Source organism: Microbulbifer maximicatervae (SeqCode), assembly GCF_052467225.1.
Window position 1 is genome coordinate 1,749,150 of the sequence record NZ_CP174303.1, and the last position, 230,686, is coordinate 1,979,835.

Here is a 230,686-nt window from a genome sequence, read left to right on the forward strand (position 1 = left end):
AAGCTCTTTTTCCTCAGCGGCTGCGTGGTTTAAATCCTCTCCTATAGCGGCTGGTGGCTCTTGTTGTGCATTGCTCTCGGTATTGGCTGTTGCTTGTTGAGCCAGATCTTCACCCTCAGCTTCCAGCATTGGGTTGCTGTCGAGGGCTGCCTGGACTTCTTGCTGTAAGTCTAGTGTGGAGAGCTGCAGGAGGCGTATTGCCTGCTGCAACTGGGGGGTCATGGTTAGCTGTGCGCCGAGCTTGAGCTGGAGAGACTGCTTCATAATTTAAAGTTGCAGGCCAGTGCGACAAAGGGTTCGTCAAAATTAACCCGAGATGGCGCAGACTACCTTGGCCCTCAAACTATTACAAGCAATAAGCGTGCCGACTATTGCCTGCCAGGAGGTCGATTTCTATGTGAAATATGATATGTTTTTCGAAATTTTACCTGTTGAGTTACGCTTGTCATCATTTACCATTAAATGGTGAACTCGTGTCCCAAATAGACTTCGCGCACTTGCTGATTAGCGAGGACATCATCGGGCGTGCCTGAGGCAATAATATGTCCCTCGCTAACGATATAAGCAGTTTCACAGATATCCAGGGTTTCCCTTACGTTGTGATCTGTGATCAAAACGCCGATATCCCTGTCCCGCAAGTGGCGAATAATGTGTTTGATATCGTTAACTGAAATAGGGTCTACACCAGCAAAGGGTTCATCGAGCAAGACAAAGCTTGGGTCTGTAGCCAGGGCTCGTGCAATCTCCACTCTGCGCCGCTCTCCGCCGGATAGGGCCATTCCTAGGCTGTTTTCAATGTGTGTGATATTGAACTCTTCGAGCAACTCCTGGGCCTGCTCTTCGCGCTCTGCACGATTGAGTCCTTTTCGGGTTTCGAGGATTGCGAGAATATTGTCACGCACTGACAGGCGTCGAAAAACAGAGGCTTCCTGGGGCAGGTAACCGATTCCCTTGCGGGCGCGCCCGTGCATTGATAGGCGGGTAATATCTTCGTTGTCGATTAGGACTTGCCCTGCATCGGCCTGCACCAGCCCAGCGATCATATAGAAACAGGTGGTTTTCCCAGCTCCATTGGGGCCAAGTAAGCCAACGACCTGTCCACTTGAGACGCTGACAGAGACGTCTTGGACAACTTTTCTTTTCTTATATTGTTTGGCGAGGTGTAACGCTTGTAGCGTTGGCATAATGAGTCCTGAAATCTAACCGCGGCCGAGAGGGGCAGCGGATTACATCATTGTAAGTAGCGCTGTTTTACAGGCACTGAAATTTGGATGAACTACTGGTCTGTGTCGGTATTTGCTTCAGCAGGCTCGCTGGATTCGGTGCTCTCAGGTTTCCAGATCATTTCAACTCTGCCTTGGCCAGGCTGGCTGCGAGCGCTCATTTGCTCAGTGGCGAGATCGTAGTCGATTTTCTCGGCAGTTAGGGTGTTGCCATCGCGATCGATATAAGCTTGCCCTGTGAGCTGCAGTTCTTCAGAGCTGATGACATACTCGATGCGCTCAGCACGGGCTTTAACAGGCTCTTCGCTCTCCAATATCTTTTGTTGGAAGTGCGCGGGGCGGCCCACAGCAATGACTCGGCTGATTTCATCGCTAGCCGTAAAGTACACTTCCACGCGATCTGCTCTGATTTGGAGGGAGCCCTGCGTGATGACCACATTGTCACTATAAACCACTAAATTATTGGCGCGGTCGGCTGACATAGATTCCGAGCCCACAGAGATTCTCTGGGTTCTATCGTCAGGTAAAGCCTGTGCTACGGTGGCAATAGCTGCCAGCGTAATTGCAGTGAAGGTCTTAAGTATTGAGGGATAGGGGTTATTGGGTGTCATAGCTGCTCTTCACGTCGGATAGAATTTCCATCCGGTTTTCTTTCAGGTAAGCGCGCATCCCCGTTCCTTCAGTGCGGTTGGGGCCGGAGCTAATAGTAACAACTTTGTCGGTCTCGGCGAATTCCCTGTCAGGGAAGATTGTGATTCGCGGTGTTTCCAATTGGATGCCATTCGGGCCGGGGAGTTCATCAATTTGAACGTCGCCACTAAGTACGATACGTTTTCCTCGATTGAAGGCCACACCCCTTTTGGACCGAGTTGCCCACTTGGGCTGGTCGTCCGTATAGAACAGCATACGCGGCTCTTTAAGGTTGGCTCGATCCCGGCGTTTAAATTGAAAGTAGGTGATTTGCTCTGCATCCACTCGATAAGCTAGGTTGCCTGCCTGGTCAAAACGGCGAGTTTCAGCCCCTTTGATAATAAGGTCCGCAGCCCGATTTTGTTGCTGAGGAGTGGGCCTTTTGCCTAAGAACTGTTCTGGCGGACTCTCGGAAAACCAGAGCCCGGCACTTATAAGCAGAATGACCAGTATGAGAGGCAACCACGAGCGCATCATTTTTCTCCGATATAGGGGGCGAGCGCCGCGTCAAAGGTCCCTTGTGCAATCATAATGCGGTCGCAGATTTCGCGTACAGCACCCTCGCCGCCACGAGCCTCTGTGATCCAAAGGGCTCGCTCCCGTACGGGGGGGGCTGCATTAGGTGGTGCGATGGGGCACCCGATCTTGGTCATTACCAGTAGATCGGGATAATCATCCCCGACATAGGCGATATCTTCCAGGCGGCATGACTCTTCAGAAAGTAGCTCCTGTAGTGCGGCAAACTTGTCCTCCCGGCCCTGAATCAATTTATTGATACCCAAGTCGTGCGCTCGGCGCTCTACAACATTACTGCGCCGGCCGGTAATGATTGCTACACGTACTCCAGAGTTTTGCAGCATTTTAATGCCGTGCCCATCCAGGGTGTGGAAGGTTTTGAGCTCGTTGCCGCTATTGTCAAAATAAAGCTTGCCATCTGTCAGAACACCGTCCACATCCAGAACAAGCCAGCGGATATTTTTCAGGGAGTCATTTAATTTTTGTTCGGGCATCACCGGAGTAATCTCTCTTCGCCTTTGATTGTGAGGGCAAAACCTGCGTATTAATTGTCCGGTATTATCTCAGATAACTCCGGCGCGCAGAATATCGTGCATATGGAGTACGCCGACAGGGTGGTGAGCTTCATCTTCTACCACTAATGCAGTGATTTTGTAGTCCTCCATAATTCTTAGGGACTCTGCAGCGAGAGTGTCAGCAGAAACCGTTTTAGGGCGGCGACTCATCACCTCCTCCATGAGTGCTTTGTCGAGTTCGATTTTTTGATCAATTACTCGGCGCAAATCACCGTCGGTGAAAACGCCTAGTAATTCATCGTCGCTATTTACAATAGTTGTCATGCCGAACCCTTTGCTGGTCATCTCTAGCAGGGCTTTTGATAGCAGCGTCTCTGGAGTTACCTGAGGGAGTTCATCGCCCGCGTGCATCACGTCCTCAACCTTCAGTAGAAGCCTGCGCCCGAGGGCACCGCCGGGGTGAGAGAAGGCAAAATCTTCGGCAGTAAAACCCCTGGCCTCGAGCAGGGCGACTGCAAGTGCATCTCCCATCACCAGAGTAACTGTTGTTGATGAGGTGGGGGCCAAGTTGAGGGGGCAGGCCTCTGTGGCTACCGATATATCCAAATTGACTTCCGCAGCTTGAGCCAGAGGGGAGTCGGTTTTTCCTGCCATGCTAATTAGTGGAATGCCCAGGCGTTTTAGCAGAGGTAGTAGAGTGAGGACTTCAGCGGATGAGCCAGAATTGGATATGGCTATGACAACATCATCTCGAGTGATCATGCCGAGATCACCGTGGCTCGCTTCGCCGGGGTGAACAAAAAAGCTCGGTGTGCCAGTGCTGGCAAGGGTGGCGGCGATCTTTCGGCCAATATGCCCAGATTTCCCCATGCCGGTAACAATGGTGCGACCGCGACATTGCATGATCATTTCACAGGCTCGCTGGAATTCGCCATTAACTCTGTGTTCCAGTGCTGCCACCGCTTCAGTTTCCATGCGGACGGTGCGGCGCCCAGCTTCCAAAATTAAATCCTGTGTCATCAACTGCCTCAATCGCTTACTAGTGCTCTGACAAGTTCTCGTAAAACTGCCTTATTATGCGACAGTTTCGATATTTACTTATGCGACAGCGTGGATAATTTTTGTCATATGAGTCCAATATTTAAAGGCGACTCGATCTTTTGCTGTCGTGCTAATCTATATTAGCGGGCTGCTGGCGGCGGAAAAAGCCAGTGCGCACTTTAGATGTGTCAAATGACACGCTCGTACACCGCCACATTGCCGGGTGTGGCCATGGTATAGTTTGCCGTCTCCGCTGTCAGCTATGTCACTCAATGGATGATCGACACACTCTCAGTTGGGCTGCGGGAAGGTTGATATGTGGTATTGCTATGGCACTAAATTCTGTCATATGCGTCCAAGGAATGATTTGCTAACTGGAGATAATTTGTGAACGCATCATTTTGGCTTGGCCGAAACGGTTTGTCGCGGTGGATTAGATTTGCGCTTTGTGTTGTTTTTGCTTCTGCAGTGATGCCTGCAGCCAATGCGGCCCAAAATCCATATGTAATGATTAAAGGGGTTTCCGATGAGCTTTTGGGGGTAATTCGTACCAACGCTCAGTATGCAAATTCAGACCCACAAAGATACTACAATGCTGTTGAAGGGGTGCTGACCCCGGTTGTTGATTTTGACTTTATCGCTCGCGGTGTAATGGGGCGCTATGCCAAGCAGGCGACTGCCGACCAACGCTCTCGCTTTACGGATGCTTTTCGTCGCGATCTTGTAGCGACATTTGCTCGCGGCGTGGCAAATTTTGGCGACCTGGATGTAAAAGTGGTCAATCCCGGCACCACACCTCAAGGTAATCGTGTAAATGTGCTGCAGGAAGTTCGCAGCAAAGAGGGTATAACAAAAGTTTCGTATACCTTGGTGCGCAATCGGGCAGGCCAGTGGAAGTTGATCAATGTGATTCTGAATGGGGTCAACCTGGGTAAGACTTTCCGCAGTCAGTTCTCGCAGTCAATGCAGACTTATGGGGACATCGACAAGGTGATTTCTAATTGGTCAGCGGCAGACGATGCCGCAAATAAAGTGAGTTGATCCGCGAACTTTGGAGTGCGTAGCTGCGCACTCCGCTTGATTCAAGTACACTTGCGTGCTGTTTTTAACCAATCGCAAGTCCCTCCTATGCAACCAGACGAAATCAAGGCCCTAATCGAAGGGCAAATTCCCGATAGTACTGTTGAAGTGGCTTTTGAAGGTAGTCACCTGATGGTCACTGTAGTGAGCAGTTCCTTTGAGGGTCTGAGTCGTTTAAAAAAGCAACAGCTTGTCTATGCCGCTCTTGGTGAAAAAATCGCCGATGGCACCTTGCATGCCGTGCAAATGCAGACTCTGACTCCAGAAGAAGCCAGTCGTTAACTTGCCATTGCCACTGAGGTGTTGGCTATCTAGAAAGAGATTGAATGGATAAGTTGATAATAGAGGGCGGCAGCCCAATTTCCGGGACTCTGCGGATTTCTGGAGCTAAGAATTCAGCCTTGCCGATATTGGCTGCTGCTTTATTGGCTGACGGGCCTGTGCAAATCGATAATTTGCCGCATCTCAATGATATTACCACCATGATCACCTTGCTCCGGTGTATGGGGTGTGATGTCACTATTGATGAAAAGTTGGGTGTTGAGATTGACCCTCGCTCAGTCAATGACCTGACCGCTCCCTATGAGCTGGTTAAAACGATGCGGGCCTCAATCTTGGTTCTTGGGCCCCTGTTGGCTAGGCATGGGGTTGCGAATGTCTCCTTTCCAGGTGGTTGTGCAATTGGTAGCCGCCCAGTCGATATTCACCTGAAGGGCCTTGAGGCAATGGGTGCTGAGATAACCATCGATGGTGGTTTCATTCGGGCGCGCTCCAATGGTCGTCTTAAGGGAGCCAATATTGTCATGGAGAAAGTGACAGTTGGCGGCACTGAAAATCTGTTGATGGCAGCGGCACTGGCAGAGGGAACTACGACTCTGCACAACGCCGCTCGCGAGCCTGAAATCGTCGATTTGGCAGAGTTCCTTATTGCTATGGGGGCTCAGATTGAAGGGGTTGGCACTGACACCCTGCGTGTTCACGGTGTACCTAAGCTTACCCCCTGCAAGTTCACTGTTATGCCGGACCGTATTGAAACCGGAACCTTCCTTGCGGCAGCTGCAGCGGCGAGGGGCAAAGTGCGCCTGCTCAATACTCGTGCCGATATCCTCGATGCGGTTATGGTTAAGTTTGAAGAGGCTGGAGCTCATATCAGTTGTGGCGACGATTGGATTGAGCTGGATATGAAAGGCAATCGCCCTAAAGCGGTGAGCTTCCGTACAGCGCCTTACCCAGCCTTCCCTACAGATATGCAGTCCCAGTTCACAGCAATGAATGCTGTAGCCGAAGGAAAGGGGACTGTAGTTGAGACAATCTTTGAAAACCGCTTAATCCAGGTTCATGAGCTGAATCGAATGGGAGCAGATATCACCCTGGAAGGCAATACGGCAATTGTTACCGGGGTGGAGAAGCTTAAGGGCGCTCCAGTAATGGCTTCAGATCTGCGCGCGTCAGCTAGCTTGGTTATTGCTGGTATGGTGGCAGAGGGCACTACTATGGTGGATCGTATTTACCATATTGACCGCGGCTACGAGTGTATTGAAGAGAAGCTCCGACAGCTGGGCGCGAATATTCGGCGTGTTCCCGGCTGATTGCTACGAAGTTAATCCCAAGAGCCAATGACGGACTGGCGTAAATCGAAATGACTGCACAAATTACAATCGCACTGACAAAAGGGCGGATTCTTCAGGAGACCCTACCGCTTCTTAAGGCGGCAGGGTTGGAGCCTGCTGAAGACCTAACTAAAAGTCGAAAGTTGATATTTCCGACGAATCGCGAAGGGGTGCATCTCCTCCTCCTGAGGGGAGTGGATGTGCCCACTTATGTGCAGCATGGAGCCGCAGATATTGGTGTGGCGGGGAAAGACACCCTACTCGAGCATAGTTCTGATGGTATATACGAGCCTCTCGATTTGGGCATTGCCCGCTGCCGCCTGATGACCGCTGGTGTTAAGGGGGGGCAATTGCCCAGTGGCCGAATTAAGGTCGCTACCAAGTTTGTACAGAGTGCCAAAAAGCACTATGCCTCGATTGGCCGTCAGGTTGACATTATTAAGCTGTATGGGGCTATGGAGCTTGCTCCGCTAATGAATTTGGCCGACGAGATTGTCGATATTGTAGATAGTGGCAATACGCTAAAGGCCAATGGCCTTGAAGCCCGAGAGACTATTGCGCAAATCAGCAGTCGATTGATCGTCAACAAGGCAGCCATGAAGATGAAATATGCGCCAATCAATAGTTTGATTGAGAAGTTGGCATCGGCTGTAGCACAAACCAAATAGATACCCGAAGCATTATGACGAGCAAAGTAATTCGTCGGCTAAATACGGTCGATAGAGATTTTGATGGCCAATTGAAGCAGTTATTGGCTTGGGAGGCAGTGGCAAATCAAGAGGTTGAAAGTATCGTTGCAGAAATATTGCAGCGTGTTCGCGCTCATGGTGATAAGGCTGTTATCGAGTTCACCAACCGCTTTGATCATCGGCACCTGGAAAGGGCGAAAGACTTTGCTCTGCCGGCTGCTGAGCTTACCGCGGCTCTAGGTCGTATAAGTACCGAGGAGCGCGAGGCCCTGGAGGAAGCTGCTAATAGAGTGAGGCGTTACCACGAGCATCAAAGACAGGAGTCCTGGCGCTATACGGAGGCCGATGGGACTGTGCTTGGGCAGCAGATTACCCCAATGCAAAGTGTCGGCATTTATGTTCCTGGAGGTAAGGCGAGTTACCCTTCTTCCGTGCTTATGAATGCAATTCCTGCAAAAGTTGCTGGGGTTGACGCCGTAAATATGGTGGTGCCGGCTCCGAAAGGGGCGCTGAACGACCTGGTGTTGGCGGCAGCGGCAATAGCAGGGGTGGACCGGGTGTTTACGATTGGTGGTGCCCAGGCAGTAGCGGCACTAGCCTATGGTACTGAGTCTATTCCTGCGGTGGATAAAATTGTTGGTCCGGGGAATATCTTTGTGGCCAGTGCCAAGCGTGCTGTTTTTGGTCATGTTGCTATCGACATGATTGCGGGCCCTTCTGAAATTCTGGTTATTTGCGATGGGCAAACAGATCCCGACTGGATTGCCATGGATCTGCTGTCACAGGCTGAACACGATGAGCAGGCGCAGTCAATTCTGTTGTGCCCTGATGCTGAGTATCTAGATCGGGTTGAGAGTTCGCTGCAAAGGCTTTTGGTCGAGTTGCCCCGAGCTGAAATTGCCTCCCGCTCCCTTGCTGATCGTGGAGCGTTGATCCAAGTGGAGTCCATACAGCAGGCGATAGAAATCTCTAATCAGATTGCACCGGAGCACCTGGAAGTTTCAGTAGATAATCCTGAGGCTTACCTTCCTGGGATCCGGAATGCCGGAGCCATTTTCCTCGGGCGCTATACGGCAGAGGCATTGGGGGACTACTGTGCTGGCCCCAATCATGTCCTTCCTACCAGTGGCACTGCCCGTTTTTCCTCACCGCTGGGAGTTTACGACTTCCAGAAGCGCAGTTCGGTGATCTACTGTTCTGAAAAAGGCGCTGATACCTTGGGGCGCGTAGCGCATACTCTTGCGCTCGGGGAGGGGTTAGAAGCTCATGCCCGCTCTGCGGGTTTTCGGGTCAAGGATTTCTGAGTAATACACCCCGACAGATTCCTCTATGCGGGGTGTGTACATAGTGCACTTATTCTGTAGGGGGTATGCGGGTAGCCTGCCAGGCTAGGGCGCGCCACTCACCGTCTCGTTTAACAAACATGCCGGTGTTGAGGTAATAGCTTTGTTCCCCTTTACTGCTGTCATTAGCCGATAGTTTAAATGCAGCAATAGCGGCATCTCCTAACAATCGAATGTCAATTTCCTCGGCGGCATAGCTTGTTGTCACTGGTTCAGTGGGAGGTGTTTGCATTCCTTGCATAATTTCGCTTTTGCCAAAGCGCTTTCCGTTTGAGCTGGTGTATACCAGGTCCTCGGCCCAAAAGCGTTGGTGGGCCTGGGGATCAGAGGCAGCTTTGCTGATAAAATCAATCAGCAGTTTTTGTAAGTCTTCTTTATCTTCCGCTACTGCGGGAGTTACAGTTATTGTAAAAAGTAGAGCAAAAACCATTGAGCGCATGGAGGCTCCTCCTTGAGAGTTTATTCTATTGCTGTTTTTGTCTGTGGCTCTTCTGAAACTGTGGCATTAACCGTATGGGAGGCGCCTTCTCTAATAAAGGTTATTGAGATGGTATCTCCGGGGCGCAGAGTGGCCATAGTGGCCTCTCCCTGTTTGCCATCGCCGATAGGGAGGCCATCAATATGCGTGATGACATCTCCTGGCTGAAGACCTGCAACATGCGCGGGGCCCTCGTTGTAAATAGCTGTTACTAACACGCCACCAGTAGAGTTTAAATTGAACTCCTTGGCCATTTGAGGGCTAATGCCAGTAGCTTCAATACCCAGCCAGCCGGGTACGACGCGGCCATAAGCAATAATATCCTGCATGACTTTGAAGGCAATATTGGCGGGAATGGCGAAGCTGATCCCGCCTGAATAGCCGGATTGATTGAGAATTGAGGTGTTGATGCCTAGCAGGCGCCCTTGAGAGTCAACCAGTGCGCCACCAGAGTTTCCAGGGTTGACCGCAGCATCTGTCTGCAAAAAGTTCTGTAAGTAGCTGCCGGTGCCTGAGTTTTCAAGGTGACGGCCTTTCGCACTGATAATGCCTTGAGTCACAGTTTGCCCAACTCCAAAAGGGTTGCCGATTGCTAGGACGACGTCGCCCACCTGTGCCCTGTCGGGTTCACCGACAGAAATGGAGGTCAGGCCGTCGAGGTCAATTTTGAGGACGGCTAGGTCAAAATCTGTATCGCTTCCGACGAGCCTTGCTTGCGCTTCCCGTCCATCAGCTAAAAGAATAACAATGGCATCGGCCTGGTCGACCACATGATGGTTGGTCAGGATATAACCGTTATCACTGGCAATGACACCTGAGCCAAGATTGGATTGCATCCTCTGTCTTTGCGGGACATCCATGTTGTCGAACAAGCGCCTAAAAAGGGGGTCATTGAACAGAGGGTGCTGGCGCTGCGGCATGGCCATTCGAGTGTAGATATTGACTACAGCTGGGCCTGCCACATTGACAGCGTGGGCATAGGAAACCGGACCTTGGGTATTATTTCCATTGGCCTCGGGGGCGACACCGCGCAGTTGTGGGAATATAACCAAGAGCAGGGCAGCCATGGCAAGGCCTACCAGGGTTGGTAGGATCCAATCTTGTAAAAATCGGTTTTGGGACACTCGTGACTCCTCTTTGCGCTGATTATACACACGTCTCCAAGCGGAATCGCTGCACATGGCGTTTGTTAGAGGAAATTGTTTCTTTTGGCGGGGTGGTTGTTCACGTCACAACAATTAGCATGTAAGGGCTCTACAAAATAGCTTGAATAGAGGGGCAGTTTGTGAGCCTAAATGGAGGGCGCTTGTATTTCTCACTCTACTATATAGCGATTGTCCAGTACCCGGGTTGCTTACTTGGTTATTGAGACCCTGGAGTTGCTCAGGGAGTGGAATTTGGGAGGTATAATCTAACTCCTGTATGGCAATGACATTGGTCGCTTACGATAGATGCGTATAATGGCCAATCGAAATTTTAAGACTAACCGGTAACTACTGTTTTTGGAGACCTAAATGTCCCTAGTTCGCCCCCATGGCAGCGTTGAACTTCAGCCACGCTTTGTATATGACAGTGAGAGGCATCACCAGTTGATGCACGAAGCGGAGTCCCTGCCGTCAATCGTGGTCAGTTCGGCAGCTGCCGCCAACGCGGTGATGCTCGGGGCAGGATACTTCAATCCGTTACACGGCTATATGAACCTGGCAGATGCCATGAGTGTTGCTGAAACCTTGCGCACAGTAGATGGCCTGTTCTGGCCGGTGCCGGTTGTTAATGTTGTTAAAGACGCGAGTGAAATTGAGGGTGCCTCCCGTATTGCCCTGCGTGACCCAAATGTCGAGGGTAATCCGGTTCTCGCCGTGATGGATGTTGAGGCGATCGAAACCATTTCAGAAGAGCAAATGGACACCATGGCTGAGCAGGTGTTTGGCACTCTGGATGAGAAACACCCCGGTGTCGCAACCTTTAAGTCTGCGGGTCGAACTCTAGTATCGGGCCCGATCGAAGTGCTGAACTTTAGCTACTTCCAGAATGACTTCCCGGATACTTTCCGCACTGCGGTAGAGATTCGCAATGAATTCAAGGAGCGTGGCTGGAATAAGGTTGTAGCCTTCCAGACTCGCAACCCGATGCACCGCGCGCACGAAGAGCTGTGCAAGATGGCCCTCGACGGGGTAGAGGCCGATGGTGTACTGATTCATATGCTGCTTGGCCAGCTGAAGCCTGGTGATATCCCCGCTCCGGTGCGCGATGCTTCCATTCGCAAGATGGTAGAGCTGTACTTCCCGGCGAATACTGTGATGGTGACCGGCTACGGCTTCGATATGCTGTATGCTGGCCCGCGCGAAGCGGTATTGCATGCGGTATTCCGCCAGAACTGTGGCTGTAGCCACCTGATTGTCGGTCGTGATCACGCCGGCGTTGGCGATTACTACGGCGCTTTCGATGCTCAGACAATCTTCGATGAAAAGGTGCCCGAAGGCGCTCTTGAGATTGAGATTTTCCGTGCCGACCACACCGCTTATTCCAAAAAGTTGAATAAGGTGGTAATGATGCGTGATGTTCCTGATCACACGAAAGAAGACTTTATTCTGCTTTCAGGTACTAAAGTGCGTGAAATGTTGGGTGATGGTATTGCGCCGCCCCCAGAGTTTTCTCGCCCTGAAGTGGCGCAGATTTTGATGGATTACTATCAGAGCCTGTAAGTACCGAATAAAAAAGGCGGGTGATTACCCGCCTTTTTTATTGCTTGGAAATCTGCGTTTCATCATCTCCTACAGCTTGTTAATTATTAGCTGCTCTCATGGGCTTCTTTTTCGAGTCCGTAGTCCTCAGCAAGCGTGCCTTTGGCGCCAGGTTCCTTGGGGGCCCAGTCGCGAGGTGGCTCTATATCCTGCAATTTCTCATCGTTGTCTTTTAATTTTCCACTGCCGGCTTTTAGCATCTGGCGGCCAATATCCTGGCTGGATAAGCGCAGCGCGCTATTAGACAGGTATTCGTGAACCTCTTTGTAGCTCTCGGTGAGGTTGTGAACAAGTTGTGACGTTTGGTCGAAGTGATCGTTGACCTGCAACTGAAAGTCTTCGAGTTTGTTGTTGGCCTCACGTAGCCTTTGCTCCAGTTCCTCTGAGCGCTCCACACTGGTACGCCCGCGCACTGCTAGGAATGCGAGGAATGCACCCAGGGTCATACCGAGGACGCCGACTAGAATTAATACCGATGTAGAGTGCACTTACTACCTCCTCAACTTGCTTTTTTATTGTACAGATCACCTCGCGGAGAGATGAGGCTGCCAATCTTGGCCCAGCCGGTTTCTGCACTTTGGGTAGCCCGCGTTCGTGGCTATTGCCCCTCATAATAGAGAGGCCAGTATACGCGATTATTACGCTGACAATTAATGTTGTCGGTCAATTGCGACAGAATGGTTAGTGCCTGGTTCCAGTTTGCGGGGAGGGCTGGCTATTTCGGGTGGTTGCACTGTTGTAAAGGATGCCAACCCCGTCGCTCTGCGGTCTATGCGTAGATTGGTTGAATTTGATAGAGTGCGCGCCAGTTATTCAGTAGTCGAAGAAATTTTCCTCTATGTTGCCCGCCAAACCACTATTTTCTTCCCCTCTTGAGCGTTATGAGAGTGACCTTCAGCGCCCTGACTTTGTTGAGGATCAATCTCAGCGTCAGGCAGTTGAGGAGTTGCAGGATCTTCACCGACGCTTGGTGGCTCGGTCTGAGCGCGGTGCGATCGTCAGTTTTTGGTCCCGTATTCGCAGTGGCGCTAATGAGCCGGAGAAGGGGCTCTACTTTTGGGGTGGGGTAGGCCGCGGAAAAACCTACCTAATGGATGCGTTTTTTGAGTCCCTGCCGTTCGCGGAAAAACAGCGTACCCATTTTCATCGCTTTATGCGTCGAGTTCACCAGGATCTAAAGGAGTACGCAGGGGAGAAGAATCCGCTGGAGAAGGTGGCAGATAAGATTGCCCGCCGCGCTCGGGTGCTCTGCTTTGATGAGTTTTTCGTCTCAGATATTGCCGATGCCATGATATTGGCCGGCCTGTTGGATGCGTTGTTCCGCCGGGGGGTGGCCCTGGTGGCGACCTCGAATATTGTGCCCAAAGGCTTATATAAGGATGGGTTGCAGAGGGTACGGTTTCTTCCGGCCATTGATCTGCTGGAGAAGTACACCAAGGTGGTTAATGTCGATAGCGGTACCGATTACCGGCTGCGCACCCTGGAGATATTGGAATTATATCATTCTCCGCTGGGACCTGAGGCGGATAACAGTCTGGAGCAGAGTTTTTCACAGCTGAGTGTCAGCGGCTGCGAAGCTCGTAGCGAGGTTCAGCTGCAAGTGGAGGGGCGCCCAATTCGAGCCTTGAAAGTAGCGGATGATGTTGCTTGGTTTGATTTTGTGGATCTATGCGATGGGCCGCGATCGCAAAATGACTATATCGAGCTGGCCAGGGAGTTCCATACGGTGCTTCTGGGGTCGGTGGTCAAGTTTGATGAGCGTATGGATGCCCAGGCGCGTCGCTTCATTAATCTGGTAGATGAATTTTACGACCGGTGCGTGAAGTTGGTGATTTCTGCGGAGGTTCCAGCTGAGGAGTTGTACGTCGGCCGGAATCTTAAGTTTGAGTTTGAGCGCACGGTGAGTCGGCTTTTGGAGATGCAGTCCCGCGAATATCTGGAGCGGCCCCATCGCCCCGAATAAGTCTGTCGAGTCGGGGTAAATTCCGCTTGAAAAGCATACACTCCTTTTGTACTATCCGCGCTCTTTTGTGGGACGGCCCCTAATTCTGGGGGTCATATTACAGGTGTTTATAACATGAAGACTTACAGTGCCAAGCCAGAGGCGGTAAAACGCGACTGGTACATTGTTGACGCTGCGGACAAGACCCTCGGCCGTATTTCTGCCGAGATCGCAACCCGCCTGCGCGGCAAGCACAAGCCTGAATACACGCCCCACGTGGACACTGGCGATTACATCATTGTAATCAACGCAGAAAAGGTTCGCGTGACCGGTAACAAGGCCAAAGACAAGATCTACCACAGCCACTCCGGCTACCCTGGTGGTCTCAAATCCATCAGCTTCGAAAAGCTGATCGAAAAAGCGCCCGAGCGCACCGTTCAAAGCGCCGTTAAAGGCATGCTGCCGAAAGGTCCTTTGGGTCGTGCCATGTTCAAGAAGCTGAAAGTATACAGCGGCAGTGAACATCCTCATGTGGCTCAACAGCCGATTGAACTGGCGATCTAAACGGGAATAAATCTGATGGCAACTACTCAATACTACGGTACCGGCCGCCGCAAGACCTCTACTGCTCGTGTATTCCTCGCAGCAGGCGAAGGTAAGATCACCGTAAACGGTCGCACTCTGGACGAATACTTCGGCCGTGAAGTGGCTCGCATGATCGTGCGTCAGCCGCTGGAAAAGGTTGAAATGGTCGAGAAATTCGACATCACTGTTACTGTTAAAGGTGGCGGTTCCTTTGGTCAGGCGGGTGCTATCCGTCACGGCCTGACCCGTGCCCTGATGCAGTACGACGAAGCGCTGCGTCAACCGCTGCGCGCCGCTGGTTATGTTACCCGCGACGCCCGTGAGGTTGAGCGTAAGAAAGTGGGTCTGCGCAAAGCGCGTAAGAAGCCGCAGTTCTCCAAGCGTTAAGCTTTCTTTTTGGCCCGGCTTTTGCCGGGCTTTTTTATATTCCCGTATCTGTGGTTATCCAGCGCTCTTATGACTTTTGCTGGATTTATCGCGGTTTCGCCGCGTGATTCCCGACGTTCCCCATAGCATTGCCTTGTATCAAATTGGCATTTTCTTTAACATTGCGCCGATTTGTATCCGCTTGATTTGTGGGGTTTATTCGCGCGGGCAATCTGCCGGGGCGGGACTTCTTTCAAGACTTTTTGGGTTTGGGCCAGCGAATCTCCGGGTTATCGGGGTCGCTGTGATGGGAGAACTACGTCATGAGTGATGACGGTGTAAATGTAGGACGGCGCCGTTTTCTAACCGCTGCCACCTCAGTTGTTGGTGGCGCGGGTGCGGTGGGGGTTGCCGTTCCCTTCGTCGCTTCCTGGAAGCCGAGTGCCAAGGCGAAAGCTGCGGGCGCTCCGGTTAAATACAACATTAGCAAAGTTGAACCGGGCCAAATGGTCACTGTAGAGTGGCGAGGTAAGCCGGTCTATGTTGTGCGCCGTACCGATGAAATACTGCAAGACCTGGAGAAAGTGGAGCCTCTACTGCGCGACCCTAACTCCGAGGAGTCTATCCAGCCAGCTTATGTAGATCCGGAAAACCGCTCTATCAAGCCAAAGCTGTTGGTGTTGGTTGGCCTGTGTACGCACCTTGGCTGCGCGCCTATGTACCGCCCGGAAGTGGGTGCTGCCGATCTGGGTGGCGATGAGTGGATGGGTGGCTTCTTCTGTCCCTGTCACGGTTCCAAATACGATATGGCTGGCCGTGTTTATACCGGTGTTCCCGCGCCTACCAACCTGGAGGTGCCGCCTTATTCCTATGAAAACGACGATGTAATCGTGATTGGCGTAGACCAGGAGGGCACCGCATGAAATGGCTCGCAGATTTCGGTGATTGGGTAGATCAGAGACTACCCATTTACCAGGCCTGGGATAAGCACATGGGCAAGTACTACGCGCCCAAAAACTTTAACCTGTGGTATTTCTTCGGCGTTTTCTCCCTATTGGTCCTGGTCAACCAGCTGTTGACCGGTATTTGGCTCGTTATGAGCTACAACCCCTCTGCCGAGGAGGCATTTGCCTCGGTTGAATACATCATGCGCGATGTGGAGTGGGGTTGGTTGATACGATATCTTCACTCCACAGGTGCGTCTGCCTTCTTCGTGGTGGTGTACCTGCATATGTTCCGCGGTTTGATGTACGGCTCTTATAAGCCGCCCCGCGAGCTGGTGTGGATCTTCGGTATGTGTATCTACCTGGTGCTGATGGCAGAAGCCTTTATGGGCTACGTACTGCCCTGGGGCCAGATGTCCTACTGGGGTGCCCAGGTAATTGTTTCCCTGTTTGGAGCAATTCCCGGCATTGGCGATAGCCTGGTTGAGTGGATTCGCGGAGACTACCTGATCTCTGGTATTACCCTGACTCGCTTCTTCTCCCTGCACGTTATTGCGCTGCCGCTGGTATTGGTATTGCTGGTAGTTCTGCATATCCTGGCGTTGCACGAAGTGGGTTCCAACAACCCAGACGGCATCGAGATCAAGAAGAACAAGGATGAGAATGGCATCCCCAAAGACGGTATTGCTTTCCACCCTTACTACTCTGTTCACGACCTGGTAGGTATCGCGGTATTCCTGTTTATCTTCGCAACTGTTGTGTTTTTCTTCCCGGAAATGGGCGGCTTCTTCCTGGAGTACGCTAACTTCGAAGAAGCGAACCCGCTGAAGACACCACCGCATATTGCTCCGGTTTGGTACTTCACGCCGTTCTACGCAATCCTGCGTGCGGTTACCATGGATATCGGTCCGCTTACTGCGAAATTCCTTGGCTTGGTAGCCATGGGTGCCGCTATTGCTGTGCTGTTTGTATTGCCTTGGCTGGACAAGAGCCCGGTTCGCTCGATCCGCTACAAGGGTTGGTTGCCGAAGGGCTTGCTGCTTCTGTTTGCTGCAGTATTTATTATCCTTGGCTACCTGGGTGTTAAATCTCCGACCCCGGATCGTAACTTCCTGTCTCAGGTAGCGACGCTGTTCTACTTCGCCTTCTTCCTGACCATGCCGGTTTGGACGAATCCGAAGAGTAAGAAAGGCATTGGCTCCTGGGCTGTTTGTGTCATCTTCGGCGTGCTGTTCTTGTGGATGGCGGTAGCTAATTACTCCGTGAATACTTTCATGGTGGTTGTAACTCTGCTGCTCTCTGCCTTCTTTACTTTGCTGCCCTGGATTACCAATCGCGATGAGGTCTACCCTGAGCCTGAGCGTGTAACCAGCCCGTCTGGTGGTAAAACTTTCGGCATCCTGTTTATCGGTATTATCGTTGTCGGCCTGCTGACCTTTATCCCGATTAAAGCGGTAGGTGCAGAATCTGAAGTGGAGCTGGATCACATCAATATCGACCTGCGGGACAAGCCGTCTCTGCAGCGCGGTGCCAAGTACTTCGTCAACTATTGCATGGGTTGTCACAGTGCCAATTACTCCCGTTGGGAGCGTGTGGCCACTGACCTGGATATCCCGGTTGAGTTGATGATGGAGAACCTGGTTTTGGGTGACGACAAAATCGGCAACCTGATGACGATCTCCATGCGTCCAGATGATTCCAAAGTATGGTTCGGCGCCGCGCCGCCGGACCTGACGCTGGTTGCTCGTTCTCGCTCACCGGAATGGCTCTACACTTACCTCCGCAGCTTCTATAAGGACGACAGTCGTGCTACCGGGGTAAATAACAAGGTCTTCCCGAGTGTGGCCATGCCTCACGTTCTGATGGAGCTGCAAGGCTTGCAGGAGTGTGCCCCTGGTCCTAAGCGCGACCACGGTAAAGTTGTCCGCGATGAGCTGGGCAACCCGATTATGGATGCCGCCTGTGGTAGCCTGGAGGTCGGTAAGGTGAAAGGCTCTATGACACCTGAAGAGTTTGATGGGGCAATGTATGACCTCGTCAACTTTATGGAGTACATTGCTGAGCCGATGGCTGAAGATCGCAAACGTGTTGGCTTCTATGTGCTGGCGTTTATTTTTGTGTTCTTTATCTTCGCCTGGTTGCTGAACCGCGAATACTGGAAAGACGTGCACCACTAAAGCCGTCGCTAGTTTGTCTCTAATGGGTGGTGGGTTTACTCACTGCCCTTTTATATTTTGAATAAATGGTCGGCTCTAGCCGGCTTAAAGTTTGAGGTAGTTTGAACATGGGTGTGCCTACCAACAAGCGCTCCTCGATGACCTTCTTCTCCGATGGTCGCAGCCACTATAGCCACCGAGTACGTATCGTACTTGCAGAGAAAGGGGTTTCCGTCGATATCACCGATGTGGACGCCGATGATAAACCAGCTGAACTCGCTGACCTCAATCCTTACAACTCCCTGCCAACCCTGGTAGATCGCGACTTGGTTCTGTTCGAGACCAAAGTGATGATGGAGTATCTGGACGAGCGTTTCCCGCATCCGCCGCTGCTGCCGGTTTACCCGGTTGCCCGCGCGCAGAGCCGCCAGATCATGCATCGTATCGAGCGCGATTGGTGTCCTCTGGTGGACAAGATCCTTGCCGGTGGTAAGGACGCGGCCTCCGCTCGCAAAGAACTGCGCGACAACCTGGTTGGTATCGCTCCGATGTTTACCGACCTGCCGTACTTCTTTAATGAAGAGTTTTCTCTGGTAGATTGCTGCATGGCCCCGCTGTTGTGGCGCCTCGAGCAGTTTGAGATCAGCCTTCCGAAAACCAAGCAGGTTAAGCCGTTGCTGGATTATATGGACCGCCTGTTTGCCCGCGAGGCATTCCAGCAAAGTCTGACCGAATACGAACGGGAAATGCGTTGAGGGAATACTGGTGAGCAAGCCGGCCATGACATCCAATCGTCCCTATATTCTGCGGGCGTTTTACGAGTGGATAACCGATAACCGGTGCACTCCTTATATTCTGGTTGATACGCACCTCCCCGGTGTTTTGGTGCCGCAACAACATGTGAACGACGATGGTCAGATAGTGCTGAACATCTCGGAATCAGCGGTTGCCAGTCTGACTATGGATAATTACGCCATCAGGTTTAACGCCCGTTTTGGCGGGGTTCCGACAGATATCCAAGTTCCTGTGGGGTCTGTGGTCGGAATCTACGCGCGGGAAAACGGGCAGGGGATGGTATTTGAGGCCGAGGAAACTCCAGAGCCGCCCGAACCGACGCCACCCACCAGTTTGGGTAAAAAATCGGTGAAAAAACCGGCTCTGCGTGTCGTTAAATAGTGCTCCTTTTCGCTGGTAGGGCAGATTTCTGAAGCCCTGCCAGTTCCCCCCGCCCCTGCTTCAATTTTGTGATCTAGTTCCGGGTATACGCTTGTCCCAAGTCCGTATAATGTCGCGTTATCTTTTATTGCCGCGAATGTCATGCCGCCGTACCTTCAATGGCTGCGCTTTATTTGGCTGCCAGGGATGCTTCTGGTGCTTCTCGTTGCGCAGTATCTTCCCTGGATCGATCTGACCCACTTATACAGTCCGCAGCTGCCTGTGTTGCTATTGGCTATGGCAGCATTGCTCAGTTTTGGTTTTCGCTCAAGCCGGGTTGCGCTTTCAGCGCTGCTTATCATGGCCCTATACATCGCGGCTCACTCCCAGTTGCTCCCCAGCTTGGACAGGGATCTCCCGCTATATCTCTCACTGGTAGCGGTAAATCTTGTTCTCTTTACTTGCAGTCGTGATCGCAGTGTCTTCAGTATTTTTGGGCTGCTGTGGGGCCTGTTTTTGCTGGCTGAGGGGGTGGGTTTTGTCTTGCTCTACGATTGCTGCGCGCCGCTGAGGCTGGCATTTCCGGTCGAGAATTTGCCCAGGGGGTTGTCCGGGTTTTTACCCGACGCATTTTCGTTGCCACAATTGATCGGCAGTGTCTCCGCTCTCGGTGCTTTTGCCTTACTTTTTCTCTACCCTGGCCCCACCGCTATGGGTCTGTTTAGTTGTTCTATTTTGCTGCTGTGCAGTGTTTGGTTGGGCTTTCCTCTCGAGTTTACCGGGTCTGTAGCGGGAATATTGTTGGTCGCTTCGCTGCTTGGGGCCAGTTATGAATTGGCGTTTCGCGATGAGCTGACTGGGCTTCATTCCAGGCGGGCCTTCCGCTATCAGATGCTGACGCCAACATGGAATTACAGCCTTGCCATGGTTGATATCGATCATTTTAAGAGGCTGAATGATCGCTATGGGCACCAAGTGGGTGATCAGGCTTTGCAAATGGTTGCGGCTCAACTCGCGCGCCACTCTCACGGTGCCGTGTTTCGCTATGGTGGCGAGGAGTTTGTTATTTACCTTCCGGGCCGCAGTCGCGAGGCGAAAGAAGCTTTATTGGAAAAAATCAGGGAGAAAATCTCAAGCTACCCGCTGCGCCTAAGGTCATCGGGGCGTCTTGCCGCAGGGGCCTCACTAAGGGGGAAGGGCGGAGGGAGGCCAGTAAAAGTTACTGTGAGTATTGGCGTTGCCCACCGCAATAAAAAACTAAAGAAACCCGAGAATATCCTTAAAGCGGCTGATCAAGCGCTTTATAAAGCAAAGCGCAGCGGGCGAAATTGCCTGTCGGTCCACAGCTGATATAAATCAAGTAAATTTGAAAGTGACGCTTAATTCCCTTTTGGCATTGGTCAATCTGTTGTGCGCCACCGATACTGCAAAGCAGGGTATTGGAAGGGAGATTTGGTGTGCGGATACTCAGTCATACAATAGGTATTCTTACCAACCCGGAAAAAGAGTGGAAAGCGATACGCGCTGATCGCCATTCTTTTTTTGAGGTGTTTGTAACTCATGTGCCGCTTCTGGCGTTGATTCCTACTGTGGCCGGTTACTTTGGGGTTACCCGGGTAGGCTTTCAGGTTGGGGGACATCTAGCAAAGCTGACACCTGAAAGTGCAGCTGTTCTGTCGGTTGTTACTTACTTTGCATTGCTGGTTGGCGTCTATTGCCTCGGAGAGTTTATTAACTGGATGGCGCGATCCTACGGGGTTGAGGGCGATGAGCCCACGCGCCATTATGAAGGGACGGCACTTGCGGTGTTTATTACTACGCCAATCTTCCTGGCGAGTATCGTCGTCCTTTATCCGCACCCCTGGCTCACGATGGCGTCGGTAGGCATTGCCGGGATGTATTCTATTTACCTGGTCTTTGCCGGCATTCCGATCCTGATGAATATGAATAAGGATCGAGCATTTCTGTATGCCTGTGCAGTATTAACCGTTGCCCTGGTAATGATGGTTACGGTGCTTATTGGCTCCGTCATTTTATGGAGTGTGGGCATCGGGCCGGTTTATCAGCACCACGCCTATTAAGGCTTCACAACGCCAGCATTTGTGCTGGCGTTGTGCGGCTACCTAGACTTATCGATAATCGGTGGCATAGGGCAGTCCAGGCTGTCAGCGACGGCCCTTAACAGTTCGATCTCCTCCGCTTTAATTACCCCATTGTGATTCAAGGTGATCACAATCGCTTTCAGTAAGTCGGGTTTCTCCAGGGGCGGTATAAGGCTGGCGATTGCAATGGCCTTGTCCAGTCGTGGCAGGGTGATATCAGCGATGCCGGGTAGCGGGGTTATTTCAAGCCTGAGAGCACTGAGTCCCTTCTCATAAGCACGTTTTGCTGGAAGGTATTGGCTGTTTCCCGCATGGGCGATGGCTGCAATGATAAATCGTGAAGCATCTTTGTTGGCATGTTTGCTGTGGGAGAGGCGCTGTCGATCTGGAGCGCCGTCGAGCGCGTGCATTAATACCCGGTATAAGGCCCACTCCCAAACTTCAACTTTCCCATCGCTGTGTAGAAGCTTGATAAGGTTTCGTTTAAAGATCTGGTACTGCTGAGGGACTAGGGCACGCAAGGCCGGGATACATAGGTCTATCAATGCGAGGCGGGCGTTGCTCGGCAGTGATTCCATATGTGGTGTGAGTTTTTTCATCTCGCGGATAACAGCGGGGTGGGCAATTTTCTCCAAGAGGTTTAGCTGTTTGTCTCGCTCGGTTTTATCCTTGTGCAGAAGAAGGTAGTAAACCAGTGCCCGGGCGGTAAAAGGTTCGTGTGCAGCCTGTTGGATCAGAGGTGGAATAGAACCCAGCAGTTGATGCCCAAGCTCAACTTGGTGTGTATCTGGTTTGGCAATGCTGTTGTCCACCGCATCCAGAGCAGCCTGGAAAGGCGTTGTAGGAGCGGCCATGGCGAACTGAGGATTTTGCAATTCACTGGGTTTTACAGTCTGGGCTTCACTTTTTACCTGTTCTTCCGTATTGGCGAATAGGCCGTTCCAGGCGGGTTCTAACCTCTTTATACGCACCGGTAGTGGAGGGTGAGTGGCAAAAAGGCTGAGCAGCGAGTGTTTTACCCCAACCGCGAACAACATATGGTTAAACTCTGCTGCGTTGGGGCTGCTGAGTTCTGAGCCTAAATCGCGGCCACCGATCTTTTTCAGTGCGTTGGCAATACCGAGGTTGTTGCGAGTAAATTGTACTGCGGAGGCATCGGCAAGAAACTCCCGTTGCCGACTGACAGCGGCCTTGATCAGGTTGCCGATCAGCGTACCGGTGTAGCCGAGGATAATCAGAGTTATTCCCAGGCCTAGTAGCGGATATCTTATGGGGGTTACGCGCCTGTGGGGTGCTGGGCTTCTGACAAGGAGCTGCCCCAAAAGTCCAATAATTAAGATTCCATGTAACAGCCCGGTGATCTGGGTGTTTAGACGAATGTCTCCATTGAGAATATGACTGAACTCGTGGGCAACAATTCCTTGTAGCTCCTCCCGGGTAAGCTTTTCCAAGGAGCCCCGCGTCAGGCCAATAATGGCGTCGGTAGGGTTTTGGCCAGCGGCAAAGGCATTGATGGTGCTGTCCTCAATGATGTAGACATCGGGTACCGGAATACCTGTTGCAATAGCGATCTCTTCCACAACATTGAGTGCTCTATTTTCCCGCTCAGTTCGCGCGGAAGTATTAAGCTTGCGCCCTCCTAGGGATTCCGCCACAGCCTTTCCCCCAGGGGATAATTGATGGAACTTGTACAGACTGCCCAGGATAACGACGGTACCGATAACAAAGGCTATTGAGCCAAGGGTCTCCCAGCCCAGAAGTTGCGCAACGTCAAAGGGAGTAAATGGTTGGCCGCGGGACAGTGACACCATGGCTGCCGTAGCCAGGGTGCTCAAACTGATTAGGGCAATGAGGGCCAGGCTGAACAGGAAAACCAGCAAACGACTGCTGTGCTTGGCTTTGTCCTGGTGAACGTAAAAGTTCATATTTAAAACTCGATACGTGGCGCGACTTGAAAGGTTTCTGAGTCTGCAAACTCAAGCAGTTGGGCGTTGGCTCTGTGGCCAAAAAAGCCGGCCAGAAATACTGGGGGGAAGCTCTGCTTGTAGATGTTGTAGCTGGTGACGCAGTCGTTAAAAGCTTGGCGTGCAAATGCCACGCGGTTTTCGGTGCTGTTTAACTCCTCGTTGAGTTCGCGAAGGTTCTGGTCGGCTTTCAATTCCGGGTAGGCCTCAATCACCATATTCAGGCGGCCCAGAGCGCTGTTGAGAAGGCCTTCTGCGCGGCCGAGCTTATCGATTGCGGCGGCATTAGTGGGGTTTTTAGCGGCGGTTTTGAGATCTGACATTGCACCATTGCGCGCGCTGATAACCGCTTCCAGGGTGTCTCTCTCATGGTTCAGGTAGGCCCTGGCGCTCTCCACCAGATTTGGCACCAGATCGTGGCGCCGTTTTAACTGTATGTCGATCTGCGCAAAAGCATTTTCACTGTGGTTTTTCAGTGAAACCAGTTTGTTAAAGATACTGATAATGAAAAAGAACAGTGCGATGACCACCGCCAGCACAACAAGTCCCGTAGATCCCATAACGCTCCCCTATTTATCCCTGTTGGTGGCGTAAATAGTAACACGATGGGCTGATACTGCTGCGCACTGGTCGCACCCCTGGCGGAGCGGGGTGGGGCTTCGGCTATAATGCGGCGACATTAAAACAATTGCCGCCACCACGGTGATGGCGGCACAGAACTTGGAGCAGCCAGAATGAGTGATGTAACTTCGGACCCAGTAGTGATTGTCGGAATGTCGCGTACGCCAATGGGCGCTATGCAGGGCAGCCTTTCAGCCCTCACTGCCCCGCAGTTGGGTGCTGCGGCGATTCGCGCAGCCCTTGAGGACGCGGGTGTGGCACCTGCCGATGTGGATGAAGTGCTGATGGGTTGTGTGCTTCCGGCAGGTGTTGGTCAGGCTCCGGCACGTCAGGCATCACTGGGTGCTGGCATCCCGGTCGGCACTCCTTGCACCACTGTTAACAAGGTGTGTGGCTCTGGAATGAAGACTGTGATGATGGCCCGCGATGCCCTGCTGATGGGTGAGGGTAAGGTTATCGTTGCTGGTGGTATGGAAAGTATGAGCAATGCCCCCTACCTGCTGGCCAAGGCCCGCTCTGGTATGCGCCTCGGTCATGGAGAGGTCAAAGATTCCATGTTCCTGGATGGCCTGGAAAATGCTGCAGATGGCAAGCTGATGGGTACTTTCGCCGAATCTACTGCCGATAAGTACGATTTCACCCGCGAAGAGCAGGACGCTTTTGCCCTGGAATCTCTGGCGCGTGCCCAGGCTGCGATTGAAGGTGGTGATTTTACTCGTGAAATCTCCCCGGTCACGATTGCCTCTCGCAAAGGTGAGATTGAGGTGAGTGTCGACGAGGCCCCAGGTAATGCCCGTCCAGACAAAATCCCTCAACTAAAGCCAGCGTTTCGTAAAGACGGCACTGTAACCGCTGCGAACTCCAGCTCTATTTCTGACGGTGCTGCGGCGCTGGTGTTGATGCGCAGAAGTGAAGCTGAGAAGCGCGGCTTGAAAGCTCTGGCTGTTCTCAAGGGGCAATCCCAGTTTGCCCGTGAGCCCGAGTGGTTCACTACGGCTCCGGTCGGCGCTATGCACAAGCTGCTGGAAAATGCCGGTTGGTCTGCGGCGGATGTGGACCTATTCGAGATTAATGAGGCATTTGCGGTAGTGACTATGGCTGCAATGCGTGAGCTCGATTTGCCCTGGGAGAAGGTCAATGTTAACGGTGGTGCCTGTGCCCTCGGCCACCCGTTAGGTGCTAGCGGTGCCCGTATCCTGGTTACCCTGTTGGCAGCGATGGAAAAGCGCGATGCCAAGAAGGGCGTGGCAAGCCTGTGCATTGGTGGCGGTGAGGCTACAGCGGTTGCTATCGAGCGCGTATAAGTCACAGACTTGAGCGCTAACAAAAACGGAGGCAGTTGCCCCCGTTTTTGTTTGTGTAGTGCGGGAAATATTAGTTGATGTATTCCACTGCTTTCACAACCTTCTGTACCCCGCCTACCGAGCGGGTCACTTCGGCTGCCCGTTCCGCTTCGGCAGGAGTTAGCAGTCCCATCAAATAAACAACTCCATTCTCGGTCACGATTTTGATGCGACCACTGTCTACTTCCTTATTGGCAAACAGGTTGCTTTTCACCTTGGTGGTTAGCCAGGTATCGCTGGTGCTAGCCAGTAAAGTGACTTTACCGCGCACCTGAATTTCGTTGTAGACCTGGCGAACATTCTGTACTTGTTCCGCCGTGCGTCCGGCGAGCAGGCGCAGTTCCTGGCTGGGCACCTGGCCGGTGAGCAGTACAACACCATTAAAAGAATTGATATTGATATTCGAGGTTTTCAGGTCCGGGTGAGCTTTGTTGATATTGACTGTGGTCACCGTCTCGATGCGCTGGTCGTCAATATAGGTGCCAAAAGATCGCTCGCCGGGGTCCTGTTGTATGGGGCCGTCATGGGTGGCCTCCAATACAGTGCTGCATCCCGCTAACAAGGTGGTTGCCGCGAAGGCAGCCAGGAGATATTTCCCCAGGGTCAACTTTTTGTTGTTCATCGTTTATTCCTCGTAGCCACCAAACAAACTACTGTCGATTAGGTCGCACAGGCAAAAAATTGTCAGAAGATGTACTTGGTGTACCTCTGCTGCGACATCGGATGGCACCCGTAGTTCAATATCATGGGTATCGAGCAGGGCGGCGCAGTTGCCGCCATCACCGCCGGTCAGTGCGAGTATGCCCATATCCCGGTCCCGAGCCGCACGCATGGCCTGAACCAGGTTTGAGTCGCGCCCATCGCTACTGATGATTACGAGAAGATCACCGGGCTGCCCCAGGGCGCGAACCGGGTGTGCGAAGGTGTCTGCACCGCCGTGGTTCGAGGCAACAGTGCCCATGGAGACGCCGTCGCTGTTGAGGGCCATAGCCGGTAAGCCGGGGCGTTCGCGCTGGAAGCCGCCGGTCAGTTGCGAGCTAAAACTTTGCGCCAATGCGCCACTGACACCATTGCCACAGAGCAGGACTTTGCTCTCTGCCAAGAGTGTATGCACCACCATTTCGCTGGCTTCTGCAATCAGCGGGGCCAGTATCTCGCCAGCGTTCATTGTGGCTTCAAGGCTGTGGTGAAAAAGGGTTACGACTCGCTGTTCCATTGTGTCCTTAATTCAGGTGAGCTCGAACTCACCATAACTTGACGGGGTAAATCTCGGTTTTGCCTCAGGCTTCGAAGGCGCTTTTAATCCACTGGATGTTTTGTGCATCGCCATCTATGGCAAGGACATCGAAGCGGCACGGACAGTCCAGTTTATGTTGCTGCAAATAGCGGCTGGCAGTGGCCAGTAGCTTAGCTTGCTTGCGTGAATCCACGCTGGCTGCGGCCCCGCCGAATTGGCTCTTACGGCGGAAGCGGACCTCCACGAACACGACAGTATCGCTTTCACGGGCGATAAGGTCTATCTCTCCGTGTGAACTGCGATAATTGCGCTCCAATAAGGTGAGCCCCGCGCGCTGCAAATAGCGGGCTGCGGCAGCCTCCATTTGGCTGCCGACAGTACCGCTTGAGCCCTTAAAAAGCCTCACGATTCCCACTTAATTCAATCGGCTCCCGCTGCGGCAACTGGGGCTCGACGGTAGTGATGGGCACCGGCACCCCTTTGTCGATTCGCGCCCACATTTGTTCGCGCACTATGCGGCCATCAGCGCTCAGGCTCAATGCGCCGGTGAGACCGTGTACTTTCTGTTCCGGGAATTGGCGCAACATCGGCAAGCGCGGGTAGAGGCGGAAGGCATCGGCACCTAGGGCATAGAGTCTGGCAAAAGCCGGTGCGGGCGACGCCTGCTCCTCGATATCCTGCTTGGTTTGATTGCTTTCAAACAGCCAGGGCAGGGCGGTAAAGCGAATACCGTTCATATCCCTGTCGCGATTGCGGTTGATGCTGCCACCAAAGACATGAGAGGTAGCGTATACGGGCAGGTCACTGGCGTAGTAGTAGGTCAGCATGGGATTGAGCTGACGCGCCTGTTGGGGTTGTGCTGCCAGGAATACCATATCGACATCGTCACGGCGTCTGGGGGTAAATTCCAGCTTTGCCGCCAGGCGACTCTGCAATTCCTTCTTGCGCGCGTTGCTGGTGGGAATTAACAGGGCATCGCTGACCAGGGCTGAGAACTTGCTGTTGTCCTTAAATGTCCGGCGAATGCTGACTGAGCCACCGAGGCGCAGCCACTCTTCTTCAAATGCTTCAGCGCCGCGCTGCCCCCAGCTATTGTCAGCGGTGAGGACCATTGCCTGTCGCTTGCCCTGCCGGTAAGCGTGCTGGGCAATTTGCCGCGCTTCATCTTCAATTGCCAGTCCAAACTGGACCAGGTCTGTGGTCAGGCGCCCCTCATCGCCGTAGTTGAGGGCGAGAGTAGGCACTGGCAGTTTTTCTGTGGCAAGCAGGTTGGCTACCTTGCTCTTATCCAGTGGGCCAACAATCATCTGCGCACCGGCATCTACGGCGCTCTGGTAAATTTCCTCAAATGGCTGACCGGAACCGGTGTCGTAAACCATCACTTTCGGAGTTGCGCCGCCAGCATTTAGGGCGGTGTAGTGGGCGGCCATAAAGCCATCCCGGATTGCCCTGCCAGCGTTGCCCAGGGGGCCGGACAGTGGCAGGAGCAGCGCCACGCGGTCTGCCCGCTGGGCGGCCAAGCGCTCTAACAGCTGCAATGCCTGTGGCGGATGGGAATTGGCACTATGGGCGGGCCAGCGCTCGCGCCAGCGGCTGAGGGCGGTCAGCTGTGAGCTGATATCCGTCTGGGTGTCGCGGCCCAGCAGGGCGAGTTGATACCAGGCGCGCATCTGGGTGTCATTGCTTTGGGTGGCGCGAGCCTGCAATTCACTGGAGGGCAGCTGGGTCAAGAGGTGCCAAAAGCCGTTGTTATTCTCTGTGATCGCTTCGTCGGACTGGGCGATATAGGAGATTTCGCGCCGCTCACTAATTGCGCTGTCGAGATTTCCCAGAAGTCCCCATAGGTCAGCGCGCAGGCTGCGTAGAGGTAAGGCAGTCTTCTGTGGTAACTCCGGCCACACATTTTCCAGGCGTGGAGAGGCTGCCAGGTCGAGGGCCTCAAAGAAGTCGTCGTCTGCGGCAAGTAGGCTGCCATAGACCTGTGCATAGCTGGCGAAGAGGTTGTCGTCCAGCTGTTCGGGCGTAATTTTGATTACCGCCTCTTTTGCCGTCTCTTTATCTCCCAGCTCGTATAGAATAGCGGCCGCTTGCAGGCGCTGTTGATCCCGCGCCGGTGCCGGCAGGGTGTCGGCACTGCGCAGCATACGTACAGCTTCACTGCGGCTTGCGGTGTGGCCGGCCGAATAATCCGGCTGGTAAACGTTTGGCCGGGAAGCCGGTGTCTGGCAAGCAGCCAGTGCGACTGCCAGTGAGGCAGCTGCCATTCTGGTGATTACAGTAGAGGTGCGCCGGGAAGAGGCGGACATAATCTTCTCCCGCAATATTTATATTTGGAGTGAACAGCTATGGGGCCGGATCAGGCGCTGCTTTATATTGTCGCTACGCCCATTGGTAATTTGGCCGATATGGTACCGCGAGCGATCGAAGTTCTACAATGTGCCGATCTGGTTGCGGCGGAGGACACACGTCACAGTCAGCGATTATTTTCCCATTTTAATATCGATACGCCATTGATGGCATATCACGATCACTCGGATGACAAGCGCACAGAGCAGATTTTGCAGCGTTTGGAGCAGGGCCAGACCATTGCCCTGATTTCCGATGCGGGCACCCCATTGATCTCAGACCCCGGTTATCGCCTGGTGCGTGAAGCCCGAGAGCGAGGAATCAAAGTCTCTCCGATACCGGGGGCTTGTGCTTTTGTCTCTGCACTGAGTGCCGCCGGACTCCCCAGTGACAAGTTTAGTTTCGAGGGATTTCTGCCGGCTAAGTCCGGTGCCCGTGAGCGAGCCCTGCAGGAATTGGCCGGTGATACCCGTACCCTGGTGTTCTACGAGGCCCCGCACCGGGTTGCTGACACTCTGGAAGCAATGGCGGTCGTGTTCGGCGGTAATCGAGAGGCGGTGATAGCCCGCGAGATCAGCAAGGCCTTTGAAACTTTTCAGTTGATGCCTCTGGCTGAGTTGGTTGAGTGGGTCCGAGCTGACAGCAATCAGCAGCGCGGTGAGATTGTTTTGATGGTACGTGGTGCAGAGCGCTCTCGTGAAAGCGAGCTGGATGGGGAGGCACAGCGTGTAATGTCGCTGTTGCTGGCGGAGTTGCCGCCGAAAAAGGCGGCGGCGATCGCTGCCGAAATTACTGGAGTGAAAAAGAAAGTCCTGTACAACTGGAGCCTGGAGCAAAAATAAGGCACTGATTGCTGCAATTGCCTGTTGCAATCCGTCTGTCGCCTCTTTACTCTTCGCCGCGAGCTGGCCGGGCAATCGCTGTCGCCTTGTGCGATGGAGGAAAGTCCGGGCTCCATAGGGTGGAACGCCAGGTAACGCCTGGGGGGTGCGAGCCTACGGAAAGTGCAGCAGAGAGTAGACCGCCGATGGCTCCTTTTTTGGGAGTACAGGTAAGGGTGAAAGGGTGCGGTAAGAGCGCACCGCGCGGCTGGTAACAGTCCGCGGCATGGTAAACCCCGTTCGGAGCAAGACCAAATAGGCCCTCTATAGGTGTGACCCGCACTGAGGGCGGGTAGGTCGCTTGAGGTGTCTGGTGACAGGCATCCCAGATGAATGATTGTCCTCGACAGAACCCGGCTTACAGGCCAGCTCAACAATTTCAAAAGCCCGGCATTTGCCGGGCTTTTTTATTTGCCTGATGTGGTGGTCCCGGCTCCGGTAGCCCTCTTTGTATTCGCCTATTTCTTCTCGTTTAATTTCGGCTAAAGCCTCTTCTTGGTGCAAAAAAATTGATTAACTATTAAGGGGGCGATCGTGCCAGATAGTGCTGTTCCGACTAGTTTCAATGTGCCAATATGCGCCACTTCTCTGGAGGCCGCGATTTTACAAGGGGTTATGGGGACTTTGGGGTCGAATTCCTTGACTTTGTGTCGGCCAGTTTTATAGTGTCGAGAGTGGGAAAAAGTGGAAAATCGTGGAAATTTGTGGTTTATTCGCGATAAGTAAGTGGGTGTTCACACCGCCAGGTTAAAGTCGAACATCTTTCTCCATTGACCCGCCATACGGGAGTGAGTCGCGAGAGGCGCGATCTCCAAAGCGAGAACCACTAAACGTGTATTTGGGCAGCCATGCAATCAATATGGACGCCAAGGGGCGTCTGGCAATACCGGCACGCGTCCGCGATAGGCTGTTGGATGAGTGTGCGGGGTACTTGGTGGTGACTGCCCATACAGAGGAACGCTGTTTGTTGGTGTATCCGTCGCCCCAGTGGCAGCAAATTCTCCCGAAGATTGAAGCATTGCCCAGCTTTAACAAAGTGGCTCGGCGCGCTCAGCGCCTGCTGATCGGGTATGCCTGTGAGCTGCAGGTGGATGGCAATGGCAGGGTATTGATTCCGCCAACTCTGCGTGAGTACGCGGGGCTGGAAAAGAAATTGATGTTAGTGGGGCAGGGGAAAAAGCTGGAGCTCTGGAGTGAGGAGCGCTGGATGTCCTGGCTCGATGATAGTGAAGACGAAGAGGGTATGCCTGAGGAAATGGCATCCCTCTCTTTATAAGGGGAGTACCGGGTGTCTCAAGAATTGCATCGCAGTGTGTTGTTACGCGAGGCCGTAGACGCTCTGGTGACTGAGCCGGATGGGTTTTATATCGACGGCACCTTTGGCCGGGGTGGGCATAGCGCCTCAATCCTTGAGCATTTGGGGCCCAATGGCCAGTTGGTAGGGGTGGATAAAGATCCCCAGGCTGTTGAATTTGCAGAGCAGCGGTTTTCCGGTGAATCCCGTTTTTCCATTTGGCATGGGTCTTTTGCCGATATGGATAAGGCTGCCGGGCAAGCTGCCGGTAAGGTCAGTGGAATATTGCTCGATCTAGGAGTGTCTTCGCCGCAACTGGATCAGGCCGAGCGCGGTTTCAGTTTTATGCAGGATGGCCCCCTGGATATGCGTATGGATACCAGTCGGGGTATCAGTGCAGCGGAGTGGGTCAACACTGAGGCTGAGGCCGAAATGGCCCGGGTGTTTAAAGAGTACGGCGAGGAGCGTTTTGCCCGTCGAATGGCTGCTGCCATTGTAAAGCGCCGGCTGGAAAAACCATTTGAGCGCACCCTCGATTTTGCCGAGGTTGTGAAAGAGGCGAATCCGGCTTGGGAAAAAGGTAAACATCCTGCTACCCGAGTCTTTCAGGCTATTCGTATCCATATTAATGGCGAGTTGGATGATCTGCAGAGCGTATTGGATAAATCCCTGCAGTTGCTGGCACCGGGTGGGCGCCTGGTGATTATCAGTTTCCACTCTCTTGAAGACCGAATGGTGAAGCGTTTTATTCGGGAAAAAGAGCGCGGTCCCCAGTTGCCTCGTGGCCTTCCGGTTATGGATAGTCAGATAGCCAAGTCACTGCGCTCGGTGGGCAAGGCAGTGAAAGCCAACACGGTTGAAGTGGATGAAAATCAGCGGTCCCGCAGTGCAGTAATGCGGGTGGCAGAAAAGCTGGCGGGAAGCTGAGTTTATGTCTGGCAAGGCTCTACTTGGAGTGGGGGTAATGTGGATAGCGGTAATACTGTCGTCGCTATCTGTTATTCATACCACCCAACAAAGCCGAGAGTTAACTGCTGAGCTCGGTAAGGCACAAAAAGCCCACGATGAATTGCGCTATGAGCAGGAGCGTCTCCTTTTGGAGAAAAGTGCCTGGTCTGCCTATAGCCGGGTCGAACAGGTCGCTCGAGAAAAATTAAAAATGCATATGCCAGCACCTTCGGAACAGGTATTGGTAGTGGCGGATTAAGTTTTAACCGCCTTGGATGAAGACGTAAGTACCCCACTGCTTGCCCGGTGGGGTTTCTGCGTTTGGGGGCTTTGGCCTTTAAATAATTATAAAGAATTTTGCGTTAATTGAGTTTTGGAGTTCAGGTCCTGGAGAGTGGCATGCTCAGCCGGGATGCAAAATAAATAGATAACGCCAACTGGGAAAACATGGGCGCAGTCAAAAAAAAGGATATTCAGCCGGGTATAGCCCGCTGGCGCTTTGCGCTGGTGGCGGTCCTGCTGTGCCTGCTCGCTCTTACCCTTGTGTTCCACTTGGCCAAACTGCAGGTAGTGCCTGCTGCTGAGCGCGGATATCGTTTCCTGCAAGACCAGGGCCGGGCCCGCACCTTACGCACCGAAGAAATTGCTGCCTATCGGGGCTCAATAGTCGATCGAAACGGTGAGCTCCTCGCTGTCAGTACACCGGTACACAGCCTGTGGGCCAATCCCAAGCTGTTGAGTGAAATAAGCGATGAGAATTTAGTGCGCCTGGCTCGCGCGCTGGATTTACCGTCTTCCAAACTGGGCACGCGCCTGAAGAAATACCGCAATAAAGAATTTATGTACCTGCGCCGACACCTGTCTCCAGAAGAGGCTGAGAAAGTGCTGGACCTGGCTATTACAGGTGTTTTCAGTAAAAAAGAGTATCGGCGCTTCTATCCTGCTGGGGAGGTTGTAGCCCAACTTCTCGGTTTTACCAATATCGATGATCGCGGCCAGGAAGGAATGGAATTGGCCTACGACGATTGGTTGTCCGGACAGCCGGGATCACGTCAGGTAATTAAAGATCTGAAAGGGCGCACGGTAAGGGATTTGGCAATTCGTCAAGAAGCGCAACCGGGCAGGGATCTGCGTTTGTCTATCGATATGCGCCTGCAATATTTGGCCTACCGGGAATTAAAGCGGGCGGTGTCGGAAAACGGCGCCGCTTCCGGCTTTATGGTGATTCTCGATACTCACAGTGGCGATGTGTTGGCCATGGCCAACCAGCCTTCATTTAATCCCAATGACCGCAAAGGGGTTAAATCGGCGGCTATGCGCAACCGTGCGCTGATCGACCAGTTTGAGCCGGGTTCTACAGTGAAACCCTTAACGGTATTGGCGGCTTTGGAAACCGGGCGCTACACCCCAAGAACAGAAATAAACACCAGCCCTGGATATATTCGCGTTCCGGGAAAAACCCTGGTGGACCCGGTTAATTACGGAAAAATAGACCTCACCAAGATTATTACCAAGTCGAGCCAGGTGGGAATTACAAAAATTGCTCTCGATTTGGAACCAAATTCTCTGCGGGGACTCTTTTATCGCTTGGGTCTGGGCGAGGCAGTGGGCAGCGGCTTCCCCGGTGAAGCACAGGGGATCTTGCCCAGTCGCAGCCGCTGGCACCCAATCGAGCGGGCTAATTTCGCCTTCGGCTACGGTTTAACAGTTAACGCTGTGCAACTGGCACAAGCCTACAGCGTACTGGCGAATGAAGGGGTTAAGCGTCCTGTTTCCCTGGTTTTATCCGGTGACAAAGTTCTGGGCGAGCCTGAGCAGGTTATTGAGCAGTCCTTGGCTGGGCAGGTTACTGCGATGTTGGAGACGGTGATTGGTGCTAAGGGTACCGGACGCCTTGCCGCTGTAGAAGGTTATCGTGTCGCCGGCAAGACCGGTACTGTGCACAAAGTTGGCAGTAGTGGCTATGCGGATAATCGCTATCGCTCAGTATTTGCGGGCTTTATCCCCGCTGATAATCCGCGCCTTGCCGCGGTAGTTGTTATTGATGATCCCAGTCATGCCAAATATTACGGTGGTGAAGTTGCTGCGCCGGTATTCGGTGCGGTGATGACTGGTGCTATGCGCCTGTTGCAGGTTCCGCCGGAAAAAATTGAATCGGCGGAAGGGCAATTGGCCGCGCAGTTAAGCGAGAGGGGTTCAAAATCGTGAGTCAGCGCGAACAACATTCTGTTTCTATCAAAGAATTAGTGCCGGGATACGCCGGTATTCCCGATATTTCTGTCACTGGTATTGCCCTGGATAGCCGCAAGATAAAAGCGGGCGATGCATTTATGGCCTTGCGCGGTTCTGTGGTCGATGGTCGGGAATATATCGATGCGGCAATTACTGCAGGTGCTGCGGTAGTGCTTGCCGACGGCGACAAGTTGGAATGTAAAAGCCGTGGTGATATCCAGGTGGTCAGTGTTCCCGGTCTGGCAAAGCGGGTAGGGGAAATTGCCGCGCGCTTCCACGGTAATCCCAGTGGTGAAATGCACTTGGTTGGAGTGACTGGCACTAACGGTAAAACCACTTGCGCCTATTTGACTTCCCAATTACTGGCTCGCCACTTTGGCAGTGCAGCATTGATAGGCACCATCGGCAATGGTGTCTGGAAAGATAACCAAATCGAATTGCAGGAAACGGGTTTAACAACGCCTGACCCGGTGAGTTTACAAGCGGACTTTGCAAATTATCGCGATAGTGGCGTTGCCGCTGCCGCAATGGAAGTTTCTTCGCATTCCCTTTCTCAGGGACGTGTGCATGGGCTGATTTTTGATACGGCAATTTTTACCAATTTGAGCCGCGATCATTTGGATTATCACGGCAATATGGCCGCTTACGGCGCAGCCAAAGAGAAACTTTTCGGACTGCCTAAATTGAAGCGAGGAATCATTAACCTGGATGATCCGTTTGGCGCCCAGTTGGCAGAGCGCTGCAAATTGCGTGGCCTGCGCGTTATTACTTATGGGCTGCAGGCGGGTGATTTATATGTTGCTGATCTGCGTCGCCATGAGCGCGGTTTTTCTGTAAAGCTTAATTCCCCCTGGGGCAGCGGTGAGCTGCACGCACCCTTAATCGGCGATTTCAATATTCACAATGCCTTGGCTGTGGTAGCTGCTGCAGCGGCAGAGGGCATGCCTTTTGAAGATATTCTTGCCGCTTTCCCCACTATCAAAGCGGTGCCGGGGCGTATGGAACGTGTCCTGGTTGAGGGTTCCGATGATGTGGGTGTATTGGTGGATTATGCCCATACACCAGATGCTCTTCGCGCTGCTTTAGCAGCAGCGCGCCCATACTGTCGCGGTAATTTGTGGTGTGTTTTTGGTTGTGGCGGCGACCGGGATACGGGTAAGCGCGCGGCGATGGGGCGTATTGCCTCCGAGATGGCGGACCGTGCCATTGTGACTAGCGATAATCCGCGTAGCGAGGAACCGCAAAAAATTATCGACGATATTCTCGAAGGGGCTGCCAGTAATATCGAAGTTGAAATTGATCGCGCGACAGCGATATCTCAGGCGGTATCTGCAGCCCAACCGGGGGATATTGTATTGATCGCCGGTAAAGGGCATGAGGATTACCAAATTATCGGCAGTGAAAAAATTCACTTCTGCGATCGTGAGCAAGCTGCTGCAGCTCTCAAAGCCCGCGTGGAAGAATCGGGCCAGTCAAGTGAAGGCAAGGAGAGCCAAGGTGATTAATCCCCTTACGTTGCAGCAACTGCAGAGCCGTTTTGGTGGTGAGTTAATCAATGGCTCTGTGGAGTTTGAACTGGTTTGTACGGATACCCGCAAGCTGGACCCCAAATCTTTATTTGTTGCTCTGGTTGGCGAAAATTTTGATGCTCACGACTTTGTCGGTGAGCTGGATGGCCAGGTATTGGGGTTGGTCGTCGATCGTGAAGTGCCCAGTTGCAGTTTACCGCAGTGGCGTGTTGAAGATACGACGGTCGCATTAGGACAAATTGGCTTACTGTGCCGTGAGCAGTTTGACGGTCCGGTTGTGGCGATCACAGGGTCCTGCGGAAAAACCACCGTTAAGGAGATGCTGTCTGCAATTTTTTCCCAGAGCCATACACCCTGTGTAACTGAGGGAAACCTGAACAACCAGTTCGGTTTGCCTATGACTTTGTTTGGGCTGACAGTGCAACACGATGTGTTGATTCTCGAAATGGGAGCTAACGGCCCTGACGATATTGGCTACCTGTGTAGTATCGGCAAGCCGCAGGTGACGGCGGTAAATAACGTAATGCCAGCGCATGTCGAGGGCTTTGGCTCTGTTGATGCTATCGCAAAAGCCAAGGGCCAAATTTATACCAGTTTGGATGTATCGGCGACGGCGGTGATCAATACCGATGATGGCTATGCGAATTACTGGTTGGAGAATATGCCCGAAGGGGTAAAGACTCTGGGTATTGGCTTATCGAATGAGTGTGCTATCCATGCGGATAATATTGTATTGAACCCTAACGGTTGCCCCTCATTTGACTTGGTAATTGAAGGCGTTGCCCACCCTGTTAGCCTGAAATTGCTTGGTGAGCACAACGTTCACAACGCTCTCGTTGCTGCTGGATGTGCTTTTGCTGCGGGAATACCTGCGGTGGAAATAATCAGCGGACTTAACACGGTGACGGGGGTTGCTGGGCGCTTGCAGGAGCAGGCAGGTATAGCCGGTGCAACCGTTATCGATGACAGTTACAACGCGAACCCGGGCTCAGTAGGTGCGGCCATTGAATTGCTGTCACAGCGTTCAGGTAAAAAAATTCTGGTGCTGGGGGATATGGCCGAGTTGGGGCCGGACGCGGAGGAAATGCATAGAAGCGTTGGAGCTTTGGCACGAGAGCGGGGCTTAGATGCGCTGTTTACCTTGGGGCCGCTGGGTACTGCCGCCAGCATGGCCTTTTCTGCGGGGAGGCAAGAGTCGCTGCGCAATTATCGCGAGAGAGAACCCCTGGTTACTGCTCTCACTCAACAATTGGATGAACAAACCACAGTTTTGGTTAAAGGATCACGCAGCGCCCGTATGGAATTGGTAGCGCAGGCACTGCTTGGCAATAGCAGAGGGGAGAAGTAATGCTGCTTTGGCTAGCGGAGCTATTACAACAACATGTCAGCGGATTTTCGGTATTTAACTACCTGACAGTGCGCGCAATTCTTGCTGCTTTGACGGCTCTGGGTATTTCATTACTTGTGGGTCCGCGCATGATTCACTGGTTGAACCATTTACAGGTGGGGCAGGCTGTTCGCGATGATGGTCCACAAAGCCATTTGAGTAAATCTGGTACCCCAACTATGGGCGGCACCTTGATTCTCGCCTCAATTTTTGCCTCAGCCCTACTCTGGTCTGACCTCAGCAATCGTTACGTGTGGGTTACTTTATTAGTTACCTTTGTTTTCGGTGCTGTGGGCTTCGTGGATGACTATAAAAAAGTCGTTTATAAAAATCCCCGTGGCCTTATTGCTCGCTGGAAATATTTCTGGCAATCCGTTGCCGGGTTGGGTGCAGCTATTTATCTGTATATGAGTGCTTCAAGCCCGGCAGAGACCCAGTTTTTTGTCCCGTTTTTTAAAGATGTTGCGATAAATCTGGGACCGGTATCTTTTATATTGTTGACCTATTTTGTCGTTGTTGGCTCCAGTAATGCGGTTAACCTGACTGATGGCCTCGATGGCTTGGCGATTATGCCTACTGTGATGGTGGGTGGAGCACTTGGGGTGATTGCTTATTTATCCGGCCATATGGAATTTGCTGATTACCTGCATATTCCCGCAATTCCAGGAGCTGGGGAATTGGCGGTGTTCTGCGCTGCCCTCGGTGGTGCCGGACTTGGGTTCTTATGGTTTAACACTTATCCGGCCCAGGTGTTTATGGGGGATGTGGGCGCTCTGGCACTGGGGGCGGCGCTGGGAATTATTGCGGTAATTACCCGTCATGAAATTATTCTGTTCATCATGGGCGGTGTGTTTGTGATGGAAACGGTTTCCGTAATTTTGCAGGTGGCATCCTTTAAATTAACGGGGAAGAGAATTTTTCGCATGGCGCCTCTCCACCACCACTTTGAGTTAAAAGGGTGGCCGGAGCCTCGAGTCATTGTGCGCTTTTGGATTATTACCGTCATTCTGGTCTTGGCTGGTTTGGCAACGCTGAAAATTCGATAAATAGATAAATGAGCCTGATCGCGACTTCTTCACAGCAGAAAGTGGTAATAGGTCTTGGCGCTACCGGAAAGTCGGTGGTGCGCTACCTGCTGCGTCACGGCCATACGCCGGTCGTGGCAGACAGTCGCGATAACCCGCCGGGGCTCGAAGCTTTTCGTCAGGAGTTCCCTGAGGTTGCGGTGGAAACAGGTCCATTGCGCCCGGGGACAATACTCGCCGCGAGCTTGATTATTGCCAGCCCCGGAGTAGCGCTTGCTGAACCCGTATTGCAGCAGGCGATTGCTGATGGGATTCCTGTGGTTGGGGATATTGAGTTATTTGCCCAGGCCCTGACTCGGATGCAATCGACAGCGAAGCTCGCCGCGATTACCGGTTCCAACGGAAAGAGTACAGTGACCACACTCCTGGGGGATATGGTTGAAGAGGCAGGGCTGACAGTTGGTGTGGGCGGCAATATTGGTGTGCCGGTGCTGGATTTACTTGAGAAACCTCTGCCGGACATCTTTGTTTTGGAGCTTTCCAGTTTTCAATTGGAAACCACCTATTCGCTGGCGCCTACCGTAGCCACCATTTTAAATATGAGCGCGGACCATATGGACCGCTACCCCAGTATGGTGGAGTACCACCGGGCCAAGCAGCGCATTTATCGCGGAGCGGATCAGTTCGTGATAAATCGCGCGGACCCCTTATCCCAGGGGCCTCTTTCCCGAGAGAGACGGGAGTGGAGTTTTGGGCTTGATCAGCCGGATCTCAATCAGTTTGGCCTGCGCTTGCATGAGGGGCAGACCTGGTTGGCTCGAGGCACAGAAGTTTTAATGCCTGTGGCCGATTTGGCTATGGTGGGTAAGCATAATATTGCCAATGGTTTGGCAGCCCTGGCAATGGGTTATGCACTGGGCCTACCCACTGAGGCGATGCTAAAAGTTTTACGCAGCTTTCGCGGGCTGAAACATCGCTGTGAGCGCGTGGCTGATTTTGAAGGCGTTGTTTATGTTAACGATTCAAAAGGCACCAATGTAGGAGCAACCCAGGCGGCATTGGATGGCTTGGCTACGGCAACCAGTAAAATAGTGCTTATTGCTGGAGGGGATGGCAAGGGTGCTGATTTTGCTCCCTTACGAAAAAGTGCAGGAGCACTCCGGGCCCTGGTTTGTATCGGTGTGGATGGAGAGAAAATAGCCGGTGTCTTTGATGGCCTGTGCGAGATTCGCAGGGCTAGCACAATGGCAGAGGCCGTCGCTGAGGCCAGACAATTAGCCAATGGCGGTGACTATGTATTGTTATCACCGGCATGTGCCAGCTTTGATATGTATAAGAATTTTGAAGCCCGCGGTGATGATTTTCGCCAGGCCGTTTTGGAATTAGGCGATACCGCTGGAGGCTCCCAGTGAGTGCCCAGGTAATCAAGGCTCAAGGTAGTGAATGGCAGGATGGGCTGCTGCTACTCAGTGTTCTGGTTCTGGCTAGCATTGGTGTGGTGATGGTTGCTTCAGCATCTATCGCCTTTGCTACGGATATTTATGGTGACCCCTGGTATTTCCTCAGGCGTCATTTGGCTTTTTTGATGGTTGGCGGATTAGCTGGATTTGTCGTTAGTCAGATTCCCCTGTCAATTTGGTCGCGACTGTCCTGGCCATTATTACTGTTTGCTTGCCTGCTATTGATCGCAGTGCTTGTGCCGGGGATTGGGCGGGAGGTGAACGGTAGCCGGCGTTGGCTGGTATTTGCAGGCATAACTGTGCAACCCGCGGAAGTGGCTAAGTTCTGTCTGCTAGTTTTTTTTGCCAGTTTTTTAACACGTCGAAATAAGCAACTACGCCATTGGACCAGCTTTATGGTGCCAGTGGTGATTCTCGCAACGGTTGCTCTGTTACTGCTTTTACAGCCGGACTTCGGTTCGGTGGTTGTAATTTCAGGCACCGTGCTGGCAATGGTTTTTTTGGCGGGAGCGCGTCTTCCCCATACTTTTTTATTGGTAGCTGCGGCTGCGAGTGGACTGGCGCTAATGGCACTGATGAGCCCCTATCGCTTACAGCGATTGCTGACGTTTCTGGATCCTTGGGGGGATCAGTTTGCCAGTGGCTACCAACTTACCCAGTCCCTGATTGCATTTGGTCGCGGAGAGTGGTTTGGAGTTGGTTTGGGCAATAGTGTGCAGAAACTGTTTTACCTGCCTGAGGCCCATACGGATTTTATTTTCGCCATTCTGGCAGAGGAATGGGGAATGTTGGGTGGCGTAGTGCTGGTAGGGCTTTTTGTTGTTCTCACCTACTCACTGCTCCGCCTGGTAAAAGAGGCCTTGGTGCAGGAGAAATTTTTCGCTGCACTTCTGGCTTTTGGTATGGCAGTGCTATTGGCAGGACAAGCTTTCGTGAATATGGGCGTTGCTTCAGGCCTGTTGCCGACTAAAGGGCTAACGCTGCCATTTGTCAGCTCTGGTGGCAGCAGCCTGATTGTATGTTGTGCATTACTTGGCTTGGCGATGCGGATTCGGGCTGAACTAAAAGAGCCTGCTGAAAACGGAAGCGGGGGGCTTGAGCTTTTGCGTCAGCTGCCAATATTCCATTCAACCAAGTCCAGTGTGAAGGGCAGCAACGGAGAAACGGTTTGATGCCTGAAGTAAATAAGCGTTTTTCTGGAAAGAAGTTTTTGCTGATGGCCGGTGGTACCGGCGGTCATGTGTTCCCAGCGTTGGCTGTGGCTAAAGCGTTGCAAGAGCAGGGAGCTGTTGTCGAGTGGTTAGGTACTGCCCGTGGGATTGAATCCCGATTAATACCTGCGGCAAATATTCCTTTGCACTGCATTAAAGTGGAGGGTATTCGGGGGAAGGGAAAGTTGGCCTTACTTAAAGCCCCGTTGCAAATTTTGCGGGCAATTGCTCAGGCCAGGACAGTTGTTAAGCAGGTACAACCTGATGCAGTACTCGGCTTTGGTGGCTTTGCGACCGGCCCAGGGGGCGTTGCAGCCCGTCTCAGGGGGATACCGTTGATTATTCACGAGCAAAATGCTGTTGCCGGAACGACAAACCGCTTGTTAGCGCGGATTTCCAGCCAGGTGCTTGAAGCATTTCCCAGTGGGTTACCCGGTGCCAGGCAGGTGGGTAATCCAGTGCGCAAAGAAATTGCAGAATTGCCTGAGCCAGAAACACGAATTGGCAGCCAGTCGTCTCTGCGCCTTTTGGTATTGGGCGGTAGTCTCGGTGCTGTAGCAATTAATGAACTGGTTCCTAAGGCAATCGCATTGCTGAAACCCTCCCTGCGCCCGGTAGTGGTCCACCAGGCTGGAGAGCGCCACCTTCAGGCTGCCAAAGACGCCTATAAAGAGGCGGCAGTAGAAGCTGAGGTGGTCCCTTTTATTGCGGATATGGCTGAGGCCTACCGCTCTGCGGACCTGATTATTTGCCGTTCCGGGGCTTTGACTGTTTCTGAAATTTCAGCGGCGGGAGTCGGTGCAATCATGGTGCCTTTCCCCTTTGCAATTGATGATCATCAAACGCGTAATGGCGAGTGGTTGCAAAATGCTGGCGGAGCGATTGTTATGCAGCAGCGGGAAATGGACGAGCAGAAGTTATCCGGCTTGTTACAAAGCCTGTTAGAGGATCGTCAGAAACTATTGCAAATGGCGACCTCCGCGCGGCGCGCGGCAAAAACTGATGCGACTGAGCAAGTAGTTAACGCTTGCAGAGAAGAGCTGGCCTCGGTCAGGTAACACAGAATAAGTGGACGAAGGTTAAAGTAATGTCTTCAGTGCGGACAAACGAAGATAAAAGTTATGCGGTACCGGCCATGCGCCGTATCCGCCGTATCCACTTTATTGGGATCGGTGGTGCCGGTATGAGTGGCATTGCAGAAGTATTGCAGAACCAGGGCTACGAAGTCTCAGGTTCTGACCTGCGTGAATCTGCGGTTACTGATAGATTGCGCAAATTGGGTGTTAAGGTCCAAATCGGGCACAGCGAGGAAAATGTTCGCGGCGTTGATGTTGTGGTTAATTCCTCTGCCGTACATGGTGATAACCCGGAGCTGGTTGAAGCGAGAGAAAAGAGAATCCCTATTGTACGCCGTGCCGAAATGCTCGGTGAATTAATGCGCTATCGCTATGGCATTGCTGTGGCAGGAACCCACGGAAAGACCACCACGACCAGCTTAATCGCCTCAATCTTTGCGGCAGACAAAAAAGATCCGACCTTTGTTATCGGTGGCCTGGTCAACGCTGCAGGTGCCAATGCTGCCTTGGGCGAAAGTCGTTATTTAGTGGCTGAAGCTGATGAGAGCGATGCGTCTTTTATTCATTTACAGCCGATGGTGACGGTGATTACCAATATCGATGCAGACCATATGGAAACTTATGGTGGAGACTTCGAAAAGGTAAAGCAGATCTTTATTGATTTTGTTCACAACCTGCCGTTTTACGGTTTGGCGGTAGTTTGCGGGGATGACGCCAATGTTCAGGAAGTTATTCCCAAGTTTTCCCGCCCGGTTCTGACCTATGGATTTGATGAGGGTAATGACTACCGTATCGTTGAAGTAAAGCAGGAACCACTGCGCAGTCATTTCACGGTACAGAGACCCAAGGGTGATCTATTGCAGGTTTCTGTGAATACGCCGGGTATTCACAATGTTCTCAATGCGACTGCAGCAATTGCTGTAGCTAGTGATGAAGGCGTTAGTGATGAAGCAATTCGCCAAGGCCTGATAGGCTTCCAGGGCGTTGGTCGTCGATTCCAGATCTACGGTGATTATGCCGTTAGCGATGATACCGAAGCTGATAAGGTGATGTTGGTAGATGACTACGGCCACCACCCACGTGAGGTAGCTGCTACTGTAAAGACAGTTCGAGATGGCTGGCCGGATCGTCGCTTGGTAATGATTTATCAGCCCCACCGTTATACCCGTACGCGGGACTTGTTTGAAGACTTTGTCCAGGTCCTCTCTGAGGTGGATAAGTTAATTTTGCTGGATGTATACAGTGCGGGTGAAGCGCCAATTGCTGGTGCCGATGGCAGAACGCTTGCGCGAAGTTTACGCAACAGGGGACAGGTAGATCCGATTTTTATGGAAACCATCGATCAGGTTCCCCCGGTATTAGCTGATCTGTTGGAGCCAGGTGATATTGTCCTGACCCAGGGAGCTGGCAACGTCGGAGCACTTTCGCAAAGGTTGGCTGATTGGCGCTTGGGCGAGCGCAGCGGCGAGGGCTAAGTAGCTAGTGAAAGGAGCTGGAACGAAATCAGCCGGGAGAAAAAAAAAGACAGCTCGCGGAGCGAGCCCTCTTGGAACCGATGATCACGAGAAGCTTCGTCTGAACTGGAAGCGGTGTTTTTTTTTATTGGTGATGTTCGCAGGCTTTAGTGCTTTGCTCTATGGTGCAGTTTGGTTATGGCGATGGGTGCCATCGGTTGAGTTGAGTAATGTTGATGCCCTGGAGCAAGTTGAAGTACGCGGGGCTTTTAATGCGGTAACTGAAGAAGAGTTAAGAAAGGTGCTTCTTCCTCACTTGAAAGCGGGCTTTTTTTCAGCGGACATTCAGGCGATGCAGCAGACATTACTGTCTAACCCCTGGATTACTTCCGCCTCGGTGAGTAGGCGTTGGCCGAAGGGCGTTGAGGTTGATATCACTGAAGCGCAACCTCTCGCCACCTGGGGTAAAGATAAATTGTTGGTAGCGAGTGGGGATCTGCTGCCGCGTCCGTCACATATGGGGGTTCAGTCCCTGCCCGAACTTGCTGGGGATGAAGAATTGGTAGAGCGGATTATGCTGCAATACCGCGCGCTTGCGGGGTTACTTACCACGCGGGATATGGAGGTTAAACGGTTGTCATTTGATGACCTAAGTGGTTGGCATCTGGAGTTAGTGTCGGGAATTGAATTAAAACTTGGCCATGATGCTTTATTGGAGCGGGTACACCGTTTTCTGTATTTGAGTCGGGGTGTACTGGCGCCGCACTTGCAAAAAGTTGTCAGCGTCGATACTCGCTACAGCAATGCGGTAGCGGTTCAGTGGAAAGACGAAGAAAAGTAAACATCGAGGCAGCCCGGGTGGCTGTTTTATAGATAAAAGTTTAAAAGCGAATGCTGTGTTCTGGTCCGATAGCAGAACCTGAAACAGAATGCAGCTCAGCGAGGTTGGCACGAAAATGACACAGGTATCCGATCAGCGCATGATTGTTGGACTGGATATAGGCACCTCTAAAGTAGTCGCTATTGTCGGTGAAGCTTCCGGTGATGGGGAACTTAATATTGTCGGTATCGGCTCTCATCGTTCCACTGGAATGAAAAAGGGCGTAGTGGTTAATATTGAATCAACCGTGCAATCTATACAGCGCGCTGTGGAAGAAGCTGAGTTGATGGCGGGTTGTGAAATTCACTCTGTGTACGCAGGGATTGCGGGAAGTCACATTCGCAGCTTGAACTCTCACGGTATAGTTGCGATTAAGGATCGAGAGGTTACCCAGCAGGATCTCGATCGTGTTATTGATGCTGCCAGGGCTGTCGCTATTCCTGCGGACCAGAAGATTTTGCACACGCTTCCGCAGGAATACCTGATTGATAATCAGGAAGGGGTAAAAGAACCTCTCGGAATGTCTGGTGTTCGCCTCGAAGCGAAGGTCCATTTGGTTAGCGGTGCAGTGAATGCTGCACAGAATATTGAAAAGTGTATTCGTCGATGTGGCCTGGAAGTAGAAGATGTCATTCTTGAACAATTGGCTTCAAGTTACGCAGTACTGACCGAAGATGAAAAAGAGTTGGGAGTGTGCATGGTAGATATTGGTGGGGGAACTACCGATATTGCTGTGTTTACTGGTGGATCTATTCGGCATACCGGTGTGATACCGATTGCTGGAGACCAGGTTACCAATGATATTGCCATGGCTTTGCGCACACCGACACCGCACGCAGAAGATTTGAAAATCAAATATGCGTGCGCGTTGGCAAAACTCGCTCGTGAAGGTGAGACCATTAAGGTACCGAGCGTTGGTGATCGCGCGCCTAGGGATTTATCCCGACAGGCATTGGCCGAGGTCGTCGAGCCGCGCTACGACGAATTGTTTACATTAGTACAGGCGGAGTTACGTCGCAGCGGCTTCGAAGATTTGTGTGCGGCGGGTGTAGTACTTACCGGCGGCTCTTCAAAAATGGAGGGCGCGGTTGAACTGGCTGAGGAAATTTTTCATATGCCGGTTCGCCTAGCAGTGCCTCAGGGTATTGCAGGTTTGACGGACATCGTCAGCAACCCAATTTATTCCACTGGAGTTGGATTATTGATGTATGCGATGCAGCAGGAAGAGGCTCGAGAGGGCAAAATACAGCCTGTGCGCAACGATAATCAGTGGTGGGACAAGGTAAAGCACTGGTTTCGCGGTAATTTGTAATAGAGTGCAACCAGATTTAGCCATCCGGTGAAGGATTTTTTTTAGGCATGGCTGTAAAATTCGACATGAGCAAGAAAGGGGAACAGCAATGTTCGAACTAGTTGATAGCGTACAGGATAAGCCTGTCATCAAGGTGATTGGTGTCGGCGGCGGTGGTGGTAATGCTGTTAAGCATATGATCGCCAATGATGTTGAGGGTGTAGATTTTATCTGTGCAAATACAGATGCACAGGCCCTCAAAGATGTTGAGGCCCGCACTATCCTGCAACTGGGTAACACAATTACACGCGGTTTGGGCGCAGGGGCAAACCCGGATATTGGCCGTCAGTCCGCACTTGAAGATCGCGATCGCATTGCTGAGGTATTAACCGGTGCGGATATGGTATTCATCACTGCCGGTATGGGCGGTGGTACCGGTACCGGTGGTGCGCCGATTGTCGCTGAGATTGCAAAAGAACTGGGCATCCTTACCGTTGCGGTAGTTACTCGCCCATTTAAGATCGAAGGGCGCAAACGCACAGTTGTAGCTGAAGAGGGTATCCTCGAGCTGCGTGATAAAGTTGATTCTCTGATTACTATCCCCAACGATCGTTTGCTGGAAGTACTCGGTAGCAAGATCACAATGAAATCTGCTTACAAAGAGGCAGATAACGTTTTATTGGGTGCTGTACAAGGCATTGCCGACCTGATGATTCGTCCGGGCATCATGAACGTGGACTTCGCCGATGTGCGCACCGTAATGTCTGAAATGGGCATGGCGATGATGGGGTCCGGTTCTGCCGTCGGTGAAAACCGTGCGCGCGAAGCGGCTGAGAAAGCCGTGCGAAGCCCGCTACTGGATAACGTCAACCTGGCAGGTGCTCGCGGTATCCTGGTGAATATCATCACCGGTAGCGAAGAGGCGGGCTGTCAGGAACTGACCCTGGGTGAGTACTCTGAAGTAGGTGAGATTGTCCAGGAAATCGCCTCCGATGAAGCTACTGTGGTTATCGGTACAGCGGTAGATGATAAGCTCGGTGATGAGATGCGGGTTACCGTTGTGGCCGCAGGTCTTGGCGAGGGTACTCCTGCAGCGCGTCCGGCGAAGGTGGTGGATAATACCCGCCGCCCAGAGCCTCGCGAGCCTGTTCGTGAAACCCGTGAGGTTCGCGATAGTCACAGCGCTCACGCTGGCCACAGCTCTGCGGGACTGGCAAGCCGCGAGGCTATTGATCCGCGCCCTCGTGCTGAAGCGGAGCGCCCCAAGCGCCCGGCTCCTGCCCTGAATCCCGCTGATGCGGATATGGAGTACCTGGATATTCCAGCCTTCCTGCGCCGTCAGGCAGACTAGGAAACGGTACCGCAGAGGCAGAACACCGCTCATGTCTGCCCGGCTCCGGCTGGGTATTGCCGCTGCGGTGCGGCTTTTGCTCGGGTCTACCTTGTCGAATGGGTGGGCCCTTGCCCCGTTTGTGTATATTTTAACCAGAACTGATGAGTCGCAATAACTATCTAAAATAATTAACAATTATTAACAGCGCTTGCGGAGCTTAGGATCTTAGAATGCTGTCATAGCGACATGCGTTGGCGCTGCAATCTTTGCTTGATCTATCCTCATATAGGTAGGTGGTGCACAGTTGTGGTGACCACTCGCCCAGAATTGGTATTGGCGTCGCAATTGTGCTAGTATCGATGGCTTGCTGCGCCTTAGGGGCGTAGTCCACCGACGGGGAAAAGATAGTTTCATGATCAAACAGCGCACGCTTAAGAATGCTATTCGCGCCACTGGCGTAGGTCTGCACACTGGCAAGAAAGTTGTACTTACCCTTAAACCAGCGCCCGTAGACACCGGTATCGTGTTCCGTAGAACCGATTTGGACCCGGTAGTTGAAATCGAGGCTCGTGCGGAAAATGTCGGCGACACTCTCCTTTCAACCACCCTGGAAAAGGGTGATGTTCGCATTGCTACGGTAGAGCACCTGCTCTCGGCAATGGCGGGCCTTGGCATTGATAACGCGGTCGTCGAGTTATCCGCGCAAGAAGTGCCCATTATGGATGGCAGTGCCGGCCCATTTGTATTTCTAATTCAATCTGCAGGTATCCAAGAGCAAGCAGCTCCGAAGAAATTCCTGCGAATCAAGAAGCCAGTAACTGTAGAGGATGGCGATAAGGTTGCCAGCTTCCTGCCTTTTAATGGCTTTAAAGTATCCTTCACAATCGACTTTGACCACCCGGTTTTCCAGGGGCGTAACCTGAGTTCATCCGTGGATTTCTCCAGCACCTCCTTTGTGAAGGAAGTGAGTCGCGCCCGTACCTTTGGCTTTATGCATGAGATCGAGTACTTGCGCTCCAAGGGCCTGGTTCAGGGCGGTTCCGTTGATAACGCAATTGTGATTGACCAATACCGTATTCTGAATGAAGGCGGGTTGCGTTATGAAGACGAATTTGTGAAACATAAAATTCTGGATGCGATTGGCGATCTCTATCTTCTGGGGACCAGCCTGATTGGTGAGTTCAAGGCCTTTAAGTCTGGCCATGCGCTGAACAATAAATCCCTTCGCAACCTGATGGCTCAGGAGGATGCTTGGGAAATGGTCACCTTTGAAGGTGAGCAGGAAGAAGCACCGATCTCCTATATTAAGCCTATTTTGGCAGTTTGATACTTTCGCAAGAAGCCGGCATTATAGTGCCGGCTTTTTTGTATGATTGTTTCACAGAGAAAGCCTATAGATTTTTGGTATCCTTATCGGTTTGGCACCTCGGCTTGTGAGCTGGGGACTAACGAAAATTAAAAATGTCGAACTTCTCACAGCTCCTATGAAAGTAATCTTGGTTAATGAGCGCGGTGCGACTCGCAGCTTTAATTTTGGCAGTTTGAGCAAAGCCCTGTTGGGGTTGTGCTTGCTGAGCCTCCCTGTGGGTGCATTTCTGCTGGGGGCGAATTTACCGGTTACTAAAACTGACCTATTTGATTCCCGAACGGCCAAGGCCTGGAGTCGCGCACTGCGCAAACAGCAGGAAGAAATTGCTGAAGCCGATAGAGAGGCGCGGGAGCAGCTGGCAGCTCTTACCGTTAAGCTTGCAGAGTTGCAGGCGCGTTTAACTCGCCTTGATGCACTGGGTGAGCGTTTAACCTCTGTTGCCAATCTCGATGAAGGAGAGTTTGAGTTTGGCAGTGCACCTGCTATCGGTGGGCCGGAAGACCCCGGAATCGCAGGTGCATCGGAGTTGCCGTATCAGCCACCGGAATTCCTGGATGTTATTGGAGATCTCTCTCATCAGATTGAAGATCGCCAAATGCAGCTGAACACTCTCGAATCCCTGATGGCGAACCTCAAACTTGAGGATGAGCAGTTTTTGGCAGGTCGCCCGATCAGCAAGGGGTGGATGTCTTCCCGTTATGGTTATCGCACCGATCCATTCACTGGCCGTAGGACCTGGCACAAGGGGGTGGATTTTGCTGGCAAGATGGGCTCCGATGTTGTTTCAGTAGCCGCAGGTGTTGTCACTTGGGCTGATGAGCGCCATGGTTATGGTCAGTTGGTAGAAATTAATCACGGCAATGGTTATTCAACCCGCTATGGGCACAATAGTGAGTTGAAAGTGGGATTGGGTGACGTGGTCAAGAGGGGGCAGACTATTGCCCTGATGGGTTCCAGTGGCCGTTCTACCGGGCCCCATGTTCACTTTGAGATATATAAGAACAACCGCACGGTTGATCCAGCTAGCTATATCCGCCGCACAGGCAGATAAGAACTATCCTTCCTTTACGCGTAATTGTTGGTAGCTTGGCATAAGAGTTGCCAGCGCTTGCGCCTTCCTGTTTACTTGCACCCCTCGCATAAAGGAGCGTCGGTGCATCGATCTGCCCGATATTAGCGCCGACAGCGCAAATAAGATAAGTGGTTTCTAGATAATGATTGGCAAACTGATTAAATCGGTCTTTGGTTCAAAAAATGACCGCGAGCTGAAGCGCATGCGACGCGTCGTGGGAAAGATCAACGCTTTGGAAGAGGATTTCCAGAAGCTTGACGATGCAGGCCTGCGGGCTAAAACGGATGAGTTTAGGCAGCGACTCGCTGACGGGGAAAAGCTCGATCAAATTCTGCCTGAGGCGTTTGCTGCAGTGCGTGAAGCGGGTCGTCGGGCCATGGGCATGCGCCACTTCGATGTTCAGCTGATCGGTGGGATGACCCTGCATGAAGGGCGTATTGCAGAAATGCGTACCGGTGAAGGTAAAACCCTGGTTGCAACCCTGCCGGCCTATCTGAATGCACTTGAAGGTAAGGGCGTTCATATTGTTACGGTGAACGATTACCTCGCTTCGCGGGATGCCAATTGGATGCGCCCGGTGTATGAATTCCTGGGTATGACAGTGGGAGTTATTGTTTCCCAGCAGCCACCGGAAGAAAAGAAAGCGGCCTATGAGGCTGACATTACTTACGGCACTAATAACGAATTCGGTTTTGATTACCTGCGTGACAACATGGTGTTGCGCAAAGAGGACCGTACCCAACGCCCTCAGAACTTCGCTATTGTCGATGAGGTGGATTCCATCCTGATCGATGAGGCGCGTACTCCGCTAATCATTTCTGGAGCCGCCGAAGACTCGTCCCACCTTTATATGGCAATGAATAAGTTGGTTCCCCAGCTGGAGCGTGCCGAAGAAGGTGGGGAGGGGCACTACACCGTTGATGAAAAGACTCGCCAGGTTGAGCTGACGGAACAGGGCCACTTGTTGATCGAAGACCTGTTGTCACGCAGCGGGTTGATGAAGGAAGACCAGTCCCTTTACGCCCCTGGGAACCTGGGCCTGTTGCACCACGTGCACGCCGCCCTGCGCGCGCATGTACTGTTTAATCGCGATGTGGATTACATCGTGCAGAACGGCCAGGTGGTGTTAATTGATGAGCACACCGGCCGGACCATGCCGGGTCGCCGTCTCTCCGAAGGCCTGCACCAGGCGCTGGAAGCAAAAGAGAGTGTGCAGATTCAGAGTGAGAGCCAGACCCTCGCTTCTACAACATTCCAGAACCTGTTCCGCTTCTACCCCAAACTTGCGGGAATGACCGGTACAGCGGATACAGAAGCGTTTGAATTCCAGCAAATTTATGGCCTGGACGTGGTGGTGATCCCCACCAATAAGCAAATTCAACGTGAAGATCTCAATGACCTGGTTTACCTGAGCCAGGAAGAGAAGATGGAAGCGATTATTGAGGATGTGAAGCACTGTCGCGAAAAGCAGGCTCCAATCCTTGTAGGTACCGCTTCTATCGAAACCTCTGAAGAAATGTCCCGTAAGTTGCAAAAGGCGGGCATTAAGCACCAGGTTCTCAACGCGAAATACCACGAGCGCGAAGCACAGATTATCGCCCAGGCGGGTCGCCCGGGTGCAGTGACTATCGCTACCAATATGGCTGGTCGCGGTACCGACATTGTTCTCGGTGGTAACTGGGAAGCTGAAGCGACGGCCTTGGGTCAGGAAAAAGATCGCGAACTGACTGAAGCGGAACTCGCACAAGTCAAGGAAGATTGGAAGAAGCGTCACGAGCAGGTAATCGCTGCGGGCGGTCTGCATATTATCGGTACTGAGCGCCATGAATCCCGCCGTATTGATAACCAGCTGCGAGGTCGTGCAGGTCGTCAGGGTGACCCGGGTGTTACTCGTTTCTACTTATCTCTGGAAGATAACCTTATGCGCATCTTCGCCTCTGACCGGGTGAAGAATTTTATGCAGATGCTGGGTATGGAGCGCGGTGAGGCGATTGAGCACCGCATGGTTTCCAACGCTATCGAAAAAGCCCAGCGCCGTGTTGAAGGTCGTAACTTTGATATTCGCAAACAGTTGTTGGAATACGATGACGTGGCCAATGACCAGCGTCAGGTGATTTACGGCCAGCGCAATGAGCTGCTGGAAGCTGAGAGTATCAGCGATACGATCTCCGCCATTCGTGAAGATGTGGTTGACGGCATTGTCTCCGGCTCTATTCCCCCCCAGAGTGTAGAAGAACAGTGGGATATTCCAGCCCTGGAGCAGCAGCTCTCTGGCGAATTGGGTATCCAGTTGCCGGTTCAGCAGTGGCTCGATGAAGATCGCACTCTGCACGAAGAGAGCCTGCGGAAAAAGATTACTGTCGCCGCGCAGGAAGCCTATGCTGCAAAAGTTTCCCGCATTGGTGAATCTTCCGGTGATGCCAATCTGATGCCGACTATCGAGCGTCAGATTATGCTGCAAGTATTGGATCAGTTGTGGAAGGAGCACCTTTCCAGCATGGACCACTTGCGTGCGGGTATTGGTTTGCGGGCTTACGCCAACAAAAACCCTAAGCAGGAATTCAAGCGCGAGTCTTTCCATCTGTTCCAGAGCATGCTGGAGAACCTCAAGCATGAAGTGGTGCGTATTCTTGCTCACGTAGAGCCGATGACTCGTGAGCAAGCGGAAGAGATGGAGCAGCGTCGCCTGGAAGAGCAGCGCAGGCAGCAGCTTGAGCTGCAACACGCTCAAGCTTCGGCGCTTCCAGAAAGTGAGCCCAAGGAGCAGCAGCCGGCTACCCCGGCACCGGAGCGTCGCGGTCCTAAAGTCGGGCGCAATGATCCCTGCCCCTGTGGTTCCGGGAAAAAGTACAAGCAGTGTCACGGTAAGCTGGCTTCCTCTACCCAGAGCTAATTATTTACTGCTTGAATTCAGAAAGTGCCCCGCTTAGCGGGGTATTTTTTTAATCGGTAAAAGAATTATCTGCGGAAAAAGGTTTCCATTCCGCAGATAAGTCTATTTTTGGCTTGCCTTACTGAGGTTCGGCTTTGATAATGTCGACCGCTCATTTATTTCCGCTAATCCGTTTGGGTGGACCGGGGTCTAGGTTTGCCTGCGCTGTGATAGCCCAAAGTCGTTATTCTTATGCCTGAATTATCCATACCCGTTGTCGAAGGAGTTCGCCTCGCCAGTGTACCTGCCAGGGTCAAAGACTGGGAACGCAATGACCTGTTGTTGGTTGAGCTTGCTGAAGGAACTTCAGTTGCAGCCACTTTTACCCAGAATACTTTTTGTGCGGCTCCAGTAACGGTTGCTAAAGAGCATATCGCCAAAGGAGAAGTGCGAGCCCTGGTCGTTAATGCCGGCAATGCCAATGCCGCTACTGGGGTGAGGGGGCTGGCGGATGCCCGGGCTACATGTGAGGCGGTGGCAGATGCACTGAAGATTTCTGCTGAACAAGTATTGCCTTTTAGTACTGGCGTCATTGGTGAGCACTTACCGATGGAGAGGTTACTCGCTGCTATTCCGGGGTCTGCTGGACAGCTTGATCCCGCCGGATGGGAGTTGGCGGCCGAGTCCATTATGACTACGGACACCCGGCCAAAGATTGCGAGCCGCAAGTTAATGATTAATGGTGAAGAGATTGCCGTTGTCGGTATTGCCAAAGGTTCCGGCATGATCCAGCCGAATATGGCTACCATGCTCGCCTATGTCGCCACTGATGCCGGTGTAACGCAGCCCCTGCTAAATCAAATGGTGCGCGAAGTTGTCGCGGCTTCATTTAATCGAATTAGCGTAGACGGAGATACCTCGACGAATGATGCTTGTGTTTTGATGGCCACAGGTGCGCGGGGGGAGATGATCAGCAGCTCTGAGAACACTGGCTACATGGAGCTGTACAGAGCAATTTCGGAAATACATATAGAGCTGGCCCAGGCCATCGTCAGGGACGGTGAGGGGGCGACCAAGTTTGTTACCGTACAAGTGGATGGCGCGCTCAGCAGTGAAGAGGCCTTGGCAGTAGCTTTTGAAGTCGGTGATTCTCCGCTGGTGAAAACTGCACTTTATGCTTCAGACCCTAACTGGGGTCGGCTAGTTATGGCGATCGGCAATGCTATCCAAGGCGAGTTAGACACCGATAAGGTGGAGATTTTCCTCGATGATGTACAGGTGGTAAGTGCCGGTGGGCGCGCATCTGGATATCAAGAGCAGGCTGGAGAGCGGGTATTTTCAAAACCCGAATTTAAAATCCGTATAGAGCTGGGTCGCGGTGTCTGCAGTGAGCATATCTGGACCTGTGACTTCTCTCACGAGTATGTCACCATCAACGCAGAATATCGGACTTGAGGTAGTAGAGTGAGTAAGGTTGTCCATGTTGCTGTCGGTGTAGTAACCCGAGGGGATGGCAAGATCCTGATTGCCCGCCGTCCCGACCATTTGCATATGGGAGGGCGCTGGGAATTTCCCGGTGGCAAGGTGGAAGCTGGTGAGTCTGTGCAGGAGGCGCTCTATAGGGAGCTACTTGAAGAAGTGGCCATTGAAGTACAGGAGTTGCAGCCGCTGGTGGAAATTCGTCACGATTACCCTGAAAAAACCGTGCTGCTGGATACCTGGCAGGTAACGCGGTTTAGGGGTGAGGCCCTCGGGCGAGAGCAGCAGGAAATCAAGTGGGTATCTGCTGGGGAGCTGGACAACTTCCACTTCCCCGACGCCAATCAAGCGATTATTGAAGCGGTAAAAGGGAGTTTCTCCTAAGCTTCATCTTGAACAGCTGCTTGCAGGCAGCTGTTCAAGTGAGTTGGATGGCCTTAATGGCGGGGCTTGTTCGGGTCCAGGTCATCACTCAGCACATCGTCATACACTGACTCCCCGGGAATCTTGTGTCCCTCACTAGCCCATTCGCCGAGATCAATCAGCTTGCAACGTTCGCTACAAAAAGGTTTGAAGGGAAACTTATCGCTCCACTCAATGGGCTTTTTGCAGGTAGGGCAGTTGAGTGTCGGCGTTACGCTGGATTTAGGCATAAGTTAGCTTGGGCTCTAAAGTGATCTGAATCGGAATTGTACTCTAATTAACTTAGCCCGATTGTTTCAACCGGACAATCCGTAAGTACTCCCGATGGAGCTGCTCTACTTGATCTTTGAGTGAAGCTAAGTCATTAGCGTTATCCAGCACATCATCCGCCTTCTCTAGTCTTTGCTCCCTTGTCAGTTGGGCCGTCATGATTTTGCGAATCTGTTCCTGCTGGCTGTTATCGCGCGCGCTGGCGCGCTCAAGCTGCAAAGCCTCGGGTAGATCGACTACACAAATCCTGTTAACGAGCTCATATTGGCCTGACTCAATCAGGAGGGGGGACTCCAATATTGCGTAGGGCCCCTGGCTTCCGTTCAGTGAGGAGGTTATCTCCTCTCTTATCAGTGGGTGTAATAGACTTTCCAGCCATTGCCGTTCGCCTGGGTCGTCAAATATTAGTGTGCGCAGTTTGCTCCGGTTTAATTCGCCACTTTCCAGTAAGACATCGGTCCCGAAGTGTCGGGCTATCTGTTCCAGAGCGGGCTTTCCCGGTTGTACCACAACCCTTGCCGCCCAGTCTGCATCTACTACATTAATGCCCAGGTCACGGAAATACCCAGCGGCTGCTGACTTTCCGCTACCGATCCCGCCGGTTAAACCTACGGTAAACAATGGCTGCCCTCCCCAAGAATAAATAAGGTTGCGGTATAAATAAAAACCCCGGCCAGATAGCTGGCGGGGGTCATAGTAAAGCAAATAGTAGGAGAGTAGTGAGTTGGTCGTTTAGCTACTAAGACCAGAGATATTAAAATACCAGCTCATGATTTGATCACCCCAAAGCATAGCGATCCAGCCCGCTCCGGCAAGGTAGGGGCCAAAAGCGATGGGCAAGTTGCGATCCCGCCCTACGGCAATGCTCCAGGAAATTCCTGCAATAGCTCCCACGACAGCGGAAAGCAGGATGACCATCGGCAGTATTTGCCAGCCAAACCAAGCGCCGATAGCTGCCAGGATTTTAAAGTCACCGGCCCCCATACCTTCTTTGCCGGTAACAATCTTAAAGATGTGGAACACTAGCCAAAGTGACAGATAGCCGGCGATAGCACCGATTACTGCATCCTGCAGAGAAGCAAACGCTCCCCAAATATTGATTAGCAAGCCGGTCCAGAGTAATGGCAGAGTAATGCTGTCTGGGAGTAGTTGCTTGTCAAAATCGATACCGGTTAAGGCGACCAGGGTCCAGGTAAAAAAGCATCCAGCCAGTGCTTGCCAAGTGAAGCCCAGCTTCCAGACAACAACAGCGGTCAGAATGCCGGTAATCAGTTCTACCATTGGGTAGCGCTTGGAAATAGCGGTGCCGCAGGAGCCGCATTTACCCTTAAGAAGTAGGTAGCTAATAACGGGGATGTTTTGCCAGGCCTTGATCTCCACTTGGCACTTGGGGCAGTGGGAGTGAGGCAGCACTAGGTTAAAAGGCTGATCTAACTCTTGCTGTTCGGTAGTAGAGGGGTTTGTATTAAAGTAACTATAGAAATCCCGCTTATATTCTCGCTCCATCATCACTGGGAGGCGCAAGATAACAACATTAAGAAAGCTGCCTACGATAAGGCCTAAAATAAAAGCGCCGCATAGCAGCAGCGCAGGATAAGGAAGTAATAAATCTGGCATTGGTTAGACAACTTGTCCGAGCTGGAAGATTGGAAGGTACATGGCAACCATAAGCCCGCCAACCAAAATGCCGAGCACGGCCATAATCATGGGTTCTAGTAGAGCGGTAAGATTGTCTACCATATTGTCGACAGCCTCTTCGTAGTAGTCAGCGGCTTTGCCTAGCATTTCATCTAAAGCGCCAGACTCCTCACCAATAGCCGTCATTTGTACGAGCATGGTTGGAAAGAGGCCAGATGATCGAAGGGCGGCGTTGAGTGGAATCCCGGTTGCGACAGAGTCTCTTATTTTAAGTGTTGCTTCAGTGTAAATCGTATTTCCGGTGGCGCCAGCAACGGATTTTAGGGCGTCGATTAGGGGCACGCCCGCAGCAAAGGTTGTGGCAAGTGTTCTGGCGAAACGGGCAGAAATCGAGTTATAGGTAATCTGCCCTATGATTGGCACTTTGAGTATAAGGCGATCAAAGAAGTCTGCCACTTTTTTGTTGCGCTTCTTCAGCTCAAGCGTTCCGCCAATGGAGGCAACAGTAATGATTAGGGCGATAATCCAGTTTGCCTGCATCCACTCGGACATGCCTACGACCAGTTGAGTAAAGGCGGGAAGGTCTGCTCCAAAACTGGAAAAAGTTTCGGCAAACTGCGGAACAACCTTAATTAAGAGGATAGAAGTTACTACAACCGCTACTACCACAACGGCAATGGGGTAGGTCATTGCCTTTTTGATTTTTGCTTTTAGGGACTCTGTTTTCTCTTTGTAAGTGGCAATTCTATCCAGCATGGTTTCCAGTGCGCCAGACTGCTCACCGGAAGCTACGAGATTACAAAATAGCTCGTCAAAATACAGGGGATGTTTGCGTAGAGCATCAGCAAATGCTGTACCGGATGCAACATCGTCCCGGACCTTAAATATCAGCTCTTTAACTCCGAGATTGTCCAAGCCATCAGCGACAATATCAAAACTCTGAACCAGCGGGACACCAGCTTTCATCATGGTGGCCATTTGGCGTGTAAATAGGGCAATATCTGCTGGTGTTACTTTTCTACTCCCTCCACCAAAGAGGGGTTTAGGTTTTTTTTGGACCCTATTGGCAATGATCCCCTGTTTGCGTAACTGGGCCTTAACTAGAGCCGGGCTAGTGCCGCTGATCTCCCCCTGAACTTTATTTCCTTTGTTATCTATACCTTTATAGATATATGCAACTGCTGCGGCATTAGACATAGGTGCTCTTCCTGCTTTCTATCTCTTGCATGAAGTTACTAAACTTGCGAGAGCTAACTCTTTATTTTTAAAACTGATCACCGGTACAGCCAGAAGTTAAAGGTTTTTGGGGCAAGGGTAATGTTAAACATATCATGTGTTGTTTCTAGAACCTCAATTTTTCTCAGGCGAATACTGGAATCTGTGCTCTACGATTACCCTTAATCCTTAGTCACTCTGTTGGCCTCTTCCAAGCTTGTGACTCCCATTACAACTTTTCGCAGGGCTGATACCCTCAAGTTGTTGAAGCCCTCTTCACGAGCCTGGTCGGCAATCTGAATAGAATTACCTCCCTCCATTATAATTCTGGAGATGCCATCAGTGATGCGAACCACTTCATACACACCCACGCGCCCTTTGTACCCCTTAGTGCAATGCTCACAACCAACAGGTTGAAAGAGTTTCCACTCTTGCTTTGGAATGCTTACGGCTTCAAAGCCTTCGGCGGTCAGAACTTCATCGGGGAGAGTGACAGGCTTCTTGCATTCGTTACATAGTCTGCGTGCTAGGCGCTGGGCAATAATCACACTTACAGAAGTGGCGATATTAAAAGTGGGGACCCCCATATTCATCAGGCGAGTTAGGGTTTCGGGGGCTGAGTTGGTATGTAGGGTTGATAGAACTAAGTGGCCTGTCTGGGCAGCTTTAATCGCAATTTCGGCTGTTTCCAGGTCGCGAATCTCCCCCACCATTACAATGTCTGGATCTTGTCGCAGAAAGGAGCGGAGGGCTTCCGCAAAATTGAGTCCAACTTTTGCAGATACGTTAACCTGGTTTATCCCCTCCAGGTTAATTTCCACTGGATCTTCAGCAGTAGAGATATTGCGCTCCGCTGTATTGAGGATATTGAGCCCGGTATACAGTGAAACCGTTTTTCCGGAGCCTGTAGGTCCGGTAACTAATATCATCCCCTGTGGTTGGGCCAAAGCATCCATGTAGATTTTCTTTTGCTCGTCCTCATAACCCAGGGCATCAATGCCGAGCTTGGCTGAAGAGGGGTCGAGAATTCGCAAGACAATTTTCTCCCCCCAGAGGGTGGGTAAGCTATTCACGCGAAAATCAATGGCTTTGGTCTTGGACAGCTTCATTTTAATACGGCCGTCCTGAGGTACCCGCTTTTCCGAGATATCCATCTTAGACATCACTTTCAGGCGGGCAGATAGCCGAGTGGCCAACTGAATGGGAGGTTTGGCCACCTCGTGTAACACACCATCGGTCCGGAAGCGTACCCGATAGGATTTTTCGTAGGGCTCAAAGTGAATATCAGAAGCGCCGCTACGTATAGCATCCAGTAATACTTTGTTTACAAAACGTACAACTGGAGCTTCGTCACCGCCGGGCTCATCCTCATTTCTGGCATCGCTCTCGCCATTATCGATATCGAGTGCTTCCAGGTCCTCATCATCAATCCCCTCGAGACCTGCTCCCATATCGTCGCTTTGCGAGAGGTAGCTCTCAATAGCTTTGGCTAGCTTTTCAGCTTCGACCAGCACGGGGTCAGTATTGAGGCCGGTATTAAAATTGAATTCGTCCAGGGCAGATAAATTAGTGGGATCGGCGACAGCAACAAAAAGCCGGTTGCCGCGCTGATAAAGAGGTAGGGCAAAATGTTTACTGATTAGTTTTTCATCAACAATTCCCTTGGGGAGCAGCTCAAAATTGTAGCTGCTCAGCTCAAACAGGGGGGTGCCAAATGCCTGGGAGGCTATACGAGCCAGCTCGCGCCCCTTGACAAGTTTGGCCTCTACGAGGTGTTGGGCGAAGGTTTGCCCTTCTCTCTTTGCTGCTTTTAGCGCAGAGGCCGCAGTGGGCTCATCGAGTATTTGATCTGCAACCAGTCGCTTGGCTAGGCCACTGAGGGGAGGGGTTGTCATTACTTACACTGCCACTAACATTTTGTGCGTCACGTCACACATTGATTGCGCCACCCATAAAAGCTTGAGTGGAATAAGATGAAACGTGAAATATAGCGAAATAATGGACTTGAGCCAAACTTAGGCGGCTTCAGTAAGGTAAAAAGAGGTGAAGTAAAATTTGTCAGGAAAGACTGACAAAATTCGTCACAACTATACCGACTGTGTCAAGCGATATTGCCCACTCTTGTTTTCTTTGGTGAGAAAATGATGAGGTGCTCACCACTAAAACCTTTACTTCTATTTGGCTTGCCAACTTTGGCATAATCCTTGTATCGTGTTTGGCGATTTCCTCACAGGGCATACACCCTGACGGAATCATACTTTATTAAAGTCTGTATGGAGACGGTTACAATGAAAAAGCAAATGCAAAAGGGTTTTACGCTAATTGAATTGATGATCGTGGTAGCGATTATCGGTATTTTGGCTGCTGTGGCTTTGCCCGCTTACCAAGATTACACGGTACGCGCTAAGGTATCTGAAGGGATGATTATGGCTAGCTCCCTTAAGATTGGCGTTACTGATATGTTTGCTGATCGTGGTATGGGCGGTATTACCTCATACAAAGGCGTGGTCGCAGGCGATATCGATAACATTACGACTGATTTGGTAACGGCAGTAGCAATCGACGACGCTACCGGTGCGATTTCTCTGACAATGGGCGGAATTCCTCAGCTCAACGGCGGTAATGTGCTTACATTTGTACCGGAAATTGGTGGTGATCCAATTACAGATGATAACTCCACCGGTACTGTTACCTGGGATTGTAGCACTGACCTCACTACTATTGACGATAAGTTCCTGCCTGCTAACTGTCGTGAGTAATATCTAGCTTTAGATAAGTTATCTAAAAGGCGGGTTATCCCGCCTTTTTTGATGGTGTTTTTCTTTCAGGGTGGATCCCTCTTTTTGTGGTTCTTAGCGGTGTCACGAAAATATTCTTTTCCATATATTGCGGATGCAGTAGCCGTTTCAGTTAGTTAACTTTCAGTTTCACCATTATTTCGCATTCACTGGAAGTTTCTTGATTTCTGAAGAGGGTTGTAGTCAAGGCTTATTATTTTTTCGGCTACTAGCTGATGACTGATATATCTTTCCTCATCTGAAGATCGGGTGACTTGTAAACTTCCGCTTACGATTAATATATTGCCTTGTATAATCTGCGCTTTATAGATTGCTTGATAAACGCTATAAATCACTATATTGATACTGCCCGTTTCGTCTTCTAGTGTTATGAACATGACTCCCGAGGCGCTTCCAGGGCGCTGTCGGCAAGTGACGAGGCCAATCACTTCAATTTTTTCTTTCCCATAGCAATTGGCAATATCTTTTGCCTGAGTACACCGTTGAAATCTTTTTTGTTTTTTAAGTAGGGCAACGGGGTGCTGATTTAAGGTTAGGCCAGTACTTTTATAATCCCTGTAGGCCTCTTCTTTTTCTGTGCTAGTTGATATGTATTTCTGCTGCTGGTTGTTGTGATTCTGATCTAAAGAAATCCAGCTGTCCTGATGTCGATTGTGAGAGAGGCTAACAAATGCATTGGCGCCGGCCAGGCGAGAGAGTTGCTCGCTGTTAATTTTTGAGAGTTCTTGAAGTTGCGCCAATGATTCGATCTTCATTTTTTGCCTGAGTCTTAAAATATCTTGTTCGGTGATTTCCTTTAATCCTTTAATCAAGCGCATGCCCAGGCGAAGAGCCGGACTTCGAATTTGAGAATTTGGGTTTTCCTGTGGGGATGAGTTATTAAGTTCCGGGTGATGATGATCGCTGGGTGTTGTCTCGCGAGAATATGAGGAGGTATGTAGCTCCAAGTGATGCTCCCAAACGCTATAGAGCACGTCAATGGGTAGTACCTTAACCCCATGCCGCTGGGCGTCATAAACCAGTTGTGCCGGTGCATAGAAGCCCATAGGTTGGCTATTGAGTAGTCCGCAGTAGAAGGCCGCTGGGTGATGATGTTTTATCCAGGCGGAGAAGTAAGCCAAAAGCGCAAAGCTTGCAGAGTGAGATTCGGGGAAGCCATAGGAGCCGAACCCCTTCATTTGGTTGAAGAGCTGCTCAGCAAAACTATCCCTATAGCCATTGCTTTGCATTCCCCGCACAAGCTTATCCTTGAATTTATACAAGTCTCCATTTTTTCCCCAGCTGGCCATGGCTCGGCGAAGCTCATCCGCTTCACCGCCGCTAAACCCCGCTGCGACCATCGACAATTGAATAACTTGCTCTTGAAATATAGGCACACCGAGAGTGCGCTCAAGCACTGGACGTAAACTGTTATGAGGGTAGCAGACGGTCTCCAACCCCTGCTTGCGTTTCAAATAGGGGTGTACCATACCGCCTTGAATTGGTCCGGGGCGGACAATGGCGATCTCTATAGTAAGCTCATAAAAATTTCGAGGTTGTAATCTTGGTAGCATGCTCATTTGAGCGCGAGATTCAATTTGAAAGACTCCAACGGTATCGGCCTTGCACATCATTTCGTAGACCTGTGGATCTTCGGCGGGAATATCCTGCAATCGCAATTTGGGGCCGTATAGAGCAATATAATTCAGGGATTTACGCAGTGCAGTCAGCATACCCAGGGCGAGCACATCGACCTTCATTAGTTTTAAATCTTCGATATCCTCTTTGTCCCATTGGATTAGGGTGCGATCCTCCATAGCGGCATTTTCAATTGGAACCAGCTGGTGCAATGGTTGTTCTGTAATAACAAAACCGCCTACATGTTGCGATAGATGTCTTGGAAAACCATATATTTGCTGCAGTAACTGCGGGAACATTTTTCCTATTGCGCTGCTCGGATCTATTTCCACTTTTTGCATCTGCTGGGGGAAACCATCTAGAGTGTCCCACCAGGCGCGTTCAGCAATAAGTTGTTCTATTGTGGCAGCGTTGATACCAAGGGCTTTACCGATATCCCTTACGGCGCTTTTAAAGCGGTAGGTGATCTTACTAGCGGTAAGTCCAGCTCTTTCGCGGCTATATTTTGTGTAAATATACTGAATAACTTCTTCACGTCGTTCGTGCTCAAAGTCTACATCAATATCTGGGGGTTCATTGCGTTCCCGTGAGATAAACCGTTCAAATAGTAATCCAATTTTATGAGGATCTATCTCTGTGATGAATAGGCAGTAGCAAACTACTGAATTGGCTGCAGAGCCGCGGCCCTGGTATAAGATATGATTTTCCCGGGCAAACTGGACTATATCGTAAATGGTTAGAAAATAATGCTCATATTGCAGTTCTGCTATTATTGTGAGCTCTTTATTGATAATCTCATCAATTCGCTTTTCTGGGCCCTGTGGCCAGCGGGCAGCCTTTCCTATTTGAACTAGCTTCTTTAAATAGCTGCTCGCATTACTTTCTTGTGGGATAACTTCTGATGGGTATTCATAGCTGAGTTCACTCAAGCAAAAAGTACACTGTTTGGCAATGAAGTTGGTATTGTCTATTGACTCTTTGGAGTGTAACGACTGGATATCACCTAAGCTGCGAAGGTAACGTTCAGCATTTTGCTCAATACGATACCCCAGGTTATCCAGGGTACAGTTATGGTAATTTGCGTTAAGTACATCTTGTAGTGGCTTTCGGCTATAGCAGTGCATCAATACATGATTGATTGCAACCAGGGGAATATTCTCTCTTCTTGCAAGCTCAGTAATTCTATTGCACTTTAGGCTTCCCTCTGCGTGTAGGTGATTGTTGATGGCAATGTAAAGCCGTTCGCTGAAGGTTTGCTTTATTTCTTCAGGTATTTCTATCTTATTAAAATTTGGAATCCAGATGGCAATTAGGTTTTTGCATAACTCTACCAGATCACTTTGATAAGTAATGTAGCTTCCTTTTTCCGCCCTTAAGCGTGATTTTGAAATTAGCTGGCATAGCTCGCTGTAGGCAGTTTTGTCCGGAGCCAGTAGAACTATTTCTATGTTGTTATGGAGCCGGAAATAACTGCCAAAAATTAGTTTAAACTCGGGGTTTTTAGAGTCTGTAGATTTGATGGTTTCAAGTTCTTTATAGGCTCTAACGGCTCCGGAAAGAGAGCATTCATCGGTGATAGCAAGGGCTGTATATTGCAATTTGTAAGCAGTGTGGACCAATTCCTGCGGATGCGATGCCCCCTGCAGAAAAGAAAAATTGCTTTGACAAAAGAGTTCGGCGTACCTCATGCTGATTCTCTCGGCGTCTATCTGTTGATTGTGATGGGATTTGGATTTTGGTGAAGATCAGTATTAAGAAGGGGGTTTAGGCTTAGCTATAAACGCCATGTAAAAACCACTCTTCGGTTGTAAGATCCTGAAAGACCCAGTAGAACTCATCTCTTCTATTTTTTGCGATATAGTAATCCCGCCCGTGACGCCCGTGCTGCCACCAATAGCCATCAATTCGCTCAGGCCCCTGTAATAGTTGTAGCTCTCCCTGATAAAATAATTTGTGCTCGCTACTTTCCAGTTTGGTTGGATGAGCTAATAGCCAGTTGGGGTGCGGTGCTTGGATGGGCTTAATTTGCTGTCCCTTAGCGTTACTTTTAATTATCAGGGTATCTGTATTTTGCCAGGCCTGCTCTGGTAGGTAGCTTTCTTTTAGGGCAATTCCCGAGAGTGCTTGATGACCGAGGCGGGCTTTTAATTTGTCTAATAGCTGTTGATTGCGTTTATGTTGGCTGCCTTCACCAAATAAATCTTCATCCAGTGATCCCTGCTCCAAGGGGAGTAAATGCTTGCAATTTAAGCTGATGGACTGCACTGGCTGATCAAGAGTTACTCTTTCCATTTGCAGCTTGGTTAGTGCTATTAGGCGTTGAGGGTCCAACTGCGGAGTGGAGACTTCTACGGTTATTTCCTGAGATTTATTTTGGCCGAAATCCACATACCAATTTAATTGTTGTGTGAAGAGCTGGCGTCGATGCAACTGGGAGCATAATTCCCTTAGTAGGCGACCGATAGGAAATAGCAGCTGTTCGCTATTATCCAAGGGGCTGGGGAAAAATAGCTCGCTACGGAATTGTGCTGGGGGCTGATAACTACAGACTGGATCTTGGCGAGTTCCGTTCAGGCGTGCCAGGTAGTCCACAAATGGGCGACCAAAACGAGAGCCTACCTCAGAGAGTGGAATAGCGAGCAGCTGGCTTACTCGCTTGATACCACATGCGTAGAGCTTGGAAATAGTTTTGTTGTCGCAACTAAGGAGCTTGGATGGGGCAAAGCTAATCCACTGTCTCCACTGCTGAGGGCTGGGCGGAGAATCTGATTGCGCAAGCCAGTGCCGGTGTTCTGTCAGTTGGCTTAGCATATGAGCTGCACTAGGGCTGTGGCCTAGGCCCATCAGACTGTGGATTCCCATCTGTTCAAGCTCTTCACTCAGCTGCTGTATCAATGCCTTGAAGCCACCGCTGGCTTTTAGGCAGCCACTCAGTTCCAGGTAGAGGTGGGCGGGAGTGCTCTCACCATTGCTCAAAGGCCCTGCGGACTGAGGTGATACAAGTGGTGTAAAGCTGTATGCCCACTGGGCCAGTTGCTGTAACTCTTGTTGTTCCCGCTGGGAATCGCGTTGTAACAGCTGTAAGTCTGCACAGAGAGCAGACGCAGTGGCAATACTGAGCCCGGTCTCAACGCCGCATTGGGATGCCGCTGGGTTTTTATCAATCACCAACTGTTTTTCAACCACAACTTGGGGTAGAGCCTCTTCTCCTTGTTGCTGAGCGCGGGTCAGAACCTCTAACGGAAGCCTGGGGAATTGAATACAAAGCCAGAGCATGGAGCTATCCCTCGAAACCGTTCAGTGCATTGGTTGGTCCCGGCGGACCAGTTTTGCTGCTCTTGCCAAATAGAGGTTTTGGCCAGAGTTTCCGCGCAATTGCTTTGAAAGCCTTATGGCCAGCTCTCCTTCCCTGGGTGTGAGCTGTAGGCGCAAGCTCGCGGGTGAGGGGTTTGCTGATTCACACTGAGGGCGAAAGTGGAAGTGCAGGCAGTCCCCATTGCGGGCAGCGAGTTGCAGGCGACGAAGATCTTTATGGTTCAGGGATTGCCGCCCCTGCCAGCTGAGTAAGGCACCACAGCTTCCGGATTGTAGGGACTGCTCGATCGCCCAGAGAGTATCCTTGGGGCCTCGGGGGTGCAGGATCAGCAGGTTCTCAAGGCGGATACCACTGTTGGCCAATGAGGGCGCATAGGGGATATGGGGTGGATTGACCAGTATGACCATTTGCCCCCTCTGAGTGAGATCCGCCAGGGCCGGTAGTATTAAGGTGAGTTCACCGATACCCATCTGGTCCATGAGTAGCTCAGTAGTGGCCCCTCTTGGCCAGCCGTGGTTCGCTAGGAGGGCATCGAGGCTTGGATAACCACTGGCGATGCCGTTTCGCGGTCGTAGGGGTTCATTCGCTGCTTGCCAGATATCGGCTCTGGTGAGTAGCTGTGCCAGTTTCTGGTGTTTTGCCTGGCTTTCTAACTGATTGTTTTCTATGAAGTTTTCTGCGCTGCCCACGATTCCACCACTGAATTTTAGTCCGATCTGGCCACTGTCTTCGTCTTAAGCTGTATGTGTATACAGTGATACTGTTAATTTATACAGTATCTATCCAGTGGCAACAAGTGAGAATTCATTGGATAGGCACTTTTTTGCACAGCCTAAACCGGCTATGATTCCGCCTCTTTAATTGAGCACTAATTATTCTATTCAGGGGGGACGGAGTGAGTATCAAGTCCGACAAATGGATTCGCCGCATGGCAGAGCAGCACGGTATGATTGAGCCTTTTGAGGCCGGTCAGGTGCGTCATAACGATAATGGCGATCGACTCATCTCCTATGGCACCTCCAGCTATGGCTACGATGTTCGCTGTGCTCGTGAATTTAAGATTTTCACCAATGTTCACTCAGCGACAGTTGACCCCAAGACCTTCGATGAAAACAGCTTTGTGGATGTTGAAGGCGACCACTGCATTATTCCGCCAAACTCCTTTGCCCTGGCGCGTACAGTGGAGTATTTCCGTATCCCGCGCTCTGTATTGACGGTTTGCCTGGGTAAATCCACTTATGCCCGTTGCGGTATTATCGTCAATGTGACGCCACTGGAGCCGGAGTGGGAAGGTCATGTGACTTTGGAGTTCTCCAACACCACTAACTTGCCTGCGAAGATCTATGCCAACGAGGGTGTGGCACAGATGCTGTTCTTCGAATCCGATGAAGTTTGTGATGTGTCCTATGCCGATCGTGGTGGCAAATACCAGGGCCAGCGCGGCGTTACCCTGCCTCGCACCTGATCACCGGTCTTACTGCAGTACTATTTCCTACCTATGACAGAGGTTTCTACCAGCCAGCTACCTGAAAGCGTCGATGTATTGGTCATTGGCGCTGGGGCAGCTGGACTAATGTGCGCGGCTACAGCGGGCCAGCGCGGGCGCAACGTGTTGGTCCTGGACCACGCCAACAAAGTCGGAAAGAAAATCCTGATGTCTGGTGGTGGCCGTTGCAACTTTACTAATCTCTACACCAGTGCAGAGAACTTCTACAGTAATAACCCCCATTTCTGTAAGTCCGCCTTGGCTCGCTATAGCCAGTGGGACTTTATTGCATTGGTGGAAAAGCACGGGGTTGCCTATCACGAGAAAACTCTCGGTCAGCTCTTTTGCGACAATAAATCAAGGGATATTGTCGACTTGTTACTAGCGGAATGCCGTGCGGCCAAGGCACAGATCCGCACGCGCTGTAGCATTACTCAAATTCGAGCTTTGGGGCAGGGGTATAGGGTCGAAACCAGTATGGGGACGGTTACCTGTGAATCCTTGGTCGTGGCTACTGGAGGCCTTTCTATTCCCACCATGGGGGCGAGCGGGTTTGGCTATGAGATCGCTGAGCAGTTTGGGCTTGATTTAGTCCCAACTCGAGCAGCGCTAGTGCCATTCACCCAGCATAAACGGCAATTGGAGCGTCAGGGTACCTTGCCTGGAACCTCCCTTTCAGTGACTGCTTCTTGCGCTGAAGGTAGTTTCCTGGAGCAGATGCTGTTCACTCACAGGGGACTGAGTGGGCCAGCGGTTTTGCAAATTTCCAGCCACTGGCGAGAAGGTCAAACGGTAATATTTGACTTGGCTCCAGAGAAAAATCTGGCAGAGTGGTTACCGCTGCGCCGACAGCAGAGCCCGGATAGCCACTTACACAGCGTTTTGGCTGAGGTTTGGAGTAAAAAGTTAGTACAGTTTTTCCTGCAGCGAGCGCAAATTACCAGCCGCCCCCTAAAACAGTTTGGGGAGGGGGAATTACAGCAAGCTGGGGAAAAGTTACAAAGCTGGAAATTGGTACCGGCGGGCACTGAGGGTTATCGCACTGCTGAGGTAACATTAGGTGGAGTCGATACCGCACAGGTCTCTTCCCGTACTATGGAATGTAAAACCCGGCAGGGGCTTTATTTTATTGGCGAGGTTCTCGACGTAACCGGCTGGCTCGGCGGGTTCAATTTCCAATGGGCTTGGGCTTCAGGTCATGCTGCAGGAGAGGTGGCTTAATGGGAGATGTTATTCCTTTCAAAAGAAAAACCGCTTGGCAAAAGCACAAGGGCAGCACCCTGTGCAGGGAAGGTTTTCATAAATGGAAAGTGGTCACCGAGCGCAAGTTCGACGTAAAGCAGGGAAAGTTGGTTACTGAATATCGCTGTGAACGCTGTGGAAAAACGAAAATTAAACACTTGTAAATTTTCTCTCTCCAAATCCGATATTCATGGGGCAGTTCAATTAATAGTTAAGTAATTTACTCTCCCCTGTTAAGAAAATTGTCAAAACTCAGTGTCTTTAATACGGGTGATTACTGAGAAAAGATATTTTGGGGACAGCAAATAATGCAACGTTACTGTTGAGTTACGCAGTAACGTTGCATAGGTTTATATGTAAATTAAGAGGCTTGCCCTGATAGATAGTCTACTGAACTGTGCCTCTTTAGGTTCAGCACACCTTGTGTTACTTGCCATGTGATAGCCAGTGCACCGACGATAAACACCACATCACCAATAGTTCGTATCCATCTTAGAGTAACTAGCGTTCCACTTTGCATTAGGGTTTCACTGCGGGCATACCAAAGGCCTTCTGAAGCGCTCGCCATAAACTGGATAATACCGACAGGTAAAAGGCTGGTGAACAACATTAAAGCCAAACCTATATTCATCCACCAGAATGCCGTTTTCATTAATTTCTCACTAAATATAAACTGGGGGCGAATATATCTAAGAACGAGTAAACTAAAGCCCAAAGCCAAGAACCCATATACTCCAAACAATGCACCATGGGCATGTGTGGCCGTGGTATTTAAGCCCTGAAGATAATATAACGCTATCGGTGGGTTAATAGTAAAGCCAAGTACGCCTGCTCCTAACATATTCCAGAAAGCAACAGCTACAAAAAACATCAAAGGCCATTTAATTTTTACCATCCAGGGTGCACGATTTTTTAAGCTATAGTGATCCCAGGCTTCATAACCCAATAAGATAAGTGGGACCACTTCGAGCGCACTAAATGTGGCCCCTACCGCCATAACTGGTGTTGTCGTCCCTGAGAAATATAGGTGGTGAAAAGTTCCCGGTACACCCCCTAGTAGAAATAATGACGCTGATGCTAGAGAAGTCACAGTAGCCATGCGTTTAGATACAAGGCCCATATTGAAGAAGATAAATGCAAGCGCAGTTGTAGCAAAAACTTCAAAGAAACCTTCTACCCATAAGTGCACTATCCACCAGCGCCAAAACTCCATGACCGATATGTGTGTGCGCTCGCCATAAAAGAAGCCTGCACCATAAAATAATCCTATGGCAATTACGGAGGCGGCAAACAGGGCTAGCAGGTTTTTATCACCCTTTTGCTTTAATACTGGAACAATACCGCGCAGCATTAATGCCAACCATAGTACGATGCCGGCAAATTTACCGATTTGCCATAGTCTACCAAGATCTACAAATTCATATCCTTGATGGCCCAGCCAAAAGCTGAGCTCTGGTGGCAGAGTTTGTGCAATGGCTAGATAATTGCCGACAAATGATCCAATAACGACTGCTATCAATGCCCAAAACAATATATCAACACCAAGTTTTTGGAACTTAGGATCTTTACCACCGTTGATGATTGGAGCAAGAAATAGCCCGGCAGCTAAAAATCCTGTAGCTATCCAAAATAGAGCAGCCTGTATATGCCAGGTGCGTACCAGGCTGTATGGAAACCACTCCGATGTCTCTATCCCATAGAACCCTTGTCCTTCGACAGTATAGTGGGCAGTAAAACCACCTAAAAAAACTTGGAAAGTAAATAGTCCTACTATAGCTAGTAAGTATTTTCCAAGAGCTTTCTGTGAGGGAGTTAATTTGAAGGTGCTGATTGGATCTTGCTTGGGGGCAGTAGGGTGTTTGTCTTCAGTGCGTAGGAACGCCCATGCCCAAACTAGGGCGCCAATGCCGGCAATCAATAAGACCACGCTAATAATAGACCAAATAATATTTTCGCTAGTTGGCTTGTTGTCAATTAATGGTTCGTGGGGCCAATTGTTAGTGTAGGTTGCGCCACCTGGTGAACGCTCGGTTGAAGCTACCCAGGATGTCCAAAAGAAGAACTCAGTAAGTCGTTCTCGGCGATCAGCATCAGGCAGTGTAACCTCTTTCATTGCGTAATTTGCGCGGGTTGGCTGTAAAGCGGGATCCCCCCCAAAAAGTGCATTATAATATTTTGCAGTTTGCTCTATAGCTGTGACTCTTCGCTTAGACAAAGTGGCATTTCCAGATTCGCTGCTATAGGTGTTGGTTCTATAATCTAATTTAAGGTCATACAGAAGTTTGTGTTTTTCCCTTTTGGATAAAGATTCATATGGTAGGCCAAATTCCTCTTTTGCCGCTATTGATAACCAATTAATTAGCTCTCGATGTAACCAATCAGCGGTCCAGTCTGGGGCTTGGTAGGCACCATGCCCCCAAATAGATCCCAGTTGCATTCCTCCAACGGATTGCCAAGAAGTTTGACCATCTAAAATTTTATCTTTAGTGGTCAGTATTTTGCCATTTTCTGAGACAAAGGCGTCAGGTATCGGAGGTGCCTTCCGATATATTTCACTGCCAAAATATCCGAGTATTGAAAAGGTTACAGTTAAAACGCCGATCAATGTCCACCAAAGAGATTTGTAAGTTCTCATCAGAGTTATCCTTGCCAATATAAATTGGCTTTTTTAGCAATATGCTATTTAAACTATTAATCTTCGTATATCTCCCTAGGCTGCTTGTAAAACAAAACATCGTAAACATCGGGTATCTCTAATTTTTTGGAGTGGATCTATGATGCCTGATTGAGTGTTAATAGGTTTTAAGCCTGACTTTTCGCGTTCTTGCTTAGCTGCGTTGATCTCATGAGATTGGCCTCCAGTAGAGGCGTTAACTTGCAACAGAAAAAACATAAACTCTCCTTTTCCTTGTGTTGCTTGAATAAATCAAATTGAGAATGGGCTTCTCAAAATAATGTTTGGTCTTGTAAGACATTGAATTTTTAGGTGACCGATACCTTGTATTTGGGTAATGAAAAAGGGCCAATAATCGTTGTTAACCTGCCGCCCCTGGGTAGAGTTTGTGTAAGCGAATATATCGAAGTTCACTTCTTGGCCTCTTAAATTAATTAGCGGCCTTAAATTCAGGAAAGCAGCCCCTGACTTCAGAGCGCTTTCGCTCGAAATTCCTCTAATAGCTTTTGGGGCAGTCATAAATAGCACATTCGGCTGTAACCGTAGCCTAAGGGCTAGGTTGAACGAGCATTTGAGACTGAGCATTCTCTACCCCTTTATCTATACATGTATATGAGATACATCTTTTGCGTGGCAATTTACACCTAAATTCCAATGATGTAAACTAGATGCATCTTTAAATTTTCAAGGGATGAAAATTCTTGGCTTCACAATGAGGGACTTTGCCAATGAAGATCACGCAATTTACCGACTACTCTTTGCGAGTGTTGATGTACCTTGCTATACAGGATCGAGAGTTAGTAACCATCAGAGAAGTTGCTGAGCGCTACCAAATATCTAAAAACCACCTAATGAAGGTGGTACAAGAGTTGAATCTCAAAGGCTACTTGATTGCAACCCGGGGTAAGTATGGTGGCATTCGGCTAAGCCGAGCTCCTGAAGACATTAATGTTGGAGAGCTAGTTCGATTATTGGAGCAAGATACCGTGTTAGTAGAATGCTTTGGGACAAATAATCAATGTGTCATAACTCCTGCGTGTAGGTTGAAGAAAATGTTCGCCGAGGCTATGGAAAGTTTTTTTATTTGTTTGGAGCAATACACCTTGGAAGACCTAGTATCCGGCCCGAGTCAGACTGACCTTATCAATATACTAGCTTTTCCTGCGAAAATTGAGAGGGCGCAGCAAGGTCCCTAGGTTAGGCTTATCTTATATTTGCTTGAGGGAGAAAAAGTACAGTTTTCCATTCAAAGCCTGGAAGATTCATACTCTAGGGCCTTTATTACATAAGGGGCTTTGTATCCCGCCAGATGAAAAGCCTATCTTCAATTTCCTCTCACCCTATATCAGGTAGCCACTCAATGCACGTTGGTCTGAGGGGGGGATTGGGAATGCTTCTTGGAGTAGGGAAATACTCAGCACAAATTTATTGCTTCTGCTCAAGCGTAATGCCTTTATCTGGGAGATGGTTGCTGAATATCGTTATGAGTGCCGTAGTAAAACGAAAGCGAGGATTGTGCCAATTTTGTCTTATAGGAACCAGTTTAATTGGGAGTCGGCTTCCCTGCCTGCCTCAGTAGTGCGAGTATCGAAGTACAATGACACCCGCACTATACTGATTAGCAACTAAAAATAAGCAGCGAATTAATAACGATAGTAGCGACCGCGATAACGATAGTAATCCCTGCGCTTTCTTTCCCTATCATAAAGGTAGCCTGCACCGGCACCAATAACCGCACCTGCGGCAGTGCCACCGGGGCGTCCGCCACTAATCAAGGCACCTGTTACTGCGCCTATACCGACGCCGGTGCCGACCCGGCGGTCGGTATCACTCATATTGGCGCAGCCCGTACCTCCAAGGCTTGCAGTCAATACTGCGGCCAAGCTGAGATATTTGATAGCTTTGATACGCATAGACACCTCTGTTACTGGAAGGTTGAGGTATAAAGAATCGGCGCAGGCCGACTATTTCGGAGCCAGTGTAGAGTCCGCATGCACTGGCAACAAATCCAAATTGGGAGTTTCATTCCCTTTTTTTGTCGATATTTAGGTGGTTGTTAAGGTGTTTGAAAAACAAGACTTGGTAGAACTGGCTCGACTCAAAATGCCATTTGGAAAATACTCGGGCCGGGTTTTAATAGATTTGCCTGAGGAGTACCTGCTTTGGTTCGCAAAAAAGGGGTTTCCAGAGGGGCGTCTAGGACAGTTGATGGCATTAGCCTTAGAGATAAAAGTAGAGGGATTGCAGGGGCTTATTGATCCACTGCGCTGACCTTTTAGCTGGTTTTCCCAGTATTGCAATCACCTTGGTCGGTTTGCTCTGCGGGACTTTGACATTAATATAGTAATGCCTAGGTGTGCTTTGCGGAGCGAAGCCCAAGAAAAAGCGGGCCGTAATGGAGACTGGACTGACCCGGAAATAGGCCCACAGCGGGTAACCACTGGTCTGAATGATTTCAGCGAGGTAGTAGCGGGAGTAGAGCCAGTCAGCTTAAAAGAGGGAGCGGTCGAAACGAATTCGGCCGCCACTCTTTTAAATTATATTAAACTAAGTTCTCACCGACTAATATCCGCCGGCAATATTTTGTGAGAGAGTTGCCCGACTCGAAAGTCGGACGCAGCTATCTACTAACTAACTGATCAGAGTGGGATTCGGATAACAACACCACCCATAGTGTGGCCCAGCTCAAAGTCAGTGCGCGGGCTGTCTACGTGATCGTTGTGACAGCTCACACAAGCAGGTGAAACACCTACATCCGCATATACTGCAGTGAAGTACTCGGTATCACCTAGTTTTTCGCGGCCGTAAAAGTTTTTCCCTGGGTTGTCGATTACGTACTGCAAGCCCTCTTTTTCCATCTCAGTGCGCGGTTTGTTTTGCTTATTGATTGGCCACAGAGAGAGCAGGGCATAGTTAAAGCCAGACTCATTTTCGGCAACACGCTCAGCTCCCATACGCATCATCTGCGCGGGGAGTGGTAGCAATTTCTTATCTTGCCAGTGCTCATCAGCGTCAAGGATTTTCTCCTCGTTCTGCAGGCGGTTTACAACCTTGTTGGTGTAGTTGGCCCTGTCTGCCTCGATAACGGCAAAGATGGCATCCGCCATTCGCTCCGGAGCAACTCCCTGGTTTTTCTCACAGCCGGTGAGCAGTGCCAGTCCAGCGATAATACAAGCGGCAATACGCATATTTTCCCCTCCTATTGGGATTGATTTTGCTTGTTTTTGCTTTTGGTAATCCTTGCAATACGCTCGCGGATCAGCTCGAAGGTTTCATGCTTTTCTGCGGGTTTATGCTTGAAATTATTGTTAATCAGAGTTTTGTCAGCCAGGGCAGCAAGGGAGAATTCGGCTCCATGGCAGCTCAGGCAAACGGGCATCATTTTTTCATTGGGGCGAAGGTTATGATTTTGATTATGGTTAACTACAACCTGTTCGCCATGGGTTTCCCGTGGTAAATGGCAGCTGGCACAGCTTACGCCACCCTCTGGGTTTGAATTCCAGGTATCGAAGTGAGGGGACTCTTTGTAAGAGAGACTGTGCTCATCACTGTGACAACCCAGGCAAGCCTCTACAGCGGCAAATTGCAGATTTACTTCATGGGGCCCGTGACAACTGACACAGCTCAATTCATCCGTTGCGCTGGTATTCATGGGAAGGCGGGCTTGTTGCGGGGAGATGGCGCCGACCTGCTGGATAAAGCCCTCTTCCAGCTTGTTGGACATGCGCATTCCATGTTTTCCTTGAGTAAAGGATTCTTTTTGATCGCTGTGGCAACTAGCACATTGCTCGACAATCTCAACGCTACTGAATTGCATTTGCCCATCGACGTGACAACTGCTGCAGTTTACCTCTGTTTGTGCGTGAATACTCTGTGCCCAGACCGTTGCGATTTCTGCAGTCTGGCTAGAACTGTTAATGTCCGCCTCGCTAACTTTTAAAGGGGCTTTATTTGAATGCTCATTTAGCCAGGACTGAACTGCTGTACGAGCGGGAAGTTTTGCAGTTTCCAATAGATCAGGTTGATCAACATGGGCGATAAGGAAGTCTTCATAGAGGGAACCATTATCGTGATAGTTGTGGCAGCCCGCACTCGCGCAGGTTTCAAATCCCAGATCTTTGTGGCTACTGCGCTCGTCGGCAATATCGCTGTGGCAGTGAAAGCAAAAGTCGCCCGCCAGGGTTACGCCCATCTCTCCGGTGATCTGTGGCTTGTGCTCAGTGTGACAACTTACACATAACCGGGCGTCAAGAGTCTCCAGAAGCACGGCATTGCGAGGGTCTAGAAATTTCTGCCGGGGGTGTGAGTCGTCTACAAGCTCCAGTTCTTCCGCATGGCAATTCAGGCAAGCTTGCTGAACAGCATCCTCACCGGCAAAGCCATCGGTATGGCAGGAGGTACAAGCCAGCTCAATTTGATGGTGACCGTGCGTGGCATCTCCACTGATAAATAGAGATTTATCGTCAACGTTAAGGTTGTATGCCACCGCAGAGCCGATAGCCAGCGTTAGCAATACACCGTAATGCCAGAATTTAAATTGATATGATTTCATCTAGAAGTAATAAACCGCAAAAATATGGTAGGCGAGAAGGACTGGTAAGGCCCAGAGCAGGGCATAGTGAACTCGAGACCACCATTTTCGGTGTTCGCGAAGTTTCAGGTCAGTCCAATGGTGGTTTCGCGCCATAAAAACGCCAACGAGAGAACCAGTTGCGGTTGCAGTTAGAAACACCAGCATCAATGCCAAGTTCAGGTTTTCACCAAGGCGGAAGCCTGAATGTACAGCGAGTGCAATTAGAGCGATTAAACCCGTAACGCTGTGTGCATAGCGCCAGTGATCGACATGCCCAAGGCTAAGTTTATTCCAGCGTTTCCTGATACTGAGAGCGGCAGTAAACAGGCACATAGCAAGAATGGTATAGCCCGTAACCTGCTTCCAAAAATTGTCGTACCAGAGCTTTTCCCAAAAAAGTGCAGTCTGTACTGAGGAGGAAACTGGAGCTGGCGGCATCAGGAAAGCCAGGGCTATCAGGATTAATGACAGAACAGAAGTTATCAATATCCCCTTGGAGTGTCGCATTACCAAGTTGGGAGCTGGCACATCCAGAAGCTCAGCCATTAGCGGGCGGCAACTACCGCAAACAGACCCGGCTGTTGTCGCTTGTTGCAATTCGTTTAAATTGCGCTTCCCAGCGGAAATAGCCTTGCATAATTCCCCTTTGGTGACAGAGTTGCACTGGCAGACCAGATAACTATCGGGAAAATCTTTAATGCTATTGCCGCTTTTTTTGGCAAAAACTCGCCCTTCGCTTTCAAAGTCTTTCAGTGTGCGCAGAGAGATTTTTTGCTCCTGTGCTACGGTCTGGCGTAATTCATTGGCTTCATCCCAGCTGCCAATATAAATGGCCCCAACGATGTATTCGCCTTTGATAAATAAGCGTCTATAGATCCCCTTAAAGCGATTGCGATAGACATGGCTCTCAACGCCCTCTTGCTGATTGAGGTTTTCCGGGGTTACCTCTCCCATTATTCCGCAGGGAATATGGGCAATTTTCAGCTGAATATCGGTATAAGTGCCGGAGTAGGGCTGCGAGAGAGATTTACCGCTATGGTTGCGACGAATATGTGAGCAGCAGCTTTCAGCTTGTTCATAGCCCGGTCGGACCAATTGGTAGACTTTCTTGTCAAACTCAGCGCACTCGCCTACGGCGTAAATATCCGGGTCGGAAGTTTGCATCCATTCATTGACTACGATTCCGCGTTTAGTTGAAAGTCCGCTCTGTTCGGCCAGGCTAATTTCCGGCTTAATCCCTGTGCACAACACGATAGCGTCGACGGGAATTTTTTCGCCACTTTCAAAAGTGAGTAGGCGCTTGCTATCGCTCTCTTCAATGGATGTTAGGGAGTCCGAAATTTTTAACTCTACACCCAGTGCAGTGAGTGCGGACTTTAGGAACTCCTCTCCTTCTTCACCCAGGAGCCCGCTGAGTAAGTGTCCTCTGGATTGTAAAGTGATGTTGTTTTTAGGTGTTTTTAACGCGGTTGCAGCTTCAAGGCCCAGAGCACCAGCACCGATAACACAGATGTCTGCATTCTGCTCCCTTAGCTCAAGTAAATCATTGGTGTTACGCAGACTTCGAAAAGGGTAAACACCAGGCAGGTCCGCACCCGGAATCTTCGGAATAATAGGATTTGATCCAGTCGCTATTATTAGTTTGGAATAAGGCTGTATATTCCCTGCAGCATCGGTGACTGTTTTTTGGGAGCGATCGATAGAGACTATTTCACGGTCAATATATTCTGCCAGGCGGTGGTCACTTTGACTGAGAATAGGGTTATCAAGCTCCTCCAACTCTACATGGCTTGATAGATATTGAGAAAGTTTAACCCGGTTGTAGGGAGACTCTGTTTCTGCCCCATAGATAACAATTTGAGCTTCATCACAGAATTCTAATAATTTTTGTGCGCAACGCACGCCCACCGGACCAGTACCGATAATTACATAAATTGGGTAGCTGTTATCATTAGTGTGGATGCCGCTTGGTAATTGCTCGACAAGTGTGTCGTCTAGCTCAGTCATACCTCCCCCCGACTGCTTTGATTTTCTATTAGTCTTTGTATTTTTAATTTGTCTGCCAGATGGCTTGCTAATTTTCTTAGACTAATATCCCACTCTTTAGTGTTTTTTTGAATTCTAATCCCTATATGTTTAAACAAAATTAAATAAACGTCTAGTGCCGATTAGAGCATGACGATAGAGAATTGGGTGTAAAGTAAGGTCAGGTCGGAAAATAAGGCTGGATTTAACTGGCGTGCACAGTTTTTTTGAGGGCTAAATGTATCTTGCCCAAATTCGGTGCTTATATTTAATTTGATTGTGAAAAATTGGCGGGGTGAGGGGAGTGCTTTCCAGTTACTTTGTGACCGCTGAGCGGCCAAAAAATATGCGGCCCCGTCCTTGTGGGCTGCGGACTGTAAAATAGTATGCCTATTGTAAAGATTTGTTTCTTGTCGGCATTCCTAGGTTAAATATCTCACTACTCCTGATAAAAAAACTAAACGTTGCTTTTAGGAGGGTTGGTAAAGGACGTAGAGTTCTTTTTCTTCTAGGGCAGTACGGCGAGTTAGCGCTTCACCGATTTTCTGATAATCCATTTTGAAATCGCGAACCATTTCAGGAGTGAAGGCTTCGTGGTTATAGCGTTTGCAAAATTGCACAACAGCATTTGCAATTTCATTCATATCGGTGCGGAAATCTTTAACTACTTGCAGTGTGTGGGCATCGCCAGCCAGTGCTTGCTCCAGGTATACGTAAAAACGTACATTTTCTTTGATTAGATGGGCCTGGAAGCCAGATTTAAATTGGGTCAGTAGCTGCGACAACTGGCGGTAGTTCTGCTTCTCATAACCCTCTGACCACATGCGCTGAAAAATACTGATCAGGGTGCGGTGATCGTCTTCAAGGGCTTTGATTAGAGTGGGATCGTAAGAGATTGTGCGGGCACCTTTAGCTCCTGCATAAGAGCTGCGAGTATATTTTTCCTCAAGATCCGCCGCGTCTGCTGTTTTGTTACTTCGGAACATTCCAGAAATAAAACTAAGCATGAATTTAGTCTCAGTAAATTTAAAGGTTTGTTATTAGGTCTGATAGCGCCGCGAAGTTGGGGGTAACTTAAAGAAAGCAAAGCTGTTTGGGTCCCGGCGGGCGTGGCGGATTTTACATTGGATGACAGTTGGTTTAACTGTTATGGAAGGGGCGAGTAAAGCAAAATTTCCAAAATGGGACTTGTGTCACACTTCAGATCTTTGCTTTTTAATTTTTATCGAAATGTAGTTGATTATCGCCAGTAGAATCAAAATAAATTCAAATATTCAATTAATAAAAAACCCGGCATAGCCGGGTTTTTTTGATTGCTTGAGCTTAGCGCTGCTCGAGCGGTACATAATCGCGCTGCGGGTAGCCGGTATACAGCTGGCGAGGACGACCAATTTTGTACGGATTGGAAATCATTTCATTCCAGTGTGCAATCCAGCCTGAAGTACGGCCGGTGGCAAAAATTACGGTGAACATATCGGTGGGGATACCGATAGCCTTCATAATAATGCCGGAGTAGAAATCTACATTCGGGTAGAGTTTCTTCTCTACGAAGTAATCGTCCTCAAGGGCGATTTTCTCCAGCTTCTTGGCGATCTTCAGCAGGGGATCATTTTCTGCACCCATAGCACCCAGAACTTCATCACAGATGCCCTGCATTACGCGGGAGCGGGGATCGAAGTTCTTGTAGACGCGGTGACCAAAGCCCATCAGGCGGAAGGGGTCATTCTTATCCTTGGCGCGCTTCACGAATTCGTCGATACGGCTTTCGTCGCCAATTTCCTGCAGCATGTTCAATACCGCTTCGTTGGCACCGCCGTGAGCGGGCCCCCACAAAGTGGCAATGCCGGAAGAGATACAGGCGAACGGGTTGGCGCCAGAAGAGCCAGCCAGGCGAACAGTGGAGGTAGACGCATTCTGCTCGTGGTCTGCGTGCAGCAGGAAGATGATGTCCATTGCCTTGGCGACAACCGGGTCTATCTTGCTGGGCTCGCAGGGGTTGCCAAACATCATGTGCAGGAAGTTCTCGGAATAGCTGCGGCTATTGTCCGGGTACATGAAGGGCATGCCCTGGGAGTGCTTGTAGCACATCGCTGCCAGGGTTGGCATCTTGGCAATCAGGCGGTGGGCGGAAATCTCGCGGTGCTCCGGATTGGTGATATCCAGGGAGTCGTGATAGAAGGAAGCGAGGGCACCGACTACGCCACACATCATCGCCATTGGGTGGGCATCGTAACGGAAGCCTTTAAAGAAGCTCACCAGGGATTCGTGAACCATGGTGTGAGACATAATGGTGTCTACATACTTCTTCTTTTCTTCTGCGTTGGGCAGTTCGCCATTCATCAGCAGGTAGCAGGTTTCCAGGTAATCGGATTTTTCTGCCAGTTGCTCGATGGGGTAGCCGCGGTGCAGCAGTTGGCCCTTGCCGCCATCAATAAAGGTGATCTTGGAATCACATGAGGCGGTAGATACGAAGCCCGGGTCGTAAGTAAATAAGCCTTTACTGGTCAGACCGCCGACATCAATAACATCGGGGCCGAGGGTGCCGGAGCGAACTGGCATCTCAAGGGCGCCGTCGATACCATCGACTGTGAGGTGCGCTTTTTTATCGGACATTGCGGACTCCTAAAAATGTTCTTATGCCGGCCTTTTCCCGCTGTTTTCGGGAGCTAGCGGCCTTTTGAGCGGGGCCAAACTTAAGTGCCGCGCCGCAAATTGTCAAACCAAAAGGAATGGACGACCAGTCTATTGGCGACAGGATATCCGGTTCCGCTCCATACTCGTAGAGTATTTGTCTAGATAATGCACAGGAAAGTCTGAGGAAATCCCGCGATTCCCGATTTACTGCGCGATACTGGTGGGAACCCGGCGTAATCGCAGGCGTTCGTTGTGTTTTGACTAGTGAATGCCTATAATCCGCGCGGCTTGCGCCATGGTACGGCTACTTTGTATAAGGCTTCATCAGGTCGAGTGCAAAGTAATCAGCAAGCAGCTCGTCCCTCCATTGAAAAGCTAACGGGCGCCCGGTCGTTCAGGGCAACAAGGTGTTTTTCCTGTGAACAAAAACAGACCTGTCAATTTAGACATTTCCACTATAAAGCTTCCCGCTACCGCTGTGGTTTCCATTTTGCATCGTATTTCCGGTGTAGTGCTCTTCGTTGTTGTTGCACTACTACTGTGGATGCTCGATGTCAGTTTGGAATCCGAGCAGGGATTCGCCGAAATTGCAGCGGTATTTAACAGTATCCCTGCCAAGCTCATTCTCTGGGCATCGCTGGCGGCACTTATTTACCACATTCTGGCAGGTGTTCGTCATCTGTTTATGGATATGGGGGTAGGTGAAAGTCTCGAAGGCGGCCGTCGCAGCGCTGTGTCAGTGCTGGTGCTGGCTGTAATCCTTATTCTTCTGGCGGGAGTATGGTTGTGGTAAAAACAGTAACAAGCTTTGGCCGTAGCGGTACTTTCGATTGGCTCTACCAGAGAGTCACTGCGGTAATATTGCTCGCCTATACCCTCTTTATAGTGGGTTTTATCTTTTTCAGTAAAGACTTCGGCTACCAAGCCTGGTCCGAACTGTTCGCCCAGCGCTGGATGCGTGTTTTCAGCCTGGTTGCCTTGCTGTCCACCATTATTCACGCCTGGATTGGCCTCTGGTCCGTGGTAACTGACTACATCACCAACCGGATGATGGGCGGTAAAGCCACTGTTCTGCGCTTGTTCGTAGAAGTGATTCTGGCTGCCGTTGCCGTGTTGTACGCGGTGTGGGGCATTGAAATTCTTTGGGGTGTATAAGCAATGGCGAACATGCGTACTATTTCATTTGACGGGATTGTAATTGGTGGAGGCGGTGCCGGTATGCGCGCCGCCCTGCAGATGGCCCAGTCAGGCTATAAAACTGCGGTTATTACCAAGGTATTCCCGACTCGTTCTCACACAGTATCTGCCCAGGGTGGCATTACCTGTGCAATTGCCAGTTCAGATCCCAACGATGATTGGCGCTGGCATATGTACGATACCGTTAAGGGTTCCGACTATATCGGTGACCAGGACGCTATTGAATATATGTGTTCCGTAGGTCCAGAAGCGGTATTTGAGCTGGAGCACATGGGCCTGCCTTTCTCCCGTACTGAGGAAGGTCGTATTTATCAGCGCCCCTTCGGTGGTCAGTCTAAAGATTTCGGCCGCGGTGGCCAGGCTGCACGTACTTGTGCTGCTGCTGACCGTACCGGCCATGCACTGCTGCACACCCTCTATCAAAACAACGTTAAGCACAAAACCGAATTCCTGAACGAATGGTTTGCGATTGACCTGGTGAAGAACCAGGACGGTGCTGTTGTGGGTGTGATCGCCATGTGCATCGAAGATGGCGAAGTGGTTTATATCAAATCCAAAGCGACTGTATTCGCTACCGGCGGTGCCGGTCGTATCTTCGCTTCCACCACCAACGCACACATCAATACCGGTGACGGTGTCGGTATGGCCCTGCGTGCCGGTATGCCGGTCCAGGATATTGAGATGTGGCAGTTCCACCCCACTGGTATTTACGGTGCCGGTGTACTCGTGACCGAAGGTTGTCGCGGTGAAGGTGGCTACCTGATCAATAAAGATGGTGAGCGTTTTATGGAGCGCTATGCGCCCAACGCCAAAGACCTCGCTTCCCGCGACGTTGTGGCTCGCTCTATGGTTCTCGAGATTCTCGACGGCCGCGGCTGTGGCCCGGAAGGCGATCACGTATTCCTGAAGCTTGATCACCTGGGTGAAGAGCTGCTCAACAGCCGTCTGCCCGGTATCTGTGAGCTGTCCAAGACCTTCGCCCATGCCGACCCAGTTAAGGTGCCGATCCCGGTAGTACCTACCTGTCACTATATGATGGGTGGTATTCCCACCAACGTTCACGGTCAGGCTCTGACCCAGGACGCTGCGGGTAACGATCAGATTGTTGATGGCTTCTACGCCTGTGGTGAGGTTGCCTGTGTGTCCGTACACGGAGCCAACCGCTTAGGTGGTAACTCCCTGCTGGACCTGGTGGTATTCGGTCGCGCTTCCGGCCTGTTTATTGAGAAGTCCCTGCGCGAAGGTATCGAGCACCGCGAAGCTTCCGAGTCTGATCTCGAAGCCGCTATGGCTCGCTTGAATCGCCTGGAAACCAATGAGAAGGGTGAGAAGGCTGCCGACCTGCGCAAAGAGCTGCAGGGCGTGATGCAGAACCACTTCGGCGTATTCCGTCGCGGCGACTTTATGGCCGAAGGTGTGAAGAAGCTTGCAGATCTGCGCGAGCGTATTGAAAATGTGCGCCTCGAAGACAAGAGCCGCGCGTTTAACACCGCCCGTGTTGAAGCGCTGGAGCTGCAAAACTTACTGGAAGTTGCCGAGGCCACTGCAGTTGCTGCAGAGACCCGTACTGAGAGCCGCGGTGCTCACGCCCGTGAGGACTTTCAGGAGCGCGATGATGAAAACTGGCTGTGCCACTCTATGTATTTCCCCACGGAAAAACGTGTTGGCAAGCGTGCAGTAAACTTCGCGCCTAACACTATGGAAGCCTTTGAACCGAAAGCTCGGACTTACTGATTCGGGAGCGGAATAGAGTATGTTGAAAGTAAGCATTTACCGTTACAACCCGGAAACCGACAAAGCGCCTTATATGCAGGACTATGAACTGGACACCAAGGGCAAGGACCTGATGGTGTTGGACGTTCTGGAACTGCTGAAAGCCGAAGATCAGACCTTGTCTTTCCGTCGTTCCTGCCGTGAGGGCGTTTGTGGCTCTGACGGTATGAACATTTCCGGTCGCAATGGCCTGGCGTGCACTACGCCACTGTCTGAAGCTGCCCCCAAGGGTAAACTGGTTCTGCGTCCGCTGCCGGGCCTACCTGTTATCCGCGACCTGGTTGTGGATATGGAGCAGTTCTACGAGCAGTACAAGAAGATTGAACCGTACCTGCAAAACGATACTCCGGCTCCGGCCATCGAGCGTCTGCAGTCTCCGGAAGATCGCGAAAAGCTCGACGGTCTGTACGAGTGTATCCTGTGCGCCTGCTGTTCCACTTCCTGTCCGTCTTTCTGGTGGAATCCGGACAAGTTTATCGGCCCAGCTGGTTTGTTGCAGGCTTACCGCTTCCTGGCAGATAGCCGCGACCTGGCTACTGATGAGCGCCTGTCAAATCTGGATGACCCCTTCAGTGTATTCCGTTGTCACGGTATTCAAAACTGTGTCAATGTTTGCCCGAAAGGACTGAATCCGACGCGCGCGATCGGCCATATCCGCAATATGCTGCTGACCCGCGCCGTGTAGGGGATGCTGCGGCCGGTTATCGGCCCGCTGGGGTTCGCGCTCTGCGAACCCGGTGCCAGGTAGGGTGCCAAGCAAACGACAAAAAGCCGGTTCTAACCGGTAAAAAACTGAAAAGGGGAGGTGGCTTTGTGCGCCTCCCCTTTTGTGAGTGAAAGGAAAGCGCAGTGGCTCAAGAGAAGATAAGCACACTGCAATTGAGGTAGGCATCAACATGCACGAAAGTACCATGGAGCAGCTGTGGCGTAGCTCCCATATCTCCGGGGGCAATGCTGCCTACGTGGAGGAGCTTTACGAGACCTATCTGCACGACCCCAACGGTGTCCCCGAGGAGTGGCGCAATTATTTCGATAGCCTCCCCCGCGTTGAGGGCAGCAGCGATGTTTCCCACGCCGCTGTTCGCCAGCACTTTGAGCTGCTCAGCAAACACCGCGCGCGTCCGGTGGCCGCTCCCGGTGCGGCCGGCTCTGCCAATATTGAGCACGAGCGCAAGCAGATTAAAGTTCTGCAACTGATCGATTCCTACCGCCATCGCGGCCATAAAAAAGCGACCCTTGACCCCCTGGGCTTGATGGCTCGCGAACAAGTGCCCGACCTGCAACTGAGCTACCACGGCCTGACTGAGGGTGATTTCGATACCACTTTCAATACCGGTAGCCTGTTCCTCGGTAAAGAAGAGGCGACCCTGCGTGAAATCGTCGAGGGTCTGGAGAATACCTACTGTGGCAATCTGGGTGCGGAGATCATGCATCTCTCCAACCTGGAAGAGCAGCAGTGGTTCCAGCAGCGCCTTGAGCGCAGCCAGTCCAAAGCCAACTTCGGCACCGACATCCAGATTGAAATCCTGCAGCGCCTTTCCGCCGCTGAAGGCCTGGAGCGCCACCTGGATTCCAAGTACCCCGGCACCAAGCGCTTCGGTGTAGAGGGTGGTGAGAGCCTGATCCCGATGATGGACGCTCTGATCCGTCGCTCCGGCACCTACGGGGTGAAGGAAGTGGTGATCGGTATGGCCCACCGCGGCCGCCTGAATACCCTGGTCAATATCCTCGGTAAAAACCCTGCGGATCTGTTCCAGGAGTTTGAAGGCAAGAAGACCCTCGATACTTCCGGTGACGTGAAGTACCACCAGGGCTTCTCCTCTAACGTGATGACTCCCGGTGGTGAAGTGCATCTGGCCCTGGCCTTTAACCCGTCGCACCTGGAAATCAGTGCGCCCGTGGTAGTGGGTTCCGTGCGCGCCCGCCAGGATCGCCGCAAAGATGCGACCGGTGAGAAAGTAATGCCGATCAACATCCATGGCGACGCAGCTTTTGCCGGCCAGGGTGTGGTGCAGGAAACCCTGCAGATGTCCCAGACCCGCGGTTACTACACCGGCGGTACTGTGCACATCGTACTGAACAACCAGGTGGGCTTTACCACCAGCAAACGCGAAGATGCCCGCTCCACCGAGTACTCCACCGATCCCGCTAAGATGATCGATGCGCCGGTGCTGCACGTAAATGGCGACGACCCGGAAATGGTCGTATTGGCCGCGCTGCTGGCGGTGGACTACCGCTATGAATTTAAGAAAGATATCGTTATCGACCTGGTCTGCTACCGTCGTCGCGGCCACAACGAGACCGATGACCCCTCTGGTACCCAGCCGCTGATGTACCAGACTATCCGCAAGCACAAGACTACCCGCACGCTCTATTCCGAGAAGCTGGTGGGCGAGGGCATCCTGGACAAGGTTGCCGCAGACAAGCTGGCCAACGACTACCGCGACAAACTGGATGCCGGTGAAGACGTTGCTACCGGTCTTGTGAAGAAGCCGGACTCCTCCATGTTTGTTGACTGGAGCCCCTACCTGGGCCACGACTGGCAGGTGCCTGCAGATACCGGCTATGCGCTGCCGAAGCTGCAGGATGTCGCTACTCGCATGACCAACGTGCCCGATGGCGTGGTAATGCAGCGCCAGGTCTCCAAAATTTATGAAGACCGCCGCAAAATGGCCGGTGGCGCCCTGCCTCTGAACTGGGGCATGGCGGAAACCCTGGCTTACGGTACTCTGCTGGAAGAGGGCTTTATGGTCCGCTTTACCGGTGAAGACGTGGGTCGCGGTACCTTCTCCCACCGCCACGCGGTGGTTCACAGCCAGAAAGACGGTCAGAGCTACGTGCCTTTGCAGCACATGTTTGAAGACCAGCCGCCTTTCTATATCTACGACTCGCTGCTGTCCGAAGAGGCGGTGTTGGCGTTTGAATACGGCTACGCCACCACGACACCAAAGTCCCTGGTGGTGTGGGAAGCCCAGTTTGGTGACTTCGCCAACGGTGCCCAGGTTGTAATCGACCAGTTCATCACTTCCGGTGAGCACAAGTGGGGCCGTATGTGCGGCCTGGTAATGCTGTTGCCGCACGGCTACGAAGGCCAGGGCCCAGAGCACTCCTCTGCGCGCCTTGAGCGCTTTATGCAGCTGTGTGCGGAGCACAATATCCAGGTGTGTAACGCCACTACCCCGGCACAGATCTTCCACCTGCTGCGTCGCCAGGCGGTGCGCCCAATGCGCCGTCCTCTGGTGATTATGAGTCCAAAGTGGATTCTGCGTCACAAGCTGGCCACCTCCAGCCTGGAAGAGCTGGCGGAAGGTCGCTTCCACAACGTGATCCAGGACCAGGGTGTAGATCCTGACAAAGTGAAGCGTGTGGTTCTGTGTTCCGGCAAGGTTTACTACCACCTGCTGGAAGCCCGTATGGAGCGCGAACAGGAAGATGTGGCGTTCGTGCGAATCGAGCAGCTGTACCCATTCCCGGACGAAGAGTTTGTGGAAGCGGTTTCCGCATTCAAGAAGATCAAGAGTGTTGCCTGGTGTCAGGAGGAGCCCATGAACCAGGGCGCCTGGTACTCCAGCCAGCACCACTTGCGTCGCCTGTTGTCGGAAACCCATCCGAAGCTGGATCTGGAATATGTGGGCCGCGCCCCATCCGCAGCACCTGCGGCGGGCTATATGTCCACGCACCTTGAAGAACAGAATAAGTTCATCAACGAGGCGCTGACCGTCAAATAACCGGCGGCAGTAATAAGTGAAGAGTCAATCTCAGGAAACAGAAAAAATGACGATCGAGATTAAAGCGCCAACTTTCCCTGAATCAGTTCAGGACGGAACTGTCGCCACCTGGCATAAACAACCTGGTGAAGCTGTGTCCCGCGATGAACTGATCGTGGATATCGAAACCGATAAAGTTGTGCTGGAAGTTGTTGCACCTGCCGATGGTGCCCTGACTGAAATCATCAAGGGTGAGGGCGATACCGTTCTCTCCAATGAGGTGATTGCCAAGTTTGAAGCGGGCGCTGGCGCAGCTGCTGCCCCGGCGGAAGAAAAAGCAGAAGCTCCGGCTGCCGAAGCCGCAGCTCCTGCGGCTGGCGACAAAATTGCCATGCCATCTGCCAAGAAAATGGCTGCTGAGAAGGGCGTAGACCTGGCCGGTGTTGAAGGCACTGGCAAGGGTGGTCGCGTTCTCAAGGAAGACGTAATGAAAGCGGGCACTGCGCCGGCTGCCGCTGCTGCACCTGCCGCCGCTGTTGCTGAAGTTGCGGTTGCTCCAGGTGAGCGCGTAGAGAAGCGTGTTCCCATGACCCGTATGCGCAAGCGTATCGCTGAGCGCCTGCTGGACGCTTCCCAGTCCACCGCCATGCTCACCACCTTTAACGAGGTGAACATGAAGCCGATTATGGACCTGCGCAAGAACTACAAAGACCTGTTCGAGAAGACCCACAACGGCACTCGTCTGGGCTTTATGGGCTTCTTCGTAAAAGCTGCAGTAGAAGCGCTGAAGCGCTACACCGCAGTGAATGCGTCTATCGACGGCAACGATATCGTTTACCACGGTTACCAGGATATCGGTGTAGCGGTTTCCTCTCCGAAAGGCCTGGTTGTGCCGATTCTGCGCAATGCGGAGAACATGGGCCTGGCGGATATGGAAAACAATATCCGCGATCTGGGTGTTCGCGCCCGCGATGGCAAACTGTCTATCGAAGAGATGACTGGCGGTACCTTCACCATCACCAACGGTGGTGTATTCGGTTCCCTGCTGTCCACTCCGATTCTGAATCCACCGCAAACTGCAATTCTGGGTATGCACAAAATCCAGGAGCGTCCGATGGCGGTAAATGGCAAGGTGGAAATCCTGCCGATGATGTACCTGGCGCTGTCCTATGACCACCGTCTGATCGACGGTAAGGAAGCGGTTGGCTTCCTGGTAGCGATCAAGGAAATGATCGAAGATCCAGCGCGTATCCTGCTCGAAGTTTAAACAATAAATCTTGGGGCCTGCGGGCCCCCTCGATCACACTGCATTAGAAATATCTGGAACTGATCATGTCCGAAAAATTTGACGTAATCGTAATTGGCTCCGGTCCTGGTGGTTATGTCGCTGCCATCCGTGCCGCTCAGTTGGGCTTGAAAACGGCTTGTATCGAAAAGTGGAAAAACAAGGAAGGTAAATACGTAAATGGCGGTACCTGCCTGAACGTTGGCTGTATTCCTTCCAAGGCACTGCTGGACAGCTCCTGGAAATACCACGAAGCCAAAGATGCTCTCGACGTGCACGGCATTGAAGTCGGCAAGGTCAAGATGGATGTGAGCAAGATGATCGAGCGCAAAGGCGAGATCGTTAAGAAACTGACCGGTGGTGTAGCAGGTCTGTTCACCGCCAATAAAGTGACCTCCATTTTCGGCACCGGCAAACTGCTGGCGAACAAGAAAGTGGAAGTAACCGACGACGAAGGCAACAGCACCGTTTACGAAGCTGAAAATGTCATTCTGGCTTCCGGTTCTGTACCGGTAAATATTCCGCCCGCTCCGGTAGACAACAAAATTATTGTCGATTCCACCGGTGCACTGGAATTCGCTGAAACTCCAAAGCGTTTGGGTGTTATCGGTGCCGGCGTTATCGGTCTGGAGCTGGGTTCTGTATGGAACCGCCTGGGCTCCGAAGTGGTTGTTCTTGAAGCGATGGACAAGTTCCTGGCGATCATGGACCAACAGGTTGCCAAAGAGTCCCAGAAGATCTTCAAGAAGCAGGGCCTGGATATCCGCCTCGCTTGCCGCGTAACCGGCTCCGAAGTGAAAGGCGAAGAAGTGGTTGTTACTTACCAGGACAAAGATGGTAAAGAGCACCAGGAAACTTTCGACAAGCTGATCGTTTGCGTTGGTCGTCGCCCTTACACCGAAGGCCTTCTGTCTGAAGATGCCGGTGTGAAGATGGACGAGCGTGGATTCATCTATGTCAACGACCTGTGCATGACTTCTGCACCGGGCGTATGGGCGATTGGTGACGTGGTACGCGGCCCGATGCTGGCACACAAGGCCTCAGAAGAAGGTGTTGTGGTTGCCGAGCGTATCGCTGGCCAGAAGCCGATGATGAACTACGACGTGATTCCCAACGTTATTTACACTCACCCGGAAATCGCTGCGGTTGGTCGCACCGAAGAGCAGGTGAAGGCCGATGGCGAGCCCTACAACGTAGGCAGCTTCCCGTTTGCTATCAACGGCCGCGCTATGGCCGCCAACGATACCCAGGGCTTTGTGAAAATCATTGCTCACGCGGAAACTGACCGCGTACTGGGTGCCCATATTGTTGGCCCGTCTGCCGCAGACCTGGTTCAGCAAGTGGCGATCGCGATGGAATTCGGCTCTAGCGCTGAAGACATCGGTATGACGGTATTTGCGCACCCGACTCTTTCCGAAACTGTGAAAGAAGCGGCGCTGGGCGTGAACGGCCATGCGATTCACACCGTAAATCGCAAGAAGCGCAAGTAAGAATATTTTTCGATTTCGGGGCACTAATTATTGATTAATTAGCGCCCCGGTTTCATTTGTGGAATTTGAAATTTGCAACGACGGAAATTTTAAATTTCTCTTTCAGGTGCAGAGTGATCTGCAATTAGTAAACACATTTTATATGTGAATTGGTATTGACTATGAACTTGCATGAGTATCAGGGCAAACAACTGTTTGCGGAATACGGATTGCCGGTTTCCAAAGGCATTGCAGCGGAAACCCCGGCAGCGGCAGCAGCAGCGGCTGACGAAATTGGCGGTGATAAGTGGGTAGTAAAGGCCCAGGTACACGCTGGTGGCCGCGGTAAGGCTGGCGGTGTAAAGCTGGTAGATTCCAAGGCAGAGATTGAAGAGTTTGCCAAGAAGTGGCTGGGCGAGCGTCTGGTAACTTATCAAACAGACGAAAATGGCCAGCCGGTTTCCCGTATCCTGGTTGAAAGCTGCACTGACATCGACCAAGAACTGTACCTTGGCGCCGTTGTTGACCGCTCCACCCGTCGTATCGTTTTCATGGCTTCCACCGAAGGCGGCGTTGAGATCGAGAAAGTAGCGGAAGAGACTCCAGAAAAAATCCTGAAAGCCACTATCGATCCGCTGGTAGGCGCTCAGCCTTACCAAGCGCGCGAGCTGGCTTTCAAACTGGGCCTGAACCCGACTCAGGTTAAGCAGTTCACCAAGATCTTCCTCGGCCTGGCAAAAATGTTCCAGGAAAAAGATCTGGCCCTGCTGGAAATCAACCCGCTGGTAATCACCACCGAAGGCAACCTGCACTGCTTGGACGCCAAAGTGGTAATCGACAGCAACGCGCTGTACCGCCACGCTGACCTGCGCGAAATGCACGATCCTTCCCAGGAAGATTCCCGTGAAGCGCACGCTGCCAAGTTCGACCTGAACTACGTAGCTCTCGATGGCAACATCGGCTGCATGGTAAACGGTGCTGGTCTGGCCATGGGTACCATGGACATCGTAAACCTGCACGGCGGCAAGCCAGCTAACTTCCTGGACGTTGGCGGCGGCGCGACCAAAGAGCGCGTTGTTGAAGCGTTCAAGATCATCCTGTCTGACGAGAACGTAAAAGCCGTACTGATCAACATCTTCGGTGGTATCGTTCGCTGTGACATGATCGCCGAAGGCGTTGTGGGCGCAGTAAAAGAAGTTGGCGTTAAAGTACCGGTTGTTGTACGCCTGGAAGGTAACAACGCAGATCTGGGCGCCAAGGTTCTGAGCGACAGTGGCCTGAACATTATCGCGGCTACCAGTCTGACCGATGCGGCTCAGCAAGTGGTTAAAGCTGCGGAGGGTAAATAATCATGTCAGTATTGATTAACAAAGACACTAAGGTAATCTGCCAGGGCTTCACTGGCTCCCAGGGTACTTTCCACTCCGAGCAAGCGATTGCTTACGGCACCAAGATGGTTGGTGGTGTAACTCCGGGTAAAGGCGGCCAGACTCACCTGGGCCTGCCAGTATTCGACACCGTTAAAGAAGCGGTAGAGAAGACCGGCGCTGAAGCTTCCGTAATCTACGTACCTGCGCCTTTCTGTAAGGATTCCATCCTGGAAGCGGCCAACGCTGGTATCAAGCTGATTGTTTGTATCACCGAAGGTATTCCGACTCTGGATATGCTCGACGCTAAAGTGAAGTGCGACGAGCTGGGCGTGCGCCTGATCGGCCCGAACTGCCCGGGTGTTATTACTCCGGGTGAGTGCAAGATCGGTATTATGCCAGGTCACATCCACAAGCCGGGTAAAGTGGGCATCGTTTCCCGTTCCGGTACCCTGACCTATGAAGCGGTTAAGCAAACCACCGACTACGGCTTCGGCCAGTCCACCTGTGTGGGCATCGGTGGCGACCCCATCCCGGGTTCCAACTTCATCGATATCCTGGAAATGTTCCAGAACGATCCGCAGACCGAAGCAATCGTTATGATCGGTGAGATCGGTGGCACTGCTGAAGAAGAAGCAGCTGCTTACATCAAGGAAAATGTTACCAAGCCTGTAGTTTCCTACATCGCTGGTGTAACTGCTCCTCCCGGCAAGCGTATGGGTCACGCGGGCGCGATTATCTCTGGTGGTAAAGGCACCGCAGACGAGAAATTCGCTGCTCTGGAAGACGCTGGTGTTAAAACCGTGCGCTCCCTGGCTCAGATTGGCGATGCTCTGAAGGAAATTACTGGCTGGTAAGTAGTTGCCAACTTTTAGTTTTCAAAAAAGCCACCCATTGGGTGGCTTTTTTTATGACTACTATGAGGCCGATTAAATTTTTACGACAATCTTACCAACTTGATTACTGGCTTCCATATATTGATGTGCTGCCTGGATATCTTCAAAAGCAAAAACTTTATCTACTTTTGGGACTAATTTTTTCTGCTCTAGGCCTCGATAAATAAATTCTTTGGCTCTTTCTATTCTTGTTGGATCTTGAGTTAGCTCAAATAGAGTATAACCAACAATGGTTAATGCTTTTTCCAGTGCCTTGAATAGAGGGTAAATACTTGGATTTGGGTCTAATGCGCCATATTCGATGATTGTGCCAGCTTTTGCTGCTGCGTTACCCAGTTCATTTAATAAGGGTCCACCAATAGGGTCAAAAATTAAGTTTGCGCCTTGCCCATCTGTAATTTTGTTGACAGCTTCGCTAATGGATTCAACATCGCTTTCTATTACGTAATGAGCGCCAGCCTCTTTTAAACTGGCAACTTTTGATGAACCCCGAGTCGTGGCTATGACTTTTGCGCCAATCCAGTTAGCAATCTGGATGGCAGCGATGCCTACACTTGAACTTGCTGCTGTAATCAAGACGGTCTGTTTGTCAGTAAGTTTCCCTACCTCACACAGTGCTCCATATGCTGTGACATATTGCATCCATATGGCTGTGCCTTCTATGGCCGTTAAATTAGTTGGGTATTTAGCGACTGCAAAAGCTGGCACAATAGGGTGCTCGCCATAGACTCCGTATTCACCCATGGTAAAAGCAGGGATGGTGCTGACAATATCACCACATTTTAATTCGGTAACTCCTTCACCTACAGCATCAACTACCCCAGAAACCTCATACCCTATTTTAGAGGGAAATTTAGGCTGCTCAATATAGGCGCCATTTCTAAACATAACTTCAGCACGATTTAAGCCAATTGCGGCAGCTTTAATTCTGACTTCTCCCTTTTGGGGTTCAGGTAAATCTAACGTGTCAATTTTTAATACTGAAGCATCACCAGCCTGATGAAAGCGCACTACTTTCGTTTTGCTCATTTAAATAATCTCTGTTTGATATATTGTAACTTTCGCCCATTCTATTCTTCGTCTAATTTGCTAACAATCAGTTTGTAAGAAAAAAAGTAATTAAGAATAGAGGGTTTAGTTATAGTTGATTGTCGACAGGGCTCATCCGTACTCAGCTACTTCCATGATGTTGAGGGTATCCTGAGAGCAGAAATTGGGACTGCTGATAATAATAATCAATACATCAATGTAGCTAGGTGAGCTAAACGGAGCGCGATCTCTTCTCCTCCCCTCCCTGTGTAATCCTATACACACTGGATTTTGTCTACGAGTAGATGTCTGTTGATGCTCCTTTATTTTGCTTTTGATGGAAACTCCATCATAATGTATGACGACCAGGCAAGGGCACTGGGGATTGTAAAAAACACTCGTGAGGGGGGCTGTAAAATATCGGCCAATCAAGTGAATAGCTCCACCTGGAATCCCAGCGCTGGAGATTTGGATATGCTTTCTTATCTCTATGACGGCAAGTGTCAGACTCTGCTGAGTTCTTTTGCCGGGCCTTTCATGTAGCCGAAAGAGCTAGGATGTGATGCGGTTATTTTTTTAGAATAAAGATAAGGGAGTTTTTTGCTCCCTTTTTTATGTTGCTACATGGTTTCGGGCTGAGCTGTAGCGGCCTCTTTAAAGTTCAACTTCATATCTATTAATTAAGAAAAGACTTTGCTGGGTTTTGCTAAAAAATATTGTCTTTTCGGTGTGGGCAGATTATTAACTGTCAGCTCTTAATGTGGTGGATAAAAATTCATTATCGTAAGCCGTAAATCGTGGCGCCCTATTGATCTAAATTCTGAAGAGTAACTCTAGCTCACCTGTAAAATTTTAGCGGCCTGGGGTATAGCTAATATAGGTGCCACTGCTTTTCTAATTTTCCTTTCTCGTAGCTGGTGATATACACGACTTGCCCCCACTCCTATACTGCCGAAAACCAATTGTTTAGGAGCGAATATGACCAGGGCATTGATTGGGGTGATTGGAGGAAGTGGTCTTTACGATATGCCGGGGCTGACTGAGGTGGAGGAGGTCCATATCGACACTCCCTTTGGCAGGACTTCGGACGCCATTGTCTGCGGTAAGCTCGCAGGTGTACCAGTAGCTTTCCTGGCCCGTCATGGTCGCAATCATCACCTGATCCCCTCCCAAGTACCTTATCGGGCAAATATCCATGCCCTGCGCCAGCTCGGCGTGCGCTACATCCTGTCTCTCTCGGCTGTGGGCTCCCTAGAGGAAGAGGTACGGCCGCTGGATATGTTAATCCCCGATCAGTTCATTGATATGACTCGCCGGCGGCAGAGTACCTTTTTTGGAGATGGCGCGGTTGCCCATGTGTCCATGGCCGATCCAGTATGCTCTGCTGTCGCTGATAGTTTGGCGCGTGCTTTCACGCTGACCCAGGCAGAGCAGCCAATTGAGTTACACCGAGGCGGCAGTTATATCTGTATCGAGGGCCCACAGTTTTCCACCCGTGCCGAGTCCCACTGGTATCGCAGTATGGGGGCGTCGGTTATCGGCATGACCAATATGCCTGAGGCCAAGTTGGCCCGGGAGGCACAAATTGCCTACGCCACGCTGGCTATGGCTACTGACTATGATTGTTGGCACCCTCGTGAGGAGGCGGTAACCGCAGAGGTAGCGATTGCGAATCTTCAACAAAATGCCATGCGCGCCCAGCAGATTGCGATGGAAGCCATACGTATATTAGGCGCTGAGCAACCGGAGTCCTCCGCTCATACAGCGCTGTTGAGCGGTCTGGTGACTCCCCTCGAAGCTATGCCTGAGGAAACACAAGCTGTAATAAAACCACTGCTCGCTCCGACAGAACCGGAGCTTGAAGAAATGGAGCAGTGATATCGATGCGTGAGACCTTACCCCTGCTGGAGCTATCGGACTTCCCCTCTCTGCACCGAGGGGCCATTGAGACCTTGCAGGTCAATATTGGCTACCGTTGTAATCAGCGCTGTTTACACTGCCACGTCAATGCTGGGCCTAATCGAACCGAGATGATGTCGGACGACAATTTGGCGCTGTTATTGGAAGTTCTTACGGTCCGTAAACCCCGTGTGCTGGATGTGACTGGTGGGGCCCCGGAATTGCACTGGGGTTTTCGATCCCTTGTAAGAGGGGCGCGAGAGCGCGGAGTACATGTAATAGATCGCTGTAACCTGACAGTTCTTTTTGAGCCGGGCCAGGAAGATACTGCTGAATTCCTCGCTGAAAACCAGGTTGAGGTCGTTGCCTCCCTGCCGTGTTACTCAATCGATAATGTCGATAAGCAACGAGGTAAAGGGGTATTCGATAAGAGCATTGCGGCGCTACAAAAATTAAATGCATTGGGCTATGGCAAGCCCGGCAGTGGCTTAGAGCTCAACTTGGTCTATAACCCCCAGGGACCCTTTTTACCCCCGGAGCAAAGTGCTTTGGAGGCGGACTACCGAAGAGAGTTGGCGAACCACTTCTCCATTAAATTTAATCATTTGTTCGCTCTCGCCAATATGCCAATCAAGCGTTTTGGTTCCATGTTGGTTTCCAAGGGGCAGTTTCACGATTATATGGCGCTACTTAAAGACAGTTACAGTGCGGATAATCTCGCTGATGTTATGTGTCGTAGCTTGGTTAGCGTCGATTGGCAGGGAAACCTATTTGATTGCGATTTTAACCAACAACTCAATATGCCTATTCCCGGCCGATTACATTTGCGAGATTTAATCGAGATGGATCTGAAGGGATCGGCAATTTGCGTTGCAGATCACTGTTATGGTTGTACAGCCGGGCAGGGAAGTAGTTGTGGTGGGGCTCTCTAGCTTTCTGTTATGGCGGATGGAACCTGAAAACGATGAGTAAAAAAATCCTGTTAGTAGCCGCTATAGTCGTATTGGTGGTGGCTTTCTACGCGCTTGATCTGCACCACTGGTTGAGCCTGGAAAAGTTAAAGGCTGGAGCGGAGGACTTTAAGCGCTGGCAGATGTCGTCGCCGCTTTTAGTCGGATTTTTGTTTCTGGTCTTCTATATTTTGGTGACTGGCTTATCACTTCCCGGGGCAGCAGTTCTAACGATTGCAGCCGGCGCATTGTTCGGTCTTTTCTGGGGTACTGTAATCGTTTCTTTTGCTTCCAGTATCGGTGCCACCCTGGCCTTTTTAATGGCTCGATATTTATTCCGGGACTATATTCAGGGGCGTTTCTCAGAGCGGCTTCAAGTCGTCAATAAGGGAATTGAGCGGGAGGGGGCATTTTACCTTTTTGCGCTGCGATTGGTGCCGGCTTTCCCTTTTTTCCTAATTAATATCCTGATGGGGCTCACCCATATTAAAGCCTGGACTTTCTACTGGGTTAGTCAGCTCGGAATGCTGGCGGGTACGATAGTTTACGTAAATGCCGGCACCCAGTTGATGAGAGTGGAAAATCTCAAGGATATTTTATCTTTGCCACTGTTATTGTCTTTTGTTCTATTGGGTGTGTTTCCCTTAATTGCAAAATATGCGCTCAACTGGCTTAAGCGCAGGCGTCAGGCTGGATGATCTAATTATGCAGAAACCTAAGAAGTTTGATCGTAACTTAATTGTCGTTGGTGGTGGTGCGGCGGGCCTGGTTACGGCTTACATCTCTGCGGCGATAAAAGCAAAAGTCACTTTGATCGAAGCAGGTAAAATGGGGGGAGATTGTCTCAATACCGGCTGTGTACCCAGTAAAGCATTGATTATGTGTGCGCGACAGGCCCATAGGGCAAGATGTGCGGGCGAGTTTGGGGTTGTACTCCATGAGCCAACAATTAATTTTCCCCGGGTTATGCAACATATCAAGGAGTCGATTAAAACTATTGAACCCAATGATAGTGTGGAGCGCTATAACGAGCTGGGGGTTGAAGTGCTCAAGGGAACTGCAGAGCTTATCGATCCCTGGACAGTTAAAACCCAATTAAATAGTGGAGGGGAGAAAACCCTGACGGCAAGGGCTATTGTACTAGCCACTGGCGCCGAGCCGAGTGTTCCGCCTTTTCCTGGGCTCGATCAAGTGAATTACCTCACCAGTGATACTTTATGGGAGCGGTTTTCTCAGTTAAAAACCCCTCCCCACAGGCTGGTATTACTGGGTGGGGGAGCTATTGGTTGTGAGCTGGCACAAGCCATGGCCAGGTTGGGTTCGGAAGTGGTTCTGGTGGAGAGGTCCGACACTATATTATTGGAGTTGGATGCTGACGTATCTGCGGCCGTCGCTGAGGCGCTTACTCTGGATGGCGTTAAAATTTTGACAGACCACGAAGCTGTTGAGTTTGAAGGTGTTCCTGATCGAGAAGGAGGCATACTCATTGTAGAAAATAAGGGCGATAGGGTTAAGCTCGAGTTTGATGAGGTGATACTAGCTCTCGGCAGAAAGGCGAAAGTAACCGACGAAGGTCTCGAGAACCTGGACTTGCTGGATAATGGCAGGTTGAAACTTGATGGCTACCTGCGAACTCGCTATCCACATATCCTTGCAGCTGGGGATGTGGCAGGGCCATACCAATTTACCCATATGGCCTCACACCAAGCTTGGTATGCAGCGGTAAATGCCCTTTTCGGTGACATTAAAAAATTTGCCGTAGACTACTCTCTGGTTCCCAGTGCTGTATTTGTCGATCCGGAAGTGGCGACTGTAGGCCTTTCTGAAAAAACTGCTAGTGAGCAGGGAGTGAATTACGAGATAACCCGCTATGATATCGAGCATTTGGACCGAGCTATAGTCGATGGTGCGCGGCGAGGATTTGTCAAAGTCCTTACGGTGCCGGGAAAAGATAAAATACTAGGTGTTTCTATTGTTGGGGAAAATGCTGCAGAACTAATTGCGGAGTTTATTTTAGCGATGAAGCATGGGTTGGGGTTGAATAAAATTCTCTCAACCATCCATATCTATCCGACCATGAGTGAAGCCAATAAATTTGTTGCGGGCAATTGGAAACGTGCTCACGCACCAGCAGTTATTTTACGTTTCTTAGAGGTTTTTAACCGCTGGAGGCGCAACTAATGCAATTCAGTGTGATAGTTCCTCTATTAAATGAAAAGGAACACATAGCCTCTTTACTGGAGCACTTGCAGCAATTGAGCGTGCAGGAAGATTGTGAGGTTATTGTCGTAGACGGCGGCAGTACCGATGGTAGTGTTGAGACCCTAGAGCAGTCTGGTTTGCAGCTGGTCCACGCCACTCGGGGTAGGGCGGTTCAGATGAATGCCGGTGCGTTAATGGCTAAAGGTCAGTGGTTAGTGTTTTTGCATGCCGATAGCCGTCTACCCGCAGATGCCCTCAAGTCCATCACAAACCTCGAAAAGGAGAATGCCCACTGGGGGCGTTTTAATATTCAAATTGTCGGACACAGTTTTTGGTTTCCCTTGATTGCGACTTTAGTTAATTTACGCTCTCGTTTTAGTGGTATTGCTACAGGGGATCAGGCCATTTTTGTGCGCCGTGGTTTGTTCGAAACTATCGGTGGATTCCCTGCGCAGCCGTTGATGGAAGATATTGAGCTGAGTCGCCGTTTGCGCAGTTATTACTGGCCCTATTGTTCTCGTGAAAAAGTAGAAACCTCAGGGCGTCGCTGGGAAAAGTACGGCGTATTGAGAACCATTTTATTGATGTGGCGATTGCGTTTTGATTACTGGCGGGGCGTATCAGCAGAGAGTTTGGCAAAACGCTATGAGTAGTTTTCTATTGCCGCCCATGCGTCTTGTAGTGATGGCTAAGGCTCCGTTGCCAGGGTATGCAAAAACTCGGCTAATTCCTACTTTGGGAGAGAAGGGCGCAGCCGCTCTCGCATTACAGTTATTGCAGGATACATTGGCAGAAGCGGTGAAGGCGGGTCTGGGCCCTGTCGAGCTGCATGTTGCGCCTAACTCCCAGCACCCTTTCTGGCGGGAGTTTAAATTGCCTCAGGGGGTAAAGCTATACAGCCAGTCAGATGGTGATCTTGGTCAGCGCTTGTGGAGGGCTGCGAAAAGTTCTTATGCCGCTGGCCAGGGGCTATTTTTGTTGGGGACAGATTGCCCTGCATTAAATGCAGAAAGAATCCGAGCCGCAGCTGTGGCGCTAGTGCACACGGACTCTGTAATGTATCCCGCAAATGATGGTGGCTACACCCTGTTGGGATTGAAGTATCTGCATTCTCGCTTGTTTGAAGATATATGTTGGAGTACTGAAGTCGTTGCCCAGCAAACCCTGGAACGATTACAGGAATGTGATATGCAGTGTCAGCAATTGGATGTGCTTGCGGATATTGATGAACCTGAGGATTTGCAGTTTTTACCTAGAGCTCTTTCGAGGAGTCTGGCAGATTGTTGGGAAGCAGATTAAAAGCAGTCGAGAGTAAGGAGTATTTCTAGCTTGAACCAGGAAGTGCTGGCTCTAGGAATATAACTTCCCGCGTGACCTGCCAGCGCCCATCTTCATACACCAAATCTATCGCCAGTTTTAACAGTTGCTCCTGGCCAGCCAAATTATTTTTCCGCGAGAAGATTACTAAAGCACTGTTTTCATTTGCCACTATGTGGTGAATTTTTTTCCAGTCGTTGAGAGGTAGTTCACCCGCGTCACGCTTGGCTTTAAACATATTGATGAAGGCCGTTTTGTCTGCCACTGTGACCCGGTCCGAAGGGTCTAGTATGAAGACCTGCATTTCCCGGTGGTAGACACTTTCTAGTTCGTCTTCCCTGCAGTACACCCCGGCCTGCACGAGGTAGTCAATAAACTGCTCGATCTCTCTTACCGTATCTGGATTATCCATCGCTCAGGCACTCCAACCGGGACCAGATGAATATAGATTAAGGTGGAGACATTTGGGGCTTTCTTCGGCCAGGTTAAGCTGGCCTAGAGGGGGATTAGAGAGCGGGGGCGGCGCTGGCTTCGGAATTCACTGCACTGTTCTCAGCAAGGATCCCACCGTTTTCATCATTGGCTGCGGCCAGTCGTTGTTCCTCGATGCGGCTACTCCAGCTCAGAAGGGCTTGATAGTGGCGAATATTCTGTACATAAGTCACCGGCTCCCAGCCTCGGGCATAGCCGTGTTTGGTGGTCTTGTAATACTGACGCTTGGCCAGAAGGGGCAGATGTTCGCGCACATCGGGCCAAAGATCTGGATTGCCGCCCATTCGTTCTGTCAGTACCCGGGCATCCTCAAGGTGGCCATAGCCTACGTTGTAGGCAGCCAGGGCCATCCAGGTTCTGTCGGGCTCGCGAATGCGATCCGGCAGTTTGTTGCGGATTTGTACGATATAGCGGGCACCACCCTCAATGCTCTCTTCGGGGTTTAGGCGGTTTACACCGAGATCTTTTGCGGTGTTCAGAGTCAGCATCATCAGGCCGCGTACACCGGTGCGAGAGCGGGCACGCGGATTCCAATAGGATTCCTGGTAGCTGAGGGCCGCGAGTAAGTGCCAGTCGAGGTCATATTGGTCGGCAACCTTTTGCATGGTGCCGCGCCACTGGGGCAGGCGCTCGCGGCTGCGCTTGGCAAAGGCCTTGGCGCCGCCCACATTTAGGTCGCTGACGTGGCCGAAAAATTCTTCCCGCAACTGGGCAATCATGCCATTGGTATTGGCGCGCAACATAAAGCGGCGTGCACTGCGATAGAGGCTGTCGTCATCACTTTGTGGGAAGGCCCAGGAAACCGGCTGAAACTGGGTGAGGTTGAACGCAACCGCAGTGTTTGGGTAAAGGCCGCGGTGAACTGCATAGGCGTTGGAATCGACAATTGCATAATTGTATTTTCCTTCCTGCACCATCTCTACCAATTCCATGGCGTCCACGTCGGAAACTTCCTCCCAATCCAACTCGGTATAGCGAGCGGAGAGTTTCTTCATTTCTTCTGCGTGAGCGCTACCCGCGATGACGGCGACCTTTTTTCCTTCGAGATCGCTAGTTTTGCGCGGCCGCTGTTCGCCAACTCGGTAGATAACCTGTTGGCGAATCTCAAAATAGGATGGGGTAAAGCGGACTTGTTCGCGACGCTCTGGAGTTACCGTGAGGCCGGCAGCTGCGAAGTGCGCGCCACCCTCCGGGTCGCGCAGCTGATCGAACATTTCGTCCAGATCGTGCACGTCGCGAATTACCAATTTCACCCCCAGCTCTTCAGCAAATGCACGCAGCATGCCGTATTCAAAGCCGGTCGGGTTGCCGGAGGCGTCTTCGTAATAAGTGGTGGGGCCGTTTTGTGACAGGACAACCAATTCACCGGTGGCTTTGACACGCTCGAGCGTATTCGGTGCTTTACTGGCAACCAGCAGGGAGGCGCAGCAGGACAAGGCGATCCCTTTGCACACACGGCGGACGTAGCGCAGCATACGGCTTTTCATCATCATAGGCTGTCCTCTCTAGCTAGTCCGTTGGTTTATTTGCTGTTGTGCCTAAGGCCCTGTATGTCGATTTCGCTCTCAAATACGAAGGCAAAATTTGACGCAGTCCGCCAATTTTACATTATTTGACGACAATCTGCCCAGTTTGTCTTTTGAACACTGTGATCTGCGCGCTTGCAAAGCATTGCAGACTTAGGTAAGCGAGCCTGGCTTTGATACAAAGTTGGTTTATTTACAGCCAAGCTTGCTGGTCTTTTGAACATTCAGGTTACTAATTAGTTCATGTGTACCCAAGTGTCGGGCGGGTGTGTTGGAGTAGCGATGCTTCAGGTACAATTGCGCCTCTCAAATTTCCGGGGCCTTGTGCGAAATCCCATTCGCGCAATCTTTCTCATTTAGACAAGAGGCTATCTCCCGCAATGTTAGTTCTGCGTGGTGCTCCTGCACTGTCGAAATTCCGCCATAAAAACCTGCTCAATCAACTGCGCGCGCTGCAACCGACCATCGACGATCTCTACGCTGAGTTCGTTCACTTTGCAGACAGCGACTCACTGGATAACCAGGAGATGGCCCTGCTGGAGCGACTGCTCCAATACGGCCCAACCGAGGAAAAGCACGAGCCGAAAGGCGAGTTGATCCTGGTAGTGCCGCGTCCGGGCACAATTTCTCCCTGGTCTTCCAAGGCTACTGACATTGCTCATAACACTGGCCTGAACAAAGTTCATCGCCTGGAGCGTGGCATCGCCTACTACGTTACCGGTGTCGAGTTAACTGAAGCTGAACGCCTTGTGCTGGCCTCCCGCTTACACGATCGTATGGTTGAAGCGGTATTCACCGATTTTGCTCAAGCTGAGCAATTATTTGTAGAAGAAGCGCCGCGCCCGTTGCGCGGTGTGGATATTCTCGAGGGCGGTCGCGAAGCTCTGGAAGATGCCAATGTCACCTTGGGCTTGGCCTTGGCTGAGGATGAGATTGATTACCTGCTCACCAGTTTCCAAGAGCTGGAGCGCAATCCCACAGATGTAGAGCTGATGATGTTTGCCCAGGCAAACTCCGAGCACTGCCGCCACAAGATCTTCAATGCCTCCTGGACCATCGACGGCGAAGAAATGCCGCACTCCCTGTTCGGCATGATCAAGAATACCTACCAGAAGGGGGGGGACAATGTGTTGTCCGCCTATGCGGATAATGCAGCCGTCGTTACTGGTAGCGAAGCGGGGCGTTTCTACCCGGATCCTGACAGCAAGGAATACGGTTTCAGCACTGAAGCCATTCATCTGCTGATGAAAGTGGAAACCCACAATCACCCTACCGCGATTGCTCCTTTCTCCGGTGCTGGTACCGGGGCCGGTGGTGAAATTCGTGATGAAGGTGCAGTTGGCCGTGGCTCCAAACCAAAAGTGGGCCTGACCGGTTTTACGGTTTCCAACTTGCGCATTCCCGGCTGGGAGCAGCCTTGGGAAGCCAACTATGGCAAGCCTGAGCGTATTGTTACCGCTCTGGATATTATGATCGAAGGCCCGATCGGTGGTGCAGCATTTAACAATGAGTTTGGCCGCCCGAATATCTGCGGTTACTTCCGTACCTTTGAAGAAAATTTCGATGGCGAGCGTCGCGGCTATCACAAGCCGATCATGTTGGCTGGTGGTTACGGCAATATCCGCGAAGAGCATGTAGACAAGCCCGAGTTTTCCCCTGGCGCCAAACTGGTAGTGCTGGGTGGCCCGGCGATGTTGATTGGCCTCGGTGGTGGTGCAGCCTCCAGTATGGCCAGCGGCTCCAGTTCTGAAGATCTGGATTTCGCTTCAGTACAGCGCCAAAACCCGGAAATCGAGCGTCGCTGCCAAGAGGTGATCGACCAGTGCTGGCAGTTGGGTGAGAGCAACCCCATTGCCTTTATCCACGATGTGGGTGCGGGCGGTTTGTCCAATGCTTTCCCCGAGTTGGTGAAAGATGGCGGTACCGGCGGTAATTTTGAACTGCGCAATGTGCCCTGTGATGAGCCGGGTATGAGCCCGCTGGAAATCTGGTGTAACGAATCCCAGGAACGCTATGTATTGGCAGTGATGCCGGAAGACCTGGAGCGCTTCGAGCAAATCTGTGAGCGTGAGCGCGCGCCTTACGCCGTTGTCGGTGAAGCTACCGAAGACAAGCACTTGCTGTTAAATGACAAGAAGTTTGAATCCAAGCCTGTAGACCTGCCGATGTCGGTGTTGTTCGGCAAGCCGCCGCGCATGCACCGTGAAGCAGAAACTCGCCAGGTGGAAAGTAAGGCATTTTCCACAGTAGATATCGACCTGAATGAAGCGGCTGAGCGGGTGCTGCGCCTGCCCACAGTGGCTAGCAAGAGCTTCCTGATCACTATCGGTGACCGCACTGTAACCGGTCAGGTTTCCCGCGATCAGATGGTCGGTCCCTGGCAGGTGCCGGTGGCCGATTGCGCGGTAACTACCGTTGCCTATGACAGCTACGCCGGCGAAGCCATGTCTATGGGTGAGCGCACCCCGGTGGCATTGCTGGATGCACCGGCCTCGGGCCGCCTGGCAGTGGGTGAGGCAATTACCAATATCGCCTGTACCCCAGTGAAGCAACTGTCCGATATCAAACTCTCCGCCAACTGGATGTGTGCAGCGGGCCATCCGGGTGAAGAGGAAAAACTTTATCGAACCGTAGAAGCGGTGGGTATGGAGTTGTGTCCTGAATTGGGCATTACCATCCCGGTGGGCAAAGACTCCATGTCTATGCGCACTGCCTGGGAGGAAGAGGGCGAGCAGAAATCGGTTACTGCACCGCTGTCTCTGGTAATTTCTGCCTTTACTCCGGTAACTGATGTCCGCAAGACAGTGACACCGCAGCTGCGCACCGATAAAGGTGAGAGTGAGTTACTGTTTATCGATCTGGGTGCCGGCAAAAATCGCTTGGGCGGCTCCTGTCTGGCGCAGGTCTACAACGAGCTGGGTGACAAGCCCGCAGACCTGGACGATGCCAAGAAACTGAAAGGTTTCTTCGAGGTGGTACAGCAGGCTCTGAATGAAGACCTGATCATGGCCTACCACGACCGCGCTGACGGCGGTCTGTTTACAACCCTGGCGGAAATGGGCTTTGCCGGCCGCGTGGGTATGGATGTGGAAATCTACGAATTGGGTGAAGACCCGATTGCGGCGCTGTTCAGTGAAGAGCTGGGTGCGGTATTGCAGGTTCCCGCCTGTGAAGCGGATATGCTGGTACAGCGCTTTGCCGCTGTGGGTGTACCCACCCACAAGATCGGTTACCTGAACAATAACGAACACCTGTGCATCACTAATAACGGTGTTGAAATCTTCAAGCGCTCCCGTGCTGAATTGCAGCAGATCTGGTCGGAAACCAGCTATCGTATCCAGTCCCTGCGTGATAACGCCGAGTGTGCCGAGCAGGAATTCGCTGCAATTGCCAAAGAAGACCCGGGCCTGACAGTAAACCTCACTTTCGATATCAACGACGATATCAGCGCACCCTATATCGCTAAAGGTGTTCGCCCGAAAGTTGCTGTACTACGAGAGCAGGGTGTGAATAGCCAAGTGGAAATGGCGCACTCTTTCTACCGCGCTGGCTTTAACGCTGTCGACGTACATATGAGTGACATCCTGTCTGGCCGTGTAGCGTTGGATGAGTTCAAAGGCTTGGTGGGCTGTGGTGGCTTCTCTTATGGCGACGTACTGGGTGCCGGTGAGGGATGGGCTAAAACCATCCTGTTTAACGATCGTGCCCGCGACCAGTTTGAGGGCTTCTTCAATCGCAACGATACCTTCGGCTTGGGGGTGTGTAACGGTTGCCAGATGTTCTCAGTGATCAAAGAGCTGATTCCAGGTGCGGATCACTGGCCGCGCTTTGTGCGCAACCTCTCTGAGCAGTATGAAGCGCGCTTCGCACTGGTAGGCATTGAAGACTCACCTTCCGTGTTGTTTAAAGGTATGGCGGGTACTTACATGCCGGTTGCCGTTGCTCATGGTGAGGGGCGAGTGGAGTTTGCTGACCAGCAGGCGCTGGAGAAGTGTGAAGCTTCCGGCACTATCGCGATGCGCTACCTGAATAACAAAGGGGAAATTACCCAAACTTATCCGGCCAACCCCAACGGCTCGGTAAATGGTATTACCTCCCTGAGTTCTGAGGATGGCCGCGTGACTATTATGATGCCGCATCCTGAGCGTGTTGCTCGAGCTGTCAGCAATAGCTGGCATCCAGATGAGTGGAAAGAAGATTCCGGCTGGATGCGCTTGTTCCGTAACGCGCGGGTGTTTGTCGACTAAGACAAGTCATTCTCTCGGTTTTTGCCTGCCGAGGTACACGTAAAGATTGTGGTGGCCGTTTCAGGTCACCACAATCTTTAGCAAATATAGAAATATTTCTGTAATTTTTTTCAGCCCTTTCATTTCCTGGCGTATTTTTTCCCTTCCTTAAAGTAGAAACTTCAGCTACTGCTATACTTAAACGATTATTCGAAATAACGTTTTTGCTATGGTGCAGTTATCTGTTGTATTTGCAGTTTACTTGCTCATTGCTCCATCCAATGTCTTGCTGGGATTAGGGTTCACATTTAATTCCGCTCGATTCTTTTCAAATTTCATCGTTTTTAACCTTTTCAGAAAAAAGCAGTTTCTGAGGGGGTATTCCTGCCTGGTAAAAGTGATTAAGGAGAAAACTATGGCGTACAGCGAAACTCTGGCTGAAAAAGTGCGCAAATTACTTCAGGGAAATGAAGGCCTCAGTGAAAAGCAGATGTTTGGAGGTCTCGCTTTTATGTTGAATGGCAATATGGCCTGTGGGGTTGTTGGAGAGGAGTTGATGGTCCGGGTTGGGCCTGATGAGTATCAAACTGCGTTGGCCGAACGCTATACCCGGCCTATGGATTACACCGGGCGCCCCTTAAAAGGCATGGTGTATGTGGAAGAAGATGCTGTCGCAGAGGATTTGGATAACTGGGTCAGTCGTGGAGCGGTATTTGCGGGCTCACTTCCTCCAAAATAATCGCTTATATTCACTGAACTTAGCAAATTAGTTTCTTTTTATTGCATGGTGAGTGATTAGCAGTCAGGAGTTGGCGTGAGTTCGCTGTTTTCTACGCGTTGACTTCTGTACGGCCTACACTCAGCGAAATAAATGTGACCCCGGTTCTATTCCCTCTTGGTCCTTGCTGATTTACCGCTCAGTAGTCTGAAAGGATATTGATTATGTATTTTCTCGAATTGAATAACGGTGTAGAGATACCTCAGCTCGGCATGGGAATGGCTGCGATTGGCAGCTGGCAGCAGGATGATGAGTATGTAACAGAAGTTATTTTGAAAGCCATGTCTGTGGGATATCGTCATTTTGACACAGGATCGGTCTATGGAAATGAGCGAGCTCTGGGAAGAGCGATCAAAGAATCCGGCTTAGCGAGGGAAGAGCTTTTTATTACCAGTAAAGTTTGGGATACGGAGCAGGGAACCAATAAAACTCACGATGCATTTGCCCGTAGCCTGGAGCGATTGCAGCTGGAATACCTGGACCTATATCTGATCCATTGGCCTATGCCGGCCTATACCCGGGAAACCTGGGGAGCAATGGAGGCGCTTTACCAGCAGAAAAAAGTGCGGGCCCTGGGGGTGTCAAACTTTCGTAAATCTGATATTGAACAACTGGCGACTTTCTCGGAAGTGCGCCCTGTTTGTAATCAAATTGAACTGCATCCCTACTTCACACAGCAGCCTTTAGTCGATTATTGCCAGTTCCATAAAATTGCGATTTGTAGCTGGTCTCCTTTGGGGTCGGGATCTACATGGAGCGGTGTTGAGGCTCATGAAAAACCTCTCATAGATCCAGTAATTGTGGATATTGCGCAAAATCACGGGGTGACTTCGGGACAGGTTATCCTTAAGTGGAATATCCAGCAGCATCGTATTGTTATTCCCAAAGCGGAAAGCCTGGATCACATACGCAATAACTTCCTATTGTCTGATTTTAATTTAAGCAATGCGGAGATCCAGGCAATTAATGGATTGAACTGCAATAAAAGGTTGGGCGGTGATCCCGATTATGTTAATCAGAAAAACATAATGGTCAAAGTGCCCGATTAAATTTTTTCCAGTAAAGCATAGGTCGCTATAGCGCAGGCAGAAGTAATATTCATTGAGGAATTGATACCCTGCATAGGTATGTGTACCACAGCATCTGCCAGTTCCAGAAGTTCGGGGTTGACCCCATCCTTTTCAGAACCCAATACCAAACATATTTTATTCCCTTTGGAAACGGGGGTATCTTTGAGTTCGACGCTATTTGAGGCAATCTCCAGGCAAATTAATCGATAGCCCTTATTTTTTAAGGTTTGCGCGATATTGACTGCAGATGAGTGATATTCGTAGGGAACGTACTTTTCTGTAGACCGGGAAACTTTCCGAATTTTGGAATTAGGTGGAACCAGGCTTTCACCAGTTAAATAAATTTTCTCTACGCCGAGTGCATCTGCGATACGAAATAGGCCGCCGACATTGCTCGGTGTACCGATATCGGTGGCTAAATAGCATAATGGGTAAGTGTCTGTGCTGGGTTGATGACTACTGTGATCTGTCTGCATTTTTCTGTTTGTTACTATAGGAAGTGGGGAAGTTACCACTTCCCCAGGAAAGTACTGCGGTATTGATGGGGGAGTTAGTGGCTGCTCTCTGCGATTTCGAGAGCCTCCTCGGCGACTCTTTGCGCAGCAGCCTGGCGATTACGCATCTGCTCTACCAGAGAGGGCTCTCGGTTGGCCTTTTGATTCTGGATATGCACCGCTTGCCTGTATACCTTATCTGACACAATAAACTCTTCCGCTCGCTGGTTGATTTCGCTGTAGCGTGTATTCAGTTCTGAGATCTTTTTGGATAGATGTTCAAGATCCAGGATATCGTCGAAGTAAAGGGCGATCAGCCGCTCGCACTCCCTGGCGATCGCCAGGTACTCGTTGCCTACCTGTCGGTGTCCCTCATAGTTCTTTTTAAAATTGAAGAAAGTTTGCACACCGCCCAATAACGCGGCCAGCAGGGCCAGCGCCGCACCACTCCACTTGGTCCAATCAGGCAGCTCCGCATTGATCAAGGAGAAGAAAAGCGAACCCAGGAATAAGTTGACGACAACGATGGGCACCCCGCAAAGCACATGCAAATTGCGCCCCTTCATAGAGGCTCGAAAGTGGCTGTGTTTGCACAGGTGAGCATTCCAGCGGAGCTTCTCCAGGACTTCCACGGTATTGGGTATAGTGCTCATGATTCCTTTCCGCCCTCATTCTACTACTAGCTATTGTGGGCGATAGTTTGACGGATGCCAGCGAGATGTACAAAAGTGATGGTACAAAGGGCTAGTTTTTCAGTCTTGATAGTCAGGTATGTCCATATTTTGGGGTTCGCGTAAGTGATTGCATACCCTTGCTGCTCGAAATGCCTTCAGTTACATAGATTGCTATTTGATCACTGAACATTAGCTATTTAAGGGATTCAACGGTGTAACACCCAATTCCATGAGGGAATTTTACTCTAGGAATAAAAAGAGCTGCGCAAAAGGACCAGTTTCTTGTATTTTTATCGGCCATCTTGACCGAGGAGTTTATCCCCCTCCCAAGATTCAAACTTATAAAAATTAAACCCTTGAGTAGTTGGGGGCAGGTATGTCAATCGCGCGGCAGCGCTTTATAGTTTTGGGGCCTCTTTTTGCTGTGGCCTTCTATTTCTTTTTATCAGCGTTGGGGATGCAGTATCTACCGGCAGTAACTGCTGCAATTACCTTGTTAACTGTGATCTGGTGGATAACGGAAGCACTTCCAATCCCCGCAACGTCACTGGTGCCTTTTGTCCTCTTGCCTCTATTTGGAGTAGCGGATCATCGGGAGGTGGCAGCTTCCTTGGGAAGTCATGTCATTCTGTTGCTGATGGGGGCCTTTATTTTGTCCAAGGCCCTGGAGAAAAGTGGGGCCCACGAGCGCCTTGCCCTGTATATGTTGCGTATTGTGGGCGTCTCCAGCGGCCGCAGGCTGGTGCTCGGATTTATGCTGGCAGCAGGCTTCCTGAGCATGTGGATTTCCAACACTGCTACCACATTGATGATGCTGCCTATAGCCCTGGCAATTCTCAGTAAGATCGACAACGAGCGCTTAAGTATTGCCCTGATCCTGGGTATTGCCTATGCCGCAAGTCTGGGTGGGGTAGGTACTCCTCTGGGCACGCCGCCCAATGTTATTTTTATGGGAATATACGAGGAAGTAACCGGACGAGAGTTTAGCTTCCTGGGCTGGATGAAAATAGGAGTCCCAGTTGCTTTGGTGACGCTGCCTATAATGGCCCTCTGGCTGACCCGTCATGTGCATCTGAAAAATGATATTGAGCCCCCTCAAGTGGGAGAGTGGAGGCAAGAGGAAAAGCGAACCTTAATGGTTTTCGGTGTGGCAATTCTCCTATGGGTTACTCGCAATGCACCGTTTGGTGGTTGGAGCGAATTGATAGGTATTGATGCTGCCGGTGATGGAACCGTGGCTCTAGCAGCCGTTGTCGCTATGTTTCTAGTGCCCAACGGTAAGGGAGGGCGCTTGCTGGATTGGCAGACGGCAGAGACGATCCCCTGGGGAATGCTATTACTGTTTGCCGGTGGTATAGCGCTAGCAAAAGGTTTCTCCAGTTCCGGACTGAGCGATATGCTCGGCAACGGTCTTTCTTTCCTGACGGCGATGCCACTGTGGTTGTTGTTGGTCATTCTATGCCTTAGTGTGACCTTCTTGACAGAGATAACCAGCAATACAGCTACGGCAACCCTACTTATGCCAATTTTAGCTGTAGCCGCCACTTCAGCGGGTTTTGAGCCCATGGTGCTGATGATACCTGCGGCGATGAGTGCCAGTTGTGCATTTATGTTGCCTGTAGCTACAGCGCCTAATGCGATTGCGTATGGAACCGGTAAAGTACGTATACAGGATATGGTTCGAGAGGGCGCGATACTCAGTGTGACGGCATCGCTGATAATAGCGGGGATGAGTTGGTTGATCCTGGCTGGATAGTGTTTGTCTCCATCATAGCCAGTGTGAGATGTGCATAAGCAGGCGAATGGATAAAAGAAAAATAGATAGGAGAGATAGAGTTCGATGAATAAAACCACAGCAACACTGTTGCTCACCCTTGGTTTAACAGGGTGTGGCGAAGAGAAGAGCAACCAAGCTGTAGAGGAAAAAGCCTTGTTTAGTGAACAAACCTCTGCTCCTGTAGCGAAGAAAGTACCACACAAAATGGTTATGCATGGCCATGAGCGCATCGATAATTACTACTGGATGCGTGACGATGAACGTAAGGCGCCAGATGTTATTGCTCATCTGGAAGCAGAAAATGCTTATACCGATTTGGTAATGCACCACACCGAAGAGTTACAGGAATTACTCTTTGAAGAAATGACTGGCCGCCTGGAGAAAGATAAATCAACGGTTCCCGTTTATTATAATGGCTACTGGTATTACAGCCGCTATCTTCCTGAGAAAGAATACGCGATCCACGCGCGGCGTAAAGGGACCCAGAAAGCACCTGAAGAGATTATGCTGGATGTGAATGTGCTGGCTGAAGGCCACGGCTACTTTAGTGTAGGGCGCCTAGCGGTTTCTCCCAGTAATCAATTGGTAGCATATCCTGAAGATAGTGTTGGGCGCCGTGTTTACACGATTCGCTTCAAGGACTTAAAGACTGGTGAGATGCTGCCAGATAAATTGGAGAATGCTTCACCAGTTGCCGTTTGGGCAAACGATAACCAAACTGTCTTCTATATCAATAAGGACCATCAAACTCTGCTCGGCTATCAAGTAATGCGCCATAAGTTGGGCACGCCGCAGAGTGAAGATGTTGTTGTTTACGAAGAGATGGATAAGGCTTTCTATACGTGGATTTCCAAATCCCGGGATGGAGAGCTGATACGCATTCACCACAGTTCTACAACTAGCAGTGGCCAGTCAATCCTGGACGCAAACACCCCTCTTGCCGATTTTGCTCCCTTATATCCCCGGGAAGAGGATCACGAGTATTCAGCGCTAAAGTTAGGGAATGATTTTTATATCATGACCAACTGGCAAGCTGAAAACTTCCGCCTTATGAAGGTTGCCATGGACGACGCAACAGATAAGTCTAATTGGCAGGAAGTCATACCTCATAGTAGTAAAGTTTTGTTGGAAGATTTCACTTTATTTGATCATCATCTGGCAGTAATAGAACGAAAAGCGGGGCAAACGGGTCTCCGAATTATTAATTTAGAGAATAATAAGGACCTTCAAGTCGGGTTTAATGATCCAGTATACAGGCTGGGCTTGAGTTCAAACCCAAACTTGGACTCAGAGAGTGTTCGAGTATCTTATTCGAGTTTAACGACACCAAATAGTGTTTATGAAGCCAAGTTGGATAGTGGCGATTTGGAATTGCTTAAGCAAGACAAAGTTCTGGGTGGTTTTGACCCAGAGCACTATCAGAGCGAGGGTATCCTGGTAGCGGCACGAGATGGCGTTAAGGTGCCGGTATCTTTGGTTTATCGTAAAGATAAATTTAAGAAAGATGGCTCTAATCCATTACTGCAATATGCCTATGGCTCATACGGTAGTACCGTAGACCCCTGGTTCCGCTCTTCAGTGGTGTCCTTGCTTGACCGAGGTTTTGTATTTGCTATTGCCCATATTCGTGGCGGCCAAAAACTGGGACGTGCCTGGTACGAAGATGGAAAGATGTTCAATAAAAAGAATACTTTCACTGATTTTATCGACGTTACCAAGGCGTTGGGGAAATTAAAATATGGGGCCCCTGATAAGATCTTTGCTTCAGGTGGTAGTGCTGGGGGGCTGTTGATGGGCGCGGTAGTCAATATGGAACCGGGTTTGTACCGGGGTGTTACTGCGGCGGTGCCATTTGTTGATGTGGTAACTACCATGCTGGATGAGTCAATTCCCCTGACTGTTAATGAGTATGACGAGTGGGGCAATCCTAATAATAAGGATAGTTATGAATATATGCTTTCCTATTCTCCCTATGACCAGGTGAAAGCTCAGGATTACCCCAATATGTTGGTAACCACTGGGCTACATGATTCCCAGGTGCAATACTTTGAGCCAATGAAATGGGTGGCAAAGTTACGCGAATTGAAGACCGATGAAAATCAGTTGTTATTCAATACCAATATGGAAGCAGGTCACGGTGGCTCTTCGGGTCGTTTCCGTCGCTATAAGGAGACCGCTTTACAGTATGCATTTTACCTCGATTTACTTGGGTATAAAAATGGAGAGACTGATAAGAAGGTTAAGTAATAAATATGTTATGCTTATTTTAGAGATATAGGTCTGATTATGGGTAGCTAATTATTCTTTATATCTCTACTTAAGTATCATGTAAATAAAGGGGAGCTAGCTCCCCTTTATTTGTTGGGGAAGTTGAAATGTCCTTTTCTTTTTCAGCTTTCTGAAATATTAACTTCTAGAGTCAATTGGCTTTTCGTGTTGTTTGGGCAGGATAAACACGCACCACCTTTTTAGTATTCCGCTAAAAATCTAAATGCTTTGAATTTCTATTTATAGGCGTAGAATGGAGATAGATTTACTGGAAGGTCTGAATTATGCGTGAGTTCGCCGCCATTGAGGCACCTGTGATTGATCGATTTGGAGGGTTAGACGGACTTCAGTCGAAGCTGGTGAAGCCAAAGCCTGCGCAGCTCTTGAGAGAGATACATGATAGTCAGTGGTTGTCATCGGCATCCCGGGCTGTTTTTCAAGCCGGTTTTAGTTGGAAGGTTGTTGAAAAAAAGTGGCCGGATATAGAGAAGATCTTCTATGGCTTTGATGTTTCGTTCTGTCGTTACTTACCGGAGGAGGCATTAGATGACCTAATGCGGCAGGACGGTATGATCAAACACTGGACTAAAACTCGCTCCATTCAAAGAAATGCAGACTTCTTTTGGCATTTATCTAATGAGCATGGAAGCTTGGGTGCGTATTTCTCTAGCTGGAATACAGGCAACTATATTGAGAATCTTCTCTACTTGCGTAAAGGTGGTGATCGACTCGGCGGTAAGACTGCCCAAGTATTTCTAAGACGAATGGGAGTTGATACTTTGGTTTTTGCAAGTGATACCATTCGTGCACTTATTCGGGAAGGTGTTGTTGATAAGTCTCCGTCTTCCAAAAAAGACTGGGCAGCGTTGAAAGAAACCATGGAAATCTGGCAAGCGCAGTCAAATCGCAGCCTTAACGAGATAAGCCAGATATTATCCTTCTCTGTTGGGTAGGCATGCTTGGATCCAGGGTCGGTAAGTGGGGTATCAGTTTGGCAGAAACCACTATTCACGGCTTCTGCCGGCCTCGCTGTTTGATCGAAGTTTACTCAGTTATGTGTACCGGTCTAACCTGGAACTCCACCGACAATGAAGCTTCATACTGGATCTCGTCGAATGAGCTAGTTTCTGTTTCGATATAGGAGTCCGAAAAACTATCTTTTAGTTTTCCAGCTCTACCCCTGGCAGCGGTAACGACAACCTCTTCCACCGCACCAGCACCCGCTGTCCCATAAAAGCCGATATTCTTTGTACGGATATTAACTGGAATTAGTTGAATACCGAGCGTCTCCTCATAATCTGCTTTTTGCTCCATAATTTTTGCCAGTGCCTTGGATTGTACTTTTTCTGTGTATTCAGAGGTTTCTGAATGTTCAAAAGAGGTACTTACTATATCTACTTCTTTATTTTGGTCAGTTAGTTCTGCGATTGCCTGTAAATGATTTTCCTGGTCTATTGTTACCGCTACTCTATTTATTACTTTATAGCTGGATGGGTTTTTGCCCAGCCATCCAAATTGGGGAGAAGATGAGAATTTGGAATTCTTGATCTTGGATCCGTCTATTCCAGCCTTGATTAAGCTTTGGGTTAAGTTTTTTCGCAGGGAGCTGTTGCTGGCAATGGCGTCTGATAACAATGGCTCCTCAGTCGTGACAATCACATTCACAATGGCTTGATCAGAGTAAGCGGTCTCTTTTGCGTTGCCATGCAGGGTAACAATTCTGGACTCCGGATAAATCAGACCGCGTAAGTCTTGTGGAGTACCCGTAATTTCAGGAGCGGCCTGTGACAGGGTGGGAATGATGAGTGCAGCAAATAAGGCTAGTCTTTTCATATTGACACTTCCATGTAGGGAGGAGTTGATCTTCCAGTACAGTACTGGTCCAGTGTATTTCAGCGAGACTATATCGGTTTTACAAATTTGGAGCTAATTGTTACAGCTGTAATAGCTAGCCAGTACCTTTGTGCTCAAACTATTGCCCAATTCCTGTCTGGGCAGTGATATCTCAACCACTTGGTGGCCCGGCACCGTTGATCGGCGAAGGATTACCGCTTATCGCCCTCCGGATATTTCGAAAACCAGTTCACAGACAATCGATTGCATTCCTTTAAAGTTCACGCCCGCTGCCACATTGGGTATACAAACTTAGTTAATGGCAGCAAGTAATAACAAAAAATTTTAGCGGCATACAAGTTGGGCAGAACTGATGGGTTTACTAGTTAATAAGAAATTAATAGCGCTTGCTTTGACGGCGCTGCTGGCTGCATGTGGCGGTGGTGGAGGCAGCTCCTCCTCGGATTCAGACACTTCGTCAACAGATGGCGGCAGTGACCAGGGCGGTAGTGGAAGTGGCGGTCAAGGGACTTCCGGTCAAGGGACTTCCGGTGATGATGATACTCCGATTTCAGATAATGTAGGGACCACGGTTGTGGTGGGGGATGTAGAAGTCACTGACTTGGGCTTTGCTTCACTGACTGCGATTGATGTGACTTTACCAGAAGGTATGAACAACGCTCGTGAGGTCTACCAGATGGCCCACTATATTGCGCGCACTGATGGCGAGCAGGACGAAGAGGATATTGATATTCCAATTCGGAACTATACGGCGACCTGCGCAACAGATACCGATACTCCCAGGATGTTTGTTTCCACTACTTTGTCAGAGGGGAGCAGTGCTGCGGATACCACTTACGGTTCTGTATATGAGTTGCAGTATGATCCAGATACCTCCAGTTTTGAACCAACGGGTAATGCCACGATTTTAAATCAATGCTACGAATCCCACGGTATAGCCGTCAGCGCTAACTGTTCCACAGTGGCGGTACTGTGTAATACAGAATATCAAGCCAGCGAACGCTATGATGTGGAGGTAGATCTAGTTGAGCAATACGGCTCAAGCTGGATGAAAATGGAAGACAATATTGACTTGATTGAATCCCGTATAGCCAATGAAATTGGTCTTATGGTGGCAACCAATCACGGTAAGTATATCGACTTTTTTACAGAGCACCCGACTCTGACATTCGATGATTTTCTTGCCGGGCTGGAAGCAAACTTCCCCGATACTGATTTTGGAGATTCTCCCTCGTTCAGCACGATTAAAGGGTCTGATATGCAGGAGGAGATGGAATACATTATTACCAGTCTCTCTTCTGGTGACTATGACGATTTGTTGCAGCATATTCGCGATGCCAGTTACAAATATAACGAACAAATCTGGCTATTGGAGTGGGAAAGCCAGTCGCTGGATGAAGTTCCTGATGCCTACGTAGTGAATAAGATGCATGGTGGCACCCACCTTGGTGCCCAAGAGCTGATTCGTGTTGAAGATGATAGCCAAGGCCGCAGCAGCTATGGTTTCTCTGTGTCGGCACGAGTATTTGATGGTAATGGGAGCTCTCACTACTCGGCGGGGTTAACGGTGATAGACCGTGACAATTGGTCCCTCGATATGACCAGCTCAGATAACCGCGGTTGGTACTGGGCCTGTGGCGATGGACATGTGATTAATATTCGCTCATTTTATAATCCGGACAGTGAGCTTTATGGAGCAATTTGCACCAGTGATTGGAACGACTGGATAGGCAGTACACACGGGCAACTGGGTACCATTGCAGTAAAGATGGAAACATCCAGCTCATCTACAGAAGGGCGCTTCAATCACTTTGTTCCTTCAACGTCGGCGATGGTATCTAATGGTGGGGGACATACGGTTGTGCCTGTAGATGCTGATACAAATCTTTCACTTATTGTTTCTCCTAAATATATTGAAGATGCAGATATGGTCCGGTTCCTGCAGGATGAAGTTGGAGTTGATTCTTCTGATGCTGGTCCGTTTGATGAAGATTGTGCAGGCTATGACACTACCAACTGTTTCCTGTCTTATATGAGTTATAACTACTGGGAAGATGATGATAGTTTCTCCACAATAACAAGGCAGGGACTTTATTCCGGTGATGCACTAGATTCCAGCTCTTTAACCCGTATTGGCATCGCCAAAGTCAGTTCTACCGGTAGTATGGAAGGCCAGGGTTTTAATTGGTTGGTTGAGGATGATGATTGCCAAATTAGTGACCCACAACTTATTGATTTAAAAAATGGACGTTACTTATTTGGGTATGCAAAGTTCCAGTGTATTTCTGATAACCTGGCCTATAACCGTATTTATGCCGATAGCGGCTCTAAAAGATTATTAGTGCCAAAAGCCTTTTATGTAATGGAAGTCGATGCAGATCTAAACGTACTTGAAGGGCCAATCGAGTTACCTAATTATGGATGGGGTGGTTTGGATGAACCTATGTACTTAGGCGATGGAAAAGTGGCCTGGACTTATATTAAAAACCCCACCTATGACAACTATGTGAGTGGTCAGCAAAATGTTTGGCAAGCGATGATTTACCACTCAAATAGCGCTAATTTGGATTAGTTCAGATCAACCCTGATACATTTTCTTGAAAAGAGGGGGTTTACCGGTTTTGATGAGGGTGCCTAAATCTAAAAGCAAAACCAAGGATAAACCCCATAATCCATGCTAATGATCACATCATCAAACACAAGACCGGTTTACTAAACCTGGCAGAAGAACTCTGCAATATACCCAATGCTTGTAAGATACTGGGGGTATCGAGAGACTCTTTCTTATCGGTACAAGGAAGCTGTTTCAAGTGGGGGCGAGCCATTAATAGAATGGGAGTAGACGAACAGAAGTAACGCATAAAACTTAGCGTAGAAGCGAGGTGATCAAGGACACCGAAGGCGGGTGATCTAACTGGCCGAGTCAATGATGCAGTTGTGTAGTGAAAATTCGCATTCTTATCTGGGGAGATATGTTTAACTTGTTACTATGGAGCTGACTCATAAGTAGGCCCGGCCCGCTAGCCCCCATCTTGGGGATAAAAAAAGTGGAACGCAGCAGCACCTCGGTCAATAACGGCCGTGATGATTAAACAAAATCCAGCCGCCGGCATAGTAGCCTAATGCCAAGACTAATGCCTTAGATATAGTGAAGGTCTGGTCCTAAATCCACTCCCTCCGATTTAGCCAAAGTTACGTAATTCTCAAACCTAAAGTATAATTTTTTCAGCATTCCACCTCGCGCTACACAGACTAGGAGAAATGGCCGTTAACGTGGAAAGCCTGTATTATTTCCAGTGTCATCTTTCAATCTGTGGGTGTCCTGGAGTGAACCCTCAATCAGAAACGAATCTTCGTTTTTTTCAACCTTATGGTTGGTGTTTCGATGGTTACGGCTGACGTCAATCGGTGCTCTCATGTTTTAATAGGACTATTTGTCTGCCTTGGGTTCGATAGGGTAATCGCTTAGCCGCAAGTTCTGGCTATAGTATCCAATTTGGGGGAGTACTAATCTTTTGTCCAGCCATCGACAATCATTAATAATCTCCCCGGTCTCGATTGATTTATAAAGAGCATGTTATGTCCAGAAAAATATTATCCTTAAAGGTAAAGAGAAATACGGAGCCTAAGAGGGCTTATAAAAAGGAAGAGGATACTTCTGATCCAAAGAAACGGTTCTTAAATGGAGTAGCTATTAATCCATCTGAGCCTATTCGCCTTGAGTCTGGTTCTCAGCAACTTACGGTAAGGGCGATGGATTTGATTACGCCAATTGGTAAGGGGCAGCGTGGCTTGATTGTGGCTCCACCGGGCTGTGGCAAAACCACTATGCTGAAACATATCTGCCAAGCAGTGGGAGAGGCATACCCCGAAATAAAGCTGTACGCTTTGCTTATTGATGAAAGGCCAGAGGAGGTTACTGACTTTAAGCGAAGTGTACCGGCCGAAGTTTATGCGTCTTCTTCTGATCATAGCTATGAAGAGCATGTGCGAGTAGCTAATGAACTCCATGGTAGGGCCTGCAAGGAAGCCGGTGAAGGCCAGGATGTGATGATCGTGGTTGACTCGTTGACAAGACTTTCACGGGTACATAATGCACAGCAGAGTGGCAGGGGACGTACAATGTCTGGCGGGATAGATGCCAGGGCTATGGAGGTCCCCAGAAAGCTGTTTGGTGCTGCGAGGAAGATTGAAGGTGGTGGTTCACTTACGATTCTGGCAACGATACTCGTGGATACCGGAAGCCGAATGGACCAGGTGATATTTGAGGAGTTTAAGGGGACTGGAAATATGGAGGTAGTATTGTCCAGGGAAGTTGCGAGACAGCGAATTTTCCCTGCCTTGGATATTGCTAAAAGCAGTACTCGCCGTGAAGAAATCCTGTTTAACTCGAAAGATATTGCAACGATAAGAGCTTTACGAAGAACTCTTGCTAACCTAAATCCTGTAGATGGCACTAAAAAGCTTATTGAACTCCTTGAAAAGTACCCGACTAATGCGGAGTTACTTGACCATTAATTTTTAGTTAAGTTTAAGGATAGTATTTAGCCGCTTAGCATTTTTGGAGTTAGTTATTTAGCGACCGAGTTCTTACTGGGACAGCCGTTATTTAGTCGAGGGCTTTACACTTCGATTCTCTGGTGTGTTTTTACAAGATATTGCTCAATGAAGAGCTTAGTGGAAATGTGGCCTTAATATGCCGAAAGGGTTGCCCATTCAGCTGAATCACTATTTGGCGTTAGTAGACTGGAGTGGCCGGCATTTAGCCCCCCCAAAAGCGCTCCTTATCCTTGAGCGGCTGGGCATCTCAGCAAAACACTGGCTTTATCTCAGTTAGAACTTTGAAGGCCGCTTTAAAGGTTTGGTGGGAACAGTGGAGACGGTAAAGCAAGCTTGCATCCAACTCGATAAACGCTGGATACACCGAATAGGGATTGCCGGCGTTTCCTCTCAGCCACACCCTGCTAATCTACTTCTACCCCAAATACTCTATAACACGATTACCACTCTTTTATCCAAAATAGCATTTCCAAAAATCTGCATATCAATTCCCAGAACTTAATCTCTCTTACCTGTAAATCAAAAGGTAGGAACCCCCAGAAAGAGAGCTTGCTCTACAGTTCACAGTATCCTCCAGCCTTTGGGTGTTCTAATGTGTGTGTGCACTAATTTGTGCAATAGGATAATAAACAATACCCACTGCAACCAATAAGTTTACTAAACCGGGTGCTTTCATCTAAATTTATGCATCTTCTGAAGATTCACGTATGCGCTCTTTCCGTTCCAGTTCCTCTTGCATCACCGCTTTGATTTCTTCTAGCACGGCATCGACATCGGCGCTGCCATCGTCATCATCAAACTTGCCGCTGAGCGTTGAGCTAGTCGTTAAGTTACCCTCTTCAAACAGTGCCCACATTTCCTTGGCGTATTGAGTCTGTAATAAAGAGGGGGCAAATCTGCCATAATAACGACGCATATTGTCGACGTCACGAGTGAACATTTCTTGTGCACTGTTATTGGCAGCGGCATTAACAGCTTGGGGTAAATCGATAATCACAGGGCCGGAATCATCCACTAGGACGTTAAATTCGGATAAATCACCATGTACAATTCCCTCGTGAAGCATGAGCATGATGTAATGAATCATTAATGCATGATCTTGAATTGCTTGCTCTTCTGACATTGTCACATCGCCAAGCCGTGGTGCGACATTGCCTGCTTCGTCAGTGATTAACTCCATCAATAATACACCGTCAACACAACCAAAAGTCTTGGGAACTCGTACATGAGCGCGTGCTAAACGGGATAAAGCATCAACTTCGGCATTTTGCCAAATCTCTTCCTGCTGTTGGCGGCCATAATTTGACCGTTTTTGCATGGCACGTGCTTGACGACCACTACGAACTTTACGCCCTTCTTGGTACTGTGCGGCCTTTTTAAAATTGCGCTTAGTTGCGTCTTTATAGACTTTGGCGCAACGAATTTCGCCACGACAACGGACAATAAATATATCGGCTTCTTTGCCGCTCATTAGGCGGCTGATAACTTCATCGATTAAGCCATCATCGATGAGAGGCTGTAGACGTTTGGGAGTTTTCACTAGATACCAGCTTTGAGTGTTCGGCAATTAATCATATATGCTATTGACATATTTCTATGTGTATTTGAGGCAGGAAATCTAATCTTGCTTATGGATAAAGAGCGATTATGGGGCCCTATAATGCCCGCGTAAAGGGTGGGGGCAATAAGAATCGCACTTGACATGTGAACGACCCCAGTAGGCAGATCACCGTTTAATGACCTCTAGCTACCAGCGAATAGCTATACCATAAGGTTTTGTGGGGAGGAAGCTGCGAGTAAAACTATGAGTTGGCGAACAGAAACATCCTATGTGGCTTAGTCTGTAGGCCAAGGGTGCCAAAGCCACGTGATCTAATGGATAGGGTTAATGATGCAGCTGATTTGTGAAATTTTATGCTCTTATCTTGGGGAATGTGTGTAATTTGTTTCAGCGATTCTGTCAGCGCGGCTACTGGCTGGTAAGTAGGTCCAACTTGTTAGCATTCATGACTCGCATGATGGGTGGGGTGGGGGCCGGTAGTTAGAAACTACCGGCTACCCGATTTACGCGGACCGCTCTCGAACGTATATATGTACGTTTGATGCCTGCTCATTGAAGCTCCGCTCTTGAAACTCAAGATAGCTCAATGTTCTAACCAATTTTCCAAGTTTGTCATAGCCGTAGTTTCTTGAATCAAATGACGGTGTATTCTTTGTTATATAGCTACCGACGGCAGACAACGAGGACCAACCATCATCTCTAGCTACAGCGTTCACTGCATCGATAACGATTTCTTTCAACTTGGGATTCTTTGACTCATCTTTGATCTTATGGGAATCAGTTTTTCTTAGAACTTCAGTGTGGACAAACTTGTCACAGGCAGCGACAAAGGGCTCCGGCGTTTTCTTCTCACCAAAGCCATATACATAGAGACCACTTTCACGAATCCTATTCGCAAGTCGAGTGAAATCACTATCGGAAGATACTAAACAAAACCCATCCAATCTTCCCTCATGCAGTAAATCCATTGCATCAATAATTAGTGATGAATCGGTCGAGTTTTTTCCTTGCGTATAGCTAAATTGCTGAACAGGCTGTATGGCATGTTTGTGAAGGTGCTGCTTCCACCCTTTCAGGTTTGGAGTAGTCCAATCACCATACGCTCGTTTAACACTAGCAATACCGAACTTTGATATTTCAGCCAGAAGCTTTTGGCAAATAGCGGCTTGTGCATTATCCGCATCAATTAAAACAGCAAGTTTATTATTTTCACTTTCTGACATGTACAGCTATTCCTTTACGCGTAACGTTCACATTTGCGGCGGCTGAAGCATAGCGTAAGCAGTCCGGCCGTGATAGCGGCGAACAACATGCGCTTGGTACGCCCAGCATGGGCGTGAACTAATGGGGTGAAAGTCCCCTGTAGGAGGATCACCGTTTAATGGATTCCATTAAATGCTAACTACTAGCGAATGGCAACTGCAGCATTGTGAGGTCTTGTGGGGAGGAAGCCACTAGCAAAACTACGATCTGACGAACAGAAACATCATATAAGGCTTAGCTTGGAGGCAAGGTAGCTAAGGATGCCGCAGCTATGTAGCTAATGAGCCGAGCTAATGATGTAGTCGTGCATTGAAAGTTCACATTCTTATCTGGGGGGATCTGTTTAGCTTGCTGCTGTGAGGCTGTCAGCATGTCGCTGACTCATAAGTAGGCCTAACCCACTAGCCACCATCGAGGGGTAGAAAAGAGTGGTGGAACACAGCAGCGCCTCGGTCAGTAATGGTCAAGGTGATTAAACAGAAGTTAGCCGACGGCATAGTAGCCAAATGCCAAGATTTATACCTTGGACAGGGTGAAGGCCTGAACCCAAACTCCACGAGTTAAAAGACAGGGCTAGCCTACCGATATGTTTCCAGTCGGATAAGTTGAAGTAGCGCACTGCCATGACACTCAACTCAAAAGTTGCTCGACTCTATCGTTGGATAGAGATTCATTACGGATAGGGAACCGCCCATTGCGGACTCGCATGATGGGTGGTGTGGGGGCCTGTAGCTAGAAACTACCGGCTAGCCGATTATGAGCCTCACTGCTCGTAGACCTGAATAGTAATCGCACGTCTGTCGCCACGTACTCTGAGGATTGTCAAAAGACCATATTGTTTGAAGTACATGATTTTTTCCCATTCTGGAAAGTTACTACTGCCTGGAAGACTAGATTTAGGCTGAAGCTTCCAAGACCCACCCTCCTCAACGATCTTCATGAGTGAAGCATAATCATGCTCTGACATCTCTATATAGAAAATTTCGTTATAGTCACCGAAATACTTTGCAATGTCAGAAGCTTTCTCCCGCGCGACAACTACGAAATCCTCTTTAGGCTTGAAGCCGATAGCTTCATTGACTATTAGCGAAATATCATATCGCTTCGTACAGCTGACAACTAAAAATAGAAAAAAAACAAATGTGGCCCGAGTCTTCATCGTTCATAACGCCCGCATTTACGGCTGGTTTGGAGCACAGCGGAAAACTAGTCCGACAACATGTGCTAGCTAGGCCTTGACAGCATGATAAAAGACTCCCAGCCCCTCGGGATCATAAAACTCCCAGCTAGCATTTTCATACCTAACGAATACCTCATCGGCCTGTAGAGCACCCCACCAACTATTCAAAGCTTCGAAAAAGATCGATGTAGTAAAATCACCGCAAAGATCGTTTGGGAAATACGATATTTCAACAGCTATTTTTTCACCTTCAGACCAATCGAGAAACAGATGAACTTGGCTTACAAAGCTATCTCTAGATTTCAGCTGTCCATGAATACAACCTTCTTCACGTTGTGTGATGTAAGACACTACACTTTCCGAAGACATTTCAACTACTTCACCGTCTTGATCTAGAAGCTCGCCATCGCTGAATTCCTCGAGAAATAGCTTTATGAACTTTTCGACACAAGCCAAAGTGGCTGGAGTAAACGTAATATCCCTAGTGCTACCATCACTGTCGGTTAAATATTCAAGTACTTCAGCTTCGTTCATATGAGAGCTGGTCTTGCCCACAAAAAGTAGACACTCTAACTATGCGTATTTTCGTTCATACTCTGCTGGACTTACATAGCCCAATGCAGAGTGCCTACGAACCCTATTGTAGAAAATCTCAATGTATTCAAACACCTCAGATTTTGCTTGCTCTTCGCTTTCGAATGTTCCGGCATAGACCAGCTCGACTTTTAGCCTGCTAAAGAATGATTCCATTGCCGCATTATCCCAACAGTTAGCCTGGCGACTCATACTCGGTTTGCACTTGCTTTCGGACAAGAGATCCTGGTATTTCTGCGATCGATATTGCACACCCCTGTCAGAGTGAACTAGCAGTCCAGGCTTTATTGGTCGTCGCTCTAGGGCCATTTTCAATGCTCGACGTGTCAATTCATCGGTCATCTGCGAGTCGAATGCCCAACCTACAATACGTCGAGAGTACAGATCCATAACTACCGCGAGGTATAGCCACCTATCCAGAACCCAGATATACGTAATGTCACTGGTCCAGCGGCAATTTGGTCGATCCACATCAAAGCAACGCTTAAGTAAGTTGGCGGAGACGTTAATGCTCCCCTCTACGGGCTGACTATATCGAAAGCCTTTGCCGTTTCTCGCTTTAATATGTTCCTGCTGCATAAGCTTAGCGACGTAGTTCCGCGAGCATGGCTCACCTAACTCTTGAAGCTCGCAAGCAATTCTAGGCGCGCCATAACGACCTTTAAACTCAACAAACGTCTCTCGGATTTTCTCGATTGTTCGTATCTCTCTAATCGTGCGAGCAGATGGCAATCGCCCCCGCCATCGATAATAACCCGATCTTGAGACTTCTAAACACCGACACATCAAGCTAACCGGGAATGACCCTACATGCTCTTGTATCAATGCGTACTTTACTCTTGGTGGTTCGCAAAGTACGCAGCTGCCTTTTTTAGAAACTCAACCTCCTGACGAGCTTCATGCAGCTCCTTCTTGAGTTTGCGAACTTCAGCGCTTTCCTGTTTGGAATAGTCGACACCGTCTAAACTATTGAACTGCTTATCAGACAGTCGATTAAATTGACGACGCCAGTTGTAGATCTGCTGTGCGCTGACGCCTAGCTCTCGCGCCACAGAAGCCGTTGTTGCTCCAGGCTTTTCCGCTCTCTTAACTGCTTCTCTGCGGAACTCCTCCGTATACGCCTGAGTTCTTTTCTTACCCATAATACACCTCCGTGTTAGGCCTAAACCTAACTATACAGGGTGTCTACTAAACGTGGGTAAGTCTTATGTATAACGCCTCAATAACCGGCAGCTGGAACGAAGCGAAGCGCAGTGTAAGCTGTCCGGCGCCGAAGGCGCGTAGTTGATTGATTTGGTACGCCCAGCATGGGCGTGAACTAATGGGGTGAAAGTCCCCTGTAGGAAGATCACCGTTTAATGGACTTCATTAAATGCTAACTACTAGCGAATGGCAACTGCAATACCGCGAGGTCTTGTGGGGAGGAAGCCGCTAGCAAAACTACGAGCTGACGGACAGAAACATCATATAAGACTTAGCCTGGAGGCGAGGTGGCCAAGGACACCGAAGCCATGTGATCTAACGGGTAGAGTAAATGATGCAGTTGTGTAGTGAAAGTTCACGTTCTTATCTGGGGAGATCTGTTTAACTTGCCGCTGTGAAGCTGTCAGCGTGGCCGCTGACTCATAAATAGACCCAGCCCGCTAGCCACCATCGCGGGGATAGAAAAAAATGGTGGAACACAGCAGGGCTCCGCTCAGTAATGAGTAGGGTGATTAAACAGAAGTCAGCAGAAGGCATCGTAGCCAAATGCCAAGATTAATACCTTGGACAGGGTGAAGGCCTGAACCTAAATCCACGAGTTGAAAGACAGGGCTAGCCTACTGATATGTTTCCAGTCGGTTAAAGTTGATGTAGCGCACTGCCATGACACTCAACTCAAATGAAGATCTGCTCGACACTATCGTTGGGTAGAGATTCATTATGGATAGGAACCGCCCATTGCGAACCCGCACGATGGGTGGTGTGGGGGCCGGTAGCTAAAACTACCGGTTACCCGATTTAAGTGCAGGACTATCTACCTGCACCACAGTTAATTTAAACCCTTTGATACCTAAGCCATCAAATTTTTTACGATGCTCTGGATACCAAATTGACACATTCGTTGTTTCAGCAGCCGACTCAATTCTGGGCTTTTGCCAATAGCTATAACTTTCTCGCCCTGCTAAATATGCGTTGTTAGAGTTTACTAGCCCAGAACAGTTTGGGGTGCCTATTTTAAATGTGGCACTATCTGAGAGCGGTGCTGATAAAGTGATGCTCTCGGCCGGGACTGTTTCCCAGACCTCTGCAAGCCCCATTTCTCCGGCGTGGCACAGATAATCTACTACGTTGCACTGGATGGTTGTTTTTGCCTCATGCTCACCTAGCTCGCTGGTAAAAACCATTTTTGCCTCGAAGTACTTCGTTTTTTCAACTAACGAAGTAAATGGCTTTTCTACGGCACAACTTGTAAAAAGAATTGGTTCAATACAACCAGTAAGTGCAATCGATGCAATTGTAAGTATGAGTAGCTTCATTTCCTTTGTACACTTAACGCCTAAAGTAACGGCGAGCGTAGCGAGTCCAGGCCCGCAAGGCCGATTTTGGCTTTACTTGGTACGCCCAGCATGGGCGTGAACTAATGGGGTGAAAGTCCCCTGCAGGAAGATCACGGTTTAATGGATTTCATTAAATGCTAACTACTAGCGAATGGCAACTGCAATACCGCGAGGTCTTGTGGGGAGGAAGCCGCTAGCAGAACTACGAGCTGACGGACAGAAATATCATATAAGGCTTAGCCTGAAGGCGAGGTGGCCAAGGACACCGAAGCCGGGTGATCAAGCGGGTAGGGTCAATGATGCAGTTGTGTAGTAAAAGTTGATGTTCTTATCTGGGGAGATCTGTTTAGCTTGCTGCTATGAAGCTGTCAGGTGGCCGCTGACTCACAAATAGACCCAATCCGCTAGCCACTATCGTGGGTTAAAAAATGTAGTTGAACACAGTAGTGATCGTTGAGTAGAAATTCATTACAGATACGGAATTGCCCATTGTGGACCTACACGATGGGTGGTGTGGGGGCCGGTAGCTAAAAACTACCGGCTACCCGATTTAGCATTGAGACTCGTCCCCCGTAGCAAATCTTACGTACCAGTGGTCTCGATTCTTTCCTATTTCTAAACTTGTTTCTTTATACAATCTGTTCCAGCAAAACACCTTTTCCCCTTTTTTCCTACGTGAATAAGGATTTGGTGGATTGTTGGCAATTTCGGTTAGGAGCGCATCTGGAGAACCTAGCGCTTCTGCCGAAACGTTATATATTTTCCTAAATAGTATTTTTGCTCTTTCAAATTCAACCTCCGTTGTAAAGAAAACCACATCGTAAAGCCCGATATCGTTAAAACATTGAATCTTTAGATGCCCCTCTTTCCCGAAATACTCTTTACCAATAAATATTTCACCATCATTTTTTAGAACCGGATCGAAACCCTCTTCCTTGAATCCCCTTAGGAGGCTGTCACAGGAGTCTCCCATTCCTGCTTCTACCAAGGTGAGTGCATAAGAACAAGAAGAAAACAATAATAATGTCGTAAATAATAGTTTTTTCATGATTGCATGCTAACGAGGGTGTAGAAAAACTCACCCTACTTTTCATATTATGGTTGTACGTAAAAAATTGAGTCTTTGTCAGTGAAAGCTGAGCCAGATTTCACGCAGGATCACGATTTTTGATCGATATTTAATCAACCTCAACCCTCACAAGTATAATTTAGTTTTTCTACAGCCTGAACGCCTCAAACAGCGGCAGTTTTGGAGCGGCGAAGCCGCGGAAAAGCTGTCTAGCACACGACATGCAGCGTTGCTGCTTTGACTTATTACGCCCAGCATGAGCGTGAACTAATGGGGTGAAAGTCCCCTGTAGGAGGATCACCATTTAATGGGTCCATTAAATGCTAACTACTAGCGAATGGCAACTGCAGCATTGCGAGGTCTTGTGGGGAGGAAGCCACTAGCAAAACTACGATCTGACGAACAGAAACATCATATAAGGCTTAGCTTGGAGGCGAGGTGGCTAAGGGTGCCGCAGCTATGTAGCTAATGATGTAGTCGTGCATTGAAAGTTCACGTTCTTATCTGGGGAGATCTGTTTAACTTGCTGCTATGAAGCTGTCAGCGTGGCCGCTGACTCATAAGTAGGCCCAGCCCGCTAACCACCATCGTGGGAGTAAACAAAATTGGTGGAACACAGCGGCGCCTCGGTTAGTAATGATCAAGGTAATTAAACAGAAGTCACCGACGGCATAGTAGCCAAATGCCAAGATTAATACCGTGGACAGGGTGAAGGCCTGAACCCAAAATCCAGGAGTTAAAAGACAGGGCTAGCCTACTGATATGTTTCCAGTCGGATAAGTTGAGGTAGCGCACTGCCATGATACTCAACTCAAATGAAGAGCTGCTCGACGCTATCGTTGGGTAGAGATTCAATATGGATAGGGAGCCGCCCATTGCGGACCCGCACGATGGATGGTGCGGGGGCCGGCAATTAGAAACTACCGGCTACCCGATTTAAATGAGTGGTTCAGATTGCTCGTAGATCTTCATTGAATTCTAACCCTGAATGGCCATTAATTAGATCTATAAAACCCTTTTGGCAATAAATTCCCATGAACCCATCATAGCTTGTTTTGAAGATAAGATCTTCAGGAGATGGATTAAAAGAAATCTCTTTCACATATGAAGATTCTTTTCCATCGATTATTTCTTTTGAACTTTTTGTTAAATCAGCTTCAATACTGTGGGTTATATTGAAAATAAACCACGTTTCTCCAGAAAGATCTATTGGCAGAAACTCACCATATCTGTCAAGATTCAAATGAAGAGCATTATATGCTTTTAAGTTAAAGCATATATTTCTTTGCCATTCTCCTAAGTCAGTTGCAATTTCTTCATTGTTAAAGAGCGACGCTGTGAATTTTTTCCAAATTTCCTCTCGAGGAGTGCCGTCAAAGACAAACTTGAAACCACCAAGTGTCTTCATCATTGTTGGCACATCTATGTTTATTCGTGGAGCTTTTTCCTGAAAGGTTACTTTGTAGACTGACACTTTTATATCCTACCAACACTTTTCCAAGGTGTACCATCCCAGAAGGGCTCTTGATACTCTGCAAGACTAGCCCTTTTATCTCCTTTTACAAGCATTACCTTTTTAGGGAAATTAGCTGTCAGCAGCATATTTTCAATCACATTTAGTGTAGTAATAAATGTGCTTAAATCCCGTATATGCAAAAGAGATTCATTAAGCCAGTCATAGTAATTTTGACGATGTATTCTACTATGAGGAACTGCTCTTGGGTAGGGATTTTGACCTGTATCAGCCGTTCTGCGCGGAAGCCAAACACCATTATTAGGGTCGTCTATTCGTAGTTTTAACAAAGCAATTATTCCGCGTAATGCGGCAGCTTCATTATGAGATCCACTGACTATGTGATGCGCATCCCACCTATAATTTGGTTTTGGCTTTCCAGATGCTCTCATGTTTTTACCAAGTTTTGCAGAGCTTGCTTCTTCGTTCATTAATTCTTCTGCATCGAGACTTGATGCTTCAGATTGATATTTGTCCAATTGTGTTTGAAGCTTTACGATTGATTTTATATGTGATATTTCATGCCTAATATACGCATCCTTTTCAGCTTCATTCTTCCATGGCCTTTTGCCATACCCTTGAATGGCAGAATCGATAGTCCTTTGAAGTATATTTCTTGTTTTGAACACCTTGCTTTCCTTGAACTCTGATGTTGATATTTTGGGAGCATTTAACGCCTAAAGGCGGCGCGCAGCTTTAGCTGTCCGCTGCCTTTACTTGGTATGCCCAGCATGAGCGTGAACTAATGGGGTGAAAGTCTCCTCTAGAGAGATCACCATTTAATGGACTCCATTAAATGCTAACTACTAGTGAATGGCAACTGCAGCATCGCGAGGTCTTGCAGAGAGAAGCCGCTAGTAAAACTGCGAGCTGACGAACAGAAACATCTTATAAGGATCAGCCTGGAGGCGGGGTGCCAAGGACACCGAAGCCATGTGATCTAACGGGTAGAGTAAATGATGCAGTTGTGTAGTGAAAGTTCACGTTCTTATCTGGGGAGATCTGTTTAACTTGCCGCTGTGAAGCTGTCAGCGTGGCCGCTGACTCATAAATAGGCCCAACTCGCTAGCCACCATCGCGGGGATAGAAAAAATGGCGGAACACAGCAGCGCTCCGCTCAGTAATGAGTAGGGTGATTAAACAGAAGTCAGCAGACGGCATAGTAGCCAAATGCCAAGATTAATACCTTGGAAAGGGTGAAGGCCTGAACCTAAATCCACGAGTTGAAAGACAGGGCTAGCCTACTGATATGTTTCCAGTCGGTTAAAGTTGAAGTAGCGCACTGCCATGACACGCAACTCAAATGAAGAGCTGCTCGACGCTATCGTTGGGTAGAGATTCATTACGGATAGGGAACCGCCTATTGCGGACCCGCACGATGGGTGGTGTGGGGGCCGGTAGCTAAAAATCACCGGCTACCCGATTTATGTATTTATCTCACTGCTGCTTTTTCACTATAAATTGGGTTTACATACCCGCTTATCAAATAACAATAAAGCTCATTCATATCCCTGTAAAGGTGATAGTAATCATCTTGGCAGTGTGGAGCATGCGGATAAATACCAAAACGACTTTCTGGATGAAATGCTTTGATTCTATTTTGGTAATATTCTTCGAAGTATGAATCTAGTTTATATGGGTCATTAAAGACATCATGTAAATGATGCATAGCTTCTTTAGATGATGGGTTCTTATTTCCTTGCGCAGAGAGAATGCCCAAGACTAATCGATAGGATACTTCCATAGCTATAAAAAGCGTATTTATAGATTGCTCTGCAAATTGATAATGCTCATGGAGCATTCTAGACTTCAATAACGCAGTAACTCCTCTAACGATCAAGTTATTATTTATATCAAAGTCGTTATATAGTTGATCAATTAGCTCAAAATTGATTCCCTTTTCCACAAGCCTATATTCTCTATCTCCTATTATCGTAGGTAACGGAATATCGTGGCAGTTTAAGTAGTAGTTTGGAATCTGGTGCCCTGAATTTGGATGCTTAACACAAGGCACGTTAAATATATCTAAAAGAAAAGACTTAATAATTTCTTTAAGGTTTGGAGATTGATACTCTTGTAATGAAAGCGAAATTGACTCTGTTTTTGGGAATGGATAAAACATCGAGTAGCCCTCGTGTTTATCTGTCGCTAGGTTTACTATGCCGTATAGCCTAGCTTCTGTTGGATTAAGCCACTCAACCTCGCTGTAATATTCATCTCCATCATCAATATCATATTCATGAAATCTACTAATTGAAAAGCAAATATCTTCGTCTTTAAAGAATGCGCAATCATCAAAGATTAGATCCCTATTTGGATATACACCTATCGGAGACAGCACTCTAATTTTATACTCTTCTCTATCCATAGATCACAGTTCTAGTTTTTTAAATAACGTCGCGCTCAGCCGTGGCTAACTTAATGCGCTTTACATGCAAAATCGGAGCGTAGCGACCGCGCACAAAGCGTATAAAGTTAGACGTCGGTCCGCAGCGCATTGTTAGGCATGCAGAGGTACTGATACCTTTTGGTAATCGGCACCACATGAAACAGTAACCTCTGATGTCTTCGGGTCACCATTAGGAAAACCTAAGGGCTTCTGAACCCACGGTACAACCTCTATTGTGTAGGTTTTATCCACCAACAATGAACCAGCTTCGATCACGCAATGTTTGTCTGTACATTTCGCCACATTTACTCTAGCTCTGGCAGGAACAGATATAACCCCCTTGGATGCCGATGCATTTGAAATACTTGACTCTTCATAGTTGAGAATGCTGTATACGGACGAAAAAACGTCATTGTAAGATATTTTAAGATCTAAGCAGGTGGAATTTCCGCTATTTGAAATATGCAGGTATCGAGTGTCACTTATATTCGAGAGTCGTACTTCAAGTTCCGGCTGTGTATTATTTTGAGACAGCCCATAGGCTCCAAAACCTATTGCAGCTAAAACACCGATAATTCCAAATATTCCATTTGCCGAAGTTATTTCAGTGCTGAATTTTTTTAATGCCATGTCATCTTCCTTGTAAATGCCTAACGCTTGCCAGCAGGGGCGGTAACGTCCCCCTGGCTGGCTTTGGTACGCCCAGCATGGGCGTGAACTAATGGGGTGAAAGTCTCCTGTAGGAGATCACCGTTTAATGGACTTCATTAAATGCTAACTACTAGCGAATGGCAACTGCAATACCGTGAGGTCTTGTGGGGAGGAAGCCGCTAGCAAAACTACGAGCTGACGGACAGAAACATCATATAAGGCTTAGCCTGGAGGCGAGGTGGCCAAGGACACCGAAGCCATGTGATCTAACGGGTAGAGTAAATGATGCAGTTGTGTAGTGAATGTTCACGTTCTTATCTGGGGAGATCTGTTCAACCTGCTGCTGTAAAGCTGTCAGCGTGGCCGCTGACTCATAAGTAGGCCCAGCCCGCTAGCCACCATCGCGGGGGTAAACAAAATTGGTGGAACACAGCAGCGCCTCGGCCAGTAATGGCCAAGGTGATTGAACAGAAGTCAGCCGACGGCATAGTAGCCTAATGCCAAGATTAATACCTTGGATACGGTGAAGGCCTGAACCCAAAATCCACGAGTTAAAAGACAGGGCTAGCCTACTGATATGTTTCCAGTCGGTTAAAGTTGATGTAGCGCACTGCCATGACACTCGACTCAAATGAAGATCTGCTCGAGACTATCGTTGGGTAGAGCTTCATTACGGATAGGGAACCGCCCATTGCGGACCCGCACGATGGGTGGTGTGGGGACCGGTAGTTAAAAGCTACCGGCTACCTGATTTAGCCATTCAATAATGGAACAACTGTGTTATTAAGGAACTTTGTTCCTTTTTCAGTATGAAGCCAAATTAAGCCACCTAAATTCAAAAAGACAGTTACCCAATAAACACTTTTAAATTCTTTTTTACTCGACTTGTGACGTAACTTGTTTTGAGCAAAGTAAGCACCAGGCCAACCACCAAATGTAGAAAACAAATGTAATGTACTTTCTTTTGTTCTCCAACGCCCATTTTGAGCAGCGGACTTATCAATTGCGTAAGCGATAAATGTTATTAAACTCATTGCAACATACAAGCCAGCAACGATTAACGGTAATTTACCGACAACGATCGATGTCGAAAGGCCAATACAAAAAACTATTATAAAAGGTACACCAAAGTTGCCACCACCGTTAGCTTTGCTTCGATTACTTGAAGATTCAGTATCTCGAGCAAATTTGATATTTGTAGCTTTAAACCGATTACTATTTTCTCTGACTAGTTCGTAGATGATGACTTCACCATTAATAGGCCTACGTGAACGAGGCTTAAAAGCTTTAATGTGAACAAAAGCACGATCGCCTCCACCATTAGGCTCAACAAAACCGAAGCCTTTATCATCATTCCAATTTACTACTTTACCTTGAAGCTGCATGCTCCCTCTCGAACCTGATGGCTAACGCCCGTACCTACGCTTGGTACGCCCAGCATGGGCGTGAACTAATGGGGTGAAAGTCCTCTGTAGGAAGATCACCGTTTAATGAGTCCCATTAAATGCTAACTACTAGCGAATGGCAACTGCAACACCGTGAGGTCTTGTGGGGAGGAAGTCGCTAGCAAAACTAGGAACTGACGGACAGAAACATCATATAAGGCTTAGCCTGAAAGTGAGGCGGCCAAGGACACCGAAGCCGGGTGATCTAACGGGTAAAGTAAATGACGCAGTTGTGTAGTGAAAGTTCACCTTCTTATCTGGGGGGACCTGTTTAGCTTGCTGCTATGAAGCTGTTAACGTGGCCGCTGACTCATAAGTAGGCCCAACCCACTAGCCACCATCGAGGGGTAGACAAGAGTGGTGGGACACAGCAGCGCCTCGGTCAGTAATGATCAAGGTGATTAAACAGAAGTCAGCCGACGGCGTAGTAGCCAAATGCCAAGATTAATACCTTGGACAGGGTGAAGGCCTGAACCCAAAATCCACGAGTTAAAAGACAGGGCTATCCTACCGATATGTTTCCAGTCGGGTAAGTTGAGGTAGCGTACTGCCATGACACGCAACTCAAATGAAGAGCTGCTCGACGCTATCGTTGGGTAGAGATTCATTGCGGATAGGGAACCGCCCATAGCGGACCTGCATGATGGGTGATGTGAGGGCCGGTAGCTAAAAACTACCGGCTACCCGATTTAGCACTGTTATTTGCACGGTATAGCAAAATCAACATGGTAGTGTTCATCATGCCTGACCCACGACCGTTTTTTGGAAAACTGGATATATTCCTTCAAATACTGCGCATACTTTGTCTTATATAAATTTGGCTGTAATTTTGGGTCGAAAATCACTCGCCATAAATCATGCCCATGTTCCTTGGCTTGTTTGTGTAAAGCTACAACATGAGCTGCAATCGCTTCGTAATCAATGTACATGCCATCATAATGATCATTAGCATCAAACTCGATATTGTAACCCAACTTATTTAATGCGTTTGTTGGCAAATGGACTGATTTTCCATTCTTATCCTTTACTGGAGTCATGAAATCAACTGAAAGTCCATTTCTGTGGGTTTTATGAGGCTTGAATTGGCCACCATCCTTAAATCCTGTTTCTGCGTATTTGTAGACCTTTGTTGGCTGTTCAGTTTCTAAGTCTTTATATGCAGATACTATGATATCTCTTACTTCTGAATGAACGTAGGTACGACCAGTCAATCTCGCTATAGTGCTATAGCCTACGTAGTTTTCCCCTTCGGATGGCAGTTTCACTCCATTAGTAAGGCTGCCATTGGAAGTCGTCCCAAAGCATGTGCTGGTTTCAGCCAAAGCTATCAGCGGAAACAAAAATGTAATTAATAAAAGATACTTTATGTTCATGTGGTGCTATCGCCTTGCGAGGGGGCGAAGTGCGCAGCACTTTGTCCCGCTTGCGCAATTTGTTATGACAGGGAGCCAATTCATGGCACGAGCTTATAGTCATTGCCGAATTCTTTTGTTTTAAACAAGCGGAATTGCACATTAGTTAGATCGAGGTAAGGGAAGCGGCTAGCGTACTCTTTGACCTGATCATCGAATGCCTCCCTACCATCTGAGTGATACCGCCATAATGTTGGACCATAAGCGCAATCTAGGTAAAAGTTGCCAATAAAAACGGCCTCGCCCGGCTTAACTGTGAATGTACCACCAACGGGTTTGCCAGCAGAATACAGTTTATCTCGTTGCGCCGTAAGAAAACCTACATTGGATACAGACTTTGCTGCCTTGATGCTAAAGGCGCTGATCGCATATTCTCCGGGCTCTAGAGAGTAAGCATAATTTGTAAACACTGGATCAACAGCCAAGCGTGAAGGGCTATGCAGTACAAGGGCTGGCTCGGCTTCATTATTGATAGAGCTCATTGGTAGCTTATCGAATGCCATGCTAATGAGTTGCGCATTTTCATAGCCTCCACAGTCCCACCAACGCCCCCAGTTTACGTCTAGCAGGACAACACCATTTGTTACTTTGGTGGCGTGATAATAGTCCTCTGTTAAGACACTAGAAGCTTTAAACTTTATCGGCTCAGTGACACCCGCGCACGCAGTCAGCACGACAGACATTGCAATTAGGGTATATTTCTTGGTGATCATTCTTCGATCCCTGTGGAGTCATAACGCCGCTAGTAAAGGCGCCGCGGATGCGGTGTCCAATAGAGCGTAGCGTAATGTTTTTGCCTAGCCTTGGTACGCTCAGCATGGGTGTGAACTAATGGGGTGAAAGTCCTCTGTAGGAAGATCAGCATTTAATGGGTTCCATTAAATGCTAACTACTAGTGAAAGGCAACTGCAACACCACGAGGTCTTGCGGAGAGAAGCCGCTAGAAAAACTGCAAGCTGATGAACAGGAATATCATAACGCTTAGGCTGGAGGCGAGGTGGCTAAGGGCACCGAAGCCATGTGATCTAAAGGGTAAAGTAAATGATACAATTGTGTAGTGAAAGTTCACGTCCTTATCTGGGGAGATCTGTTTAGCTTGCTGCTATGAAGCTTTCATGTGGCCGCTGACTCATAAATAGGTCCAACCCGCTAGCCACTATCGTGGGTTAAAAAATGTGGTTAAACACAGTAGTGATGTTGAGTAGAAATTTATTACAGATAGGGAGCTGCCCATTGTGGACCTGCACGATGGGTGCTGTGGGGGCCGGTAGCTAGATATTACCGGCTACCCGATTCAGAGCCTTACTCTTGATCCCACTCTTCTTCATAGCCATTACTCACTAAGTAGCCATTCAGAGAGTGAAAAATATACTCCATCCACTGCTCGATTCCTTCTTTCTCCAGCAGAGGGAATCCAGAACCTTGATCATCAGCAGCAACGTCTATCATTCCCCAATAGAATTGAGAAAGAGCTACTGCCTGCTCTCGATTAGAAACTACGCCTCTCTTAAGAATATCTAGTGCAGTTTCATTCTCCATCTTTTCAGCGTAGTGAATAAGGATCTCGCGTTCTTCTGGGTATTTATATTCAATCATAATGCGTCTTGAGCCTCTTTAATTACTGACATCCGATCAGCAACCCAAGTTAACTTACTTACCAAGTCTTCAACCCTCATTCTTTCAGTAACTACAAGCAGGTAGTGTTTCTTATCTTTGGGGTCAGGTGAAAATTCTAAACCATTCGGTATATCTGCTTTTTCAATTACCCAAAATACATTAATAGGAAGGCCTTTTGTCACCTTTTTCTTCATTCTATAGATGCGCTTTAAATGCTGCCAGTGCGCCGAGAATGAGAGTCCCATTTGTGGATGTGGTAAAACCCAGCGCTCATCTTGTGAGAAAAGATAATCACGTTTTCTAACGCCACTAATGATAGATGCATCATTGCTATTTCTATAGAGAGTTGGGTGTGCTCCAGCCTCTGTAGGACGTGCATAGAAAGGGCCAAGTTTACTTATATATTCCCTTAAATTCTCTACGGTTTTAAACTGTTCCATACATACATTCCATGTGAACTACTTAATCAACTCTAATGCTTGCCTCAACCGTGAAGCACATTGTACTGAGTCCGAGAGCCAAAGGCTGCGTATTGCTGCTACCTGGTACGCCCAGCATGAGCGTGAACTACTGGGGTGAAAGTCCCCTGCAGGAGGATCACCGTTTAATGGATTCCATTAAATGCTAACTACTAGCGAATGGCAACTGCAATACTGCGAGGTCTTGTGGGGAGGACGCCGCTAGCAAACTGCGAGCTGACGAACAGAAACATCTTATAAGGCTCAGCCTGGAGGCGGGGTGGCCAAGGACACCGAAGCCGGGTGATCTAACGGGTAGGGTCAATGATGCAGTTGTGTTGTGAAAGTTCACGTTCTTATCTGGGGAGATCTGTTTAGCTTGTTGCTGTGAAGCTGTCAGTGTGGCCGCTAACTCATAAGTAGGCCCAACCCGCTAGCTCCGATTTAGCAAACCATACTTTATGGCCGATGTAGCTCTCAAACCGATCGGTGCCATTTCTCAAAACATGCCCCCTATCCTTGAGCGGCTGGGAATCTCAGCAAAATACTGGTTTTATCTTAATCGGAACTTTGAAAGCCGCTTTAAAGGCCTGGTGGGATCAGCAGAAGCTGTACGGCAAGCCTGCATTCAGCTCAATAAACGTTGGGTACATGGCATAGGCGACTGCCAACGTTTCCTTTCGGCAAACCCTTCCTAATTCCCTTCCAACCTTTCGATACTATTCCTTCTGGTTTGGTCAAAATCGCGCAATTTTCAAACCTCAAGCATAATTTTTCAGTATTTCACCTTGCCCTACATCAGGCTAGGATAAATGGCCGTCAAGGTGGAAGGCCTATACTATTTTCAATGTTATCTTTCAATCTATGGGTGTCCTAGTGTTGCTCCGTGGTTTGGGGCCGGAGTGGAGCACCAGCGGAACGAAGGTCCCAGTCGAAGGCGACAACACCACCTTGTTAGGCTTATTTTTGAATACTGAATGTAACTGTTTCAACAATACCCTTGGCCCCGCCAGAATATTGGTAATTTTTTATAGCATCAATTGCCGCTTGATCAAATACACCCGCAGGACTAGAGGCATAAACCTTGTGATTAATAGTGCAACCTTTTGGGTCTGTATCAAATTTTACTTTAGCAAACCCCTCAATTCCTTTCTTTAGTGCATCCAAAGGATATATTGGCGTTTTTTTGAAGTGATAACACATTCCATTGTCTTGGCAATGATCGGGATTTAAGGCTTTTCCCGCACAGAAATCACTTTCTCTTGTAATTAAATATACGTCCTCTTCAGCCCCAACCAGTTGACTGAAAAATACTGTTAATAAAAGTAGCGCTTGCTTCATGGGTACAGCCTAACGCCCGTAGCTGCGGACGCCTTGTAGCGTCGAAGGAGCGGAAATGCGTTCCGACAGCCTGCGATTGTTATAAGATTCACTGCTCAACAAAAGTAAAATCCTTAGGCGAATCAATCGGAACTGTGAGTGTATTTTTATGTGGAAAGCTGTTTGCGTAAGCGATAACGACATCTTTCTTAATTTCCACTTCCGTAAAAACCTCACTGCTTTCAAGGTGCATTATCCACTGAAGATTAGTCCCTTTTTTCAAAGCGACAAAACCTTCACCTTCATATGAGCCTCCTCCTACAATAGCGACGAACTCTCCTTTCCTAACCTCTTCTTGAGCTATTGTTGTGAACCACCAATCTTCACCATTCTCAGTTACCAGCGAAGATAAGGCCTCCAAATTCCCTGGGTAGTAGCCACGCTTTGAATCAAAGTAAATTCGGTGAAATTGATCAGTAGTAAAAAATATACCTGATTCAATTCTACAAAGCCCTTCATTGTACTTTTGTTCAATTTTGCTCACGATCTGCTCTTATAACGCTGAGCGCATGGGCCGAAATGGAGGTCCAGCCGCAGGTGTTCATGGCGCGTTTTGTTATGCATTTCTTGCACTCTCTCGTACATGATTTAGACCCGAGATTACAATGCCAGATAAGGTTTCTACTTTACTTTGGTTTATGGCAGAGTACACCTTCTTTTTGAGCGATAAATCTACAATAGAACCATTGGATATTTTGATTACATTAGGGAATCCAACTTCATTTAACTGATATAGCATAAATGAAATGTAGTTTTCATTAAGGTTTGTACAAACCTTTTTACCTTCCAGTTTAACGATGTGGGTGCCCTTGGGTAGTTGCGGCAGCACAAATTCTCCGATCAGGTTTACCGAGTTACCGCGATTCGTATAACAAAATATCTCACTGCCTTCGTGTGCTAACAAGAATTTTTTATATTCCTCTTCTAGCGCCTTCTCTTGTCTTCTTGCAGATATTAGAAAAAATGGAGTGGCCAAGAGTACTATTGGCAATAGTGCAATGAGAACTAAAAAAACCAAGAATACCGAGATATCTGGAAATCTGACTCTAATTTTTTTGAACATAACTTTCCGAAAATGCATAACGAGGCTGTAGAAAAACTCAGCCCTCTTTTCGTACTGTGCTTCTACGTGAAAAATAGCCTACTCATCAGTGAAAGCTAAATCAGAATTCACATAAAATCACCATTTATGGTTAATATTTGATCACCTCTAAGGAGGCAAAGACATATATTAGTTTTTCTACAGCCTGAACGCTGCCAGTAGGAGCGCAGCTTGTCTGCGACTCACTGGCTGGACTCGGTACGCCCAGCATGGGCGTGAACTAATGGGGTGAAAGTCTCCTGTAGAGAGATCACCATTTAATGAGTTCCATTAAATGCTAACTACTATCGAATGGCAACTGCAATACAGTGAGGTCTTGTGGGGAGGAAGTCGCTAGCAAAACTGCGAGCTGACAAACAAAAACATCATATTAGGCTTAGCCTGGAGGCGAGGTGACCAAGGATACCGTAGCTATGTGGCTAATGAGCCGAGCTAATGCTGTAGTCGTGTATTGAAAGTTCACGTTCTTATCTGGGTATATCTGGTTAGCTTGAAGCTGTCAGCGTGACTGCTTGATCTCGTTACGTGATCGTTGAATAAGATAGGGAGCCGCATATTGGGTATCCATACGATAGGTTGTGTGGGAGCAGGTGGTTAGAAACTACCTGCTAGCTGATTTATATTTATATTACAAAATCGTCATGTGATAATTTCTTTTTTGTTTTTGTTTTTAAAAACTTTATTCAACAAACTTGGTTGTTTCTTTTTCTTAAGTCTGGCTATCAAATATTCATACTCTTTTGAAAAGAATTCTTCTACAGCACCTTCCAGGAAGTTGTAGAATTTCTGGCTATCTTCTTCAGGAATTTTAGTTAATAATGAGTTTAGGGAGATTTCATACTCCTCATTGATTTCAGTTCTCTGCTTTATTAGATCAATATTCTCATCTACAAAATCAAAATATATATTACTCTGAATTAGACCTATTATAACGGCCTGCATTAGTTGCATGTAGAAATATGTGCTTGTGTTTTCTTTGGCTTCTAGACGAACACCTATTGAATGTTTTTTGGGGTCTAGATCCTTGCTGCTTTCCATTTCTTTAGAAATGGTGAATGGTACTGAAACTGTATTTGCTAAATTCTTAACTCCTTGGCAGATTACTTCCTGTGTAAGCTTGGGTTTAACATTGTCTGTTTTAAACATTTCTTTGAAACAAGGAATATAATAGTAGGTAGTATAATGAGTTGTATCTACGGCTTTTAGAAAGTTGAGAACTGCACCATATTTTCTCTCCTGTTCCGAGCATTTTACAGACTTATAAAAATTCCTTTTATCGTGAATACTTTGCTCTTTAATATAAGTTGCAGTGTAATATTCTTGAAGCGATTTATGTGAAAATGTCAATACATCATAGCCATCACTACATAGTATACCTGTACATTTCTTGATGATATCTACTAGGTTGTCTGGGTTGACATAGTCATAGCACTCTGTTTCTAACGCCTTTTCCATAAGCTCAGATGCTTCTCTAATGCTAAAAGCTGACATATCTTCACTGAATGTCATGAAACAGAAGATGCCAAAAATATCTTCAATTTGATGATCATTAAGAGGTATATCAATGCCCCTGTCTATTTTCTTTCCTGGTTTAAGAGAATCATGATGGGTCAACAAAGTGATAAATATTTTCTTGTAAAAGTCTGACAAGTTATCTGGAATTTTTGACCATGCCCTATATGTGATAAATAGAAGAATAGCCAATATTGGTGTTTTTGTTATTTCTTTTATATGCGGATACTCTTCTATTTGTTGCATGGCCTCTTCAGTCTGCTCTTCATCCTTGTTGGAAATATTCATAAACAACTGTCGAACATTATTGGTTGTTAAATCTTTAACGATAAAGTTGCTTATAAATGGCTCCGTAGTAATTAGTGTGTCGGGCCTTGTTGTAACAATCACCGTTGTTTTAGGGTAGCTTCTAGAGATATCTTTAATTTTTGAAAGTGCATCGTCGTGCAACTTAGGGTGTATTTCATCAAAGCCATCAAGAAATAGTTTTATGTGCCCCTCTTTAAATAATCTATTAAGTGTTTTTTCTGAAGCTTTTAGATTGTGTCTCTCAAACCACTCAGTGAGTTGAGAAAGTAAGGGGGTATCTGACTTGATGTATTTTAATTCAAAAAAAATCGGTATTGTTCCGCCGCTCTTAAGCTCATTTATCATCATTTTTCTTAAAAATGTTGATTTCCCTTGCCCTGCTTTCCCTATAATGCTTGTTATACCTTCATTATAAAAGCTGAGGTTTGAAATTTCGTACTCATTCTTTTTGTTTTCAATTGGAGTCATAAATAGAGGAACATAGACGTCATCTATAAATACATCTTTTTGGCTTGAGTATAAGGTTCTAATATTGACGTATTCATCGCACGCTTTACAGAAAGCAATCAGATCGTCTTTATTGAATGTCTGTTCAAATTCCTTGGCAACATTATTCCAGCCTAATTCAACAAATTTTTTAACAAGGGTTGTCGTTAATGTTGTGAGCCCTTTGATTGCAATCCCTTCAATAATTCCCATTTTTCTAACCCTTGTGATGACTTAAATATTTGTTGAATATTGGTCTTGCCCACAAAAAGTAGACACTCTAACTATGCGTATTTTCGTTCATACTCTGCTGGACTTACATAGCCCAATGCAGAGTGCCTACGAACCCTATTGTAGAAAATCTCAATGTATTCAAACACCTCAGATTTTGCTTGCTCTTCGCTTTCGAATGTTCCGGCATAGACCAGTTCGACTTTTAGCCTGCTAAAGAATGATTCCATTGCCGCATTATCCCAACAGTTAGCCTGGCGACTCATACTCGGTTTGCACTTGCTTTCGGACAAGAGATCCTGGTATTTCTGCGATCGATATTGCACACCCCTGTCAGAGTGAACTAGCAGTCCAGGCTTTATTGGTCGTCGCTCTAGGGCCATTTTCAATGCTCGACGTGTCAATTCATCGGTCATCTGCGAGTCGAATGCCCAACCTACAATACGTCGAGAGTACAGATCCATAACTACCGCGAGGTATAGCCACCTATCCAGAACCCAGATATACGTAATGTCACTGGTCCAGCGGCAATTTGGTCGATCCACATCAAAGCAACGCTTAAGTAAGTTGGCGGAGACGTTAATGCTCCCCTCTACGGGCTGACTATATCGAAAGCCTTTGCCGTTTCTCGCTTTAATATGTTCCTGCTGCATAAGCTTAGCGACGTAGTTCCGCGAGCATGGCTCACCTAACTCTTGAAGCTCGCAAGCAATTCTAGGCGCGCCATAACGACCTTTAAACTCAACAAACGTCTCTCGGATTTTCTCGATTGTTCGTATCTCTCTAATCGTGCGAGCAGATGGCAATCGCCCCCGCCATCGATAATAACCCGATCTTGAGACTTCTAAACACCGACACATCAAGCTAACCGGGAATGACCCTACATGCTCTTGTATCAATGCGTACTTTACTCTTGGTGGTTCGCAAAGTACGCAGCTGCCTTTTTTAGAAACTCAACCTCCTGACGAGCTTCATGCAGCTCCTTCTTGAGTTTGCGAACTTCAGCGCTTTCCTGTTTGGAATAGTCGACACCGTCTAAACTATTGAACTGCTTATCAGACAGTCGATTAAATTGACGACGCCAGTTGTAGATCTGCTGTGCGCTGACGCCTAGCTCTCGCGCCACAGAAGCCGTTGTTGCTCCAGGCTTTTCCGCTCTCTTAACTGCTTCTCTGCGGAACTCCTCCGTATACGCCTGAGTTCTTTTCTTACCCATAATACACCTCCGTGTTAGGCCTAAACCTAACTATACAGGGTGTCTACTAAACGTGGGTAAGTCTTATATCTAACGCCCGGTTCATAGGCGACCGAAGCGAGTCTGGTTGAGGGCGCAAGCCAGAACCAAATGCAGTTGTTTGTTAAGCGCTAGCCCCATTGTACCTTGGCTCATTAGAAGGCCAGTTTATACTCTCCAAAAGATATTCGAAAGCCAAGCTACCTGTTGATGACCACAATGCGTTAATAGTGAAAATGAATTGGTTATTGGCTATCTTCTTTGATGGAAATTTTGGAAAAATGGAAGGAAGCTTCCCCAATTAGACCCCTAGTTAATGCAAAATGAAGCGATCCTTTAGATTTAATCCTTTAACATCTTTCATCAGACATCATTATTATTGATTCATATATTTTGGAACTAAACTGTGTATTCAAAAGCAGCGGCATACTATCATGTTGTTAACATGTCCCAATAATGGGTGACCGCTCTAAACAGAAAACATATAAATTAATATGTTGGTCAACAATGACGGAGAGTTGCTCCAGTGGATATATTACCGGCTGCATTATATCCCGCTATTTTGTTTCTTTTGCTCACAGTCGTATGTCGTTCAAAATCAATAAGTTAACGTTTATCTTGCTGTGGATATGTACAGCTGTTCTTGATCTTGGATATTGGCAGTGTGGAAAAACAACGAAATTCACAAAAAACAGCAAAAAGATAGCGTTATGGATGATATTTGCTCAAACCCATCTGTTAAACCAAAGCGCTTTATGGACATTCTGGGTCAACATATTTGTAAATATGAACTATCGTGCCGAGTTTCTCAGGTCATAGGTATAGGTACGGGATGGAAACAGCACTGCTACCGACAATAGGGTGGTCACCTAAACCTCCAGCAATATCTTCAAAGCTTGCAAGATACTTAGGCGAGCGAGAGAGTTTTTCTATTGATACAAGAAAGACATTGCTAGTGGCGGTATTGATGATCTATCGCTTTGGACTCTAAGGTGAGAACGGGTGAAGAGTGCCAATTTAATCAGCTATTTTTATGGGCAACTGAAATTCTTCTAATAAATAACATTTAAAAATATAGGCACAAAAATAATCTTATTAGATTTTATTAGGATTGTTTTAGTGTCAAAGCCACGTAAAATCGATAGATATTTATTGGTATTTTGGCCGCGATTAAGAGTCCATCTAAAGCCAATAATCAAAGCAGCTCGGTTCAAGAGTACCGAGAGAATCAAGAACCCAAGAATTTTCTAAAAACCAACCCCTCAAAAGGAGAACGGTAGCGTGAAGTAAGAATAAGTAAAAGGCGCTGACCCAAGGTGCTGGAACACCTGGGGCCAGCTAACCAAATTGATAACAGTCCTATCAAGATGGCTATATGCATAGTACGCTAGAAACCCGCTCGTCTTCAATAAAGTGGAGCACAATCAGCGGCTTGGAGAGATTCCCCAGGCCCTGGGGGCGTTGCGTCTGCCTTTTCTTTTTCTATGCCTACCGTTCTCGCGCACCTCCTCGTAGTTACTCAAAACATTTCTATTCAAGCTTTCCCTTTGTGGAAGGTCTATCCATGGTTTGAGTATCAGTAGGAAACCAATATGTTGATCTTAAAGCGCCGTACAGGCGAAAACTTATGGATTGGAGCGAATGTCTCAATCACTGTATTAGGAGTTAAGGGCAATCAGGTAAAGATAGGAATAATTGCTCCAAAATCTCTACCAGTACACCGCGAGGAGATTTATGTGCGGATCAGACAGGAAGGAAATCTGGTCAGTGGGAATCGTTGAGTAGTTGATGGAGATTGTGGCGGGGTGGTGTTGCTATGAAAGCGCTAACTACTGTTAGTTAGCGCTTTCAGTTGAGCCTTTCGCTGCGGATAGAGACAGGTTAAGCTCGGAAGTGATCTGTATTAGTGATGTTTATGCTTAAATCCAGCTTCAAACTTTTCTGCTAATTTAAAGTAGTGATTCAGATCCTTGCGGGTTTTTTCTGGGCGGTTGTTTTCGGAGTTAATGTGGATGTTCTCCACAACAACGGCGATGTCTTTTGCCAGCTTCTGTCTTTCACCTTTCAGGTTCTCAGCGAAGTACTCAACACTTTTTTCGAGGGTGTAGGTGATGACATGAATCTGGTGAAGTTCAGCAGGATTCAGCTTTTGCTTGCTTTTAATTTCTGCTGTTTTCTCAATGAAAATCTTCTTGGCATCCTCCATAGAAGTAACGTCCGCTACTTTGAGATGCTGGATGGGCTTTTCGTCTGATGCAGGGCTAGCTTGAGCAGTGGTAGCAAAAGTAACAGCAAAAAGTAACGCAATTAAAGTTTTCATTTTTCCTCTCTAACGCCCAAACGCTAAGGGTTGATAAGGCATTGATCGGGCGAGGTGAATGCCTAACATTTATCAGTGATCATTCTGGCCACTTTGATCGCTATCGTAAATGAGGATAACTATCATTAACATTCATGATACAGGAATTTTTAGGTGCTCAAAACACTTCGCGTAAAAATTGCTATCAAGCTGATCGAAATTTGTAAGGAATAAGAAAATTGAATCTGGAAAGGATGCGCTGGGGAGGGGCAACGGAGGTTTTTAGCCCGGAAGTGGCGCCTCCGTGTTATGGAATTCGATCTGTTAACCCTCTCTTCGCGGTAGCAAAGAGAAGGTTATTTATAGGATGAGTCGGTTAGTTCGGGATTATTGAGACCGGCTTCACAAATTAATTGGTACGGAGGCTAGGAAATCTCTCCCAGTACATCAACCATTGCCGAAGTTAATTGGCTGAGATCTTCTTCCGAAATCACATAGGGCGGCATGGCGTAGACCAGTTTGCCGAAGGGGCGAAGCCAAACTCCGCGTTCGATTAGAGCTTCCTGCACCTTTGCCGTATTTACCGGCTCGCGCATTTCCACCACGCCAATTGCTCCAAGGGCTCGAACATCAGCGACACCCGGTGCAGATTTTAATGGGGCTAGCTGTTCGGTCAGCTGCTGTTCGATCGCAGTTACTCGCTCCTGCCAAGGACTGTTGAGTAACAATTGGATGCTGGCGTTAGCGACGGAACAAGCCAGGGGGTTACCCATAAAAGTGGGGCCGTGCATAAACACACCGGCTTCTCCCTGGCAAATACCTTCGGCCACTTTATCGGTACAGAGGGCGGCGGCGAGGGTCATGGTGCCGCCGGTGAGGGCTTTGCCCAGGGTGAGGATATCGGGGGTGATATCGGCGTGCTCACAGGCAAACATTTTGCCGCTGCGGCCAAAGCCGGTGGCGATTTCATCGGCGATCAGCAGTACGTCGTGCTCGTTGCAGAGTTCGCGCACCCGGCACAAATAATCGGCAGAATAAAAACGCATGCCGCCGGCACCCTGGACGATGGGCTCTAAAATAATCGCAGCCAGTTGATTGCGGTTCTCTTCCACTTGCTGGCGCAGTTCGGCGATATCACTGTCACTACAGGTACTGCCAAATGGTGTTTGCGGAGCGGGTGCAAACTGGTGCTGGTTCAGATGCTCGGAGAACAAATGATGCATTCCGGTGACCGGATCACAGGTGGCCATGGCCCCGAAAGTATCACCGTGGTAACCGTTACGTAGGGCCAGCAGGCGGTTCTTTTGGGGTTTGCCATGGGAGTGCCAGTATTGCACGGCCATCTTGATAGCCACTTCCACAGACACTGAACCGGAGTCAGCAAGAAATACCCGGTTGAGGCCAGCTGGAGTGATTTCCACTAATTTCTTGCACAGCTCGATCGCCGGTTCGTGAGTTAAACCCCCGAACATCACATGGGACATCTTGTCCATCTGCTCGCGCATGGCCTGGTTTAGCTCGGGCACATTGTAGCCGTGCAGGGCGCTCCACCAGGAGGACATACCGTCGATCAGGCCGCGCCCGTCTTCCAGGTAAATACGTACCCCTTCGGCCCGCGTCACAGGGTATACCGGAGGCGGGTCGATCAGGGAGGAGTAGGGGTGCCAAATATGTTTGCGATCGAAATCCAGGTCCATAAAAACTAAATCTTTATTTTCAAGAGCCGACATTCATCAGTTAGGCCAATTCGCGCAGTACTCTGAGCGGGGGCTGGCTGATCGAGCTGTAACAGGCCAGGGTACCGGCGGTGCCCACCAGTACTGCACCGGTGAGTGGTCCAGTTAGCCAAAGGACTGGGTGCAATATCACCGGCAGTTCAAAGACCCAATATGACAGCACGGCCAAGGTGGCTTCGGCACCGATAGCCGCGAGCAAACCGGCGGCAAAACCCAGCAGGCCAAATTCCAGTATCAGGCTTCTCAGCAACAAGCGCCTGCGGCCTCCCAGTGTGCGGATAATTGCCGCTTCCTGCAATCGCTCGGCGATACTGGCGCGCACCCCGGCAATTAATACCAGGACCCCGGCAACCAGCATCAGGGCCATAACCGATTCAATAGCAAAGGACACCTGGTTAATGGTGTCGCGGATACGCTGGATGATCTTATCCAGCTCTATCACGCTGACGCTGGGGAAGGCGCGAACCAGGTCGTTGACCAGTAGCTTGTCCTCCGGTGGGAGGTAAAAACTGGTGATATAGGTAGCCGGGAAATCATCGATAGTGCCCGGTGCAAATATCATATAGAAGTTGGGGCGCATGCTGTTCCAGTCCAGCGAGCGGAAGCTGGCTACCGGGGCTTCTACTTCCAGTCCGCCGATGGAAAAGCGCAACTGATCTCCCAGTGACAGTTCCAGCTGGGCTGCCAGCTCCACTTCTACGGAAACACCTTCGCTGGCCTTGTCCCACCACTCGCCTTCCAAAATACGGTTATCCGGCGCCAGGGTATCGGTGTAGCTCAGGTTCAATTCTCGGCGAACGCCGCCGGGACGATCTTTCTTCTCTTTAATCGAGACGCCGTTAATCGCTACCAAACGGCCGCGCACCATGGGGTAAAACTCGGTGCTGCTTACCTCGCCCTCTGCCAGCATATTTTCCATGGTTGGAACATCGTGAGGGGCGATATTCAGGAGGAAGTGATTGGGGGCTTTTTCCGGCAATTGCATCCGCCACTCATCCACCAGGGCAGTGCGGGCAAAGACCATGGCCAGCATGGCCAATAAACCGGTGCCAAAAGCGGCAATCAATAATGTGTTAAATGCGGCGCGGCGTTGCAGGCTGCCCAGGGCAATACGCCAGGCGCCTCCCAGGGAGGCCAGCTTTCCGCGCACCAAAAGTCGGTTAACCAAGGCGCTGCCCGCTACCAACAGGAGCATGCCGACAAACAGGGCGAGTGTCATGAGCAGGCTGCCGGACAGCCACCAGATTAGGAGCAGCATGGCGCTGGGGCCGAGAATCAGCCCGAGCCATTCGCGTCTGTCCGGGTTACTCCAGTCGTGCCTCAGGGTTTGCATTGGGTCTGTACGAGCCAAACGGAAAAGTGGCGGCAGGGCGAAGCCCAGGGCGCAGGCGAGGCCGGTGGCGAGTCCAATGAGCAGAGGGCTCCAGCTGGTGGCCGGGGGTTGAACCGGGAAGAACCCTTCCATCAGGTTGACCGCCTGGCTCTGGATAAAGGTGCCCAGTGCCAGCCCGATAGCGGTGGCAATCAGGGTGAGGGCGGCCAGCTGTCCCAGGTAGATACCGAGGATTTTGTTGCGCCCGGCGCCGAGGCTTTTCATTACGGCTACGTAGGCGCCGTGGCGCAGTCCGTAGCGTCTGGCTGCCAGGCCAACGGCGACGCTGGCGAGCAGTACGGCCAGGCTGGCGGCGAGAAACAGGAAGGACTCGGCTCTATCCAGGGCAGAGGCAACCCGGGGCTGGCCTTCGCGCAGATCCAATATCCGCTGGTGCTCAGTCAGTTGAGGTTTAAGCCAGTCAAAGTAATCTTTCAGGACTTGGTCGTCGCCGGCAAATAGGTAGCGGTAGCGCACTCGGCTGCCGGGCTGGATGACACCTGCAGCGGGCAGGTCGGCGGTATTGGCTAGCAGTCGCGCGCCCATATCAAACAGGCTGGTACCCCGGTCGGGTTCCCGCTCCAGAATGGCTGTCACTTTTAATTGGGTGTCGCCGAGGGCGATAGGATCGCCGAGCTGGATTCCCATCAAAGGTAGAAGACGGGATTCCACCCAGGCTTCTCCCGGGGGAGGTCCTTGTGGTGCCACTTCTCCAGGGCCTTCCGGGGACTTGCTGATTTCCAGTTGTCCCACCAATGGATAGCCTTTGTCGACAGCTTTGACCGAGACAAACTGGAACTGGTCGTTGGCGGAGATCATGGATGAAAACTGGACTATCTGGGCCTGTTCCAATCCCTTTTTGTCGGCTTCCTCCAGCCATGCGCTATCCACAGGCTTACTGCTGCGCAGCACCCGTTCTGCGGCCAGGAAGGTGAGGGATTGCTGCTCCATGGCGCGGGTAAGGCGGTCGGTGAAATGGGCGATCGCAGTGACACAGGTAACAGCCAAAACCAGGGCCGAGGCAATTAGCGCCAGCTCGCCACCGCGCCAGTCCCTGAACAGCAGTCTGAGTGGCAGCATCAGGCGGACACCTCCGACAGGTTGTCCCCGTCGATAAGCGGAGCGTAGGTATCTACGGCACCAGCCGACATATGCAGGTGGGAGGCACAGCGCTCTGCCAGTCGCTGTTCGTGAGTCACCAGCACCAGGGTGGTGTCAGACTCTTCGTTGAGTTTAAACAGCAGGTCGATAATTTTGGCACCGTTGCCGGCGTCGAGGCTGCCGGTGGGTTCGTCGGCAAAGAGGATGGCATCTTTGCTGCTAAAGCTGGCAAAGGCCCGGGCAATGGCCACCCGTTGTTGCTCACCGCCGGATAGCTGGCGCGGGTAATGGCGCAGTCGCTGCTCCAGGCCCACCCGGGCGAGGAATTCTTCCGCCCGCTTGGCGGCGCCCCGTTCACCGCGCAATTCGCTCGGTAGCATCACATTTTCCAGGGCGGTAAGGCCGGGTAGCAGTTGGAAAGTCTGGAATACAAAGCCCACGCAGCGGGCGCGGACTGCTGCGCGCTGCTCTTCGTCCATGGCGGTGATCTCGTCGCCTGCCAGCCAGATCTTGCCCTCGGTGGGTTTGTCCAGTCCCGCCAGCAGGCCGAGCAGGGTGGACTTGCCGGAACCTGAGGCCCCTGTCACTGCGAGGCTCTCGCCACGGGCGACTTTCAGGGAGATATTGTTTAATAGGGTCAGTGGCCCTTCGCTGGTGGAGACCCTGTGATAGAGGTTTTCTGCCGTGAGAATGGCGGACATACTGTATTCCCTTTGCGGATACGCGAGATTTTTGGAGAGTATGACATGACAACAGCCTTTTTTCGGCAGTTACTGACTCGGTTCGGCTTGGTGCTGATGCTGTCGGTCCCCAATCTGGCACTGAGTGCCAATAAGCCCGGCACTCTGCTCGTATTAGGGGATAGCATAAGTGCGGCCTACGGTATCGATGAGGAGCTGGGCTGGGTCAACCTGTTGCAAGAGCGCTTGCAGGAGAAGGGGCGCCCGGTGAAGGTGGTCAATGCCAGTATCAGTGGGGAGACCTCCGCAGGCGGCCTGACCCGGCTGCCGCGCCTGATGGAAGAGCACAACCCCCAGTGGCTGATTGTCGAGTTGGGCGGTAACGATGGTTTGCGCGGCTACCCACCCCAGAGTTTGCAGCGCAATTTGCAGCAGATGGTCAAGCTGGCTAAAGATTCTGGGGCGGAGGTTCTGCTGTTGGGGATGCGTATCCCGCCCAACTACGGTCGCGCTTACACCGAGGCTTTTGCCGCTGTATTCCCCAAAGTGGCCAAGGCCGAAGAGGTCGCTCTGGTGCCTTTCTTGTTGGAAACCGTGGCCCTGGAGCAGGGCGCTATGCAATCCGACGGTATCCACCCCACCGCCAAGGCGCAGCCGGCCCTGCTGGATCATGTCTGGCCCTGCGTGAAGTCCCTGCTGGGGGAGAAGGCGGCTGGTGAGTCGTGTACTCCGTGATCGAAATGCGTACAATCGCGCCCCCAGGAACAGGAAAGCCTGGCTCTGGTCCCAAAGTTTAAGGTTTTGTGCCGGTACTCTGGGCCCGGTCACTGGTCGCGAATGAGTTAGAGAGACACCATGCCCGAATTGGAAAACCGCCGCGAGCGGCTCGAGTTTAATAAGCTGCAAAAGCGCCTGCGCCGCCATGTGGGCCGCGCCATCGCCGACTTCAACATGATTGAAGAGGGCGACAAGATTATGGTCTGTTTGTCCGGCGGTAAGGATTCCTATGCCATGCTGGACGTTCTGCTGAATTTGCAGAGGACAGCGCCGGTTAACTTTGAACTGGTGGCGGTCAATATGGACCAGAAACAGCCGGGTTTCCCTGAGCATATCCTGCCGGAATACCTGCAATCCCTGGGTGTTCCCCACCATATTGTCGAGAAGGATACCTACTCGGTCGTGAAGGAAGTGGTGCCTGAGGGCAAGACCACTTGCGGGCTCTGTTCCCGTCTGCGCCGTGGCACCCTGTATGGCTTTGCTGAAGAAATTGGCGCCACCAAGGTGGCACTGGGCCATCACAAAGACGATATCGTCGAGACCCTGTTCCTGAATATGTTTTACGGTGGTCGCCTCAAGGCGATGCCGCCCAAACTGCGCGCCGACGATGGCCGCAATATCGTGATCCGTCCGCTCGCCTATTGCCGCGAAGAGGACATCGCCCAGTACGCCGAGTACAAGCAGTTCCCGATTATTCCGTGCAACCTGTGCGGCAGCCAGGAGAACCTTCAGCGCCAGGCGATCAAGCAGATGGTGCGGGAGTGGGATAAGAAATTCCCAGGCCGCAGCGAGAATATTTTCGCCGCGATTACCCGGGTGTCCCCGTCACAATTGGCGGACAGGGACCTCTACGATTTTGAGAGTCTGGAACTGGATCGCTCTAAGCCGTCGGCTGTCGAGCGTCCTGACCATTCAATCCAGCGCCAGGTGAATTCTTGGGAGCCTGAGGATGCTCAGGAAGTGGAGCCCCAGTATATCGAGGCGCTGAATCTGTAGGATCTGCACCGCTGACCAGTTGCGCGTAACTGCATTCAAAGTCCCGGGGACTGGCACTGGGCCCGTGGTGAAAGTGCTGATGCCAGAGGCGCGCCATATTGGCCACGTCTGAGGTTTCCTCGTCCTGGATCTTGTGGACTTCGGCCGACCTGTAAATCAGCCAGGCGATAGCTGTGGCATAGCGCAGGTTGGTGGTCAGTTCGCTGTGGGGGTGATCGAGAAAATCCCGCTGGCTCGCTAGCCCTCGCACTTTTGAGGCGAGGCTTGGGTGATCGATCAGGTATTGATCCCAGATTTCCCGATGAGTGTGGGGCTGGATTTGGTAAATACCCAGCCCGTGGCGCCGTCCCTGTTTGAGGTGGAAGCCCAATTGCGACTCCTGGGCAGCGGTTCCCAGAAGGAGATTCTCCATGCCCTGGCTCCAGGCTCTCAAGTGCTTGAGGGTTGGACGGATAACCTGGAGTCGGAGCTCGTCCAGACAAATGCCCATAGTGTTGTCTTTTTTTCTGTAGTTGTATCCAACATATATGTAGTTTGCTGATTGAGTCGGCGCCACCTTATGGGTAGATTTACGCGCAATAAACATAACAATTTTTAGGTGGTGCTCTTTCCATAGCTCAATGCGCTGAAAAATTGAGCAGGAAAACGCAGACTATTCCCGCGCCAAGTACCACCCCACTTTGATCAGAAGGAATCCCTTATGGCCGCCGAGTGGCTGATCGCCCTTACTTTTGTCGCCTATTTGGCGTTGATTGTTGTTATCGGTATTTACGCCTACATGCGTACGAAAAATGCCAGCGACTATTTCCTCGGCGGACGCTCCCTGCCGCCGGCTGTGGCGGCCCTGTCTGCCGGAGCCTCGGATATGAGTGGCTGGCTGCTTCTGGGTTTGCCTGGCGCGGCCTATGCAGCGGGGCTCTCTGCCGGTTGGATCGCAATTGGCCTTTTCTCCGGCATCGTTCTGAGCTGGGTGACAATGGGCCGGCGCCTGCGCATCTACACCTATGAGCTGGACGACTCCCTGACGGTGCCAGCCTATCTGGATCGTCGGTTTAAGATGGGGCACCCCTATCTGCGCACCGTCTGCGCGATATTCATCCTTCTATTTTTCCTTTTCTATGTGGCTTCGGGCCTGATTGCCGGCGGCAAATTGTTTGAAACGGTGTTTGGCTGGGATTATCGCTGGGCGGTGATTATCGGTGCGGTTGCCGTTATTTCTTACACCTTGTTTGGCGGGTTTTTGGCGGTGTCCTGGACCGATGTGTTCCAGGGGCTGCTGATGAGTGCGGCGCTGATTGCGGTGCCTCTCGTTGTTATTTCTGATCAGGGTGGTTTTTCTGCCAGCTGGACTCGCCTGCAAACGGAGATGCCACAGCTGACCCACTGGATGACCGATAGCACCGGGCAAACATTAAGCCTGGTGGCGATACTCAGTTCCCTTGCGTGGGGACTGGGATATTTCGGCCAGCCGCACATCTTGGCGCGATTTATGGCGGTGCGCAGCCCTAACGATATTCCGGTTGCCGCGACAGTGGCAGCGGTTTGGTCCCTGGCGGGCTTCTTGGGAGCAATGGCGGTAGGTTTGTTTGCACACCTGGAAATCCAGCAGAGCCTGCCTGATGGCGAAACTGTGTTTATGGAAATGGTGCAGGTGCTGTTCCACCCGCTAGTTGCCGGTGTTCTTTTGGCGGCGATTCTATCTGCCATTATGAGTACGGCAGATTCCCAGCTGTTGGTGTCATCGGCTGCGTTGGCGGAGGATATTTACCACGTTTGGTTTGGGCGTGAGACCACTCCGGAAGCCATGGTGAAAGTGGGGCGCTGGGCGGTGGTTGCTTTATCATTGGTCGCTGTGTGGATTGCGATGGACCCGGATTCCAAGGTTCTGGATGTGGTGAGTTACGCCTGGGCTGGCCTGGGCGCTGCCTTTGGCCCGGCGCTGTTGATCAGTCTCTACTGGTCCCGTATGACCGGTAGCGGTGCTATTGCCGGTGTTATCGTTGGCGGCCTCACCGTTGTGGTGTGGGAGCAACTCTCCGGTGGCATTTTTGATGTTTATGAGCTGTTGCCGGGTTTTGTTTTCTCTTCAGCTGCTATCGTGTTAGTGAGCGCGCTGACGAAGTGCCCGGAAGCCGTTGCCTCACAGCACCGCAAGTTGCTTGGTTGAGGGGGCAGGGCAGGACTTGAGCCCGAGCGACTCGCTCGGGCCGAGACAGACCAGCCGCGCTAGGGACGCACCTCTGGCAAAGGTGCGACTGTTGTGAAGTGAAATGGATTTCCATCCGCAGCAATTATTCAAATAGCGGTTGGAGATGCTGAGTGATCAAAGTTCATCTCGGTGATATCACTCGATTGCACGTCGATGTAATCGTCAATGCTGCCAACAGCCGTCTCTTGGGAGGCGGTGGTGTCGATGGGGCCATACACCGCGCAGCGGGGCCCAATCTACTGGAGGCCTGCCGCACTCTGGGCGGTTGTCCTGTTGGTGAAGTGCGCGCTACTGGCGCTTATTCCATTCCCGTAAAACGTATCTACCACACGGTTGGGCCAGTTTGGCGTGGCGGCAGTTTGGGTGAGCCCGAGTTGCTCTCCAGCTGTTATCGGCACTGCCTGGCATTGGCTCGGCGCGAAAATATGCGCTCGATTGCTTTTCCGGCGATCAGTTGTGGCGTTTACGACTACCCCCCGGAGCTGGCCGTAGAGGTGGCTGTAGAGCAGGTGCAGCAATTTCAGGAGAAGGAGGGGGCGCCGCAGCAGGTTGTATTCTGTTGTTTCGATAAATCGATGGCGGATCTCTATCTATCCCAATTGGATGCCTACGTTAGGCGCTAAAAGCCACGTTTTGTAGGCCTCGTGGTATTTTCGGCCATTGATTGATATCCATGGGTTGGGGATTATTATTGCTCTGACAATAACAATATAAGAATGAGGAGATTGTCATGCGCAGTGCCCAGCAGTGGTTTTCCGAGTATGGTGAGAGTCATCAGAATCCGATCAACAAATCCATTCATTGGATTGCTGTTCCCGTAATTTATGCAACTGTGGCCGGACTTTTGTGGGCAGTTCCGCAGCCGGAATTTATGGCGACAATTCCCTGGCTGAACTGGGCTGTTGTGGTGACAATCCCGATTCTTCTGTTTTATTTCGCGATGTCGTTTCCCATTGCCCTGGGAATGACGGGATTAACGGTTCTGTGTTTGTGGGCTTGGTCGGTATTGGAGCGGCTGGGGGTGCCCATCTGGCAGACGGCACTGGCCCTATTTGTGATCATGTGGGTGTTCCAATTCATTGGCCACCATATCGAAGGCAAGAAACCCTCTTTCTTTAAGGACTTACAATTCCTGTTGATCGGCCCAGCCTGGGTGATTGGTTTTATTTACCGGAAACTGGGCATTCAATACTGATTGCCGGTTTATGCAGATGAGTGGCTGTGGCCACTCATCGATCTATCCTGCTATCGGTTGTAGTGAACCGGTACTTCCAGTGTCTCTTTAACTTCTTCCATCACCACATAGCTGGTGCACTCCTGCACCTCCGGCAGTGTCAAAAGCGTTTCACCGTAGAACTTGCGGTAGGCACTCATATCCGCCACCCGGGCTTTGATCAGGTAATCGAAATTCCCCGATACCAGGTAACACTCCTGCACTTCCGGCAGGGCGGCCACGGCGTTGCGAAATTCCTCGAAGGCGTCCTGTGCGGATCGATTCAGTCTGATCTGCACAAAAACTACCAGGGCAGCATCGAGGTACTCCGGGTTGATCAGGGCGGTGTAGCCCTGAATAACATTGTCACTTTCCAGGCGTTTGACCCGTTCGACGCAGGGGGTCGCGGTCAGACCTACCTGTCGGGCCAGCTCTGCATAGCTGGTTCGTCCATTCTTTTGTAGAACACGCAATATGTTCCGGTCGATAGTGCTTAGCTCTCCCGCACGTTTGCGCATAACTGCTGACTCCGAATTGGTCGACATGGTCAAAAAGTAGACTTGCCGACAGGTTGTGTAGTGGATTCCACTAGTTTTATCAAAAATCTGCTAAATATCCACTTCTTATCTGTTCTTATACTGGGGAAAACATAGAAATTAGGTACTCCTATTTGATTAAGGCAGTACCGAGCGCACAGAGCGAGGAGAAGGAAAATGTTGATTGGCGTCCCTAAAGAGATTAAGAACCACGAGTATCGTATTGGCCTGACGCCGTCGAGTGTTCGCGAACTGGTTGGCCACGGTCACGAAGTGATCGTACAGAAGGATGGTGGTGCCGCTATTGGTTTCCCCGACGAGATGTACGTTCAAGCCGGCGCCAAGATTATCGATACTCCGGAAGAGATTTTTGCCACTGCCGATATGATCGTCAAGGTAAAAGAGCCCCAGCCCCACGAGTGCGAAATGCTGCGCCCTGGGCAGGTTCTGTACACCTATCTGCACCTGGCTCCAGACCCCAAACAAACTGAGCTGCTGGTGAAATCCGGCGCTACCTGCATCGCTTATGAAACTGTAACCGACCGCTTCGGTGGCCTGCCTCTGCTGGCGCCTATGTCTGAAGTTGCCGGTCGTATGTCTGTACAGTGCGGTGCCCACCACCTGGAAAAAGCCCAGGGTGGTCTCGGCGTACTGCTCGGCGGTGTTCCTGGTGTAGCTCCCGCTAAAGTTCTGATTATCGGTGGTGGTGTTGTTGGTACTAACGCAGCGAAGATGGCCCTGGGGATGGGTGCTGACGTTACTATCCTCGACCGCTCCCTGCCGCGTCTGCGTCAGCTGGACGATATTTTCGGTGGTGCGGTTCGCACTGAGTACTCCACTAACGATGCTATTGAAAAGCACGCACTGGAAGCTGACCTGGTTGTTGGTGCGGTTCTGATTCCTGGCGCGGCAGCCCCCAAACTGCTGACCCGCGACATTATCAGCCGCATGAAAAAAGGCGCAGTTGTAGCTGACGTTGCTATTGACCAGGGCGGTTGTTTCGAGACTTCCAAGGCGACTACTCACCAAGAGCCTACTTACGTAGTTGATGGTGTGGTTCACTACTGTGTAGCCAACATGCCCGGCGGTGTAGCTCGCACCTCTACTATGGCCCTGAACAATGCCACCCTGCCTTACGCGGTAGCCCTGGCAAATAAAGGCGCCAAGCAGGCACTGTTGGACGATTCCAACCTGCTGGAAGGCCTGAATGTTCACGCTGGCATGGTGACCTACCAAGCCGTAGCCGACGTATTGGGTTACGAGTTTGTAGATCCCAAACTGGCTCTGCAAAAACAAGCAGTAGCGGAAGACGCTGTAGCTTAATTGCCCCGGTGGCCGCCTGCGGGCGGCCGCATTGTAAATAAGCGGTAACGCGCTTGTTGTTGGGAAGTTTCCCCCGGAGCGCTCTTTGCGTTCCTCTCTGTGAGACCTGGTGGCATAGCCACTAATTGATAGCCGCGTACTTACGCGGCTTTTTTATGCGCGTTATTTATGTTTTGGAGAAAGCTTAACTTGTTGTTTAGGGAAAAACTGGGGAAGGGGAGGAGGAAAAGAAAAAGGATGCTGAGGGACTTCCTTGTCGCCTCACGGGGGAGAGGGGTTTAGGGCTAGGGTTAAATAACCCAGATTTCTACCCGGCGATTTTTTATCTTTGAGCTGGAGTTGTTGGAGGCTACCGGCAGATAGGCACCAAAGCCCTGAACCGGTGCTGTATTAATCTGGTGATCCCTTAGAGCGGAGCGAACGGTAACTGCGCGTAGTTTTGATAAAACGATTGAACGCCCCTCACTGACTTTCTCATCGCCAAACCCGATCAATAGCAGTCGCTTGTGGCTGTTCTCAGGCTTTTGCATAAAGCGGACAAGTCGCTGAATATCCTGTTTTGCCTTGTTATCTAAAGAGGCGCTGCCTTCAGAGAAACGGAAGTTAATGCTCAGGCGCTCTGCATTTTCCGTTAATTTCAGGTATTCGCTGGGCCCATCCCGGTTGGCTTCAGGTTTTACACCGATTGGCGTCTGCGCGACAAATCCAGTGGCCTTTACCAGCTCCTGCCCCTGCTCGCTCTGCACAAAGTGCAGGAACTCTTCGGCGACGGGTTTTAAACCGTAAGCAGCGGTATAGAGGAATAGACGGCGGGAGAGGGGGTAATCCTCGGTTGCGATTGTCAGATGCTCTGGAGCTTGCGGTTGGGTGTTCTGGTCAGATACCGATACGGCCTTGGCTCGTCGAATAGACGCCAAGCCGACAAATCCAATACTGTTGGGATTCGCCGAAACACGGTCTGACAATTGATCATTCGATTCGAAGCGTTTTGCATTAGTAATAAGGGAGTGCTTTTTCCCGAGCACCAAGCTTTTAAACGTATCCCAGGTGCCGGACTGATTATCTCTCGCCAGAACTTTGATACGACCTTTCCGCCCGCCCACTTCAGACCAGTCGGTAATTTTCCCGGAAAATATTGCTGCTATTTGTTGCAGGGTTAATTGAGTAATGGGGTTTTTAGGGTGAACAATAATGGCGAGTCCATCGATAGCAATAACATGTTCTGCACCTTGACCGCGCATATCTCCAAAGCGACTCAGGGCTGCGTGCTCAGCATCTTTTATTGGTCGCGAAGCCATGGCGATATTGGCCTGGGACCGTTCAAGGCCTTTAAATCCAGTGCTTGAACCGTGTGCCGCAATATCGACATAAATTTTATTGCCACCGAGATCCCCCTGTACTCGAACCTCATTTTCTTTCTCTAGAGGAATAACCTCCAGATTACTGCCACCACGGGCTTCGAGGTAATCGCTCACCAGGTTGGGCGCCAGCTTTGCACCGACAGTGTTGGAGCCATGTAAAGTAAAAAGCAGGCCCGATGTGTCGGGAGGGAAGCGGGTTTGGGCTGTGGAAGTAGCAGCAGCCAAGGCCACCCCAAGAAGAAGGAGGGAAAGGGTTTGCTTTAGCCGGCTTAAGAATACGCTCATAGTAATTCGACCGTAAGGTGGTAAAACGAGGGCGCAAAATATGACTTAATTGTGACAAATTGATGAAATATTGATTGCTAAATTACGCAATTGTCTCATCGTGAGAGATAGGTAACTTTAGCGGGGTTTATTTGAACAATTGAAGTATGGGTAGTTAAGCTTTCGTAAAAGCTTGCTCTATGTTTTAAAACACAATAGGTCAAACAGGTGTTTAGAGGCCCCCGTGAAGGTGTATTAGAGCCTCTAAAATTTGAGTAAGTTAAAAAGCGGGAAATAACCGGCTAATTAGCACTGGCAGTGCAGTTTCTACCCGCAAAATACGTGGACCAAGGTGAACGGATTGAAAGCCTGCTCCCTGGAGCTTCTCGACTTCATAGCTGATAAAGCCGCCTTCAGGGCCAATGGCTAAAGTGGTCGGTTGCTTTATGTCCACAGGGCAAGCCGTTCCCCCTACTGGATGAGCCACCAGTTTACGGGAGTCACTGGAGAGGGAAGGGAGTTCGTCTTCGACAAACGGTTTAAAGCGTTTGCGCAACAGAATTTCCGGCATTTGCGTATCGACAGCCTGCTCTAGTCCGAGCAGGCATTGCTCAAAGAGTTTGTCTTCCTGCAACCAGGGAGTTTGCCAGTAAGATTTTTCGACCCGGTAACTATTAATTAAAACCAGTTTTTTGACTCCGAGTGCAGTCAAATGCTGGATAACCCGCTTGAGCATTTTGGGGCGAGGCAGGGCCAAAATAAGTGTGAGAGGTAGTGGCTGGGGCGGATCGGTTGCGAATGCCACTTCAAGCTCAACGCACTTCTCGTCGAGCGTAACAATCTTGCCACTACCTATTTGCCCGTCGAGCAGTCCGACACGAAGTTGTTGTCCCGGCGCTGCTCTGTGAACCTTGGTGATATGCTCCAATTGGCGTCCACTAAGGCGGATGCGACTGGGACTAATAAAGTTGTGCTTTTGTAAAACAATCAGGTTCAAAGTCGGGCGCCTTGGTACTTCAATTTATAACGGTGTCGATGCTATGAGGCTGGATTAGCTGGTTTGAGTTGAGGCAATCGCGCCTTTGCCAATACCTTCGTAGGCTCTTACGGTAATCGCTTTCCCAGGCTCTTTAGCCGCCAGGGTGTTGGCGATATATTGGGCCAACTGCTCCACCGTGGTATCACAGTCAAGAATTTCACAAACTTTGGCAGGGATGGACAGGGTGAAGTTTCCCTGTTGTGCACTGTAAGCAAAGTTATGGATATCCTCACCGCGATCATCGGCAGTTGTTGAAACCAGATCCTCGCGAGTGCCCAGGTAGATATCTTCCCAGCGCTCAGCCCAGTACTTTTCCAGCTCTGTATCGCGTTGGCCACCCGTCATGATCTGAATGCGTGAACGGTGTCCATGGGCGATACGTTGGCAGTTACCAAGGTGTTTTTTCAGGCCATGGCTGTAGTGGTAGAAGGCATCTTCAATCACTTCACAGTGGAAGCTGAGCTTGAGCTTCTCCACGCTATCGGGGAAGTGGCTGGCCAGCTGCTGAACACACCAGACGGCGACGCTCTCAGGAGTAATTACCTCGGCGTCCACTAAGGCGAAAGCTTGTTCTGGACCTGACACTTTAATAGAAGCCCCGTTTTCCAGTAGCCAGGCCAGGTTAACCTGGTCTCTATTGTGCTCCAGGGTCAGTTGGGGGGAGCGGGTAGGTACCAGGAGGCGGTGGTCGACTTGATCATCCAGCCAATGCCTCAGGGTCTTTTTCACTATGCCAAAGTCGCAAACCATCCCCTGTTCATCCAAGGCGCCATCGAGGGCTGCGTTTGCCAGCCAGGTCTCGCCTACGATGCCTCGTCTTGAGTCGAGGTAGCTGAAGTCAACGTTGGTTAAATTATCGACAAACAAGTGCATGAGTAACTCTTTGCAGGGGGTGAGATAGTAGTCGTTCATTATAACCTGTTAATAGGGCTGGATCTTATTCGTTTATGCCTCTATAATCGCGCCCTCTTCGGATGCACTGACACCGAAGATCGTTGTGGCGGCCCTCCCGGTCCCCTCGCAATGAGCAGCTGTGAACTCCGCCAGGCCCGGAAGGGAGCAACGGTAGCAGTGGTATCATGTGCCGAGGGTGTTGCTGGTTGGGCTGCCTCCAATCTTTTCCTTCTTTGTTTCAAAAACCTTTCCCTGAAAAATCCCCGTTGAGAGTGTTTTGCTCGACCGTGTCCTGGGTTTTTACTCTTTTCCTCACCAAATTTTTTCCCGCAAAGACGATATAAAAGGGGATTTTGTGTCGATCTGGCTCGATCTTCGGCCTTGCCGTCGCTGATTGTGTGGGGCTTATGCTATAAACGGCGTCAACTATAAGCAGATCTAAAAATGATTCTTGAGGAGAAAATGAAAAAAGTTGCTCTCTCGATAGCGGTTGCTGTTGCACTGTCTGCCTGTGACAGTGGGCAGCAAGCGGTAAAACCGGTTGGTGTAGCCCAGGCGACTGCGGAAAGCCCATCTGATAATTCCCAGCTGACAGCCAAAGATGCGCAAGCTTTCCTAAATGATGCCCAGGCTCGCTTGGAAAAAATGGGGCAAGAGGCAAGTCATGCGGCTTGGCTTGCTTCTACCTATATCAATATTGATTCCCAATATGTAGAGGCTTTGGCTTCAGAGCGATACACCACCCTGGCAGTGGAGCTGGCTTCAGAGGCCGCCAAATTTAACGACCTGGACTTGGACCCGGATACCCGTCGCCAGTTGACCATGTTGAAGCAGGGTTTGGTTTTCCCCGCGCCGAAAGATCCGGCATTAACTTCTGAGCTGGCGCAAATTGGCTCAAAAATGCAGGGCATGTACGGTGCCGGTAAATACTGCCGCGAAGATGCTGGTGAAGAAAAGTGCTATACCCTGACCGAGATGGGGCAGGTGATGGCGACCAATCGCGATCCTGAATTGCTCAAGGATCTGTGGGTTGGTTGGCGTAAAGTTTCTCCTCCCATGAAACCTCTGTATGAGCGCCAGGTGGAGATCGGTAATGCGGGCACCAAAGAGCTGGGTTATGACAACCTGAGTGTTTTCTGGCGCTCCAAATACGATATGGCTCCAGATGCTTTTGCGGCAGATATGGATACCCAGTGGGGTAAAGTGAAGCCGTTGTACGAAGCTTTGCACTGCCATGTTCGCGCCAAGTTGAATGAGCATTATGGCGATGACGTAGTGCCGGCTCAGGGTAAGATTCCTGCACACTTGCTGGGTAATATGTGGGCCCAGGAGTGGGGTAACGTCTACGACATCGTGAAAGACGACGACATGCAGGCCCCCTATGATCTGACTCAGCTGGTGGTTGATTCCGGCATGAGTGAAAAAGACATGGTTAAAGTCGGGGAGAAGTTCTTCACCTCCCTGGGCTTTAAGCCTCTACCGGAAACTTTCTGGGAGCGCTCCCAGTTCACCCAGCCTCGCGATCGCGATGTGGTTTGTCATGCCAGCGCCTGGAATATGGACGGGCAGGACGACCTTCGCATCAAGATGTGTATCAATAAAACGGGTGAAGACCTGGTTACCATCCACCACGAGTTGGGCCACAACTTCTACCAGCGCATCTATAAAGATCAGCCTTTCCTCTATAAAAATGGCGCTAACGACGGTTTCCACGAAGCTGTTGGCGACACCATCGCGCTTTCCATCACGCCGAAGTACCTCAAGGAAATCGGTTTGATGAATGAGGTGCCGGATGAAAGTAAAGATATCGGTTACCTGATGCAGCAGGCGCTGGATAAGATCGCCTTCCTGCCATTTGGTCTGCTCGTTGATAAGTGGCGCTGGCAGGTATTTAACGGTGAGGTGAAGCCGGAAGACTACAACAAAGCTTGGTGGAAACTGCGTGAAGATTACCAGGGCATTGCCGCTCCGGTAGAGCGCTCCGAAGAGAACTTCGATCCGGGTGCCAAGTACCATATCCCCGGTAATACACCTTACGCTCGCTACTTCCTGGCGCGTATCCAGCAGTTCCAATTCCACCGCGCGCTGTGTGAAGCCGCTGGTGAAACCGGACCGCTGCACCGCTGCTCCATCTACCAGAATGATGAGGCTGGTAAGAAGCTGCGCGCTATGTTGGCAATGGGTGCAAGCAAGCCCTGGCCGGATGCTATGGAAGCGCTCACTGGTCAGCGCGACCTGGATGCTTCCGCCATTATCGATTACTTCCAGCCGCTGATGGCGTACCTGGAAGAGCAGAACCAAGGGCGTCAGTGCGGTTGGTAATCTGAGCTTTTAGTTTGTCGGTATTAGAAAAAGGGGCTTTGCCCCTTTTTCTGTTTTAAGCGCACGTGAATTATGAACTCTTGAATATTATTAGTTGTGAGGCTCAGTTGTTAGTGGACTGGGGGTTGCTCTTCCTCTGAATCCAGGAAGCTGGCAGCAGCATTTAAAAATGCTTCCAGTGGGGGGTGCAGAGACCCGGTGCCGACTTGGTAGCGGTTCATGCTTTTGTGGGCCAGGCCGGAGTTGATGGTTGGTGTCGTACCGGTTCTAATGATTTTCAGCAGGTCAAAACCAAATGGTGCGCCTCTACCCTCAATGCCTGGAGTAACGACAAAGTCGCTCTCAGAGTGACACACATCATACATTTTCAGTATGTTGTCGATGTTGTCTTGGTATGTTCCTGAGAATGTTTTGTGGATGCCGCCAAAACCCATAGTCTCTGTGATGGCGCTGTCTCCCATGTCCCGGTTGACATCTGCGGGAGTGATTCCTGGCATTAACAGTCCGTGGCCAACCCCGGCCAAACCGGTAAACCAGGCCTTGTCCAACCCTGAAACTTGAATACCAAATTCCGTCCCGTTGCGAGCCATGGTTGTGATAATACTGCTGTGAGGAATACCGCTGCCGGCATCGGAAATAACTTTGCAAGTGGCCATGATTGGATTTAACGGGAATGTCTCATCCTTGTAGATTTGGTTGGTAATCCTTTCAATATCTTTTCGCTTTTTACTGGCCCGAATAACTCCTGGCATTAAAATTCTGGAGAAAATCAGTGTGGCGGCATTAGTCATTACATGGCAGTCGTCTCCCATAAGGAGGCTGCGGCCAATTATAGGTACAAAATCAATTCCGCCTTCATCTTGGATTGCTTGATTTAGTACGGGGGCAATTTCGTCCTCTATCCAACGAAGGTAATCGATGGCCTCTTTGTCATACACGCCAAAGCGAATAGAGCTGCCGCGGTAATCGGCGCGATCATCACTAAGGTTGGAATAAGCCCGATTGCCGGATAGCTTATCTTCGACAATATACACAGACATTGAATGGGTAATAATGCCAGCCATGGGCCCGACCGCATTGTGGTTATGGCAGGGCTCAAGATCAACTCGGCCTTCCTCCATAATCCGCTCCGCTTCAGCTTTATTTTTAGCCAGGCCTTCATAAATCAGACCGGCAATGATTGCGCCTTTTAACGGTCCAGATGCCCGCTGCCAGGTTATTGGGGGGCCGGCATGCAGGACTAAATTTTTTCGCATTCCAGGGATGTTGTCACTGGCTTTGCCTATCCCAATCAAAATCGGCACAGCCTGCTTCATGCGCTTAATGGATTCGTCATTCGCTTGCTGATTGAGAGCTTGGAACTCAGGGGTTGCCAGTTTATGGAGGATTTCTTCGGTGCTGGGCCTGAATTCAATATCTGTTCTCATCCCTACTCCCCTGAATTTAATAACTCAGCATATTGTTCAGTAACGATGTTCATATTGCGTAGCATCAGATCAGTGGTGCCGGTGATTACCTGTATTTGGCGTTTTTCAGATATTTTCATGTCTCCCTCAAACCCTCGGCTGGCGTAACTCAGGTGGTCTTTTGCTTTGCGTAGATTGTCATTGATCTCTGGCGTATTGAGGGGGCTCTCCAATAGCTGATTCAGTCGGTTGGAGTATTCGGAGAGATCTTCTTGCAATCCGGTTTCGGCATCATCCAAGGATACTTCCCAAAGTTTAGCAGCGTAGTTCTTGGCGATTCTCTGGGAGAGCATACGCTGGCGGCCGGCGATATTAATGAGTTCGGCGCTGTTGTGATTGGCGACTTGTTGGAGTTGGACCACATAGGTGTGGGCAGCAGAAAGAAGGGAGTTGCTGCGCTGAAATAATTCGCTGGCGCTTTGTTTATTGACGGGTTGTAAGGCGACAGACTCAAACGCTTTCCATTCTCTTTCAACTTTAACAAGTTGATCCCTGATCTTTTCTGCGCCATGAAAATTATTTAGTTTCTCGTGATTCTTTTTAAATTCGTGAATTGATCGGGTAAATACCTTTTCGTGGCGCTCTGCATCCGGTTGAATCCCGCGCAAGATGTAAGTCTGGGTGATGCGTTGGGATAGCATTCTTTGTCGACCAGCCGTATTGATGGCGTCTCCCATAGAGAAGGCTGCGACATCCAGGCTTAAAATTAACAAGATAAATACTGCTGACAACTTCATGATTTTACTCTTGTAGTTTGACTTACTTCACAATTTAAGTGGGTTTGATGTTTGCAATGCATGCGTGAGCCCTCTCGGTTAATGAGAGGTTGCAGAGGTATTACGGAGTTATTCAGAGATCCTTGAGTAACAGTGATGTGAGCTTATAGGGGCTGCTTTCTGAATAAGGCGATTTTGAACAATATTGATAAGTTAAACAAATAAGCTCCAAATTCCATTGATTGAGCAAAAATAAATAATTTAAATACGTTGTTAGGGAATATGATTTTGCAAACTCATCTGGTTTTAGGATTTGACGTTCCTTATATCAAATTTAAGGATGGAGATATCTAACCCTTTTTTTCGGTGTTAACGCTTTGGTGGTATTTGGATTGGGGGGGAGGGGGAGTTTTCTGGTGAGTGGATTGTTGTGGGGTTAATGGAGGCTTAGGTGAGGAGGATAATAGCTGGAAATAAAAAAGGCCCTACCAGGGGTAGAGCCTTCTTCTTATCAGATCTAAGGTGACTTAGAACTGGTAATTCAGAGCCAAGCTGAACAGGTAAGCTTCGGTCTTGGTGGTGCCACCATCGAAGTAGGTAATCAGGGTGTCATCAATGTTGTTAGCTTCCTGAATAACTTCGTCATCACCCCAGATATAGGCGAAAGCACCATCAACAGTGAGTTTGTCAGTCAGTGAGTAAGTGCCGCCAACAGTCAACCACTGGCGATCAGTGTCAGGAATAGACAGCGTACGCCAGGTAATCGGGAGATCTTCATCTACCAGCTCTGAGAGCTCTTCAGTTTCTTCGCGGTTTAAGCCGTCACGGGCTGCGCCTTGGTCGTAAGCGTAACCAAAGCGGAAGGTCCACTCGTCATTGCGGTAGTATTCACCACCGATGCTGAAGCGAGAACCGCTCTGGAAGTTTTCTTCTTTCAGCAGAAGTGGGTTGTAGTCTTCACCAGCGGAGGGGATAAAGGCTTCGAGGCGCTCGAAACGGTCCCAGTTGGTCCACATGTAGCCTACCGCCACACCCCAGTTATTGTTGAAGCGGTGGTAGAAGCCCAGCTCCAGGGTGTCAGGCAGGTTCAGGGTCAGGTTGCCGGAGGTATCGTCAAAAGAATCCAGCGGGTTCGGAGCGATATCGGAGCTTACTTCACCCTTGATTTTGGGGTCGTACTTAGCGTGGTAAGAAATACCTGCGCGAGTGTTGTCGCTGATGCGCCACAGGCCGCCGATGGTCCAGCTCAGGTCCCAGGCATCCCCTTTTACGTCCAACACGGTGGCGCCGGCGGGGTTAAATCCTAAGACGGGTTCTACAACGTCACCGATCAGGAAGTCATCGGGGAAGGTGGTGTTCAGTTCTGCATCAACGTAGAAAATATTCGCTGCCAGGCCAATGCTGAATTGATCGTTAAAATCGTAAGCAACAGATGGCTGGATGTTTACGGTCAGCAGAGAGGTTTTGTTGGCGATTGTAGTTGCAGGGAAGTTATCCGGGAAATCAGTTTCCAGGCCAAAGTCGGTGTACATGGCAAGGCCCCAGGACCACTCATCATTGATGGGGGCGGCCAGGTAGCCGTTGGGGATTACCGCGCTGGTGGCGTAGTCTTTGGCGCTCGCGGGAGTTTCGAATCCCAGGTAGCCAGTTTCCTCACTGCCGACATAGTAGGTGACATCACCATCAACATCGATTTCGGGATCAACGTAAGTCGCACCAAGAGAAATGGTGTAAGTATTGAATAGAGCTGAACCGGCTGGGTTGCGCGCCAGAATTGCAGCGTTGTCGCCGATAGTGTTTTCGGCAGCAAATGCGCGGCCAAGGCCTGTTGCACTGGTTTCCTGCAAGTAGAAACCTGCAGCCATAGCGCCTTGGGAAACGGAGCTGATAGCTGCGGCCAGAACTGCGTGTCGCAGGTATTTTTTATTCATGAGAACCCATCTCTAAGTCTGCTGATTACTGAAAGCCATAAACAGGTTGGAAAAAACTCTGCCATGGCAGGAAGGCCTTTAGACTTATATAAGTACCTTCCACTTCCGTAGCAAATCCCTTACTAAAAAGTCTAGCAATACGTCATTGCCCTAGTGAGGGAGAGGAGTGACTTTATAAAGACAATGGGGACAAAAATCTATCCAAGTCGACGGATTTTTTTTCATCAGTCGAAAATGTGGCCATTTATTGGCTGGCAGCGACTTTTTCGCCGTTGATGGATAAATTTGTCAGGTTGATTTGATACCTTTTGCCATTTTCTTCTCTTTGGATAAGTTTCACCAAAGCGTAGTTCCATTGCGGTGCGATCCAGACAGTTGTCTCTCTTCCTGAGTCTTTATCTCTCACTCGAGCGACTTTAATTGTCTCCACCGGGCCCAGAGGTGTTTTTAGGGTTTCAGTGCCAACTTGACTGAATTTGTAATCGCGAATTTTTTTGCCGTCGGCAACTTTGTATTGAAGGTCTGTTTTTCCAGCGGCGACATCGAGTGCCAGTTGGATTTGATAGCTCACCTTGTCAAGAATATTGGGTGGGGCGTCTTTGAGATCCCGCTCCGGATTATGGACGTTAAAGATCATACCTTTTGACGGTTCGAAATTAAGCACCGTGGCGCGATTTCGACCAAGGCCTTTGCGGCGATATTCGTAATGTTGGGGGGTGATATGGCCATCCTGGCTGGTAAAGCGAGAGTACTCTTTAATGCTGGCAAAAAGGGCGCTGCTATCGAAGTCCAGACGCCAGTTGCCGTCCTGTCCCGACAATTCCCGAGTGGCGGTAATGCTGATCCCATTAAATCGGGCGGCGTAAGTGGCTTTGAAAGGTTCCAGCTCAGCAGCAATTGCCTGGCCGGTAATCAAAAAGAGAAACAGAGAGGTAGCAAAAAGGCGCACTGTGATATCCCACAAAAAACTGAACCCTTTTGAATACTAGCTGGCGAGGCGCGCAAAGTACATTGAAGGACTTTTACCCCGCCAGCTATCAAAGGCTGGTTTTATGCGGAAACCTGAACTCCGTGGTGAGGTAGTAATTCACCATCCAGCTGAACTCGATCATCCGCCATTTGCAGGCGCTGTTGGGCAAACCAGGTAACGGCCATTGGATAAATGATGTGCTCTTGAACCTGCACTCGCTTTGCCAGTAGCTCAGGAGTGTCTCCCTCCTTAATAGGAACGATGGCCTGGACGATAGGTGGCCCGCCATCGAGTTCCTCGGTGACAAAATGCACGGTTACGCCGTGTTCTTTGTCCCCGGCTTCCAGTGCCCGCTTATGGGTATGCAGGCCCTGGTACTTCGGCAGTAAGGAGGGGTGAATGTTGATCAGGCGGCCGTTGTAGTGGCGCACAAAGTCGGGTGTCAAAATACGCATAAACCCAGCCAGTACAACCAAATCTGGTTTGCACTTGTCGATCTCTTCGATCAAGGCGTGATCGAAGGTTTCTCTGCTGGAGTAATCCCGGTGATCCACCACAGAGGTGGGAACGCCTGCCTGTTCTGCGCGAGTCAGCCCATAGGCATCTGCCTTATTACTGACAACTGCAGTCACGGAAAAAGGCGCGTCCTTTTGTGCGGCGGCGTCCAGCAGAGCCTGCAGGTTGCTGCCACTACCGGAGATTAATACGGCAACTCTACAAGACATTACAGCCCCGCCAGCTCTACTGCTTCCGCCCCTTCTTTGGCATCTTCAATAGTGCCAACGACAAAGGCGTCTTCGCCCATTTGCTTGAGAGCGGATAGTGCCGACTCGGATTGCTCTGCAGGCACGCAAATAACCATGCCAACACCGCAGTTAAACGTGCGGTACATTTCGCGGCTATCGATATTGCCTGCATCACGCAGCCAGTTAAATACAGGAGGCATTTCCCAGCTAGTGACATCAATACGTGCGCTGCAGCCTTCGGGCAGTACGCGGGGCAGGTTTTCCAGTAAGCCGCCGCCAGTGATATGGCTTAGCGCATTCACCTGGGAGGTCTTCATTAATTGCAGCAGGTTTTTAACGTAAATACGGGTCGGGGCCATCAACGCTTTGGCTAGGGTTTCACCGCCGATGTCCTGCTGGAGATCGGCACCGCTGACTTCGAGAACCTTGCGGATCAGGGAGTAGCCATTGGAGTGGGGCCCACTGGAGGCCAAGCCGATCAATACGTCGCCAGCTTTAACTTTGCTGCCGTCGATGATTTCAGATTTTTCTACGACACCGGTGCAGAAGCCTGCCAGGTCATAATCGTCGCCTTCGTACATGCCGGGCATTTCGGCAGTCTCGCCGCCGACCAGTGCGCAGCCTGACAGCTCACAGCCTTTACCAATGCCGGTTACCACTTCTGCAGCAATATCGACATTGAGTTTGCCGGTTGCGTAATAGTCGAGGAAGAAGAGGGGTTCAGCCCCGGCTACGATCAGGTCATTCACGCACATGGCGACAAGATCGATCCCAATGCTGTCGTGAATGCCCAGGTCCATTGCCAGGCGTAATTTGGTACCTACACCATCGGTGCCAGAAACCAAAACCGGCTCTTTATAGCCGCTTGGAAGTTCACACAGGGCGCCGAATCCGCCCAGTCCGCCCATTACCTCGGGGCGGGATGTGCGTTTGGCGACATTTTTGATGCGCTCTACCAGTGCATTACCTGCGTCGATATCGACACCGGCATCTTTATAAGAAAGGGACGTTTGCGTAGATTGCGGCTTGGAATCGCTCATGATTCTTCCTGCGGTGGGTATTCGAAGGGCGCGTATTCTATCTGGGTCTTGCCTTGGTAGCCACGCCCAGACGGCATCTCGAAGGGGGATTTCGGCATTTTCTCGCCATTTGAACTGTGAAATCACTCCGATAGTGAGAACTCGGGGCTGAGAGAAACGTCTGACGCTGATACAATAGCCGCAATTTTTAGTCCGCCCTAAAATCTGGCGTCTTGCACATCGATAATAATTTCTGCAAGCTCAGGGGCGGAAAATAAGAGGTTTGGAGAGAAGTCCTATGCACAAGCTGCTCCGGCAGGGATTGGTGTTGCAGTTGCTGGCTCTGATCATCAGTGTTCTAGCCCTACCGGTTCAAGCTCGAGTCATCTCGGATTTGTACGAAGTTGTCGAGGCTGTGTCGAGTCGCGGAGCCACGGATCGTACAGCAGCCGGAAGTCGCGGCCTGGAACGTGTGTTCGTACGTGTTACGGGAGATGCCGCTGTCGGTAGTAACCCAAATGTGCAGCCGGTATTAAAGAATGCACAGCAGTTTGTTCAGGGGTATCGCTATACCCGGGAGGACAATCAGCTCTACTTGCACCTTTCCTTTGATCCCCAAGCGATCTCCCGGCAAGTTAATCAATTGAACTTGCCGATGTGGCCTAACAATCGCCCCGGCACTCTGGTGTGGCTTGCAGTAGATACGCTGCAAGAGGGTCGCAGAACTCTGAGTGAAGAAGTGACCCCGGAGCTCTTCTCTGTCCTCGAAGCTATGGCTATCGAGCGCGGTGTCCCCCTGGATTTCCCGGTAATGGACCTGAATGACCAGCGCAATATGCCCCTGGGAGCTCTCTGGGCCCAGGATGAGCAAGCAGCTGAGAAGGCGGGTTTTCGCTATAGTCCCGACGCCACTTTGATGGGCCGGGTGCTTCAAGCTTCAGGCCATCGCTGGCAGGCAGATTGGCTGCTAATTCACGGCGGTCGCAGCTATGCCTTCGATACTGCCGGAGGTTCGCTGGAAGAGGTCGCTCTGCGCGGCGTTAATCAACTGGCCAATATTCTTGCACAGCGCTATGCGGTGTCCCCGAATGGCCAGGACAATCAGTTGGGCGCGGTGATTGTTGAGTTGTCTGGTATCGACAGTTTTGCTGATTATGCTAAGGCATCTGGTTATCTACAGGGGTTGGCACAGGTCAGCAGTGCTAACCTGCTCTCTGTTGAAGGGGACCGAATGCGCCTGGCACTGGTCACTTCGGCAGGGTTGAGCAATTTGCGTGATACCCTGGCTCTAAACCATAAATTGCGAGCACAAGCGGACGGAGACGCCATTAACCTGAATGGATACCGTTCACCCTTGGGCAGCGCTGAGAATCCGTTGCGCTATCACTGGGATTGAGATGAGTATTCCGCAACAATTGCCGCTGGGGGTATCCCTGCGGGATGACGCCACTTTTGATAACTTCTACCTGTCGGATTCAGATCCAAATCGACAGGTAGTTGCCCTGCTGCAGTCTTTTGCCAGTGGCGAGAATCCCGAGTCTGTAATTTACATTTGGGGTGAGGCGGGTAGTGGTATTAGCCACTTGCTTCAGTCTGCTTGTCAGTGCGCAGAGGCCAATGGTCGCTCTTTCCATTATCTCCCTCTCGCAGACCTAATGAATATGGACCCGGCTGTTATTCTCGACGGACTCGAACGCCTGGACCTTGTCTGTATAGATGACGTTCATTTGTTGGAGGGGCAGCCCGAGTGGCAGACCGCTATTTTCCATCTCTATAACCGAGTTAAGGATGGCGGCAGGCAATTATTAATGGGGGCTCGCAAGTCACCCCGCGGTATGGATATTGCCCTGGCTGATTTGCAGTCACGCCTGCACTGGTCCCTGGTATTCCAGCTCAAAACCCTGAATGACAGCGATAAAGTTGCCGCCCTGCGCCGTCGCAGCCGCCTGCGCGGTTTTGACCTGCCGGAAGATGTGGCCCAGTACATATTGCACCGCGCCCCGAGGGATACTCGAGCACTCTTTCTGTGTCTGGAGGAGCTGGACCGGGCTTCACTTATGGCTAAGCGTAAAATCACCATTCCTTTTGTTAAGCAGGTTTTGGATATCTGACCCCAGCACCGGGCTCTGGCCGACCTGCTTTAGTCTCCTGAGCTCATTTGGGCTCCTCTGCCTTGTGTTTTAGCGACACTAGACGCTTTTTCCGTCTATTAAGGTTGGTGTTTACTCACTCCACCTTCCCCTATCTACTCCTGCGCCATCTCCTTCACCTGTGTATTTTCGTGTGAAATCTGCTCTGCTCACGATACCAATTTGAGGCAGCGAGTGGGTTTATGGTGAGTCTTGCCCCTGTTTGCTCCCAAATGTCTCTGGTTGAGGGCAGCGTTATGCCAAACATTCATAAAATCCTGTATGTCAGCCATGCTGCTGAGGATGAAAGCAGTGGACTCATGCAGGCTTTTGCAGTGGCGCGCAATCATCAGGCGGAGATAAAGGTTTTACTGGTCTGTCCGAAGGTGCCGGAAGGGTTTGAGGAGTTTAGTCGGCTCTGTGTGAGGACAATGCTTGATAGGGTCAGGAGGGAAATTGAGTCGGCCCGCGTACATATGGAGTTATCGGCGGAAAGGACCAACTTGGAGATTGAGTCAGATTGTGGTGCCCGACCTGCCGAGCGGGTGATCCGCCGGGTATTGGCTGAGGGCTATGACCTGGTGATCAAGAATGTTGAGGGTCGCAGCCAGCTTAAGGGCTTCAAGGCAATGGATATGGATCTGCTGCGAAAGTGTCCCTGCCCGGTATGGCTGTGCCGCCCAATCAAGGAACATCGCAACAAGATTCAGGTGGCTGTAGCTCTCGACCCTGAATGCGAGGATGGCAGCACTTATGACTTGGCGATCCGGTTGTTGCGCTGGTCGCGAGTACTCGCTGACAGTTGCAGTGGGGTGTTAAATATTATTTCCTGTTGGGACTTCGATATCGATGAATACTTGCGGCGCCATTTTCCCTTGAGCGCTTCTGAGGAAGAGTTGGATGAGGCCACTGAATCAGCGCGGGCCCAGCACCGATCAAAGCTCGATGTATTGATACGTGCATCCGGAATTGAGGGGGAAACACGTATTCACCATGTGGTTGCCCATCCAGATAACTTTATTCCATTGCTGATTGATGAAGAAGGTCTCGACTTGCTGGTTATGGGCACTGTTGGACGGGCGGGTATTCCCGGTTTCATTATGGGGAATACTGCAGAGAATATATTGCAGAAGGTCAGTTGCTCCCTGCTGGCTCTGAAGCCCAGTGACTTTGTATCGCCGATAAAATAGTTGTGAATTATGGGTCTAATTCAGCTTGGCCCCTGCGCTGATCGCTCTATCGGAATTCTCTGCTGCGGGAGTTGAGGTGATCCTGATACCGGGACAAAATTACAGCTAAGAATTCGGGAGAAATATAATGATTAAGACTATTGCCAAATGGTTTGGCGGCTTATTTTTCGTGGGGGTTTTGGCAGTTTCTGCTTTTGCTATTAATGCAGTTTATTTCAAGCCTTGGTCTATAGATGTATTTTTTGAGCGTGTCTTTATAAAAATCGGCAGTAGCAGTCCGGAAATCCTTTCACAAATTAGAATTTTGGAACAATTTGGAATTGATGGACACAATGCGCATCTCGATGATTTGTCTGAAGAAGAGCAGTTGCGTGTTATTGAAATGATGAAGAGCGAGCTGGCGGTATTGCGCAGCTATGATCGCGAAAGTTTGGAAGGGCAGCAGGCCATTTCCTATGATGTGTTAGAGCATCTTCTCAGTATAAAGGCAGAAGTTGAACGCTGGAGGCACCATGATTACCCGCTTAACCAAATGTCGGGTGAGCAGAATAGGTTGCCGGAGTTTCTCGCTGAAGTACATCAGATCAACAATGTAAAAGAAGCTGATTATTACTTGTCTCGTCTGGGAGAGGTCGGACGTAAGTTTGATCAATTGCTGGATGGTCTGAAGATAAGGGAAGAGAAAGATATCCTGCCCCCGCGCTTTGTTATCGATAGTGTTTTAGAGGAAATGCAGGGTTTTATTGCCGCGCCGGCAAAAGAAAATATACTTTATACCTCATTACTGGAGCGACTTAACAAAATTGAAAAGCTGGATAAACAGGAGCGGGAACGTATTCTCAGCCAAGCTGAGTTGCTGATTGGTACAGAAGTTTACGCCGCGTATCAAGGGCTAATCGATTATTTCAGTACTCTCCGGTTAAAAGTTGGAGAGAACAATGGTGTTTGGGCATTGCCGGATGGGGATGCCTACTATGCCTATCAGGTACGCAACTTTACCAGTACAGATATTGCACCGGAGGAACTCCATCGTATTGGATTGGAAGAGGTTGCAAGAATTGAAACGGAAATGAATGAAATTTTTTCATCCGTTGGTAGAACCAGTGGCACTATTAGCGAACGTTTCTCTGCACTGAATAATGATCCCCAGTTTCTTTATGAGGATTCAGATTTAGGTCGGGAGAAAATTATTGCCGATTACCAGGTAATGATTGATGAAATTGATGCAGGCCTGGGTGACTATTTTGATTTAAAACCCAAAATGGGTGTTGAGGTGCGCCGAGTCCCAGAGTTTAAAGAGCAAGGTTCGGCGGGAGCCTACTACAACCCTCCAGCAATGGACGGGTCTCGCCCCGGGGTATTTTATGCAAACTTGCGGGATGTTCATGAAACCAAAAAGTTTGGAATGCGTACCTTGGCTTACCATGAAGCGGTACCTGGGCATCACTTCCAGTTGGCAATTGCACAAGAGCTAAAAGGTGTGCCGACTTTCCGTAAAATGGGGTTGTTTAATGCTTACTCGGAAGGGTGGGCACTGTACTCCGAGAAGCTTGCTAAAGAAGCCGGTTTCCAGGAAAACCCCTATGATGATTTGGGTCGGTTGCAGGCGGAAATGTTCCGGGCTGTGCGGTTGGTTGTGGATACTGGAATGCACTATAAGCGCTGGAGTCGCGAGCAAGCGATTGAGTATATGCTGGAAAAGACCGGTATGACTGAGTCCGAAGTCACCACCGAGATCGAGCGATATATGGTTTGGCCCGGTCAGGCACTGGCCTACAAAACCGGTATGCTGAAGATTCTTGAGTTGCGTGAACGCGCTAAAGAAGCGCTTGGTAGCCAGTTTGATATCCGCCAGTTCCACAATGTAGTTCTCACCAATGGCGCTTTGCCATTGGCAGTGTTGGAGCAGCAGGTAGATCAGTGGATAGCAACCAACAAGAGTTAGGATTCACTTTTGTAGAGTATTCGGCTATAGGATCGTCAAAAGAGTAACTTAAAAGTTTGAGCATCTTTACCGCTAGAAAGGGTGAAGGTGCTCGGATTATGTGGTTTTAGTAACTAAAAAGGGAGAAGGGAAGAATACACCGCGCTTGGGACCCTATGAGGCATGGATGCCGATTAGGAGCTTACAGGGATGTATTCACAGCGTGTCTCGAGTGCGGTGTATTCTTTCCTTCCACCCCAGTAGTAAGAGTAGTACTTGTAAGGGGTTGGTAAGTGCCGAAGCCAAAAGCTATTACGATAGATGATGGGTTTTCTAGAGTTAAATTTCTAAAAGGAAGAACTCCCGAAACAACGGATGAGGAAGCTAAAGATGCATTTGCCTTATTGTCCGAGTATAGGGATGGTGGAATATACGTAGCCCACTATTCAGGGAATAGCGAGTGGGAAAGACACACCAATGGAGATGAGTTTGTTCAAGTTATAGGTGGGGAAACAGCTCTAATTCTTCTCGTTAACGGTGATGAGAAGCGGAACGAATTATCAGCCGGGCAAATATTGGTTATACCAAAAGGTATCTGGCACCGATTTGAAACACCTGGCGAAGTAAAAGTTATGACTATCACCCCGCAGCCAACTGAGCACAGTATCACTAAGCCATGCGATACTTAAGAAATAGGATCATTCTACATGCTGCAGCGGTTTGCAGTACAAGAGTACGTGCTGTTAGCTGGGGCTTTCAACCTTGATCTATAGGGTTCTAAAAATGCAGGTAAACCAAGTATATCGCTTGTCCTCGTGTATATTTGGCTCTCGAATTGTTAGGTGTTCACTAATAGCTCAAACAAAAAAGGCCACAGATAGTGGCCTTTTTTAATTCTGTTTTAACCTTTTAGTTATACTTTTGGAGTTCTGGTGTTTGCTATCCACTCGTCAATAATTTCCTCCAGGGCATCCAGTGGTACTGGGCCGTTGGCCAGAACTGCATTGTGGAATTGGCGAATATCAAACTTTTCTCCCAGTTCTTTTTTGGCTTTCTCGCGGAGCTGTAAAATTTTGAGCATGCCAATTTTGTAGGCTGTTGCCTGGCCGGGTAATACGATATAACGCTCGACTGCTTTAATCACATCCCCCTCAGGATTAGGGGTGTTTTCCATCAGGTATTGTATGGCTTGTTCTCGGGTCCACTTCTTAGTGTGAATTCCGGTATCGACTACAAGGCGTCCTGCTCGCCACAACTCCATGGCGAGGCGCCCAAAATCTGAGTAGGGGTCTTGGTAGAGTCCCATCTCTTTTGGCACCATTTCAGAGTAAAGGCCCCAACCCTCGGTATAGGCGGTATAGTGACCATATTTGCGGAATTTAGGGATATCTTGTAATTCCTGTGTGATAGAGAGCTGCATATGGTGGCCGGGGATACCCTCGTGGTATGCCAGTGCTTCCATCTGGTAACTGGGCATATCGTCCATGTTGTAGAGGTTGGCATAGTAGATGCCTGGGCGTGATCCGTCGGCAGCAGGTTGCAGGTAAAAAGCTTTACCGGCAGATTTCTCCCGGAATGGTTCTACCGCTCTCACATCGAGGTCCGCTCTAGGTTTGGTGATAAATAACTCGTCCAGCCTACCCTTCATGGTATCGATAATGGTAGTAGCCTTCTCAAGATATGCAGCTTTCCCCTGTTCAGTGGTCGGGTAATAAAATTGCTGGTCGGTGCGCATAAATTCGAAGAAGTTTTTCAACTTACCTTCGAATTTTACTTTACGCATAATTTCACGCATCTCATCATGGATGCGAGTCACTTCTTCAAGGCCAATCCTATGAATTTCTTCGGCTGTCATATCGGTAGATGTGTAAAAGCCGAGGCGAAAATTATAAAAGTCACTGCCATCTGCCAGTTTCCAGGCGCCATCATCAGTAGTTGCGCGTATCTCAAGCTCTTGCAGGTAGTCGATTAGGGTTTTATAGGCGGGGCCAGTGTTGTCTTTTAGTGCTGTTTTAGCTTTATCTATTAAGGACTTTTTCTGCTCTTTACTGATATCGAGACTTTCTACTTTTCCCTTAAAGTCAGCAAATAGAGGGCTGTCCTTTTTTCTGTCAAAAGGAGCACCAGTAATTAGGTTTTGTGCATCTCCAATAACATAGGGGAAAACGAATTTTGGGATAGTGGTGCCAGCTTTGGCGTTTTCTTCCAGTTGGTCTTGCAGCTGTGCGAAATACTGGGGAATTCTATTTAAGCGGGAAATATAAGCTTCGGCATCCCTGATGTTATCGATACGGTGCTGGCTGATAAGTGTTGAAGCGGCGCCGGTATGGGTGGCGAACATTTGGTTGACTGGATAATTATGATTTCGCCACTTATAGGCTTCGATTTCTTGTTGCAAAGTGCGTTTTGCCAGTCGAAGATTAAGTTGGGTAGGTCGATCCAGTATAGCGGGATCAATTTTATTCAGCTCGGATAATTGACGCTTATTAATTTCATGGGTTTCTTGCGCAAACTCAGGAGTTAGATCATTCCATTTGCCGTACTCCTCTTTCAGACCCAAGAATGTTTTGAATTCAGGGCTGCGGTCTAGATGCTCCTGGAAGAACTTATCGAATAGCAAATTGACCTTCTTGCTGGCCTCACTCATTTCTTTGCTGACTTTCGGGGGAGGTGACTGATTAAGTGCACTTTCCTCTAAGGGGGCAATCTTATGTGCATCTGCATTGTTGGTACTATCGTTGCAGCCCGTGAGGATGAGTGAGCTTACTGCCGCTGCAATCAGAGTTACTTTTAACTTCATGAGTACAATCCTTGCGTTCAAAGAGTAGCTCTTACTTTTTTATCATTATTTTTGCAGTTAATGGACTTTTTTATGTAAAAGCATCCCATTATTTGGTTTTGTGGATATAAATTCAGCAGAAAATAAGAGCGGTGCACTTTTTTGGTATGGGGAATACTGGGTATGTTTTATTTTGGTGCTTTTATACGACAGTGGCGGCTAAGGTGAGCTGAAAATAGGGGGGTTGAAATAAGACCGCAGTGCCAATCATGCTGGGAGCTGGTGATTGCTTAATAAGAAGTCCGGAGTGTCATTCCGGACTTCCCTGTAAAACAATAAATGCCATATTGTAAAAACTATACAGAATTTTTACTTCTGCAATGCTCTACTGACGATAAGAAAAAGACAGACAAGTAGTTATCAGGTACTTATCTGTCGCTTCTATTATTTATTGTTGGGTTTTTACTTTTGCAACCCACTCATTAACCAGTTCTTCCAGTACATCCAAGGGGACTGGGCCACTGGCCAGGATAGTGTCGTGGAAGCCGCGAACATCAAACTGATCACCCAGTTCTGTTTTGGCTTTTTCACGCAGCTCGACAATTTTCAGCATACCGATTTTGTATGCGGTCGCTTGGCCAGGCATGACGATATAGCGTTCGATCGCTTTAACCACATCGCCTTTCGGGTTCGGGGTGTTCTCTACGAGGTAGTCGATCGCTTGCTCGCGGGTCCATTTCTTGGCGTGAAGGCCGGTGTCTACCACCAATCGGCCAGCGCGCCACAGTTCCATAGCCAGGCGTCCAAAGTCAGAGTAGGGGTCCTCATAGAAGCCCAATTCCTTGGGTACCAACTCGGAGTAGAGACCCCAGCCTTCGGTATAAGCAGTGTAACCACCGTATTTACGGAACTTGGGAATATCCTGTAATTCCTGAGCGATAGAAAGCTGCATATGGTGGCCGGGGATACCTTCGTGGTAGGCCAATGCTTCCATCTGGTAAGACGGCATATCGTTCATATTGTACAGGTTGGCGTAGTAGATACCTGGGCGCGAACCATCGGGAGCCGGGCGCTGGTAGAAGGCCTTACCCGCAGATTTTTCGCGGAAGGCCTCTACGGCTCTTACATCGAGATCGGCTTTGGGCTTGGTGATAAACAGTTCATCCAGGCGGCCCTTCATGGTGTCGATAATTGCGGTGGCCTTTTCCAGGTATTCCGCTTTACCTTCCTCAGTAGTGGGGTAGTAGAACTGCTTGTCGGTGCGCATGAACTCGAAGAATTCCTGCAAGTTACCTTCGAACTTCACCTTGCGCATAATCTCGCGCATTTCGTCGTGAATACGGGCAACTTCCTTAAGACCGGTTTGGTGGATCTCATCGGCAGTCATATCCGTAGTGGTGTAAACACCGAGGCGGAATTTATAGAACTCTTCGCCGTCTGCCAGTTTCCAGGCGCCGTCGTCAGTGTTGGCTTTTTTCTCAAGCTCTTGCAGGTAGCTGATTAATTTTTCGTAAGCGGGGCCGGCGCTTTCAGTCAGGGCCTGGCTGGCTTTATTGACCAGTGATTTCTTTTGATCTTCACTGATTTCCAGCTTTTCTACTTTGTCTTTAAAGTCTGCAAACAGTGGGCTGTCTTTTTCACCGTTAAAAGGTGCACCGGTGATCAGGTTGCGGGAATCGCTAATAACGTAAGGGAATACAAACTTAGGTACGATTGTGCCGACTGCAGCATTGGCTTTCAGTTGTTCTTCCAACTGGGAGAAATACTTGGGCATACCGTTCAAGCGGGCGATATAGGCTTCTGCATCGCTGACATCATCAATACGGTGCTGGCTGATCAACAGTGTGGCGGCGCTGGTATGGGTGGCATACATCTGGTTAACAGGGTAGCCGTGGTTACGCCACTTGTAGCCATCAATATCCTGTTGCCAGTTGCGTTTTGCCAGGCGCAGGCTCAGGCGGGTAGCGTCATCCAAGGTGGAAGGATCAATTTTATTCAGTTCCGCCAGCTGACGCTTGTCGAGCTCCAGGGTTTCCTTGGCAAATTCTGGGGAGAGGTTATCCCACTTATCGTAGTCTTCTTTTTTACCCAGGAAAGTTTTGGTCTCTGGACTGCGGGCGAGGTGCTCCTGGAAGAAGTCCTCGAACATCTGGTTTACGCGTTTGACTGCGGCTGGGTCCACTTTTCCTGCGACTTCTTGAGTCGCCGTGCTTTCCGTGGCTGTGGCGGTTGCACTCTGCTCGGCTGTGTTCGGGGCGCCGCGGTCACAGCCGCTGATTACCAGCGCGCTTATGGCGGCTGCGATCAGGGTTGGTTTCAACTTCATGAGCATATTCCCAGTGTTCGGTTCTTCGTTGCTAATTTGTGCCACTCCAGTGGCATTCTTTAGGTTGATTGCCTAAATCCCCCACACTTTATGCGGGATGTGTAGTGCAGATCAGCAGGTATTGTGCTGACTGGAGCAGCATTTGGCCAGTAGTGGGGAGAATTTGATTGGGAGGAGGGCATTAAGAAATAAAAAAAGCGGGCACATGGCCCGCTTTTTCTGGTGACTTCGGGATTAAGCGAAGTTCTGGTTTACAAACTCCCAGTTCACCAGGGCCCAGAAAGCTTCCATGTACTTCGGGCGCAGGTTGCGGTAGTCGATGTAGTAAGCGTGTTCCCAAACATCGCAGGTCAGCAGGGGAGTAACGCCTTCTTCAGTCAGCGGGGTTGCTGCGTTGGAAGTGTTTACAATAGCGACTGAGCCGTCAGCATTTTTTACCAGCCAGGTCCAGCCGGAGCCGAAGTTGTTCACAGCACTGGTAGTAAATGCTTCTTTGAACTGGTCGAAGCTACCGAAGGCTGCGTTGATAGCCTCGGCAATCGCGCCAGTGGCTTCGCCGCCACCGTTAGGGCTCAGGCAGTTCCAGTAGAAAGTGTGGTTCCAAACCTGGGCTGCGTTGTTGAACACACCACCGGAAGAGGACTTGATCACGTCTTCCAGAGATTTGTCAGCGTCAGCAGTGCCTTCCAGCAGGCCGTTCAGCTTGTCTACGTAGGTTTTATGATGTTTGCCGTAGTGGTACTCCAAAGTTTCTTCGGAGATATGCGGTGCCAGGGCGTTCTTAGCGTAGGGGAGTTCAGGCAATTCGAAAGCCATGGTGTTTTCCTTCCTTTGTCTGAGGGTTATTGGTGAGGGCATTCTACACGTGCCGCATCTCAGAATTAAGCCGGCGCGATGGATTAGGGAAGTTTGGGACGATTTCCTCAAACACAAGGGGGGAAGTTTTTGCTGTCAGCTCTATTCGACTGTCGTCTATTATTACTGACGACCGCTTACTTTTTCGTCAATTTTTGGTATAACTGCCGCAGAATTCGACGAATCTGAATGGATTCTATTGTCATATATTTCTGAAAATACGGTACCGGAAAGAGCAGCATAGAACTGGCGGGTACCGGACTCATCAGCACAGTTATCGGGTGTATCGAACCATGCAACGCAAAGAGCCCACACTGGGCGGCAGCGCCGCTCTTGAACCATCACTGGATCTCACTACCAGCGAAGAAAGGAGTGATTCACCAGAGCCCCAGGTGATCGTGGAGGAGCGCCGAGGTGGTTTCTCTTTCTTGGGGCTATGTGCCCTGATTATGGCGATGGGTGGCCTGGGTGCCTCGGGTTTCCTGTACCAGCAATGGCAGGACAGCCGGACCCTGTTGAGTGATGCTGAGACTCGTATTGCCGATGCGGAAAACCGTATTGCTGAACTGGAGAAGCGCTTTAGCCTCTCCGATGAGGAATCTACGGCATCGGTCGAAGTGCTGAATGCAAAAGCCAAGGAAAACTCCTCGGAGATCCGCAAACTGTGGGGTGTTGCCTATGACACCAACCGCAAGAGTATCTCGGCAAATAAAACAGCAGTCGCGGCTAACAAAAAGCAAGTCGCCGCTCTTAGCACAAAGCTCAGCGGCCTCGAGTCCAGCGTGAAGAAAATCGCCGCTGTAGAGGCTTCGCTGGCAGAGTTGCGCAAGGGCAATACAGATTCCCAGCGTGAGATGACCGACAAGCTTGCACGCCTGGAGCGCCAGCTGGCTTCAGTGCGCAGTGACCTGACTATGCGTGTCGGTGCGAATGAAGAGGCTGTAGAGTCTATCGATGCTTACCGCCGTTCGGTGAATAAGGATCTGGTGCAGCTTCGCGATGCGATTCGCTCCCTGCAGTCCAGCGGTGATTCCACAGCTTCATCCATGTAGTTTTCCGGTTGAGTTAAAAAAGGCGGACCTGGTGTCCGCCTTTTTTATTCCGTTTTCCCTTAAGGTGAATGGGATTTCTGGGAATATCTGGGTCAATAACCCTACATTTCGTGTAGAATCGCCGGCCTCGAGACGTTAATCGGAGTTGGCAATGACCACTATCCGCCAGGATGATCTGATCGGCAGCGTGGCCGATGCGCTGCAATTTATTTCTTACTACCACCCACAGGACTTCATTCAGGCCCTGAACAAGGCTTATGAGAAAGAGGTCAACCCGGCGGCCAAGGACGCCATGGCCCAGATCCTGATCAACTCACGCATGTGTGCCGAGGGCCACCGCCCAATCTGTCAGGATACCGGCATTGTCACCGTGAAGTTGAAAGTGGGCATGAATGTGCGTTGGGAAGCGGATATGAGCGTTACCGATATGGTTAACGAAGGTGTTCGCCGGGCCTATCAAAATGCCAGCAACGTGCTGCGTGCCTCTATTCTGGAAGATCCAGATGGTGCCCGTAAGAATACCGGAGACAATACTCCGGCGGTGATTCACTATGAAATCGTTCCCGGTGATACCGTAGAAGTTTATGTGGCAGCTAAAGGCGGCGGCAGCGAAGCCAAAACCAAGTTTGCGATGCTGAACCCATCTGACTCGGTGGTTGACTGGGTGCTGAAGATGGTTCCGCAGATGGGTGCCGGCTGGTGTCCGCCCGGCATGCTGGGTATTGGTATTGGCGGTACCGCTGAGAAAGCGATGCTGTTGGCCAAAGAATCCCTGCTCGACCCCATCGACATTCAGGAGCTGCAAGAGCGCGGAGCCTCTAACCGCGCTGAAGAGCTGCGTCTGGAACTCTATGATTCCGTCAATAAACTGGGCATCGGTGCCCAGGGCCTGGGTGGACTGACCACTGTGTTGGATGTGAAGATCAAGGATTATCCTACCCACGCTGCCAACAAGGCTGTAGCGATCATCCCCAACTGCGCGGCTACCCGTCACACCCACTTTACCCTGGATGGCTCCGGGCCCGCACGCCAGACTCCGCCTAAGTTGGAAGACTGGCCGGAAATTACCCGCGAAGCGGGCAGCAATACCCGTCGGGTAAACCTGAATAACATTACTGCAGAAGATATCCAAAGCTGGCAGCCCGGTGAGACCCTGCTGCTGAACGGCAAGATGCTGACTGGTCGCGATGCGGCGCACAAGAAAATGGTAGATATCCTCGCCAAAGGCGAGAAGTTGCCTGTGGATCTCACCGGCCGCTTTATCTACTACGTAGGCCCGGTAGATCCGGTGCGCGATGAGGTTGTTGGTCCCGCTGGTCCAACCACCGCTACCCGTATGGATAAATTCACTCGCACTATGCTGGAAGAAACCGGCTTGGCGGGGATGATCGGTAAGGCGGAGCGCGGCCCCATGGCAATTGAGGCGATCCGCGATAATAAAGCGGTATACCTTATGGCCGTCGGTGGCGCTGCTTATCTGGTTGCCCAGGCGATTAAAGGCTCCGAAGTTATCGCCTTCCCTGAGCTGGGAATGGAAGCGATTTACGAGTTCGAAGTAGAAGATATGCCGGTAACTGTGGCTGTCGACAGTCAGGGTGAGTCAGTACACACTACTGGCCCGCTGATCTGGAAAGCCAAGATTGCCGAAGGTGAGGTGTAACGCTTCCGCCATTTAAAGAAAAGGCCCCAACAGGGGCCTTTTTTATTGGAATTTATTGCCTTGCTCAGCTAAGTCCGCCAGCATCAGTTCGCGAATAATTGGTATAGGTGCACTGCCATAGCTCAGGAACATCTCGTGGAACCCCTTGAGACTAAAGTTGTTGCCCATTTTCTTTTTGATTTCCTCACGCAGGGCCAAAATATCTGTAAAGCCAGCAAAATAGCTGGTGAGCTGCACTTGGCTTAAGGTCGCCCTGCGCCATTTGCCCTCTGCTTCAGCCTGTTGTTGAAAGGCATCCCTGACCATTAACTTCATCGCCTCTGCTTGGCTGATACCCTTTACCTGTACCTCATAATCCAAAATGGTATTAGTGATAGTGCGCAAGTTCCACTTGTAGTACATCAGCCACAGCTCGGGGGAAAAATTACCGTAACCCGCATCCAGCATCATGCGTTCCGCATAGACGGCCCAGCCTTCGATCATGGCAGTATTGCCGAGAATAGTTTTCAGGATACTGGGGGACTGATTGGCGTAAACCAGTTGAGTGTAGTGCCCGGGGATCGCTTCATGGATATTGAGTATCTGCAGGATATAGTCGTTGTACTCTCGCAGTAAGCTCTCCGCCCGTTGATCGGAGTAGGTCTCTATGGGCATCACGTTATAATAGGTATTTGCATTTTTATGGTAGGGGCCAGGCGCATTAATGGAAGCTACAGCAAAGCCTTGCATGTAGGCTGGAGTTGTTCGAACTACCAGTGGCTTTTCCTTGTCCAGGCTTAACAGGTTTTTTTCGGTCACGAACTTTGCCAGCTCCGGGATCTGTTGCTCTACTTTTTCCTTGAAAGTTTCTTTGGTGGCATGATATTGGGAAAGCTTGTTCAGCAGCTTTTCAATTTTTACCAGTGGCTCGTTGGGTGGGGAGTCAGAAGGAAAGTATTTTGGCCAGAGTTGATCGGCAAGCTTGGTCATTTTATCGTGGGTTAGCTGCTTCTCTATGATGGCGCGCTGGTATAGTTCAGCAGCGCTCATTCCAATATTGATATCAAACTGGAATTTTTCTTCGTAGAGTTTTTCACCGATACGAAAATCACGGAATTTTCCGGATTTAGTCAATTTCTTTTGCAGGTTTTGTAGGAAGTGGATATAGCTTTGAATCGCTAAGCGGGAATCGTGCATTCGCCGCAGGAAAATCTCCTTTGCGTCCGCAGGCATCTGACTTTCTTTAACCGTTTTTTCCAGCTCTTCACCAAAGACTTCCAATGAGCCTGTACTCTGTTGAATTGCTAATTCAAGCTGTGGCGCTGCCGGACGATAGATAGCGGCCTTAGCGGCCTGATAGTACTCGGGCACTTGCAGCATACGAGTGCTAACGGTATGTAGGCGCTTTAGAAGTGGCGCATAGTCGGTGTTTAGGATCAGGGCAAAAGAATGGGAAACATTATATATGGATGGGTCCCATTGGTATGACTTAAAGCGGGTATATTGCCATTGCAGTCGATGCAGAAAATTTTCTATAAGAGCGAGATTACTGCGTGAATTGATATTGAGCTGGCTTTTATCCAAGGCTGCAAATTTGCGTTCATAGATTTGAGCAAAGTCCAATACAAATTCACGATAACTCTTATCGGGCACCTGAAGCTCTTTGGCTACTTCATAGTAGCCTTCACTGAGCGCCCAGGATGGGAATAGATTCCATAGGCCGTGTATAAATTGCTGACAGAGCTGCTCGAATGCCAGGTTTGTCTCGGAGCGCATTTCCTCCAGGATAACCTTCTCAGGTGGAGGAAGGCGCTCTCTATCCACTTGCTGGCGCTCACAGGCTCCTAGAGATACTAGAAGTAGTAATAGGCTGAGGTGCGCTTTCATGACAATCCTCACGTTAATCTGCCGATGTCGACCCAAGGCTGCGGTGGCCATAGATCGTCCAATATTTTTAGCATGCGGTTCCATTTTGTGATGGTAAAACCGGATAAAATGCGTTTTTGAGCCCTGTACTTGTTTCGTTAAGGGGGGGCGGGTAGAGTGAGGCCGGCCCAATTGAGCCGATAATAAACAAGGTTTTGAGGACCGATTCATGACCGAACTAGCTCAACAACAATGTGAAGCCTGTCGTGCCGATGCGCCGCTGGTGAGTGATGACGAACTGCCAGGACTGCTACGGCAGATTCCCGACTGGACGCCGATGACCCGTGACGGAATCATGCAGCTGGAACGCGTGTTTAAGTTTCGTAACTTTAAGCAGGCTCTGGCGTTTACCAACCGTGTCGGCGCGATTGCTGAAGAGGTGGGGCATCACCCCGCACTGCTGACTGAATGGGGTAAGGTTACGGTTACCTGGTGGAGTCACGAGGCTAAGGGCCTGCACAAAAATGACTTTATCATGGCTGCTCGCACCGATGAGCAGGTGGATGCCGCTTAACTAGTATTTCTTGTGGCGCCTATATCCGGCTTTGGGAGGCGATGGACCATTTGAAATAGCACTCACCGGTTCTTGGTAATCTTAGGGCTGGTGAGCATCCCAATTTAGCCCCTTTTCCCCCAAGGCTAGGGGTGTCGTCTAAAGGGAGATAAGTCTTGTCAGAGTATACTTCAACGGTGACCTGGAAACGCGACGAGCAGATTTTCACCGATAATCAATACAGTCGCGCCCACACCTGGCAATTTGATGGTGGGGCATCTATCCCAGCCTCCTCTTCCCCCCATGTTGTACCCATTCCCTATTCAGTAGTTGAAAACGTTGATCCAGAAGAAGCTTTTGTAGCGGCTCTGTCCAGCTGCCATATGTTGTTTTTTCTATCGATTGCAGCCAAGCGAGGGTTTGTGGTTGATGAATATTGCGATGAAGCTATAGGAATTATGGGGGCTGATAAGGATGGTCGAATTGCTATGACTAAAGTTACCCTGCGTCCTTCAGTGCGCTTCTCCGGTGAAAAACAACCCAGTCGCGAGCAGTTAGAAAAAATACATCATCTTTCCCACAAACAGTGTTTTATTGCGAACTCCGTGAAAGCTGAAGTGGTGACAGAGATCCAGGAAGTTCCAATTTAAGGAGCCTATAGCGGTTTGGTTGTCGCTGGGTACTAGGTAGGCTTAGCGGCACTATTAATTTGTTTATTTTTTTCGGCGATGTATGTACACAATTATTGAGAAAGTAGCTTCTACCGAGGATTTCCTCAAACTGCGAGAGATAACAGGCTTAACCCCCAGAAGCCGTGAAGCAGCGGAAAAAGGCCTTCCAAATAGTTTGTATGGTATCCATATAAAAAGACAATCTGAAACTGTCGCTATGGGGCGGGTAGTGGGGGATGGCGCACTTAATTTTGAGATAGTGGATGTTGCTGTCGATCCAAAATTCCAAGGTATTGGTCTGGGGCGTCAGATCATGGAGCACATTATGGCTTACCTGGATCGAGAAGCCCTTCCTTCAGCATATATTACGTTGATGGCAGATGTTCCCGAGCTTTATAGAAAATTTGGATTTGAATTGAGCCGTCCAGACACTGAAGGGATGTATCTTATCAAATAATGGCACAGAGCTATTATTGTGGATTCGAAGTTGGCTTTACATCAATGAACGAATGATTGATTCAGTGTTGGCTATATCGTTTATGGTATTGAAATCATTTAGGTGTTGAATAGGTTGCTTGTGTTTCATCATACAGTTGATTCCTTTAATTGCGTTACTTTGGATCTCGAGAATTTTTCTGGTACGGAAAATCAGTTCTTGGTTGAACTGGTAGCCATTATAGAAGTATCCAGAGTTAACAGACGAAAGTTGATATGGATAGATCTCCGAGATGCACTTACCCGGTTTATCCCGATATGCCTAAAGCATGGTTTTACATTTCATAGCTGTCGGGATTCTGCTACAAGGCTGGTTCTTAAGCTTCAGGAAGATGCATATGTTCCCTTCTACCCAACCCATACGGTGGGAGTTGGGGGATTCGTACTTCTTGATGGGCAACTGCTCTGTGTCCAGGGCCACAGTGCAGCATCGAGCCCGAAGCTGCCTGGAGGAACCGTTGATCTGGGTGAAAAGATAGCCGATGCGGTGATTCGTGAGGTTTATGAGGAGACCGGTGTGTCCTGCGAGTTTTCCTCAGTACTAGGATTTGCTACCCGATTTCCTACGAATTTAGGCTATACGGATATCTACTTCGTATGTGAATTGAGCGCCTTAAATCGGGATATTGTAATAACAGATACGGAAGAAATTAAGCATGCTTCCTGGGTAGATATTGACCACTATTTAAATGGAGGGCATATCTCAGCATTTAATAGACATGTAGCTGAAATGTCCATGCAAAGGCTTGGTTTAACCCAGGTCAGCCAGGATTCTTACAAGGATCCCTTCGCAAAGCAGGAAATATTTTGGACTAATGCCTAAAAGGTCCAAATGATTGGTTGAGTATATATCGCAGTTTAACCACTTACTTTTGAGGCAGGGGGAAAGACTAAGCTGCATTCTAAACACATTGTGAATTCTTCATTCTCATTGAGCCCAGAACGCGGCGTATGCTTTTCTTTCTCTTATGATTATTAAATTATTAGTGGGTTAAATGGTTAGCTGGTGGAAAGATGGAGTGTTCCTATGAAAGGCAAATTTATAGCAATTTTAATTGCCGCAGTTTGGAGTTTGACTGCTCAATCCAATGAGTTAACTATTGGTGAGCGCAAGGTCATTGTCTCGCAAATTCTCGAAGAGAGAAGGGAGTATTGGATTTCTCTTCCCGCATCCTTTAAAGAAGGTGGATATAAAGATTATCCGGTTCTTTATTTACTTGATGCAGATTTTAATAGTTTCTTTCATGTCTTCACAGGTATGGTTCGGCAGCTGAGTTCTGATGCCACTCCAGTAATTCCTGAAATGATTGTTGTAGGTATCGTAAGTCAAGAGCGTGTAAGAGATAGTTCACCTACTCGATCGCTAACTGAATATGGTGGACGTAAAAATCAGGCGCTATCCAATACAGGGGGCGCTGATCAATTTCTTGAGTTTTTAAGAGAAGAGCTTATCCCAGAGATAAACGCGGAATATCCGACATCTGGGTATCAAATTCTTGCAGGTTACTCATTTACAGGTTTACCTGTTATCCATAGCTTATATTCATCGCCTGAAGACTTTAATGCGTATATCGCTATTGATCCAAGTATGTGGTGGGATGAGCAGATTATGTTAAAGCGGTATTCTGAATTCCTACAAGGTAAATCAACTGAAAAGCGCAGGCTGTTTATCTCTACGTCAAAGAGAGTAGAAGGTGTATATCCTGATGAAAACTATGTTGCAGAATTTATCAGGCTGCTAAATGAGAAGCCTAAGAAAGGGCTGTACGTAGATTCAGTAACCTATGGGACAGAAGAAAATCATCATACAATGCCCGTTATTAGCTTTTATAGAGGGCTTCGATCAATTTTTGATGGTTATATGATCGATGATCAAGCTAGATTTCGCCCCGTAGTGAATGTTAAAAATCACTTCGAACAGTTTTCAAGAAAGCTCGGAGGAACGTTCATGTTGAGGGAAGATGTTATTAGTTTCTTTGGCTATGATCGTCTCTATAATGATCAGTTTGGCATAGATGTTGATAAGGCAATAGAGTTTTTCGAATTGAATACACAGTTTTATCCAGGTTCATATAAGACCTGGGATAGCTTGGCTGAAGCTTATATGGTAAAGGGGAAGAAAGAGCTTGCTATAGATTGCTATAGAAAATCATTGTTAATTAATCCTGATAATGAAACAGCAAGAAATAGAATGGCTCAACTTGAGGTCGATTAGATTTATTTTCAGTAGTTATGCTTAACCTGGTGATCTGAAGTGCTGCCGTTGCCCTAAAGTCAGATCCCCAAGCTATTTGATGCTGTTTTGTCTGAGTTTTATTGAGCTTGATCTCGGGAGCCTCTGAATAACTCCGTGATACCTCTGGCATGCAGAGCGGTTCATAATCAAGGCGCGGCTTCGCAGGATTGTCTAGACCTTTCAAGAAATCGCAATGTGGAGTGTGAATCGCTCTGCAAGCCCCGAAGGGCGGGCCTTGCAGGCCACAGCTGCTGCGTTGCAGCTTTTGCAAAGGGCTACGGCCATTCGCGGCAAGCTGCGTCTTACATCTGCAGCCTTCAAGACCCGTAGAGTCATTGCGGAGTTATTCAGAGGCTCCCTAGTTATCTAAAATTAAGTTGTTCTCTGGATTGTAGTAGCAGTAATCGTAGTCCAAGTTCTTGCGAAAACAGTAGGGGTCTATAGCATCAGTGTTCGACCACAACCCAAGGCCGTAGTAGTAAGCAAATTCCTGCTCGAGTTCAAACTCGCTGCCGCAATAGTATTCATAATTCCAGGCAGCTCCCCGTATTACCATTTCTTGATTGATATTGTACCCATTCACATGCAGATACCCAGTTTCCCGACCATAGATGTCTTTCCCTGTAGATTCAAAATCAACTGAACCAAATGACAATAGGTCGCTTAGGGTTTGAGTGGCTTCGGGGCCGTACGTTTGGGTGCTGGGGTTGGTCTCAGGGGCATCAATGCAGTTCAAGCGTATTTTTACATACTCATTGTCGACGTAACCGTGAACTGTATCGCCATCAATAACTTGATAGTTTGTTAGCGGAGCTGCCTGACTAGAAGTGGATAGGACCGCCATGATAAGTAATTTTTTCATTATGTTTATCCTCGATAGAGTTACATGGCGCAGCATAGGTGTGGGTTGTTACGGGGCTATGTAGGAATGGTGATGGAAATATAAAGCTCTTAAATTTCTGATAAGGCGTTTTTTGATTTTTTGATTTTTTGATTTTTTGTTTTTGCTAAGAAGTGCATAGCGAAGGGAGTGACATTGGTTGGCAAATAACGTGGCTTTTTTGGCTGAATATACCTCGATCTTAAAATATATTTGAATGAGATCGAGGGAGATGTGGTGGTTATAGAGAAAATTTTAATTCTAAAGTATGAATATCATGTGGGTTAAGTAAATATTATTTCACTTTCTTTTTTCTGCTAGGCATTATTATTTTGGTTGCATAACATAACGAAGCGTATTCAAGGAAGCTCTATGAAGAAGTTAAAATATGCCTGGGTTATTCTCTGTGTTTTTATTGGTTTGCCGGCTAAGGCTTATGATCAGGAATTTGATTATTTTATAGAGGTATCTAATGCTGAGCTGCTTAGGCGAGATCCTGAGTTGGCATTGATTCATCAAGTGCATGAAGAAATAGGGCTTTTATCACCTGGCATTACACCAATATCTCTACAGTATAAAGCTAAAACACTTGCGTTATATGTCAAAGTGCTGGCTAAGTTAAAGTCATTTGATAGACGGAAGTTGAGTGAGGTGCAGAAGGTTGATTATGACTATTATTTATGGTTTTTAAAGAATTACTTGTCGGTTGAGGGGCAGCCTCAATTTAGAGTTAATGCATTTACTGCGATTAGTGCTTGGTATGTCTTCCAGAGCTTTAATCTTGATGATGTTAGTGGTGTTGAAAACTATTTAGCACAAATGAAACGCTTGCCTTCATATTATTCTTCAATAAATAGTTGGCTGTCTGTTAGGGCACGATTGGGAATAATTGATGATAAAGAAACAGTGATATGGGTTAGTGATACACTTGAATTTTGGAATGAAGTTCCTGAGCAAGACAACATCTATCTGTTATTTGAGTCAGCCGTAAATGAAATGGCCGTTTCTGACTTGCAAAAAGAAGAGTGGTTGCTCCAGTGTAAAGATATCTTAGCAAATCAGATAGCACCAGCCCGTGCAAAAGTATCTAGTAAGCTCTTGAAGTTGCTACCAAACGCACCCGAAAACCCTGGGTTTTCCCAGTACCCGGGAGGAAATGAATTTTACAATAGGCTGTTAAGTAGGTTTGTCGGTCTTCCACAAGATGCCCATGAAGCACATCAAATTGGGATTGCTGCTCTGAAAGATATTCACACTGAAATATATTCTGAGTTTGAATCACTTGGTTATGATGTCTCAAATGATTTGCCGACGCTATATGAGATGGCTCGCCGGGATTCACCGCAAATTGCCAGGGAAGATGTTCTGAGTGTATTTAAGACGTTGTTAGATGAGGCAGCAGGGAAAAGTGCTGGTCTGTTTCCTGATTTTCAGTACCCTGAATTGGAGTTCATAGAATCGCTTGGCTATGGGTACCGTCAGGCTAGCGGAGGAGAAAGTGCAGTGATCTTTGTAGATACTTCTGTAGATACCACCTTATTGGAATTGCCCGGATTTGTTTACCATGAGGGAATACCTGGCCACCATGCGCAATTTTCATTTACGGGTAATTTAGACCTGCCCCTATTTAGGAGTATTACCAATATTTCAGGTTTCTCTGAAGGTTGGGGGTTGTACGCAGAGCGTTTAGCCTTTGAGCAGGGTTGGCATGACAACAATCCGTATGGAAACTTAGGAAGATTACAAGCAGAGGCCCGCAGGGCAGCCCGCTTAGTGGTGGATACGGGTATAAATGCAAAAGGATGGGATCTAACTGAGGCCGAAGAATATTTTTCTCAAGCTACAGGGCTGGTAGAGTGGGAGGTTTTTAAAGATCTTAATCGCTTTGTTTTTCATCCCGGCCAGGCAAGCTCATATCATATTGGTTTTACACATATTCTTCAGTTGCGTCAGAAAGAGCAGGAGAAGGTCAATTTTGATATCAAAGAATTTCATGGAAAAATTTTGAAAAATGGCGTTATACCACTCAGCTTGCTATCCGATCAGTTTAGTGGTTCACAATAGGTTCTATTAGTTTTATTTATGGTGAGGGGGCTTTATTGAGGTCCCTCGCTTACTATTTTATATCTCTTAAATATCTCATATTAATACAGCATTGGCAGGTGTTACCATAGATAAAATTCTCAGTTTCCATCTCTGTCTTTTTTTGGTCTGCTAATATACTCATTTGCTTCAAATTCCAAATCTTCGCATAAAGCCCTAATGCGCTTGCGCACCTCCGGGAAGTATTTGGCAGTCAGCATCCGTAAAATAGAACTTTATTTGGTTTTGATTTAGGCGCCTTCATCAAAGCGGATAAAGCTCACATTCTAACTAATGGTAGAGTTGTTGCTTGGCCAGTCATATAGTTCAGATTGATATTTCTGTAACTGAGGATTTAATTGTTATGGCTCACAAGAAGCAAGTGCAGCGCTGCTGTACTGGTGAGAGTTAAGTTGTCCCCTCGGATTAAGTCGCCCTCCTTCACCTGCTCTGTGGTGTGTCCTGAGGTTACTTTTGCACTTCCACTAATTACATAGATTAAGTGAGTTTCATTTAAAGATAATTGTTCATCTGTTTTTAAGTGTGCAATGTCCATTAAAGTGCTGCTATCAAAAGTACTGCCTTTCTCGTCAATACCTCCATAAATACGAGTGGCGCCATTTAATGCTGGTTTGTAGGTTTTATACCCCGCAGGCTGGCCAGCTTTCTCTGGCAGCGCCCAGACTTGCAGCATTCTGTTTTGCTGTTTGTCTGGATTAATTTCATTGTGAGAGAAACCCTCTCCCCCTGCACGTTGTACCTGAACTTCACCTGCGGCTAAATCCTTGCCGTGTTCTAAAGATCCCTCATGACTGACCCGACCCTCGACAATGATAGAGATAACATCGATTTCACTGTGCGGATGCATACCCGATGAGCCCTGGGGTAAATAGCGTGCATCAGCCAAATACACCATGTTGCCCAGTCCTTCAAAAGCCTCTGCTTTTTTGCGAGCATCAAATACGCGGCTATCAGTCACCAGTCGATGTTCAGTAATACCTGCGAATCCACCTAACTCCAGTGTGTCTCGGGCTAAAATTTCCATTTTTTTCTCCGGGTGGTTTGTCTGTTGCTGTAGTCGATGGAGTCATTCTAGATATCCCTTTTTGTTTGATATATAGTTATTTTTCGTAATCATTATCCCATTTTTAACAGCAATAAGGCTTTGCAGGTTTCATAGAATGGGCTGTAACGTTGATTTGAACGACATGCTGCTTTTTATGGCAGTAGTGGATGCAGGTAGTTTTACCTCAGCTGCGGAACGGCTTAATTTGCCTAAGGCAAATCTCAGCCGGAAAATTGCCAAGCTGGAACATGCTCTGGGAGTCACTCTGCTAGAGCGAACCACCCGCACACAAAGCTTGACTGAAGCCGGCAGTACCTACTTGCAACACTGCCGCCGAATACAGCATGAAGTCGATCTAGCAGAAAGCAAAGTCGGCAGTTTAGTGAGTAAGGCATGTGGTAGGCTGCGAGTGGGTGTCTCTGTTGGTGTAGGCCATGCGATATTGAAAGATGTGCTGGGTGAGTTTCTACAGGCCCATCCTGATATTGAGTTGGAGTTAACTCTATCTAACAAAAGAGTGGATTTGATTGAGGAGGGCTACGATCTGGTTATCCGTGTGGGAGAGTTGGTTGATTCTCGATTGATAGCCAAGAAATTAGGGAAAATTCGGCGCCGTTTATACACTAGCCCAAATTACATAGAGCGTCAGAATCTGAATGCCGAGTTAGAATCTTTGGCCGATTGCGAGTTTCTAATTATGAGCAGTGCACAGTATGGTGGCAGGTTGAATTTAACGAATGGAACTGATGTTCGAGAAATAATGATCGAGCCGAGAGTGAGAGTCGATGACTTCTTGATGCTAAAGCAGATGCTGGTTGATGGTTGTGGAATCGCAATTCTCCCCGACTATATGTGCCAACAAGAAGTAGCTGCGGATTTATTGGTGCCAGTATTTCCTGAGTGGGAGATGCCACCGGTGGATCTGTATGCGCTCTACCCACAACATCGACAAAAATTGCCAAAGGTGAGCTCTTTTTTGGCCTTTGTTCAGCAGGCGTGTATGAATCGACTGGGCTGAACGCGTTAAAAAACCTTTTCAAGATGCATATCAAGCTAACTAAATATGTATTTAAATATTAACTCGGTAGATAGCCCTTATTCGTTAGGGCTATCGAAACTTCAGCAATGGTTTTTTCTGTAAGGTTTAATTCACCTGAAGAAATTCAGGTTAGCGTGGATACCGAGTGGCCCAAAGTAAAAACTCCCGGTTGCCATCGCCGCCCTTTATTGGACTGTCAATATACTCTTTCACCTCAAGTCCCAAGTCTTCGCATAAGGCAGTGATGCGCTCGTGCACCTCCGGGTAGTATTTGGCATCACGCACCAGACCACCCTTGCCAATCCCCTCCGGGCCCACTTCAAATTGCGGTTTAACCAGACTTAAGAGTTGTCCCGAAGGTTTAAGCAAGGCCGGTAACTGCGGCAGAATGAGTACTTGGGAAATAAAAGAGACATCCATAACGATGGCATCAAAACCTGCGTCTCCGTGGGGGGAGATTTGGGAGGCTTCCAGGTGGCGTGCATTTACCCCTTCAAATAGGTGCATACGGGGGTCATCCAGTAACTTCTGCGCCAACTGATCTCGCCCAACATCAACACCGACAACTGATGCTGCTCCCCGTTGAAGTAGGCAGTCGCTAAAACCGCCAGTAGAGCAGCCAACATCCAGTGCGTGCCACCCAGAGGGGTTTAGTCCTGTCTGGTCGAGGATGGCGGCCAATTTCAGGCCCGCTCGGGAAACATATTGGTCTTCCGGTAGGGGGGTGACCTCAAGGGCGCAATCTTCCGGAATGCTCTGCCCGGCCTTGCGCGCGGGCTGGAGGGTACCGCCATCGGATACCATGACCCTTCCGGCATCAATCAGTTTCTTTGCATGGGTGCGGGAGTTTGCCAGCTCTCTCTGTACAAGCAGTTGATCCAATCGGGTCATGTTTCGCGGTGCAATCCTGGTTACATAATTGAGAATTCAGGGCCCATGCTAACCTCTGGCTCCAGCAGGTAGAAGTGCGGCTCCGCAAATTGTGGGACTAATCTTTAGTAAGGAGGATGTTAGCTGATGGCAAAAAGCGTTCTGGATAAGTTCAAAATTCGCAAGGGAAAGGTCTTTGAGGCGCCACTTGAGGGCGCCTTTGGGCGCTTGGTTACTCCCTTTGAAGAATTTATCCATCGCCAAAGCAGCAGTGGTATTTTGTTGATGCTATCTGCTCTGGCGGCGTTGGTTATTGCCAACTCCCCTTTGCAGGAGGCTTACAAGCACCTGTTGCACATGCCCATCAGCCTCAGCGCGGGAAACTGGGAATTCTCTCTCTCCTTACACCACTGGATCAACGATGGCTTGATGGCGATCTTTTTCTTTCTGGTGGGATTGGAATTAAAGCGCGAATTTATGGTGGGAGAGCTGTCCGACCTTCGCCAGGCTGTACTTCCGGTGATGGCGGCAATTGGCGGAATGGTGGTGCCGGCACTTATTTACGCTTCTTTTAATGCGGATAGTGGTGCAGAACGCGGCTGGGGCATTCCCATGGCCACGGATATAGCATTTGCTGTCGGCTGTATTGCCCTTTTGGGGAATCGGGTGCCTCGTGCGGTGGTTACTTTCCTGGTTGCGTTAGCCATTGTTGATGACTTGGGCGCAATTTTAGTGATTGCAATCTGGTATACCGAACAGGTGAATATCACCGCGCTGATTGCGGCGGGTTGCCTGGTAGTGATTATGTGGCTGCTAAAAGCGGCGGGGGTTCGCAGTTCTCCGGCCTATGTATTTGTCGGTGTGCTGCTCTGGTATGAGTTCTACCTGGCGGGGGTACATGCGACTATTGCGGGGGTGATTACGGCAATGGCACTGCCGGCCAAACCCAAATATGACCCGGTGGCCTTTAGTACCTTTGTTAAGGATATTATTCGCAGCTTTGACCGCTGTTTCCGGCCAGGCGATAAGATTATTGCTAACGATGCGTTGCGCGCCCGAGTGATGGCGCTGGGAAATGGTGTCAACCTGGCGCAATCACCGCTACAGCGCATGGAAACCCGCCTGCACACACCGGTGGGCTTCGTAATAATCCCTATTTTTGCATTGGCTAACGCCGGTATTCCCTTTAGTAGTTTTACCAGTTCTTCGGCAGTGATAAACCCTGTCACCCTTGGGGTCATTTCCGGCTTGGTTGTGGGCAAGCTGGTAGGTATCGTTGGCGCCACCTGGATTGGCTGGAAGCTTGGCTGGGGTAAGCTGCCTAAGTCCGCCAATTTCCAACATATTGTCGGTGTTGCACTCCTTGGCGGGATTGGCTTCACTATGTCGATCTTCATTGCCGAGCTGGCCTTTAGCTCTGAATATGAGCTGTTGATCCAAGCTAAAGCGGGTATCCTACTGGCATCAGTAATTGCTGGAGTGGCGGGGTTCCTGGTATTGCGCAAAGCTCCGGTGGCCGATGAGTTTGAAGTTCATGGGGAGGGGGAGCCCCTGGATGAAGGTGGCAGCGATAGCCTTGGGGAAGGGGAGGACGTAGAACAGCAGCCCAGCCGCCAGGGTTAAGTTGTTTTAGCGTTCCTGATGTCACTGCGTCTCGGTCCTGGAGGGGCCTGATTCCATTAGTTTCCAGCTCCCATTGTTAATGTACGTGAGAGAAATAAGAATTATGTATTTGAGAACACTGGCACAGGCGCTACCAGTGCTGGCTATTTCCCTTCTGCTCGGGGCTTGTGATGGCCAAACTACAGCTAATAAAAAAGCCGATTCTGAAGTCGGGGTTGATAATCAATCGACTACAACCAATCCCAAATCCGATAATGGAGTTAGTGCGATGGATAGTCTGGCCCAGGCTTATGTCCTTCTAGTACTTGAACTGGGAAATCATGACGACAGCTATGTCGATGCCTATTACGGTCCGGCTGAATTGCGTGAAACTGCCACCAAGAGTAAGGCGAGCGCTGCAGATATCGCCCGGCGCGGTGAGTCTTTACTGGCAGAGCTGCCAGCGGTAATCGACGGCGATGGGTCTATCGAAAACCTGCGCATGCATTACCTGAAGACACAGTTGCGGGCCCTGGTGTTCCATGCTCGTAGTCTGGCAGGAGAGAGCCCGAGAAGCTTCACCAATGAAGCTCGAACCCTCTACGACACCGAGCCCCCGCAGCAGGATTTGGAAAGTTTTGAACCCATGCTGGAGGAGTTGGAAGCATTACTCCCAGGTGAGCAGCCCTTGAGTGAGAGGGTAGCCAGCTTCCGCAAAGCTTATGAAATTCCTGCCGATCGCCTTCAGGCCGTATTTGATGCCGCCATTAAAGAATGCCGCGCGCGCACCAAGCAGTATGTTTCACTCCCAGCGGATGAGAGTTTTGTTCTGGAGTATGTCAGCGACAAACCCTGGAGTGGCTACAACTGGTATAAGGGGCGTTCGCACAGTCTTATACAGGTGAACAATGGCCTGCCAATTACGATAGATAGGGCTATTGACCTGGGCTGTCACGAAGGGTATCCGGGGCATCACACCTATAACGCGCTGTTGGAGCAAACTCTGGTCAAGGAACGGGGTTGGGCAGAGTACAGCGTTTACCCGCTTTTCAGTCCACAGTCACTGATTGCCGAAGGAAGTGCAAACTATGGGATAGAGCTGACTTTCCCTGGTGAGGAGAAAACCCGTTTTGAAATGGAGGTTCTCTACCCCTTAGCTGGCCTGGATCCGAAAACGGCGGAAAAGTATGAGCAGGTAATGGCCCTGGTAGATAAGTTGGGCTTTGCCGGCAATGAGATTGCCCGCCAGTATATCGACGGGGAAATTGAGGGCGCGCAGGTACCTGCGTTGTTTGAGAAATATACCTTGATGAGCCCCGCCAAGGCGGCACAGCGGAAGGATTTTGTAGATGCCTACGGCGCCTACGTAATTAATTACAATTGGGGTAAGACACTGGTTGCTGATTATGTAGAGCAGGGCAGTCAAAATAATGAAGAGCGCTGGCAGCGCTTTACCCGTTTATTATCCTCGCCGCGCCTGCCGTCATCCCTGGATTGGTAATCATGCAAAAAGGCACTTTGAGAGAGTATTTACTATCGCGACCGGAAGCTATCGAGGATTTTCCTTTTGGCCCGGATGTAGCGGTATTTAAGATTAAGGGGCGTATGTTTGCTACCTTAAGCTGTTACCGCGGGGTGGACGCCAGTAATCTCAAGTGTGATCCCGATGAAGCCCAGGCCTTAAGGGACATCTTTTCCGGTGTTATCCCGGGTTACCATATGAACAAGAAACACTGGAATACGGTGTTGTTGGATGGCACAGTGCCCGATTATGAGATTGAGCGAATGGTAGATCGCTCATATGGCCTGGTGGTTAAGGGGCTTCGCAAGCTTGAGCGGGAGTCCCTGGAACTGGCCTATGGAGCGGAGCTGCTCTACCGTTAGAGGCCCCTGAGAATAGAAATACCCAGATTTAGTCTAGGAGAGGATGTGAACGAATTTATTGTCGATGTAACGGCAGAGAACGCCCAGCAAATTCTGATTGAAGAGTCCATGAAGCGCCCGGTAGTGGTGGACTTTTGGGCCGATTGGTGTGAGCCGTGCAAGCAGTTGATGCCGGTGTTGGACAAACTGGCCAATGAGTATAACGGTCAGTTTTTATTGGCCAAGGTCAATGCAGATACTGAGCAAATGCTGGCGGGTCAGCTGGGTGTACGGAGCTTGCCCACGGTAATGGTTTTAAAAGATGGCCAGCCGGTAGATGGCTTTGCCGGTGTGCAGCCAGAGACACAGATTCGTGAGATGCTGGATAAGTATCTGCCAAAACCCTGGGACATAAAGTTGCAGCAAGCACAGGCGTTAATCGGTGAAGATAAAGTGGCGGAAGCCCTGCCTCTGTTGCGTCAGGCTTATACGGAATCGTCTGAACGCACTGATATTGCCAAACAACTGGCTGCTATCCTGCTCGACCAAAACCGTGCCCAGGAAGCGGAGACTGTGCTCAGTAAAATTCTGCTGGCAGATCAGGATGCGGAATACCAGCAGCTGATGGCTCAATTGGAGCTGAAGCAACAGGCAGCAGAAACTCCAGAAATTCAGGCTCTGCAAAAGGCGCTGGAAGAAAACCCTGCGGATAGCGATTCTGCTTATCAATTGGCCGTGCAGTACAGCCAAGCCAACCGCCATGAAGAAGCACTGCAATTATTGCTGGATATTTTGCGTAAAGACATGGGCTTTGCCGATGGTGCTGCCAAGCAGACGTTCCTGGATATTGTAAAAAGTTTGGGTGCTGGCGACCCTGTTGCCACTCAGTACCAGCGCAAGTTAATGACTATGATGTTTTAAAAATACTCTGCCGGTAAACAAAGGGGCCCAAGAGGCCTCTTTGTTTTTGGGGGAGAGAAGGACGATTATTAATGTATAAGCTCTGTGTTTATATTCCCGAGTCGCACTTGGAAGCGGTAAAGCAAGCGCTATTTTCCGTGGGTGCAGGACGTATTGGCGACTACGATAGTTGTTGTTGGCAAGTTCTGGGAGAGGGACAGTTCAGGCCGCTGGATGGGAGTCAGCCATTTATTGGTCAGTCGGGCCAGGTCGAGACTGTGATGGAATACCGTGTGGAGATGGTCTGTGCCGATGAGCTGGTGGATGCTGCTCTCGATGCAATGCGAGCAGCCCACCCCTATGAAGAACCGGCGTTTGACCTCTGGCGATTGGATGATCGCTGCAGTAGTGCCGGCTTAAATAAAGCAGAGGTCTCTTAAAGGCTATCGAGTACCTTTTGTCGTTCGTGGCTTTTTTGCTCGATCGCTTTCGCATCTTCCAGTAATTTTGAAACGCTGGTGTGATGGGTCGGCAGTTTATTTTCGGCGGGGCTACTGTCTTCAACGATCGAGTCGGATCTCAAGTCAATTGGGTCATTGGCAGTGACTGTATTTAGAGGCTTGACGCGGTGAATACGCACGTGTGAATCCAACCCCTCCGGCACGGTGTCTGAGAAGTGCCAGTTCCCATCTTTATCTTTCCAGGTAAAAACCTCAGATGTTTGCTTGTCAGAATCCCCTTGAGATACGAGCCCACTGGAAGTTGCCAACTCTTCAATTTTTGACACTGATCCCTGGGTGGTTTCGCGCACACTTTGCATAGCTCGCTCACCGGTTTCGCGAATCGCTGAAATATCCGGTTTTTGTGGCAGCCAGTCGGAGGGTGACATGATGGGTTTGCCATCTGGGCCCGGTAAGATCATAGGCAGGACAATGCCTACCAGTAACAAGGCACCGAGCATTGGAAAGTATTTCATGCAAACATCCTTTTAATGCAGGGTCATTAACTCATTAAGTAAAGTGGTTTACAGCTTTCGATTGATGACACCGCGGTGTAACTGGTATTGCCCGATACGGGTATCTTCGAAATAGTGCTCCAAAGTGCGGTGCATAATGGGAAATGCAATCTCCCTCCAGGGAATTTCGTCTTCGCGAAATAGCTCAACTTCGAGCGATTCAGGCCCGGGTCCGAAATTCATATCGGTCAATTCACCCCGGTACATCATGTAGACCTGATTGATATGGGGAATATCGTAGACGGAGTAGAGCTCGTCCACGCGGATACTGGCCCGGGCTTCCTCCCAGGACTCTCGCAAGGCGCCCTCTTCGCTAGTTTCGCCACTCTCCATAAACCCGGCAGGCAGAGTCCAGAGCCCCAGGCGCGGCTGTATGGCGCGCTTGCACAGCATCACCTTGTCGCCAACGTAAGGGACAACTCCGACAATAACACGGGGGTTGATGTAGTAAATGGCGCCGCAACTGCCACAGATGTGGCGGGGGCGATCATCGCCCTTGGGAATGGAAAGTGTTACGGCGTTACTGCCGCATTGGCTGCAAAATTTCATGGCGTCAGTATACCCATGCGAGATTTGAGCGCCAGCTTCCGGACCGGTTGACGCCTATAGTTGTTAGTGATGTTGAAGTATAAAGGCGGTATCTACCCTGCGATGGCGCGTTTTTTTCTGCTCGGACTAGCGCTCCTTGCCCTTTGCGCCTGTGGTGGTAAAGGCGAAGAGGAAAAGGCGCCACCTCCCCCGCCAGTAGAAGTACTGGTTGTTAGGGAGGAGCCTGTTATCCCCCGCTTTGAATTCGTCGGACGGGTAGAGGCAACTGATGAATATCAAGTCCGCCCACGTGTACAAGGATATATCCAGAGTCGCAATTTTACCGAGGGGGAAACCGTCCAGAAAGGGCAGTTACTGTTTGAAATTGACCCGCGCCCTTTTATTGCCGAACTGGCGAATCAGCGCGCCACTCTGGAACAATCCCAAGCCTCCCTGAGAGTTGCTGAACGGAACTTCCAGCGTGGCCGACGTTTGGTGGCCACAGGGGCTATCAGTCAGGTACAGATGGATGAGCTTGAAGGTAATTTTGAGGAAGCGGAATCCCAAGTCGATGCCAATCGCGCCAAAGTTCAAAGCGCTGAGCTGGATCTTTCTTATACCAAAGTTTACGCGCCACTCACTGGAAGAATCGGGCGTACAGAATTTCCAGTGGGTTCCCTGGTAGGGCCAAGCACCGATCCCCTGGCCACCATAGTAAAAATGGATCCCATTTATGTGCTCTTTGAAGTGCCAGAAGAGCAACTTTATGCGGTGCAGGTGGATTCCCAGCGGCGGCAGCGAGAGGGTTTAAGTCCCACTCGCCTGGATGTCCGCATTGAGTTACCCGACGGCAATTACTACCCCCATAAGGGCAAAATCGTATTTATCGATAATCAGATCGATCCCAATACCGGATCGGTAGCGGTGCGCTCCCTGTTTCCCAATCCAGGCCAACTATTAGTACAGGGCCAGTTTGCCCGAGTTTCCATAAGCGTCTACACCGGCAATGACGCCCTGAGGCCGCTGGTACCCCAGTCAGCGGTCATGGAGGATATGCAGGGGCGTTATGTCTTTGTTTTGGGCAAAGATAATATTGCGGAGAAGCGCTACCTGACCTTGGGGCAGAGGGAAGGGGAGTTGTGGGCTGTAGATCGCGGGCTTGTCGCCGGTGAATCTGTAATCGTTAATGGTTTACAGAGGGTTGTCGCAGGGAAGCCGGTGACGCCGCAAAACACCCCTAGAAACCCCTACGATGTTGAAGCGCCACCAGCCCCTCCCGCTGAGCAAAGTAGTAGTTCTGCGGCGAAATCTGGCTCTACAGACAGTCAAGGGGAGAGAGAACTACCGGTAATTGATGGGGAAGCGGCACCAGCAAGCCCTGAATCTGAGGGGCATGACGATGACTACAAATAGCTGTCGCTGCCCATGATTAGCGCCTTTTGTATCCGGCGGCCACGATTCGCCTTTGTTATTTCCATATTGATCACCCTCGCTGGGATACTCTCCTTGCCACAATTACCGGTGTCGCAATTCCCTGAAATAACGCCACCGACCATCAATGTCGCCGCCACGTTTGCCGGTGCCAGCGCCGAAGTAGTGCGCGATAGTGTGGCTGTGCCGATTGAGTCGCAAGTTAATGGTGTGGAGGGCATGGATTATATGTCTTCCACCAGTGGCAATGATGGCTCCTACAGTCTCACGGTGACATTCAAGCCTGGCTACGACGATGACATCGCCCAGGTTAATGTTCAGAACCGGGTGGAGCAGGCCACTCCCCAGCTACCTGAGGATGTGAAAAGAGATGGGGTGGTAGTTTCCAAGCAGAGCACCACGCTGTTACTAGTAGTCAATTTGTTCTCCCCAGATGAAAAGTTTGATGAATTATTTCTGGCAAATTACGCCGAGATTTATTTAAAAGATGAATTGGCGCGGGTGCTGGGGGTGAGCAGTGTTGTTATTTTTGGCTCGCGCAATTACGCCATGCGCCTCTGGCTCGACCCCAACCGGATGGCCTCGTTAGATGTGACCGCCCAGGATGTTATCTCTGCTGTGCAGGCACAGAACGTAGAGGTAGCCGCCGGTCAGATCGGGGCGCCACCGATCCGCCAAGATCAGCAGTTCCAATACAATATTTTGGTGCAGGGGCGCTTGGTATCTCCCAGCGAATTTGAGGACATCACCATCCGCGCCAAGCCCGATGGGGCCATGGTAAAAGTCAGGGATGTGGCGAGGGTGGAGCTGGGAAGTGAATCTTACTCTTCCTATGGGCAATTGGATAACCAGGCTTCAGCAGTGATAGGGGTGTACCAGCTGCCCGAGGCAAATGCGATCGAAGTGGCCGATGGCATAAAGGCCAAGGTTGCTGAGTTGTCGAAGCGCTTCCCGGATGGGCTGGAAGCGGAGATTCTCTACGACACCACATTATTTGTAGAGGCCTCAATTAAAGAGGTTGTGGAAACACTGATTATTGCCCTGATACTGGTAATCCTGGTGGTTTTTTTGTTTCTGCAGGATTGGCGCTCTACGCTGGTACCAGCCATTGCTATTCCCGTATCCCTGATAGGCACCTTTGCCTTAATGCTGGCATTTGGGATGACGATTAACACCATCACATTGTTTGCCTTAATCCTTGCGATCGGCATAGTGGTAGATGATGCGATTATCGTGGTGGAAAACACCCAGCGGTTAATGGCTGATGGCCTCCCGCCAAAGGAAGCCGCGCTGGAATCCATGCGTGAAGTTACCGGCCCCGTTATTGCTACGACCCTTGTTTTGTTTGCAGTTTTTGTCCCGGTAATGTTGATGCCGGGAATTACGGGAAAAATGTATCAGCAGTTTGCTGTCACCATTTCAATGGCGGTGGCCATTTCCTCCCTGAATGCACTGACACTAAGTCCGGCTCTCTGTGCCAGCTTGTTAAAGCCGAGTAAAGACGGGGAAGTTGCCGGTATTAAGGAGACCGGTATTTTTGGTTTCTTTAATAAAGCTCTGCATATTTCTACAGGTTTTTATGTGGGAATGGTGAGGGCTTGTATCAAAATACCGCTTATCGGTATCGCCTCAATTATTCTGATTTTATTATTCTGTTATTTGCTCTTTACCCGAATCCCCACCGGTTTTATTCCCGATGAAGATCAGGGCACGTTTATGTTGCACGTGCAGTTGCCTGATGGATCTTCCCTGGAGCGAACCGGACCCATTGTCAATCAAGTGACCGATGTTCTAATGGAAGAGCCAGGTATGGCTCATGTGGTTGGTGTGCCCGGTTACAACCTGCTTACCAGCAGTGTTTCTTCCAACACGGCAATGATGTTTGCTGTGCTAAAACCCTGGGATGACCGCACGAATAGGGAAGATAGCCAGTTTGCCATTATGGATCGGGTACAGAAAAAATTATCTGCAATTCCCGATGCGCAAGTGCTGCCGTTTGTCATTCCACCACTTCCAGGTATTGGCACTGTTGGTGGATTTGAATTTGTACTCGAAGATCTACAGGGGCGCAGTATTACTGAATTGTCACAGGTCTTGTTTGACCTGCTGGGCAATGCCAATCAGCGCAGTGAAATCTCCCAGGCCTTTACCAGTTTTCAGGCCGCTACACCGCAGCTTGAATTAAAAGTAGATAAAGAAAAATCGCATGTGCTTGGGGTCCCCCTGCCGGATGTGTATTTAACGTTGCAAACCTTTTTGGGTGGCTATTACATCAATGACTTTAACCTATATGGAAAGGTCTTTCGTGTAATCGCTCAGGCCGATGCTCAATTTCGCGATAAAGAGGAAAATCTGGCTGGCTTTTATGTTCGTGCCAATAGTGGCGGTTTGGTACCGCTGACTTCTATCTCAACTATCACTCCTGTGGTCGCACCACAAACGATAACCCGTTACAACTTATATAACAGCGTCACTATCAATGGATCACCGGCACCGGGGTATTCCAGCGGCCAGGCGATGGATGCTATGGAAGACTTGGCATCAAAGTTGCCAGAAGGTTATGGATACGAATGGACGGGCATCAGCTTACAGGAGGTGACCGCGGGTAATCTGGCCCCAATCCTGTTCTCTTTGGCCGTTATATTTGTCTACTTGTTTTTGGTCGCCCAATATGAGAGCTGGACTATCCCCTTTGCAGTGATGTTGTGCGTCCCCATTGCGATTGGTGGCGCTATGTTTACGGTATTTATCGCGGGGTCCATCAACAATCTCTATACGCAGATCGGCTTGGTATTACTGATTGGGATGGCAGCAAAGAGTGCGATTCTGATAGTAGAGTTTGCCTGCGTGGAACGCGATAAGGGGCGGTCTATTGCGGATGCGGCTCTATCGGCTACGCGCCTGCGATTCCGCGCGGTATTAATGACGGCCATGTCCTTTATTTTAGGGGTAATTCCACTACTGGTCGCCACCGGTGCTGGCGCAGTGAGCCGGGTTTCCCTGGGGCTGGTGGTCTTTGGCGGTATGTTGGCTGCGAGTCTCTTCGCCACTTTGCTAGTGCCTGTGTATTACGCCTTGGTGCAAACGGTGCGGGAAAAGCTGAAAGGGGGCTATACCCCCAAAATTAATGAGGATAAGACCGCGAATGGTGGGTCTGAATCCACCTGAGCCAATCTGTTGATTGTGTGGTAGGGTGGTAAGTCACAAATGGATATTGTGGCATATCGCTCAGTGTTACCGCTGAAAAACGGTATGATGAATGTTATGGAGCCCCCGCAGCGATCGGGGCAGGGCACAGATTTATGCTAGAGATTATTGAACAGAAAATCGTAGGGCAAATTGAGGACTTGGAAGCAAGGGTTCCGGCAGGACCTGACCTGCAAGGCCATGCCGCAGTACTGATTGCCCTGACAGAAGAGCCGGACCCACAAGTAATTCTAACTAAGCGCTCTGCAAATCTCTCTACACATTCCGGTGAAGTTTCTCTCCCTGGGGGGCGCTGGGATGCCACGGACCCATCGCTTCAATTTACCGCCTTGCGTGAGGCGGAAGAAGAAGTCAGCCTACCTATGGATGACGTACGCGTACTCGGCCCCCTTTGGCCGCGGACTACCCGCTGGCAGGTACATGTGACCCCTTGGGTAGGGATAATTTCACCGGATATCCAATTATTCCCAAACCCAGGAGAATTGGATGCAGTATTTCGAGTCCCCCTGTCTTTCTTTCTTGCAGACCCGCGTATTCGCACTGATCGTATTATTATTGATAACCAGGAAATATACCTTCCGGCGTATATGTATGAAGACTTCGAAATCTGGGGCTTTACTGCAGGGGTATTAACCGAATTTTTAGTAAAAATATTAGGGGCATCAATAGGGCGCCGCGATGATGTGCCGCTGCGTGCACTTAATTAGCTCGGCTTACTAATTAGAATTTTTTTATTTTTTGGGAAGCCCTGGTATCGGCTCACCTAAGTCATCCCAAGCATCGATTAGTATTTTCATTATTTTTCCGGCATCGGGATCGGCGCTGAGGATTGGGAAATCAGGGGCTTCAGGAAGTTTAACTTCTTCTCCTCGTCGACATTCGATTAACCAGTTGTCATCGACTTTAACGAGTTTGTCCCGGTACTCTCCAACAGCAGAAATGCGATAGCCGGATCGTGTTGCTATGATTTCTACGGTCGTTGCTTTCCCTGAGGCGGATTGCCCATCTTCAGAAATAAAATGTAGGGGGGAGCTTGTAATATGCCGGCTTCCCAACTTGCTGTGAACCGCTGCGTAGCGCTCCAGTTTTTCTCTTCCCCGAATCATAATATTGCCATGCTCAAATCGGCCATTGGGTGTAAATAATGAGGCCCAGCCTCGGGCATCATTGCTGTCGATAGTTAATGTATAACGGGCGAGTAGATCACTAATCGCTAGTCGATCTTTTAGCTGTTGAATCTCATCCATTTCTTCACCTTGACCTTTATCGCCAGTAGCTATTGAAGAGGATAGTTTCTAGTGATGGTTTTTGGGGGCGCACCTAGGATATTAATTGAGTATTAATCAAAACCTGTTATCTAACCCGGAATCCTGTAAGTAACCTTGAGAGAATTATTAATAAAATTGGGAAGTGTTTGTTTGTGTAAAGTGAAGCAATACCAAGCCCTAAAATCCTTTGTCGTTTGGTGACTATTTCACGGTTTTAGCTAATGGTGGGATTTATTTGAGACGTAAGTACTAGATATACTGTAAGGTTCTTATATCCTTAATTTTTCTTATTATATACGTTATTGGATTGCTTGAATGAGATCTCTCTCTTTTTTCTGTGTGTTGCTGGGAATCGGATTAATCCAGGCTTGTGCAATGTCCACTGTACCTCCTAAGTATCAGGGACAATGGGCTGGAACCGAGGAATCCTGTAACGCTTCTTCATCGGCCGACTCGATGACTCTGGCAGGTAGTCGTATTCAATTTACGGAGTCTTCAGGCCAGTTGATGTCTGCTAGCCAAAGTGATGGCAATCTTCATCTGGTTTTCAATATGCAAGGTGAAGGAGAAGCTTGGAAGTCAGAGGAGGTGTACTCTCTGACATCTGGCGGAAAGGTACTAGTGCGTTATACCCAGGATTCTACGTTTAAGTATTTCCGCTGCAATTGATTGGAATTGAAGGCTGGGTTAGAACTCAGTTGTTTAAATGACTGGAGCTTGCAGCTCTGGTCATTTAAATATGGAGTTGCCTGGTAAAATATCTATTCAGCCTATACCACCAATTCATCTTTGCATTTCTTTGTTAAATGGGTACCCCCCCTTTGTACCCATTGAGTTAACAGGCTGCAGGTAGCTCCCGATAGAGTGAATTTCTAAAGTTTCAAATGCAGGTCTATTTGGGCTGCTATGAGGTTAGCTTGATAGTTATAAATAGACTAAACCTTTCTCTACCATTAATTTTTACTACAGGTTTGCAGTTGGGATTTAATAGCCTTAATAAAAGTCTGTACTTTTGTTGGCGGCCTTTTGGAAAACAGATGCATATAATGGATGGGCGCAGCGGCAACAGATGTTATAGGGCAAAGTGTGCCGGTATCCACTTTTTTTCGAGCGATAATATCGGGCAACCTGGCAATCCCAATTCCGGCTTCGGTTAACTGTACTATATCGTGTAAGGAGTTACAGCGAACCTTAGGCGTGGCCTTTACCTGAATCCCATTTTTCAATTCATACTTTAATGGCATGCCCTGCCAATCATTAGCGATATGCGGCCAATTTTGTAGTTCAGTAAGGTCTGAGGGAATGCCACATAGCTTTTCAATAAGCTGCGGGCTGGCGTAGAGGCTTTCTCCTAACAATCCTAACTTTGAAACTTTAGCCGATTGAAGTGCAAGACTGCCTACGCGAATGGCCAGGTCTACCTGCGATTCAATCAAATCCATGGGGGAGTCATTGGCTAACAGCCTGATTCTCAGTTGCGGGTGCTGCTCGGCCAGCTTAATGATTGCAGGAATAATTACTGGCTCGCACAGTGCGTGAGGCGCTGTTACCGATAGGGAGCCCGCCAATTTGTCACCGCTATTCCTAAGACCCGCTATTGCTGAGTTATAAATATCTTTGATCTCCCGGCAATGGGCGTAAAACTCTGAGCCGGCCTCGGTGAGAGATAGGGAGCGGGTACTGCGGTAAAGCAAGCGGGTGCCGATATCAGACTCCAACCGGGTAACTGCTTGGCTTACTGCCGATTTGGTGCGCTCCAGGCGGTCGGCTGCCAGTGTGAAGCTGCGCGCCTCTACAACAGCTAGGAATACCTGCATATCCTCCAGGCTTGGCTTCATTGTTTAATTTTCCTAAACACTAATATCAATTAATGGATGTTTATCACAACCATGGCCATGGGGCAATCTATAGGCACAAGGTCGTTACCTATTACAGAAGAGGATTTTGATATGAGCGACATTCTGATTGAGAAAACAAAAGCTGCCAGTGAACAGTGGAAGTCTTACTTCAATAGTGGCAATGCAGCTGGGTGTGCATCCATGTATGAAGAGCGGGCTCAGATGACTGCCAAACCCTTTGGTCTGTTCGAAGGTCGAAAGAATATACAAGCTTTCTGGCAAAATCTGGTAGATCAGGGGTTTGCAGATGTGACCTATATTGGCGCAAAAATTGAAGTAGTGGATGAAGTCTCAACCGTACTCTCAAGTAATTGGAAAATGAACAACGCAGAAGGTGTCATTACTCGTGAACTCTGGGTCCTTCAGGAGGACGGAACTATGCTACTGCGTGATGACCAGTTCGAAGCTATAAATCCTAGCGAAAAGTAAGGGTGCTAGCCGTGAGTGAATTTTGGAATAGTTTTACCCGTGAGAAAACGGACGAGCAATATAACCCTACTTTGTGGACCCGCCGCCTTCCAACCGATCTGCTGCTGCCTTCTCATGCTGAGTTTACGGGCAGTCGTAGCTCGGCATATCGCAACGCGATTAAGAGCGGTTTGCAAACTGTCAATTTTGGGGAAGGTGATTTAGCTGGCTCGATGGATGTTTTCAGGTCAGACGAAGTTGCTGAGGATGCACCGGTCGTAATTTATATTCACGGTGGCTGGTGGCAGTGGTTTTCAAAAGAGCAATTTTCTTTTCTGGCCGAGCCTTTTAATAAAGAAGGATTTGCGGTCTATATGCCGGGTTACCGTATGGCCCCGGATTGGGAAAATGATACTCCAATGGAGTCTATTGTCTCGCAGGTACAGTGGGCAGTGGCGAGCGTGCTGAATGAGGCCGAGGGAAAAGGGGCTCCATCTGTCTACATTGTGGGGCATTCGGCAGGTGGCCAACTGGCAGCACTGCTGCATCAAACGGATTGGAGTCAATTTGGCGTACCGGCATCTGCTCAAAGTAAGTTTAAAGGTGCATTTTCCCTGGCCGGACTTTTTGACATTCGGCCACTGGTCAATAGTTTTGTCAATGACGCCATCAATATGTCGATGGAATCCGCCGAAAAGGTAAGCCCCCAACTGTTAGATCCTGGTATTGACACAACTGAATGCCCGCTACATTTAATTGTGCCTGAATTTGATACGCCAGAATTTTTTCGGCAGACCAAAGAGTATCAGGAGAAAATGCTAAAAATGGGTAACCCCTGTTATTTCAAATTAGCGAACAATCGGGATCATCTTGACCTGATAGAAAAGTTGGTAGATGACCGAGACGAAGTTCTAACTTATATGCTGGAGCATATGAAAGACTAACAACGATTTATTGCTTTGTGTCTTAGGCAGGTCTGCAATGATGTTTTGTGATTTGGTGGCTTAAGCTGTAGCCTTGACGAAATCATCAGTGTCACGGCCTGCCAGAGGGGTGTGAGGATAGGTGCTTCAAGGTATTACTTTGGGGCGGCGCTTTAGAGACAAGCGTCTATATAAGTTCTATTGACGAATTATAATGGGCGCCTGTTTTCTCCTCCTGGATAGATTATGCCGAGACCCAAATCCACTGTCTCTTTGGATGAGGTGCACTGGGGTGCACTCAAAACCCTCTTCCCCTACTTATTGGAGTTCCGCCGCGCCGTAGTCTTGGCGATCCTCTGCCTGATTGGCGCCAAGGTTGCGGGCGTTACCCTGCCATTTTTGCTCAAACATATTGTCGATGACCTGGATAGTGCTGGGGGTATGGCCCAGGCAGTGGCATTACCTTTGGGGCTGCTGTTGGCCTATGGGGCTGTGCGCCTTTCCAGCACTCTGTTTGGCGAACTGCGAGACACGATTTTTGGCCGTGTCACTGAGCGGGCCCAGCGCCGGATCGGGTTGGAAGTGTTCCAGCATTTGCACAAGCTGGACCTGGATTTTCACCTGAACCGCCGTACCGGTGGGCTCTCTCGGGATATTGAGCGGGGCAATAGCGGCATCGGGTTCCTGATGCGGTTTATGGTCTTCAATATCGTACCCACGCTGGTAGAGATAGCTATGGTGGCGGGGTTGCTTTGGTGGAATTACAGCGGCTTATTTGCGCTATTAGTGCTGGCGGCGGTGATTATTTATATCGGCTTTTCTGTGGTAGCCACTGAATGGCGTACGCGCTTTGTCAGGGAGTTGAATGAGGCTGAGTCACAGGCCAGCAGCCGTGCAGTAGATAGTCTGCTCAACTATGAGACCGTTAAGTACTTTGCCAATGAGCGACATGAATCCGGTCACTATGACCGGGAGCTGGCCAGTTGGGAGAAGGCCCGGCGTAAGAACAGGCTGTCCCTGTTTGGCCTAAATAGTGGCCAGGCGCTGATTATTGCCAGCGCAATGTGTGCAGCAATGGTTCTTGCCGCGGTAGGAGTCACCAAAGGCACTATGACCATCGGTGACTTCGTATTGGTGAATGCCTTTATGATGCAGATCTTTATACCGCTAAATTTTCTCGGCTTTGTGTACCGGGAGATGAAAGGGGCACTGGCAAATATTGAGAAGATGTTCTCTTTACTGGCGGTAAAACCTGCTGTGGAAGATCTTCCCCAGGCGGCCCCCCTCACTGTGGTGGAGGGCCGAATTGAGTTTGATAACGTCCAGTTTGGCTACAAAGATAATCGCCAGATCCTCAAAGGTATCAGCTTTGCTGTGGAACCACGGCAAAAAGTGGCAATTGTTGGCGCTAGCGGTGCAGGTAAGTCCACCCTCTTTAAGCTCCTGTTTCGTTTTTATGACACTAACAGCGGTTCCATTTCCATCGATGGCCAGGATATTCGCAGTGTTTCCCAGGAGTCGCTGCGCAGGGCTATTGGTGTTGTGCCTCAGGATGCGGTGTTGTTCAACCAGTCGATCCGGGACAACGTGCGTTACGGACGTGTAGATGCCTCAGATACTGAGGTGGATGAGGCGATCCGCCACGCCCAGCTGGAGGGCTTTGTTCAGCAGCTGCCAGAGGGAGCCGATACCCTGGTGGGGGAGCGGGGTCTCAAGTTGTCCGGAGGGGAAAAGCAGCGGGTTGCTATCGCTCGGGCCCTGCTGAAAAAGCCTCCGATTATGATCTTTGACGAAGCGACCTCATCTCTCGACAGCCACTCAGAGCAGGGCATAGTGGCATCCCTGCAGGATATTGCCCGCGAGCAGACATCGTTAGTGATCGCTCACCGCCTCTCCACAATTGTGGATGCAGACTGCATTCTGGTAATGGATCAAGGCGGAATAGTCGAGCAGGGAGCCCACCGGGAATTGATGCAGGCTGACGGACACTACGCGGCCCTCTGGCGTATGCAGCAACAGGAGCGTGGAACTGAGACCCAAGCGGCCGAGGTGCCTACGCCATGACGGTTGATAAATCCCTACAGCCAGACTAATGTGGCGCCGATACAAAAAAATGATAGGCAGAGCGATATGACCATTCCTTTTCAGGCTACCAAGATAGCGGCAGCAGTGTTGGCACTGGCCCTTGTTGGCGCTTGTTCCAAAAAAGAGCAGCAGCCCGAAGAAGTTGCCAAAGCGGAAGCTGAGGCGCAGATTGTGGAGTCCAAGACTGTACCTGTACCCTCAGGCCAAAAGGTAGAAGATGCGGACAAGCGTTTTGATATCTATGTACCTGTTGAGCTTACCGCAAACCTGAGTGGTCTCTCCGACAACCAGCGCAAAATGATTGGCCTGCTGATCGACGCCAGCCAGATTATGGATCGCCTGTTCTGGTTGCAATCCTACGGCCCAGCTGAGGAATTGCTGCCGGATATTGAAGACAACCGTGCTCGTAAGTTTGCCGATATCAACTATGGCCCCTGGGACCGTCTTAACGACAATAAGCCGTTTATTGTTGGTTATGGAGATAAGCCCCTGGGTGCTAATTTCTACCCAGCGGACATGACCCGCGAAGAGTTCGAGAAATGGGACCAGGCAGGAAAAGACGGCTTGTACTCCTTGGTACGCCGCAATGAGTCTGGCAGTCTCGAACTGGTGCCTTACAACGAAGCCTACAATGCGGACCTGAATAAGGCGGCCAGCATTCTGCGCCAGGCAGCTGAATTGGCTGAGAGCAAAGAATTTGCTAACTACCTCACTATGCGTGCCGATGCACTTCTCTCCGATAATTTCCGCCCCAGTGATATGGCCTGGATGGATATGAAGGAGAATGATATCGATGTGGTTATTGGTCCTATTGAAAACTATGAAGACCAGCTGTTTGCCTATCGTACCGCTTATGAGTCCTACGTCCTGCTGAAAGACAAAGAGTGGAGTCAAAAACTGGCCAAGTTTGCCGCTCTGCTGCCCGAGTTGCAGAAAGGTTTGCCAGTTGAGGAAAAATACAAATCTGAAGAGCCCGGTACTGATTCAGACTTGAATGCCTACGATGTACTCTTCTATGCGGGCCACAGCAATGCCGGCTCCAAGACCATTGCCATTAACCTTCCCAATGATGAAGAAGTTCAGCTGGCCAAAGGCACTCGCCGTTTGCAGCTGAAGAATGCAATGCAGGCCAAGTTTGACAAGATCCTGGTGCCGATTAGCGATGTTTTGATCGCAGAAGATCAGCGCAAGAATATTACCTTCCCGGCATTCTTTGCCAACACCATGTTCCACGAAGTGGCCCACGGGTTGGGAATTAAAAAGACTGTAGAAGGCGGAAATAATGTTCGCCAGGCTTTGAAGGAAACTTCTTCCGCCCTGGAAGAAGGTAAGGCTGATATCCTCGGTCTGTACATGGTTACCCGCTTACATGAAAAAGGTGAGCTGGAAGAAGGCCAGTTGATGGATAACTATGTCACCTTCCTGGCAGGTATCTTCCGCAGCGTACGTTTTGGTGCGGCCAGTGCCCACGGTAAAGCCAACATGATGCGCTTTAACTACTTTAAGGAGCAGGGTGCCTTCACTCGCGATCCCAAGACTGGTCAATACAGTGTTGATTTTGAAAAGATGCAACAGGCGATGACCAACTTGTCTCGTTTAATCATTACTATCCAGGGTGATGGTGACTACGAGAAAGCAAAATCATTGCTGGAGACCAAAGGTGTAATTGGCCCTGAACTGCAGGCTGATTTGGATCGCCTGGCCGAGGCCAATATTCCAGTTGACGTTACCTTTATCCAAGGTAAAGAAGTACTTGGTTTGAAGTAATTTTCTTATCTTTTGTTTTAAAAAACCCGGCACCTGCCGGGTTTTTTGTGCTCCCTAAACTTTATCCCCCCTCGATTTGTAATTTTCCCCGCCGATTGCAGCTTAGTACTTTAGGTACTTTTTCTTATAGCGGAATTAATAGTTACGTCCAAACTAAGGAGGCAGTCTGTATCCCGGGCAAGGAAATTCAATTCTTATACAAAATTGACAGAGGTTCTACATGGATATTAAACAATCAGTTATTAAGTTATTAATATTAGGCGTAATGGGACTATTTACAGCGTCATACTCTTTTGTAGCATCAGCCCAGGTATCCTGTGGTGATGTTATTACAACTGCCGAAGTGCTTACACAGGATTTATCCTGTGACCTTACTGCTGCTGAGCCAGATGCCCTGACTATAGTTGGCCCTGAAGGCAGCTTGAGTATGGAAGGCTTCTCTGTGACCTGTGCTACAGGTGCGGCATTCGGTGGTGCTGGAATACGTATCCAGGGGCAAGGCGCGGTGCTGACTGGCGGTACCATTGATGGATGTTTTGATAATATCTTTATAGAGGGTGTAGGTTATCACACCGTCATCGGAACTGAACTTATTAATAGTGTTGACGATGGTATTGATATTGACAGTATCTTTAACATTATTAATGGATGCATAATTACCAACAGTGGTCGAGTGGGTGTTGATATGGATGATGATTTCAATACTTTCTCTTCTTGCATCGTCACCGGCAGTTTCTCTGATGGGATTCAGATAGATGATAGCTTTTCAAGTGTATTTAATAATATATCCACCAATAATGGTGGAGCAGGAATTTTAATCGAAGGTTCTTCCAGCAATGTAATCACCCAAAATATAACAACAGATAATGGAGATGGAGATACTGCTGATGGTGGTATCGTATTGGAATTCACCAATTCAACTAATAATATCATAACTGGGAATATCTCTTCAGGTAATGATCCCTTTGATTTGAATGATACGGTTGACCCTACTTGTAGTGGCACCAACACCTGGTACGCTAATGATGCCATTACTAAAAACCCAAGCTGCCTAGATTGAATTTTTAAGCGATTTGAGAAACTTAAGTTGTACTTCTTTGGCGATTCAATTGATTGGAGAGAATTAGCTTTAACTTGAGTCGCCATTTAATTTCCTCCAAGTTTGTGAAGGGATTCAAAAAAAATAGCTGTTTGTGATGAGGCATTGATGGCTATGAACCGTAGTGTTGTTAATGCACAATAAATTTGATGCTATATTCTAATTGTTTGGCGGTTAAGCGGTATAATTGAAGCTCCCAATTGATCAATATAATTCAACTATAACAATGGATTAATTATGTCTCGTGTTCTGTACTCGGGTACTAAAAATGCATCCACTTGGGCCTTTAGGGCTTGGTTGGCATTGCGTGAACAGGAAGTTCAATTTGAGGAAGTGGTTGTAGATATTCGCCGGCCACAGCGATTCCAGAATTTACAGCGTATAGGAGAGCTATCCCCTGCGAGATCAGTACCCGTACTGGAAGAGGGGGATATAATTATTTTTGATTCCTTGGCCATTATGGAATATGCCAATGACATTGGCTCTGGTGAACTGCTACCTCAAGACCCATTGATGCGGGCCCGAGCCCGGGCCATGCTTAGCTGGCAACATTCTGGGTTGTCCGGGTTGTGTCCACGTCTGTCCTTTGAAAGTGCATTTTACCCCGACAAACGCCCAATGACCCCTGAAGAAGAGATGGATGCGGAGCGCTTATTTGCCGCCTGGGAAGGAGAGCTTGAGCAAAATGCTGGCCCTTACTTGATGGGTGCTTTGTCCCTGGCAGATTTAGCCTTTGTGCCAACAGTGATAAGAATTTTCTCCCACGCCCCAAATTTGCAGCCCTGGCCGCTTACTAAACAGTGGATAGACCGGTTGCTGGGGCGTGACAGCGTAAAAGAGTGGATGTCAGAGGCTGCTGAACTGCCACCGGTAGTACTATCGGATTATCGGTAGGGACTAACTTCCGCAGAGATCAGGATTTCTTTAGTGACTAAACCCGTTAGGTGAAGCTGTACCAGCTTCACCTTTTTTACTATTAGTGGCGTAAATTAATCGGAAAATGAAGCAGGGTACGTATTTTTTATCGTAAGAAAGTTTCAAGCGCAATCACTGGCTAATAGTGATGCCAATGAGGTCTAAACTGTGCTGGGTTAACCAGTGCGCCAGTTGATGTTTGAGGCGATCAATTTATCAAATATTAAGGATAATATTTAGATCAATGAAAAGATTAGCCTTTAGTCTATGTTTCTTGTTGAGTAGTGGGGTACAGGCATCGTGCCACTTGGAAGAATATGAACGCTTTATCAATACTCAAAGCCTGGTAATGCTTGAAGCATCCGTGAAACTATTTGAGGAGGATAAGGAGAAGTTTAAAATCATTAAACCGTTTGTAAAATTGGAAGTGCGCAATAACAAGCTTAAAGTTTATGTGGCGAAGAAGTTGAGTGAGAAGGAATCCACCGTTCTTAACTTTGAAGGCCCTATTGCGAATTACGTTCCCAGCGTATCGGTGCAAATTATGCCGGATGGCTCCATACGGGATAAGGTTGATTTGGCGATGTCTGATGATGTTTTTTATCGGACAGAGAAAACTGCTATTGCGCCACTGCAAAGTTTATATATGTTTAACGAGGGAATGAATGCAGCGGAAAAGAGAAAATTCACACATGCAAGAAACTCCCTGAGTAAGCATATGGAGACCATTGAACAATTTTCATATATGAAAAGAGCTTTCACAATGCGTCTTGAAAATGTTTGTCCGGTAAATAGCTAAATATCTAGACGTTCATGCTGCTGTTTGAAATAAAAACTATAGCTTTGTTCCTGGCTACGGCGCTTGCAGAGATAATAGGCTGCTACACAGCTTACTTGTGGTTAAAGCAGGACAAAAGTATTTGGCTTCTAGTACCTGGCGGTATAAGTTTGGCGATATTTGCTTGGTTATTGACATTGCATCCGGCTCCAGCGGGCCGGGTGTATGCCGCCTATGGGGGAATTTATATTTTTTCCTCAATAATGTGGTTATGGCTGGTTAACGGTGTTAAGCCCACAGTTTGGGATGTGAGCGGTGCCGCTGTAGCAATGCTGGGTATGGCTATTATCATGTTTTCACCGAGGCAGATGATCAATTAGATTTGATAAATCTACGCCCTTATTTAAGGGTGACTTTGTGATTTATCCTTAAAGCTGAGAAATTCTTGGATCGCGTAAATATCTTACAGTTTATTAAGCCAGCTGATAATTGCTTCGTGTTCAATATTTCCAATGGTCGATATGCTTGGGTGGCTTCTGTTGGGAATTTTCACCAAATTAATATTTGATTGATCTAAACCTATATAATTGTCATAAGGGGCAATTAGATCCGAGGGGGAGGATATTAACAGTATGGGGAGCCTGGATGAACAGAGAAGGGGGAGTATATTGGTATCACTCGGTTCAATACCGGACTGCTCCAGAGCCAGATTTGCCCCTTTTAGAATTTTATTTTCAGGAATAATCCGGCTAAGTATGGGGTGATTGAGCCTACCGTAGTTATACACGGCTTGATCAAAAGGGACCATTGGGGCAAGTAAAATAATGCCACTTAAGTCAGATCTCATGGCTGAGATATAGAGAGCCGTTAAGGCTCCCATGGAGTTTCCTACGATATACAAAGGCTTGCCCTTGATGTCCCCTTTACTGATGAGTGCATCAATAAGTTTATTGATGAGTTCACTATCTCCTACGCCATATTTTTTGGTGCTATTTGATTCCCCGTGACCAAGAAGGTCCGGAGCTACAACTTGAAATCCAAGAAAACGAAAGTATTGAGCAGAATATAACATGAACTCTTTCGATGATCGGAATCCATGTAATAAAATCACTGTTCCAGAATATTTTTCTTTCAGGGAATCTTTTGGTAAATCAAGTTTAACGGTGCTTTCTTTGCCGTCGGTGTCATATTTGACGGAGTAATGAATGCCGTCTTTAGATGAAGCAGGAGCGTAATAATACCTGATGTATTCTTTGCTTTTTTCTATATCATAGCTGCCTTTTTTAAATCCTAAGTTTTTAATTTGTTCTGGGGTTATTGTCTCATTGAAAGGAAAGCTTTCAGATTTTTCAATAAGTTTGGCAATTCTCTGAGAGAAGGTGGACATGCTAAAGCATGTGCTAATGACAGCAAATATCGTATTTAGTTTAATCGCATTTTTCACTGGCAGTTGATATCCAATGGATCTAATCGTATAGAGAAGGATATCTTGTTGCGATTAGGTTTGGCTGGAATTGGTGCCAATATGGCCAGTTCCTGAAAATGGTAACTTATTTAGAGAGGCTAGGCGAAATCCCTCTAATGCTGGCAGGAGAGAACACCTTGTTTCTTTAGAGCTTGTTCGATCGTGCCAAATAAATGCTCGCCGAGTGTACTTTTTGTCTTAAATCAACAAGAGTGACGGCAAAATCAAAATTTGAGAAATTAGATTTTAATCTCTGTGGGCTGCGTGATACTTTATGCGCCACTATAGCTACATAGATGCGATTGCTGTATTTATGTACAGTATTGAGCTGTATAAGGCAAGAGATGAATATTTCCCTAGAGGTTGTGCAAGAACTGGCCCCAGACCAGGCTTCTTTAAACGCAGCCAAAAAACTGTTGAAGCCGGCTAAATGGCCTTTGCGCGGTAAAGCGGCTTCTGTAAATTGTATATGGGGGCAATGCCAAGGGTCGGGGGCCAATCCCTATTACACCATGGCAGATACAGTAGATCACGGTTACAAGTGTACCTGCCCCTCACGTAAGTTTCCCTGCAAGCATGTTCTAGCCCTTTTGTGGCAATTCGCCGATGGGCCGGATGACTTTATTGAGGCTGAAACACCGGAGTGGGTAGTAGAGTGGTTGGGGCGGCGGCGTAAGAGTAAGCCTGAAGCCCAAGCTGAGACAAAAGCTTCTACCAATAAAAACATTCACGGTATTTCTGAGGAAACCTCGGAAAGTAAAGAGGCGCAAGAAAAAAAGGAAGCGGCCAGGGCTAAGCGGGCAGCGCAGACACGCGCTAAAACCAACAAGAGTATCACCACTGGGCTAGGTGAATTCCAGCAGTGGGTTGAGGATCAATTGCGTACTGGCATGGTGGGATTTCTCAAGGAACTTCGCCAGCGCTGCCGCTATATCTCTGCGCGCTTGGTAGACGCCAAAGCTGCCGGCCTGGCATCCAGGGTTGATGAGCTTCCAGCCAAGGCTCTGGGGCTTGCACCACAGAAACAGGCGGAAGTGGTATTCAAGGAGCTGGGGCAATTAATGTTACTCAGCAGTGCTTGGCTCACTGATGAGGAAGATGTGGATGCTCGCAGAGCTATTGCCGTTGCCGAGAACCGTGACAGGGTCTTGGAAAACCCAGCCAGCCCCCGACAAAGGGGTATTTGGCAGAATGTAGGAGAGAAAGTGAGCACCCGCCGCGATGGTTTGGTGAGCCACGCTTCCTGGTTGCTCAAGCTTGATAGTGATACCCCAGTATTTGCCCTGTTGTTGGATCACTATCCGGCTTCTGCGGGGCGCCGGGAGGTGGGCATTGGTATCGGCGCCAGTGTAGAAGGGGAGTTGGTTTTTTATCCCGGTCGCATGCCTCTGAGAGCTTTCCCTGTGGAGTTTAAAGTGGTGCAGGATGGTGTGAATCAGAGATGGCCATCCCAGCAAGAGAGCGTGTTCTCCCACTACCAAAAGCAGTTGTCTCAGCAACCCTGGATAGAGCAGGTACCGCACCTTCTTGAAGGGGGGCGTCTACTGCGCTGTGCCAACGGCAATTATTGGTGGCGCTGCTCGACTGGGCAGCAAACGCTACCGCTCAACAATGAACAGATTCCCTCTCTATTACTGGGTTCAAAATTACAGGCAGCGTTTATTTTGTGGGATGGAAGCAGCGCTGAACTGCACAGCGCGCGGACAGATGAGTGGGGGACAATCGCATGCTAACGCCTGAGAAAATCCAGGAAGAGCAGTTGTTGGTAGAGCGCCTACAGCAGCGTTGGATGGTGGGCAGTGATTTGCCCTTAGAGCTCGACGCCCTACCTGAGTCCTGGCGTCCATTGTTTGAAGGCCTGGAAGAGGAGCGCTTGGCATCAGCGGCGGTAGCGCTTCTCAGCCAGCACCAAAGCGCACTCTATCAGCCCCAGGCTCCGGGGGAGTTACGCGAATTCCCCTTGTTGCCCGAGTTGAATAAGGTCGTGCTTCCCTATCCAATGCGGGCCCATTTTCGACGGGTGACTGAAAGCGTTCAGTCCCGCTCTATGGAGCAAACCGGATTGCTCCTGAAGTTGCTGTTACAGCGGGGATTTATTGCCCATCCTGCGGACTGGCTTCCCTCAAGTAATGATGAAGGCTTGCCGGAAGTATATCTTCCCTGGTCACAATGGGCCGCGAATGAGCGGGGTAGTATTGATGATTCTGAAGCGTTAACTGAGGAAAACTGGGATGATTGGTATCCCGCGAGTCGCCTGGCAAAGCTCAGGGAGTTGCGCTTCAGCAACCCCCCCGCCGCTTTGAATTTGATCCAGACCTGCGCCGGGCGCGAACCCGCTGATAAGCGTTTAAGGATCGTGCGAGTTCTTGCTCTCCGGCTGAGTGAGTCCGATGGGGAATATTTACAGTCCCTGCTTAAAGATCGTTCACAAAAGGTGGCACGTCTTGCCAATCAGTATTTATCTCGATTGGGATTGTCATCGGAACTTGAATCTAATACTCAGGAAGAGTTTTCTGCGCAGGAATTGGCTGAGTTTTACGAATTAAAAAAAGTGGGCTTGGTAAAGAAGCAGTTGCAACTATTGCCCCGTAAGCTCAAGAGCAAAAAACAGCAAGCCATTCGCTCGGAATTTTTGCAGAAGGTATCTCTGCAAAGCCTTGCGGAAGCACTGGATATCAGCGTGACTGACTTAGCCGGGGCTTGGCAGCTCGATAAAAATCGCGATTATGACAACCACAGTTTTGTTTCCAATGCGGTAGATACTTTGCCAGATAAAGCTATTGCCCTGCTGGTCACCAATATTGAGAGCTACCTGGATACCGGTGAGGCCGGTATGTCCCTCTTACACAGTTTATTGCCGCGCCTGGAACAGTCCCGCCGTGCCGAATTGATGTTTGGACTTTTGCGCAATAAAAAGGCCAAGGTTGATTTTCAGGATCTACTCAAGTTTTTGCCCGAACCGCTTACGGAGCTTTCCTGGGATGATTTGAAAAAAACGTCGCCCTGGAAGGTGCTGTTAAAGCTCGTTGTTGAGGAGTTAAGTGAGAGTGGTTATTTACAGTCTATTTATCTCCAGCGGGAGTTGACCGCATTGGGCTTGATGTTACCCAGAGAGACCGCTCGGCAGTTACTGGAAGCGCTTTTTGAGCAGGGTGTGCTACGGGCAGACCCCGCAACTGACTGTCTTCGATTTAATAGCGAGCTTGCCGGCGTGGATGGGCTTTAGTCCATACACCCAACACAGATTTAATTTTAAGACCGATCGTTGCCCGGCAAAATTCATAAAATAAGCAGTGAATTTCCGGGCAGGTAAAACAAAAGGATTCCCCATGAGTGATGTACTTCGTCAACCTGCTGAAATTACCTATCAATCAGAACTGGATGCCTTAAAAGCGGAAGATACCGGCAAAAAACCAGAGAACTGGAGCCTGTCTCCGCAGGCAGTCGTGAAGTACTTGATGGGCGGCACAACGGCTGAAGGTGCTGAGATAAGTGCAAAATATATCGGCAACCGTCGCCTAATTGAAACTGCTGTTGCTACCCTCGCCACTGATCGAGCACTGCTGTTACTCGGTGTGCCGGGTACGGCAAAGTCCTGGGTGTCTGAACACTTGTCTGCGGCGATTTGTGGCAACAGTACCCGTGTGATCCAGTGTACGGCGGGCACCGATGAAAACCAGATTCGCTATGGCTGGAACTACGCTCAGCTACTGGCAAAGGGCCCCAGCAAAGAAGCCCTGGTGCCAACGCCTTTATATCGCGCTATGGAGCAGGGTACTTTGTGTCGCTTGGAAGAGCTAACTCGTATGGGTTCTGATGTTCAGGATACATTAATTACTGTGCTGTCAGAGAAAATGTTGCCGATCCCCGAGTTGAATGATGCGGTTTATGCGCAGCGCGGTTTTAATGTGATTGCAACAGCCAATAACCGCGATAAGGGCGTTAATGAATTGTCCTCCGCGTTAAAGCGTCGTTTCAATGTTGTGGTATTGCCGCTGCCCGATGATATGAATGAAGAGGTCAGTATTATTTCTCGCCGCGTGGCAGAAATGGGTGAGAGCCTGGAGTTGCCAGTACCGGCAAACGCCGGCGAAGAGATCGAGAAAATAGTGACCATTTTCCGCGAGCTGCGCGGTGGTGAAACACTGGATGGAAAAATAACCCTGAAAACACCGTCCGGTAACTTGTCTACGGCTGAGGCAATTGCGGTAATGGTGGGTGGATTGAGCCAGGCGAACTGGTTTGGCGATGGTAAATTCAGTGCAGAAGAGCTTTCCAGTAATTTGGTCGGCGCCATTGTCAAAGATCCAGTGCAGGATAAAGCTGTATTGGAGGAGTATTTGGAAACGGTCCTGAAAAAGCGCCGTGACTTTGCCGGTTACTACCACACCATGAACGAAGTACTGTAAGGGATATCCCGTGTCCAAGGTGGATTGTCATTATTTTGGTATTCGGCATCACGGGCCCGGTTCTGCGCGGCGACTTGTCGCCGCGTTGGATCAGCTGAAACCAAAAAAAGTATTGATAGAGGGCCCCGCTGATTGCAGTGAATTACTGCCTCTGCTGGCTAGCGCACAGATGCAGCCACCGGTAGCGCTACTCGGCTATGCCACAGAGTCGCCCGGCTCCAGCCTTTACTACCCGTTTGTGGAATATTCCCCTGAGTACCAGGCCTGCCTATGGGCTGTACAGCAGGGAGTAGAAGTAAAATTCATTGATCTGCCCATTAATATCCAGCTGGCGCAGTTACTCCAATCTGAAGCCCAGGACCCTGAAGCGGAGCAAAACGGCGGAGAGTCTGATTCCCCTGCGGTGGCAGGCGAGCCAGAGCCACCATCTGATACCTCTGATCCTATCGGCCTTTTGGCGAAGCTGGCGGGCTATGAGGATGGTGAGGCCTGGTGGAATGACCTGATCGAGCAGAATAACGATGACAGTGCGGAGATATTTGCCCGGGTAGAGTCGGCGATGACCGTGCTGCGCGGAGAAATAACTGAAACCGCGCCGTTATCGCAAAGGGATTTACTGCGCGAAGCCTATATGCGCCTGGAAATTGCCAAAGAAAAGAAAGGGGTGGAAGGTGAGGTTGTTGTAGTATGCGGGGCCTGGCACTTACCGGCATTTCGTGAAAAGCACACAGCAAAAGATGACCGCGCACTGATTAAACAGCTGCCGGCGAAATTGCCCAAGAGCAAAGTGAAAACCACCTGGATACCCTGGACATCGCCGCGATTGGCGATGGCTTCCGGCTACGGGGCCGGGGTTGCTGCACCTATGTGGTATCAACATATTTGGCGCGAGGGCACCGGCGAGCAGTGGCTGGAGCTATGGTTTGGGCGGCTGGTGCGCGCATTGCGCGAAAGTGGACAAGTGGTCTCCACGGCCTCGGTTATTGAAGCCGTGCGCCTGAGCCGCAGTTTGGCAGCCGTTAGAAATCGTCCAGCTCCTGGGTTTGAAGAAATTATTGAAGCCGCTGTGGCCTGCCTCTGCTTTGGCGAGCGCCTTATTTGGCAACAGGTAGAAAGAGAGTTGCTACTGGGTGAACAAGTTGGCTCTATCCCCGAGGATGCCCCACTGGTGCCCCTGCTGGAGGATCTACAGCGCTGGCAGAAAAAGACCAAGCTAAAGCCCACCGCTCTGGATAAAGAAGTTTCCCTGGATTTACGCAGTGATATCGGCCTGAATAAATCTACGTTACTGCACCGTCTTGCTGTGCTGGAAGTGCTTTGGGGTAAACCCTCCCATACCGGAAAAAGTCGCGGTACTTTCCGGGAAAACTGGGTGCTCAGCTGGCAGCCGGAGTATGCGGTTAAGTTGGTGGAAAACTTGGTTTACGGTTCCACCATTGAGCAAGCGGCTAACAATAAACTTATCGAGGCGATCACCGCTGAGAGTCATTTGGGCAAATTAGCAGAAGTGGTTTTGCTGTCCCTTGAATCTCAGTTGCACCGGGCTTCTGAAGCGGGCCTGAAGCGATTGGCCGAGAGAGCGGCTCTGGCCAGTGACGGTATCGAGCTTCTCGACAGCCTGCCGGCGTTAATCCAGGTTCAGCGCTATGGTACCGCGCGAGAATTAGCGTTGGAGCAAGTTGCCGGCCTGGTAGAACGATTAGCCATGCAATCTGCCCTGGCCCTGCCGTACGCCTGTCGCAATCTTAACGATGAAGAGTCACTACGGCTGCGAAACAGTATTCACAGCGCTCACCAGGCACTGCAATTGGCGGAGTTGGGTGATGAAGTTATGGAGGACTGGTGGCAAGCCTTCGAGCAACTGGTAGACAGCTCACTTTCCAGTTTACAGATCAGCGGCCTTTGTGCGCGTCTTTTGTATCAGGCTGAAAGGTTTGATGGACATCGGTTACAGCAATTGCTGGAAAAATCACTGTCTCCAGCGGTAGCTGCCGCTGATGCAGCACGATTTTTCGAGGGCTTTTTTGCTGAAGCGGTTGAGCGCCTGCTGTACGACCCGGTATTGATGGGAGCGGTACAGCGCTGGTTGCTGCATCTGGACGAAGAAGTATTTATCGAGTATTTGCCTTTGTTCAGACGTGTATTTTCCAGTCTCGATGCGATGGAGCGTCGGCGCATGATGGAGTTGGTACTCGGTGCCCGATCTAACCACTCGGTATCCAAAGCCATTAATCCCGAAGTTTTTCCGCTGTGGTCAGAGCATCTATTGCGTATCGGCAAATTAATCCACAAGGACAAGACATGGGCGCAGTAAACGAAGTTTCTGAAGAGCAACAACCCGATGAGATAACGGTCGATAAAGACCAGCAAAAGGAACGCCGTTGGCGCCTGGTATTGGGGGCTGATGAAGGTGAATCCGGGCTTTCTGAGCGGGATATGCGTTTGTCCCAAGCGTTAAGTGCGCTTTATGGCAGCGGAGACTCGGAGTCTGGTAAAAAAGGTCGAGGTGGTTTGTCCCGCTCGTCGCCACAAGTTTCCCGTTGGCTGGGTGATATCCGCGAGTTCTTTCCGACTTCGGTAGTACAAGTTGTCCAGCGTGATGCGTTTGAGCGCCTTGGCCTCAAGCAGATGCTCATGGAGCCCGAGTTTTTGTCGGCGATTGAAGCGGATGTTCATTTGGTCGCAGACTTGGTCAGTCTGCGTTCAGTGATGCCTGAAAAGACTATTGAGACTGCTCGCCAGGTCATCAAGAAAGTGGTCGACGAGCTGATGGAGCGCTTGGAGCGAAAGACCACAGAAGCGGTTAGGGGAGCTGTCAATAAATCAAAACGCAGTTTCAGGCCGCGTTTTGCCGATATCGACTGGCATAGAACTATTCAGCAAAATCTCAGGCACTACCAACATGACTACCACACAGTGGTGCCTGAGAAGTTGATTGGTTTTATGCGACAAAGCCGCCGGCTTGCGGACCTGGATGAAGTCATTCTATGTGTCGATCAGTCCGGCTCCATGGCGACATCGGTGGTGTACAGCTCAATCTTTGCAGCGGTAATGGCTTCAATACCGGCAGTGAAAACCAAACTGATCTGCTTTGATACCGCAATTGTCGATCTCACTGAGGACCTGGAAGACCCGGTCAGCGTTTTATTTGGCGTGCAACTGGGAGGTGGCACAGACATTAACCAGGCGGTGGCTTATTGCGAGGATAAAATTGAACGGCCTGGCAAGACACATTTAATCCTGATTACCGACCTGTATGAAGGGGGGAATGAAGAGGAGTTAAAAGCACGGGTTGCTAACCTTGTTCGCCAGGATGTAAATGTGATTACCTTGCTGGCACTCAGTGATGATGGGCGTCCATCTTATGACCAGTCGCTGGCGGAAGAGTTTGCTGCGATAGGCTCTCCGGTTTTTGCCTGTACACCGGATCAATTCCCGGACCTGATGGCAACGGCGCTGCGTCGCGAAGACGTCCTTAACTGGGCTGCAGATCAGGATATTAAAGCCGTTCGGCCAAAGACTTAATATCTTGTTAGTTAAGTGATGGAGTGAGTGTGGGCACTTACTCCATATCTGATACTTTTTCTATTCTCTCAGATTATTAAAACCATAGTTTTTTAATCATTAGATAGTTATCTAACATATTTTTTAAATGAAATTGTTTATAGCGATTTGTTATTGCTCAATTCGACATCGGTTTAATAGCTGAATGTATGATCCTGGGAAGTTCGTATGGGTTACAACCCCAAAGATGCGTTTAATGAAGCTTTCTCGAAAAGTCCTGGCCGTCAATTTGGCCGAATTATAGAGTATTTAAAAATTTCCATGTCTCAGTCAGTCATTACTGTAGAGGTTGAACTCTATAGCGGCATATGGTGCAATCGGCATGATAGCCTAGTTAATATTTTGATCTATTCACATCTTTACTTAAATACCTAAGTTGTTAGTAGTAAATGTTTGTGTTTATAGAGGGTAAAAGTTAGCCAGAGAAAGTGTAGGTAAATAAAGGGAGGATTTATACGAATATTTTGTTGAGTGGTGTGGCAATATTTTACTGTTTTTTTTCAAAAGGAAAATTATCCTATTTTTCTAGTGCTTTTCTCCTATTGTTTATCCGCTATTCATGGATATATTGATCATTATGTTGGGTAGAGGTGGCCGGGGTCTTAAATTTGTGTGAGTACACTAGTTAAGGCTGAAGGGGCATTTGGATTCTAGTGGTATTCCTTGAATACTAGAGAGCTTCAGATAAGTGATGGTTGATGATTCAGGTTATATAAGATTAACTCTACTGAGGATATAAGCATGAAAAAATATACTTCAATTTTAGTAATTCCCTTGATGGCATCTTGTGTTCAAGCACAGGCAGATTCAAGTACGGCAATAATTGAGCAGTTAAGTAATAATAATAATGCGCAAATCACCCAGATGATAAGCATGAATGATAGTTCTACCCTGAAACAGGTAGGGGATTTCAATTCTATTATTTCAGAGCAGAGAGAAAGTTTGCAAGGTGCAATCATGATCACTCAGGTGGGGGATAATAATTTCGTTTCCGCCGTTCAATTTTCGATGTCAGCTAATAATGTAGCTAATAGTAATGTAGCTACAGGGAGCCAGCAAGGGGATGGTAATATGTTTTTCATATCCCAAACAGATAGTTTTAATAGCGCCACCATTAATCAGCAGGTGGAAATGAACCAGGCAACAACTATTCATGCTGGTATGTTTAATAGTTCAGTTACCAATCAGATTGGTACAAGTAACATAGGTACAACAATACAGTCTGGAGTATCACATTTGGCTTCAGTCTCACAGACAGGGGATATGAATATGTATACCGTAAGTCAAGGTCTTCAAGTTAGGCAGACAGCGGTTATTAATCAGCTGGGTAGCAATCAGAGTGCAATTATTCTGCAATAAGAATTCCGGTTTTTCTGTTTCAATTGATTTGATTTTTTAATTAGTGGTTTCATAGAATTATTATTTTGGCTCAAAATTTTAGAGGTTATATATAACTTCACGTAAATATTATTGCAAATTGTATTTGTATATTGTTTATTTGGGTTTGAGTAAACAATATGGCTAAATATTTTTCAGCTTATAAGGTTGTCTAATTTTTGGGGCGAAAAGTCGCTATGTTACCGTATGCGATTAGATAGTCGGTTTTTTAATTTTTATGATAATTCATCGTAGATTCAGTAGTAATTTCTCATGGTTCTTTTTGTTTGTTGGATCAAAATTTCTAGCGTAGTGGGAAGTTTTTAATCATGTACGTAACTCCAGCAGGAAAATATGAACATACTTAAATCTATTGTTAATAGAGTCGTCACGATCATATTGATAAGTGGGGCTAATCTATCCATCCCTGAGATAGCACTGGCTGATGATGTTGAATGTGGGGATACGATTACCACATCCGTTACTTTGGATGAGGACCTCACTTGTGATGTCAGCCCCGCTTTAACTGTGATAGGCCCTGATGGACGCCTGAATATGACCGGGTACGAGGTTCAATGTGATGGTAGTGAAGTTGGAGTGCTGTTAGAGGGGCGTGCTGCGCTACTTCGAGGAGGGCAGGTTGCAGATTGTGAGGTGGGTGTTTTAGCGAATGGAGATGGATTCCATAATATTCAAGCGGTATCGACCACGGCAAATGCCAGCGCTGGATTTCAGTTAGTGAGCAATAGCAACTATATGACAGCCTGTACCGCTCAGGAAAATACAGGGGTTGGGCTGATTGTTAGTGGGGAGAGAAATAATGTCTTCCAGAATACTTTTGAGGAAAATACCCTGAGTGGTATCCAGATAGATGGTGATCGGTCATATATAACAGAGAATTTCTGTTTTGAGAATATGGGCTCAGGAATAGAGATTAATGATTCCAGTAATAGCTGGATCGTTGAAAATGCATCGGAAAATAATGGCACTTCAGGTGCGGGAACGGCAGGAATCTTAATGAATGATTTTGATCAGCAATATAATTTGATCATTTTAAATGTGGGGATTCTCAATGAAGATTTCGATGCGCAAGATTTAAACAGTGATCCCTGCAATGGTACAAATTTATGGCGAAATAATACTTTTGATACTGTAGATCCTAGCTGCCTGGATTGAAATATACGGATATAAAAAGATAGTGCCACTATGGTGGCTTCGGTAGTGGTGTTATCTTTTACAATTTATATTCCTGTAGCTTGTATATCAATATGCTCCATTCCCCGCTTAAACTATTTTACTAAATTTTGCGGACAAATTTCCCATGGCTGTTACCAGTTTTTGACTCAAAATCAGCATGACATATCTTTTCTGTATTTGAGCTTTATTTGGGAGGACTCTCGTGAGCTTTATATCTCGATCTGTGATAAGCAAGGCATTGATAACTTCTTTGGCGGCTTCTTTATTGTCTGCATCTTTGTGTTCACTAGCAAATGGTGCTGTTGAGTGCGGAGACACCATAACCAGTCCGGTAATATTGGATCAAGATTTGCTCTGCAATGTTACCCCGGCTTTGACTGTAACTGGGCCGACCGGATATCTGGATTTGAATGGTTATACGCTGAGTTGTGATGGAACTACAGTGGGAATTTTGGTCGATGGTTTTGCGGCCATAATATCGGGCGGGGTGTTACAGGATGGGTTTGTATCTAATTGCAATACAGGTATTTCTGTGGAAGGTTCCGGTATTCATAATTTGTTCGGCCTGAACACCTCTGGTAATACTTCTTCTGGTATTGAGTTTGTTAGTAGTAATAATACGCTAACCATATCAAATATATCGGATAATGCAGGTACAGGTATTATAATCGCGGGGGGAACAAATAATCTGTTTTCTAATGACATAAGTCGAAATGAAATAACGGGTATACAGGTAGATGGTAGCAGTTCAATAATATCGTCAAATACAGTATCGGATAATACTTTAACTGGAATACAAATTAATAGCGCCAGTAGCTGTCTTATCAGCCAGAATACGGTGGAGAATAATGGCACTCAAGGGTCAAATACTGCAGGAATCTTAATGGAGCTATTTGGCCAGACTGGAAACAATATCGTAGGCAATACTGTCTCTGGCAATGTGGATTTTGACTTGCAAGATGATAATTCTGCCCCCTGTGAGAATAACTGGGTAGGAAATTCACCTGACGCTACTACCTCCGGAGATTGTGTAACGTCAAATAAATAGCGTTTTGCGATAAGTTGATAGGCTTGCAGGCAGTTTAATGGTATCGCCACAGTATTACGGATACTGCAGCTAGTGTAATTGCTGAAAGCCTGATTTCCCTTTAGATTTTCGTTTTCATATTTATTCCTGAGGGATATCCAGTTGGCCAATGTGGATTGATGTGGTGAGAGGAGAGCTTGGTTTGCTAGGCTGGTTCAGTTATAGAGAGATATTCTCAGAAGTAAGATATAGATAAGCGTTAATTGTTTTTGTGCAGGATTCAAAGGCTAGATGTTTAATGCCTTGAATCCCGCAATTATTTTTAAGCTAGTTTATGCAGGCGTCATTTGATGAGCTGAAAATATTACCGTACCATGTAGTTCCTACACAGGCAGGAGTATTATCATCAAATAGGTCATCTATATCATTAGATTCAGCAGTATTTCCTGTTATGAGATTCCCTACTTGCCCAAAATTACTTACTGAAATACCGTATTCATTATTACTTGATGTAGTGTTTAGTAAGATGCTTGTGTAGTTTGCATCTTGGATTGCTATTCCAGAAAAAGTATTATTTCTGGCGGTACTTTGGGAAACTTGATTGTTATCTCCTGAGATAATAATGCCACCTTCCCCGTTGCTGGTGGCGCTTACTTCAAAAAAGCTATTCCAGTCGCCGAGAACGATAATACCATTGCCAAAATTAAAGTCATTGATTGAGCCGCTGACAATATTGCGACTGCTACTGACAGACATTCCCAAAGATCCATTTTCTTGCGTTGTAACGCCAATGATGTTGTGAAGGCCGCTGCCCTCTACAGATATGCCTATATCACATGATGTAATGATGCCACTGGATATCTGACTGTTAGTAAGCACAGCTGCAGTTCCTTCCAGTAGAATTCCTGTGCCAGCCAGGCCATCACAGGATAATGAAAATCCATTGAGATCGAGACTACCGGTAGGGCCCATTATTGTGATGGCAGGAGAAATCGCACAATTAGATATATCCGCATCCAATACTTCGGCAGTAGAGATTATATCACCACAACTTACGGCTAAAGCAATGCCCGGTGCACTTATTAAGCAGCAGCAGCTTGCTGCTGCGATTATTGATGTTTTAATATTTAAAATCGCCTTCATTGATATATTCCTATTGTGATTGTCTGATATTTGAAGTGGTTGATA

General features: G+C 49.2%; 201 protein-coding genes, 2 other RNA genes and 1 pseudogene (1 of these 204 running past the window's edge). 117 read left to right on the forward strand and 87 right to left on the reverse strand.

Annotated elements, in window-relative coordinates:
• From ACJJIZ_RS07620 to ACJJIZ_RS07645, 6 genes are all read right to left on the reverse strand, one after another.
• Nucleotides 1–264 carry the 5' end (the start) of an RNA polymerase factor sigma-54 gene (locus ACJJIZ_RS07620; RefSeq protein WP_444915727.1) on the reverse strand. It extends 1,203 nt beyond the left edge of the window, so 264 of the gene's 1,467 nt are visible here — the first part of the coding sequence; its start codon is at nucleotides 262–264; its stop codon lies off the left edge, out of view.
• A 194-nt stretch (nucleotides 265–458) separates the two neighbouring features.
• Complete coding sequence (gene lptB, locus ACJJIZ_RS07625; RefSeq protein WP_444907485.1) at nucleotides 459–1,184, reverse strand: LPS export ABC transporter ATP-binding protein; 726 nt, start codon at nucleotides 1,182–1,184, stop codon at nucleotides 459–461.
• Nucleotides 1,185–1,276: 92 nt separating this feature from the next.
• Complete coding sequence (gene lptA, locus ACJJIZ_RS07630; RefSeq protein ID WP_444915728.1) at nucleotides 1,277–1,834, reverse strand: lipopolysaccharide transport periplasmic protein LptA; 558 nt, start codon at nucleotides 1,832–1,834, stop codon at nucleotides 1,277–1,279.
• Nucleotides 1,821–2,390, reverse strand: coding sequence for an LPS export ABC transporter periplasmic protein LptC (gene lptC / locus ACJJIZ_RS07635; protein ID WP_444915729.1), 570 nt, complete (start codon nucleotides 2,388–2,390; stop codon nucleotides 1,821–1,823). The genes lptA and lptC overlap by 14 nt, the downstream gene beginning before the upstream one ends.
• Nucleotides 2,387–2,923, reverse strand: coding sequence for a KdsC family phosphatase (locus ACJJIZ_RS07640; RefSeq protein WP_444915730.1), 537 nt, complete (start codon nucleotides 2,921–2,923; stop codon nucleotides 2,387–2,389). The genes lptC and ACJJIZ_RS07640 overlap by 4 nt, the downstream gene beginning before the upstream one ends.
• Before the next feature lie 69 nt (nucleotides 2,924–2,992).
• Nucleotides 2,993–3,964: a KpsF/GutQ family sugar-phosphate isomerase gene (locus ACJJIZ_RS07645; RefSeq protein ID WP_444915731.1), complete on the reverse strand. Its 972-nt coding sequence runs from the start codon at nucleotides 3,962–3,964 to the stop codon at nucleotides 2,993–2,995.
• A 408-nt stretch (nucleotides 3,965–4,372) separates the two neighbouring features.
• Here ACJJIZ_RS07645 and ACJJIZ_RS07650 point away from each other — a divergent pair, with 408 nt between their 5' ends.
• From ACJJIZ_RS07650 to hisD, 5 genes are all read left to right on the forward strand, one after another.
• Nucleotides 4,373–5,026: an MlaC/ttg2D family ABC transporter substrate-binding protein gene (locus ACJJIZ_RS07650; protein ID WP_444915732.1), complete on the forward strand. Its 654-nt coding sequence runs from the start codon at nucleotides 4,373–4,375 to the stop codon at nucleotides 5,024–5,026.
• Nucleotides 5,027–5,113: 87 nt separating this feature from the next.
• Nucleotides 5,114–5,347 (forward strand): BolA family protein, encoded by a 234-nt coding sequence (locus ACJJIZ_RS07655; protein ID WP_444896351.1) that lies wholly within the window; start codon nucleotides 5,114–5,116, stop codon nucleotides 5,345–5,347.
• A 44-nt stretch (nucleotides 5,348–5,391) separates the two neighbouring features.
• On the forward strand, nucleotides 5,392–6,654 hold the full coding sequence (murA, locus tag ACJJIZ_RS07660) for a UDP-N-acetylglucosamine 1-carboxyvinyltransferase (RefSeq protein ID WP_444896352.1): 1,263 nt from the start codon (nucleotides 5,392–5,394) through the stop codon (nucleotides 6,652–6,654).
• A gap of 50 nt (nucleotides 6,655–6,704) precedes the next feature.
• A complete protein-coding gene (gene hisG / locus ACJJIZ_RS07665; RefSeq protein ID WP_413663036.1) occupies nucleotides 6,705–7,343 on the forward strand; it encodes an ATP phosphoribosyltransferase in 639 nt (212 codons plus the stop codon).
• Nucleotides 7,344–7,357: 14 nt separating this feature from the next.
• On the forward strand, nucleotides 7,358–8,668 hold the full coding sequence (gene hisD, locus ACJJIZ_RS07670; RefSeq protein WP_444915733.1) for a histidinol dehydrogenase: 1,311 nt from the start codon (nucleotides 7,358–7,360) through the stop codon (nucleotides 8,666–8,668).
• A gap of 49 nt (nucleotides 8,669–8,717) precedes the next feature.
• On the opposite strand, the gene ACJJIZ_RS07675 is transcribed toward hisD, so the two are convergent.
• The gene (locus ACJJIZ_RS07675; protein WP_444915734.1) at nucleotides 8,718–9,146 is read right to left on the reverse strand and encodes a nuclear transport factor 2 family protein; all 429 of its coding nucleotides are present in this window, start codon (nucleotides 9,144–9,146) and stop codon (nucleotides 8,718–8,720) included.
• A 20-nt stretch (nucleotides 9,147–9,166) separates the two neighbouring features.
• A complete protein-coding gene (locus ACJJIZ_RS07680) occupies nucleotides 9,167–10,309 on the reverse strand; it encodes a S1C family serine protease (RefSeq protein ID WP_444915735.1) in 1,143 nt (380 codons plus the stop codon).
• 390 nt (nucleotides 10,310–10,699) lie between these two features.
• Here ACJJIZ_RS07680 and sat point away from each other — a divergent pair, with 390 nt between their 5' ends.
• Nucleotides 10,700–11,890 (forward strand): sulfate adenylyltransferase, encoded by a 1,191-nt coding sequence (gene sat, locus ACJJIZ_RS07685; RefSeq protein ID WP_413663032.1) that lies wholly within the window; start codon nucleotides 10,700–10,702, stop codon nucleotides 11,888–11,890.
• An 86-nt stretch (nucleotides 11,891–11,976) separates the two neighbouring features.
• Here sat and ACJJIZ_RS07690 read toward each other — a convergent pair whose 3' ends face one another.
• Complete coding sequence (locus ACJJIZ_RS07690; protein WP_157954137.1) at nucleotides 11,977–12,417, reverse strand: Z-ring associated ZapG family protein; 441 nt, start codon at nucleotides 12,415–12,417, stop codon at nucleotides 11,977–11,979.
• Nucleotides 12,418–12,767: 350 nt separating this feature from the next.
• Between ACJJIZ_RS07690 and zapE the strand changes: the two genes are divergently transcribed.
• From zapE to ACJJIZ_RS07735, 9 genes are all read left to right on the forward strand, one after another.
• The gene (zapE, locus tag ACJJIZ_RS07695) at nucleotides 12,768–13,892 is read left to right on the forward strand and encodes a cell division protein ZapE (protein WP_444915736.1); all 1,125 of its coding nucleotides are present in this window, start codon (nucleotides 12,768–12,770) and stop codon (nucleotides 13,890–13,892) included.
• A gap of 114 nt (nucleotides 13,893–14,006) precedes the next feature.
• Nucleotides 14,007–14,435 (forward strand): 50S ribosomal protein L13, encoded by a 429-nt coding sequence (gene rplM, locus ACJJIZ_RS07700; protein WP_444893021.1) that lies wholly within the window; start codon nucleotides 14,007–14,009, stop codon nucleotides 14,433–14,435.
• Between the two features lie 15 nt (nucleotides 14,436–14,450).
• Complete coding sequence (gene rpsI, locus ACJJIZ_RS07705; RefSeq protein ID WP_282933887.1) at nucleotides 14,451–14,843, forward strand: 30S ribosomal protein S9; 393 nt, start codon at nucleotides 14,451–14,453, stop codon at nucleotides 14,841–14,843.
• 302 nt (nucleotides 14,844–15,145) lie between these two features.
• The gene (gene petA / locus ACJJIZ_RS07710; RefSeq protein ID WP_413663029.1) at nucleotides 15,146–15,745 is read left to right on the forward strand and encodes a ubiquinol-cytochrome c reductase iron-sulfur subunit; all 600 of its coding nucleotides are present in this window, start codon (nucleotides 15,146–15,148) and stop codon (nucleotides 15,743–15,745) included.
• A complete protein-coding gene (locus ACJJIZ_RS07715) occupies nucleotides 15,742–17,943 on the forward strand; it encodes a ubiquinol-cytochrome c reductase (protein WP_444915737.1) in 2,202 nt (733 codons plus the stop codon). Before petA ends, ACJJIZ_RS07715 begins: the two co-directional genes overlap by 4 nt.
• A 107-nt stretch (nucleotides 17,944–18,050) precedes the next feature.
• Nucleotides 18,051–18,677, forward strand: coding sequence for a glutathione S-transferase N-terminal domain-containing protein (locus ACJJIZ_RS07720; protein WP_108734210.1), 627 nt, complete (start codon nucleotides 18,051–18,053; stop codon nucleotides 18,675–18,677).
• Nucleotides 18,678–18,702: 25 nt separating this feature from the next.
• Nucleotides 18,703–19,098: a ClpXP protease specificity-enhancing factor gene (locus tag ACJJIZ_RS07725; RefSeq protein WP_108735312.1), complete on the forward strand. Its 396-nt coding sequence runs from the start codon at nucleotides 18,703–18,705 to the stop codon at nucleotides 19,096–19,098.
• Nucleotides 19,099–19,239: 141 nt separating this feature from the next.
• Complete coding sequence (locus ACJJIZ_RS07730; RefSeq protein ID WP_444915738.1) at nucleotides 19,240–20,427, forward strand: GGDEF domain-containing protein; 1,188 nt, start codon at nucleotides 19,240–19,242, stop codon at nucleotides 20,425–20,427.
• 107 nt (nucleotides 20,428–20,534) lie between these two features.
• Nucleotides 20,535–21,158, forward strand: a complete 624-nt coding sequence (locus ACJJIZ_RS07735; protein ID WP_282933883.1) for a Yip1 family protein — start codon at nucleotides 20,535–20,537, stop codon at nucleotides 21,156–21,158.
• A 38-nt stretch (nucleotides 21,159–21,196) separates the two neighbouring features.
• Here ACJJIZ_RS07735 and ACJJIZ_RS07740 read toward each other — a convergent pair whose 3' ends face one another.
• Complete coding sequence (locus tag ACJJIZ_RS07740) at nucleotides 21,197–23,104, reverse strand: M48 family metallopeptidase (protein ID WP_444915739.1); 1,908 nt, start codon at nucleotides 23,102–23,104, stop codon at nucleotides 21,197–21,199.
• 2 nt (nucleotides 23,105–23,106) lie between these two features.
• A complete protein-coding gene (locus ACJJIZ_RS07745) occupies nucleotides 23,107–23,703 on the reverse strand; it encodes a LemA family protein (RefSeq protein WP_444915740.1) in 597 nt (198 codons plus the stop codon).
• A 174-nt stretch (nucleotides 23,704–23,877) separates the two neighbouring features.
• On the opposite strand from ACJJIZ_RS07745, the gene ACJJIZ_RS07750 reads away from it, so the two are divergent.
• The gene (locus ACJJIZ_RS07750; RefSeq protein WP_444915741.1) at nucleotides 23,878–25,068 is read left to right on the forward strand and encodes an acetyl-CoA C-acyltransferase; all 1,191 of its coding nucleotides are present in this window, start codon (nucleotides 23,878–23,880) and stop codon (nucleotides 25,066–25,068) included.
• A 70-nt stretch (nucleotides 25,069–25,138) separates the two neighbouring features.
• On the opposite strand, the gene ACJJIZ_RS07755 is transcribed toward ACJJIZ_RS07750, so the two are convergent.
• The 4 genes from ACJJIZ_RS07755 to ACJJIZ_RS07770 form a co-directional block, all read right to left on the reverse strand.
• Nucleotides 25,139–25,729: a BON domain-containing protein gene (locus ACJJIZ_RS07755; RefSeq protein ID WP_444893027.1), complete on the reverse strand. Its 591-nt coding sequence runs from the start codon at nucleotides 25,727–25,729 to the stop codon at nucleotides 25,139–25,141.
• A 3-nt stretch (nucleotides 25,730–25,732) separates the two neighbouring features.
• Entirely contained in the window at nucleotides 25,733–26,323 is a 591-nt protein-coding gene (locus tag ACJJIZ_RS07760) for an SIS domain-containing protein (RefSeq protein ID WP_444915742.1), read from the reverse strand.
• 64 nt (nucleotides 26,324–26,387) lie between these two features.
• The gene (locus tag ACJJIZ_RS07765; protein ID WP_413663021.1) at nucleotides 26,388–26,750 is read right to left on the reverse strand and encodes a YraN family protein; all 363 of its coding nucleotides are present in this window, start codon (nucleotides 26,748–26,750) and stop codon (nucleotides 26,388–26,390) included.
• Nucleotides 26,737–28,650, reverse strand: a complete 1,914-nt coding sequence (locus ACJJIZ_RS07770; RefSeq protein WP_444915743.1) for a penicillin-binding protein activator — start codon at nucleotides 28,648–28,650, stop codon at nucleotides 26,737–26,739. The genes ACJJIZ_RS07765 and ACJJIZ_RS07770 overlap by 14 nt, the downstream gene beginning before the upstream one ends.
• Nucleotides 28,651–28,689: 39 nt before the next feature.
• Between ACJJIZ_RS07770 and rsmI the strand changes: the two genes are divergently transcribed.
• From rsmI to mutT, 21 genes are all read left to right on the forward strand, one after another.
• Entirely contained in the window at nucleotides 28,690–29,532 is an 843-nt protein-coding gene (gene rsmI, locus ACJJIZ_RS07775; RefSeq protein WP_444915744.1) for a 16S rRNA (cytidine(1402)-2'-O)-methyltransferase, read from the forward strand.
• A 59-nt stretch (nucleotides 29,533–29,591) separates the two neighbouring features.
• Nucleotides 29,592–29,948: RNase P RNA component class A (gene rnpB / locus ACJJIZ_RS07780), an RNA gene on the forward strand.
• Nucleotides 29,949–30,403: 455 nt separating this feature from the next.
• A complete protein-coding gene (gene mraZ, locus ACJJIZ_RS07785; RefSeq protein WP_444915745.1) occupies nucleotides 30,404–30,847 on the forward strand; it encodes a division/cell wall cluster transcriptional repressor MraZ in 444 nt (147 codons plus the stop codon).
• 12 nt (nucleotides 30,848–30,859) lie between these two features.
• On the forward strand, nucleotides 30,860–31,792 hold the full coding sequence (gene rsmH, locus ACJJIZ_RS07790) for a 16S rRNA (cytosine(1402)-N(4))-methyltransferase RsmH (protein WP_444915746.1): 933 nt from the start codon (nucleotides 30,860–30,862) through the stop codon (nucleotides 31,790–31,792).
• Nucleotides 31,793–31,796: 4 nt separating this feature from the next.
• Nucleotides 31,797–32,072 carry a cell division protein FtsL gene (ftsL, locus tag ACJJIZ_RS07795; protein WP_413663017.1) on the forward strand — a complete coding sequence of 92 codons (276 nt, stop codon included), beginning with the start codon at nucleotides 31,797–31,799 and terminating at the stop codon, nucleotides 32,070–32,072.
• A 188-nt stretch (nucleotides 32,073–32,260) separates the two neighbouring features.
• A complete protein-coding gene (locus ACJJIZ_RS07800) occupies nucleotides 32,261–34,021 on the forward strand; it encodes a peptidoglycan D,D-transpeptidase FtsI family protein (protein ID WP_444915747.1) in 1,761 nt (586 codons plus the stop codon).
• A complete protein-coding gene (locus ACJJIZ_RS07805; RefSeq protein ID WP_444915748.1) occupies nucleotides 34,018–35,550 on the forward strand; it encodes a UDP-N-acetylmuramoyl-L-alanyl-D-glutamate--2,6-diaminopimelate ligase in 1,533 nt (510 codons plus the stop codon). The genes ACJJIZ_RS07800 and ACJJIZ_RS07805 overlap by 4 nt, the downstream gene beginning before the upstream one ends.
• Nucleotides 35,543–36,922, forward strand: coding sequence for a UDP-N-acetylmuramoyl-tripeptide--D-alanyl-D-alanine ligase (locus tag ACJJIZ_RS07810; RefSeq protein ID WP_444915749.1), 1,380 nt, complete (start codon nucleotides 35,543–35,545; stop codon nucleotides 36,920–36,922). The genes ACJJIZ_RS07805 and ACJJIZ_RS07810 overlap by 8 nt, the downstream gene beginning before the upstream one ends.
• Complete coding sequence (gene mraY / locus ACJJIZ_RS07815) at nucleotides 36,922–38,007, forward strand: phospho-N-acetylmuramoyl-pentapeptide-transferase (protein WP_444893034.1); 1,086 nt, start codon at nucleotides 36,922–36,924, stop codon at nucleotides 38,005–38,007. Before ACJJIZ_RS07810 ends, mraY begins: the two co-directional genes overlap by 1 nt.
• 8 nt (nucleotides 38,008–38,015) lie before the next feature.
• On the forward strand, nucleotides 38,016–39,398 hold the full coding sequence (gene murD / locus ACJJIZ_RS07820) for a UDP-N-acetylmuramoyl-L-alanine--D-glutamate ligase (RefSeq protein ID WP_444915750.1): 1,383 nt from the start codon (nucleotides 38,016–38,018) through the stop codon (nucleotides 39,396–39,398).
• Nucleotides 39,395–40,618: a putative lipid II flippase FtsW gene (gene ftsW, locus ACJJIZ_RS07825; protein ID WP_444915751.1), complete on the forward strand. Its 1,224-nt coding sequence runs from the start codon at nucleotides 39,395–39,397 to the stop codon at nucleotides 40,616–40,618. The genes murD and ftsW overlap by 4 nt, the downstream gene beginning before the upstream one ends.
• Complete coding sequence (gene murG, locus ACJJIZ_RS07830; RefSeq protein WP_444915752.1) at nucleotides 40,618–41,715, forward strand: undecaprenyldiphospho-muramoylpentapeptide beta-N-acetylglucosaminyltransferase; 1,098 nt, start codon at nucleotides 40,618–40,620, stop codon at nucleotides 41,713–41,715. The genes ftsW and murG overlap by 1 nt, the downstream gene beginning before the upstream one ends.
• A gap of 29 nt (nucleotides 41,716–41,744) precedes the next feature.
• Nucleotides 41,745–43,208 carry a UDP-N-acetylmuramate--L-alanine ligase gene (gene murC / locus ACJJIZ_RS07835; protein ID WP_444915753.1) on the forward strand — a complete coding sequence of 488 codons (1,464 nt, stop codon included), beginning with the start codon at nucleotides 41,745–41,747 and terminating at the stop codon, nucleotides 43,206–43,208.
• A 133-nt stretch (nucleotides 43,209–43,341) separates the two neighbouring features.
• On the forward strand, nucleotides 43,342–44,028 hold the full coding sequence (locus ACJJIZ_RS07840; protein WP_444916196.1) for a cell division protein FtsQ/DivIB: 687 nt from the start codon (nucleotides 43,342–43,344) through the stop codon (nucleotides 44,026–44,028).
• 115 nt (nucleotides 44,029–44,143) lie between these two features.
• Nucleotides 44,144–45,379 carry a cell division protein FtsA gene (gene ftsA, locus ACJJIZ_RS07845; protein WP_282933862.1) on the forward strand — a complete coding sequence of 412 codons (1,236 nt, stop codon included), beginning with the start codon at nucleotides 44,144–44,146 and terminating at the stop codon, nucleotides 45,377–45,379.
• A gap of 88 nt (nucleotides 45,380–45,467) precedes the next feature.
• Entirely contained in the window at nucleotides 45,468–46,709 is a 1,242-nt protein-coding gene (gene ftsZ, locus ACJJIZ_RS07850; RefSeq protein WP_444915754.1) for a cell division protein FtsZ, read from the forward strand.
• A gap of 394 nt (nucleotides 46,710–47,103) precedes the next feature.
• Nucleotides 47,104–48,018, forward strand: coding sequence for a UDP-3-O-acyl-N-acetylglucosamine deacetylase (gene lpxC / locus ACJJIZ_RS07855; RefSeq protein ID WP_282933860.1), 915 nt, complete (start codon nucleotides 47,104–47,106; stop codon nucleotides 48,016–48,018).
• Nucleotides 48,019–48,175: 157 nt separating this feature from the next.
• The gene (locus ACJJIZ_RS07860; protein ID WP_413663007.1) at nucleotides 48,176–49,111 is read left to right on the forward strand and encodes a M23 family metallopeptidase; all 936 of its coding nucleotides are present in this window, start codon (nucleotides 48,176–48,178) and stop codon (nucleotides 49,109–49,111) included.
• A gap of 163 nt (nucleotides 49,112–49,274) precedes the next feature.
• A complete protein-coding gene (gene secA / locus ACJJIZ_RS07865; protein ID WP_444915755.1) occupies nucleotides 49,275–52,025 on the forward strand; it encodes a preprotein translocase subunit SecA in 2,751 nt (916 codons plus the stop codon).
• A gap of 231 nt (nucleotides 52,026–52,256) precedes the next feature.
• A complete protein-coding gene (gene argJ / locus ACJJIZ_RS07870; RefSeq protein WP_444915756.1) occupies nucleotides 52,257–53,459 on the forward strand; it encodes a bifunctional glutamate N-acetyltransferase/amino-acid acetyltransferase ArgJ in 1,203 nt (400 codons plus the stop codon).
• A gap of 9 nt (nucleotides 53,460–53,468) precedes the next feature.
• Nucleotides 53,469–53,867 (forward strand): 8-oxo-dGTP diphosphatase MutT, encoded by a 399-nt coding sequence (mutT, locus tag ACJJIZ_RS07875; RefSeq protein WP_444915757.1) that lies wholly within the window; start codon nucleotides 53,469–53,471, stop codon nucleotides 53,865–53,867.
• A 53-nt stretch (nucleotides 53,868–53,920) separates the two neighbouring features.
• Here mutT and yacG read toward each other — a convergent pair whose 3' ends face one another.
• The 5 genes from yacG to pilB all read right to left on the reverse strand — a co-directional run bounded on the left by yacG (nucleotide 53,921) and on the right by pilB (nucleotide 58,924).
• Complete coding sequence (gene yacG / locus ACJJIZ_RS07880; RefSeq protein ID WP_108734183.1) at nucleotides 53,921–54,136, reverse strand: DNA gyrase inhibitor YacG; 216 nt, start codon at nucleotides 54,134–54,136, stop codon at nucleotides 53,921–53,923.
• Nucleotides 54,137–54,188: 52 nt separating this feature from the next.
• Complete coding sequence (gene coaE / locus ACJJIZ_RS07885) at nucleotides 54,189–54,797, reverse strand: dephospho-CoA kinase (RefSeq protein ID WP_444896377.1); 609 nt, start codon at nucleotides 54,795–54,797, stop codon at nucleotides 54,189–54,191.
• 111 nt (nucleotides 54,798–54,908) lie between these two features.
• Nucleotides 54,909–55,793 carry a prepilin peptidase gene (locus ACJJIZ_RS07890; protein ID WP_444915758.1) on the reverse strand — a complete coding sequence of 295 codons (885 nt, stop codon included), beginning with the start codon at nucleotides 55,791–55,793 and terminating at the stop codon, nucleotides 54,909–54,911.
• 3 nt (nucleotides 55,794–55,796) lie between these two features.
• Nucleotides 55,797–57,011, reverse strand: coding sequence for a type II secretion system F family protein (locus tag ACJJIZ_RS07895; RefSeq protein ID WP_444915759.1), 1,215 nt, complete (start codon nucleotides 57,009–57,011; stop codon nucleotides 55,797–55,799).
• 200 nt (nucleotides 57,012–57,211) lie between these two features.
• Nucleotides 57,212–58,924 (reverse strand): type IV-A pilus assembly ATPase PilB, encoded by a 1,713-nt coding sequence (pilB, locus tag ACJJIZ_RS07900; RefSeq protein WP_444915760.1) that lies wholly within the window; start codon nucleotides 58,922–58,924, stop codon nucleotides 57,212–57,214.
• A gap of 393 nt (nucleotides 58,925–59,317) precedes the next feature.
• Here pilB and ACJJIZ_RS07905 point away from each other — a divergent pair, with 393 nt between their 5' ends.
• Nucleotides 59,318–59,788, forward strand: a complete 471-nt coding sequence (locus ACJJIZ_RS07905; RefSeq protein WP_444915761.1) for a pilin — start codon at nucleotides 59,318–59,320, stop codon at nucleotides 59,786–59,788.
• Between the two features lie 185 nt (nucleotides 59,789–59,973).
• On the opposite strand, the gene ACJJIZ_RS07910 is transcribed toward ACJJIZ_RS07905, so the two are convergent.
• From ACJJIZ_RS07910 to imuA, 3 genes are all read right to left on the reverse strand, one after another.
• The gene (locus tag ACJJIZ_RS07910; protein WP_444915762.1) at nucleotides 59,974–63,132 is read right to left on the reverse strand and encodes an error-prone DNA polymerase; all 3,159 of its coding nucleotides are present in this window, start codon (nucleotides 63,130–63,132) and stop codon (nucleotides 59,974–59,976) included.
• Between the two features lie 82 nt (nucleotides 63,133–63,214).
• The gene (locus ACJJIZ_RS07915; protein ID WP_444915763.1) at nucleotides 63,215–64,720 is read right to left on the reverse strand and encodes a Y-family DNA polymerase; all 1,506 of its coding nucleotides are present in this window, start codon (nucleotides 64,718–64,720) and stop codon (nucleotides 63,215–63,217) included.
• A gap of 21 nt (nucleotides 64,721–64,741) precedes the next feature.
• On the reverse strand, nucleotides 64,742–65,449 hold the full coding sequence (imuA, locus tag ACJJIZ_RS07920) for a translesion DNA synthesis-associated protein ImuA (protein ID WP_444915764.1): 708 nt from the start codon (nucleotides 65,447–65,449) through the stop codon (nucleotides 64,742–64,744).
• Between the two features lie 206 nt (nucleotides 65,450–65,655).
• Between imuA and dcd the strand changes: the two genes are divergently transcribed.
• The 3 genes from dcd to ACJJIZ_RS07935 are packed head-to-tail and all read left to right on the forward strand — an operon-like array spanning nucleotide 65,656 to nucleotide 67,652.
• Entirely contained in the window at nucleotides 65,656–66,225 is a 570-nt protein-coding gene (dcd, locus tag ACJJIZ_RS07925) for a dCTP deaminase (RefSeq protein ID WP_282933840.1), read from the forward strand.
• A gap of 33 nt (nucleotides 66,226–66,258) precedes the next feature.
• Entirely contained in the window at nucleotides 66,259–67,467 is a 1,209-nt protein-coding gene (locus ACJJIZ_RS07930; protein WP_444915765.1) for a BaiN/RdsA family NAD(P)/FAD-dependent oxidoreductase, read from the forward strand.
• Nucleotides 67,467–67,652: a hypothetical protein gene (locus ACJJIZ_RS07935; protein WP_413662993.1), complete on the forward strand. Its 186-nt coding sequence runs from the start codon at nucleotides 67,467–67,469 to the stop codon at nucleotides 67,650–67,652. Before ACJJIZ_RS07930 ends, ACJJIZ_RS07935 begins: the two co-directional genes overlap by 1 nt.
• A gap of 197 nt (nucleotides 67,653–67,849) precedes the next feature.
• Here ACJJIZ_RS07935 and ACJJIZ_RS07940 read toward each other — a convergent pair whose 3' ends face one another.
• Nucleotides 67,850–70,123 (reverse strand): nitric-oxide reductase large subunit, encoded by a 2,274-nt coding sequence (locus tag ACJJIZ_RS07940; protein WP_444915766.1) that lies wholly within the window; start codon nucleotides 70,121–70,123, stop codon nucleotides 67,850–67,852.
• A 767-nt stretch (nucleotides 70,124–70,890) separates the two neighbouring features.
• Here ACJJIZ_RS07940 and ACJJIZ_RS07945 point away from each other — a divergent pair.
• Nucleotides 70,891–71,358 carry an RrF2 family transcriptional regulator gene (locus ACJJIZ_RS07945; RefSeq protein WP_413662991.1) on the forward strand — a complete coding sequence of 156 codons (468 nt, stop codon included), beginning with the start codon at nucleotides 70,891–70,893 and terminating at the stop codon, nucleotides 71,356–71,358.
• A 447-nt stretch (nucleotides 71,359–71,805) separates the two neighbouring features.
• On the opposite strand, the gene ACJJIZ_RS07950 is transcribed toward ACJJIZ_RS07945, so the two are convergent.
• A complete protein-coding gene (locus tag ACJJIZ_RS07950; protein WP_444915767.1) occupies nucleotides 71,806–72,075 on the reverse strand; it encodes a YMGG-like glycine zipper-containing protein in 270 nt (89 codons plus the stop codon).
• A 148-nt stretch (nucleotides 72,076–72,223) separates the two neighbouring features.
• Between ACJJIZ_RS07950 and ACJJIZ_RS07955 the strand changes: the two genes are divergently transcribed.
• Entirely contained in the window at nucleotides 72,224–72,433 is a 210-nt protein-coding gene (locus ACJJIZ_RS07955; RefSeq protein WP_282933831.1) for a DUF3820 family protein, read from the forward strand.
• A gap of 368 nt (nucleotides 72,434–72,801) precedes the next feature.
• Here the strand turns inward: ACJJIZ_RS07955 and ACJJIZ_RS07960 are convergent, their stop codons facing one another.
• The 5 genes from ACJJIZ_RS07960 to gltA all read right to left on the reverse strand — a co-directional run bounded on the left by ACJJIZ_RS07960 (nucleotide 72,802) and on the right by gltA (nucleotide 79,373).
• The gene (locus tag ACJJIZ_RS07960) at nucleotides 72,802–73,350 is read right to left on the reverse strand and encodes a Tll0287-like domain-containing protein (protein ID WP_282933830.1); all 549 of its coding nucleotides are present in this window, start codon (nucleotides 73,348–73,350) and stop codon (nucleotides 72,802–72,804) included.
• 11 nt (nucleotides 73,351–73,361) lie between these two features.
• Nucleotides 73,362–74,714, reverse strand: a complete 1,353-nt coding sequence (locus tag ACJJIZ_RS07965; RefSeq protein WP_444915768.1) for a cytochrome c3 family protein — start codon at nucleotides 74,712–74,714, stop codon at nucleotides 73,362–73,364.
• Nucleotides 74,715–76,742 (reverse strand): FAD-dependent oxidoreductase, encoded by a 2,028-nt coding sequence (locus tag ACJJIZ_RS07970; protein WP_444915769.1) that lies wholly within the window; start codon nucleotides 76,740–76,742, stop codon nucleotides 74,715–74,717.
• Nucleotides 76,743–77,230: 488 nt separating this feature from the next.
• Nucleotides 77,231–77,767: a hemerythrin domain-containing protein gene (locus ACJJIZ_RS07975; RefSeq protein ID WP_444915770.1), complete on the reverse strand. Its 537-nt coding sequence runs from the start codon at nucleotides 77,765–77,767 to the stop codon at nucleotides 77,231–77,233.
• Nucleotides 77,768–78,083: 316 nt separating this feature from the next.
• Entirely contained in the window at nucleotides 78,084–79,373 is a 1,290-nt protein-coding gene (gltA, locus tag ACJJIZ_RS07980; protein ID WP_413662987.1) for a citrate synthase, read from the reverse strand.
• Between the two features lie 439 nt (nucleotides 79,374–79,812).
• On the opposite strand from gltA, the gene sdhC reads away from it, so the two are divergent.
• The 9 genes from sdhC to sucD all read left to right on the forward strand — a co-directional run bounded on the left by sdhC (nucleotide 79,813) and on the right by sucD (nucleotide 91,049).
• Entirely contained in the window at nucleotides 79,813–80,187 is a 375-nt protein-coding gene (gene sdhC, locus ACJJIZ_RS07985; protein WP_282933825.1) for a succinate dehydrogenase, cytochrome b556 subunit, read from the forward strand.
• On the forward strand, nucleotides 80,181–80,549 hold the full coding sequence (gene sdhD / locus ACJJIZ_RS07990; protein WP_282933824.1) for a succinate dehydrogenase, hydrophobic membrane anchor protein: 369 nt from the start codon (nucleotides 80,181–80,183) through the stop codon (nucleotides 80,547–80,549). Before sdhC ends, sdhD begins: the two co-directional genes overlap by 7 nt.
• A gap of 3 nt (nucleotides 80,550–80,552) precedes the next feature.
• Entirely contained in the window at nucleotides 80,553–82,325 is a 1,773-nt protein-coding gene (gene sdhA, locus ACJJIZ_RS07995; protein ID WP_444915771.1) for a succinate dehydrogenase flavoprotein subunit, read from the forward strand.
• A gap of 19 nt (nucleotides 82,326–82,344) precedes the next feature.
• On the forward strand, nucleotides 82,345–83,049 hold the full coding sequence (locus ACJJIZ_RS08000) for a succinate dehydrogenase iron-sulfur subunit (RefSeq protein ID WP_282933822.1): 705 nt from the start codon (nucleotides 82,345–82,347) through the stop codon (nucleotides 83,047–83,049).
• A gap of 211 nt (nucleotides 83,050–83,260) precedes the next feature.
• Entirely contained in the window at nucleotides 83,261–86,092 is a 2,832-nt protein-coding gene (locus ACJJIZ_RS08005; protein WP_282933821.1) for a 2-oxoglutarate dehydrogenase E1 component, read from the forward strand.
• Nucleotides 86,093–86,138: 46 nt separating this feature from the next.
• Entirely contained in the window at nucleotides 86,139–87,338 is a 1,200-nt protein-coding gene (gene odhB / locus ACJJIZ_RS08010; protein WP_282933820.1) for a 2-oxoglutarate dehydrogenase complex dihydrolipoyllysine-residue succinyltransferase, read from the forward strand.
• A 65-nt stretch (nucleotides 87,339–87,403) separates the two neighbouring features.
• Entirely contained in the window at nucleotides 87,404–88,846 is a 1,443-nt protein-coding gene (gene lpdA / locus ACJJIZ_RS08015) for a dihydrolipoyl dehydrogenase (RefSeq protein ID WP_282933819.1), read from the forward strand.
• Nucleotides 88,847–89,007: 161 nt separating this feature from the next.
• On the forward strand, nucleotides 89,008–90,174 hold the full coding sequence (gene sucC, locus ACJJIZ_RS08020; protein ID WP_282933818.1) for an ADP-forming succinate--CoA ligase subunit beta: 1,167 nt from the start codon (nucleotides 89,008–89,010) through the stop codon (nucleotides 90,172–90,174).
• A 2-nt stretch (nucleotides 90,175–90,176) separates the two neighbouring features.
• Nucleotides 90,177–91,049: a succinate--CoA ligase subunit alpha gene (gene sucD, locus ACJJIZ_RS08025; protein WP_108734154.1), complete on the forward strand. Its 873-nt coding sequence runs from the start codon at nucleotides 90,177–90,179 to the stop codon at nucleotides 91,047–91,049.
• A 72-nt stretch (nucleotides 91,050–91,121) separates the two neighbouring features.
• Here sucD and ACJJIZ_RS08030 read toward each other — a convergent pair whose 3' ends face one another.
• Complete coding sequence (locus ACJJIZ_RS08030) at nucleotides 91,122–92,117, reverse strand: zinc-dependent alcohol dehydrogenase family protein (RefSeq protein ID WP_444915772.1); 996 nt, start codon at nucleotides 92,115–92,117, stop codon at nucleotides 91,122–91,124.
• A 978-nt stretch (nucleotides 92,118–93,095) separates the two neighbouring features.
• On the opposite strand from ACJJIZ_RS08030, the gene mtnP reads away from it, so the two are divergent.
• Genes mtnP through ACJJIZ_RS08060 form a run of 6 tightly spaced genes read left to right on the forward strand, consistent with a single transcriptional unit; the run spans nucleotide 93,096 to nucleotide 98,467 of the window.
• Entirely contained in the window at nucleotides 93,096–93,995 is a 900-nt protein-coding gene (gene mtnP / locus ACJJIZ_RS08035; protein ID WP_444896422.1) for an S-methyl-5'-thioadenosine phosphorylase, read from the forward strand.
• A 5-nt stretch (nucleotides 93,996–94,000) separates the two neighbouring features.
• The gene (gene arsS / locus ACJJIZ_RS08040; protein WP_444896423.1) at nucleotides 94,001–94,948 is read left to right on the forward strand and encodes an arsenosugar biosynthesis radical SAM (seleno)protein ArsS; all 948 of its coding nucleotides are present in this window, start codon (nucleotides 94,001–94,003) and stop codon (nucleotides 94,946–94,948) included.
• Nucleotides 94,949–94,980: 32 nt separating this feature from the next.
• Entirely contained in the window at nucleotides 94,981–95,664 is a 684-nt protein-coding gene (locus ACJJIZ_RS08045) for a TVP38/TMEM64 family protein (protein WP_444915773.1), read from the forward strand.
• Between the two features lie 7 nt (nucleotides 95,665–95,671).
• Nucleotides 95,672–97,147, forward strand: coding sequence for a dihydrolipoyl dehydrogenase family protein (locus ACJJIZ_RS08050; protein ID WP_444915774.1), 1,476 nt, complete (start codon nucleotides 95,672–95,674; stop codon nucleotides 97,145–97,147).
• A complete protein-coding gene (locus ACJJIZ_RS08055) occupies nucleotides 97,147–97,821 on the forward strand; it encodes a TIGR04283 family arsenosugar biosynthesis glycosyltransferase (RefSeq protein WP_444907532.1) in 675 nt (224 codons plus the stop codon). Before ACJJIZ_RS08050 ends, ACJJIZ_RS08055 begins: the two co-directional genes overlap by 1 nt.
• Nucleotides 97,814–98,467, forward strand: coding sequence for a TIGR04282 family arsenosugar biosynthesis glycosyltransferase (locus tag ACJJIZ_RS08060; RefSeq protein WP_444915775.1), 654 nt, complete (start codon nucleotides 97,814–97,816; stop codon nucleotides 98,465–98,467). The genes ACJJIZ_RS08055 and ACJJIZ_RS08060 overlap by 8 nt, the downstream gene beginning before the upstream one ends.
• Before the next feature lie 25 nt (nucleotides 98,468–98,492).
• Here the strand turns inward: ACJJIZ_RS08060 and ACJJIZ_RS08065 are convergent, their stop codons facing one another.
• Together ACJJIZ_RS08065 and mltF are read right to left on the reverse strand one after the other, a co-directional pair.
• Nucleotides 98,493–98,897 carry a hypothetical protein gene (locus ACJJIZ_RS08065; protein WP_444915776.1) on the reverse strand — a complete coding sequence of 135 codons (405 nt, stop codon included), beginning with the start codon at nucleotides 98,895–98,897 and terminating at the stop codon, nucleotides 98,493–98,495.
• Nucleotides 98,898–98,991: 94 nt separating this feature from the next.
• The gene (gene mltF / locus ACJJIZ_RS08070) at nucleotides 98,992–100,470 is read right to left on the reverse strand and encodes a membrane-bound lytic murein transglycosylase MltF (protein WP_444911352.1); all 1,479 of its coding nucleotides are present in this window, start codon (nucleotides 100,468–100,470) and stop codon (nucleotides 98,992–98,994) included.
• A gap of 413 nt (nucleotides 100,471–100,883) precedes the next feature.
• Between mltF and purL the strand changes: the two genes are divergently transcribed.
• The 3 genes from purL to ACJJIZ_RS08085 all read left to right on the forward strand — a co-directional run bounded on the left by purL (nucleotide 100,884) and on the right by ACJJIZ_RS08085 (nucleotide 106,556).
• On the forward strand, nucleotides 100,884–104,750 hold the full coding sequence (gene purL, locus ACJJIZ_RS08075; protein WP_444915777.1) for a phosphoribosylformylglycinamidine synthase: 3,867 nt from the start codon (nucleotides 100,884–100,886) through the stop codon (nucleotides 104,748–104,750).
• A 394-nt stretch (nucleotides 104,751–105,144) separates the two neighbouring features.
• Complete coding sequence (locus tag ACJJIZ_RS08080; RefSeq protein WP_282933807.1) at nucleotides 105,145–105,468, forward strand: TfoX/Sxy family protein; 324 nt, start codon at nucleotides 105,145–105,147, stop codon at nucleotides 105,466–105,468.
• 203 nt (nucleotides 105,469–105,671) lie between these two features.
• Nucleotides 105,672–106,556 (forward strand): aldo/keto reductase, encoded by an 885-nt coding sequence (locus tag ACJJIZ_RS08085; protein ID WP_282933806.1) that lies wholly within the window; start codon nucleotides 105,672–105,674, stop codon nucleotides 106,554–106,556.
• Here ACJJIZ_RS08085 and ACJJIZ_RS08090 read toward each other — a convergent pair.
• Both ACJJIZ_RS08090 and ACJJIZ_RS08095 read right to left on the reverse strand, forming a co-directional pair.
• Nucleotides 106,553–107,053 carry a TrmH family RNA methyltransferase gene (locus ACJJIZ_RS08090; RefSeq protein ID WP_444915778.1) on the reverse strand — a complete coding sequence of 167 codons (501 nt, stop codon included), beginning with the start codon at nucleotides 107,051–107,053 and terminating at the stop codon, nucleotides 106,553–106,555. The two genes, ACJJIZ_RS08085 and ACJJIZ_RS08090, sit on opposite strands and share 4 nt — an antisense overlap.
• A gap of 74 nt (nucleotides 107,054–107,127) precedes the next feature.
• Nucleotides 107,128–107,724, reverse strand: a complete 597-nt coding sequence (locus ACJJIZ_RS08095) for an SLATT domain-containing protein (RefSeq protein WP_413662971.1) — start codon at nucleotides 107,722–107,724, stop codon at nucleotides 107,128–107,130.
• Nucleotides 107,725–108,121: 397 nt separating this feature from the next.
• On the opposite strand from ACJJIZ_RS08095, the gene ACJJIZ_RS08100 reads away from it, so the two are divergent.
• The 3 genes from ACJJIZ_RS08100 (at nucleotide 108,122) to ACJJIZ_RS08110 (ending at nucleotide 112,743) form a co-directional block, all read left to right on the forward strand.
• Nucleotides 108,122–109,501 carry an SLC13 family permease gene (locus ACJJIZ_RS08100; RefSeq protein WP_413662969.1) on the forward strand — a complete coding sequence of 460 codons (1,380 nt, stop codon included), beginning with the start codon at nucleotides 108,122–108,124 and terminating at the stop codon, nucleotides 109,499–109,501.
• An 84-nt stretch (nucleotides 109,502–109,585) separates the two neighbouring features.
• Nucleotides 109,586–111,769, forward strand: coding sequence for a S9 family peptidase (locus ACJJIZ_RS08105; protein ID WP_444915779.1), 2,184 nt, complete (start codon nucleotides 109,586–109,588; stop codon nucleotides 111,767–111,769).
• Nucleotides 111,770–112,074: 305 nt separating this feature from the next.
• Complete coding sequence (locus tag ACJJIZ_RS08110) at nucleotides 112,075–112,743, forward strand: DNA-3-methyladenine glycosylase I (RefSeq protein WP_444915780.1); 669 nt, start codon at nucleotides 112,075–112,077, stop codon at nucleotides 112,741–112,743.
• Between the two features lie 91 nt (nucleotides 112,744–112,834).
• Here the strand turns inward: ACJJIZ_RS08110 and ACJJIZ_RS08115 are convergent, their stop codons facing one another.
• Nucleotides 112,835–113,623, reverse strand: coding sequence for an SIMPL domain-containing protein (locus ACJJIZ_RS08115; RefSeq protein WP_444915781.1), 789 nt, complete (start codon nucleotides 113,621–113,623; stop codon nucleotides 112,835–112,837).
• Nucleotides 113,624–113,996: 373 nt separating this feature from the next.
• Between ACJJIZ_RS08115 and ACJJIZ_RS08120 the strand changes: the two genes are divergently transcribed.
• The 3 genes and pseudogenes from ACJJIZ_RS08120 to rho all read left to right on the forward strand — a co-directional run bounded on the left by ACJJIZ_RS08120 (nucleotide 113,997) and on the right by rho (nucleotide 118,162).
• Entirely contained in the window at nucleotides 113,997–116,216 is a 2,220-nt protein-coding gene (locus tag ACJJIZ_RS08120; protein WP_444915782.1) for a hypothetical protein, read from the forward strand.
• A gap of 95 nt (nucleotides 116,217–116,311) precedes the next feature.
• Nucleotides 116,312–116,462: pseudogene (locus ACJJIZ_RS08125) on the forward strand (helix-turn-helix domain-containing protein); the annotation flags it as partial.
• A gap of 761 nt (nucleotides 116,463–117,223) precedes the next feature.
• Nucleotides 117,224–118,162 (forward strand): transcription termination factor Rho, encoded by a 939-nt coding sequence (gene rho / locus ACJJIZ_RS08130; protein WP_444915783.1) that lies wholly within the window; start codon nucleotides 117,224–117,226, stop codon nucleotides 118,160–118,162.
• Nucleotides 118,163–118,886: 724 nt separating this feature from the next.
• On the opposite strand, the gene ACJJIZ_RS08135 is transcribed toward rho, so the two are convergent.
• The 17 genes from ACJJIZ_RS08135 to ACJJIZ_RS08215 all read right to left on the reverse strand — a co-directional run bounded on the left by ACJJIZ_RS08135 (nucleotide 118,887) and on the right by ACJJIZ_RS08215 (nucleotide 135,878).
• On the reverse strand, nucleotides 118,887–119,744 hold the full coding sequence (locus tag ACJJIZ_RS08135; protein ID WP_444915784.1) for a PA4780 family RIO1-like protein kinase: 858 nt from the start codon (nucleotides 119,742–119,744) through the stop codon (nucleotides 118,887–118,889).
• A gap of 524 nt (nucleotides 119,745–120,268) precedes the next feature.
• Complete coding sequence (locus tag ACJJIZ_RS08140; RefSeq protein ID WP_444915785.1) at nucleotides 120,269–120,988, reverse strand: NYN domain-containing protein; 720 nt, start codon at nucleotides 120,986–120,988, stop codon at nucleotides 120,269–120,271.
• Between the two features lie 803 nt (nucleotides 120,989–121,791).
• Complete coding sequence (locus ACJJIZ_RS08145; protein WP_444915786.1) at nucleotides 121,792–122,187, reverse strand: hypothetical protein; 396 nt, start codon at nucleotides 122,185–122,187, stop codon at nucleotides 121,792–121,794.
• 69 nt (nucleotides 122,188–122,256) lie between these two features.
• Complete coding sequence (locus tag ACJJIZ_RS08150; RefSeq protein ID WP_444915787.1) at nucleotides 122,257–122,742, reverse strand: hypothetical protein; 486 nt, start codon at nucleotides 122,740–122,742, stop codon at nucleotides 122,257–122,259.
• A 39-nt stretch (nucleotides 122,743–122,781) separates the two neighbouring features.
• Entirely contained in the window at nucleotides 122,782–123,627 is an 846-nt protein-coding gene (locus ACJJIZ_RS08155) for an IS3 family transposase (protein WP_282933833.1), read from the reverse strand.
• 8 nt (nucleotides 123,628–123,635) lie between these two features.
• A complete protein-coding gene (locus tag ACJJIZ_RS08160; RefSeq protein ID WP_444895975.1) occupies nucleotides 123,636–123,944 on the reverse strand; it encodes a transposase in 309 nt (102 codons plus the stop codon).
• Nucleotides 123,945–124,787: 843 nt separating this feature from the next.
• The gene (locus tag ACJJIZ_RS08165) at nucleotides 124,788–125,321 is read right to left on the reverse strand and encodes a hypothetical protein (RefSeq protein WP_444915788.1); all 534 of its coding nucleotides are present in this window, start codon (nucleotides 125,319–125,321) and stop codon (nucleotides 124,788–124,790) included.
• 571 nt (nucleotides 125,322–125,892) lie between these two features.
• Nucleotides 125,893–126,390 (reverse strand): hypothetical protein, encoded by a 498-nt coding sequence (locus ACJJIZ_RS08170; protein WP_444915789.1) that lies wholly within the window; start codon nucleotides 126,388–126,390, stop codon nucleotides 125,893–125,895.
• 970 nt (nucleotides 126,391–127,360) lie between these two features.
• On the reverse strand, nucleotides 127,361–127,885 hold the full coding sequence (locus ACJJIZ_RS08175) for a hypothetical protein (RefSeq protein WP_444915790.1): 525 nt from the start codon (nucleotides 127,883–127,885) through the stop codon (nucleotides 127,361–127,363).
• Between the two features lie 2 nt (nucleotides 127,886–127,887).
• Nucleotides 127,888–128,553 (reverse strand): AHH domain-containing protein, encoded by a 666-nt coding sequence (locus ACJJIZ_RS08180; RefSeq protein ID WP_444915791.1) that lies wholly within the window; start codon nucleotides 128,551–128,553, stop codon nucleotides 127,888–127,890.
• Nucleotides 128,554–129,356: 803 nt separating this feature from the next.
• Nucleotides 129,357–130,292, reverse strand: coding sequence for a hypothetical protein (locus tag ACJJIZ_RS08185; protein ID WP_444915792.1), 936 nt, complete (start codon nucleotides 130,290–130,292; stop codon nucleotides 129,357–129,359).
• A gap of 132 nt (nucleotides 130,293–130,424) precedes the next feature.
• A complete protein-coding gene (locus ACJJIZ_RS08190) occupies nucleotides 130,425–130,943 on the reverse strand; it encodes a hypothetical protein (RefSeq protein WP_444915793.1) in 519 nt (172 codons plus the stop codon).
• Between the two features lie 773 nt (nucleotides 130,944–131,716).
• On the reverse strand, nucleotides 131,717–132,349 hold the full coding sequence (locus ACJJIZ_RS08195) for a DUF1294 domain-containing protein (RefSeq protein WP_444915794.1): 633 nt from the start codon (nucleotides 132,347–132,349) through the stop codon (nucleotides 131,717–131,719).
• A 758-nt stretch (nucleotides 132,350–133,107) separates the two neighbouring features.
• A complete protein-coding gene (locus ACJJIZ_RS08200) occupies nucleotides 133,108–133,782 on the reverse strand; it encodes a penicillin-insensitive murein endopeptidase (protein ID WP_444915795.1) in 675 nt (224 codons plus the stop codon).
• Between the two features lie 80 nt (nucleotides 133,783–133,862).
• Nucleotides 133,863–134,534: a hypothetical protein gene (locus ACJJIZ_RS08205; protein ID WP_444915796.1), complete on the reverse strand. Its 672-nt coding sequence runs from the start codon at nucleotides 134,532–134,534 to the stop codon at nucleotides 133,863–133,865.
• Nucleotides 134,535–135,123: 589 nt separating this feature from the next.
• On the reverse strand, nucleotides 135,124–135,417 hold the full coding sequence (locus ACJJIZ_RS08210; protein WP_444915797.1) for a hypothetical protein: 294 nt from the start codon (nucleotides 135,415–135,417) through the stop codon (nucleotides 135,124–135,126).
• The gene (locus ACJJIZ_RS08215) at nucleotides 135,414–135,878 is read right to left on the reverse strand and encodes a hypothetical protein (RefSeq protein ID WP_143731023.1); all 465 of its coding nucleotides are present in this window, start codon (nucleotides 135,876–135,878) and stop codon (nucleotides 135,414–135,416) included. Before ACJJIZ_RS08215 ends, ACJJIZ_RS08210 begins: the two co-directional genes overlap by 4 nt.
• Before the next feature lie 479 nt (nucleotides 135,879–136,357).
• On the opposite strand from ACJJIZ_RS08215, the gene ACJJIZ_RS08220 reads away from it, so the two are divergent.
• Nucleotides 136,358–136,594 (forward strand): hypothetical protein, encoded by a 237-nt coding sequence (locus ACJJIZ_RS08220; RefSeq protein WP_444915798.1) that lies wholly within the window; start codon nucleotides 136,358–136,360, stop codon nucleotides 136,592–136,594.
• Between the two features lie 262 nt (nucleotides 136,595–136,856).
• On the opposite strand, the gene ACJJIZ_RS08225 is transcribed toward ACJJIZ_RS08220, so the two are convergent.
• The 6 genes from ACJJIZ_RS08225 to ACJJIZ_RS08250 all read right to left on the reverse strand — a co-directional run bounded on the left by ACJJIZ_RS08225 (nucleotide 136,857) and on the right by ACJJIZ_RS08250 (nucleotide 142,132).
• Nucleotides 136,857–137,237 carry an energy transducer TonB gene (locus ACJJIZ_RS08225; RefSeq protein WP_444915799.1) on the reverse strand — a complete coding sequence of 127 codons (381 nt, stop codon included), beginning with the start codon at nucleotides 137,235–137,237 and terminating at the stop codon, nucleotides 136,857–136,859.
• An 88-nt stretch (nucleotides 137,238–137,325) separates the two neighbouring features.
• On the reverse strand, nucleotides 137,326–137,760 hold the full coding sequence (locus ACJJIZ_RS08230; RefSeq protein ID WP_444915800.1) for a hypothetical protein: 435 nt from the start codon (nucleotides 137,758–137,760) through the stop codon (nucleotides 137,326–137,328).
• Between the two features lie 72 nt (nucleotides 137,761–137,832).
• Entirely contained in the window at nucleotides 137,833–138,339 is a 507-nt protein-coding gene (locus ACJJIZ_RS08235) for a hypothetical protein (RefSeq protein ID WP_444915801.1), read from the reverse strand.
• Nucleotides 138,340–139,017: 678 nt separating this feature from the next.
• The gene (locus tag ACJJIZ_RS08240) at nucleotides 139,018–140,898 is read right to left on the reverse strand and encodes an NACHT domain-containing protein (protein ID WP_444915802.1); all 1,881 of its coding nucleotides are present in this window, start codon (nucleotides 140,896–140,898) and stop codon (nucleotides 139,018–139,020) included.
• Between the two features lie 71 nt (nucleotides 140,899–140,969).
• The gene (locus tag ACJJIZ_RS08245) at nucleotides 140,970–141,815 is read right to left on the reverse strand and encodes an IS3 family transposase (RefSeq protein ID WP_282933833.1); all 846 of its coding nucleotides are present in this window, start codon (nucleotides 141,813–141,815) and stop codon (nucleotides 140,970–140,972) included.
• An 8-nt stretch (nucleotides 141,816–141,823) separates the two neighbouring features.
• Nucleotides 141,824–142,132 (reverse strand): transposase, encoded by a 309-nt coding sequence (locus ACJJIZ_RS08250; protein WP_444895975.1) that lies wholly within the window; start codon nucleotides 142,130–142,132, stop codon nucleotides 141,824–141,826.
• A gap of 1,610 nt (nucleotides 142,133–143,742) precedes the next feature.
• Between ACJJIZ_RS08250 and csrA the strand changes: the two genes are divergently transcribed.
• On the forward strand, nucleotides 143,743–143,931 hold the full coding sequence (csrA, locus tag ACJJIZ_RS08255; RefSeq protein WP_444915803.1) for a carbon storage regulator CsrA: 189 nt from the start codon (nucleotides 143,743–143,745) through the stop codon (nucleotides 143,929–143,931).
• Between the two features lie 122 nt (nucleotides 143,932–144,053).
• On the opposite strand, the gene ACJJIZ_RS08260 is transcribed toward csrA, so the two are convergent.
• The 4 genes from ACJJIZ_RS08260 to ACJJIZ_RS08275 form a co-directional block, all read right to left on the reverse strand.
• Nucleotides 144,054–144,470, reverse strand: coding sequence for a DUF6746 family protein (locus ACJJIZ_RS08260; RefSeq protein ID WP_444915804.1), 417 nt, complete (start codon nucleotides 144,468–144,470; stop codon nucleotides 144,054–144,056).
• A 404-nt stretch (nucleotides 144,471–144,874) separates the two neighbouring features.
• A complete protein-coding gene (gene bioA, locus ACJJIZ_RS08265) occupies nucleotides 144,875–146,179 on the reverse strand; it encodes an adenosylmethionine--8-amino-7-oxononanoate transaminase (RefSeq protein ID WP_444915805.1) in 1,305 nt (434 codons plus the stop codon).
• Nucleotides 146,180–146,186: 7 nt separating this feature from the next.
• On the reverse strand, nucleotides 146,187–148,637 hold the full coding sequence (locus ACJJIZ_RS08270; RefSeq protein ID WP_444915806.1) for an ABC transporter permease: 2,451 nt from the start codon (nucleotides 148,635–148,637) through the stop codon (nucleotides 146,187–146,189).
• Nucleotides 148,637–149,359, reverse strand: a complete 723-nt coding sequence (locus tag ACJJIZ_RS08275; RefSeq protein WP_444894675.1) for an ABC transporter ATP-binding protein — start codon at nucleotides 149,357–149,359, stop codon at nucleotides 148,637–148,639. The genes ACJJIZ_RS08270 and ACJJIZ_RS08275 overlap by 1 nt, the downstream gene beginning before the upstream one ends.
• Nucleotides 149,360–149,404: 45 nt before the next feature.
• On the opposite strand from ACJJIZ_RS08275, the gene ACJJIZ_RS08280 reads away from it, so the two are divergent.
• Nucleotides 149,405–150,073: an arylesterase gene (locus ACJJIZ_RS08280; protein ID WP_282931664.1), complete on the forward strand. Its 669-nt coding sequence runs from the start codon at nucleotides 149,405–149,407 to the stop codon at nucleotides 150,071–150,073.
• A gap of 120 nt (nucleotides 150,074–150,193) precedes the next feature.
• The gene (ttcA, locus tag ACJJIZ_RS08285) at nucleotides 150,194–151,111 is read left to right on the forward strand and encodes a tRNA 2-thiocytidine(32) synthetase TtcA (RefSeq protein ID WP_444894820.1); all 918 of its coding nucleotides are present in this window, start codon (nucleotides 150,194–150,196) and stop codon (nucleotides 151,109–151,111) included.
• Here ttcA and ACJJIZ_RS08290 read toward each other — a convergent pair.
• Complete coding sequence (locus tag ACJJIZ_RS08290) at nucleotides 150,996–151,601, reverse strand: hypothetical protein (RefSeq protein ID WP_444894819.1); 606 nt, start codon at nucleotides 151,599–151,601, stop codon at nucleotides 150,996–150,998. The genes ttcA and ACJJIZ_RS08290 overlap by 116 nt on opposite strands.
• 210 nt (nucleotides 151,602–151,811) lie before the next feature.
• Between ACJJIZ_RS08290 and putP the strand changes: the two genes are divergently transcribed.
• The 3 genes from putP (at nucleotide 151,812) to ACJJIZ_RS08305 (ending at nucleotide 154,515) form a co-directional block, all read left to right on the forward strand.
• Entirely contained in the window at nucleotides 151,812–153,278 is a 1,467-nt protein-coding gene (putP, locus tag ACJJIZ_RS08295; RefSeq protein ID WP_444915807.1) for a sodium/proline symporter PutP, read from the forward strand.
• Nucleotides 153,279–153,430: 152 nt separating this feature from the next.
• The gene (locus ACJJIZ_RS08300) at nucleotides 153,431–153,943 is read left to right on the forward strand and encodes an O-acetyl-ADP-ribose deacetylase (RefSeq protein WP_444915808.1); all 513 of its coding nucleotides are present in this window, start codon (nucleotides 153,431–153,433) and stop codon (nucleotides 153,941–153,943) included.
• A gap of 107 nt (nucleotides 153,944–154,050) precedes the next feature.
• Nucleotides 154,051–154,515 carry an Mpo1 family 2-hydroxy fatty acid dioxygenase gene (locus tag ACJJIZ_RS08305; protein WP_108732210.1) on the forward strand — a complete coding sequence of 155 codons (465 nt, stop codon included), beginning with the start codon at nucleotides 154,051–154,053 and terminating at the stop codon, nucleotides 154,513–154,515.
• 50 nt (nucleotides 154,516–154,565) lie between these two features.
• Here ACJJIZ_RS08305 and ACJJIZ_RS08310 read toward each other — a convergent pair whose 3' ends face one another.
• Nucleotides 154,566–155,051 carry an Lrp/AsnC ligand binding domain-containing protein gene (locus ACJJIZ_RS08310; RefSeq protein WP_282931670.1) on the reverse strand — a complete coding sequence of 162 codons (486 nt, stop codon included), beginning with the start codon at nucleotides 155,049–155,051 and terminating at the stop codon, nucleotides 154,566–154,568.
• A gap of 195 nt (nucleotides 155,052–155,246) precedes the next feature.
• Here ACJJIZ_RS08310 and ald point away from each other — a divergent pair, with 195 nt between their 5' ends.
• The gene (ald, locus tag ACJJIZ_RS08315) at nucleotides 155,247–156,392 is read left to right on the forward strand and encodes an alanine dehydrogenase (RefSeq protein WP_282931671.1); all 1,146 of its coding nucleotides are present in this window, start codon (nucleotides 155,247–155,249) and stop codon (nucleotides 156,390–156,392) included.
• Nucleotides 156,393–156,682: 290 nt separating this feature from the next.
• Here the strand turns inward: ald and ACJJIZ_RS08320 are convergent, their stop codons facing one another.
• The 3 genes from ACJJIZ_RS08320 to ACJJIZ_RS08330 form a co-directional block, all read right to left on the reverse strand.
• Entirely contained in the window at nucleotides 156,683–158,038 is a 1,356-nt protein-coding gene (locus ACJJIZ_RS08320; RefSeq protein WP_444915809.1) for a substrate-binding domain-containing protein, read from the reverse strand.
• Nucleotides 158,039–158,297: 259 nt separating this feature from the next.
• A complete protein-coding gene (locus ACJJIZ_RS08325) occupies nucleotides 158,298–159,014 on the reverse strand; it encodes a 16S rRNA (uracil(1498)-N(3))-methyltransferase (RefSeq protein WP_444915810.1) in 717 nt (238 codons plus the stop codon).
• Between the two features lie 54 nt (nucleotides 159,015–159,068).
• On the reverse strand, nucleotides 159,069–159,968 hold the full coding sequence (locus ACJJIZ_RS08330; RefSeq protein WP_444915811.1) for a 6-carboxytetrahydropterin synthase: 900 nt from the start codon (nucleotides 159,966–159,968) through the stop codon (nucleotides 159,069–159,071).
• Nucleotides 159,969–160,063: 95 nt separating this feature from the next.
• Between ACJJIZ_RS08330 and ffs the strand changes: the two genes are divergently transcribed.
• Nucleotides 160,064–160,161, forward strand: an RNA gene (gene ffs, locus ACJJIZ_RS08335) — signal recognition particle sRNA small type.
• 251 nt (nucleotides 160,162–160,412) lie between these two features.
• Complete coding sequence (locus ACJJIZ_RS08340; protein ID WP_444915812.1) at nucleotides 160,413–162,272, forward strand: M2 family metallopeptidase; 1,860 nt, start codon at nucleotides 160,413–160,415, stop codon at nucleotides 162,270–162,272.
• Nucleotides 162,273–162,382: 110 nt separating this feature from the next.
• On the opposite strand, the gene ACJJIZ_RS08345 is transcribed toward ACJJIZ_RS08340, so the two are convergent.
• From ACJJIZ_RS08345 to purM, 6 genes are all read right to left on the reverse strand, one after another.
• On the reverse strand, nucleotides 162,383–163,699 hold the full coding sequence (locus ACJJIZ_RS08345) for a YlbE family protein (RefSeq protein ID WP_444915813.1): 1,317 nt from the start codon (nucleotides 163,697–163,699) through the stop codon (nucleotides 162,383–162,385).
• Between the two features lie 2 nt (nucleotides 163,700–163,701).
• Nucleotides 163,702–164,475: a type IV pili methyl-accepting chemotaxis transducer N-terminal domain-containing protein gene (locus tag ACJJIZ_RS08350; RefSeq protein WP_413664788.1), complete on the reverse strand. Its 774-nt coding sequence runs from the start codon at nucleotides 164,473–164,475 to the stop codon at nucleotides 163,702–163,704.
• A 506-nt stretch (nucleotides 164,476–164,981) separates the two neighbouring features.
• On the reverse strand, nucleotides 164,982–166,385 hold the full coding sequence (locus tag ACJJIZ_RS08355) for an OmpP1/FadL family transporter (protein ID WP_444915814.1): 1,404 nt from the start codon (nucleotides 166,383–166,385) through the stop codon (nucleotides 164,982–164,984).
• Between the two features lie 244 nt (nucleotides 166,386–166,629).
• Complete coding sequence (locus ACJJIZ_RS08360; protein ID WP_282931679.1) at nucleotides 166,630–167,334, reverse strand: DUF3108 domain-containing protein; 705 nt, start codon at nucleotides 167,332–167,334, stop codon at nucleotides 166,630–166,632.
• A 101-nt stretch (nucleotides 167,335–167,435) separates the two neighbouring features.
• Complete coding sequence (gene purN, locus ACJJIZ_RS08365; RefSeq protein ID WP_444915815.1) at nucleotides 167,436–168,080, reverse strand: phosphoribosylglycinamide formyltransferase; 645 nt, start codon at nucleotides 168,078–168,080, stop codon at nucleotides 167,436–167,438.
• On the reverse strand, nucleotides 168,080–169,141 hold the full coding sequence (gene purM, locus ACJJIZ_RS08370; protein WP_444915816.1) for a phosphoribosylformylglycinamidine cyclo-ligase: 1,062 nt from the start codon (nucleotides 169,139–169,141) through the stop codon (nucleotides 168,080–168,082). Before purM ends, purN begins: the two co-directional genes overlap by 1 nt.
• Before the next feature lie 277 nt (nucleotides 169,142–169,418).
• On the opposite strand from purM, the gene ACJJIZ_RS08375 reads away from it, so the two are divergent.
• From ACJJIZ_RS08375 to ACJJIZ_RS08395, 5 genes are all read left to right on the forward strand, one after another.
• Nucleotides 169,419–170,516 (forward strand): DUF2066 domain-containing protein, encoded by a 1,098-nt coding sequence (locus ACJJIZ_RS08375; protein WP_444915817.1) that lies wholly within the window; start codon nucleotides 169,419–169,421, stop codon nucleotides 170,514–170,516.
• A 1-nt stretch (nucleotide 170,517) separates the two neighbouring features.
• A complete protein-coding gene (gene hda / locus ACJJIZ_RS08380; RefSeq protein WP_282931683.1) occupies nucleotides 170,518–171,231 on the forward strand; it encodes a DnaA regulatory inactivator Hda in 714 nt (237 codons plus the stop codon).
• A gap of 275 nt (nucleotides 171,232–171,506) precedes the next feature.
• Entirely contained in the window at nucleotides 171,507–172,439 is a 933-nt protein-coding gene (locus ACJJIZ_RS08385; RefSeq protein ID WP_444915818.1) for a universal stress protein, read from the forward strand.
• 127 nt (nucleotides 172,440–172,566) lie between these two features.
• A complete protein-coding gene (locus ACJJIZ_RS08390; protein WP_444915819.1) occupies nucleotides 172,567–174,384 on the forward strand; it encodes a DUF885 domain-containing protein in 1,818 nt (605 codons plus the stop codon).
• Nucleotides 174,385–174,656: 272 nt separating this feature from the next.
• Nucleotides 174,657–175,052 carry a cupin domain-containing protein gene (locus ACJJIZ_RS08395; protein ID WP_444915820.1) on the forward strand — a complete coding sequence of 132 codons (396 nt, stop codon included), beginning with the start codon at nucleotides 174,657–174,659 and terminating at the stop codon, nucleotides 175,050–175,052.
• A 224-nt stretch (nucleotides 175,053–175,276) separates the two neighbouring features.
• Here ACJJIZ_RS08395 and ACJJIZ_RS08400 read toward each other — a convergent pair whose 3' ends face one another.
• From ACJJIZ_RS08400 to sodB, 3 genes are all read right to left on the reverse strand, one after another.
• Entirely contained in the window at nucleotides 175,277–177,163 is a 1,887-nt protein-coding gene (locus ACJJIZ_RS08400; RefSeq protein ID WP_444915821.1) for a DUF885 domain-containing protein, read from the reverse strand.
• 427 nt (nucleotides 177,164–177,590) lie between these two features.
• On the reverse strand, nucleotides 177,591–179,468 hold the full coding sequence (locus ACJJIZ_RS08405; RefSeq protein ID WP_444894804.1) for a DUF885 domain-containing protein: 1,878 nt from the start codon (nucleotides 179,466–179,468) through the stop codon (nucleotides 177,591–177,593).
• Between the two features lie 234 nt (nucleotides 179,469–179,702).
• Nucleotides 179,703–180,284: a superoxide dismutase [Fe] gene (sodB, locus tag ACJJIZ_RS08410; protein WP_108732228.1), complete on the reverse strand. Its 582-nt coding sequence runs from the start codon at nucleotides 180,282–180,284 to the stop codon at nucleotides 179,703–179,705.
• Between the two features lie 332 nt (nucleotides 180,285–180,616).
• Here sodB and ACJJIZ_RS08415 point away from each other — a divergent pair, with 332 nt between their 5' ends.
• A complete protein-coding gene (locus ACJJIZ_RS08415; RefSeq protein ID WP_282931689.1) occupies nucleotides 180,617–181,375 on the forward strand; it encodes a coiled-coil domain-containing protein in 759 nt (252 codons plus the stop codon).
• A gap of 151 nt (nucleotides 181,376–181,526) precedes the next feature.
• Nucleotides 181,527–183,035: a fumarate hydratase gene (locus ACJJIZ_RS08420; protein ID WP_444915822.1), complete on the forward strand. Its 1,509-nt coding sequence runs from the start codon at nucleotides 181,527–181,529 to the stop codon at nucleotides 183,033–183,035.
• Nucleotides 183,036–183,077: 42 nt separating this feature from the next.
• Here ACJJIZ_RS08420 and ACJJIZ_RS08425 read toward each other — a convergent pair whose 3' ends face one another.
• Nucleotides 183,078–184,901 (reverse strand): DUF885 domain-containing protein, encoded by a 1,824-nt coding sequence (locus ACJJIZ_RS08425; RefSeq protein ID WP_444915823.1) that lies wholly within the window; start codon nucleotides 184,899–184,901, stop codon nucleotides 183,078–183,080.
• A 208-nt stretch (nucleotides 184,902–185,109) separates the two neighbouring features.
• On the opposite strand from ACJJIZ_RS08425, the gene ACJJIZ_RS08430 reads away from it, so the two are divergent.
• The 6 genes from ACJJIZ_RS08430 (at nucleotide 185,110) to ACJJIZ_RS08455 (ending at nucleotide 189,205) form a co-directional block, all read left to right on the forward strand.
• Entirely contained in the window at nucleotides 185,110–185,454 is a 345-nt protein-coding gene (locus ACJJIZ_RS08430; protein ID WP_108732232.1) for a 4a-hydroxytetrahydrobiopterin dehydratase, read from the forward strand.
• Between the two features lie 155 nt (nucleotides 185,455–185,609).
• Entirely contained in the window at nucleotides 185,610–186,083 is a 474-nt protein-coding gene (locus tag ACJJIZ_RS08435) for an OsmC family protein (protein ID WP_413664800.1), read from the forward strand.
• A gap of 82 nt (nucleotides 186,084–186,165) precedes the next feature.
• On the forward strand, nucleotides 186,166–186,561 hold the full coding sequence (locus ACJJIZ_RS08440) for a GNAT family N-acetyltransferase (RefSeq protein ID WP_444915824.1): 396 nt from the start codon (nucleotides 186,166–186,168) through the stop codon (nucleotides 186,559–186,561).
• A 120-nt stretch (nucleotides 186,562–186,681) separates the two neighbouring features.
• On the forward strand, nucleotides 186,682–187,422 hold the full coding sequence (locus ACJJIZ_RS08445) for an NUDIX domain-containing protein (protein WP_444915825.1): 741 nt from the start codon (nucleotides 186,682–186,684) through the stop codon (nucleotides 187,420–187,422).
• A gap of 204 nt (nucleotides 187,423–187,626) precedes the next feature.
• Entirely contained in the window at nucleotides 187,627–188,814 is a 1,188-nt protein-coding gene (locus ACJJIZ_RS08450; protein ID WP_444915826.1) for an alpha/beta hydrolase-fold protein, read from the forward strand.
• Between the two features lie 214 nt (nucleotides 188,815–189,028).
• Nucleotides 189,029–189,205, forward strand: coding sequence for a hypothetical protein (locus ACJJIZ_RS08455; protein WP_444915827.1), 177 nt, complete (start codon nucleotides 189,029–189,031; stop codon nucleotides 189,203–189,205).
• Here ACJJIZ_RS08455 and ACJJIZ_RS08460 read toward each other — a convergent pair.
• The gene (locus ACJJIZ_RS08460; protein ID WP_444906071.1) at nucleotides 189,194–189,697 is read right to left on the reverse strand and encodes a thermonuclease family protein; all 504 of its coding nucleotides are present in this window, start codon (nucleotides 189,695–189,697) and stop codon (nucleotides 189,194–189,196) included. The two genes, ACJJIZ_RS08455 and ACJJIZ_RS08460, sit on opposite strands and share 12 nt — an antisense overlap.
• A gap of 390 nt (nucleotides 189,698–190,087) precedes the next feature.
• On the opposite strand from ACJJIZ_RS08460, the gene ACJJIZ_RS08465 reads away from it, so the two are divergent.
• A complete protein-coding gene (locus ACJJIZ_RS08465; RefSeq protein ID WP_444906070.1) occupies nucleotides 190,088–191,779 on the forward strand; it encodes a DUF885 domain-containing protein in 1,692 nt (563 codons plus the stop codon).
• A gap of 373 nt (nucleotides 191,780–192,152) precedes the next feature.
• Here ACJJIZ_RS08465 and ACJJIZ_RS08470 read toward each other — a convergent pair whose 3' ends face one another.
• On the reverse strand, nucleotides 192,153–192,842 hold the full coding sequence (locus ACJJIZ_RS08470; RefSeq protein ID WP_444915828.1) for a pirin family protein: 690 nt from the start codon (nucleotides 192,840–192,842) through the stop codon (nucleotides 192,153–192,155).
• Nucleotides 192,843–192,978: 136 nt separating this feature from the next.
• Between ACJJIZ_RS08470 and ACJJIZ_RS08475 the strand changes: the two genes are divergently transcribed.
• Nucleotides 192,979–193,881 carry a LysR family transcriptional regulator gene (locus ACJJIZ_RS08475; protein ID WP_444915829.1) on the forward strand — a complete coding sequence of 301 codons (903 nt, stop codon included), beginning with the start codon at nucleotides 192,979–192,981 and terminating at the stop codon, nucleotides 193,879–193,881.
• A 150-nt stretch (nucleotides 193,882–194,031) separates the two neighbouring features.
• On the opposite strand, the gene ACJJIZ_RS08480 is transcribed toward ACJJIZ_RS08475, so the two are convergent.
• On the reverse strand, nucleotides 194,032–194,793 hold the full coding sequence (locus ACJJIZ_RS08480; protein ID WP_444915830.1) for a TlyA family RNA methyltransferase: 762 nt from the start codon (nucleotides 194,791–194,793) through the stop codon (nucleotides 194,032–194,034).
• Between the two features lie 126 nt (nucleotides 194,794–194,919).
• On the opposite strand from ACJJIZ_RS08480, the gene nhaA reads away from it, so the two are divergent.
• The 5 genes from nhaA to ACJJIZ_RS08505 all read left to right on the forward strand — a co-directional run bounded on the left by nhaA (nucleotide 194,920) and on the right by ACJJIZ_RS08505 (nucleotide 199,577).
• Nucleotides 194,920–196,395, forward strand: coding sequence for a Na+/H+ antiporter NhaA (gene nhaA / locus ACJJIZ_RS08485; RefSeq protein ID WP_444906066.1), 1,476 nt, complete (start codon nucleotides 194,920–194,922; stop codon nucleotides 196,393–196,395).
• A gap of 103 nt (nucleotides 196,396–196,498) precedes the next feature.
• Nucleotides 196,499–197,875, forward strand: a complete 1,377-nt coding sequence (locus ACJJIZ_RS08490; protein WP_444915831.1) for a hypothetical protein — start codon at nucleotides 196,499–196,501, stop codon at nucleotides 197,873–197,875.
• Between the two features lie 2 nt (nucleotides 197,876–197,877).
• Nucleotides 197,878–198,258: an MmcQ/YjbR family DNA-binding protein gene (locus tag ACJJIZ_RS08495; RefSeq protein WP_282931699.1), complete on the forward strand. Its 381-nt coding sequence runs from the start codon at nucleotides 197,878–197,880 to the stop codon at nucleotides 198,256–198,258.
• 45 nt (nucleotides 198,259–198,303) lie between these two features.
• Complete coding sequence (gene trxA / locus ACJJIZ_RS08500; protein WP_444915832.1) at nucleotides 198,304–199,158, forward strand: thioredoxin; 855 nt, start codon at nucleotides 198,304–198,306, stop codon at nucleotides 199,156–199,158.
• A gap of 71 nt (nucleotides 199,159–199,229) precedes the next feature.
• Complete coding sequence (locus ACJJIZ_RS08505; protein ID WP_444898215.1) at nucleotides 199,230–199,577, forward strand: YqfO family protein; 348 nt, start codon at nucleotides 199,230–199,232, stop codon at nucleotides 199,575–199,577.
• Here ACJJIZ_RS08505 and ACJJIZ_RS08510 read toward each other — a convergent pair.
• Together ACJJIZ_RS08510 and ACJJIZ_RS08515 are read right to left on the reverse strand one after the other, a co-directional pair.
• Nucleotides 199,574–200,113: a DUF4124 domain-containing protein gene (locus ACJJIZ_RS08510; protein ID WP_444915833.1), complete on the reverse strand. Its 540-nt coding sequence runs from the start codon at nucleotides 200,111–200,113 to the stop codon at nucleotides 199,574–199,576. The two genes, ACJJIZ_RS08505 and ACJJIZ_RS08510, sit on opposite strands and share 4 nt — an antisense overlap.
• Before the next feature lie 48 nt (nucleotides 200,114–200,161).
• Complete coding sequence (locus ACJJIZ_RS08515) at nucleotides 200,162–200,701, reverse strand: NUDIX hydrolase (protein ID WP_413664813.1); 540 nt, start codon at nucleotides 200,699–200,701, stop codon at nucleotides 200,162–200,164.
• 69 nt (nucleotides 200,702–200,770) lie between these two features.
• On the opposite strand from ACJJIZ_RS08515, the gene ACJJIZ_RS08520 reads away from it, so the two are divergent.
• From ACJJIZ_RS08520 to ACJJIZ_RS08530, 3 genes are all read left to right on the forward strand, one after another.
• Nucleotides 200,771–202,093 carry an efflux RND transporter periplasmic adaptor subunit gene (locus tag ACJJIZ_RS08520; RefSeq protein ID WP_413664814.1) on the forward strand — a complete coding sequence of 441 codons (1,323 nt, stop codon included), beginning with the start codon at nucleotides 200,771–200,773 and terminating at the stop codon, nucleotides 202,091–202,093.
• Between the two features lie 12 nt (nucleotides 202,094–202,105).
• Complete coding sequence (locus tag ACJJIZ_RS08525) at nucleotides 202,106–205,279, forward strand: efflux RND transporter permease subunit (protein ID WP_444915834.1); 3,174 nt, start codon at nucleotides 202,106–202,108, stop codon at nucleotides 205,277–205,279.
• Nucleotides 205,280–205,413: 134 nt separating this feature from the next.
• Nucleotides 205,414–206,025 carry an NUDIX hydrolase gene (locus ACJJIZ_RS08530; protein ID WP_444915835.1) on the forward strand — a complete coding sequence of 204 codons (612 nt, stop codon included), beginning with the start codon at nucleotides 205,414–205,416 and terminating at the stop codon, nucleotides 206,023–206,025.
• 24 nt (nucleotides 206,026–206,049) lie between these two features.
• On the opposite strand, the gene ACJJIZ_RS08535 is transcribed toward ACJJIZ_RS08530, so the two are convergent.
• The gene (locus ACJJIZ_RS08535) at nucleotides 206,050–206,565 is read right to left on the reverse strand and encodes a nuclear transport factor 2 family protein (protein ID WP_444915836.1); all 516 of its coding nucleotides are present in this window, start codon (nucleotides 206,563–206,565) and stop codon (nucleotides 206,050–206,052) included.
• Nucleotides 206,566–206,961: 396 nt separating this feature from the next.
• Between ACJJIZ_RS08535 and ACJJIZ_RS08540 the strand changes: the two genes are divergently transcribed.
• Complete coding sequence (locus ACJJIZ_RS08540; RefSeq protein WP_413664818.1) at nucleotides 206,962–207,255, forward strand: hypothetical protein; 294 nt, start codon at nucleotides 206,962–206,964, stop codon at nucleotides 207,253–207,255.
• Nucleotides 207,256–207,539: 284 nt separating this feature from the next.
• Here the strand turns inward: ACJJIZ_RS08540 and ACJJIZ_RS08545 are convergent, their stop codons facing one another.
• A complete protein-coding gene (locus ACJJIZ_RS08545; RefSeq protein WP_444906062.1) occupies nucleotides 207,540–208,424 on the reverse strand; it encodes a LysR family transcriptional regulator in 885 nt (294 codons plus the stop codon).
• Between the two features lie 111 nt (nucleotides 208,425–208,535).
• Between ACJJIZ_RS08545 and ACJJIZ_RS08550 the strand changes: the two genes are divergently transcribed.
• The 8 genes from ACJJIZ_RS08550 (at nucleotide 208,536) to ACJJIZ_RS08585 (ending at nucleotide 216,839) form a co-directional block, all read left to right on the forward strand.
• On the forward strand, nucleotides 208,536–208,913 hold the full coding sequence (locus tag ACJJIZ_RS08550) for a Cif family virulence factor (protein WP_444915837.1): 378 nt from the start codon (nucleotides 208,536–208,538) through the stop codon (nucleotides 208,911–208,913).
• Nucleotides 208,914–208,924: 11 nt separating this feature from the next.
• Nucleotides 208,925–209,836: an alpha/beta hydrolase gene (locus ACJJIZ_RS08555; protein ID WP_444915838.1), complete on the forward strand. Its 912-nt coding sequence runs from the start codon at nucleotides 208,925–208,927 to the stop codon at nucleotides 209,834–209,836.
• Between the two features lie 225 nt (nucleotides 209,837–210,061).
• A complete protein-coding gene (locus ACJJIZ_RS08560) occupies nucleotides 210,062–211,879 on the forward strand; it encodes an ABCB family ABC transporter ATP-binding protein/permease (RefSeq protein ID WP_444915839.1) in 1,818 nt (605 codons plus the stop codon).
• A 66-nt stretch (nucleotides 211,880–211,945) separates the two neighbouring features.
• Nucleotides 211,946–213,667 (forward strand): DUF8614 domain-containing protein, encoded by a 1,722-nt coding sequence (locus tag ACJJIZ_RS08565; RefSeq protein WP_444915840.1) that lies wholly within the window; start codon nucleotides 211,946–211,948, stop codon nucleotides 213,665–213,667.
• A gap of 220 nt (nucleotides 213,668–213,887) precedes the next feature.
• Complete coding sequence (locus tag ACJJIZ_RS08570) at nucleotides 213,888–214,727, forward strand: right-handed parallel beta-helix repeat-containing protein (RefSeq protein WP_444915841.1); 840 nt, start codon at nucleotides 213,888–213,890, stop codon at nucleotides 214,725–214,727.
• 276 nt (nucleotides 214,728–215,003) lie between these two features.
• Nucleotides 215,004–215,660: a glutathione S-transferase family protein gene (locus ACJJIZ_RS08575; RefSeq protein ID WP_444915842.1), complete on the forward strand. Its 657-nt coding sequence runs from the start codon at nucleotides 215,004–215,006 to the stop codon at nucleotides 215,658–215,660.
• A gap of 328 nt (nucleotides 215,661–215,988) precedes the next feature.
• Nucleotides 215,989–216,480, forward strand: a complete 492-nt coding sequence (locus tag ACJJIZ_RS08580; protein WP_444915843.1) for a hypothetical protein — start codon at nucleotides 215,989–215,991, stop codon at nucleotides 216,478–216,480.
• A 20-nt stretch (nucleotides 216,481–216,500) separates the two neighbouring features.
• Complete coding sequence (locus ACJJIZ_RS08585) at nucleotides 216,501–216,839, forward strand: YnfA family protein (protein ID WP_444898250.1); 339 nt, start codon at nucleotides 216,501–216,503, stop codon at nucleotides 216,837–216,839.
• 83 nt (nucleotides 216,840–216,922) lie between these two features.
• Here the strand turns inward: ACJJIZ_RS08585 and ACJJIZ_RS08590 are convergent, their stop codons facing one another.
• Nucleotides 216,923–217,903, reverse strand: coding sequence for an alpha/beta hydrolase (locus ACJJIZ_RS08590; RefSeq protein WP_444915844.1), 981 nt, complete (start codon nucleotides 217,901–217,903; stop codon nucleotides 216,923–216,925).
• Nucleotides 217,904–218,268: 365 nt separating this feature from the next.
• Here ACJJIZ_RS08590 and ACJJIZ_RS08595 point away from each other — a divergent pair, with 365 nt between their 5' ends.
• The 8 genes from ACJJIZ_RS08595 (at nucleotide 218,269) to ACJJIZ_RS08630 (ending at nucleotide 229,519) form a co-directional block, all read left to right on the forward strand.
• A complete protein-coding gene (locus ACJJIZ_RS08595; RefSeq protein WP_444915845.1) occupies nucleotides 218,269–219,657 on the forward strand; it encodes an SWIM zinc finger family protein in 1,389 nt (462 codons plus the stop codon).
• A complete protein-coding gene (locus ACJJIZ_RS08600; protein ID WP_444915846.1) occupies nucleotides 219,651–221,150 on the forward strand; it encodes a DUF5691 domain-containing protein in 1,500 nt (499 codons plus the stop codon). The genes ACJJIZ_RS08595 and ACJJIZ_RS08600 overlap by 7 nt, the downstream gene beginning before the upstream one ends.
• A gap of 103 nt (nucleotides 221,151–221,253) precedes the next feature.
• Nucleotides 221,254–222,333, forward strand: a complete 1,080-nt coding sequence (locus ACJJIZ_RS08605; RefSeq protein WP_444898200.1) for an ATP-binding protein — start codon at nucleotides 221,254–221,256, stop codon at nucleotides 222,331–222,333.
• 10 nt (nucleotides 222,334–222,343) lie between these two features.
• Nucleotides 222,344–224,647: a DUF5682 family protein gene (locus tag ACJJIZ_RS08610; RefSeq protein ID WP_444915847.1), complete on the forward strand. Its 2,304-nt coding sequence runs from the start codon at nucleotides 222,344–222,346 to the stop codon at nucleotides 224,645–224,647.
• Nucleotides 224,635–225,858: a VWA domain-containing protein gene (locus ACJJIZ_RS08615; RefSeq protein ID WP_444915848.1), complete on the forward strand. Its 1,224-nt coding sequence runs from the start codon at nucleotides 224,635–224,637 to the stop codon at nucleotides 225,856–225,858. The genes ACJJIZ_RS08610 and ACJJIZ_RS08615 overlap by 13 nt, the downstream gene beginning before the upstream one ends.
• Before the next feature lie 780 nt (nucleotides 225,859–226,638).
• Complete coding sequence (locus ACJJIZ_RS08620) at nucleotides 226,639–227,256, forward strand: hypothetical protein (protein WP_444915849.1); 618 nt, start codon at nucleotides 226,639–226,641, stop codon at nucleotides 227,254–227,256.
• Between the two features lie 372 nt (nucleotides 227,257–227,628).
• Complete coding sequence (locus ACJJIZ_RS08625; RefSeq protein WP_444915850.1) at nucleotides 227,629–228,450, forward strand: right-handed parallel beta-helix repeat-containing protein; 822 nt, start codon at nucleotides 227,629–227,631, stop codon at nucleotides 228,448–228,450.
• A 223-nt stretch (nucleotides 228,451–228,673) separates the two neighbouring features.
• The gene (locus ACJJIZ_RS08630) at nucleotides 228,674–229,519 is read left to right on the forward strand and encodes a right-handed parallel beta-helix repeat-containing protein (protein ID WP_444915851.1); all 846 of its coding nucleotides are present in this window, start codon (nucleotides 228,674–228,676) and stop codon (nucleotides 229,517–229,519) included.
• A 306-nt stretch (nucleotides 229,520–229,825) separates the two neighbouring features.
• Here the strand turns inward: ACJJIZ_RS08630 and ACJJIZ_RS08635 are convergent, their stop codons facing one another.
• Entirely contained in the window at nucleotides 229,826–230,641 is an 816-nt protein-coding gene (locus tag ACJJIZ_RS08635; RefSeq protein WP_444915852.1) for a NosD domain-containing protein, read from the reverse strand.
• Nucleotides 230,642–230,686 lie beyond the last annotated feature (45 nt).

Coding starts and splice junctions, on each gene's coding strand:
- lptB (WP_444907485.1), bottom strand. CDS start 1,184: ATGCCAACGCTACAAGCGTTACACCTCGCCAAACAATATAAGAAAAGA.
- lptA (WP_444915728.1), bottom strand. CDS start 1,834: ATGACACCCAATAACCCCTATCCCTCAATACTTAAGACCTTCACTGCA.
- lptC (WP_444915729.1), bottom strand. CDS start 2,390: ATGATGCGCTCGTGGTTGCCTCTCATACTGGTCATTCTGCTTATAAGT.
- ACJJIZ_RS07640 (WP_444915730.1), bottom strand. CDS start 2,923: ATGCCCGAACAAAAATTAAATGACTCCCTGAAAAATATCCGCTGGCTT.
- ACJJIZ_RS07645 (WP_444915731.1), bottom strand. CDS start 3,964: ATGACACAGGATTTAATTTTGGAAGCTGGGCGCCGCACCGTCCGCATG.
- ACJJIZ_RS07655 (WP_444896351.1), top strand. CDS start 5,114: ATGCAACCAGACGAAATCAAGGCCCTAATCGAAGGGCAAATTCCCGAT.
- murA (WP_444896352.1), top strand. CDS start 5,392: ATGGATAAGTTGATAATAGAGGGCGGCAGCCCAATTTCCGGGACTCTG.
- hisG (WP_413663036.1), top strand. CDS start 6,705: ATGACTGCACAAATTACAATCGCACTGACAAAAGGGCGGATTCTTCAG.
- hisD (WP_444915733.1), top strand. CDS start 7,358: ATGACGAGCAAAGTAATTCGTCGGCTAAATACGGTCGATAGAGATTTT.
- ACJJIZ_RS07675 (WP_444915734.1), bottom strand. CDS start 9,146: ATGCGCTCAATGGTTTTTGCTCTACTTTTTACAATAACTGTAACTCCC.
- sat (WP_413663032.1), top strand. CDS start 10,700: ATGTCCCTAGTTCGCCCCCATGGCAGCGTTGAACTTCAGCCACGCTTT.
- zapE (WP_444915736.1), top strand. CDS start 12,768: ATGTTGCCCGCCAAACCACTATTTTCTTCCCCTCTTGAGCGTTATGAG.
- rplM (WP_444893021.1), top strand. CDS start 14,007: ATGAAGACTTACAGTGCCAAGCCAGAGGCGGTAAAACGCGACTGGTAC.
- rpsI (WP_282933887.1), top strand. CDS start 14,451: ATGGCAACTACTCAATACTACGGTACCGGCCGCCGCAAGACCTCTACT.
- petA (WP_413663029.1), top strand. CDS start 15,146: ATGAGTGATGACGGTGTAAATGTAGGACGGCGCCGTTTTCTAACCGCT.
- ACJJIZ_RS07715 (WP_444915737.1), top strand. CDS start 15,742: ATGAAATGGCTCGCAGATTTCGGTGATTGGGTAGATCAGAGACTACCC.
- ACJJIZ_RS07720 (WP_108734210.1), top strand. CDS start 18,051: ATGGGTGTGCCTACCAACAAGCGCTCCTCGATGACCTTCTTCTCCGAT.
- ACJJIZ_RS07725 (WP_108735312.1), top strand. CDS start 18,703: ATGACATCCAATCGTCCCTATATTCTGCGGGCGTTTTACGAGTGGATA.
- ACJJIZ_RS07730 (WP_444915738.1), top strand. CDS start 19,240: ATGCCGCCGTACCTTCAATGGCTGCGCTTTATTTGGCTGCCAGGGATG.
- ACJJIZ_RS07740 (WP_444915739.1), bottom strand. CDS start 23,104: ATGAACTTTTACGTTCACCAGGACAAAGCCAAGCACAGCAGTCGTTTG.
- ACJJIZ_RS07745 (WP_444915740.1), bottom strand. CDS start 23,703: ATGGGATCTACGGGACTTGTTGTGCTGGCGGTGGTCATCGCACTGTTC.
- ACJJIZ_RS07750 (WP_444915741.1), top strand. CDS start 23,878: ATGAGTGATGTAACTTCGGACCCAGTAGTGATTGTCGGAATGTCGCGT.
- ACJJIZ_RS07755 (WP_444893027.1), bottom strand. CDS start 25,729: ATGAACAACAAAAAGTTGACCCTGGGGAAATATCTCCTGGCTGCCTTC.
- ACJJIZ_RS07760 (WP_444915742.1), bottom strand. CDS start 26,323: ATGGAACAGCGAGTCGTAACCCTTTTTCACCACAGCCTTGAAGCCACA.
- ACJJIZ_RS07770 (WP_444915743.1), bottom strand. CDS start 28,650: ATGTCCGCCTCTTCCCGGCGCACCTCTACTGTAATCACCAGAATGGCA.
- rsmI (WP_444915744.1), top strand. CDS start 28,690: ATGGGGCCGGATCAGGCGCTGCTTTATATTGTCGCTACGCCCATTGGT.
- ftsL (WP_413663017.1), top strand. CDS start 31,797: ATGTCTGGCAAGGCTCTACTTGGAGTGGGGGTAATGTGGATAGCGGTA.
- ACJJIZ_RS07800 (WP_444915747.1), top strand. CDS start 32,261: ATGGGCGCAGTCAAAAAAAAGGATATTCAGCCGGGTATAGCCCGCTGG.
- mraY (WP_444893034.1), top strand. CDS start 36,922: ATGCTGCTTTGGCTAGCGGAGCTATTACAACAACATGTCAGCGGATTT.
- murD (WP_444915750.1), top strand. CDS start 38,016: ATGAGCCTGATCGCGACTTCTTCACAGCAGAAAGTGGTAATAGGTCTT.
- murG (WP_444915752.1), top strand. CDS start 40,618: ATGCCTGAAGTAAATAAGCGTTTTTCTGGAAAGAAGTTTTTGCTGATG.
- murC (WP_444915753.1), top strand. CDS start 41,745: ATGTCTTCAGTGCGGACAAACGAAGATAAAAGTTATGCGGTACCGGCC.
- ACJJIZ_RS07840 (WP_444916196.1), top strand. CDS start 43,342: ATGTTCGCAGGCTTTAGTGCTTTGCTCTATGGTGCAGTTTGGTTATGG.
- ftsA (WP_282933862.1), top strand. CDS start 44,144: ATGACACAGGTATCCGATCAGCGCATGATTGTTGGACTGGATATAGGC.
- ftsZ (WP_444915754.1), top strand. CDS start 45,468: ATGTTCGAACTAGTTGATAGCGTACAGGATAAGCCTGTCATCAAGGTG.
- lpxC (WP_282933860.1), top strand. CDS start 47,104: ATGATCAAACAGCGCACGCTTAAGAATGCTATTCGCGCCACTGGCGTA.
- ACJJIZ_RS07860 (WP_413663007.1), top strand. CDS start 48,176: ATGAAAGTAATCTTGGTTAATGAGCGCGGTGCGACTCGCAGCTTTAAT.
- secA (WP_444915755.1), top strand. CDS start 49,275: ATGATTGGCAAACTGATTAAATCGGTCTTTGGTTCAAAAAATGACCGC.
- argJ (WP_444915756.1), top strand. CDS start 52,257: ATGCCTGAATTATCCATACCCGTTGTCGAAGGAGTTCGCCTCGCCAGT.
- yacG (WP_108734183.1), bottom strand. CDS start 54,136: ATGCCTAAATCCAGCGTAACGCCGACACTCAACTGCCCTACCTGCAAA.
- ACJJIZ_RS07890 (WP_444915758.1), bottom strand. CDS start 55,793: ATGCCAGATTTATTACTTCCTTATCCTGCGCTGCTGCTATGCGGCGCT.
- ACJJIZ_RS07895 (WP_444915759.1), bottom strand. CDS start 57,011: ATGTCTAATGCCGCAGCAGTTGCATATATCTATAAAGGTATAGATAAC.
- pilB (WP_444915760.1), bottom strand. CDS start 58,924: ATGACAACCCCTCCCCTCAGTGGCCTAGCCAAGCGACTGGTTGCAGAT.
- ACJJIZ_RS07905 (WP_444915761.1), top strand. CDS start 59,318: ATGAAAAAGCAAATGCAAAAGGGTTTTACGCTAATTGAATTGATGATC.
- ACJJIZ_RS07910 (WP_444915762.1), bottom strand. CDS start 63,132: ATGAGGTACGCCGAACTCTTTTGTCAAAGCAATTTTTCTTTTCTGCAG.
- ACJJIZ_RS07915 (WP_444915763.1), bottom strand. CDS start 64,720: ATGCTCTGGCTTTGTATTCAATTCCCCAGGCTTCCGTTAGAGGTTCTG.
- ACJJIZ_RS07930 (WP_444915765.1), top strand. CDS start 66,259: ATGACAGAGGTTTCTACCAGCCAGCTACCTGAAAGCGTCGATGTATTG.
- ACJJIZ_RS07935 (WP_413662993.1), top strand. CDS start 67,467: ATGGGAGATGTTATTCCTTTCAAAAGAAAAACCGCTTGGCAAAAGCAC.
- ACJJIZ_RS07940 (WP_444915766.1), bottom strand. CDS start 70,123: ATGAGAACTTACAAATCTCTTTGGTGGACATTGATCGGCGTTTTAACT.
- ACJJIZ_RS07945 (WP_413662991.1), top strand. CDS start 70,891: ATGAAGATCACGCAATTTACCGACTACTCTTTGCGAGTGTTGATGTAC.
- ACJJIZ_RS07950 (WP_444915767.1), bottom strand. CDS start 72,075: ATGCGTATCAAAGCTATCAAATATCTCAGCTTGGCCGCAGTATTGACT.
- ACJJIZ_RS07960 (WP_282933830.1), bottom strand. CDS start 73,350: ATGCGTATTGCCGCTTGTATTATCGCTGGACTGGCACTGCTCACCGGC.
- ACJJIZ_RS07965 (WP_444915768.1), bottom strand. CDS start 74,714: ATGAAATCATATCAATTTAAATTCTGGCATTACGGTGTATTGCTAACG.
- ACJJIZ_RS07970 (WP_444915769.1), bottom strand. CDS start 76,742: ATGACTGAGCTAGACGACACACTTGTCGAGCAATTACCAAGCGGCATC.
- ACJJIZ_RS07975 (WP_444915770.1), bottom strand. CDS start 77,767: ATGCTTAGTTTTATTTCTGGAATGTTCCGAAGTAACAAAACAGCAGAC.
- gltA (WP_413662987.1), bottom strand. CDS start 79,373: ATGTCCGATAAAAAAGCGCACCTCACAGTCGATGGTATCGACGGCGCC.
- sdhA (WP_444915771.1), top strand. CDS start 80,553: ATGGCGAACATGCGTACTATTTCATTTGACGGGATTGTAATTGGTGGA.
- ACJJIZ_RS08000 (WP_282933822.1), top strand. CDS start 82,345: ATGTTGAAAGTAAGCATTTACCGTTACAACCCGGAAACCGACAAAGCG.
- ACJJIZ_RS08005 (WP_282933821.1), top strand. CDS start 83,261: ATGCACGAAAGTACCATGGAGCAGCTGTGGCGTAGCTCCCATATCTCC.
- odhB (WP_282933820.1), top strand. CDS start 86,139: ATGACGATCGAGATTAAAGCGCCAACTTTCCCTGAATCAGTTCAGGAC.
- lpdA (WP_282933819.1), top strand. CDS start 87,404: ATGTCCGAAAAATTTGACGTAATCGTAATTGGCTCCGGTCCTGGTGGT.
- sucC (WP_282933818.1), top strand. CDS start 89,008: ATGAACTTGCATGAGTATCAGGGCAAACAACTGTTTGCGGAATACGGA.
- sucD (WP_108734154.1), top strand. CDS start 90,177: ATGTCAGTATTGATTAACAAAGACACTAAGGTAATCTGCCAGGGCTTC.
- ACJJIZ_RS08030 (WP_444915772.1), bottom strand. CDS start 92,117: ATGAGCAAAACGAAAGTAGTGCGCTTTCATCAGGCTGGTGATGCTTCA.
- mtnP (WP_444896422.1), top strand. CDS start 93,096: ATGACCAGGGCATTGATTGGGGTGATTGGAGGAAGTGGTCTTTACGAT.
- arsS (WP_444896423.1), top strand. CDS start 94,001: ATGCGTGAGACCTTACCCCTGCTGGAGCTATCGGACTTCCCCTCTCTG.
- ACJJIZ_RS08045 (WP_444915773.1), top strand. CDS start 94,981: ATGAGTAAAAAAATCCTGTTAGTAGCCGCTATAGTCGTATTGGTGGTG.
- ACJJIZ_RS08050 (WP_444915774.1), top strand. CDS start 95,672: ATGCAGAAACCTAAGAAGTTTGATCGTAACTTAATTGTCGTTGGTGGT.
- ACJJIZ_RS08055 (WP_444907532.1), top strand. CDS start 97,147: ATGCAATTCAGTGTGATAGTTCCTCTATTAAATGAAAAGGAACACATA.
- ACJJIZ_RS08060 (WP_444915775.1), top strand. CDS start 97,814: ATGAGTAGTTTTCTATTGCCGCCCATGCGTCTTGTAGTGATGGCTAAG.
- ACJJIZ_RS08065 (WP_444915776.1), bottom strand. CDS start 98,897: ATGGATAATCCAGATACGGTAAGAGAGATCGAGCAGTTTATTGACTAC.
- mltF (WP_444911352.1), bottom strand. CDS start 100,470: ATGATGATGAAAAGCCGTATGCTGCGCTACGTCCGCCGTGTGTGCAAA.
- purL (WP_444915777.1), top strand. CDS start 100,884: ATGTTAGTTCTGCGTGGTGCTCCTGCACTGTCGAAATTCCGCCATAAA.
- ACJJIZ_RS08080 (WP_282933807.1), top strand. CDS start 105,145: ATGGCGTACAGCGAAACTCTGGCTGAAAAAGTGCGCAAATTACTTCAG.
- ACJJIZ_RS08085 (WP_282933806.1), top strand. CDS start 105,672: ATGTATTTTCTCGAATTGAATAACGGTGTAGAGATACCTCAGCTCGGC.
- ACJJIZ_RS08090 (WP_444915778.1), bottom strand. CDS start 107,053: ATGCAGACAGATCACAGTAGTCATCAACCCAGCACAGACACTTACCCA.
- ACJJIZ_RS08095 (WP_413662971.1), bottom strand. CDS start 107,724: ATGAGCACTATACCCAATACCGTGGAAGTCCTGGAGAAGCTCCGCTGG.
- ACJJIZ_RS08100 (WP_413662969.1), top strand. CDS start 108,122: ATGTCAATCGCGCGGCAGCGCTTTATAGTTTTGGGGCCTCTTTTTGCT.
- ACJJIZ_RS08105 (WP_444915779.1), top strand. CDS start 109,586: ATGAATAAAACCACAGCAACACTGTTGCTCACCCTTGGTTTAACAGGG.
- ACJJIZ_RS08110 (WP_444915780.1), top strand. CDS start 112,075: ATGCGTGAGTTCGCCGCCATTGAGGCACCTGTGATTGATCGATTTGGA.
- ACJJIZ_RS08115 (WP_444915781.1), bottom strand. CDS start 113,623: ATGAAAAGACTAGCCTTATTTGCTGCACTCATCATTCCCACCCTGTCA.
- ACJJIZ_RS08120 (WP_444915782.1), top strand. CDS start 113,997: ATGGGTTTACTAGTTAATAAGAAATTAATAGCGCTTGCTTTGACGGCG.
- rho (WP_444915783.1), top strand. CDS start 117,224: ATGTCCAGAAAAATATTATCCTTAAAGGTAAAGAGAAATACGGAGCCT.
- ACJJIZ_RS08140 (WP_444915785.1), bottom strand. CDS start 120,988: ATGTCAGAAAGTGAAAATAATAAACTTGCTGTTTTAATTGATGCGGAT.
- ACJJIZ_RS08145 (WP_444915786.1), bottom strand. CDS start 122,187: ATGAAGACTCGGGCCACATTTGTTTTTTTTCTATTTTTAGTTGTCAGC.
- ACJJIZ_RS08150 (WP_444915787.1), bottom strand. CDS start 122,742: ATGAACGAAGCTGAAGTACTTGAATATTTAACCGACAGTGATGGTAGC.
- ACJJIZ_RS08160 (WP_444895975.1), bottom strand. CDS start 123,944: ATGGGTAAGAAAAGAACTCAGGCGTATACGGAGGAGTTCCGCAGAGAA.
- ACJJIZ_RS08165 (WP_444915788.1), bottom strand. CDS start 125,321: ATGAAGCTACTCATACTTACAATTGCATCGATTGCACTTACTGGTTGT.
- ACJJIZ_RS08170 (WP_444915789.1), bottom strand. CDS start 126,390: ATGAAAAAACTATTATTTACGACATTATTATTGTTTTCTTCTTGTTCT.
- ACJJIZ_RS08185 (WP_444915792.1), bottom strand. CDS start 130,292: ATGGATAGAGAAGAGTATAAAATTAGAGTGCTGTCTCCGATAGGTGTA.
- ACJJIZ_RS08190 (WP_444915793.1), bottom strand. CDS start 130,943: ATGGCATTAAAAAAATTCAGCACTGAAATAACTTCGGCAAATGGAATA.
- ACJJIZ_RS08195 (WP_444915794.1), bottom strand. CDS start 132,349: ATGCAGCTTCAAGGTAAAGTAGTAAATTGGAATGATGATAAAGGCTTC.
- ACJJIZ_RS08200 (WP_444915795.1), bottom strand. CDS start 133,782: ATGAACATAAAGTATCTTTTATTAATTACATTTTTGTTTCCGCTGATA.
- ACJJIZ_RS08205 (WP_444915796.1), bottom strand. CDS start 134,534: ATGATCACCAAGAAATATACCCTAATTGCAATGTCTGTCGTGCTGACT.
- ACJJIZ_RS08210 (WP_444915797.1), bottom strand. CDS start 135,417: ATGATTGAATATAAATACCCAGAAGAACGCGAGATCCTTATTCACTAC.
- ACJJIZ_RS08215 (WP_143731023.1), bottom strand. CDS start 135,878: ATGGAACAGTTTAAAACCGTAGAGAATTTAAGGGAATATATAAGTAAA.
- ACJJIZ_RS08220 (WP_444915798.1), top strand. CDS start 136,358: ATGGCCGATGTAGCTCTCAAACCGATCGGTGCCATTTCTCAAAACATG.
- ACJJIZ_RS08225 (WP_444915799.1), bottom strand. CDS start 137,237: ATGAAGCAAGCGCTACTTTTATTAACAGTATTTTTCAGTCAACTGGTT.
- ACJJIZ_RS08235 (WP_444915801.1), bottom strand. CDS start 138,339: ATGTTCAAAAAAATTAGAGTCAGATTTCCAGATATCTCGGTATTCTTG.
- ACJJIZ_RS08240 (WP_444915802.1), bottom strand. CDS start 140,898: ATGGGAATTATTGAAGGGATTGCAATCAAAGGGCTCACAACATTAACG.
- ACJJIZ_RS08250 (WP_444895975.1), bottom strand. CDS start 142,132: ATGGGTAAGAAAAGAACTCAGGCGTATACGGAGGAGTTCCGCAGAGAA.
- csrA (WP_444915803.1), top strand. CDS start 143,743: ATGTTGATCTTAAAGCGCCGTACAGGCGAAAACTTATGGATTGGAGCG.
- ACJJIZ_RS08260 (WP_444915804.1), bottom strand. CDS start 144,470: ATGAAAACTTTAATTGCGTTACTTTTTGCTGTTACTTTTGCTACCACT.
- bioA (WP_444915805.1), bottom strand. CDS start 146,179: ATGTCGGCTCTTGAAAATAAAGATTTAGTTTTTATGGACCTGGATTTC.
- ACJJIZ_RS08270 (WP_444915806.1), bottom strand. CDS start 148,637: ATGCTGCCACTCAGACTGCTGTTCAGGGACTGGCGCGGTGGCGAGCTG.
- ACJJIZ_RS08275 (WP_444894675.1), bottom strand. CDS start 149,359: ATGTCCGCCATTCTCACGGCAGAAAACCTCTATCACAGGGTCTCCACC.
- ACJJIZ_RS08280 (WP_282931664.1), top strand. CDS start 149,405: ATGACAACAGCCTTTTTTCGGCAGTTACTGACTCGGTTCGGCTTGGTG.
- ttcA (WP_444894820.1), top strand. CDS start 150,194: ATGCCCGAATTGGAAAACCGCCGCGAGCGGCTCGAGTTTAATAAGCTG.
- ACJJIZ_RS08290 (WP_444894819.1), bottom strand. CDS start 151,601: ATGGGCATTTGTCTGGACGAGCTCCGACTCCAGGTTATCCGTCCAACC.
- putP (WP_444915807.1), top strand. CDS start 151,812: ATGGCCGCCGAGTGGCTGATCGCCCTTACTTTTGTCGCCTATTTGGCG.
- ACJJIZ_RS08305 (WP_108732210.1), top strand. CDS start 154,051: ATGCGCAGTGCCCAGCAGTGGTTTTCCGAGTATGGTGAGAGTCATCAG.
- ACJJIZ_RS08310 (WP_282931670.1), bottom strand. CDS start 155,051: ATGCGCAAACGTGCGGGAGAGCTAAGCACTATCGACCGGAACATATTG.
- ald (WP_282931671.1), top strand. CDS start 155,247: ATGTTGATTGGCGTCCCTAAAGAGATTAAGAACCACGAGTATCGTATT.
- ACJJIZ_RS08320 (WP_444915809.1), bottom strand. CDS start 158,038: ATGAGCGTATTCTTAAGCCGGCTAAAGCAAACCCTTTCCCTCCTTCTT.
- ACJJIZ_RS08330 (WP_444915811.1), bottom strand. CDS start 159,968: ATGAACGACTACTATCTCACCCCCTGCAAAGAGTTACTCATGCACTTG.
- ACJJIZ_RS08340 (WP_444915812.1), top strand. CDS start 160,413: ATGAAAAAAGTTGCTCTCTCGATAGCGGTTGCTGTTGCACTGTCTGCC.
- ACJJIZ_RS08345 (WP_444915813.1), bottom strand. CDS start 163,699: ATGAGAACAGATATTGAATTCAGGCCCAGCACCGAAGAAATCCTCCAT.
- ACJJIZ_RS08350 (WP_413664788.1), bottom strand. CDS start 164,475: ATGAAGTTGTCAGCAGTATTTATCTTGTTAATTTTAAGCCTGGATGTC.
- ACJJIZ_RS08355 (WP_444915814.1), bottom strand. CDS start 166,385: ATGAATAAAAAATACCTGCGACACGCAGTTCTGGCCGCAGCTATCAGC.
- purN (WP_444915815.1), bottom strand. CDS start 168,080: ATGTCTTGTAGAGTTGCCGTATTAATCTCCGGTAGTGGCAGCAACCTG.
- purM (WP_444915816.1), bottom strand. CDS start 169,141: ATGAGCGATTCCAAGCCGCAATCTACGCAAACGTCCCTTTCTTATAAA.
- ACJJIZ_RS08375 (WP_444915817.1), top strand. CDS start 169,419: ATGCACAAGCTGCTCCGGCAGGGATTGGTGTTGCAGTTGCTGGCTCTG.
- hda (WP_282931683.1), top strand. CDS start 170,518: ATGAGTATTCCGCAACAATTGCCGCTGGGGGTATCCCTGCGGGATGAC.
- ACJJIZ_RS08385 (WP_444915818.1), top strand. CDS start 171,507: ATGCCAAACATTCATAAAATCCTGTATGTCAGCCATGCTGCTGAGGAT.
- ACJJIZ_RS08390 (WP_444915819.1), top strand. CDS start 172,567: ATGATTAAGACTATTGCCAAATGGTTTGGCGGCTTATTTTTCGTGGGG.
- ACJJIZ_RS08400 (WP_444915821.1), bottom strand. CDS start 177,163: ATGAAGTTAAAAGTAACTCTGATTGCAGCGGCAGTAAGCTCACTCATC.
- ACJJIZ_RS08405 (WP_444894804.1), bottom strand. CDS start 179,468: ATGAAGTTGAAACCAACCCTGATCGCAGCCGCCATAAGCGCGCTGGTA.
- sodB (WP_108732228.1), bottom strand. CDS start 180,284: ATGGCTTTCGAATTGCCTGAACTCCCCTACGCTAAGAACGCCCTGGCA.
- ACJJIZ_RS08415 (WP_282931689.1), top strand. CDS start 180,617: ATGCAACGCAAAGAGCCCACACTGGGCGGCAGCGCCGCTCTTGAACCA.
- ACJJIZ_RS08420 (WP_444915822.1), top strand. CDS start 181,527: ATGACCACTATCCGCCAGGATGATCTGATCGGCAGCGTGGCCGATGCG.
- ACJJIZ_RS08425 (WP_444915823.1), bottom strand. CDS start 184,901: ATGAAAGCGCACCTCAGCCTATTACTACTTCTAGTATCTCTAGGAGCC.
- ACJJIZ_RS08430 (WP_108732232.1), top strand. CDS start 185,110: ATGACCGAACTAGCTCAACAACAATGTGAAGCCTGTCGTGCCGATGCG.
- ACJJIZ_RS08440 (WP_444915824.1), top strand. CDS start 186,166: ATGTACACAATTATTGAGAAAGTAGCTTCTACCGAGGATTTCCTCAAA.
- ACJJIZ_RS08450 (WP_444915826.1), top strand. CDS start 187,627: ATGAAAGGCAAATTTATAGCAATTTTAATTGCCGCAGTTTGGAGTTTG.
- ACJJIZ_RS08455 (WP_444915827.1), top strand. CDS start 189,029: ATGTGGAGTGTGAATCGCTCTGCAAGCCCCGAAGGGCGGGCCTTGCAG.
- ACJJIZ_RS08460 (WP_444906071.1), bottom strand. CDS start 189,697: ATGAAAAAATTACTTATCATGGCGGTCCTATCCACTTCTAGTCAGGCA.
- ACJJIZ_RS08465 (WP_444906070.1), top strand. CDS start 190,088: ATGAAGAAGTTAAAATATGCCTGGGTTATTCTCTGTGTTTTTATTGGT.
- ACJJIZ_RS08470 (WP_444915828.1), bottom strand. CDS start 192,842: ATGGAAATTTTAGCCCGAGACACACTGGAGTTAGGTGGATTCGCAGGT.
- ACJJIZ_RS08475 (WP_444915829.1), top strand. CDS start 192,979: ATGGGCTGTAACGTTGATTTGAACGACATGCTGCTTTTTATGGCAGTA.
- ACJJIZ_RS08480 (WP_444915830.1), bottom strand. CDS start 194,793: ATGACCCGATTGGATCAACTGCTTGTACAGAGAGAGCTGGCAAACTCC.
- nhaA (WP_444906066.1), top strand. CDS start 194,920: ATGGCAAAAAGCGTTCTGGATAAGTTCAAAATTCGCAAGGGAAAGGTC.
- ACJJIZ_RS08490 (WP_444915831.1), top strand. CDS start 196,499: ATGTATTTGAGAACACTGGCACAGGCGCTACCAGTGCTGGCTATTTCC.
- ACJJIZ_RS08495 (WP_282931699.1), top strand. CDS start 197,878: ATGCAAAAAGGCACTTTGAGAGAGTATTTACTATCGCGACCGGAAGCT.
- ACJJIZ_RS08505 (WP_444898215.1), top strand. CDS start 199,230: ATGTATAAGCTCTGTGTTTATATTCCCGAGTCGCACTTGGAAGCGGTA.
- ACJJIZ_RS08510 (WP_444915833.1), bottom strand. CDS start 200,113: ATGAAATACTTTCCAATGCTCGGTGCCTTGTTACTGGTAGGCATTGTC.
- ACJJIZ_RS08515 (WP_413664813.1), bottom strand. CDS start 200,701: ATGAAATTTTGCAGCCAATGCGGCAGTAACGCCGTAACACTTTCCATT.
- ACJJIZ_RS08520 (WP_413664814.1), top strand. CDS start 200,771: ATGTTGAAGTATAAAGGCGGTATCTACCCTGCGATGGCGCGTTTTTTT.
- ACJJIZ_RS08525 (WP_444915834.1), top strand. CDS start 202,106: ATGATTAGCGCCTTTTGTATCCGGCGGCCACGATTCGCCTTTGTTATT.
- ACJJIZ_RS08530 (WP_444915835.1), top strand. CDS start 205,414: ATGCTAGAGATTATTGAACAGAAAATCGTAGGGCAAATTGAGGACTTG.
- ACJJIZ_RS08535 (WP_444915836.1), bottom strand. CDS start 206,565: ATGGATGAGATTCAACAGCTAAAAGATCGACTAGCGATTAGTGATCTA.
- ACJJIZ_RS08540 (WP_413664818.1), top strand. CDS start 206,962: ATGTCCACTGTACCTCCTAAGTATCAGGGACAATGGGCTGGAACCGAG.
- ACJJIZ_RS08545 (WP_444906062.1), bottom strand. CDS start 208,424: ATGAAGCCAAGCCTGGAGGATATGCAGGTATTCCTAGCTGTTGTAGAG.
- ACJJIZ_RS08550 (WP_444915837.1), top strand. CDS start 208,536: ATGAGCGACATTCTGATTGAGAAAACAAAAGCTGCCAGTGAACAGTGG.
- ACJJIZ_RS08560 (WP_444915839.1), top strand. CDS start 210,062: ATGCCGAGACCCAAATCCACTGTCTCTTTGGATGAGGTGCACTGGGGT.
- ACJJIZ_RS08565 (WP_444915840.1), top strand. CDS start 211,946: ATGACCATTCCTTTTCAGGCTACCAAGATAGCGGCAGCAGTGTTGGCA.
- ACJJIZ_RS08570 (WP_444915841.1), top strand. CDS start 213,888: ATGGATATTAAACAATCAGTTATTAAGTTATTAATATTAGGCGTAATG.
- ACJJIZ_RS08575 (WP_444915842.1), top strand. CDS start 215,004: ATGTCTCGTGTTCTGTACTCGGGTACTAAAAATGCATCCACTTGGGCC.
- ACJJIZ_RS08595 (WP_444915845.1), top strand. CDS start 218,269: ATGAATATTTCCCTAGAGGTTGTGCAAGAACTGGCCCCAGACCAGGCT.
- ACJJIZ_RS08600 (WP_444915846.1), top strand. CDS start 219,651: ATGCTAACGCCTGAGAAAATCCAGGAAGAGCAGTTGTTGGTAGAGCGC.
- ACJJIZ_RS08605 (WP_444898200.1), top strand. CDS start 221,254: ATGAGTGATGTACTTCGTCAACCTGCTGAAATTACCTATCAATCAGAA.
- ACJJIZ_RS08615 (WP_444915848.1), top strand. CDS start 224,635: ATGGGCGCAGTAAACGAAGTTTCTGAAGAGCAACAACCCGATGAGATA.
- ACJJIZ_RS08620 (WP_444915849.1), top strand. CDS start 226,639: ATGAAAAAATATACTTCAATTTTAGTAATTCCCTTGATGGCATCTTGT.
- ACJJIZ_RS08625 (WP_444915850.1), top strand. CDS start 227,629: ATGAACATACTTAAATCTATTGTTAATAGAGTCGTCACGATCATATTG.
- ACJJIZ_RS08635 (WP_444915852.1), bottom strand. CDS start 230,641: ATGAAGGCGATTTTAAATATTAAAACATCAATAATCGCAGCAGCAAGC.